This window comes from Aquibium pacificum (assembly GCF_040839445.1).
In the GTDB taxonomy this organism is placed as follows: domain Bacteria; phylum Pseudomonadota; class Alphaproteobacteria; order Rhizobiales; family Rhizobiaceae; genus Aquibium; species Aquibium pacificus.
In genome coordinates this window covers 568,173-793,364 of record NZ_JBDPGJ010000004.1, presented here as the reverse complement: position 1 = coordinate 793,364, position 225,192 = coordinate 568,173, and the positions used below count along the sequence as shown (strand labels likewise).

The 225,192-nt window shown below is 65.0% G+C and carries 212 protein-coding genes, 4 tRNA genes, 4 pseudogenes and 2 riboswitches (2 of these 222 running past the window's edge); of the genes and pseudogenes, 103 read left to right on the top strand and 117 right to left on the bottom strand.

Features of this window, described 5'->3' with window-relative positions; genetic code table 11:
* Nucleotides 1–529, top strand: partial view of a hypothetical protein gene (locus ABGN05_RS20375; protein WP_367955863.1) — the 3' portion only. Its footprint begins 392 nt before the window's first position; 529 of the gene's 921 nt are visible here — the last part of the coding sequence; the start codon falls outside the window, past its left edge; its stop codon occupies nt 527–529.
* A gap of 199 nt (nt 530–728) precedes the next feature.
* Here ABGN05_RS20375 and ABGN05_RS20370 read toward each other — a convergent pair whose 3' ends face one another.
* Together ABGN05_RS20370 and ABGN05_RS20365 are read right to left on the bottom strand one after the other, a co-directional pair.
* Nucleotides 729–1,523, bottom strand: a complete 795-nt coding sequence (locus ABGN05_RS20370) for a DUF3102 domain-containing protein (protein ID WP_367955862.1) — start codon at nt 1,521–1,523, stop codon at nt 729–731.
* A gap of 390 nt (nt 1,524–1,913) precedes the next feature.
* Complete coding sequence (locus ABGN05_RS20365; protein ID WP_367955861.1) at nt 1,914–3,170, bottom strand: aminopeptidase; 1,257 nt, start codon at nt 3,168–3,170, stop codon at nt 1,914–1,916.
* A 430-nt stretch (nt 3,171–3,600) separates the two neighbouring features.
* Here ABGN05_RS20365 and ABGN05_RS20360 point away from each other — a divergent pair, with 430 nt between their 5' ends.
* Nucleotides 3,601–4,584 carry a hypothetical protein gene (locus tag ABGN05_RS20360; RefSeq protein ID WP_367955860.1) on the top strand — a complete coding sequence of 328 codons (984 nt, stop codon included), beginning with the start codon at nt 3,601–3,603 and terminating at the stop codon, nt 4,582–4,584.
* A gap of 4 nt (nt 4,585–4,588) precedes the next feature.
* Nucleotides 4,589–6,691: a caspase family protein gene (locus ABGN05_RS20355; protein WP_367955859.1), complete on the top strand. Its 2,103-nt coding sequence runs from the start codon at nt 4,589–4,591 to the stop codon at nt 6,689–6,691.
* 346 nt (nt 6,692–7,037) lie between these two features.
* On the opposite strand, the gene ABGN05_RS20350 is transcribed toward ABGN05_RS20355, so the two are convergent.
* Nucleotides 7,038–8,192 carry a tyrosine-type recombinase/integrase gene (locus ABGN05_RS20350; RefSeq protein ID WP_367955858.1) on the bottom strand — a complete coding sequence of 385 codons (1,155 nt, stop codon included), beginning with the start codon at nt 8,190–8,192 and terminating at the stop codon, nt 7,038–7,040.
* Between the two features lie 218 nt (nt 8,193–8,410).
* Between ABGN05_RS20350 and ABGN05_RS20345 the strand changes: the two are divergent.
* Together ABGN05_RS20345 and ABGN05_RS20340 are read left to right on the top strand one after the other, a co-directional pair.
* Nucleotides 8,411–9,229 (top strand): annotated as a pseudogene (locus tag ABGN05_RS20345) (aminopeptidase); the annotation flags it as partial.
* Nucleotides 9,230–9,295: 66 nt separating this feature from the next.
* Nucleotides 9,296–9,535, top strand: coding sequence for a hypothetical protein (locus tag ABGN05_RS20340; RefSeq protein WP_367955857.1), 240 nt, complete (start codon nt 9,296–9,298; stop codon nt 9,533–9,535).
* 96 nt (nt 9,536–9,631) lie between these two features.
* Here the strand turns inward: ABGN05_RS20340 and ABGN05_RS20335 are convergent, their stop codons facing one another.
* The 12 genes from ABGN05_RS20335 to hutI all read right to left on the bottom strand — a co-directional run bounded on the left by ABGN05_RS20335 (nt 9,632) and on the right by hutI (nt 20,334).
* Nucleotides 9,632–10,048, bottom strand: a complete 417-nt coding sequence (locus ABGN05_RS20335) for a GFA family protein (protein WP_367955856.1) — start codon at nt 10,046–10,048, stop codon at nt 9,632–9,634.
* Nucleotides 10,049–10,320: 272 nt separating this feature from the next.
* The gene (locus ABGN05_RS20330) at nt 10,321–10,917 is read right to left on the bottom strand and encodes an NADPH-dependent F420 reductase (RefSeq protein ID WP_367955855.1); all 597 of its coding nucleotides are present in this window, start codon (nt 10,915–10,917) and stop codon (nt 10,321–10,323) included.
* A 48-nt stretch (nt 10,918–10,965) separates the two neighbouring features.
* Nucleotides 10,966–11,430, bottom strand: a complete 465-nt coding sequence (locus ABGN05_RS20325) for an SRPBCC family protein (protein WP_367955854.1) — start codon at nt 11,428–11,430, stop codon at nt 10,966–10,968.
* A 2-nt stretch (nt 11,431–11,432) separates the two neighbouring features.
* Nucleotides 11,433–11,747: an ArsR/SmtB family transcription factor gene (locus ABGN05_RS20320; protein WP_367955853.1), complete on the bottom strand. Its 315-nt coding sequence runs from the start codon at nt 11,745–11,747 to the stop codon at nt 11,433–11,435.
* 192 nt (nt 11,748–11,939) lie between these two features.
* Nucleotides 11,940–12,344 (bottom strand): hypothetical protein, encoded by a 405-nt coding sequence (locus ABGN05_RS20315; RefSeq protein WP_367955852.1) that lies wholly within the window; start codon nt 12,342–12,344, stop codon nt 11,940–11,942.
* A gap of 884 nt (nt 12,345–13,228) precedes the next feature.
* Nucleotides 13,229–13,579, bottom strand: coding sequence for an ArsC family reductase (locus ABGN05_RS20310; protein ID WP_367955851.1), 351 nt, complete (start codon nt 13,577–13,579; stop codon nt 13,229–13,231).
* A gap of 2 nt (nt 13,580–13,581) precedes the next feature.
* The gene (locus ABGN05_RS20305) at nt 13,582–14,463 is read right to left on the bottom strand and encodes an NAD(P)-dependent oxidoreductase (protein ID WP_367955850.1); all 882 of its coding nucleotides are present in this window, start codon (nt 14,461–14,463) and stop codon (nt 13,582–13,584) included.
* 5 nt (nt 14,464–14,468) lie between these two features.
* The gene (locus ABGN05_RS20300) at nt 14,469–14,849 is read right to left on the bottom strand and encodes a carboxymuconolactone decarboxylase family protein (protein ID WP_367955849.1); all 381 of its coding nucleotides are present in this window, start codon (nt 14,847–14,849) and stop codon (nt 14,469–14,471) included.
* Nucleotides 14,850–15,049: 200 nt separating this feature from the next.
* Complete coding sequence (gene hutU, locus ABGN05_RS20295) at nt 15,050–16,723, bottom strand: urocanate hydratase (RefSeq protein WP_367955848.1); 1,674 nt, start codon at nt 16,721–16,723, stop codon at nt 15,050–15,052.
* A complete protein-coding gene (gene hutG, locus ABGN05_RS20290) occupies nt 16,720–17,529 on the bottom strand; it encodes an N-formylglutamate deformylase (protein WP_367955847.1) in 810 nt (269 codons plus the stop codon). Before hutG ends, hutU begins: the two co-directional genes overlap by 4 nt.
* A 7-nt stretch (nt 17,530–17,536) precedes the next feature.
* Nucleotides 17,537–19,069 carry a histidine ammonia-lyase gene (hutH, locus tag ABGN05_RS20285; RefSeq protein ID WP_367955846.1) on the bottom strand — a complete coding sequence of 511 codons (1,533 nt, stop codon included), beginning with the start codon at nt 19,067–19,069 and terminating at the stop codon, nt 17,537–17,539.
* Entirely contained in the window at nt 19,066–20,334 is a 1,269-nt protein-coding gene (hutI, locus tag ABGN05_RS20280) for an imidazolonepropionase (protein ID WP_373695962.1), read from the bottom strand. The genes hutH and hutI overlap by 4 nt, the downstream gene beginning before the upstream one ends.
* Before the next feature lie 172 nt (nt 20,335–20,506).
* On the opposite strand from hutI, the gene ABGN05_RS20275 reads away from it, so the two are divergent.
* The 3 genes from ABGN05_RS20275 (at nt 20,507) to hemA (ending at nt 24,045) form a co-directional block, all read left to right on the top strand.
* The gene (locus ABGN05_RS20275) at nt 20,507–21,886 is read left to right on the top strand and encodes a formimidoylglutamate deiminase (RefSeq protein WP_367955844.1); all 1,380 of its coding nucleotides are present in this window, start codon (nt 20,507–20,509) and stop codon (nt 21,884–21,886) included.
* Nucleotides 21,887–21,891: 5 nt separating this feature from the next.
* Nucleotides 21,892–22,584: a histidine utilization transcriptional repressor HutC gene (hutC, locus tag ABGN05_RS20270; protein ID WP_367955843.1), complete on the top strand. Its 693-nt coding sequence runs from the start codon at nt 21,892–21,894 to the stop codon at nt 22,582–22,584.
* Between the two features lie 246 nt (nt 22,585–22,830).
* Nucleotides 22,831–24,045: a 5-aminolevulinate synthase gene (hemA, locus tag ABGN05_RS20265; RefSeq protein ID WP_367955842.1), complete on the top strand. Its 1,215-nt coding sequence runs from the start codon at nt 22,831–22,833 to the stop codon at nt 24,043–24,045.
* An 81-nt stretch (nt 24,046–24,126) separates the two neighbouring features.
* Here hemA and ABGN05_RS20260 read toward each other — a convergent pair whose 3' ends face one another.
* Nucleotides 24,127–25,353 (bottom strand): S1 family serine peptidase, encoded by a 1,227-nt coding sequence (locus ABGN05_RS20260; RefSeq protein WP_367955841.1) that lies wholly within the window; start codon nt 25,351–25,353, stop codon nt 24,127–24,129.
* 57 nt (nt 25,354–25,410) lie between these two features.
* Between ABGN05_RS20260 and ABGN05_RS20255 the strand changes: the two genes are divergently transcribed.
* Nucleotides 25,411–26,487 carry a trypsin-like serine peptidase gene (locus tag ABGN05_RS20255; RefSeq protein ID WP_367955840.1) on the top strand — a complete coding sequence of 359 codons (1,077 nt, stop codon included), beginning with the start codon at nt 25,411–25,413 and terminating at the stop codon, nt 26,485–26,487.
* Nucleotides 26,488–26,548: 61 nt separating this feature from the next.
* Here the strand turns inward: ABGN05_RS20255 and ABGN05_RS20250 are convergent, their stop codons facing one another.
* From ABGN05_RS20250 to ABGN05_RS20235, 4 genes are all read right to left on the bottom strand, one after another.
* Complete coding sequence (locus tag ABGN05_RS20250; RefSeq protein WP_367955839.1) at nt 26,549–27,205, bottom strand: DUF4760 domain-containing protein; 657 nt, start codon at nt 27,203–27,205, stop codon at nt 26,549–26,551.
* Nucleotides 27,202–27,645, bottom strand: coding sequence for a hypothetical protein (locus tag ABGN05_RS20245; RefSeq protein ID WP_367955838.1), 444 nt, complete (start codon nt 27,643–27,645; stop codon nt 27,202–27,204). The genes ABGN05_RS20250 and ABGN05_RS20245 overlap by 4 nt, the downstream gene beginning before the upstream one ends.
* Nucleotides 27,646–27,662: 17 nt before the next feature.
* Nucleotides 27,663–29,855: a caspase family protein gene (locus ABGN05_RS20240; protein WP_367955837.1), complete on the bottom strand. Its 2,193-nt coding sequence runs from the start codon at nt 29,853–29,855 to the stop codon at nt 27,663–27,665.
* 144 nt (nt 29,856–29,999) lie between these two features.
* Nucleotides 30,000–31,448, bottom strand: a complete 1,449-nt coding sequence (locus ABGN05_RS20235; RefSeq protein WP_367955836.1) for a methyl-accepting chemotaxis protein — start codon at nt 31,446–31,448, stop codon at nt 30,000–30,002.
* 240 nt (nt 31,449–31,688) lie between these two features.
* On the opposite strand from ABGN05_RS20235, the gene ABGN05_RS20230 reads away from it, so the two are divergent.
* Complete coding sequence (locus ABGN05_RS20230) at nt 31,689–32,093, top strand: Fur family transcriptional regulator (protein ID WP_367955835.1); 405 nt, start codon at nt 31,689–31,691, stop codon at nt 32,091–32,093.
* Between the two features lie 81 nt (nt 32,094–32,174).
* Nucleotides 32,175–32,978, top strand: a complete 804-nt coding sequence (locus tag ABGN05_RS20225; protein WP_367955834.1) for an endonuclease/exonuclease/phosphatase family protein — start codon at nt 32,175–32,177, stop codon at nt 32,976–32,978.
* A gap of 31 nt (nt 32,979–33,009) precedes the next feature.
* On the opposite strand, the gene polA is transcribed toward ABGN05_RS20225, so the two are convergent.
* Complete coding sequence (polA, locus tag ABGN05_RS20220; RefSeq protein WP_367955833.1) at nt 33,010–35,961, bottom strand: DNA polymerase I; 2,952 nt, start codon at nt 35,959–35,961, stop codon at nt 33,010–33,012.
* Nucleotides 35,962–36,289: 328 nt separating this feature from the next.
* Here polA and ABGN05_RS20215 point away from each other — a divergent pair, with 328 nt between their 5' ends.
* The gene (locus tag ABGN05_RS20215) at nt 36,290–37,180 is read left to right on the top strand and encodes a lipid kinase (protein WP_367955832.1); all 891 of its coding nucleotides are present in this window, start codon (nt 36,290–36,292) and stop codon (nt 37,178–37,180) included.
* Nucleotides 37,181–37,221: 41 nt separating this feature from the next.
* On the opposite strand, the gene ABGN05_RS20210 is transcribed toward ABGN05_RS20215, so the two are convergent.
* From ABGN05_RS20210 to ABGN05_RS20190, 5 genes are read right to left on the bottom strand one after another with little or no spacing between them, the layout of a single operon-like run.
* Nucleotides 37,222–37,587: a DUF1428 domain-containing protein gene (locus ABGN05_RS20210; protein WP_367955831.1), complete on the bottom strand. Its 366-nt coding sequence runs from the start codon at nt 37,585–37,587 to the stop codon at nt 37,222–37,224.
* Nucleotides 37,588–37,600: 13 nt separating this feature from the next.
* Nucleotides 37,601–38,074 (bottom strand): VOC family protein, encoded by a 474-nt coding sequence (locus tag ABGN05_RS20205; RefSeq protein WP_367955830.1) that lies wholly within the window; start codon nt 38,072–38,074, stop codon nt 37,601–37,603.
* Between the two features lie 12 nt (nt 38,075–38,086).
* A complete protein-coding gene (locus ABGN05_RS20200) occupies nt 38,087–38,506 on the bottom strand; it encodes a VOC family protein (RefSeq protein ID WP_367955829.1) in 420 nt (139 codons plus the stop codon).
* A 20-nt stretch (nt 38,507–38,526) separates the two neighbouring features.
* On the bottom strand, nt 38,527–39,006 hold the full coding sequence (locus ABGN05_RS20195; protein WP_367955828.1) for an SRPBCC family protein: 480 nt from the start codon (nt 39,004–39,006) through the stop codon (nt 38,527–38,529).
* A 1-nt stretch (nt 39,007) separates the two neighbouring features.
* On the bottom strand, nt 39,008–39,661 hold the full coding sequence (locus ABGN05_RS20190; RefSeq protein ID WP_367955827.1) for a TetR/AcrR family transcriptional regulator: 654 nt from the start codon (nt 39,659–39,661) through the stop codon (nt 39,008–39,010).
* A gap of 513 nt (nt 39,662–40,174) precedes the next feature.
* Between ABGN05_RS20190 and ABGN05_RS20185 the strand changes: the two genes are divergently transcribed.
* Both ABGN05_RS20185 and ABGN05_RS20180 read left to right on the top strand, forming a co-directional pair.
* Nucleotides 40,175–41,563, top strand: a complete 1,389-nt coding sequence (locus tag ABGN05_RS20185; protein WP_367955826.1) for a dipeptidase — start codon at nt 40,175–40,177, stop codon at nt 41,561–41,563.
* A gap of 13 nt (nt 41,564–41,576) precedes the next feature.
* Nucleotides 41,577–42,194, top strand: coding sequence for a ribonuclease D (locus ABGN05_RS20180; protein WP_367955825.1), 618 nt, complete (start codon nt 41,577–41,579; stop codon nt 42,192–42,194).
* A 57-nt stretch (nt 42,195–42,251) separates the two neighbouring features.
* On the opposite strand, the gene ABGN05_RS20175 is transcribed toward ABGN05_RS20180, so the two are convergent.
* From ABGN05_RS20175 to ABGN05_RS20145, 7 genes are read right to left on the bottom strand one after another with little or no spacing between them, the layout of a single operon-like run.
* Nucleotides 42,252–42,785: an NADPH-dependent FMN reductase gene (locus ABGN05_RS20175; protein ID WP_367955824.1), complete on the bottom strand. Its 534-nt coding sequence runs from the start codon at nt 42,783–42,785 to the stop codon at nt 42,252–42,254.
* Nucleotide 42,786: 1 nt separating this feature from the next.
* A complete protein-coding gene (locus ABGN05_RS20170) occupies nt 42,787–44,106 on the bottom strand; it encodes a TRAP transporter large permease (RefSeq protein WP_367955823.1) in 1,320 nt (439 codons plus the stop codon).
* Nucleotides 44,103–44,672 carry a TRAP transporter small permease subunit gene (locus tag ABGN05_RS20165; RefSeq protein ID WP_367955822.1) on the bottom strand — a complete coding sequence of 190 codons (570 nt, stop codon included), beginning with the start codon at nt 44,670–44,672 and terminating at the stop codon, nt 44,103–44,105. The genes ABGN05_RS20170 and ABGN05_RS20165 overlap by 4 nt, the downstream gene beginning before the upstream one ends.
* A 25-nt stretch (nt 44,673–44,697) precedes the next feature.
* Nucleotides 44,698–45,774, bottom strand: a complete 1,077-nt coding sequence (locus ABGN05_RS20160; protein ID WP_367955821.1) for a C4-dicarboxylate TRAP transporter substrate-binding protein — start codon at nt 45,772–45,774, stop codon at nt 44,698–44,700.
* 21 nt (nt 45,775–45,795) lie between these two features.
* On the bottom strand, nt 45,796–46,179 hold the full coding sequence (locus ABGN05_RS20155) for a YciI family protein (protein WP_367955820.1): 384 nt from the start codon (nt 46,177–46,179) through the stop codon (nt 45,796–45,798).
* A 21-nt stretch (nt 46,180–46,200) separates the two neighbouring features.
* Nucleotides 46,201–47,346 (bottom strand): CaiB/BaiF CoA transferase family protein, encoded by a 1,146-nt coding sequence (locus ABGN05_RS20150; RefSeq protein ID WP_367955819.1) that lies wholly within the window; start codon nt 47,344–47,346, stop codon nt 46,201–46,203.
* A gap of 10 nt (nt 47,347–47,356) precedes the next feature.
* Entirely contained in the window at nt 47,357–48,172 is an 816-nt protein-coding gene (locus ABGN05_RS20145) for a citryl-CoA lyase (protein WP_367955818.1), read from the bottom strand.
* Nucleotides 48,173–48,367: 195 nt separating this feature from the next.
* Between ABGN05_RS20145 and ABGN05_RS20140 the strand changes: the two genes are divergently transcribed.
* The 5 genes from ABGN05_RS20140 to ABGN05_RS20120 all read left to right on the top strand — a co-directional run bounded on the left by ABGN05_RS20140 (nt 48,368) and on the right by ABGN05_RS20120 (nt 53,402).
* Nucleotides 48,368–49,213 (top strand): IclR family transcriptional regulator domain-containing protein, encoded by an 846-nt coding sequence (locus ABGN05_RS20140; protein ID WP_367955817.1) that lies wholly within the window; start codon nt 48,368–48,370, stop codon nt 49,211–49,213.
* A 123-nt stretch (nt 49,214–49,336) separates the two neighbouring features.
* Nucleotides 49,337–50,209, top strand: a complete 873-nt coding sequence (locus ABGN05_RS20135) for a DODA-type extradiol aromatic ring-opening family dioxygenase (protein ID WP_367955816.1) — start codon at nt 49,337–49,339, stop codon at nt 50,207–50,209.
* On the top strand, nt 50,206–50,571 hold the full coding sequence (locus ABGN05_RS20130; protein WP_367955815.1) for a hypothetical protein: 366 nt from the start codon (nt 50,206–50,208) through the stop codon (nt 50,569–50,571). The genes ABGN05_RS20135 and ABGN05_RS20130 overlap by 4 nt, the downstream gene beginning before the upstream one ends.
* A gap of 140 nt (nt 50,572–50,711) precedes the next feature.
* The gene (locus ABGN05_RS20125; RefSeq protein WP_367955814.1) at nt 50,712–51,752 is read left to right on the top strand and encodes a uroporphyrinogen decarboxylase family protein; all 1,041 of its coding nucleotides are present in this window, start codon (nt 50,712–50,714) and stop codon (nt 51,750–51,752) included.
* Nucleotides 51,753–52,160: 408 nt separating this feature from the next.
* On the top strand, nt 52,161–53,402 hold the full coding sequence (locus ABGN05_RS20120; RefSeq protein WP_367955813.1) for a tyrosine-type recombinase/integrase: 1,242 nt from the start codon (nt 52,161–52,163) through the stop codon (nt 53,400–53,402).
* Here ABGN05_RS20120 and ABGN05_RS20115 read toward each other — a convergent pair.
* Both ABGN05_RS20115 and ABGN05_RS20110 read right to left on the bottom strand, forming a co-directional pair.
* Nucleotides 53,368–54,027, bottom strand: coding sequence for a hypothetical protein (locus ABGN05_RS20115; protein WP_367955812.1), 660 nt, complete (start codon nt 54,025–54,027; stop codon nt 53,368–53,370). The genes ABGN05_RS20120 and ABGN05_RS20115 overlap by 35 nt on opposite strands.
* Complete coding sequence (locus ABGN05_RS20110) at nt 54,024–54,320, bottom strand: helix-turn-helix transcriptional regulator (RefSeq protein ID WP_367955811.1); 297 nt, start codon at nt 54,318–54,320, stop codon at nt 54,024–54,026. Before ABGN05_RS20110 ends, ABGN05_RS20115 begins: the two co-directional genes overlap by 4 nt.
* 315 nt (nt 54,321–54,635) lie before the next feature.
* On the opposite strand from ABGN05_RS20110, the gene socA reads away from it, so the two are divergent.
* The 5 genes from socA to ABGN05_RS20085 all read left to right on the top strand — a co-directional run bounded on the left by socA (nt 54,636) and on the right by ABGN05_RS20085 (nt 58,143).
* On the top strand, nt 54,636–55,184 hold the full coding sequence (gene socA / locus ABGN05_RS20105) for a type VI toxin-antitoxin system SocA family antitoxin (RefSeq protein WP_367955810.1): 549 nt from the start codon (nt 54,636–54,638) through the stop codon (nt 55,182–55,184).
* The gene (gene socB, locus ABGN05_RS20100; RefSeq protein ID WP_367955809.1) at nt 55,162–55,872 is read left to right on the top strand and encodes a type VI toxin-antitoxin system SocB family DNA replication inhibitor toxin; all 711 of its coding nucleotides are present in this window, start codon (nt 55,162–55,164) and stop codon (nt 55,870–55,872) included. The genes socA and socB overlap by 23 nt, the downstream gene beginning before the upstream one ends.
* Nucleotides 55,873–56,013: 141 nt before the next feature.
* Entirely contained in the window at nt 56,014–56,661 is a 648-nt protein-coding gene (darT, locus tag ABGN05_RS20095) for a type II toxin-antitoxin system toxin DNA ADP-ribosyl transferase DarT (protein ID WP_367955808.1), read from the top strand.
* A 10-nt stretch (nt 56,662–56,671) separates the two neighbouring features.
* Nucleotides 56,672–57,766: a type II toxin-antitoxin system antitoxin DNA ADP-ribosyl glycohydrolase DarG gene (darG, locus tag ABGN05_RS20090; RefSeq protein WP_367955807.1), complete on the top strand. Its 1,095-nt coding sequence runs from the start codon at nt 56,672–56,674 to the stop codon at nt 57,764–57,766.
* 128 nt (nt 57,767–57,894) lie between these two features.
* The gene (locus ABGN05_RS20085) at nt 57,895–58,143 is read left to right on the top strand and encodes a hypothetical protein (RefSeq protein WP_367955806.1); all 249 of its coding nucleotides are present in this window, start codon (nt 57,895–57,897) and stop codon (nt 58,141–58,143) included.
* Nucleotides 58,144–58,529: 386 nt separating this feature from the next.
* On the opposite strand, the gene ABGN05_RS20080 is transcribed toward ABGN05_RS20085, so the two are convergent.
* The 10 genes from ABGN05_RS20080 to cobD form a co-directional block, all read right to left on the bottom strand.
* Nucleotides 58,530–58,739, bottom strand: coding sequence for a hypothetical protein (locus ABGN05_RS20080; protein WP_367955805.1), 210 nt, complete (start codon nt 58,737–58,739; stop codon nt 58,530–58,532).
* Nucleotides 58,736–58,939: a hypothetical protein gene (locus ABGN05_RS20075; RefSeq protein WP_367955804.1), complete on the bottom strand. Its 204-nt coding sequence runs from the start codon at nt 58,937–58,939 to the stop codon at nt 58,736–58,738. Before ABGN05_RS20075 ends, ABGN05_RS20080 begins: the two co-directional genes overlap by 4 nt.
* Nucleotides 58,932–59,129: a hypothetical protein gene (locus tag ABGN05_RS20070; protein ID WP_367955803.1), complete on the bottom strand. Its 198-nt coding sequence runs from the start codon at nt 59,127–59,129 to the stop codon at nt 58,932–58,934. The genes ABGN05_RS20075 and ABGN05_RS20070 overlap by 8 nt, the downstream gene beginning before the upstream one ends.
* 514 nt (nt 59,130–59,643) lie before the next feature.
* Nucleotides 59,644–60,024 carry a hypothetical protein gene (locus tag ABGN05_RS20065; protein WP_367955802.1) on the bottom strand — a complete coding sequence of 127 codons (381 nt, stop codon included), beginning with the start codon at nt 60,022–60,024 and terminating at the stop codon, nt 59,644–59,646.
* 612 nt (nt 60,025–60,636) lie between these two features.
* Nucleotides 60,637–61,314 (bottom strand): recombinase family protein, encoded by a 678-nt coding sequence (locus tag ABGN05_RS20060; RefSeq protein ID WP_367955801.1) that lies wholly within the window; start codon nt 61,312–61,314, stop codon nt 60,637–60,639.
* 1,762 nt (nt 61,315–63,076) lie between these two features.
* Nucleotides 63,077–66,652 (bottom strand): hypothetical protein, encoded by a 3,576-nt coding sequence (locus ABGN05_RS20055; RefSeq protein WP_367955800.1) that lies wholly within the window; start codon nt 66,650–66,652, stop codon nt 63,077–63,079.
* A 462-nt stretch (nt 66,653–67,114) separates the two neighbouring features.
* Entirely contained in the window at nt 67,115–67,939 is an 825-nt protein-coding gene (locus tag ABGN05_RS20050) for a hypothetical protein (protein WP_367955799.1), read from the bottom strand.
* Between the two features lie 192 nt (nt 67,940–68,131).
* A tRNA-Gly gene (locus ABGN05_RS20045) sits at nt 68,132–68,206 on the bottom strand.
* 812 nt (nt 68,207–69,018) lie between these two features.
* Nucleotides 69,019–69,525, bottom strand: coding sequence for a tyrosine phosphatase family protein (locus tag ABGN05_RS20040; RefSeq protein ID WP_367955798.1), 507 nt, complete (start codon nt 69,523–69,525; stop codon nt 69,019–69,021).
* Nucleotides 69,522–70,568, bottom strand: coding sequence for a threonine-phosphate decarboxylase CobD (cobD, locus tag ABGN05_RS20035; protein ID WP_367955797.1), 1,047 nt, complete (start codon nt 70,566–70,568; stop codon nt 69,522–69,524). The genes ABGN05_RS20040 and cobD overlap by 4 nt, the downstream gene beginning before the upstream one ends.
* Between cobD and cbiB the strand changes: the two genes are divergently transcribed.
* Nucleotides 70,567–71,535, top strand: coding sequence for an adenosylcobinamide-phosphate synthase CbiB (gene cbiB / locus ABGN05_RS20030; RefSeq protein WP_367955796.1), 969 nt, complete (start codon nt 70,567–70,569; stop codon nt 71,533–71,535). The two genes, cobD and cbiB, sit on opposite strands and share 2 nt — an antisense overlap.
* Here cbiB and ABGN05_RS20025 read toward each other — a convergent pair.
* From ABGN05_RS20025 to ABGN05_RS20005, 5 genes are read right to left on the bottom strand one after another with little or no spacing between them, the layout of a single operon-like run.
* Nucleotides 71,519–72,982, bottom strand: coding sequence for a cobyric acid synthase (locus tag ABGN05_RS20025; protein ID WP_367955795.1), 1,464 nt, complete (start codon nt 72,980–72,982; stop codon nt 71,519–71,521). The genes cbiB and ABGN05_RS20025 overlap by 17 nt on opposite strands.
* 5 nt (nt 72,983–72,987) lie before the next feature.
* On the bottom strand, nt 72,988–73,596 hold the full coding sequence (cobO, locus tag ABGN05_RS20020) for a cob(I)yrinic acid a,c-diamide adenosyltransferase (protein WP_367955794.1): 609 nt from the start codon (nt 73,594–73,596) through the stop codon (nt 72,988–72,990).
* 2 nt (nt 73,597–73,598) lie between these two features.
* A complete protein-coding gene (cobU, locus tag ABGN05_RS20015) occupies nt 73,599–74,114 on the bottom strand; it encodes a bifunctional adenosylcobinamide kinase/adenosylcobinamide-phosphate guanylyltransferase (RefSeq protein WP_367955793.1) in 516 nt (171 codons plus the stop codon).
* Nucleotides 74,107–74,847 carry a CbtA family protein gene (locus ABGN05_RS20010; protein ID WP_367955792.1) on the bottom strand — a complete coding sequence of 247 codons (741 nt, stop codon included), beginning with the start codon at nt 74,845–74,847 and terminating at the stop codon, nt 74,107–74,109. Before ABGN05_RS20010 ends, cobU begins: the two co-directional genes overlap by 8 nt.
* Before the next feature lie 12 nt (nt 74,848–74,859).
* On the bottom strand, nt 74,860–75,036 hold the full coding sequence (locus ABGN05_RS20005) for a CbtB domain-containing protein (protein ID WP_367955791.1): 177 nt from the start codon (nt 75,034–75,036) through the stop codon (nt 74,860–74,862).
* Nucleotides 75,037–75,070: 34 nt separating this feature from the next.
* A riboswitch (cobalamin riboswitch) is annotated at nt 75,071–75,265 on the bottom strand.
* A 62-nt stretch (nt 75,266–75,327) separates the two neighbouring features.
* A riboswitch (cobalamin riboswitch) is annotated at nt 75,328–75,531 on the top strand.
* A 39-nt stretch (nt 75,532–75,570) separates the two neighbouring features.
* Here ABGN05_RS20005 and ABGN05_RS20000 point away from each other — a divergent pair.
* From ABGN05_RS20000 to ABGN05_RS19970, 7 genes are read left to right on the top strand one after another with little or no spacing between them, the layout of a single operon-like run.
* The gene (locus ABGN05_RS20000; protein ID WP_367955790.1) at nt 75,571–76,014 is read left to right on the top strand and encodes a DUF1636 family protein; all 444 of its coding nucleotides are present in this window, start codon (nt 75,571–75,573) and stop codon (nt 76,012–76,014) included.
* Nucleotides 76,011–77,048 (top strand): cobalamin biosynthesis protein CobW, encoded by a 1,038-nt coding sequence (gene cobW / locus ABGN05_RS19995; RefSeq protein WP_367955789.1) that lies wholly within the window; start codon nt 76,011–76,013, stop codon nt 77,046–77,048. The genes ABGN05_RS20000 and cobW overlap by 4 nt, the downstream gene beginning before the upstream one ends.
* A 4-nt stretch (nt 77,049–77,052) precedes the next feature.
* Entirely contained in the window at nt 77,053–80,406 is a 3,354-nt protein-coding gene (gene cobN / locus ABGN05_RS19990) for a cobaltochelatase subunit CobN (RefSeq protein ID WP_367955788.1), read from the top strand.
* Entirely contained in the window at nt 80,403–81,626 is a 1,224-nt protein-coding gene (gene cobG, locus ABGN05_RS19985) for a precorrin-3B synthase (protein ID WP_367955787.1), read from the top strand. Before cobN ends, cobG begins: the two co-directional genes overlap by 4 nt.
* Nucleotides 81,623–82,255, top strand: coding sequence for a precorrin-8X methylmutase (locus ABGN05_RS19980; RefSeq protein WP_367955786.1), 633 nt, complete (start codon nt 81,623–81,625; stop codon nt 82,253–82,255). The genes cobG and ABGN05_RS19980 overlap by 4 nt, the downstream gene beginning before the upstream one ends.
* The gene (locus ABGN05_RS19975) at nt 82,252–82,977 is read left to right on the top strand and encodes a precorrin-2 C(20)-methyltransferase (protein ID WP_367955785.1); all 726 of its coding nucleotides are present in this window, start codon (nt 82,252–82,254) and stop codon (nt 82,975–82,977) included. Before ABGN05_RS19980 ends, ABGN05_RS19975 begins: the two co-directional genes overlap by 4 nt.
* Nucleotides 82,974–83,738 (top strand): precorrin-3B C(17)-methyltransferase, encoded by a 765-nt coding sequence (locus ABGN05_RS19970; RefSeq protein WP_367955784.1) that lies wholly within the window; start codon nt 82,974–82,976, stop codon nt 83,736–83,738. Before ABGN05_RS19975 ends, ABGN05_RS19970 begins: the two co-directional genes overlap by 4 nt.
* Here ABGN05_RS19970 and ABGN05_RS19965 read toward each other — a convergent pair.
* Nucleotides 83,702–84,472, bottom strand: a complete 771-nt coding sequence (locus tag ABGN05_RS19965; protein WP_367955783.1) for a cobalt-precorrin-6A reductase — start codon at nt 84,470–84,472, stop codon at nt 83,702–83,704. The two genes, ABGN05_RS19970 and ABGN05_RS19965, sit on opposite strands and share 37 nt — an antisense overlap.
* Before the next feature lie 19 nt (nt 84,473–84,491).
* Here ABGN05_RS19965 and cbiE point away from each other — a divergent pair, with 19 nt between their 5' ends.
* Genes cbiE through cobF form a run of 8 tightly spaced genes read left to right on the top strand, consistent with a single transcriptional unit; the run spans nt 84,492 to nt 91,549 of the window.
* Complete coding sequence (cbiE, locus tag ABGN05_RS19960; RefSeq protein ID WP_367955782.1) at nt 84,492–85,715, top strand: precorrin-6y C5,15-methyltransferase (decarboxylating) subunit CbiE; 1,224 nt, start codon at nt 84,492–84,494, stop codon at nt 85,713–85,715.
* Nucleotides 85,700–86,098, top strand: coding sequence for a cobalamin biosynthesis protein (locus tag ABGN05_RS19955; RefSeq protein WP_367955781.1), 399 nt, complete (start codon nt 85,700–85,702; stop codon nt 86,096–86,098). Before cbiE ends, ABGN05_RS19955 begins: the two co-directional genes overlap by 16 nt.
* Nucleotides 86,095–86,859 (top strand): precorrin-4 C(11)-methyltransferase, encoded by a 765-nt coding sequence (gene cobM, locus ABGN05_RS19950; protein WP_367955780.1) that lies wholly within the window; start codon nt 86,095–86,097, stop codon nt 86,857–86,859. Before ABGN05_RS19955 ends, cobM begins: the two co-directional genes overlap by 4 nt.
* Nucleotides 86,856–87,659 carry a uroporphyrinogen-III C-methyltransferase gene (cobA, locus tag ABGN05_RS19945; protein WP_072602455.1) on the top strand — a complete coding sequence of 268 codons (804 nt, stop codon included), beginning with the start codon at nt 86,856–86,858 and terminating at the stop codon, nt 87,657–87,659. The genes cobM and cobA overlap by 4 nt, the downstream gene beginning before the upstream one ends.
* On the top strand, nt 87,656–88,969 hold the full coding sequence (locus tag ABGN05_RS19940; RefSeq protein WP_367955779.1) for a cobyrinic acid a,c-diamide synthase CobB: 1,314 nt from the start codon (nt 87,656–87,658) through the stop codon (nt 88,967–88,969). The genes cobA and ABGN05_RS19940 overlap by 4 nt, the downstream gene beginning before the upstream one ends.
* 3 nt (nt 88,970–88,972) lie before the next feature.
* Complete coding sequence (locus ABGN05_RS19935; protein WP_367955778.1) at nt 88,973–89,749, top strand: adenosylcobinamide-GDP ribazoletransferase; 777 nt, start codon at nt 88,973–88,975, stop codon at nt 89,747–89,749.
* A gap of 10 nt (nt 89,750–89,759) precedes the next feature.
* On the top strand, nt 89,760–90,773 hold the full coding sequence (gene cobT / locus ABGN05_RS19930) for a nicotinate-nucleotide--dimethylbenzimidazole phosphoribosyltransferase (protein ID WP_367955777.1): 1,014 nt from the start codon (nt 89,760–89,762) through the stop codon (nt 90,771–90,773).
* Between the two features lie 5 nt (nt 90,774–90,778).
* Nucleotides 90,779–91,549 (top strand): precorrin-6A synthase (deacetylating), encoded by a 771-nt coding sequence (cobF, locus tag ABGN05_RS19925; RefSeq protein WP_367955776.1) that lies wholly within the window; start codon nt 90,779–90,781, stop codon nt 91,547–91,549.
* A 112-nt stretch (nt 91,550–91,661) separates the two neighbouring features.
* On the opposite strand, the gene ABGN05_RS19920 is transcribed toward cobF, so the two are convergent.
* Together ABGN05_RS19920 and ABGN05_RS19915 are read right to left on the bottom strand one after the other, a co-directional pair.
* Nucleotides 91,662–93,584, bottom strand: a complete 1,923-nt coding sequence (locus tag ABGN05_RS19920; RefSeq protein ID WP_367955775.1) for a methyl-accepting chemotaxis protein — start codon at nt 93,582–93,584, stop codon at nt 91,662–91,664.
* A 67-nt stretch (nt 93,585–93,651) separates the two neighbouring features.
* Nucleotides 93,652–94,224, bottom strand: a complete 573-nt coding sequence (locus ABGN05_RS19915) for a hypothetical protein (RefSeq protein WP_373695961.1) — start codon at nt 94,222–94,224, stop codon at nt 93,652–93,654.
* Nucleotides 94,225–94,399: 175 nt separating this feature from the next.
* Here ABGN05_RS19915 and ABGN05_RS19910 point away from each other — a divergent pair, with 175 nt between their 5' ends.
* From ABGN05_RS19910 to ABGN05_RS19895, 4 genes are all read left to right on the top strand, one after another.
* Nucleotides 94,400–95,431, top strand: a complete 1,032-nt coding sequence (locus ABGN05_RS19910; protein WP_367955773.1) for a histone deacetylase family protein — start codon at nt 94,400–94,402, stop codon at nt 95,429–95,431.
* Between the two features lie 93 nt (nt 95,432–95,524).
* Entirely contained in the window at nt 95,525–97,357 is a 1,833-nt protein-coding gene (locus ABGN05_RS19905) for a monovalent cation:proton antiporter-2 (CPA2) family protein (protein ID WP_367955772.1), read from the top strand.
* 440 nt (nt 97,358–97,797) lie between these two features.
* Nucleotides 97,798–97,874 (top strand) — tRNA-Arg (locus ABGN05_RS19900).
* A gap of 403 nt (nt 97,875–98,277) precedes the next feature.
* Nucleotides 98,278–98,362 (top strand) — tRNA-Leu (locus ABGN05_RS19895).
* 434 nt (nt 98,363–98,796) lie between these two features.
* Here ABGN05_RS19895 and ABGN05_RS19890 read toward each other — a convergent pair.
* The 7 genes and pseudogenes from ABGN05_RS19890 to mhpA all read right to left on the bottom strand — a co-directional run.
* Nucleotides 98,797–99,931: pseudogene (locus ABGN05_RS19890) on the bottom strand (IS701 family transposase); the annotation flags it as partial.
* Nucleotides 99,908–100,693: pseudogene (locus ABGN05_RS19885) on the bottom strand (IS256 family transposase); the annotation flags it as partial. The pseudogenes ABGN05_RS19885 and ABGN05_RS19890, both read right to left, overlap by 24 nt.
* 411 nt (nt 100,694–101,104) lie before the next feature.
* On the bottom strand, nt 101,105–102,085 hold the full coding sequence (locus ABGN05_RS19880) for a branched-chain amino acid ABC transporter permease (protein ID WP_367955771.1): 981 nt from the start codon (nt 102,083–102,085) through the stop codon (nt 101,105–101,107).
* Nucleotides 102,082–102,948, bottom strand: coding sequence for a branched-chain amino acid ABC transporter permease (locus tag ABGN05_RS19875; RefSeq protein WP_367955770.1), 867 nt, complete (start codon nt 102,946–102,948; stop codon nt 102,082–102,084). The genes ABGN05_RS19880 and ABGN05_RS19875 overlap by 4 nt, the downstream gene beginning before the upstream one ends.
* Before the next feature lie 6 nt (nt 102,949–102,954).
* Complete coding sequence (locus ABGN05_RS19870; protein ID WP_367955769.1) at nt 102,955–104,115, bottom strand: ABC transporter substrate-binding protein; 1,161 nt, start codon at nt 104,113–104,115, stop codon at nt 102,955–102,957.
* 106 nt (nt 104,116–104,221) lie between these two features.
* Complete coding sequence (locus ABGN05_RS19865) at nt 104,222–105,706, bottom strand: ATP-binding cassette domain-containing protein (RefSeq protein WP_367955768.1); 1,485 nt, start codon at nt 105,704–105,706, stop codon at nt 104,222–104,224.
* Between the two features lies 1 nt (nt 105,707).
* On the bottom strand, nt 105,708–107,336 hold the full coding sequence (gene mhpA / locus ABGN05_RS19860) for a bifunctional 3-(3-hydroxy-phenyl)propionate/3-hydroxycinnamic acid hydroxylase MhpA (protein WP_367955767.1): 1,629 nt from the start codon (nt 107,334–107,336) through the stop codon (nt 105,708–105,710).
* A gap of 147 nt (nt 107,337–107,483) precedes the next feature.
* Between mhpA and ABGN05_RS19855 the strand changes: the two genes are divergently transcribed.
* Nucleotides 107,484–108,194, top strand: coding sequence for a TetR/AcrR family transcriptional regulator (locus ABGN05_RS19855; RefSeq protein ID WP_367955766.1), 711 nt, complete (start codon nt 107,484–107,486; stop codon nt 108,192–108,194).
* Here the strand turns inward: ABGN05_RS19855 and ABGN05_RS19850 are convergent.
* Nucleotides 108,184–108,387 (bottom strand): hypothetical protein, encoded by a 204-nt coding sequence (locus ABGN05_RS19850; RefSeq protein WP_367955765.1) that lies wholly within the window; start codon nt 108,385–108,387, stop codon nt 108,184–108,186. The two genes, ABGN05_RS19855 and ABGN05_RS19850, sit on opposite strands and share 11 nt — an antisense overlap.
* Nucleotides 108,388–108,751: 364 nt before the next feature.
* Between ABGN05_RS19850 and ABGN05_RS19845 the strand changes: the two genes are divergently transcribed.
* Entirely contained in the window at nt 108,752–109,114 is a 363-nt protein-coding gene (locus ABGN05_RS19845; protein ID WP_367955764.1) for a transposase, read from the top strand.
* Nucleotides 109,115–109,384: 270 nt separating this feature from the next.
* On the opposite strand, the gene ABGN05_RS19840 is transcribed toward ABGN05_RS19845, so the two are convergent.
* The gene (locus tag ABGN05_RS19840; RefSeq protein WP_367955763.1) at nt 109,385–110,470 is read right to left on the bottom strand and encodes a hypothetical protein; all 1,086 of its coding nucleotides are present in this window, start codon (nt 110,468–110,470) and stop codon (nt 109,385–109,387) included.
* A 104-nt stretch (nt 110,471–110,574) separates the two neighbouring features.
* On the opposite strand from ABGN05_RS19840, the gene ABGN05_RS19835 reads away from it, so the two are divergent.
* Complete coding sequence (locus ABGN05_RS19835; protein WP_367955762.1) at nt 110,575–112,050, top strand: winged helix-turn-helix domain-containing protein; 1,476 nt, start codon at nt 110,575–110,577, stop codon at nt 112,048–112,050.
* Nucleotides 112,051–112,279: 229 nt separating this feature from the next.
* On the opposite strand, the gene ABGN05_RS19830 is transcribed toward ABGN05_RS19835, so the two are convergent.
* Entirely contained in the window at nt 112,280–112,966 is a 687-nt protein-coding gene (locus ABGN05_RS19830) for a GntR family transcriptional regulator (protein WP_367955761.1), read from the bottom strand.
* Between the two features lie 177 nt (nt 112,967–113,143).
* Here ABGN05_RS19830 and ABGN05_RS19825 point away from each other — a divergent pair, with 177 nt between their 5' ends.
* Complete coding sequence (locus tag ABGN05_RS19825) at nt 113,144–114,223, top strand: pyridoxal phosphate-dependent aminotransferase (protein ID WP_367955760.1); 1,080 nt, start codon at nt 113,144–113,146, stop codon at nt 114,221–114,223.
* Entirely contained in the window at nt 114,223–115,251 is a 1,029-nt protein-coding gene (locus tag ABGN05_RS19820) for a dipeptidase (RefSeq protein ID WP_367955759.1), read from the top strand. The genes ABGN05_RS19825 and ABGN05_RS19820 overlap by 1 nt, the downstream gene beginning before the upstream one ends.
* 532 nt (nt 115,252–115,783) lie before the next feature.
* On the opposite strand, the gene ABGN05_RS19815 is transcribed toward ABGN05_RS19820, so the two are convergent.
* Genes ABGN05_RS19815 through ABGN05_RS19765 form a run of 11 tightly spaced genes read right to left on the bottom strand, consistent with a single transcriptional unit; the run spans nt 115,784 to nt 126,386 of the window.
* Entirely contained in the window at nt 115,784–116,518 is a 735-nt protein-coding gene (locus ABGN05_RS19815; RefSeq protein WP_367955758.1) for an HAD-IA family hydrolase, read from the bottom strand.
* On the bottom strand, nt 116,508–117,206 hold the full coding sequence (gph, locus tag ABGN05_RS19810) for a phosphoglycolate phosphatase (RefSeq protein WP_367955757.1): 699 nt from the start codon (nt 117,204–117,206) through the stop codon (nt 116,508–116,510). The genes ABGN05_RS19815 and gph overlap by 11 nt, the downstream gene beginning before the upstream one ends.
* Entirely contained in the window at nt 117,203–117,889 is a 687-nt protein-coding gene (gene rpe, locus ABGN05_RS19805) for a ribulose-phosphate 3-epimerase (protein ID WP_367955756.1), read from the bottom strand. Before rpe ends, gph begins: the two co-directional genes overlap by 4 nt.
* A 34-nt stretch (nt 117,890–117,923) precedes the next feature.
* Nucleotides 117,924–118,871 carry a CbbX protein gene (gene cbbX, locus ABGN05_RS19800; protein WP_367955755.1) on the bottom strand — a complete coding sequence of 316 codons (948 nt, stop codon included), beginning with the start codon at nt 118,869–118,871 and terminating at the stop codon, nt 117,924–117,926.
* A 21-nt stretch (nt 118,872–118,892) separates the two neighbouring features.
* A complete protein-coding gene (locus tag ABGN05_RS19795) occupies nt 118,893–119,327 on the bottom strand; it encodes a ribulose bisphosphate carboxylase small subunit (RefSeq protein ID WP_367955754.1) in 435 nt (144 codons plus the stop codon).
* An 11-nt stretch (nt 119,328–119,338) separates the two neighbouring features.
* Nucleotides 119,339–120,820, bottom strand: a complete 1,482-nt coding sequence (locus ABGN05_RS19790) for a ribulose-bisphosphate carboxylase large subunit (RefSeq protein ID WP_367955753.1) — start codon at nt 120,818–120,820, stop codon at nt 119,339–119,341.
* 46 nt (nt 120,821–120,866) lie between these two features.
* A complete protein-coding gene (gene fba, locus ABGN05_RS19785) occupies nt 120,867–121,946 on the bottom strand; it encodes a class II fructose-bisphosphate aldolase (protein ID WP_367955752.1) in 1,080 nt (359 codons plus the stop codon).
* Between the two features lie 2 nt (nt 121,947–121,948).
* The gene (gene pgk / locus ABGN05_RS19780) at nt 121,949–122,449 is read right to left on the bottom strand and encodes a phosphoglycerate kinase (protein ID WP_367955751.1); all 501 of its coding nucleotides are present in this window, start codon (nt 122,447–122,449) and stop codon (nt 121,949–121,951) included.
* Nucleotides 122,446–124,455, bottom strand: coding sequence for a transketolase (gene tkt / locus ABGN05_RS19775; protein WP_367955901.1), 2,010 nt, complete (start codon nt 124,453–124,455; stop codon nt 122,446–122,448). Before tkt ends, pgk begins: the two co-directional genes overlap by 4 nt.
* A gap of 25 nt (nt 124,456–124,480) precedes the next feature.
* Complete coding sequence (locus tag ABGN05_RS19770) at nt 124,481–125,353, bottom strand: phosphoribulokinase (RefSeq protein WP_367955750.1); 873 nt, start codon at nt 125,351–125,353, stop codon at nt 124,481–124,483.
* Nucleotides 125,354–125,363: 10 nt separating this feature from the next.
* Complete coding sequence (locus ABGN05_RS19765; RefSeq protein ID WP_367955749.1) at nt 125,364–126,386, bottom strand: class 1 fructose-bisphosphatase; 1,023 nt, start codon at nt 126,384–126,386, stop codon at nt 125,364–125,366.
* A 112-nt stretch (nt 126,387–126,498) separates the two neighbouring features.
* Here ABGN05_RS19765 and ABGN05_RS19760 point away from each other — a divergent pair, with 112 nt between their 5' ends.
* Complete coding sequence (locus ABGN05_RS19760) at nt 126,499–127,458, top strand: LysR family transcriptional regulator (RefSeq protein ID WP_367955748.1); 960 nt, start codon at nt 126,499–126,501, stop codon at nt 127,456–127,458.
* Nucleotides 127,459–127,812: 354 nt separating this feature from the next.
* Here the strand turns inward: ABGN05_RS19760 and ABGN05_RS19755 are convergent.
* The 5 genes and pseudogenes from ABGN05_RS19755 to ABGN05_RS19735 form a co-directional block, all read right to left on the bottom strand.
* Nucleotides 127,813–128,450, bottom strand: a pseudogene (locus ABGN05_RS19755) (tyrosine-type recombinase/integrase).
* 214 nt (nt 128,451–128,664) lie between these two features.
* Complete coding sequence (locus ABGN05_RS19750) at nt 128,665–129,618, bottom strand: FAD:protein FMN transferase (protein WP_367955747.1); 954 nt, start codon at nt 129,616–129,618, stop codon at nt 128,665–128,667.
* Entirely contained in the window at nt 129,599–131,803 is a 2,205-nt protein-coding gene (locus ABGN05_RS19745) for a PepSY domain-containing protein (protein ID WP_367955746.1), read from the bottom strand. Before ABGN05_RS19745 ends, ABGN05_RS19750 begins: the two co-directional genes overlap by 20 nt.
* A gap of 7 nt (nt 131,804–131,810) precedes the next feature.
* Nucleotides 131,811–132,281 (bottom strand): DUF2271 domain-containing protein, encoded by a 471-nt coding sequence (locus ABGN05_RS19740; RefSeq protein WP_367955745.1) that lies wholly within the window; start codon nt 132,279–132,281, stop codon nt 131,811–131,813.
* 34 nt (nt 132,282–132,315) lie between these two features.
* Entirely contained in the window at nt 132,316–132,672 is a 357-nt protein-coding gene (locus ABGN05_RS19735) for a hypothetical protein (protein WP_367955744.1), read from the bottom strand.
* Nucleotides 132,673–132,774: 102 nt separating this feature from the next.
* Here ABGN05_RS19735 and ABGN05_RS19730 point away from each other — a divergent pair, with 102 nt between their 5' ends.
* Nucleotides 132,775–133,053, top strand: coding sequence for a hypothetical protein (locus ABGN05_RS19730; protein WP_367955743.1), 279 nt, complete (start codon nt 132,775–132,777; stop codon nt 133,051–133,053).
* A gap of 322 nt (nt 133,054–133,375) precedes the next feature.
* On the opposite strand, the gene ABGN05_RS19725 is transcribed toward ABGN05_RS19730, so the two are convergent.
* Nucleotides 133,376–133,681 (bottom strand): PepSY domain-containing protein, encoded by a 306-nt coding sequence (locus ABGN05_RS19725; RefSeq protein WP_367955742.1) that lies wholly within the window; start codon nt 133,679–133,681, stop codon nt 133,376–133,378.
* A 140-nt stretch (nt 133,682–133,821) separates the two neighbouring features.
* Between ABGN05_RS19725 and ABGN05_RS19720 the strand changes: the two genes are divergently transcribed.
* Both ABGN05_RS19720 and ABGN05_RS19715 read left to right on the top strand, forming a co-directional pair.
* On the top strand, nt 133,822–134,481 hold the full coding sequence (locus ABGN05_RS19720; RefSeq protein ID WP_367955741.1) for a response regulator transcription factor: 660 nt from the start codon (nt 133,822–133,824) through the stop codon (nt 134,479–134,481).
* Nucleotides 134,478–135,818 carry an ATP-binding protein gene (locus ABGN05_RS19715; RefSeq protein WP_367955740.1) on the top strand — a complete coding sequence of 447 codons (1,341 nt, stop codon included), beginning with the start codon at nt 134,478–134,480 and terminating at the stop codon, nt 135,816–135,818. Before ABGN05_RS19720 ends, ABGN05_RS19715 begins: the two co-directional genes overlap by 4 nt.
* A 24-nt stretch (nt 135,819–135,842) precedes the next feature.
* On the opposite strand, the gene ABGN05_RS19710 is transcribed toward ABGN05_RS19715, so the two are convergent.
* The 12 genes from ABGN05_RS19710 to ABGN05_RS19655 are packed head-to-tail and all read right to left on the bottom strand — an operon-like array spanning nt 135,843 to nt 150,343.
* Nucleotides 135,843–137,393, bottom strand: a complete 1,551-nt coding sequence (locus tag ABGN05_RS19710; RefSeq protein ID WP_367955739.1) for a zinc-binding dehydrogenase — start codon at nt 137,391–137,393, stop codon at nt 135,843–135,845.
* 4 nt (nt 137,394–137,397) lie between these two features.
* Complete coding sequence (locus tag ABGN05_RS19705) at nt 137,398–137,835, bottom strand: SRPBCC family protein (protein WP_367955738.1); 438 nt, start codon at nt 137,833–137,835, stop codon at nt 137,398–137,400.
* Nucleotides 137,836–137,874: 39 nt separating this feature from the next.
* Nucleotides 137,875–140,067, bottom strand: coding sequence for a flotillin domain-containing protein (locus ABGN05_RS19700; RefSeq protein WP_367955737.1), 2,193 nt, complete (start codon nt 140,065–140,067; stop codon nt 137,875–137,877).
* Nucleotides 140,068–140,093: 26 nt separating this feature from the next.
* Nucleotides 140,094–140,927 carry a phosphoenolpyruvate hydrolase family protein gene (locus tag ABGN05_RS19695; protein WP_367955736.1) on the bottom strand — a complete coding sequence of 278 codons (834 nt, stop codon included), beginning with the start codon at nt 140,925–140,927 and terminating at the stop codon, nt 140,094–140,096.
* The gene (locus ABGN05_RS19690; protein ID WP_367955735.1) at nt 140,928–143,156 is read right to left on the bottom strand and encodes an ABC transporter permease; all 2,229 of its coding nucleotides are present in this window, start codon (nt 143,154–143,156) and stop codon (nt 140,928–140,930) included.
* The gene (locus ABGN05_RS19685; RefSeq protein WP_367955734.1) at nt 143,149–143,934 is read right to left on the bottom strand and encodes an ABC transporter ATP-binding protein; all 786 of its coding nucleotides are present in this window, start codon (nt 143,932–143,934) and stop codon (nt 143,149–143,151) included. Before ABGN05_RS19685 ends, ABGN05_RS19690 begins: the two co-directional genes overlap by 8 nt.
* A gap of 19 nt (nt 143,935–143,953) precedes the next feature.
* The gene (locus ABGN05_RS19680) at nt 143,954–145,201 is read right to left on the bottom strand and encodes an ABC transporter substrate-binding protein (RefSeq protein ID WP_367955733.1); all 1,248 of its coding nucleotides are present in this window, start codon (nt 145,199–145,201) and stop codon (nt 143,954–143,956) included.
* 40 nt (nt 145,202–145,241) lie between these two features.
* Nucleotides 145,242–146,267 (bottom strand): branched-chain amino acid ABC transporter permease, encoded by a 1,026-nt coding sequence (locus tag ABGN05_RS19675; RefSeq protein WP_367955732.1) that lies wholly within the window; start codon nt 146,265–146,267, stop codon nt 145,242–145,244.
* Nucleotides 146,267–147,310 (bottom strand): branched-chain amino acid ABC transporter permease, encoded by a 1,044-nt coding sequence (locus ABGN05_RS19670; RefSeq protein WP_373695953.1) that lies wholly within the window; start codon nt 147,308–147,310, stop codon nt 146,267–146,269. Before ABGN05_RS19670 ends, ABGN05_RS19675 begins: the two co-directional genes overlap by 1 nt.
* A gap of 10 nt (nt 147,311–147,320) precedes the next feature.
* On the bottom strand, nt 147,321–148,640 hold the full coding sequence (locus tag ABGN05_RS19665; RefSeq protein WP_367955731.1) for a metal-dependent hydrolase family protein: 1,320 nt from the start codon (nt 148,638–148,640) through the stop codon (nt 147,321–147,323).
* Nucleotides 148,641–148,688: 48 nt separating this feature from the next.
* Nucleotides 148,689–149,468: an alpha/beta fold hydrolase gene (locus tag ABGN05_RS19660; protein WP_367955730.1), complete on the bottom strand. Its 780-nt coding sequence runs from the start codon at nt 149,466–149,468 to the stop codon at nt 148,689–148,691.
* Complete coding sequence (locus tag ABGN05_RS19655) at nt 149,465–150,343, bottom strand: fumarylacetoacetate hydrolase family protein (RefSeq protein ID WP_367955729.1); 879 nt, start codon at nt 150,341–150,343, stop codon at nt 149,465–149,467. Before ABGN05_RS19655 ends, ABGN05_RS19660 begins: the two co-directional genes overlap by 4 nt.
* A 235-nt stretch (nt 150,344–150,578) precedes the next feature.
* On the opposite strand from ABGN05_RS19655, the gene ABGN05_RS19650 reads away from it, so the two are divergent.
* Complete coding sequence (locus ABGN05_RS19650; protein WP_367955728.1) at nt 150,579–151,250, top strand: FadR/GntR family transcriptional regulator; 672 nt, start codon at nt 150,579–150,581, stop codon at nt 151,248–151,250.
* A gap of 302 nt (nt 151,251–151,552) precedes the next feature.
* Here the strand turns inward: ABGN05_RS19650 and ABGN05_RS19645 are convergent, their stop codons facing one another.
* Nucleotides 151,553–152,443 (bottom strand): GntR family transcriptional regulator, encoded by an 891-nt coding sequence (locus ABGN05_RS19645; protein WP_367955727.1) that lies wholly within the window; start codon nt 152,441–152,443, stop codon nt 151,553–151,555.
* Between the two features lie 108 nt (nt 152,444–152,551).
* Between ABGN05_RS19645 and ABGN05_RS19640 the strand changes: the two genes are divergently transcribed.
* From ABGN05_RS19640 to ABGN05_RS19625, 4 genes are all read left to right on the top strand, one after another.
* Complete coding sequence (locus ABGN05_RS19640; protein ID WP_367955726.1) at nt 152,552–153,601, top strand: ABC transporter permease; 1,050 nt, start codon at nt 152,552–152,554, stop codon at nt 153,599–153,601.
* A complete protein-coding gene (locus tag ABGN05_RS19635; RefSeq protein ID WP_367955725.1) occupies nt 153,598–154,356 on the top strand; it encodes an ATP-binding cassette domain-containing protein in 759 nt (252 codons plus the stop codon). The genes ABGN05_RS19640 and ABGN05_RS19635 overlap by 4 nt, the downstream gene beginning before the upstream one ends.
* 93 nt (nt 154,357–154,449) lie before the next feature.
* Entirely contained in the window at nt 154,450–155,349 is a 900-nt protein-coding gene (locus ABGN05_RS19630; protein ID WP_367955899.1) for a sugar ABC transporter substrate-binding protein, read from the top strand.
* Nucleotides 155,350–155,440: 91 nt separating this feature from the next.
* Nucleotides 155,441–156,448: a zinc-binding alcohol dehydrogenase family protein gene (locus tag ABGN05_RS19625; RefSeq protein ID WP_367955898.1), complete on the top strand. Its 1,008-nt coding sequence runs from the start codon at nt 155,441–155,443 to the stop codon at nt 156,446–156,448.
* 47 nt (nt 156,449–156,495) lie between these two features.
* Here ABGN05_RS19625 and ABGN05_RS19620 read toward each other — a convergent pair whose 3' ends face one another.
* From ABGN05_RS19620 to ABGN05_RS19610, 3 genes are read right to left on the bottom strand one after another with little or no spacing between them, the layout of a single operon-like run.
* Nucleotides 156,496–157,305 (bottom strand): FadR/GntR family transcriptional regulator, encoded by an 810-nt coding sequence (locus tag ABGN05_RS19620; protein ID WP_373695952.1) that lies wholly within the window; start codon nt 157,303–157,305, stop codon nt 156,496–156,498.
* Nucleotides 157,306–157,317: 12 nt separating this feature from the next.
* Nucleotides 157,318–158,304 (bottom strand): ABC transporter permease, encoded by a 987-nt coding sequence (locus ABGN05_RS19615; protein ID WP_367955896.1) that lies wholly within the window; start codon nt 158,302–158,304, stop codon nt 157,318–157,320.
* Between the two features lie 28 nt (nt 158,305–158,332).
* Entirely contained in the window at nt 158,333–159,073 is a 741-nt protein-coding gene (locus tag ABGN05_RS19610) for an ATP-binding cassette domain-containing protein (RefSeq protein WP_367955724.1), read from the bottom strand.
* A 140-nt stretch (nt 159,074–159,213) separates the two neighbouring features.
* Between ABGN05_RS19610 and ABGN05_RS19605 the strand changes: the two genes are divergently transcribed.
* The 5 genes from ABGN05_RS19605 to ABGN05_RS19585 all read left to right on the top strand — a co-directional run bounded on the left by ABGN05_RS19605 (nt 159,214) and on the right by ABGN05_RS19585 (nt 164,892).
* Entirely contained in the window at nt 159,214–160,188 is a 975-nt protein-coding gene (locus ABGN05_RS19605) for an NAD-dependent epimerase/dehydratase family protein (RefSeq protein WP_367955723.1), read from the top strand.
* Nucleotides 160,189–160,252: 64 nt separating this feature from the next.
* On the top strand, nt 160,253–161,242 hold the full coding sequence (locus ABGN05_RS19600) for a substrate-binding domain-containing protein (protein ID WP_367955722.1): 990 nt from the start codon (nt 160,253–160,255) through the stop codon (nt 161,240–161,242).
* 105 nt (nt 161,243–161,347) lie between these two features.
* Nucleotides 161,348–162,298: a sugar-binding protein gene (locus tag ABGN05_RS19595; protein ID WP_373695951.1), complete on the top strand. Its 951-nt coding sequence runs from the start codon at nt 161,348–161,350 to the stop codon at nt 162,296–162,298.
* 84 nt (nt 162,299–162,382) lie between these two features.
* A complete protein-coding gene (locus ABGN05_RS19590) occupies nt 162,383–163,918 on the top strand; it encodes a sugar ABC transporter ATP-binding protein (protein ID WP_367955721.1) in 1,536 nt (511 codons plus the stop codon).
* 8 nt (nt 163,919–163,926) lie between these two features.
* Nucleotides 163,927–164,892, top strand: a complete 966-nt coding sequence (locus tag ABGN05_RS19585) for an ABC transporter permease (RefSeq protein WP_367955894.1) — start codon at nt 163,927–163,929, stop codon at nt 164,890–164,892.
* A gap of 105 nt (nt 164,893–164,997) precedes the next feature.
* Here the strand turns inward: ABGN05_RS19585 and ABGN05_RS19580 are convergent, their stop codons facing one another.
* A complete protein-coding gene (locus tag ABGN05_RS19580; protein WP_367955720.1) occupies nt 164,998–165,795 on the bottom strand; it encodes an IclR family transcriptional regulator in 798 nt (265 codons plus the stop codon).
* A gap of 355 nt (nt 165,796–166,150) precedes the next feature.
* Here ABGN05_RS19580 and ABGN05_RS19575 point away from each other — a divergent pair, with 355 nt between their 5' ends.
* Nucleotides 166,151–166,975, top strand: a complete 825-nt coding sequence (locus ABGN05_RS19575) for an SDR family NAD(P)-dependent oxidoreductase (protein ID WP_367955719.1) — start codon at nt 166,151–166,153, stop codon at nt 166,973–166,975.
* Here ABGN05_RS19575 and ABGN05_RS19570 read toward each other — a convergent pair whose 3' ends face one another.
* The gene (locus ABGN05_RS19570; RefSeq protein ID WP_367955718.1) at nt 166,976–167,746 is read right to left on the bottom strand and encodes an SDR family NAD(P)-dependent oxidoreductase; all 771 of its coding nucleotides are present in this window, start codon (nt 167,744–167,746) and stop codon (nt 166,976–166,978) included.
* Nucleotides 167,747–167,910: 164 nt separating this feature from the next.
* Here ABGN05_RS19570 and ABGN05_RS19565 point away from each other — a divergent pair, with 164 nt between their 5' ends.
* From ABGN05_RS19565 to ABGN05_RS19505, 13 genes are all read left to right on the top strand, one after another.
* Nucleotides 167,911–168,915, top strand: coding sequence for a TRAP transporter substrate-binding protein (locus ABGN05_RS19565; protein WP_367955717.1), 1,005 nt, complete (start codon nt 167,911–167,913; stop codon nt 168,913–168,915).
* A 163-nt stretch (nt 168,916–169,078) separates the two neighbouring features.
* Nucleotides 169,079–169,564, top strand: a complete 486-nt coding sequence (locus ABGN05_RS19560) for a TRAP transporter small permease (RefSeq protein WP_367955716.1) — start codon at nt 169,079–169,081, stop codon at nt 169,562–169,564.
* Nucleotides 169,561–170,865 carry a TRAP transporter large permease gene (locus tag ABGN05_RS19555; RefSeq protein WP_367955715.1) on the top strand — a complete coding sequence of 435 codons (1,305 nt, stop codon included), beginning with the start codon at nt 169,561–169,563 and terminating at the stop codon, nt 170,863–170,865. Before ABGN05_RS19560 ends, ABGN05_RS19555 begins: the two co-directional genes overlap by 4 nt.
* A gap of 34 nt (nt 170,866–170,899) precedes the next feature.
* The gene (locus ABGN05_RS19550; protein ID WP_367955714.1) at nt 170,900–172,012 is read left to right on the top strand and encodes a nitrilase-related carbon-nitrogen hydrolase; all 1,113 of its coding nucleotides are present in this window, start codon (nt 170,900–170,902) and stop codon (nt 172,010–172,012) included.
* Nucleotides 172,013–172,035: 23 nt separating this feature from the next.
* Nucleotides 172,036–172,401 (top strand): Rieske (2Fe-2S) protein, encoded by a 366-nt coding sequence (locus ABGN05_RS19545; protein ID WP_367955713.1) that lies wholly within the window; start codon nt 172,036–172,038, stop codon nt 172,399–172,401.
* A complete protein-coding gene (locus tag ABGN05_RS19540; RefSeq protein WP_367955712.1) occupies nt 172,388–172,750 on the top strand; it encodes a hypothetical protein in 363 nt (120 codons plus the stop codon). Before ABGN05_RS19545 ends, ABGN05_RS19540 begins: the two co-directional genes overlap by 14 nt.
* Nucleotides 172,747–174,009, top strand: coding sequence for an amidohydrolase family protein (locus ABGN05_RS19535; protein WP_367955711.1), 1,263 nt, complete (start codon nt 172,747–172,749; stop codon nt 174,007–174,009). The genes ABGN05_RS19540 and ABGN05_RS19535 overlap by 4 nt, the downstream gene beginning before the upstream one ends.
* A 24-nt stretch (nt 174,010–174,033) precedes the next feature.
* On the top strand, nt 174,034–174,354 hold the full coding sequence (locus ABGN05_RS19530; protein ID WP_367955710.1) for an NIPSNAP family protein: 321 nt from the start codon (nt 174,034–174,036) through the stop codon (nt 174,352–174,354).
* A gap of 36 nt (nt 174,355–174,390) precedes the next feature.
* The gene (locus ABGN05_RS19525) at nt 174,391–175,263 is read left to right on the top strand and encodes an FAD binding domain-containing protein (RefSeq protein ID WP_367955709.1); all 873 of its coding nucleotides are present in this window, start codon (nt 174,391–174,393) and stop codon (nt 175,261–175,263) included.
* On the top strand, nt 175,260–175,760 hold the full coding sequence (locus tag ABGN05_RS19520; protein WP_367955708.1) for a (2Fe-2S)-binding protein: 501 nt from the start codon (nt 175,260–175,262) through the stop codon (nt 175,758–175,760). The genes ABGN05_RS19525 and ABGN05_RS19520 overlap by 4 nt, the downstream gene beginning before the upstream one ends.
* Complete coding sequence (locus tag ABGN05_RS19515; protein ID WP_367955707.1) at nt 175,757–178,153, top strand: xanthine dehydrogenase family protein molybdopterin-binding subunit; 2,397 nt, start codon at nt 175,757–175,759, stop codon at nt 178,151–178,153. Before ABGN05_RS19520 ends, ABGN05_RS19515 begins: the two co-directional genes overlap by 4 nt.
* On the top strand, nt 178,150–179,130 hold the full coding sequence (locus ABGN05_RS19510; protein ID WP_367955706.1) for an amidohydrolase family protein: 981 nt from the start codon (nt 178,150–178,152) through the stop codon (nt 179,128–179,130). Before ABGN05_RS19515 ends, ABGN05_RS19510 begins: the two co-directional genes overlap by 4 nt.
* 19 nt (nt 179,131–179,149) lie before the next feature.
* Nucleotides 179,150–179,596 (top strand): SRPBCC family protein, encoded by a 447-nt coding sequence (locus tag ABGN05_RS19505; RefSeq protein WP_367955705.1) that lies wholly within the window; start codon nt 179,150–179,152, stop codon nt 179,594–179,596.
* Nucleotides 179,597–179,766: 170 nt separating this feature from the next.
* On the opposite strand, the gene ABGN05_RS19500 is transcribed toward ABGN05_RS19505, so the two are convergent.
* From ABGN05_RS19500 to ABGN05_RS19490, 3 genes are all read right to left on the bottom strand, one after another.
* Nucleotides 179,767–180,981, bottom strand: a complete 1,215-nt coding sequence (locus ABGN05_RS19500; RefSeq protein WP_367955704.1) for an amidohydrolase — start codon at nt 180,979–180,981, stop codon at nt 179,767–179,769.
* A 72-nt stretch (nt 180,982–181,053) separates the two neighbouring features.
* Nucleotides 181,054–182,364, bottom strand: a complete 1,311-nt coding sequence (locus ABGN05_RS19495) for a type I glutamate--ammonia ligase (protein WP_367955703.1) — start codon at nt 182,362–182,364, stop codon at nt 181,054–181,056.
* Nucleotides 182,354–183,220: a MurR/RpiR family transcriptional regulator gene (locus tag ABGN05_RS19490; RefSeq protein ID WP_367955702.1), complete on the bottom strand. Its 867-nt coding sequence runs from the start codon at nt 183,218–183,220 to the stop codon at nt 182,354–182,356. Before ABGN05_RS19490 ends, ABGN05_RS19495 begins: the two co-directional genes overlap by 11 nt.
* Nucleotides 183,221–183,379: 159 nt before the next feature.
* On the opposite strand from ABGN05_RS19490, the gene ABGN05_RS19485 reads away from it, so the two are divergent.
* From ABGN05_RS19485 to ade, 10 genes are all read left to right on the top strand, one after another.
* Nucleotides 183,380–184,183, top strand: coding sequence for an N-formylglutamate amidohydrolase (locus ABGN05_RS19485; RefSeq protein ID WP_367955701.1), 804 nt, complete (start codon nt 183,380–183,382; stop codon nt 184,181–184,183).
* Nucleotides 184,173–184,835, top strand: a complete 663-nt coding sequence (locus tag ABGN05_RS19480; RefSeq protein ID WP_367955700.1) for a cysteine hydrolase family protein — start codon at nt 184,173–184,175, stop codon at nt 184,833–184,835. Before ABGN05_RS19485 ends, ABGN05_RS19480 begins: the two co-directional genes overlap by 11 nt.
* A 28-nt stretch (nt 184,836–184,863) precedes the next feature.
* Entirely contained in the window at nt 184,864–186,180 is a 1,317-nt protein-coding gene (locus ABGN05_RS19475) for a M20 family metallopeptidase (protein WP_367955699.1), read from the top strand.
* Nucleotides 186,181–186,203: 23 nt separating this feature from the next.
* The gene (locus tag ABGN05_RS19470; RefSeq protein ID WP_367955698.1) at nt 186,204–187,436 is read left to right on the top strand and encodes an ABC transporter substrate-binding protein; all 1,233 of its coding nucleotides are present in this window, start codon (nt 186,204–186,206) and stop codon (nt 187,434–187,436) included.
* A 61-nt stretch (nt 187,437–187,497) separates the two neighbouring features.
* Entirely contained in the window at nt 187,498–188,241 is a 744-nt protein-coding gene (locus ABGN05_RS19465) for an ABC transporter ATP-binding protein (RefSeq protein WP_367955697.1), read from the top strand.
* Nucleotides 188,238–188,972, top strand: a complete 735-nt coding sequence (locus tag ABGN05_RS19460) for an ABC transporter ATP-binding protein (RefSeq protein ID WP_367955696.1) — start codon at nt 188,238–188,240, stop codon at nt 188,970–188,972. The genes ABGN05_RS19465 and ABGN05_RS19460 overlap by 4 nt, the downstream gene beginning before the upstream one ends.
* Nucleotides 188,969–189,850 (top strand): branched-chain amino acid ABC transporter permease, encoded by an 882-nt coding sequence (locus ABGN05_RS19455; RefSeq protein ID WP_367955695.1) that lies wholly within the window; start codon nt 188,969–188,971, stop codon nt 189,848–189,850. Before ABGN05_RS19460 ends, ABGN05_RS19455 begins: the two co-directional genes overlap by 4 nt.
* Nucleotides 189,850–190,815: a branched-chain amino acid ABC transporter permease gene (locus ABGN05_RS19450; RefSeq protein ID WP_367955694.1), complete on the top strand. Its 966-nt coding sequence runs from the start codon at nt 189,850–189,852 to the stop codon at nt 190,813–190,815. Before ABGN05_RS19455 ends, ABGN05_RS19450 begins: the two co-directional genes overlap by 1 nt.
* Before the next feature lie 362 nt (nt 190,816–191,177).
* On the top strand, nt 191,178–191,522 hold the full coding sequence (locus tag ABGN05_RS19445) for a hypothetical protein (RefSeq protein WP_367955693.1): 345 nt from the start codon (nt 191,178–191,180) through the stop codon (nt 191,520–191,522).
* Nucleotides 191,523–191,598: 76 nt separating this feature from the next.
* Nucleotides 191,599–193,410: an adenine deaminase gene (gene ade, locus ABGN05_RS19440; protein WP_367955692.1), complete on the top strand. Its 1,812-nt coding sequence runs from the start codon at nt 191,599–191,601 to the stop codon at nt 193,408–193,410.
* A 6-nt stretch (nt 193,411–193,416) separates the two neighbouring features.
* Here ade and ABGN05_RS19435 read toward each other — a convergent pair whose 3' ends face one another.
* The 3 genes from ABGN05_RS19435 to ABGN05_RS19425 all read right to left on the bottom strand — a co-directional run bounded on the left by ABGN05_RS19435 (nt 193,417) and on the right by ABGN05_RS19425 (nt 197,766).
* The gene (locus ABGN05_RS19435; protein ID WP_367955691.1) at nt 193,417–194,562 is read right to left on the bottom strand and encodes an alpha/beta hydrolase; all 1,146 of its coding nucleotides are present in this window, start codon (nt 194,560–194,562) and stop codon (nt 193,417–193,419) included.
* 163 nt (nt 194,563–194,725) lie between these two features.
* Nucleotides 194,726–196,183: a TrkH family potassium uptake protein gene (locus ABGN05_RS19430; protein ID WP_367955690.1), complete on the bottom strand. Its 1,458-nt coding sequence runs from the start codon at nt 196,181–196,183 to the stop codon at nt 194,726–194,728.
* Nucleotides 196,184–196,308: 125 nt separating this feature from the next.
* Nucleotides 196,309–197,766 carry a TrkH family potassium uptake protein gene (locus ABGN05_RS19425; protein WP_367955689.1) on the bottom strand — a complete coding sequence of 486 codons (1,458 nt, stop codon included), beginning with the start codon at nt 197,764–197,766 and terminating at the stop codon, nt 196,309–196,311.
* A 130-nt stretch (nt 197,767–197,896) separates the two neighbouring features.
* Here ABGN05_RS19425 and ilvA point away from each other — a divergent pair, with 130 nt between their 5' ends.
* The 8 genes from ilvA (at nt 197,897) to ABGN05_RS19385 (ending at nt 206,279) form a co-directional block, all read left to right on the top strand.
* Nucleotides 197,897–199,171: a threonine ammonia-lyase IlvA gene (gene ilvA / locus ABGN05_RS19420; protein WP_367955688.1), complete on the top strand. Its 1,275-nt coding sequence runs from the start codon at nt 197,897–197,899 to the stop codon at nt 199,169–199,171.
* Nucleotides 199,168–199,713: a DUF1697 domain-containing protein gene (locus ABGN05_RS19415; protein ID WP_367955687.1), complete on the top strand. Its 546-nt coding sequence runs from the start codon at nt 199,168–199,170 to the stop codon at nt 199,711–199,713. The genes ilvA and ABGN05_RS19415 overlap by 4 nt, the downstream gene beginning before the upstream one ends.
* A gap of 330 nt (nt 199,714–200,043) precedes the next feature.
* A complete protein-coding gene (locus ABGN05_RS19410; RefSeq protein WP_367955686.1) occupies nt 200,044–201,441 on the top strand; it encodes a DEAD/DEAH box helicase in 1,398 nt (465 codons plus the stop codon).
* Between the two features lie 112 nt (nt 201,442–201,553).
* On the top strand, nt 201,554–202,738 hold the full coding sequence (locus ABGN05_RS19405; protein ID WP_367955685.1) for an MFS transporter: 1,185 nt from the start codon (nt 201,554–201,556) through the stop codon (nt 202,736–202,738).
* Nucleotides 202,739–202,836: 98 nt separating this feature from the next.
* Nucleotides 202,837–203,334 carry a xanthine phosphoribosyltransferase gene (gpt, locus tag ABGN05_RS19400; protein ID WP_367955684.1) on the top strand — a complete coding sequence of 166 codons (498 nt, stop codon included), beginning with the start codon at nt 202,837–202,839 and terminating at the stop codon, nt 203,332–203,334.
* A gap of 263 nt (nt 203,335–203,597) precedes the next feature.
* Nucleotides 203,598–204,074 carry an NUDIX hydrolase gene (locus tag ABGN05_RS19395; protein WP_367955683.1) on the top strand — a complete coding sequence of 159 codons (477 nt, stop codon included), beginning with the start codon at nt 203,598–203,600 and terminating at the stop codon, nt 204,072–204,074.
* A 121-nt stretch (nt 204,075–204,195) separates the two neighbouring features.
* Nucleotides 204,196–205,770 (top strand): inorganic phosphate transporter, encoded by a 1,575-nt coding sequence (locus ABGN05_RS19390; protein ID WP_367955682.1) that lies wholly within the window; start codon nt 204,196–204,198, stop codon nt 205,768–205,770.
* A gap of 11 nt (nt 205,771–205,781) precedes the next feature.
* Nucleotides 205,782–206,279 (top strand): GFA family protein, encoded by a 498-nt coding sequence (locus tag ABGN05_RS19385; RefSeq protein ID WP_367955681.1) that lies wholly within the window; start codon nt 205,782–205,784, stop codon nt 206,277–206,279.
* 2 nt (nt 206,280–206,281) lie between these two features.
* On the opposite strand, the gene sufA is transcribed toward ABGN05_RS19385, so the two are convergent.
* The 5 genes from sufA to ABGN05_RS19360 form a co-directional block, all read right to left on the bottom strand.
* Nucleotides 206,282–206,671, bottom strand: coding sequence for a Fe-S cluster assembly scaffold SufA (gene sufA, locus ABGN05_RS19380; RefSeq protein WP_367955680.1), 390 nt, complete (start codon nt 206,669–206,671; stop codon nt 206,282–206,284).
* Nucleotides 206,672–206,843: 172 nt separating this feature from the next.
* Nucleotides 206,844–208,310: a trigger factor gene (tig, locus tag ABGN05_RS19375; protein WP_367955893.1), complete on the bottom strand. Its 1,467-nt coding sequence runs from the start codon at nt 208,308–208,310 to the stop codon at nt 206,844–206,846.
* Nucleotides 208,311–208,394: 84 nt separating this feature from the next.
* Nucleotides 208,395–208,479: transfer RNA gene (locus ABGN05_RS19370), tRNA-Leu, on the bottom strand.
* Nucleotides 208,480–208,633: 154 nt separating this feature from the next.
* Complete coding sequence (locus ABGN05_RS19365; RefSeq protein ID WP_367955679.1) at nt 208,634–209,212, bottom strand: GDYXXLXY domain-containing protein; 579 nt, start codon at nt 209,210–209,212, stop codon at nt 208,634–208,636.
* Nucleotides 209,209–210,318, bottom strand: a complete 1,110-nt coding sequence (locus ABGN05_RS19360; RefSeq protein WP_367955678.1) for a DUF2157 domain-containing protein — start codon at nt 210,316–210,318, stop codon at nt 209,209–209,211. The genes ABGN05_RS19365 and ABGN05_RS19360 overlap by 4 nt, the downstream gene beginning before the upstream one ends.
* Before the next feature lie 252 nt (nt 210,319–210,570).
* On the opposite strand from ABGN05_RS19360, the gene ABGN05_RS19355 reads away from it, so the two are divergent.
* The 3 genes from ABGN05_RS19355 (at nt 210,571) to ABGN05_RS19345 (ending at nt 213,051) form a co-directional block, all read left to right on the top strand.
* Nucleotides 210,571–210,711, top strand: a complete 141-nt coding sequence (locus ABGN05_RS19355; protein WP_072602407.1) for a DUF1127 domain-containing protein — start codon at nt 210,571–210,573, stop codon at nt 210,709–210,711.
* Between the two features lie 469 nt (nt 210,712–211,180).
* Nucleotides 211,181–212,644 carry a cryptochrome/photolyase family protein gene (locus ABGN05_RS19350; protein WP_367955677.1) on the top strand — a complete coding sequence of 488 codons (1,464 nt, stop codon included), beginning with the start codon at nt 211,181–211,183 and terminating at the stop codon, nt 212,642–212,644.
* A complete protein-coding gene (locus ABGN05_RS19345) occupies nt 212,641–213,051 on the top strand; it encodes a DUF2177 family protein (protein ID WP_367955676.1) in 411 nt (136 codons plus the stop codon). The genes ABGN05_RS19350 and ABGN05_RS19345 overlap by 4 nt, the downstream gene beginning before the upstream one ends.
* Before the next feature lie 62 nt (nt 213,052–213,113).
* Here the strand turns inward: ABGN05_RS19345 and ABGN05_RS19340 are convergent, their stop codons facing one another.
* The 3 genes from ABGN05_RS19340 to ABGN05_RS19330 all read right to left on the bottom strand — a co-directional run bounded on the left by ABGN05_RS19340 (nt 213,114) and on the right by ABGN05_RS19330 (nt 215,224).
* A complete protein-coding gene (locus tag ABGN05_RS19340) occupies nt 213,114–213,926 on the bottom strand; it encodes a DUF1295 domain-containing protein (protein ID WP_367955675.1) in 813 nt (270 codons plus the stop codon).
* Nucleotides 213,927–213,992: 66 nt separating this feature from the next.
* The gene (locus ABGN05_RS19335; protein ID WP_367955674.1) at nt 213,993–214,649 is read right to left on the bottom strand and encodes a ChrR family anti-sigma-E factor; all 657 of its coding nucleotides are present in this window, start codon (nt 214,647–214,649) and stop codon (nt 213,993–213,995) included.
* Entirely contained in the window at nt 214,646–215,224 is a 579-nt protein-coding gene (locus ABGN05_RS19330) for a sigma-70 family RNA polymerase sigma factor (protein WP_367955673.1), read from the bottom strand. The genes ABGN05_RS19335 and ABGN05_RS19330 overlap by 4 nt, the downstream gene beginning before the upstream one ends.
* Before the next feature lie 235 nt (nt 215,225–215,459).
* On the opposite strand from ABGN05_RS19330, the gene ABGN05_RS19325 reads away from it, so the two are divergent.
* Genes ABGN05_RS19325 through ABGN05_RS19315 form a run of 3 tightly spaced genes read left to right on the top strand, consistent with a single transcriptional unit; the run spans nt 215,460 to nt 218,810 of the window.
* Nucleotides 215,460–216,779 carry an NAD(P)/FAD-dependent oxidoreductase gene (locus tag ABGN05_RS19325; protein WP_367955672.1) on the top strand — a complete coding sequence of 440 codons (1,320 nt, stop codon included), beginning with the start codon at nt 215,460–215,462 and terminating at the stop codon, nt 216,777–216,779.
* Nucleotides 216,776–217,606: a DUF1365 domain-containing protein gene (locus ABGN05_RS19320; protein WP_367955892.1), complete on the top strand. Its 831-nt coding sequence runs from the start codon at nt 216,776–216,778 to the stop codon at nt 217,604–217,606. Before ABGN05_RS19325 ends, ABGN05_RS19320 begins: the two co-directional genes overlap by 4 nt.
* Nucleotides 217,590–218,810, top strand: a complete 1,221-nt coding sequence (locus tag ABGN05_RS19315; protein ID WP_367955671.1) for a class I SAM-dependent methyltransferase — start codon at nt 217,590–217,592, stop codon at nt 218,808–218,810. The genes ABGN05_RS19320 and ABGN05_RS19315 overlap by 17 nt, the downstream gene beginning before the upstream one ends.
* A gap of 44 nt (nt 218,811–218,854) precedes the next feature.
* Here ABGN05_RS19315 and ABGN05_RS19310 read toward each other — a convergent pair whose 3' ends face one another.
* From ABGN05_RS19310 to ABGN05_RS19290, 5 genes are all read right to left on the bottom strand, one after another.
* Nucleotides 218,855–219,508, bottom strand: a complete 654-nt coding sequence (locus ABGN05_RS19310) for a CDP-alcohol phosphatidyltransferase family protein (RefSeq protein ID WP_367955670.1) — start codon at nt 219,506–219,508, stop codon at nt 218,855–218,857.
* Between the two features lie 4 nt (nt 219,509–219,512).
* Entirely contained in the window at nt 219,513–219,890 is a 378-nt protein-coding gene (locus ABGN05_RS19305) for a hypothetical protein (RefSeq protein ID WP_367955669.1), read from the bottom strand.
* A gap of 8 nt (nt 219,891–219,898) precedes the next feature.
* A complete protein-coding gene (locus ABGN05_RS19300; protein WP_367955668.1) occupies nt 219,899–220,849 on the bottom strand; it encodes a phosphatidate cytidylyltransferase in 951 nt (316 codons plus the stop codon).
* Nucleotides 220,846–221,556, bottom strand: coding sequence for a lysophospholipid acyltransferase family protein (locus tag ABGN05_RS19295; RefSeq protein ID WP_367955667.1), 711 nt, complete (start codon nt 221,554–221,556; stop codon nt 220,846–220,848). The genes ABGN05_RS19300 and ABGN05_RS19295 overlap by 4 nt, the downstream gene beginning before the upstream one ends.
* 162 nt (nt 221,557–221,718) lie before the next feature.
* Nucleotides 221,719–222,429, bottom strand: coding sequence for an aspartate/glutamate racemase family protein (locus ABGN05_RS19290; RefSeq protein ID WP_367955666.1), 711 nt, complete (start codon nt 222,427–222,429; stop codon nt 221,719–221,721).
* A 130-nt stretch (nt 222,430–222,559) separates the two neighbouring features.
* On the opposite strand from ABGN05_RS19290, the gene ABGN05_RS19285 reads away from it, so the two are divergent.
* Together ABGN05_RS19285 and ABGN05_RS19280 are read left to right on the top strand one after the other, a co-directional pair.
* Entirely contained in the window at nt 222,560–224,263 is a 1,704-nt protein-coding gene (locus ABGN05_RS19285; protein WP_367955665.1) for a thiamine pyrophosphate-binding protein, read from the top strand.
* Between the two features lie 91 nt (nt 224,264–224,354).
* Nucleotides 224,355–225,192 carry the 5' portion of an NAD(P)/FAD-dependent oxidoreductase gene (locus ABGN05_RS19280; RefSeq protein ID WP_367955664.1) on the top strand. 437 nt of this gene lie beyond the right edge of the window, so 838 of the gene's 1,275 nt are visible here — the first part of the coding sequence; the start codon lies at nt 224,355–224,357; its stop codon lies off the right edge, out of view.

The window sequence follows — 225,192 nt, the reverse complement described above, 5'->3', positions numbered from 1 at the left end:
CGTAAGCGGTTCGACAGGTTCGGTCCTGATCAATCGCGCGATCAAGAAGCCGAAGAATGGTCTTCACAATTTGCCACAGCAGAGTGCGGACGATTGGACGGTCGGCGAGGTCCGCGAGATCATGGGCGGGATACTGAAATCGTGGCGCCGGAATCAGTGGGAGCCAGGTCGACCCCTGTGGCTACGTCATGAGGTTGTCGAGCGCGGGTATGGGGAACAGGTGTTCGAAGGGGTCGAATACTCGCTGCCGGTCTTGTTTCGCAATGAGTATCGGGAGGCTGTGGAGTACGGGCCTGACCGGATGCGGGGGACGTACGAGAGCGTGGTCGAGATCGCGCGTGCCAATATCCCGTTGGATCAGCGGTATCAGGCGGTCGAACTTGTTGTGGAGGGTGCGGGGTTCAAAGGGCGCGGGTGGCTGAAAGGGTTTGGCTGGGACGTGGAGTCGATTGCTCGCATCTTGCGGGGGTGGCGCCCCGGCACTCGTGTATCGACCACGCCCACGACAGGACCGGATGATCAAGCTTAGCGGGGATCTTGAAGGGTTGCGGGTCGAAAGGGATTCGATCTTCGATCCTGTCGAACATGCCGCGTACCCCTCGTCCTTGCGTGTGACAGAGCGACATTGCGCGTCTGCCTTGCGGTGTGTCAAGCGAGGCGCACGCACGGTTTAGAGGACGGACAGAGCGGGATCGGCACGATATGGGCACCGACCCCTCAAGGCCGGGTCATTGGACGGCGGTTGCATCGGGTTCGGGTACCGTCTCTGATAACTCCCCTTTTGGTATTAGGTGACCGTAGCCCAAAGCCGTTAAACACTTGCGCCCTTCCTCCCGGTAGTGCGGTTCTAACTTCTCAAGAAGTGCGAGGAGCCTTTCCACTTGCTCCTTAATGAACTGTTGTGCAGCAGTTCGCTTTCGACTTATACTTTGTTCGACGACTGGTTCGACGTGTTCCTGAGTTTCACCGGCATCGGGCTGAGGTGGCGCGATTTGCTCGGACGGTTTGGGGGCGGTCTCGACCTTGCCTGATATCGTCGCTGAGTTCGTTTTGGCGGCGGCAGACATCCTCTTGCCTTTCGACTTGGCGGACTTCGACTTCGCAACCGGCCGCGACTTTTTGTGGGCTGCAATCAGACTGACGACGTTGTCATAGGATGGCGCTTTGCCGTCCTTCGTGAACTTCGCGACAATCGCTTCTAGAGCTTCCTCGGTGCAGCTGTCCGTGCCGATTTTTGCGAGGGCCGAGGCTCTGAAAAGCGTGAAATCCACGCCCTTCTTTTCAAGCCCATCCGCGGCGCGAGACATCTTCATGTAATCTTCAAGGGTGCGTTTTGGTCGCTTCAAGTAATCCTCGCACCACTGCTCGAACTGGCCATGTGGAACAACCTCCTTTTTGACCCTCCTAAGTTCCTTGCCGATCTCCACTTTGTTCACATTGAGACCCTGGAAAAGCTTCTCGATCTTGGCGATATCGGCTGTGTAGTCCGGAGCAGCCCCTTGCTTCGTGTCAGTCGTGTTCATCTCGTTTCCTTTCATGCGTGAAGTTAAACAAGCTCTAGACTGCATTGTTGCTACAGTTTTCAAGCAATGTTCGATGCACGAGAGAGTTAGTGCTTATTGAAGCGTGAGCAAATAGGATAACCCCGAATTAACTGAAGTTGGTCGAAGCAACCCGAATCTCTTCGTCAATACAGAGGCTTATGCGGCTAGGAAGGATGTCCTATTCCCGTTAGAGTTGCTCGCATACCCGATGCCACAAGGCGGGGTGGTAGCGACGCAATCGCGGATCGCTGGCAATCCAGTTTGGGAAGGTGCCGACGTGAGGGGCTAAGGCCGTGACGTGTTCCGCCCGGGCATCGAACTGGGAGGTTATTAGGTTCCTGCGGGCAACGCTTTCGCCCGGTCCCTTCGCTACGCCCACTCACCCTTGCGCATCACCGGCTCGCTCGACCCGTCGGCGGCGATCCCGTCGACGTCGATCTGGCCCGAGCCGATCATCCAGTCGATGTGGATGAAGCTCTTGTTGCCGCCGGCGGTCGCGATCTGGTCGGGCGTCATGGTGGCGCCGTCGCGGAAGCACTTCGAGTAGCACTGGCCGAGCGCGATGTGGCTCGCTGCGTTCTCGTCGAACAGGGTGTTGTAGAACAGGAGCCCGCTCTGCGAGATTGGCGAGGAATGCGGCACCAGCGCCACCTCGCCCAGTCGCCGTGCGCCCTCGTCCGTGTCGAGCACCTTTTCCAGCACGTCCTGTCCGCGCGCCGCCTTCGCCTCCACGATGCGCCCGGCCTCGAAGCGCACCTCGATGCCGTCGATCAGCGTGCCCTGGTAGGAGAGCGGCTTGGTACTGACCACGCGCCCGTCCACCCGGCGCGCATGCGGGGTGGTGAACACCTCTTCGGTCGGGATGTTGGGGTTGCAGGTGATGCCGTTCTTGGCCGTCGAGGCGCCGCCGTGCCACTCGTGGCCGTCGGCAAGCCCCACAGTCAGGTCCGTGCCCGGCCCGGTGAAGCGCAGCGCGGAAAAATTCTTGCCGTTCAGCCATACGGTGCGCGTGCGCAGTGCCGCATTGTGCGCGGCCCAGGCGGAAACCGGATCGTCGCCTTCGACGCGCGAGGCGGCGAAGATGGCCGCGGCGAGCTTGGCCACCGCCACGTCCTCTTCGTCGCCGGGGAAGACGACCTTCGCCCAGGAAGGGTTCGGGTAGGACACGATGTTCCAGTTGATATCAAACCCTGCGATCTTCTCCAGCGCCGGCTGGTAAGCCATCGAATTCGCCTTGTTGGCGCGCGACACCTTGGCCGGGTCCTGGCCCGAGAGCAGCATCGGGTTGTCGCCCGCGATCGCCAGCCGCGCGGCGTTGCCGGCAAAGGCCTTGCCCATGCCCTCGTAGAGCCAGCCGGCGGCGCGGTCGAAACTCTCCTCCGAGGCGTGGCGGAAGCGCGCGAGCGTCACCTCCTCGTCAGCGAGGAAGGGCGTCACCAGCCCGGCGCCGGCCTTGTAGGCATGCTCGGCGATCCGGCGCACCAGCGGAAGCGATGCCACAGGCGCGGTCATGACGAGGTCCTGTCCCGGCTGGAGTTGCAGGCCGACCTTGACGGCCACTTCGGCCAGCCGGTCGAGCTTGATCGGATCGATCGAGGCGGAGATTGCGCGCGGGTGGGATGTCATTCCTGTTCTCACAATTCCGTAACAATTCGCGCGGAACACATAGGGCCTCATTGCGAGAGTTTCCACCGGCATTTGGCGAGGTAGCTATGAATGGACCTCTGTCCGACGGTCCGAAGTTCGCGGATGGGCGGGAGTGAAACGGTGTGCTTCAAGCTGTAGCCGCTCAGCTCTGCACATACCTCGCTAAGATACTCTTGTAGCGACGCACTCTCGAGACCGGCAGATCTAGCTAGATTTCCTTGCACCAAGAGGCAAAATAGCACTCGCAACCAAATTCAGACGCAAGTCGCTCTTCCAAATACACCAGCCAGCGTGGATGTGATAATTCCTCCTAAGGTGGCATGTACGAGTTAGTCAAATCACTATCTATTGCGTACGATTGACTCAATCAAACATTCTGCTAAGTTCACCTTGTTCAGAGGAGGACAACATGTTTCCACGCTTCCTTTCGATGTTTTTTGGCATCGCCTGTTCTGTAATAATCTGCAGTACCGCCTGGGCACAGACACCACCGGCGGACTCATTTAATAGGTATATCTTAAGGGCTGTCAAACATCTACAGTCGACTTATCCTAGCAAAGGGTATGATATTAACAGAGCTTATTCGCACAAAATAGCCTACAACGGAGACTCTATTAATCCGACTAATCCGCCACGCACCATGTGTGTGGCCGCAGTCGCTGAAGCTATTATTTATGCCATCAAGTTTTATGTTGAAGAAACGGGCGACAAGAGCGTGTATGAGTTCCTGCCAGCCTCCACCTGGAACAGCATGCGGCCACGTGACCTGCGATCTCATATATGGGTCGACGGTCGTCTTGATGCCTACGGGACCGCAGATGCGCTAGTCACATTCGGAATTGGTAAGCGCGTGAGATTTTCTGAACTTACCCCCGGTTCCTTTCTTAACATCAATCGCAATAGGCCTGGAAAAAAGCCGACAGGGCATGCGGTCATCTTCCTTGCGTATCTCGACGCCAAAGGGAATGAACTGACGACATATAGCGATGCCGCAGTTGGTTTTAAGTATTGGTCCGCTCAAGGGAATGGGACTACCGGCGATTCTGGCTATGCTTATAGATATGCCTTTCTGAACAAATTACCGAATCAAACAGGTTATTGCCCGCAGTTGCCGGGTGGCAAGAAAGTCGACTGCTGGATTCTTAACTCGAAGAGTTCGAAGTATTTGAACATGGGCTATATGCTTCATCCGTCAAAGTGGAATCGCGCCGTTCGGGATGAGAACTTGGAGCTTATCAAGCGCGGGCTATACGAGCAAACTCGATCACGGAGCCCTCTTGGGATCCCCGAACTAGATCCAGAGATCAGCTATGCTGACTTCGACGCCTATCTCGAAGAGAATGATACTATGAAGTTGAATGAGATATTTCCTGACGATGCGAGCACGGAATAACTAAATGCGCTTTGAGACAGCTTATCTCGTCCGTCTTTTCGCAATCATATGTCTTCTATTTGCTCCAACCGCCGCAATCGCGCTTGAGCCCCATGAACAGACGCCAGCTGGTGCGGTTCAGGTTGAGTTGGTCGATGCTGACTCCAAGGGACGTGATTTTCAGTTTTACCATGGGAGTTACGCGCTCCTATTAGGACAATCTGAATATCGCTTCTTACGTAAGCTTCCCGAAGTTCGTCGTGAAATGGCGCAGCTGAGGACCACCTTGGAACAGCATGGGTTTAGCGTCCAGGTATACTACGACCTCACTGCCTCGGAGATTAGGCATGCGCTCCGATCCTTCTTTTCTGAATATGGCTTCAATCCACAGTCGCGTCTCTTAGTCTACTTCGCTGGGCACGGCATCACACGACGCGTGCACACCCGAACGTACAATGAACAGATGGTCCTAAGCCGCACTGGGTACTTACTACCGGTGGACGTTCCAAAACTAACCGATGAGAACCTCGATGAAGAAGTGATTAGGCACGGCGTTCGCTTGAGTGAATTTGTCGAGTGGGCTCAGGCAATTGAGGTAAAACATTCTCTGTTTGTATTTGACAGTTGCTTCTCTGGTTCTATTTTCAACTCACGGGGTGAAGAAATCGCGGACAGCAAGCCGCTGCCAAAAGATTATATCTTTAGTGATCACGTTAATTTGCCAGTACGCGAGTTTTTTGCCGCGGGCACCGAGGAACAAGAAGTTCCCGCGCAGAGTAAGTTCCTACAACTCTTCAGTCAGGCACTCCTTGGTGCGAGGCCAGCCGCTGATTCAAACCGGGACGGCTATTTGACGGGTAGGGAACTTGGTGCCTTTCTAGTGGGAATGGTCCCTCAGGAAAATCCGCGACAGACCCCGACTATTGGACGGTTATATGATAACTTACTCGATCGCGGGGAGATTTTGTTTAAGCTGCCCGCTGAAGCGATTAATGTTGCGAGTTCAGTAGCGAGATCCAGCTCCCAGTTAGCCTTGAGGCCTCTATTCGTCGGAGCGGTTGAAGATGGAGGTCGGGGTGGAGCACTTGCACAACAGTACGAACTTGAGATTTATGAGAACTTCGGCTCGCAAGGATGCGCTGATACTTGCCCGAAAGAATTTACGGAGAAAAAGCTTGTACTCAGCATACCAAAATCACTTCCATCGAATGCTGAGCTTGCCGATGTGAGACTTAGCTGCAGTGGAAGTTGCGGCGCCTCCGATTACCTTGTGACTGTACCTCCGAAGCTTTCTGCAACCAGGCGCGGGGCGGAAGCGGTCGTCCAAGCCGGGGGCAAAGCTTCGACTTGGCGCTTGTCCGCAAGGGTGCTTGTGCCGGTTGTTTCGGATGAGACCGCGACGGTTATCGACATCTCTGATAGTTCAGTGAAGTCTGTCGCGGTGGAAGCGCTACAAACGGTCGCCTTGGCTACGCCCCCGAGCATTACGAATTCACCGAAGGCGGAAAAGGAATCATCAACCCTTCCCGATCCAGATTTGCTTGCTGCCCTGCTTTTTGAAGCCGAGGGGGGGAATACAACGTTGCGGCGGCAGGCCCGACTGAAACTGGCGAAATTGGTATCTACGTACGGTGACCTAGCTACTGAACTCATTCGCGGTATACCTTCCGGGTCATATCGCTACAAGCTAGCGGTGGCTGAGGCCCTCGCGCGGTCAGAGACAGGTTGGACTGCGATGGACTCTATATCGCGGAATATTCTTCAGTCTGAGCATGACTTGGTGAAGGATAAGACGCTTCGATTAGCGATCGTAGATGCCCTCGCGAATCTCAATGCATTTGCTTACTATGAGATGTCTGAGATTGGTAATCCGACTCCGGCGGGGCAGCTCAGACCCGCTTCAACCAAAGAGGCACCGTTCGCGGCGGCATCAGAGCTCAAGAAGGGAGATAAACTGTACGCGATCAGTGCAGTGAATCTCCGCGTTGGACCAACCGCCGCATCCGGTACGCTTGGAACCGTCGGCAGTGGAGAGTGTTTGACAGTTTTGTCGGAGACACTACTCAATCCGCAGAATGAAAAGACTACTCTCGGTGGATGGCTCATGGTGCGTAGGGGCTGCATCTGACGGTCATATAGTATTGCCGATTGTTCGAGGTTCAAGTCTTTAGTGATTTAACTTTCGATCTCCAATCTCGAGTTCGGACGCGCATATGCGCCTGAACGGATGGCGGCAAGAAGCCTCGCTGGCGGCCAACTGGGCTGCGAATCGGGCTTTGGCCAAGGAGTATCAGCATTCCAGTATAGCCCTGCCGAGAGCGGGCCGGTCAATCTAGATTGCAATAGTGGACCACATATAGTTCCAGAAAGCGACGGCTTTTCAGGGGAGCATCTGTGGCTTTGGAGCGACAGAGATTGGTCGGCTGCTACCGGTGGACGATTGTATCATATGTATTCCTCTAGCGAATGGGCTTTCAACTCGCCGGACTGGCTTTGATGTATTCCGCCCAGGCGTCAATGATCGAGCGGCGTTCATCGAGCATGTCGGTGCGCAAGTAGGCTCGCGACACCTTCGAACCGACGAGATGCCCGAGACACATATCGACTACGTGCAATGCATTCCCCTGCTTCAACGCCCAATCGGCAAACGATGATCGGAACCCGTGAACGGTGAAATCCTTCGCCCCGGTGAAGTCCATCGTCTGCGCGAAGATGCGGTGCGATAGAGGCGACTTGCCGTCACGACCGGGGAACACGAGATCGTCCGGCCCCGAGTCGGGGTTGATCGCGCGCATGGCATCGAGGATGACACGTGCGGGGGCGGACAGCGGCGCTCTGAACGCTTTGCGCGCCTTGTAGCGTTCAGCCTCGATTTCAATGTGATCGTCTCGGACTTCGCGCCAACGCAACAGGCGCGTCTCGGCTTGCCGCAGGCCTATCAAGATCGTGAATTGCAGGGCGCGGGACGCGAACGTACGGCGTTCCAAGAGCCGCTTGTAGTACGCGGGCACGTCAGCGAAGGGCATCGCCGCGTGGTGTTCCGTTGGCGTTTGCTTCTGAGGTAACAGGAGGGCGATATGCCCTTTAAAGCGTGCGGGGTTCGGACCCTCGGCGCGATAGCCGCTCACCGTGGCATAATTCAAGATGCGTTCGATCGCACTGCGCACATAGGCCCCAGTCGGAGTGCCCCAAAGTGGCTTGAGTGTCGCGACCACGTGCGGCGTCTCGATCTTGTCGACAGTCATGGCATTCAGAGCGCCGAGGTGTTTTGCGATGAATGACCGATAGCGTTCGGTGACGTTCGGCGTCCAGTTCGGGGCGTTCGCGTCGACGAATTTCAGAGCCATCACTTCGAATGTCGGCGGGTTTGCGCGCTTGCGTTCGTCCAGAGGATCTAAGCCACGGGCAATCTGTTCACGTGCAACAGATGCGAACTCCCTAGCCAGTGCGAGCGAAACAGTCGGGTACGAACCAAGACCCATATTTCGACGGCGCTTTTCGCGCTGGTAGATGAACACCCATGAGCGGGCGTCGCCCTGCACCCGCAGGAATAAGCCTGATCCGTCCCCGTGCAGCCCAGTCTTTGCTGCCCTCACCTGCTTGTCGGTCAGCTTGTTCAACCGGCCCATCTACGTCTTCCCGTCATAGTTGTAAATGTATGAAAACATACAACACGAAACACCCACCCGCAAGGCGCTTTCATACATTTGGTGTATGTTGCTCGATGTTGGTCGATGTTGTTCGATGTTGAACGGACTTTGCCTGCGCGCCGGTAACCCCTTCTTAGTGAACGCCTTTCCTGTTGCCCGATGTTGCTCACTGTGGATTGCCGCTGCCATAGTTCGTGTTCGACATCAACTGGAACATCGTGTCCTATCCGAACCCTTCCTGGGCCAAGGTCGTCTTCCCTGGCGACGAAGAGGACGTGGCGGTGGCCAAGCTCGCCGAGGCGATCTTCGCCGCCTCGCGCGTCGACAACGACGATCCGGTTTCCGCCTGGGCCGCGCACAATGCGGCACTGCGCACGCGCACCGTATGGCTGAACGGCAAGAATTTTTCCGCGTTGCGCTTCACCGGGCCGGGCACGGACCTGACCGTGGGGCTGGCCGACGGGCACGAATGGCACGGCGGCGCCTCGACGGCCAAGAACGGCATCACCTGCAACCCCAACATCCCGACCGAAGAGGTGTTCACCACCCCGCATGCGCGCCGGGTGGAAGGGCGCGTGGTCAGTACCAAGCCGCTCTCCTACCAGGGCACGCTGATCGACGGCATCGAAGTGCGCTTCGAGGAAGGCCGGATCGTCGAGGCGAAGGCGGCGCGCGGACAGGACGTGCTGGAAAAGGTGCTCGACACGGACGAGGGCGCACGGCGACTGGGCGAGGTGGCGCTGGTGCCGCACTCCTCGCCGATCTCGCAGAGCGGGCTCCTGTTCTACAACACCCTGTTCGACGAGAACGCGGCGAGCCACATCGCGCTCGGCCAGTGCTACTCGAAATGCTTCCGCAACGGCGCGCTGATGGACGCCCACGCGATCGCCACCGCCGGCGGCAACAAGAGCTTCATCCACATCGACTGGATGATCGGCTCGGGCGAGATCGACGTGGACGGGATCGACGCCGACGGGGCGAGCGAACCGGTGATGCGCAAGGGGGAGTGGGCGTAGGCGCGCCCTTCCCCGCTTCCGGTCGCGGCGAAGCCGTGGTAACCGCCGGCCGGACAAGCAAGGAGCATGAGCGTGAGCGAACCGACTGTGGCCGAGGCGACGGACCGAATCTACGAATCGCTGCAGGCGGACAATGCCGAACTCGACGAGCACATCGCGACCCTCAAGGCCGCGATGGCGCGGGAAGGGCAGAAGGAGGCCGTGTTCGATCCGGCCAAGCTCGCGCAGGGCAACCGGTCGGGGCGCAAGCTGATGCAGGCCTATTTCCGGCAGCGCGGGGTGAAGGTGACGTTTTCGGGCGGGTGACAGTTCGAGCACGAGACGCGCGCGGGGGCCGGTCGCACGAGACCTCCCGCATACGCGGGCGATCGAAGCCGCAGATCGCGCCACCTCCGCCCGCACCTATCCGGCGGGCATCTTGTCGAATGAAGGCAGCGCGGGGTCCATCCTGTCCCAGGCATGGGCGCGCATGGCGTAGGTGATCGCCTGCGGGACGAAGCGGCCCGGCTCGTCGAGGCTCGCCGCATGGATCGCGACGAGGTCCGGCATCGCGGCGAACGTCAGGAAGACGGGCGCGCCGCAGGTCGGGCAGAAGGCGTGGACCTTGTCGTTGCCGCTGTCGCCGGCGACCCGCCAGTTCGCCGCCTCGCCCGTGATCGTCATCTCCGCGCGGTTCCGGAAGGTGAGATAGGAGCCGTGTCCGGTGCCGCTTCGTTTCTGGCAATCCGTGCACTGGCAATGGTTCTGGAAGAGGGGTTCGCCGCTCGTCTCGTAGCGAATCGCGCCGCAGGCGCATCCGCCGGTGTATTGTATGGACATCGTCGTTTTCCTTATGGATCGCTCAATTCGAATTGTGGGAAACCACCCCGGTGCCGGCCTCCCGAAGTCGTTTTCGGTGTGGGGCAGCAGAGGCCCCGAAGCTCGGGTCTAGAGTGGGTTGAACGAACGGTTCATCGCGATGATCTCGGGATGGACGTCGGCATAGGTGGGGTTGCCGGCGAACAGCCTGCCGTATTTCTCCCGCCACGCGCCGTCGCGGATCGTCTCCGCCCTGCCCTTGACCGCCGCCCTGATCCCCTGCAGCGTCCTGGCTACGTCATAATCGCAGCAATAGGCGGGCGTCGAAGGCTGCTGCCGCCACGATCCTCCAGTGAACCGCCATCGACCGGATCGAAATCCACCTCGTCCACCAGTGTCATGACGACATGTTTGGCGCGGGCATCGTCACCCGCCACGGGGATCGCCAGCCGGTCTGGCGATCCTTTGGGCTTTCCCAGTTTTGAGAGCGCGTGGAACATGATGCTGTTGAACGCCTTGATGATGGGCCGCCCGAGTTGCCGCGCCACCCAGACACTCTCGGGCATTCCGGCGTCGATCTCCGGAATGCGGGGATCGCGCACATCGGGGTAGTAGTTCGCCGTATCGATGATCACTACGCCTTCCGCCGCCCGATCGAAGAGATCGCCGGGCAACGTCGCCACCGCGGGAAAAGGCATGGACAGCAGCACGACCTCGGCACCTTCCACCGCGCCGCGGACATCGGCGGCGACGGCCCCGATTTCATCCGCGAACGTCCGGACCGCGTCGGGTCCGCGCGAATTTGCCACGCGCACGGCGTGGCCCGTCCCGCTCCACCCCGCGGCGAGCGTTCCGCCGATCTCGCCAACGCCGATGACGCCGATCTTCATGGTTTCGCCTCCACAGTTCCGGTTCGATAAACGGTCGCGCCGATGGGATCATGCCGCCTTCGGCTTGGCGAAGACGTCGAGCCCGCGACCGGTTTCCAGCAGCGATTTCAGACTGGAGAGAACCACCGGCCAGCCCTTGCTCACGCCGTTCGCCATTCCGCTTCCCGCGACCAGGTCGTCGTGGGTGACGGTCAGCCGGACCATGTCGTCATATTCGACGATGTCGAACGTGACCCGGCTGTAGCTTGAAGGATCGTCCGCCTGGGAGGCATTGGCCCAGCTCATGACGAGGCGCGAGGGAGGTGAGACCTCGATGACCTTGCCGACGAGTTCGACCGTCCGCTCGTCGTTGGCGCGGACATGCTCCCATTTCGAGCCGGGCTGCCAGTCGGAGACGTTCTCGTGGCCCCAGTAGCGCCGCGCGACGTCCGGCCGCGTGATGGCCTCGAACACTTTTTGCGGCGTGGAGAGGATGTAGGTCACATAGACAAAGCTGATCGTCTCACCGGTCATGGTCACTCTCCTTCGAGTTCCTTTTTCAGATCGTGCAACAGGGCGAGCCGCTGTCGTTCGAACTTGCGCACCCACCGCTCGTAGACCTCGTGCAGCGGTACGGGGTTGATGAAATGCAGCTTCTCCCGCCCGCGTCGGACCGTGCTCACCAGGTTGGCCGCTTCCAGTATGCCGATGTGCTGCGTGGCGGATTGCCGCGCCATGTCCAGGTTCTCGCAGAGCTCTCCGAGCGTCCGGCCGTTCCTCTCGGCCAGAAGATCCAGCAGCTTCCTGCGTGTCGGGTCGGCGAGCGCCTTGAATACCTTGTCCGGGTCCATCGCTTCGATCGGTTCGTTGGAGGATAATATGCAGGTATTTACCTGCATGTCAAGCGGCAGTCGGCATGCGCGTCGGAAGCGAGCCGCCGGTGCATGGTTCTCCTGGTTGGACAAGTTCAGGGTTGGGCAAACTTGCCACGAGGGCGCGATACCGTCGGCAGCGATGCTCCACCGTCGGCGACGCTACTTGCCTTAAGACGTGTCGTGCGGCTTCAGCATCCAGCCGCTTGGGCGGTGACCGCAGTCCGCTGCGGCGTGTGACCTGAGGCCGCGATGCTCGCATTGGCGGTCGAACAGGTTTCCGAGGGGCAAGAGTGTGCAGAGGGCGGCGGCCAGCGCATAGAAGCGCGCGGCGAGCCGCAGCGCGTCGTCGGGGTCGCTGCCGATCGGCGCGATCCCTTCGAGTTCCGAGAGCGGCATGCCCGCCGCCTCGAGGACGTAGCTTTCCGACACCGCCTCCGCATAGCGCAGGAGGACGAGCACGAACCAGCGCACCGGCCCTGAGCGCGTGGCGGCCTGCTCGGCCATGGCGGCGAAGGAGACGAGCAGCGCCATGACGCGCCGAAGCATCCTTTCGTCCACCATTTGCGCACGCACGTCCATCTCGTGTCCTTTGCTGACCGGCGGGTAGTGTGGCGCGGGTGGCGGGGCCGTGGATGGAATTCGAGGAAGCGGTTGATCTTGTTGGGGTCGGCGCCGGTTTCGTCCACGCCGTCCGGCCCCATCCGCTTCGTCATCCTCGGCCGACCGGAGCGCAGCGGAGGGAGAGCCGGGGATCCACGCCTGAGAAGCGGTGACGGGTGCGGTGGTGGAGGACCCGTCGCGGTTTCCTGCACTACCTCACGCTGCCGCGATTCTCAGGCATGGATCCCAGGGTCTGCGCGACGCCGCTGCGCGGCTGCTCCGCCCTGGGATGACGAAGGTGGGGGTGTCGTCGCTAACCGTCGGCGGCGGGGGGCATTCGCCAACCGTCTACCGCCCCTCCGCTTCGTCATCCTCGGCCGACCGGAGCGCAGCGGAGGGAGAGCCGAGGATCCAGGCCTGAGAGATGGTGACGGGTGGGGTGGTGGACGTGGACGAAGGGCGGTTTCCTGCGCCGCCTCACGCTGCCGCGATTCTCAGGCATGGATCCCAGGGTCTGCGCGACGCCGCTTCGCGGCTGCTCCGCCCTGGGATGACGAAGGTGGGGTGGCGGCGCTAACCGTCGGCGGCGGGGGGCATTTGCCAACCGTCGACCGCCCCTCCGCTTCGTCATCCTCGGCCGACCGGAGCGCGGCGGAGGGAGAGCCGGGGATCCAGGCCTGAGAGGCGGCGAAGGATGAGGTGGCGAAGAGGCGGTTTCCTGCACCGTCTCACTCTGCCGATATGCTCAGGCATGGATCCCAGGGTCTGCGCGACGCCGCTTCGCGGCTGCTTCGCCCTGGGATGACGAAAGGGTGGAGGTGCTGTCGCCAATCGTCGTCGGCGGGCGTAGCGAGCCCCTACCCTCCCACCACACTCTCATATGTCTCCGGCTTGAATCCCACCGTCAGGCACCCGTCCACGTCGAGCACCGGGCGCCTGATCATCGAGGGCTGGTCAAGCATAAGGCGCCTGGCCTTCTCCTCGTCGAGGTCGGCCTTGTCGCGGTCGGGCAGCTTGCGGAAGGTGGTGCCGGCGCGGTTGAGCAGGGGTTCCCACCCTAGTTCGTCGATCCAGCCCTGCAGGCGGGCTTCGTCGAGGCCGGCGGTCTTGTAGTCGTGGAAGGCGTAGGCGACGCCGTGGGCGTCGAGCCAGGCGCGGGCCTTCTTCATGGTGTCGCAGTTTTTGATGCCATAGATGGTGACGGACACGGTCAGCCCTCGCCGTTCCAGGCCTTGAACGCGGCGGAGTGGTCGACGGTGCCGCCGAGCCGCCCGAGGGCCGCCTGCCACCAGCGGTCGGTCTCGGCGACGATCGGTAGCGGCTTATCCAGCGCGGTGGCGAGGCCGGCGGCGATGCCGACGTCCTTGGCGAGCAGGCCGAGCGCGAAGCCGGTGGCGAAGTCTCCAGTCAACACGTGCTGGCCGAACACGTTTTCGGTGGAGAAGTTGCGGCCGGTCGAGACGTTCATGATCTCCACCGCGACCTTGGGGTCGAGGCCGAAGCGGCCGGCGAGGATCAGCGCCTCGGCGACGGCGGCGAAACCGGCCGCCGCGACGAAATTGTTGAGTGCCTTCATGGCGTGGCCGGAGCCGAGCGGGCCCGTGTCGAAGACGCGGTTTCCCATCGAGAGCAGCACCGGCTTGGCCCGCTGCGACAAGGCCGGATCGTCGCTGCCCAGCATGATGGTCAGCGTACCCGCGATGGCGCGCGGGACGGCGCCCGAGACCGGTGCGTCGACAAAGCCGATGCCAGGCCCGGCCAGGAGCGGACCGAGGTCGCGGCTGCCGATGGGATCGGACGAACTCATGTCGATCAGCAGCGCGCCGGGTTTCAGCTGCGACGCCAGCCCGCCGTCGGCTTCCAGCATGACCTCGCGGACGATCTTGCCGTTGGGCAGCATGGTGACGACGACATCGCTCGCCGCGCCCAGTTCCGCGAGCGAGGCCGCGGCATTGGCGCCGATCTCCGCCGCATGCGCGCGGGCGGCCTCTGCATTCGCGTCGTAGAGCGTCAGCGGAAACCTGGATTTGACGATATTGGCCGTCATCGGCCGCCCCATGTTGCCGATGCCGACGAAGCCGATCCTCTCCATCGCGCCTACTCCACGCCCAGGTCGCCGAGGACGGATTCGGCGGCGCGCAGGCCGCCGACCATCGCGGGGATGCCGCAATAGAGGAAGGAGTGGACGAGGATCTCGCGGATCTCCTCCTTGGTCACGCCGTTGGCGATCGCGCCTCGCACATGGACCTTGAGTTCCGGCTCCTTGCCGAGCGCGGCGAGCATGGCCAGCGTGATCATCGAGCGCTCGCGCGTGCCCAGCCCCGGCCGCTGCCACACCTCGCCGAAGCAGATGCGTGTGACGATGTCCTGCATCGGTTGCGTGAAATCGCTGGCCTTCTCGATCTGCTGTTCGGCGCCGGCCGCGCCGAACATTTTTCTGCGCAGTTCGATGCCGAGTTCGTCGGGGCTTTTCGTCATGTGGTCCTTCTCCATCCCTGCGCGATGCCGCTGCGGAATCGCGTCGATGGGGAAAGACCTAACACCATGACGATGCAGCCGAAAGCGTCAGCGGCGCGGGGCGGGCTAACCAGGGAGGGCGGGGACAGTTTACTTTTTACCCGGAGCGAGCGGCGCTCGCTCCGGGTAAAAAGTAAACTGTCCCCCTCTCCGCCGCTCCGTCAGTTGCCCAGAATGCCCGGCAGGCGCAGGCCTTTCTCGCGGGCGCAATCGAGCGCGTCGTCGTAGCCGGCGTCGGCGTGGCGCATGACGCCCGTGGCCGGGTCGTTCCACAGCACGCGCTCCAGCCGGTGGGCGGCTTCCGGGGTGCCGTCGGCGACGATGACCATTCCGGCGTGCTGCGAGAACCCCATGCCGACACCGCCGCCGTGGTGCAGCGAGACCCAGGTGGCGCCCGAGGCGCAGTTGAGCAGTGCGTTGAGCAGCGGCCAGTCGGAGACGGCGTCGGACCCGTCCTTCATCGCCTCGGTCTCGCGGTTCGGCGAGGCGACGGAGCCGGAATCGAGATGGTCGCGGCCGATGACGACCGGCGCCTTCAGTTCGCCGCTGGCGACCATCTCGTTGAAGGCGAGGCCGAGCCGGTGGCGGTCGCCGAGACCGACCCAGCAGATGCGCGCGGGCAGCCCCTGGAAGGCGATGCGCTCGCGCGCCATGTCGAGCCAGCGGTGGAGATGTTCGTTGTCGGGCAAGAGCTCCTTCACCTTGGCGTCGGTCCTGTAGATGTCTTCCGGATCGCCCGAGAGGGCGGCCCAGCGGAACGGCCCCACGCCGCGACAGAAAAGCGGTCTTATGTAAGCAGGCACGAACCCTGGAAAGGCGAAGGCATTCTCGAAACCCTCGTCCTTCGCCACCTGGCGGATGTTGTTGCCGTAGTCGAGCGTCGGCACGCCGGCATTCCAGAAAGCGACCATAGCCTCGACATGCTCGCGCATGGAATGGCGCGCCGCCTTCTCCACCGCCTTGGGATCGCTCTCGCGCCTGGCCTTCCATTCGCCGATGGTCCAGCCTTTCGGCAGGTAGCCGTTGAGCGGATCGTGCGCCGAGGTCTGGTCGGTCACCATGTCGGGGCGGATGCCACGGCGGTAGAGTTCCGGAACGATCTCGGCGGCGTTTCCCAGCAGGCCTACCGATTTTGCCTCGCCGGCCTTGGTCCAGCGTTCGATCATTTCGAGCGCCTGGTCGACTGAGGTGGCCTTCTCGTCCAGATAGCGGGTGCGCAAGCGGAAATCGATGCGGGTCTCGTCGCATTCGATGGCAAGGCACGAGGCGCCGGCCATGACGGCCGCCAGCGGCTGCGCGCCGCCCATGCCGCCGAGGCCAGCGGTCAATATCCACTTACCTTTGAGGTCACCGCCGTAGTGCTGCCGCCCGGCTTCCACGAAGGTCTCGTAGGTGCCCTGCACGATTCCCTGCGTGCCGATGTAGATCCACGAGCCGGCCGTCATCTGGCCGTACATCATGAGTCCCTTCTTATCGAGCTCGTTGAAGTGGTCCCAGTCGGCCCAGTGCGGAACGAGGTTGGAATTGGCGATCAGCACGCGGGGCGCGTCCGCATGGGTACGGAACACGCCGACCGGCTTGCCGGACTGGACGAGCAGCGTCTCGTCTTCGTTCAGCGTCTTGAGCGTCGCCAAGATGGAATCGAAGTCGTTCCAGGTGCGTGCGGCGCGGCCGATGCCGCCATAGACGACGAGCTCGTTCGGGTTTTCCGCCACGTCGGGGTCGAGATTGTTCATGAGCATCCTGAGCGGCGCCTCGGTCAGCCAGCTCTTCGCGTTCAGCTCCGTGCCGCGGGGCGCGCGAACCTCGCGGATGTTGTGGCGGGGATTGGTCATGGACGGGCTCCGGCGATCTGATAGGCGATGGCCTCGATGGAATTCAGGATTTCGGCGAGATGGGGCCGCAGCCGCTCCGCCCTCGCCGGGTCGTAGGCGAAGGTCTCGGTGCTGTCGGCGAGATGGGTCGACTGCGTCAGCTCCATCTGGATGGCGTGAACGCCCTCTTCCGGCCGGCCGTAGTGACGCGTGGTCCAGCCGCCGCGGAAGCGTCCGTTGAGGATCGCGGTATAGCCCTCGGCGCGGTCACAGATGTCGAAGGTCGCCTGCTCGATGCGCGGATCGCAGGTTCGGCCGTTGTCGGTGCCGACGTTGAAGTCCGGAAGCACGCCCTCGAACAGGTAGGGGATCACCGGGCGAATGGAGTGGCAGTCATAGAGAACGGCGATGCCGTGCTGTGCCTTCACCCGCGCGATCTCGGCGGCGAGTGCGGCGTGATAGGGCGCGTGGAACTCCCGCACCCGCCGCGCCGTCTCCGCGCCGTCGGGCCCCATGCCCTCGCGCCAGATCGGCTGATTGTCGAAGTCGATGCGGGGGATGAGGCCGGTGGTGGTCTGGCCGGGATAGAGGCTCTCGCCGGACGGGTCGCGGTTGGCATCGATGACGTAGCGGTGGAAGGTGGCGCGCACCGTCGTGGCCGCGGGGAGAAGGCCGTCATAGAGCGCGTGGATGTGCCAGTCCGTGTCGCGGAGTTTTTTGCCTTCGTCGTTGAGACGTTCCCGGATGTCAGGCGGGACGTGGGTGCCGGTGTGCGGCAGGCCGAGGATGACGGGCGAGGTGCCGCGGGTGGTTTCGACGGGGGTCATGGGTGTCTCATCCTTGCAGCCTTGGCAGCAGTCCCTCGCCCACGCTGGCATTCAGCCTACCATTGCGAACCAGTTCCGCCGCCGCCTCGAGGTCGGGCGCCATGTAGCGGTCGACCTCCAGCGTCGGCACGACGGCGCGGATGGCGGCGTGCGCCTTGAGCAATTGCGTTCCCGTCTTCAGGGGTGCGCGGAAATCGATGCCCTGCGCGGCCGTCACCGCCTCGATGCCGACGATGCCGAAGAGGTTATCGGTCATCTGAAGGAGCCGCCGCGCTCCGTGGCAGGCCATGGAGACGTGGTCCTCCTGGTCGGCGGACGTCGGCGTGGAATCGACCGAGGCCGGGAACGCCATCTGCTTGTTTTCGCTCATCAGCGCGGCCGAGGTCACCTCGGCGATCATCAGGCCCGAGTTCAGTCCGGCATTCTTCGCCAGGAAAGGCGGCAGGCCGTAGGAGAGCTTGGGGTCGACCAGCAGCGCCACGCGCCGCTGCGCGATCGCGCCGATCTCGCAAACCGCGATCGCGATCTGGTCGGCGGCGAAGGCGACGGGCTCGGCGTGAAAATTGCCGCCCGAGACCACGTCGCCGCTGGACAGGACGAGGGGGTTGTCGGTGACGGCGTTGGCTTCGATCTCAAGCGTGCGGGCCGCCATGCGCAGCAGGTCGAGGCAGGCGCCGTCGACCTGCGGCTGACAGCGGATGCAGTAGGGGTCCTGCACACGTTCGTCGCCATCGCGATGGCTCTCGCGGATCTCCGAGCCTGCCATCAGCGCGCGCAACGCAGCGGCCGTCTCGATCTGGCCGGCATGGCCGCGCAGCGTGTGGATCTCCTCCACGAAAGGAGCGGACGAGCCCATGGCCGCGTCGGTCGACAGCGCGCCGGTGATCAGGGCCGAATTGGCCGCGCGGTGAGCGCGGAAGAGCCCGGCCAGCGCAAGCGCGGTCGACACCTGGGTGCCGTTGATCAGTGCGAGCCCTTCCTTGGCGGTGAGCACGATCGGCTCCAGCCCTGCCTTCGCCAGTGCGTCCCGGGCCTGCATCCGTTCGCCGCCGAAGACTGCCTCGCCCTCGCCGATCATCGCGGCGGCCATGTGCGCCAGCGGCGCGAGATCGCCCGAGGCGCCGACCGAGCCTTTTTCGGGGATCACCGGCACTACGCCGCGCTCCAGCATCGCCTCGATCAGTTCGACGGTCGCCGGTTTCACGCCCGAAGCGCCGCGGCCGAGGGAGACGAGCTTGAGCGCCATGATCAGCCGCACGATGTCGGCAGTGAGCGGCTGCCCGACGCCGCAGCAATGCGACAGGATCAGGTTGCGCTGCAGCGTGGCGAGATCGTCCGGCGCGATGCGCACGCTCGCCAGTTTCCCGAAGCCGGTATTGATGCCGTAGACGGCTTCCCGGCCGCCCGCGATCTCGCCGATGCGCGCGGCGGCTGCCGCGATGCCGGGGCGAAAGGCATCGTCCAGCCGCGCAGGTTCGCCGGAGCGGTAAAGGCGTTCGAGGGTCGAGAGCGGGACGGAACCGGGGTGGAGGGTGATCATGACGTCGTCGTTTCATCGTCCGGGAAGGTCGCGCTGCCCCTCATCCGCCCTTCGGGCACCCGGGCGAGCCACGTGTCTCGCCCGTCCTTCGGACCCTCGTGAACAGGGAGAAGGAGGCGGCGGTGCAGCGGGTTGTCGCCGATGCGGTAGGCGAGTTCGGCCGGGTGATCGACGTCCCAGATGGCGAATTCGGCGCGCTTTCCCGGTTCGATCGTGCCGATCTCGTCGGCGAGGCCGAGCGCGCGGGCGGCGTTGCGGGTGACGCCGGCCAGCGCCTCCTCCGGCGTCAGGCGGAAGAAGGTGCAGCCCATGTTCATGGCCAGCAGCAGCGAGGTCATCGGCGAGGAGCCGGGATTGCAATCCGTCGCCAGCGCGATCGGCACGTTCGCGGCCCTGAGCTGCGCCACCGGCGGTGACCGCTTCTCGCGGAGGAAGTAGAAAGCGCCAGGCAAGAGCACCGCCACCGATCCGGCCTCTGCCAGCGCTGCGACACCGTCCTCACCAAGATATTCCAGATGGTCCGCCGATAGCGCGCCGAAGGAGGCGGCGAGCTTTGCGCCGCCGAGGTCGGACAACTGCTCGGCATGCAACTTCACCGGCAGGCCGAGCGCGCGCGCCTTGTCGAAGACGCGGCGCATCTCATAGGGCGTGAAGGCGATGGTCTCGCAGAAGCCGTCGACGGCGTCCACGAGGTCCTCGGCCTTCGCGGCCTCCATGCCGGGCAGCACCACCTCGTCGAGATAGGCGTCGGCGCGGCCGTTGTACTCCGGCGGCAGCGCGTGCGCGGCGAGGTAGCTCGTCCTGACCCGCACCTGGCGGAGTTCGCCGAGCCGGCGCGCGGCGTGCAGCATCTTCAGCTCGTCCTCGATGGTCAGCCCGTAGCCGGACTTGATCTCGATCGTGCCGACGCCTTCGCCGATCAGCCGGTCGAGGCGGGGGAGCGCGGCTTCGACGAGGTCGTCCTCCGACAATGCCCGCGTGGCGGCCACGGTCGACACGATGCCGCCACCGGCGCGCGCGATCTCCTCGTAGGTGGCGCCTTCGAGGCGCATCTCGAACTCGCGCGCGCGGTTTCCGCCGAAAACGATGTGGGTGTGGCAGTCGACCAGCGCCGGGGTCATCAGGCGACCACCGAATTTTTCCGCCTCGACGTCGCGCCAGCCGGCGGGGACCGCGCCATCACCGGAGACCCAGGCGATGATGCCATCCTCCACGCCGACGACGCCGCGCTCCACGAGCCCGTAGGCGGGCCAGCCGGGCTCCATCGTCGCGATGGTCAGGTCGGTGAGAATCCTGCGCACGGGGCCTTCCGCGAAATGGCTGTTTTCAAATCCACAAAGGAGGCTATTATGTATAGACATAATAAGTCAAGAGAACCCGGGAGAGACGATGAACGAGGGCGGTTCACTTCAGGAAAACCGGAGGCAGTTCCCGAGGATGAAGACCGGAGCGGGTGCGATCCACGCTGCCACCGCGCTGCTTCCCTCCGGCTGGGCGAAGGACGTGCGGGCGGAAATCGGCGCGGACGGCCGCATGAGCGGCGTCCAGAGGGGTGCCGCGGCGGCGCCCTCCGACGTGCGCGTTGCCGTGCTGCTGCCGGCCATCTCCAACCTGCACAGCCACACCTTCCAGCGCGCCATGGCCGGGCTGTCGGAGGCGCGCGGGCCATCGGGGCGCGACAGTTTCTGGACCTGGCGCGAGATCATGTACCGCTTCCTCGACGTGCTGACCCCGGACGAGATCGAGGCGATCGCCGCCTTCTCTTTCATGGAGATGCAGGAGGCCGGTTTCGGCGCGATCGCGGAGTTCCACTACCTGCACCACCAGCCCGGCGGCACGCCCTACGAAGATCTCGGCGAGCTTTCCATGCGCATCGCGGCTGCAGCCGCGGAGACGGGCATCGGGCTGACGCTGCTGCCGGTCCACTACGCCCAGGGCGGCGTCGACGGACGTCCGCTTGCCGGAGGGCAATTGCGTTTCGGCAATGATCTCGATCGCTTTCTCCAGCTACACGAACGGGCCGACGAAGCGCTCGCGCCGCTGCCCGGAGATACCACCCTCGGCACCGCGCCGCATTCGCTGCGCGCGGTGGGGGCGGACGATCTCAGGCACCTCGCGGCCCGGTCCGCCGGCCCCTTCCACATGCACATTGCGGAGCAGGAGAAGGAGATCGAGGAGACGCTGGCGGTGTTTGGTGCGCGGCCGATGGCGTGGCTCCTCGACAATTTCGGCGTGGACGAACGCTGGTGCCTCATCCACTGCACGCACATGACGCCGCAGGAGACCGAAAGACTCGCCGGCACGGGCGCAATCGCCGGGCTATGCCCGGTCACCGAAGGCAATCTCGGCGACGGCATTTTCGACGGAGCGCGGTTCCTCGAAAGCGGCGGCCGGTTTGGCATCGGCTCCGATTCCAACATCCGCATCTCGGTCGCGGGCGAACTGCGCCAGTTCGAATATTCGCAGCGCCTGCACGACCGCGCCCGGGTGGTGCTGGCCGGCGCAAACCAGTCGGCTGGCCGCAACCTGTACGAACGGGCGCTTTCCGGCGGAGCGCAGGCGCTTGGGCGGGACTGCGGGGCGATCGAGACCGGAAGGTGGGCCGACCTCGTCGCCCTCGATCTCGAATGCGACGGGCTCTTCGGGCTGTCCGGCGACCGGGTGCTCGACGGCTGGATCTTCGCCGGCTCGAACCGGTGCGTCACCGACGTGTGGTCGGCCGGACGGCACGCGGTGCGCGGGGGCCGCCACGTCGCGCGCGAGGCTGTCGCCGCGCGCTACGCGACCTGCATCCGCGGCGTGCTTTCGCGGATCTGAAGCCCATGCGGCGCAACTCCTTCCGCGACATCAGGACTGAACTGGAACGCCGCATCTCGCGGCGGGTCTGGGAACCCGGCGAGACGATGCCCGGCGAGGAGGCGCTGGCGGCGGAATTCGGCGCGGCGCGCGCGACCGTCAACCGCGCGCTGCAGGAACTCGCGCGATCGGGGCTGATCGAGCGCAAGCGCAAGTCCGGCACGCGCGTTGCGCTGCATCCCGTGCGCGAGGCGCGCTTTGCCATCCCCGTGGTGCGGGCCGAGATCGAAGCGTCAGGATCAGCTTACGAATATCGCCTGTTGCACCGCGACAAGGAGAACGCGCCCGGATGGCTGCGAGAGCGTCTCGGGCTCGACGCCGGCGCGCGCACGCTCCATGTCCGCTGCCTCCATCTCGCAGACGGCCGGCCCTACCAGTACGAGGATCGCTGGATCAATCTCGCCGCCGTACCCGCCGCCGGCTCGGAGGATTTCGGAACGGCGAGCCCCAACGAATGGCTGGTCGCCAACGCCCCGTTCTCGCGCGCGCAGTACTCCTTTGGCGCCGCGCGCGCCGATCCAGAGGAAGCGCAGGCGCTTCGTCTCGACCCTGGCGAGGCGGTCTTCGTGGCCGAACGCACGACCTGGATCGCGGACCGGGCCATCACCCATGTGCGGATGGTCCATCCGCCGAGCCACCGCGTGGTTACATGGATATAGGCGGACCGGCACGGTCCCGCAGCCTGGTGCGAGCAGATTGCGACTCTCGCCCGTTGGACCGTGTGACCAACTCAACAGAAGATTGAGCGAAATCAAGGTAACCGTCGAGGGGACTTGTTACCCGTTGATGGAACGTGCCTCGTGCCGAACCTGTCCTTCCCCGCAAGTGGTGCGATTTGACGCGCCGGACTGGGGAGACAAAAGCGGTGATCGAGGTTAGAAGAGTTCCAAGGAGAACAGAGACGCATGAACTTCGAAGCCTTCTTCGCCACGAAGCTCAACGACCTCCACAAGGAGGGCCGCTATCGGGTGTTCGCAGATCTCGAGCGTCGCGCGGGTTCGTTCCCGCGGGCAACGCGCCATGTTGGCGGCGAGACGCGCGAGGTCACCGTGTGGTGCTCGAACGATTATCTCGGCATGGGCCAGAACCCCAAGGTGATCGCGGCCATGCACGAGGCGCTGGACAAATGCGGCGCCGGTGCCGGCGGCACGCGCAACATCTCGGGCACCAACCATTACCACGTCATGCTGGAGCGCGAACTCGCCGATCTGCATGGCAAGCAGGCGGCGTTGCTCTTCACATCGGGCTACGTCTCCAACTGGGCCGCCCTCTCCACGCTCGGCTCCAACATTCCCGATTGCGTCATCCTGTCGGACGCCGGCAACCACGCCTCCATGATCGAGGGCATCCGCCACTCCAAGGCTGAGCGCCGCATCTGGAAGCACAACGATGTCGAGGACCTCGACCGGATCCTGTCGGAATACGGTCCGGAGCGGGCCAAGATCGTCGCCTTCGAGAGCGTCTACTCGATGGACGGAGATATCGCGCCGATCGCCGACATCCTGGACGTCTGCGAAAAGCACGGCGCCATGAGCTATCTCGACGAGGTGCATGCGGTCGGCCTCTATGGCCCGCGCGGCGGCGGCATCGCCGAGCGCGAAGGCCTGATGGACCGCGTCACGCTGATCGAGGGCACGCTTGGCAAGGCATTCGGCGTGGTCGGCGGCTACATCACCGGCTCGGCGGCCATGTGCGACTTCATCCGCTCTTTCGCCTCGGGCTTCATCTTCACGACCGCCCTGCCCCCGCACGTGGCGGCCGGCGCGCTGGCCTCGATCCAGCATCTCAAGCAGAGCCCCTTCGAGCGGGCCCGCCACCAGGATCGGGTGCGCAGGGTTCGGGCGCGGCTCGACGCAATCGGCATCCCCACCATGCCGAACCCCAGCCACATCGTGCCGGTGATGGTGGGCGACGCGGCCAAGTGCAAATGGCTGTCGGACCTTCTGCTCGACAATTACGGCATCTACGTCCAGCCGATCAATTATCCGACGGTTCCGCGCAAGACCGAGCGGCTGAGGATCACCCCCTCGCCGCTGCATACCGATGCCGACATCGACCATCTGGTCGGCGCCCTCTCCGATCTATGGTCGCAGTGCGCGCTGGCCCGACAGGTCGCCTGAGCTTCCGACGCGGCTGGAAACGAGAAAAAACCCGGATCGGCGACGCCGATCCGGGTTTTTCGTTGATCGCGAAGCGCAGTGCTACTTCACGCCGGTCTTGGACCCGATCCAGTCGCGATAGTTCGCGACGCGGGTATAGACGCCGTAAGCGTTCTCGTGGCCACAAGCGATGTTTGAATCGAGCGGCCCTTCGCCCCAGCTCACGATGCCGACTTGCACCTGTCCGCCATCGCCGTTCATGAACAGCGGACCGCCGCTGTCGCCGTTGCAGGCGTCGCGCGCGCCGCTGGCGACGCCGGCGCAGATCATGTTGCCGGTGAGCGGATCGGACATGTTCTGGACGATGAACGCCTTGGCGTTCTGGATTCCTTCCTCGCTCACGCGCATACGCTGACTGAAATTGCGCAGCAGCGATTCGAGATCACGGGCATAGATGTTCTTGATGCCAGAGTTGCAGGCGTCATTCGCCACCAGTTCGACGTCGGCCTGCATCAGGTTTTCCGGAAAGCCGCCATCGGCCATCTTGCCCCATCCGGTGACCATCGCGTTGCCCCTCGGCACGTCGGAAGGGGTCAGCTTGATCGGAGCCTGGCTGGCGGACCTGGAAAGCCGGATCAGACCGAGGTCATTGTCGAAGCCCGCCGGATCGTAGCTTTCATGCGGAATGATCTCCGCGGCCTGGATGCGCTCGCCGTCCGCGAGATGCGTGGCCCCCACCAGCACCGTGACGCCGCGCGGATCCACCACTTCTCCGTACTCGAAGAGGCAATGGGCTGCCGTCAGCACCCATTCGGGTGAAATCAGGCTGCCGCCGCAGAACTGGGCGTCGAGCTGCGTGGCGGGGTTGTCGTCGAGATAGTCGCTGATCAGCAGCGCGACCTGGAACGGCCAGGCACCTTCCTCGGCCGGGGTTCCGCCGATGACGCGGCTGTCCTCGCCGCTTTCGCGCGCCGCCTTCCTGGCAGCGGCGACGCGGCTCATGGGCGAGCTCTCCGGCTTTGCAGCTGCCGCAACGGAAGAATCCTGCGCGATGGCTACATTATTTATTGCGCAAGCACTTACCGCCAGTGCCGCAGCAAAGGCGACCCCATTGAGTTTGCGTGATCGAATCAAAGTTACCTCCTGAGACTTCGTTGCCATGACAGACCCCACCCTGGGCATCCGATGCCGAACATCTAAGACAGGGGTGCGGCCGAACGAAAGCGATTTGTCGGGACCTTTGAGGAATAAATGCGGCGCCCGATGCTTCGCGGGTTTCAGAAACTCTGTTCGCAGGCGCTTGCCATCGCTGCGCTTTTCGGGGATCACGATACGGACACTATTGCGAGTAGTGTTCGCTTCGAAGGGCTTGGGAGAACTGTTTTCATGAAATTTTTCAATATGACGATGCTGGCGCTGACAGTCTCGGCGACCGGCATTCCCGCAACGCTTGCCCATGCGCAAAGCGCATCGGGCAACCCCGGTTCGGGAGAGGCGTCGCGCGCCTCGATCGAGATGCCGGACCTCGCGAGCCGGTCGATCGTCGACCTCGCTCCAAAGCTGGACGACAGCGAAGCCTCGCGCGACCTTTCCTTCCCGGACGGCGCGGAGATGGAGCGTGCGTTCACCACGCGCTCGCGTTCCAGCGATGCGACGACGGCGCCGAGCGATGAACTCAAGAAGGCCATTGAAGGCGCCATGTCCGGCACCTCGGCGCCCGCCGCCGAGAAGCCTGGCACGACGGAAGACCCGGCCTTCGCAGAAGAGTCCCGCCAGGTGTTCGGCGAGGACGACCGCGTGCAGGTCACGCAGACCAAGGCCTATCCGTTCAACACCATCGGCCAGATCTGGTCGATGACCAAGGACGGCGAATGGAGCATCTGCTCGGGCACGCTGATCGGAAAGAGGACGGTGATCACCGCCGCCCACTGCCTCTACAATCACGACGCCGGCGGCTGGCTCGCCGATTACGAGTTCTATCCGGGCCTTAACGGACAGGGCAACGCGCCCTACGGCAAGTACGGCTTCACAGATGCCCACATCCTCGAAGGCTACATCTCGAACTACAAGGGCTTCTACGGCTCGGTCGTGCCGTGGGACCTAGGTATCCTGATCCTCGACGCGCCGGCCGGCGAGGCGGTCGGCTGGATGGGCTATTCGGCCTACGATCCGGTCTACGCGCTGCGCGCCAACATCGTCGGCTACCCCGGCGACAAGCCGGTAAGCACCATGTGGGCCACCAACTGCGATATCGACCCCGGCACGGCCTCGATCAACAACTTCACCTATCTGTGCGACACCTATCCGGGATCGAGCGGCTCGGCTGTCTACGAGTTCAACGGCGACACCAAGGAGCGGCACATCATCGGCATCAATATCGCCGAGACGAGCACGGAGAACGTCGCGCTGCGCCTGAACATCCCCTACTTCCAGTGGGTGAACGGCATAGCGAGCAAGAACTGAGGCGAATGGCCGATTGAATCTGCCGCCGTTCCGCCCGCAATGTCGGCGGAGCGGCGGGGGATCAGCCGGAAGCGGCGAGGTAGTCCTCGATCGGCCTGGCGAAGTTTGGAGAGCCGCGACGCCGCTCCTGCCGGACGAAGCCGGAGAAATAGTCCCAGAACGAGCGCGCGAAATCGCGGAAATAGGCATCTGCGACGGAGCGCGAGCAGAGACCTCCCTCCACACAGAAGGACAGCCGGTTCAGGAAATAGACGATCCGGTCGAACTCATCGCGGAAGTCGGCGAGCGGCATCGTGCCGCCGGTCTCCTGCATCGCCTCCACGCCGACGCGGTCATGAAAGATCGCGAGTTCCGTCGGCGAGGGATTTTCTCCGAGGTCGGAACGGTAGCGCTGGTTGAGGTCGCCCAGGCGGCGTTTCAGTGCCCGTTGCGCGGCCTGGTACTCCGGCCGTTCCCACAGTTCGACCAGTTCGAGGGTCCGCTCGATGCGCTTCTCCTCGCGCGCCTGCAGGTACTGGTAGCCAGAAAAGACGGTGGCGAGCACCAGCAGGACGCGCAGCGCGAATCCGCTCCAGGCATAGCCCAGCATGCGCCAGTCGCGGTGTGTGAAGGGATTGTCTTCTTCCTTGAGGTCGTGGTTGGCGACATCCGGCAAAGCCACGGCGGTCTTCGTCAGCCGAGACGGTCTCACGCCCTTCTGGCCGCCGGCGTCGCTCATTCGCAGGCGCTCAGGTCGATCGTGGTGACGGGATCGACGACCGCGCCCGGCCGCTCGAGGGTGCGCTTCAGGCAGTCGAGTTGCCCGCGCGAGACGAGGAAGCGCAGGTCGGGCTCCGGCGGGCTGGCGGCTGCTGAGGGCAGCGCTTCCACGATGCCGCGCGACTGCTCGCAATCCGTCAGGTCGACGGCGATCGCGCCGCCGTCGCCGCCCGTCGCCAGGACCTCGTAGTTGCCCAGCAGACACTCTGCGAGCGACGGGTTGATGACCACCTGCCGGGCGCACAGTCCGCAGGATCCCGACCATGACGGTGTGGAGGAGAAAGCCATTCCGGCCGCGAACAGCCCGACGGCAAGGCGCCGGGCGAGCGCCGGGCGCGGAGCCTGCGCGCCGACCGCGGATGAGTGATGGAAGAGCAGGATCGTGTCGGAGCCTCTCATGATGGCCACTCGTCCGGTCAGGATTTCGGCATGGTCTGCATGGGATAGAGCATCACGGCGCCGCGCTGGCGTTGCTCGCCGCCGCCGACGGCCTTGGCCGCGCGGGTGGCCGCTCCCATGCCCATGTTCTGGATCAGGTCCGCGACGCTTTCGGGCCCGCTTCCGCGATGGACCGAACGCAGGCCGTCCTGGGCGAGGAAGCCGAGGTCGAGCGTCGGCGTCAACGGCTTCGCCTCCGAGACGATCGCCACCATCAGTTCGCGGCCATAGCTGTCCTCGGTGAATTCGAGGAACTCGCGTTCCAGCGTGGCGGAAGGCTGCAGCCGTTCCTTGGCCATGAAGGTGATGGAATAGTCACTGCCGACATAGAGCACGTTGATGTCGACGGCGGTGCCGGTGTTGTTCCTGGCCCGCACGCTCACGCGGTCGCCCGGCACGCCCGTGGGCAGGTCGATGCTGGAGATCGGCACCATCTCGCCGCTCTCGGCCCGCTTCAACGTGAAGGAAACGTCGATCTCGTCCGCGCCATATTCCGACGCGCTGCCGATGCGGGCGAGGTTGGTGGCGCGATAGACGCGTGTCAGATAGTGCTCTATGGCCTCTCCGATCGCCTCCCCGTCGTCGCTCACCATGACGACCGATGGCGGGCGCCGGCCGTCGACGAGCGACAGTTCGCCCGATTCGGGCAGGAACCAGAGCGCCGGGTCGCCGCTGGCGTCGAAGGAGGGGCCGTCGAGGTCGGCCTCGGCGAGCACCGCCAGCCGCAGGTCGGCCGGCGTGCCCGGTGCGACAAGTTCAATGCTTAGCTGTGTCGTGTCGTCGGCGGCGATCTTTTCGAGGATCCCGTCGACCATGCCGATCTTGTCGGAATAGGCATCCGACATTTCGGGCTTCGCCACGGTGAGCGTAAAATTGAACTGCGCCTCCGTCAGCCGCGCATAGGCGCCCTCGGGGATGTCGCCAAGAGAGCGGACTTTCGCCCTCCCTTCGGGCGTGCCCGACACGGCGGCCGGTTCCTCCTCGCGCGCCACCGCGACGCGGCTGGAGAAATTGTCGGCGCTCTTCACTTCCAGGACGCCGATGGCGTCCTCGGTGGCGTCGCCCGGCTTTTCGACGATGGCGAGCCGCGAGCTGGGAACAAGACCGTTCAGCAATCCGCCCGAGACGGTGACGCCGTCCGGCTTCACCGCGATCGGCCATTGCGGAACGAACTCGTCGAGGCTGGTGCCGAACACCGGCGCATCGAGGTCGCCCTCGAAGAGCGGCGTGGTGCTTGTGCGATTAATGCTGGCGTAGTGCTGCAGCACGCCCTCGGCGAGTTGGCGGTAGGTGATGTTCGGATTCTCCGCCAGCCTGGAGAAGATCGTATGGGTGAAGAGCCCGTAGCGCACCGCGTTCTCTGCGCCGCGCGGCAGCGGCATTTCCGGCGTCGTCTCGTTGGTCTGCGCGGCGAAGAAGGCCACCAGGCCGCCCTCTCCGGCAGCTTCCGCGCCGGTCGAGCCGATCTCCTCCACGGGCGCCTCGCGCGCGCCAAGGTCGCGGGACGCCGACCCTTCAGTCAGGACTTCCGGCGGCATGCCGAGCGCCTCGGCATCCACCTTGCGTTCTCGCACGTCTTCGAGCGGCGCCGCGCGCGTCGCGGTGCCCGAGTGGCAGGCATCGAAGACGACCCATACGAAGGCACCCTTGCCGCGGATGCGGTCGAGCGCGTCGCCGATGGCGTCGTCGGTGAGCACGTTCGGCATGCCCTTGCTACGATCGACCCAGCGCCCGGTGTCCTTCGGCAGGAAGATCTCGTCGAGCCCGTCGGTCTCGGTGGACGGATCGGCCGCCGTCTGCTGGAAGCCGTGGCCGGAAAACTGGAGATAGAGGAAATCGCCGCTCTCGGCCTTTTCGGCGACCGCGGCCAGCGACGCCAAGATCGACGCCAGCGTCGGCTCCTTCGCATCCTCCACGTCGTCGGCGAGCACGGTGACGTTGCCGGCGTCGAACCTCACCGGCGAGCGCGTCGTCAGGTATTCGCGCACCATGACGGCATCGTTGCGGGGGCCGACGAGCCAGTTGTTCTTCGGCAGGTTCGGATACTCCGTCACGCCGACGACGATGGCATAATTCTCGCGTGCCTGCGCCGATATGCTTCCCATGCCGGCGCACAATGCGGCCAGCGCGACGGCTGCGAGCAGCCGCCTTCCCGAAAATCTGCGTTCCATCCCTGAAGCTCCCAAGCCCTGCACCTGCCCCAACGTCACAGTGTTCCCGCAGGATTGGGGCTGATTTTTGGACGCGAGGTCAAGCCACCAGTTCGACGGCGGCCACCGGGCGGAGCCGTGAGAGGGTCCGCCGCTGCGCGCGGCTCAGGTCTCGGGCTTGTAGCCCATGCGAAAGCCGCCCCAGTGGCGGCCCTTCACGTAGATCGGGGCGGAGATGTCCTTCATCAGCACGAAGCTGCCGCCGCCCATGTCGCGCCGGTAGGTCTGGAGCAGGAACGGGCGCGTGTTGCGGCCGGCACCGAGACCAGTGCGGTCGCTGAAGATGCGGTGGTTGCGGCAGTTGGCGGCGTTCCAGACCGGATCGGCGCCTTGCGGCTTGGAGTAGACCAGATTGTGCGTCGGCAGGTAGCCGTTGCGGTCCACCGCGGCACAGAACACGATGCGGTCGCTGAGCTTCAGGATCGGCTCCTGAATCTCCGGCAATACCCTGTCCGTGAAGGCGGTGAAGCGCGTCAGTACCTGCTGGGGATCGCTCTCGGGAACCGGCTGGTAGTTCTCGTCGAACAGGTCGGCGAGGCTGATCGCGCCATCGTCGACCGCCTGCTCGAACAGCGCCGAGACGTCGGTGGCGGTGTTTCGCGCCAGTTCGATGAAGAAGCTGTCCGGCGTCTCGATGCCGCTTTCGGCGATGAACAGGATGAAGTTTTCCGAGATGTCCAGGATGGCCTCCGAACTCTCGCCGGCCGAATCGAGCTTATCGTGACACGTCCTGGACATGGCGACGAACTTTCTGAGTTCGTCCCGCACGCGTTCGTTGCTGGCAACATTGCGCTGGACCGGATCGGCCATGCCGACGATGCCGTCGGTGAGTTTGCCCACGGTGGTCACCAGCGACTGGATCGTGCGCGTGGTCTCGGCCGCCTGGCCCGACGCTTCCATCGCCGCCTCGGCCGTTGAGGTATTCTGCTTGGCTTCCGCCGTCAGCTGTCCCAGCGTGCCTTCGAGCGACCGCAGGCTCACCTCGTTCTGCTTGGCGAACACCCCGATCTGGTCGGCAAGCGCCTTCACGGCAGCGCCGATGACGGCAAAACCCTTGCCCGCGTCGCCCAGGCGCGCCGCCTCGATGCTGGCATTCAGCGCCACGAGCTGCGTCTCGCGCGCAATCTCGTTGATCGAGGCGCTGGCCGAACTCACCGACTTGATGGTTTGCGAGACCTTGTCGAGCGTCTCCGTCAGGCTGAGGACGCCATTGCTCAGCGTCTGCAGCTTTTCGACCGAGGCCGCCAAGGTATGGGCCACCTTGTCGGCGCTCTCGCCCAGCACGCTGCGCGTTTCCTCGGCCGACTCGCGAACCTGCGCCATCGAGGACGCGAGCATGCGGTTTGTCTCGCTCGTCTCCCGTGCGGAGGCCACGACCGCACGGGCGCTCGCCTGCTGTTCGGCGCCGAGCTTCACGAGGTCTTCCACCAGCCCGACGATGCCGGCAATCTCGATACCCAGACGGCTGGCGCGCGGGCCGATATCGGAGATGTTCGTCTCCACCGGCGCCGGAACGGCCGTCTCTGGCTCCATTCGGAACTGCGCGATGTTCATCCTGTCCCCATATCTCCCGGGCCTGTCCGATCATTAAAAATACCGTCCGGCTCTTTCGGAACTGTTAACCCTGCAACCTGCGATGGCCGCGCGGGCCGGTCCGGCCGCATCCGGCCCATTGTTCAAATCCAATCCCGCCAACCTCTTGCGGCGCGAAAAAGGCTGGCGCACAAGGAACAGGACACCGATATGAAGCCTCGGCGGCCATCGCGGCCGCCCCGCGATCGATCAGGAATGGCAATGGAAGCCAGGGCCGAACTCACTCGAAACCAGCAACTCGTGCTCGAACGCCTGGAAAAATCCTCAGGCCCGCTCAGCGCGTATGCGCTGCTCGACGAATTGCGCGAGCAGGGATTTCGGGCGCCGCTCCAGGTCTATCGGGCGCTCGACCGACTGATGAAGGCCGGGCTTGTGCACAGGCTGGAAAGCCTCAATTCCTTCGTGGCCTGCACCGACAGCCACACCCATGCCGACGGCATGACCGCCTTCGCCATCTGCGAGAATTGCGGGAGCGTGGCCGAGTTCGCCGACCCGGTCGTGGGCGAGCGGCTGGAAAGCTGGATCGGCGAGAGCGGGTTCCGGCCCGCGAAGGCCGTCATCGAATTCCGCGGCCTGTGCCGGGACTGCGCCGCGGCGGCCGGCTGAGCTTTCCACGAGCGACCGGCGGTGATCGTCGGTCTTTTCACGACGTAGCGTCGCGGCGTCCCGCCGGGAATAGGGGCTGAAATGCGTATCATGTGCCTCAACGGCTGGGGCGGCAAACTGCACGACAGCCTCGTCGCCTACGTCGCGGAAGCCTCGCCGGACGTGCTGTGCCTCCAGGAGGTCGTGCACACGCCTGCCAGCGCAGAGGCGTGGCTGGAATACCGCGACGGCGACCACATCCTGCCGCAGCGGGCGAACTTCTTCCGCGACGTCGCCGCGGCGCTGCCGGATCATGCCGCCACCTTCTGCCCGGCCGCGCAAGGGGTGCTTTGGGACGGCGAGGAAGTGGTGCCTTCGCAATGGGGGCTGGCGACCTTCGTGCGCAACTCCTTTCCCGTGATCGGGCAGATCCAGGCGTTCGTGCACAAGGGCTTCTCCCCAGACGGGTATGGCGACCACCCCCGCTCGCGCAACGCCCACGCCGTGCGCGTCCATGACTACGCGAGGGATCGCGCAGTCGCGGTCGTCCACACGCATGGCTTGCGGGACGTCGCGGCGGGCAAGTCGGACACGCCCGAGCGCATCGAACAGGCCCGGAGGCTGGCGGAGATCGCCGTGCGGATCGCCGACGACGGCGACCGGCTGGTCGTGTGCGGGGACTTCAACGTCGAGCCGGAGAGCGAGACTTTCCAAATCCTGGCCGGGATCGGCCTGACCGATCTGGTGACCACGCGCGGCTTCACGAGCACCCGCACCGCGCACTATGGCAAGCCAGGCCGGTTCGCCGACTACATGCTGGTCGACGGCCTGACCGAGCCGGTCTCGTTCGAGGTGGTACGGGACCCTGTCGTCTCGGACCATTGCCCGCTCGTTCTGGAGATCTGACCTCCGCCTGGCGCGGTGGTTCTGGCGATCTTCAGTGCGCCTCGTCCCAGTTGTCCGCGGCGCGAGCGTCGACGTGGAGCGGGACGCGCATGGAGACGGCGGGCATGGCGGCGTGCTCCATGACCTGACGGATGACAGGGATCGCCTTTTCCACCCGGCTTTCCGGCGCCTCGAAGATCAGTTCGTCATGCACCTGGAGCAGCATCTCGACATCGTCGAGCCCGGCATCGGCGAGCGCATCCTCGATCCTGACCATGGCGCGGCGGATGATGTCGGCGGCCGAGCCCTGGATCGGCGCGTTGATCGCGGCGCGCTCGTTGAAGGCGCGCACCTGCGGGTTGGACGAGCGAATCTCGGGATAGTGCGCGCGGCGGCCGAAGATGGTCTCGACGAAGCCCTTGTCGCGCGCCGTCGCCTTGGTGGCGTCCATGTAATCGCGGATGCCGGGAAAGCGCTGGAAATACTTGCGGATGTAGGCACCCGCCTCCTCGCGCGGGATCGAGAGCTGGTTGGCCAGCCCGAAGGCCGAGATACCGTAAATGATGCCGAAATTGATCGCCTTGGCGCGTCGGCGCACCTCCGGCGGCATGCCCTCCACCGGCACCGAGAACATCTCGGACGCCGTCATGGCATGGATGTCGATGCCATCGGCGAAGGCCTGCCGCAGTTGGGGGATGTCGGCGACGTGTGCGAGCACGCGCAGCTCGATCTGGCTGTAGTCGGCCGATATCAGCTTGTGGCCGGGCTCGGCGACGAAGGCGGTGCGGATCTTGCGGCCTTCCACCGTGCGGATCGGGATGTTCTGCAGGTTGGGTTCCGACGAGGAGAGCCGGCCGGTCGACGTCGAAGCCATCGAATAGCAGGTGTGGACGCGCTTGGTATCCCGGTTGATGTAGCCGGGCAGCGCGTCTGTGTACGTGGATTTCAGCTTGGTCAGCTGGCGCCAGTCGACGATCTTGCGCGGCAGTTCGTGGCCCTCCGCGGCGAGGTCTTCGAGAATGCGCGCCGAGGTGGACCATTGCCCGGTCGCCGTCTTGGTGGCGCCGGCGAAGCCCATCCTGCCGAACAGGATGTCGCCCAGTTGCTTGGGCGAGCCGATGTTGAAGCGCTCGCCAGCGAGCCGGTAGATCTCGTCCTCGAGGGCTGCCGCCGACTGCGCGAAATCGCCCGAGAGGCGCGACAGGATCTGCCGATCGACGGCGATGCCGCGGCGCTCCATTCGTCCGATCACGTCGATCAGCGGCCGCTCCAGCCGCTCGTAGACCGCCGTCAGCCCGTCGGCGACGAGCCGGGGCTTCAGCACCTGCCAGAGCCGCAGCGCAACGTCGGCATCCTCGGCGGCGTAGGCGGTGGCCCGGTCGATGTCGACCATGTCGAACGTGACCTGCGACTTCCCCGAGCCCGCCACGTCCTTGTAGGGGATCGGGATGTGGCCAAGCCAGCGCTCCGAGAGCTTGTCCATGCCGTGGCCGCCGGTGTTGCCGCTGGATGAGCCGCCGTCGAGCACGTAGGAGATCAGCATGGTGTCGTCGAGCGGTGCCATCGGCAGGCCGAGGCGATAAAGCAGCACCCAGTCGTACTTGATGTTCTGGCCGATCTTGAGCACCGAGCGGTCGGCGAGCACGGGCTTCAGCGCCGCGAGCGCGTCGTGGAACGGGATCTGCCCCTCGATCAGTTCGCCGCCGCCGAGCAGGTCGCCCTTGCCGTTGCGATGGGAGAGCGGAACGTAGGCCGCCTTGCCCGGACGCGTGGCGATCGAGAAGCCGACGAGTTCCGCCTCCATCGGGAAAAGCGACGTGGTCTCGGTATCGATCGACAGGATGCCGGTCTCGCGCGCATCCGCCAGCCACGCCTCGAGGGTCGCCAGATCGCGGATCGTCACATAGGCGGTGCGGTCGATCCGGTTGGCCGCGGCCGCCTCGGCGCGCGCCGTCACCAGCGCGGCGGGCGTCATCGCCTGCGGGCCAGAGGCGGCCTCGCCCGCGGGGCCGGCCGGCGCCGGCTGCGCCGCATCCCCTTCGTCGAGGTCCGGCCCGTGCGCCTTGCCGTCGAACTCGACATCAACCGGTGCCGCCTCGATGGCGGCCGCGTCCGCTCCCGTCGCCTCGGCGACGCGCCGTGTCAGCGTGGAAAACTCCATCGCCTTCAGGAAGCCGATCAGCTTCGGTCCGTTGGGCGGCTGCAGCACGAGGTCGTCCAGGCCTTCGACGAGCGGTACGTCGTCCTTCAGCCGCACGAGTTCGCGCGAGATGCGCGCCTTCTCGGCATGCTCGATGATCGATTCGCGGCGCTTGTTCTGCTTGATCTCGGAGGCGCGCGCGAGCAGCGTATCGAGATCGCCGAACTGTTCCAGGAGCTGCGCGGCGGTTTTCGGCCCGATGCCGGGGACGCCCGGAACGTTGTCGATGGAATCGCCCGTCAGCGCCTGCAGGTCGATCATCTTCTCGGGCGGCACGCCCCATTTCTCGATGACCTCCGCGACCTTGATCTCGCGGTCCTTCATCGGGTCGTACATCGAGACCGTCGGCCCGACGAGCTGCATCAGATCCTTGTCGGAGGAGATGATGGTGGTGTCACCGCCAGCCTCGCAGGCGAGCCGGGCATAGGTGGCGATCAAGTCATCGGCCTCATAGCCTTCGATTTCCAGGCACGGCAGGTCGAAGGCGCGCGTCGCCTGGCGGATGAGGCCGAACTGAGGGATCAGGTCATCCGGCGGCGCCGATCGGTTGGCCTTGTATTCGGGGTACATCGTGTTGCGGAAGGTCTTCGCCGAATAGTCGAAGATGACCGCGAAATGCGTCGGCACCACGCCGACATCGGTGTTGCGCGCGTCCTGCACCAGCTTCCACAGCATGTTGCAGAAGCCGGCCACCGCGCCGACGGGAAGACCGTCGGACTTGCGCGTCAGAGGCGGAAGCGCGTGATAAGCGCGGAAGATGTATCCGGACCCGTCGACGAGGAAGAGGTGATCACCCTTTTTCATGGCTGAGAGGGATAGCCTGCCTCTTGCCCGAAATCCACGCGAATCCGCACGTGGGGACGGCCTCCTGCCATAGGATGCACGGCCTCGCGGATCACGCGTTCGTTACGAACTTGTAATCTTCGTGCCCTTGATTCGCCATTTTCAAAAACCATTTTCTGGTCATCGGAAGTTTTTTCCGAAGTTCGGTTCAAGGCCCGTCCCCCGCCTCACCGAACAGGCGGCAGCCTAATCCCCCCTCTCCGGGCTGCCGCAAGCTTATAGTACGGCCACCGTGGTATCCCCCTCCACCACGGTGGCCATTTTCTTTTCCGCACCTATCTGACGACGGATGCCAGAACCCCAAAATCCCCGTAAGAGGCGAGCGCTGCTCCTCTTCAATCCCAACGCCCGGCGCGGTCGCGACGGCGTCGGCAAGGTGGTCGAGCGGCTCGCCGCCGGCGGCATGTCCGTCACGGTCGAGCATTTTTCGGCCCTGCCCGAGATCGCGCGCGACATCGTGCGCCTGCGCGAGACCGCCGACCTGATCGTCCTGTGCGGCGGCGACGGCACCGTTGCGTCGGGGGCCATGGCGGTGGTGGAGAGCGGCCTGCCGCTCGGCATCATCCCGATGGGCACCGCCAACGACCTCGCCCGCACGCTGGAAATACCGATGGAGTTCGACGAGGCGGCGGACCTGATCGTGGCCGGCAAGACGCGGCGCATAGACGTCGGCTCGGTCAACGGCCACGCGTTCTTCAACGTGGCGAGCATCGGGCTCTCCTCCGATCTCGCGCGCAAGCTCGACGCGGGCCTGAAGCGCCGCTGGGGCCGTCTCGGCTATGCTGTCGCGGCCCTGCGCGTGCTGTCGCGCGCGCGCCCCTTCCACGCCACGATTACCGAAAAGGGCGTCACCACCGAGGTGAACACCTACCAGATCGCCGTCGGCAACGGCCGCCACTACGGCGGCGGCAACGTGGTGCAGGAAGAGGCCTCGATCGACGACGGCAATCTCGATCTCTACAGCCTCGAGGTTTCGAACGTGTGGAAGCTCGCGATGATGCTGCGCTCCTTCCGCTCGGGCCGCCACGGATTGTGGAACGAGGTGCGCACTGCCAAGAGCACGCAGTTCGACATCGCGACCAAACGCCCGCGGCCGGTCAACACCGATGGCGAGATCGTCACCTCCACGCCGGCACACTTCATGGTGCATCCCGGCGCGGTCGAGGTATACGTGCCCTGAGGCGTTCCCCCGCCTTGTAAGGACGAGGGACGCGTCTTTTCTCAAATGTCGACGACGGCCGCGAAGCCGCCGAAGATCATGCGCTTGCCGTCGAAGGGAACGGGATTCTTTTCAGGGTCCATCCGCTCGTCGGTCTTCATCATCTCCGACAGCCGCTTCATGCCTGCATCGCGGGTCGTCTTGTCGGGCCATTCGACGAAGGAGAAGGCAACGGTCTCGTCCTCCTTCGCCTGCACGGACCTGCGGAAATCCGTCACCTTGCCGTCCGGGACGTCGTCGCCCCAGCATTCGACGACGCGGATCGCGCCCAGTTCCTTGAATATCGGGTCGATAGCCGTCGCGTGGTCGATGAACTGCTGCTTTCCTGCGGTGGGCACCGCGATTACGAACCCGTCGAAATAGGACATCGTTATTCCTCCCTCAGCTTGCGGCCGCTTCCAGCGCCGCGATGTCGATCTTCCGCATCTGCATAAGCGCGGGCCAGACCTGCGCCGCCTTCGGGCCGGACAGAAGTTCGACCGAACGTTTCGGCACGATCTGCCAGGACAGGCCGAAGCGGTCCTTCAGCCAGCCGCATTGGCTCTCCTCGCCGCCATCGGCGATCAGGGCCTCCCACAGCCGATCTGTCTCGGCCTGGTCCTCGGTACTCACCGAGACCGAGACCGCCTCGTCGAGCTTGAAGTGGGTGCCGCCGTTGAGGCCCTGGTAGGGCGTGCCGGCCAGCGTGAACTCCACGATCAGCACCTTTCCGGGTTCGGCCATCCCGTTCCCCTCGGGATAGTGCCCGACATTGTCGATGCGGCTGTCAGGGATGAGCGAGCAGTAGAACTCGGCCGCCGGCAGCGCCTGGTCGTCGAACCAGAGGCAGGTGCGCACCTTGGGAATGGTCTGCATGACGGATCCTCCTCAGACTGCCTTCGAGCCGGTGTAGTTCAGCATCCACGGGGTGCCGAACCGATCGGTGAAGGTGGTGAACCGCTCGGCCCAGAAGGTTTCGCCGGGGGCCATCGAGATCGACTGCGCGTCGCTCGAAAGCGCGGAAAATATCCGGTCGAACTCCGCGATCGAGGCGGGCGCGATCGAGACGGAGAAACCCTGAGGCTTGGAATACCACTGCCCCGGCGCGTCGGACGCCATGATCATGGCGTTGCCGAGCTTCATTGCCATGTTCATGACGAGGTCGTCGCCGCCTGGCATTCGGTCCTCGGCGACCGGCGCGTCGCCGTTCTTGAAGACGCCGGTGATCTCCCCGCCGAGCGTCTCGGCATAGTGGGTCATCGCCTCCAGGCAGTTGCCGTTGAAGAAGAGGTAGATCGTCGGTTCCATGGTTCTTTCCTCCTTTGCGTTCAGATGCTCTTTGCCAGTTCTTCCAGCTGGTCGGCGGCTTTGCCCCAACCCTCGTGGAAGCCCATCTGCTCGTGTTCCCTGAGCGTTTCGTCGTTCCAGTGCATGGCGTGCGCGGTGTATTTCGTCTTGCCGTCGCCCGTATCTTCGAAATGGACGTGGCTCACCATGAAGGGCCTGTCGGAAGGGACCCAGCCAGGCTTGAAGGCATCCGTGAAGACGAGGCGCCGCCGCGGCTCGACCTCCAGGCACACGCCCAGATTCTCGAAGCGCTCGCCATCGGGGCCGTTCATCACTGAGTAGAATTCGCCTCCGGGCTTCAGCTCGATGCGGCTTTCCGAGACGAACCAGGGCTTCGGACAGAACCATTTGTTCAGCAGCTTCGGCTCTGTCCAGCAGCGCCAGACGTTTTCTACGGGCGCGTCGATGATCCGCTCCAGTGTCAGGACGTGTTTGGGTCCGGTGGCGGTCGGGTCGCTCATGTCATTCTCCTGTTCTCGATGTTCTTCTTCCGGCAGGCCGCGTTCGAAGGCCGGCTACGCCGAACAGCCCTTCGATGTAGCGGTAGAGGTGGTCGATGCTCTCGACCGCTCGGCGCGGTTCCCCGCTGGCCTTGGCCAGGATAAAAGCCCCCTGCAGCACGGCCTGGGTGTGGAGCGCGAGGCTCTCGGCCGTCCAGTCCGCGTCGATGCCTCGGTCGCGCATGGCGGCCTCGATGTCTGGCACCAGCGTCTCGGCATGGCCATGGATCGATTCCCAACAGGCCTTCTGGATCGCGGGGTTGGTGCCGTAGACCTCCTGCGCCATCGTCCCGACCAGGCAGGTGAAATCGGGCAGATCGCCCTGGATGATCTCGCGGCGGAAGGCGACATAGGCGAGCAGACGCTCCAACGGGTCGGCCGGGGTGTGATAGGGCGCAGATTCGAACAGCGCGCCGGTGGTTTCCGACCAGTGCAGGGCGGCAGCGACAGCAAGCTCCTCCTTGCTGGCGAAATGATGGAAAAAGGCCCCCTTTGAGAGGCCCGCCGCGCGGCAGATGTCGTCCACCGTCGTCGCCGAATACCCCTTCGACCGGATCACCGCGAAGGCAGCCTCGAGCAGCTTCGTCCTCGTCAGCGGGTTGGCGGGTCGGGGCATTCGTTTCTCTCCTTGATAATTAAATACCGACTGGTTGGTATTTATGTCAATCCCTTTTGTCTTTTCTCCATTCGGATTCCCGGAGGTGGCCGCCGCGGCATCAAAGATTTTTTCCTAGCGCCGCGGAACCAACGGGGTTCGCGCGAGTTGCTGCGTCTGGCGCCCCCAAAACGCCAGATGGAACCGGCGGCGCACTCCCCCTCCCCCACCCAGTGCCGCCGGTTCCCAATTTTCCCCAGAGTACCGACCCACGCCCCGGCAATCCCGTTGGCGAGCCTGACGAACCGACAGGCTTGTGGAGCCACGACATCGCGCGAGATTGGCCGTCTGCGGTGATGGCTGCGTCCCCTCGAACAGCCGCTGGCGGCGTGCCCGTTCGGGCCCACGGCGCGAGCTGGGCCGGCGCGAGCGCCGCGCCGGCCGGCAAATTCTCCTCCCCTTTCCATCCACCATGCAGTAGGGTCGCGCCGCCTCGACCAGAACCCATTTGCATCCCGCCGACGAGATGAATTGATGACAGCACTTTCCTCCGTACTTTCCACGCTCGATTCCGGGCTCGACGACAGCCTGTCGCGCCTGTTCGAACTCCTGCGCATCCGCTCGATCTCCACCGATCCGGCCTACGGGGCCGACTGCCGCAAGGCTGCGGAATGGCTGGTACGCGACCTTGAGACGATCGGCTTTTCGGCCAGCCTGCGCGACACGGCCGGACACCCGATGGTGGTCGCCCATCACGACGGACCCTCGGCGGATGCGCCGCACGTGCTGTTTTACGGTCACTACGACGTGCAGCCGGTCGATCCGGTGGAGCTGTGGGAAGACGATCCGTTCGATCCCGCTCAGAAGACCGCCCCGAACGGCCGGCGGATCATCACCGGGCGCGGCTCGGCGGACGACAAGGGCCAGCTGATGACCTTCGTCGAAGCCTGCCGCGCCTGGAAGACGGAGACCGGCAGCCTGCCCTGCAAGGTGACGATCCTGTTCGAGGGCGAGGAGGAGTCCGGCTCCCCGTCGCTGAAACCCTTCCTGGAGGCCAATGCCGGGGAACTGAAGGCAGACTTCGCGCTGGTCTGCGACACCGGCATGTGGGACGCCGACACCCCGGCAATCTCGACGGCGCTGCGCGGCCTCGTCGGCGAGGAGATCACGGTACACGCAGCGAACCGCGACCTGCATTCCGGCCTATACGGCGGCGCCGCCGCCAACCCAATCCACGTCCTGGCGAAAGTGCTCGCCGACCTGCACGACGAGAATGGCCGCGTCACCATCCCCGGCTTCTACGACGGCGTCGACGAGACGCCGCAGGAGGTGCTCGATGTCTGGGAAAGGCTCGGCCGCGGCGCGGAGAATTTTCTGGCCGACATCGGGCTGTCGATCCCGGCGGGCGAGAAAGGCCGGTCCGTGCTCGAACTCACCTGGGCGCGGCCGACCGCGGAGGTGAACGGCATCTTCGGCGGCTATACCGGAAAGGGTTTCAAGACCGTGATCGCGGCGGAAGCCTCGGCGAAGGTCTCGTTCCGTCTGGTGCACCGGCAGGATCCGCAGAAGATTCGCGCCGCCTTCCGCGAATTCGTCAACGCGCGTATCCCCGCCGACTGTTCGGTCGAGTTCCACGAGCATGGCGGTTCGCCGGCGATCCACCTGCCCTACGATTCGCCGTTGCTGGTGAAGGCCAAGCAGGCGCTGTCGGACGAATGGCCGAACGAAGCGGTGATGATCGCCATGGGCGGATCCATCCCGATCGTCGGCGACTTCCAGAAGATGCTCGGCATGGATTCGCTGCTCGTCGGCTTCGGCCTGCCGGACGACCGCGTCCATTCGCCGAACGAAAAGTACGAGTTGTCGTCCTTCCACAAGGGCCAGCGGTCCTGGGCGCGCATCCTTGGCGCGCTGGCGAACTGAGGAGGCGAGACCCTTGAGCATCCGCTTCCACCGGAACGACCTGCCCGACCTCTCCCGCTACGACGTCGAGGCGGTTGCCATCGATACCGAGACCCTGGGACTGAAGCCGCACCGAGACCGGCTCTGCGTGGTGCAGATGTCCCCCGGCGACGGCACCGCCGACGTGATCCAGATCGACCGCGGGCAGACGGCGGCGCCCAATCTCGTCTCGCTGCTGGGCAACCAGCGGATCACGAAGATCTTCCACTTCGGGCGCTTCGATCTCGCGGTGCTGTTCCACGCATTCGGGGTCATGCCCTCGCCGGTCTTCTGCACCAAGATCGCGTCGCGGCTGACCCGCACCTATACAGACCGGCACGGGCTGAAGGACGTCTGCCAGGAGTTCCTCGGCGTCACACTGTCCAAGCAGCAGCAGTCGTCCGACTGGGCGGCCGAGACGCTTTCACCGGAGCAGCTGGAATATGCCGCCTCCGACGTGCTTCACCTGCACAGGCTGCGCGAGGCACTGCTCTCCAGGCTTTCGCGCGACGGGCGCATGGCGGAGGCTGAAGCCTGTTTCGAGTTCCTGCCGACCCGGTCGAAGCTCGACCTGATGGGCTGGGACGAACAGGACATCTTCGCCCATAGCTGAGCGAAGGCCGCCCGGCGGCGGCTCGTCGGCTGCATCGCTCCCGAGGAGCCTGCCTGCCTATCGGCCGGCGCCGATAGAATCGACGAAGGCGGCGATGGCCTGACCGATGAAGGCCTCGGTCACCGCGTCGGAAAAGACGCCGTCCTTCACCTTCTGGTTCGCATGCGGGACGATCACTTCCTGCCACGGGAAAACCCGCGCCAGCATGCCGTTCAGCATGTATTTCAGATGCGCCTGCGCACGCACGCCGCCGAGCGCGCCGCCCGAGGTGGAGGCGACGAGGACCGGCTTGTCCTTGAAGACGGAGGCATAGGCTGGCCTCGATGCCCAGTCGATGGCGTTCTTGAGAACGCCAGGCACGCTGTAATTGTATTCCGGGGTGACGATGACGAGGCCGTCGGCGGCCTCGACCGCTGCCTTGAAGGCTTCCACTATCTCGGGCGCGCCGAGGTCGGCATTGTAGTGAGGCAGGCTGCCGATATCGAAGCGCGTCGCGGAAACGCCATCGGGTAGATGGCCGACGATGTGATCGAGCACCGCGCGGGACGAGGACGCCGATCTCAGGCTTCCCGAGAGACAGAGAAGGTTCATGCTAGAGCCTCGCAAGCCAGACCGCGATCTGCGGGAAGGCGACGAGGATCGCCAATCCCACGATCATCGCCGCAACGAAGGGCATCGCGCCCCGGAAGATTTCGCCGACCTTGAGGTCCGGATCGTCGATCGCCGACTTGATCGTATAGACCGAAAGCCCGAAGGGCGGGGTGAGCAGCCCGATCTCGACCGCCACCACGGTGATCACCCCGAACCAGATCAGGTCGAATCCCGCATGCTTGGCCACAGGCAGGGCAATCGGCAGCAGGATCAGCATGATCGAGATGGAATCGATCAGGCAGCCCATGATGATGATCAGGAAGAGGAAGATCAGCAGGAACCCGTAGGGCCCGATCGAGCTGGTGAGCAGCGTTTCCGCCAGCATGTTGGGCAGGCCCGACATAGCGAGCATGCGCGAAAAGAAAGTGGCCGCAAGGATCAGGAACAGGACCGAGACCGTGACCTGTCCCGTCTCGACGAGAAGGCTCCAGAACTTCGAGGGGTTCAGCGACTTGCGCATGAGCGCGATCGCCAGTGCACCAAGAGCGCCGACCGCGCCCGCCTCCGTGGGATTGAAGAAGCCACCATAGAGCCCCCCGAGGACGAGGGTGACGAGCCCGACGATCGGAAGCGATTTTGTGACGATCGAGAAACGCCCGGGCTCATCCTCCGCCTCGTCGAACTCAGCCGATGGCCGCTCGAAGACTGACGACTTCCACCACGTGGCCATGATGATCACGGTGGCCGAGAACAGGATTGACAGCATGATGCCGGGGCCGATGCCGGCCAAGAACATGCGCCCGACGGATTCCTCGGCCAGCACGGCATAGACGATCATCAGCAGTGAAGGCGGGATGAGCATTCCGAGCACCGAACTGCCCGCCACCACGCCGGTGGAGAAGCGGCGGCTATAGCCGTGGCGGGTCATCTCCGGTACCGCGACGCGCGAGAAGACCGAGGCAGAGGCGATCGATATGCCGGTGATCGAGGCGAAGACGGCATTGGCAAAGACGGTCGCCACGCCGAGCCCCGCCCTCACCCGGCGCAACATGCGCTCGAAGAGGTCGAATGTGTCCTTGCCCACGCCCGAGATGGTGACAAGCAGGCCCATCAGGACGAAGAGCGGAACGACGGCGAAGAGATATTCCTCGAGGCTGTCGTTGGCCACCGAGCCCATCATGCGCATGGCCACGGTTTCGTTGCGGATCAGCGTGACGCCCACGAAGGAGACGACGATCATGCCGATGCCGATCGGCATGCCGAGTCCGATCAGCACGATCAGGGCCGCCACGCCGGCCGCGCCCACCTCGATGCCGGTCATGGAATTTTGTCCGCCGGAACCGCGGCCCTGGCGAAGGACTGGGCGGCCTGGATGACGAACTGCAGGGCCGCGACCGCGACGCCGACGAGGATCAGGGCGCGGAACGGCCAGGTCTGGACCGTCGCAACGCCGGTCACCCCGATGTACTCTGAATGGTCATAATCCTTCCAGAGAATTCCCCAGGTCGACCATGCGATCCCGGCACAGACCGCGATGCCGAACAGGTCCCACAGCCCGGCAACGAAAGCGGCCGCACGCGGGCTTCGGTCTTCCATCAGTGCCAGGAAGAAATCGGTGCGGGCGAGCCGATTGTTGCGCACCGTCGTGCCCAGTTGGAGGAAGACGATCATCACCAGCGTGAGCGCGCCGAGTTCCGAGATCAGCGGAAGCGAGCCGCCGATCAGGTTGCGCGCCAGGACGTCGCAGAAGATCATCGCCATGAGGACGACGATCATCAGCGTTCCGAGCGCGGCCAGTCCGTCGACGGCACGCGACCACATCCGCATCGGCACGGACACTTGGCGCCGCTTCGTCGCGGCGCCGTCCTCGTGTGCGGCGGTGGCCATGGCCTTCCCGGCTTCCGCGTTGCTGTTACTGCTTGTCCCAGTCGCGGGCGGGCTTTTCTCCGCGCTTGCGCAGACCTTCCATATAGGCCGCCAGGAACTCGCGGCCCGGAAGCCCGCGCGCTTCGGCATCGGCCGCCCATTCGCCTGCGATATCAGGAAGGCCATCGACCCAGGCCTGCCTGTCTTCGGCTGACATTTCGGTCATGGTCACCGGCGGGTTCTGGCTTGCCCCGATCTCCATCATCTTCTTGAACGCGGCTTCGTGCCGCTCGAGCAGATCCTTGCCGTGCTCCTGCGTATAGAACTTGCCGGCCGCGACCATGGCGTTCTGCACTTCCTCGGGGAGGTCGTCCCAGGTGTCGCGGTTGATGGCGACCGCACCCGAATAGGCCACGCCGATGTTGACCCGCGTGACATAGGGCGCCACCTCGTAGAGCTTGGCGGGCAGAACGCCGAGCGCCAACGACAGCACGCCGTCCGACACGCCGGTCTGGATGTCGGTGTAGAAGGTGGTCAAGGCGCCATCGACGGCGTTGGCTCCGGTGCCGCGCAGCCAGTTGGCGAGCACGCCGGGGGCCGAGAGCTTCATGCCGTCCAGGTCCTTGAGGCCGGTGATCGGCTGCTTGGTGTAGACGTCGTAGCTGTCGGTTCCGGTCAAGCCGAGCACCTTGAGATTGTACTGCTCCCACTCGTTGCGGAACGCCTCGTTGGTCTCAAGCAGCTCGGACATGACCTCCAGCTGGACGGGCGGGTTGGCTGTGGCGAAGGGCGCGTAGCTCGACACCTGGCTCAGCGGAAGCTTGGCCGCTTCGAGGAACGAGAACACCCAGCCGATGTCGGTGACGCCTTCCTCGACCGAGGTCAGCGTCGCGTTGGCCTTGTAGAGCTGGCCGCCGAACGCCTCCTGCCACTCGATCTTGTAGTTGCCCTTTTCGGCCAACAGGCGGTCGGTCTCCGCCATAAAGTGCGACTTGATCATCCCGACCCACGGAATGACCAGCGGATGGCTGGACGCCACCGTCAGGCTTATCGTCTCCTGCGAGAGTGCCGCGGTCGGAAATGCGATCGCCCCCGCGAGCAGTATTCCAGTCAGCTTGTTCATGACGTTTTCCTCCCTTGAAACCTAGAGGATGGAGAAGGTCTGGCTCGAGCTGTCGAGCCGGATCGTCACCGTTCCCTCGTTGATCATCCACGGCCTCACCGTGAATCTGCGTGCGCCGCTCTTGTGCATCGGGTCGCGCTCGGCGATGGAAGCCGCCTCGGCGCGCGATCCGGCGCGCACCACGACCAGTCCGTCTCCGTCCCATGTCTGTTCGTCGTCGGACCACATCGGCCCTGCGGCATAGAGAATGCCTTCCTTCTCCAGCGAGACCTGGAAGGCCAGGTGTTCCTCCATCCCGGCCAAAATCGGCTCGATGCCGCCGGCGGGCGTGGTGAAGATGGCATAGAGCTGCTTCTGCAGCATGCGGCTGCTCGCCGCCATCACGTCCTTGACCGGCAAACCCATATCGTCCTCCCCGCGGCGGCCTCAGCCCGCTTTCCGTCTCGCCAGTTCCGCCCTGATCTCCGCCCCGTGCTCGTCCAGCGTGGGAGGAGGCAGAACGTCGAGTTCCGGCTGCCCGTCGAAACTGTAGGGCGCACGGACCGTCTTGAAGGCGCCCATGGTCGGGTGCTCGGCCTCGATCGCAATCTGCAGGTGTTTCGCCTGCGGGTCCTCCAGCGCCTCGTCGGATTCATAGGCCGGCGAATGCGGAACCTCGTTGGCCAGAAGGATGTCGCACCACTCGCTTCGTGTCTTCGTTGCGAAGATCGGCGTCATGATGTCGATCAGTTCCTGCTGGTGCCGGATGCGGTCAGGCCGCTCGGCGAAGCGGGGATCGGTCAAAAGGTCGGTCCTGCCGATCGAAGCCATCAGGCCTTCCCAGAATTTCGTCGGCGAGGAAAGGTGGATGGCGATCCACTTCCTGTCGGAGCAGGCGAAGGTGTAGGACTGCGAGACCATCGGCCGGCTCAGCGGCCCCATCACCTCTCCGACCGAGAAGAAGTGGGTGAAGCTGTCCAGATTGAAGTGGCACATCGCTTCCAGCATCGAGATGTCGAGGCGGCGGCCCTTACCCGTCTTCGACCGCTCCAGCAGGGCCGCGACGATCCCGAGCGCGGCGTAGTGGCCGGTGACGGCGTCGGCGATCGCCGGCCCGATGACGCGCGGATTGGCCGGCGGCGTGAGAAGGCGCAGATAGGCGCTGGCGGCCTGCGCGACGGTATCGAAAGCCGGCCTATCGCGCGCCGGGCCGGACTGGCCGAAACCGGTGATGGCGCAGTAGACCAGCCGCGGATTGATGCGCTGCAATTCCTCATGGCCGGCGCCCAGGCGCTCGGCGACGCCGGGACGAAAATTCTGGATGAAGACGTCCGAGCCCGCGATCAGGTCGTGGAAGACGGCGAGATCCTCCGCCTTGCCGGTGTCGAGCGCGATCGAGCGCTTGTTGCGATTGTAGGTCTGGTAGTGCGGCGAGTAGAGACCGCCCTTGAAGGCGCGGAAGGGATCGCCCGTCTCCGGCCGCTCGACCTTGACGACGTCCGCGCCGAGATCGGCGAGGTGCATGCCGGCGGCCGGCCCCGTGATGTAGGTGCCCATCTCGACGACGCGGACGTCCTTGAGGATCTTCGTCATCGCGGCGTCCTCACGCGCTCTTCCGCCCGGCGTCCTGCCCGGCGGCGGGCCCGTCGTAGCCGATCGCCAGATCCGCCTTGTGGGACATGATGAACCCGATCGAACGCTGCGATTCCTCGTAGAGATGCGCCACGAGCCCCGCCGCTCGGGCCAGAAGCGGGATGCCCTTCATCGCCTCGATCGGCCAGCCAGCATCGAGCATCAGGGCCGGAATGGCGCCCGAAACATTGATGGGCAGCGGCCGGTTCATGATCCCGGGCGCTTCCCCGGCGATGGCACGCAGGCAGGCGACGTGGTCGCCCGAGACGCCACGCTCGTCGGCGAAGGCGAGGAGCACGTTGGCGCGCGGATCGCCGGTGTTGTGCTGCGGATGCCCGAGCCCCGGCACTTTCGCACGCGACGCCTTCAGTCCCTCCAGGCTCTTGCGCGCGGCAGCCTTCAGGTCGGAGCCGGACTTGCGGCTGTCCTCCAGCACCTCGACGATGTAGCGGCCGGCGATTTCGGAACTTCCCGCCACCACGCTTCCCATGCCGAGCAGGCCCGCCGCCATGGCGCCCTGCCAGGCCTCGGGTGCGGCGGCGAGCGTCATACGCGACGCCTGGACGCTCGGAACCAGCCCGTGCTCGGCGATCGCGACCAGGCAGGCATTGGTGACGGCGCGCTGCGTTTCAGTCGGCCGTTCGCCGATGACCAGCAGCCAGAAATAGTCGGTGAAGTCAGTCTTGCCGATCAGGTCGGCACACAGATCATGCCCACGCACGGTGATGGAATGCGCGTCGGAGGTCGCGATGGCCGTGAAGGCGCCGTCCTGTTTTCCTATCCGCATCAGGCTCTCGATTGTTTTCGCATAGCGAAATATTTTTCTCTTGCCGGAAAGCTAGAGGCGATTTACCGTAGCGTCAAGGTGAAACGTGAGGCTAGGTCCCGATCGGGAGGAGTGCATGATGCGCTGTTCAGACATTGAGGGTCCCGTCGCAGTCTGCCCGACGCTTCCCTGGTCGATTGTTCGCTCGGCGCGCCGATGACGGGCCAAAGCGACATCGTCATGGCGACTGCCGAAGACCGCACCGCCGGCGCGGAACGCCCGGCGGAGTTCGTCGAGGCCCTCGCAAAGGGGATAGCCATCCTCGAAAGCTTCGATGCCGCTCATCCCGAGATGACGTTGAGCGAAGTGGCGAGGCGCGTCGGCCTCTCGCCCGCGGCGGCGCGGCGCTCCCTGATCACGCTACAGGCACTTGGCTACGTCGGCCAGAACAACCGCCGGTTCCACCTTCGCCCGAAGGTGATGACACTCGGATCGACTTTCTACTTCGCGTCGCGCATCGACGAGGTCTTGCAGCCCGACCTGCGCGACATCGTGCGGCAGTTCGGCGACGCGTCGTCCGTCGCGACGCTGGAAGGCGAGGACGTTATCTACATCGCGCACAATTCGGTGCAGCGCGCGCGGCGCGCCGCGGCGGTGATCGGCGCGCGCTACCCGGCCTATGCGACCTCTCTTGGGCGGGTGCTGCTCGCCGGACTGCCGAATGCCGCGTTCGAAGCCTATTTCGACCGGGTGCGCCCGCAGGAACTGACCTCCCGGACGATCACCGATCCGGCTGAACTCCACCGCGAGATCCTAGCCGTGCGCGATGCGGGCTACGCCACGACGGTCGATCAGCTCGACTACGGCATCACCGCGCTTGCCGTGCCGATCCGCGGGCCAGACGGGCGCACCGTCGCCGCACTCAACAGTTCGGGCTACACCGGGATGGTGACACCGGAGCTGCTCGTGGCCGAACGCCTTCCGATGCTGCGGACCATCGCTTCGCGCATCGGCCATATGATCCAGCGCTATCCGATCCTCTTGTCCGTCATGGGGGACTGATCGACATGGAAGCAGCGTCTGCCAGACGAGGCGCGGCCGTGCCGCAGGTCGGACGGCAGGCCAAGATGTGGCGACGTGAGACTCCGGAATTCGGAGCGAGGAAAGAAGACGAAGGATACCGTTTTGGCTGAACTTGTTGCAACTCTGGCTTCGACCCATCACCCCTTCTATCTCAAGGCGACCACCATGCCGCCCGAGCAGCAAATGCCGCAGGCGCCGGAATGGAAGCGCAAGGTCGAGTCCTATCGCGAGACGCTCGCCCGGACCCGGCCGGACATCCTGGTGATGGTCGGCTCCGACCATTTCCACCAGATCTTCCTCGACAACTGCCCGCAGTTCCTGATCGGCAAGGCCGACAGGTACGATGCGACCTTCTGGAACGAGGAGCGCGAGTTCGGCATTCCGAAATACGTTCTCGAAGGCGACATGGCGATGTCGCGCTTCATACATCAGAGCCTCCTCGACCAGGGATTCGACCTCGCTTTCTCAAACGAACTGAAGATCGACCATTCGATCATCTGTCCGATCATCACCGTGCGGCCGGACAACGACCTGCCGGTCGTGCCGATCTACACCAACATCTTCGCTCCGCCGCTTCCGTCGCCCAAACGGTTTTACGACCTTGGACGCGCGATCCGGAAGGCCATCGACGACTTCCCGTCCGACAAGCGCATCGCCGCGATCGGAACCGGGCACCTGTCGCTGGAACTCGGCGGGCCGCGGCAGTTCATGGAGACTGGGCCGGATCCCGTCTTCGACCGGCAGGCGATCGAATGGCTGCGCGCCGGCGACGTGGATGCCATACTGGCCAACGTCACCCACGAGAGCATGTCCAAGAGCGGCAACGCCACCCACGGCTTCCTCAACTTCATCCTGATGCTGGGCATCGCCGGACCGGAGAAGGCCGACTACGTCGACAATCTGGACCTGTTCCACACGATGGAAGCCTACATCACCTGGTATCCGAAGAAGCAGCCCCTGGAGCTCACGGCATGAGCAAATACTACGTCAACAAGTTCCTCTTCCAGGTCGATCGCAACCCGGAATTCCTCAAGCGCTATGCCGAGGATCCGAAGAATTTCGTCGCCACCTGGGAGCAGTCGATCGGACCCCGCCTGAACGACGTGGAAGCGTCCACCGTTCACGGCTTTACCGATGCGGAACGCAAGGCACTGGAGGAGCACGATTTCGTCGCGCTGTTCGAGATGGGAGCGCACTTCTTCCTCAATCTCACGCTGTTCATCGGCATCTACGACGAGCCGTACATGAAGGAGAACGGGCCGCTGGCGTTCCAGCGACATTTCGCCCAGCGCCTTCAGCACTGGAACGGTCGGGACTATCCGTCCGTGGAGACCTGAACCGCGCGGGAAGCTGAAGAGCGTGCTCTAGGCGAACCGAGACCACATTTTCGAGGCTGCGGGCGTAGCGAAGCATCTCTTCCGCGCGTAGACTCGGCCGGCGGCGCGGGGGGCGCCGCCGGATTCTTTGACTGGAGGACATGTACTTGCCCAACGCACTGCCGCTTTTGCCGACCTCTCTCGTCGGTTCATACGCCCAGCCCGAATGGCTGATCGATCGCGCGAAGCTTGCGGGTCGGTTCCCGCCCCGGGTCCGGGCGAAGGAACTCTGGCGAGTCGCGCCGGAACATCTGGAAGAGGCGCAGAACGACGCCACCCGCCTGGCCATCCGCGACCAGGAAATGGCCGGTCTCGACATCATCACCGACGGCGAAATGCGCCGCGAGAGCTATTCCAACCGCTTCGCCACCGCGCTCGAGGGTGTGGACATCGACAACCCTGGTTCGGCGCTCGACCGCTCGGGTCATCCAAACCCGGTTCCGCGGGTCGTCGGCAAGATCAGGCGCATGCACGCGGTCGAGGTCGAGGACGTGAAGTTCCTCAGGGCCAACACCGACCGCACGATCAAGATCACCGTGCCCGGCCCCTTCACAATGTCGCAGCAGGCGCAGAACGACTTCTATTCCGACCCGGCCGAGATGGCGATGGACTATGCCGCTGCCGTCAACGAAGAGATCCGCGACCTCTTCGCGGCTGGCGCCGACATCGTGCAGATCGACGAGCCCTACATGCAGGCCCGGCCGGAGCCGGCCAGGAAGTACGGTCTCGATGCCCTGAACCGGGCGCTCGAAGGCATCGAGGGCGAGACCGCCGTGCACATCTGCTTCGGCTACGCCGCGATCATCCATGCGCGTCCGGAAGGCTATTCCTTCCTGCCGGAGCTTTCGGGGTGCTCCTGCAAGGCGGTGTCGATCGAGACGGCGCAGTCGAACCTCGACACCTCGGTTCTGGAGACGCTTCCCGACAAGAAGATCATCCTCGGCGTGCTGGACCTGTCCACAAACGAGATCGAGACTCCGGAAAAGGTCGCCGAGCGCATCCGCCGTGCACTGCCGCACGTCGATGCCGCGCGCGTGGTGATCGCGCCAGACTGCGGTCTCAAATACCTGCCGCGCGAAGTCGCCTTCGGCAAGATGAAAGCCATGGCCGACGGCGCGGCGATCGTCCGGGGAGAACTGTAGCGCGTTTCACGGGCAGAAGTGGCGGGATTCGTCTCGCGAGCTCCGCGGCACCTCATATCAGGCGGTTTCGGCCATCGGCCGAGACCGTCGCGGCCTATCGCGCGCGGATCGATGCGCTATATCGGCCTGCGCGCGTAGCCGAGCGTCCAGACGGCAAAAAGGCCCGGATGAACCGAGCCCCAAGCCACTGAACTATAAAGAAATTTGGAGCGGGCGAAGGGATTCGAACCCTCGACCCCAACCTTGGCAAGGTCGTAACCATACTTCTCATATGTTCTCATGGCCGCACCCGGTCACAGCCCAAAGCCTTGTTTTGCAGAGGTTTGAGTGTTCTACTCTCCTCATGTATGAACATGCCAGCACCACATTAGATGTGGCCCCGGTGTGGCCCCAGAGGGAGAGGCGAGTATGGCAGTGTTGTCGGAACTGGAGCTTAAGAACGCCAAGCCGAGGGCGGAACGCTACGATCTGAAAGACGGCAAGGTAAGCGGGCTCTGGGTCCGCGTGACCACGAACGGCGTCAAATCCTACGTCCTGAAATACCGGTTTGAGGGGCGTTCCCTGCGGTTGACGATCGGCCACTATCCCGACATTTCGTTGGCGATCGCTCGCGGCAAGGCGGAAGTGGCGCGCGGCAAGATCGCGGCCGGGATCGACCCGCAGGCTGTGAAGAAGAAGGAGAGGCAAAAGCTCGCCGATCGGGTTGACGGGCTTGTGACCCAATACATCGAAGACGAATGCAAGGGGCCGAATTTCGAAAAGACTGGGCCGCTGAAAGCGTCGTGGAAGAACATCAAGACCGATCTCGCCCACGACAAGGCCAGTCTGGTTCAGTCGTGCGGCACCCGCTCAATACACCACGTTACCGACGCTGACATCGCCAGCATCTTGAAGAAGGTCACGGCCAAGCGTGGACCGCAGGCCGCGAACAATGCCCTGAAAAGGATGAAGGCGTTTTTCGATTGGTGTCGGAAGCCACCTCGCCGCCTGATAGCCGTGTCGCCGTGCGAGGGGATGGATAAGCCCACCGAAGACCCGTCGCGGGAACGTGTCGTCACCGACGCCGAACTAGCGGCCATTTGGCAGGGCTGCGATGCGATCGGCTACCCGTATGGCTACATCGTGAAGCTGCTCATGCTGACAGGCCAGCGGCGCACGGAGGTAGCCGCCATGCGCTGGAATGAACTCAATCTTGACGCCGGGAATTGGGAGATACCCGGCGACCGCACTAAAAATGACGAACCGACGATCATCCCGCTTTCGACGCTTGCGCTGGAAATACTGCGGAGCGTTCCGCGACTGAACGAAAAGTTCGTTTTCCCGGCACGCGGCAATGAGGAAAGTCACTTCTCAGGCTATTCGAGGAGCAAGTTGAGCTTGGACAGAAAGGCGCTTATCGACGGCAAGCCGCTGGAGAACTGGACCCAGCACGATCTTCGCCGGACGCTCGCGACCAATCTGGGAAGACGGCAGGTGTTGCCGCATGTGATTGAGCACATCCTGAACCACAAAGCGGCGTCTATGTCGGCGGTGTCGAAGATTTACAACCGCTTTCAGTACTTACCGGAGAAGCGGGAGGCTGCGCAGTTGTGGTGCGATCACGTCGCCGGGCTGGTTAAGCAGACTGCGAAAGCCGCGCTGGTAGCGTAGCAGCCGACGTTGGCGAAAGGTGAGGCGCGACGATCTCCAGCACCTCATCGAATTCGAGTTCATGCTTGTTCAAAAGCCGCACGGCCAAGGCTTCGATCGCGGTCCAGTTGTTAAGCACGAGTCCTGCGGTGCGGTAATAAAGGGTTCCCCAACGCGGTCGACGCGGCGTCAGGTGCCGCAGAGATGCGTAGGCACTCTCTGCAATATTGTAGTCGCTGGAATCCCAGCCTCGAAGATCGAATGCCGAAGCTGACATCACCCATGGATCACGATCGCCCAAGAACGCCGCCTCGGCGAACGGTCCGGCAAGACTGTCAATTATTTCCCACACCGCGCAAGTGCGAAGGTGGAGGCGGAAGCGGTCGTCGGGAAATTTGATCGGAGCGGTAAGCCCGTGAAGGTTAAAGAATGCCGGTCCTGCGACGAAGCCCAACAAATCAAGTGAGTTGCCGCCACGATCCGTGTGGAGACCGCCCGCGCCTGGACGAATGCCGACGCTAGTGAAGTGACCTTCGCCAAACAGCACCCGTCCGCCAACGATCTTGGCGACGGCATGCCCGGCCTCGTGGTGCGCCACAGCGGGCCACATTTCGTCTGTGATCGGCGGCAACGGATAATCGGTCATTGACGACGGCTCTCCATGATCTTCGCTTCCATCCACGCCGTGACTTCCGACAGTAGCCACGCGACACGGCCGGGACCGAGGCGAATCCGCGTCGGGAACTGTCCTGCCTTCTCCAGTCGGTCGATATGCTGCGGTGAGATGGAAACGAGATTCCTCAGTTCCTTCTTGCCGATGAAGCGCTGGCCGGAATGCACCGTCGCATGTCCAGCCGATGTAATGCGGCCGTTTCTGACCGCATCTGTTGCCCGGCGCTGCGGGATCGACTCCAAGCTGTTGAACAACGCGTTACTCATGGTTGCGCTCATACAGCATGGGGGGATGCAGAGTCAACACCACAATGTTGAATAATGTAATATTTTCAATCACTTATCGCATCATGCGAGGGGTTCAGCACTCAACCCTTTGGTCTTCAAAATCCTCTAATCTCGCATCCTGCTAAACGGTGAGCGGTGGAATCGTTTGGAACTAGGGAAATACCGAATCCAGCCGCGACCAAGTCAGTTGTGATCCTGTCCCGCGCCGAAATGTTGGCCATGGTCTTGCCAAATCAGCCGTCCGTCGGGCAAGTGGCATCCGACGCCAGGGTCGCCAATCAGTGAAGCTGTGATATGGGTGTTGCGCACGATCCCAGAGCAATCGCGAACCTCATGCTTGATGAAGCGGAAAGGCTGGGGATCAAGATCACACACCTTTCGCTGCAAAAGTTGCTCTATTTCGCGCACGGCATGTACCTTGTGCAGACAAAGTCGCCGCTGGTGTCGGGGTACTTTGAGGCGTGGGAACTTGGGCCTGTCCACCCTTCCGTATACCGGGCGTTCAAGGGGGCGGGCTCTGTTCCGATAACGTTCCGTGCGACGGCACAAGACCTGCTCACAGGTGAGCGTCGGGAAATTCAGAAGGCGGACGATCCAGCAGTTACCGGACTAATCCAACAGTTGCTCAACTCATACGGCCGCCTTTCACCGGGTCGCCTAGTGGACCTCTCTCACGCGAAGAAGTCCCCCTGGGCATATGTGGTGGACAAATCGCGAACGGATGTTGCTTTGGGTCTGCGCATAACCGATGCTAACGTAGTCGAACGATTCCGCCACCATAAGGTGTCCATCGGCGAGGAGCCGAGGTCAGGAGACCCAAGTGAAGATACGCCCTTTGCCTGAGATTGACCTTGCTCGCATCGCGCCTCAACCAGACGATATGAAGCGAAGGTGCCTTGAACAGATGAGGGATGGCCGCCCGCCGTTCTCCTACAAGCCTGTCCGGTCTTGCTTGGCTGATATCTTCAACGTTCAACCCGAGCTGTTTGGTCCGACCGCACACACAGAGTGGGCCGTCATCGATGAAATACTGAATCGACGTTGCCGCACCGAGGACGAACTTCTGAACAACCGTCGTGTAGCACGCGGACTCTTCGAGTTCGCACTGTCGAGCGGTGTTTCTGGACGTCGCCATGAGTTCTTTCCACTGCAACTGGGCGCAGGACAGAAGGTCACCTATTGGTTGCCGATGATCCTTGCCGTTGACGATCGGCCCCACGCCGTCTTCATTGAGCCACGTCGTTCTCGTGGACTCACGAAGGAAGGTCGGCGGTTTGCCTTTTCAATGATGCACGAGCGCATCAGAGCAGCAGACGAGGATTTCGCTGATGTTGGCCTCGCCATCCTCGGTTTTCATGACGGCGATACCGAAAAGCGACCGGTTCGGCTGTTCACGGATGAGGGGGTTGATCTCTACGTGCTGGACGAGTTGGAAGCGATGGTGGCCGCCACCTATCGCATCTGGGAAAATGTGTGTGTTGAACGCGAGCACGATACTCGCAAGGGCACTGGAACTGGTCCGCTGCTCTAGATGCCTACCGGTCGCGGGATGGAGCGGTTAAGGCAGCAGAGGAAGTGATGGCCTCTCACATGATACGCGGTACGTTCGCATGAAAATCGGTGATCGTGGGGCCAAGGGGCTTTCCACTCGCGGATACCTTGCGATGCTAAGATGAGCCCACCCCCATCCGCACCGAAAATATACCACATTGTGAACGTTGATCGGCTTTCGTCGATTATTCACCACGGTCGCCTGCTTTGCGACGCAGAAATCCTGAAGCTCCAACTTCCGGGCACCACCATCGGAATGGGTTCCATAAAAGCACGCAGATTGAAGCTGCCCGTGGCTTGTTATGCCAATGCAATGGTAGGCGATTTCGTGCCTTTCTATTTCTGCCCACGTTCAGTGATGTTGTATGTGATCTATTGTGCGAATAGCCCCGAACTTACATATAAGGGTGGGCAGACGCCAATTGTCCATCTGGAAGCCGACTTAAATAAAGTTGTACAATGGGCTGAAGCAAACAGGCATAGCTGTGCATTCAGTGATTCCAACGCCGGAGCCGTTTATGCTCAGTTCTGGAATGATTTCACTAAACTAGATCAGTTGAACTGGCAGCACATTGCTGCCCGGCAGTGGGCGCAGGCGGATATCAAGGAAGCGAAGCAATCCGAGTTTTTGATGTATCATCACTTCCCCTGGCATCTTGTCGAACGCATCGGCGTTCATTCTCTGGCGACTTTTAACGCTGCTGCGAATGCCGTCAGCCAAGCCACGCATAAGCCTGCGGTGGAGATACTACCAGCTTGGTACTATTGAGGAAGCCAAAATGATTGAATTTAGAACAGGCAACATCCTTGACGCGAACGCAGATGCACTTGTAAACACAGTGAACTGCGTAGGCATAATGGGTCGCGGGATCGCGCTGCAATTCAAGAACATGTTTCCAGACAACTTCAAAGCATATGCCGATGCTTGCAGCCGCAAGGAGGTCCAGCCCGGCAAGATGTTCGTATACGAAACTGGGGAGTTTTCGCCGCGCTACATTATCAATTTCCCGACAAAAAGACATTGGAAGGGCAAGAGCCGTATAGAAGATATTGAGACTGGCCTGTTCGATCTTGTCAGGGTCGTTGAGGAACGCAACATCCGATCCATCGCCATACCACCCCTTGGGTCAGGCCTTGGCGGGTTAAACTGGGGCGATGTACGCCCACGAATAGTCGCCGCCCTCGAACAACTCGCCGGGATTTCCTCAATAATTTATGAACCGTCCGGCGCGCCCGATACGGCTGCCTTAGCACGCAACAAGGCAATTCCCAAAATGACAGCCGGGCGGGCTGCTCTCGTTGTGCTTCTGCAGCGATACCTAAATGGCTTAATGGACCCGTTTGTCACCCTCTTGGAAGCTCACAAGCTTATGTTCTTCATGCAAGAGGCGGGAGAAAACCTGCGGCTGCGGTATACGAAAGCGAACTATGGACCTTATGCCGAAAACCTTCGTCACGTTTTACAGAGTGTTGAGGGCCATTTGGTTGCCGGTTACGCAGATGGGGGGGATGACCCTACGAAACAGCTAGCATTGGTACCGGGAGCTTATGAAGATGCCGACCGTTTCCTCTCGGGGCATGACGCCACTAGGAAGCGTTTTGATCGGGTGGCCAAGCTAGTGGACGGTTTCGAAACGCCCTACGGGCTTGAACTGCTATCAACAGTTTACTGGGTGGCGAAGCATGAAAAGGCCACCACCTTGGACGAGGTGAAGGCCAAGTTTTATGATTGGAATGACCGCAAAAAGCAATTCGCACCGGAGCAAATTGCGCGAGCTTTACAAGCTCTCATCGTGAGAGAGTGGGTTGATACAAATGTTGGAGAGTCCTTACCCGCCGCGTCAACCGACAGAGCGATCGCATCACTCGATTAAAGCGGACTAACGATTCCGATGATGCGTTGCATCTCGTACAACGGGCCAGAAACTAAGTTCTGCTGGTGTATACGACTCGGGCGCAGCCCCTTCACAATTCCCGCTGAGGCTGTCGCGGATGGTGACTGATGAAAGAAGGCGAGCCGCTCTCCCGAACGGCTCGCCAAGCGCGCTCTGTCTGCTGCCTGTTCGGCGAGCGCGATTTTAGAATGGTGGCGCTGATGCGGGGTTCATCAGCGCCCTCACGCCGCCCGACCCTGGACGCGCAGCGCGAGATTGGTGAAGCATTGACCGGCATGTTCGGCAAAATGGCCCGTAGTGCAGGCGTCATCATTCCGGCTTTGTGTAATACGACACGATATCCTCCGCTGCCTTGAGGCGGTCTGGCGAAATACGCCGCGACGCAACTGGCAGATGTGCTTCTGCCCGTGCCGCTCTAACCGTAGTAGCGGCATCCGCGTACTCAGAGCGACGTTCTGGAGAAAGCGCGTCCAAGCGAGCGTGGTCCGGGCGATCCTCTGGAGGTAGCGGGGGATGCTCGCGTTTGACGGCCACAAGTTCACCGGCAGCGTCGTCCCACTCGTATTTGGTCTTGGACGGAGCAACGATCTGTGTTTCGGGCGTACGGCCAGTACGCTTCGTAGGACCATCGCCAAGATTCGCCACTTCCAAGCGAACCTCGGGTGGGCAGTCTTTCAACGGCTTTCCATTGCCGTGCGTTGCGAGATAGGCTTTCTGTTTGTCGTTTAGCTCTGTCATTGCTTCATTCCTCTGCGATCTTCTCCCGGAACGCCTCAATGGCGGAACGGGCGTGAGTGCGGTCGATTTCGGATGCTTCGGGGTCGTCGAGCGTGCGCATGTGCGTGCGAACCTGTTCGCGCAACACTGCGGGCGCGCGGCCCAGTTTTGCGTAGTCCAGCACGATCCGTGGAGCAGCGCGTGCGACCGGCGCCTCTTGATCCCCAGCGCTCATGACAGGTCCTCCGCCGGTACGGTGAACAACTCATCTTCGAGCGCCGCGCGCCGCCGGTTAGTGGTGCGCCGAAGGTCAAGGGACTGGCGAACGATCGCCGACCGGCTGAGAGCATATCGCTCACACTCGCCGTCCAGGAATTCGAGCAAGGAGTCTGGCAACTGCACAACCACACGATTATGTGAGACGGGCTCATACATGGTGGTTCGCCTCCCGTTCCGCCCGCATCGCGTCGTGGAGGATCGTGCGGATCAGCGAAGAAACTGATAGCTGACTGGATTCTGCCCGTTCTCCGAGCCATTCGATCATGTCACCGGTCAAATATACATTGCATCCTCGGGCGGGCTGAGAAAGTTGGTGGGGTTTGCCACGAATATAACTCGCGCTCATGGGCGCTCTCCTATCCATTGATTTGTTGGGGGATCAGGATAGCCAGCCGCCCTGCGGTGGGTGCACGCTCCCAGCGCGCATTCCTGATGTCTGAATGAATTCTAATCTATCTCGATGTAGTGTGTCAAGATATACGTGATACTGGCTCAATATTATTCGAGTCGATTCATATTCCGAGCGCTATATCTAGTTCTGACATAGAAATTTTTTTTGATGCCACTTCTGGACTCAACAATCGTCTTATCGCATCATGCGAGATGCGTTCTTATGATCCCTTCACCCATTGTTCAGAGGGATGGATTGCAGTTCGATTGGCTGGGGTTGAGTGCAGAGTAGACGGTGTGAAGCCTGGCAGTTGCTTTTCACGGCATCGGCAGCTTGGAATAATGCGGGGCTTGGAACCGAATACTATGATTATGTTCCAAATCGCGCGTTCAAAAGGACCGGGATGTGGCGAGAAAGGGACGGTCCGTTATTGTCTCAATACATTAGAAAACTAACATAGAAATATTTATCAGAGCTCTACATCACCGAGAGCAAACATACTTCGAAGGACAAAGTTAACCCGCCGCAGATCGAATGCCCGACGCGCGATTCGTCGTTCCGCAGCCCAGACAGCATAGCTACGCAGGAACTCCGTGCTGTCTTGATTGAAAAACTCTTGAGAACTGGCCTTGATGTAAATGTCTTCGTATAGGGCAGTTGCATAGCCTACATTGCCCATATGATGGTGACATGACGCCGACAGCAGCGCGGCCACGATTGAATAGTTTCCGGCGATCTTGCGGCGTCTCAGAAGCTCTTCCGTTTGCATGTATCTCTTAGCGCGATAGAGAGCGAGCGGACGAACCAGCTTCACGAATCCGATGCCATCGCGAATCATTGACTTGATCATCTTTCCAAGCTGCAACTGACAGATTGTACTTCATCTACTTCTAGTTGTTGCACTACTCACATGCCAATGAATATCTTGGATGTGATCGAAACCTACGGGTCGCTCGTCCAACCAAATCTAGAACAGAATTCACAATCCTGATTCACGTCAGGATGTTGGCACAGGTCGGAGCGGATCATTCCGAGCGGCACCGAAATATTAACACACCCTGGCGATATCCGAGAGCTTTTTGGTTCGGCCGGGTGGCGATTTAGCCGGGCTGAGGCGGCTGGTCGGGTTGAAGGTTGAGTGCAGACCTTGTTCCCTTGCATGGAAACCGTCACTGAACCCGAAACACAAAGTTTAGTGCGCACTAACAGGCACTATAAGGCGATCCAGAGGCGTAGGGGTAACTACCCCATCGGGTCCCTTTTTGACTTAAATTTTAGACAACATTGCAAGAAAATTGCGGAAAGCTTTTCTAAAGCTTTCCGCTTGCTTCTCTGATCAACGCTGCGGCTTTAGCCTACAGCAGTCGTTGCGGGTCGCATGAGGTGACATGCTAGAGAGGCCAGAGGACGTAGAAAAAAATGAGAGCCATTATCAAATTGATCAGTGCGAAGAGCACTCCCATTAGCTTGCCCCGCGAGCGCAGTCAGGTGCGCGCCGGAGGATGTCCGACACTTGCACGGGGCTCCAGCGCCCGCCACGCGCCGTGGGGACAGCCATGGTGGTTAGCGCGTTGGCGATCTCCGCAAGCGTCTTCCCGCCGTCGCGCATCGGGCCGATAATAGTGATCAGCTTTGATGCGCGCGCATCGGCTGCTGCCTTAAGTCCAGCGTTGCGGGCATCGATGTTGTCCCGGCAGCCGCCAAGCTTAACGCCGCGCGCCTTCGCGGACTGGAGGGCGGCGCGGGTCCGCTGGGAAATGAAAATCCGCTCCTGTTCGGAAAGTGCCGAATAAACGTGAAGGGCGAACGGGTCGGCATGAGGCATACAGGCGACACGCAACTTGACTTTCTTATCTTCCATGAGCTTCGCGACAAAGCTCACCCGCCTCGAAAGGCGATCCAGCTTTGCAACCAGAAGCTCGCAATCCGGAGTCTTCCGGACCAGCGCCAGCGCCTTCGCAAGCTCCGGTCGATCATCGTCCGCGCCTGACTGCACTTCGGTGAAGGTAGCAATAACCTCCGGGTCTTTTGTGTAGCTTGAGAGAAACAATTCGAGATCGCGCTGTTGTGCCTCAAGCCCCAGACCAGATTCGCCTTGGGACTTTTTAGAGACACGAAGATAACAGACGTATTTAGTCACTGGCGTTACTCCTTACCCGCAATCGCGATAATACGAGGGATTTCAGGAATCGCAACGCTCGTTTCGCTCCTTAATTGCTGTATTTCCTATATATTTTTCGCTTGGTAAACGCCGTTGGAAAGCGGATTGGAATATGTTCGACAGAAGATTTTATCTGCACGAATACATGACAGTGGAGACGCGGTAGGTTCCTGCGCGTGTTCGGCCTTCCGAACGTGTCGGAGCCTCTTCAGCGGCGGCAGTGTGGCGGTTGGCGATCTCGTGCATTTGACTAAATTTTTAGCGATCCCTGGGTCGGGTTCCTTCAACCGCTTCCGAGCGTGCTTCCATTCGTACCACCTCGGGATACGTCCGGCACGGTCGCTGCAAGATCGCCTTGACGGCTTCAGCGGTATCACCGTCATAGCCATGGCGTGGTCGGCTCCGCAGACCACGGCCATGACGGCACCGGTGGCGCAATCCGGCGACCCAAAGAAGTATCGGCGACCAACGAAATGCAGGTCCGCAGATTCCGTCGCGAGAGCACAGGCTCCGGGATGTGTCGATTTTACTTCATATGTTAACTAACGTACATAGGAAACCATCGCGGGCGTGCGAACAAAACTCGTCGCGATCGTCACGGGCTGCGCTTCCGCACGCGAACCTGCAAAATTTAGACCTAGTTTTGAGCCTTGATTTGTCGTCGTCAGACGGACGGGAGATCGTAAAAAATGGCCGCTGCCGGTCGCGGTGACCTCGTTAGCGTGGTCGGCCGTTGTCGCTATGGAATCTCCGAAGAAGGTGCTATCGTGCGCAGGTCGTCGGAACAACCGACCTTCTGTTCTAGGGGGAGGCAATGCCATGACAGCGAAACTCCTGCAATGCAGCCACTGCGGTGCACTCAACGAATTCCAAGTCGAAGCGTCCATTGCCGTTTATGAAGAAGTAGCCTGCTCTTCGTGTCGCGGACTCCTGGGAAAGTGGGGAGAGCTGTTCTCCTCAGAATCGCAGGAGCCACCCGCCACCCCGAATGCCGAGCCCACGTGGGAAGAAGATGCGCCCCGGCGCCGGTCGGCCGGTTAGGCCGTCTGCACTCAACCCATTCAATTTCTGTGCGGTCGGTGCTGGCGATCTTTGACGGTCGAGTGGAGAAGGCGAGTCTGCACTCATCTCGTTTGCTAGACGGTCGTACTCGTTGCGTTCATCGGATCGTTCGGAAGTGCTGAGTAGGAGGTTGAGATCAGAAGGCACGTCCGCACGAGGCTTCTGGTCTCAACCGTTCGGTTCGGCAGTCCGGGATTCTGGACTCAACCGAAAGGGTTATCGGTTAGGTGAGGCTGACGCGGCACGTACCAGCGGTGTAATGGGTTCAGAAGACTACCAAGGAGATCGGAGGTTGAGTCCAGACGGATAGAGGTCTGGCGGTTGAGAGCAGATGCTGCGTATTGGTCGGCTTCGCCTTTGTGGTTGGTTCGTGTTGTCGCGGGAGGTCAGCGGGAGGACTGGCGGGAGGTCAAAATCCAGCATTTCCAAGGAGTCGGGAGGGCGGGAGGTTAACTGCTGAAACACCCCACTATGGTCGCAAATAAGATTCAGCATCGTAGTGCACGGCTCCTACACTAGTTTCTTTCTAACAGAGCAGAGAGAGGGGAAGTCTACCCTCCCGGACCTCCCGGACCTCCCGGACCCGCAGCGTTTCACCATTCTTGAATGGTGGAGTCCTCCCGGTGGACCCTCTGGAACCTCCCGCTGACCTCCCGGACCCTGTGTTTCCCTTCCCACCTTACTCGGCGGGCACGAACTTCCAACGGGCGCGCTTTGTCACCGGCTGCGGAGTGGCACGCATGAAGCGCATCAACTTGGGTTCTCCATCGATTTCGAGTCGATACGTTTTGAGCGTTGTGCCCCGGCTCAGCCACCGCTTGAGCACCCCTTCCTTGTCACGCTCAAACGGATCGATGTTGAGACAAGCGAATTGAGCTACGTCACCCCTGAAGGCAACCTCGTTCGCGATCTCGCCCGTGAAGCCTTTTTCAAGAAGCTTGCGTCGAGATGCCTCATCATAGAGGGCCTGCATGAAAAGGGTGTCGTCATCGCCATCTCCTGCGCCATCGGCCTGCGACTCACGGAACAGTCCTACGTTGGATAGGAACCCATCAATTCCGGCCGCGTCCAGAATGCCGCCCATTACGCGACAGTAGGCTTCAAAAGTCGCCAGAATGACGGTGCCGGAAGGTTGACCTTTGGCAAACCAGTTTTGCACGATGGTCAAGCAGGCCCAGACCAATTCACCTCGGTTCCGCTCCATATAGTCATGAAGTTTGGGCTGTCTAAACGCATCAGGGTCCCGGTCTCCGGGTTTGTCGGTCTTGGCATCCAGATATATAGGCACAAAGCGGCGGCGCTGTTCCCCGTCCAGTTCCAGGCCGTTGCCCGTTACGATGACGGTGCACCGCTTTTTCAGGTCAAGCATCTCCGAGCTTCCGAGTCGCCGACCTGAAAAGCTATCGCCAGCCGTAAGGAAGGCTGCCAGTGCGGGTGACGAGATGCGGCCTGTCACGTTGTCGAACATGACTATAGCGCGTCCTTCGATCAGGACGCCGGTCAGTCGCTTCTCGATCTCGTCTTCCTGCTTCGGTAAAGCCAACGGTGATGCGCGCCTTCCAGCGCTCACCATGCTGGTCGTGTCGGCGAGGTATCCAGAACCGGTGCCAGCCGTGGGCTTGCCGATGAGATAGGCAGGAGTGGCGCCGCTGTAGAGTCCTTGGACGAAATGCTGCAATACCGCAGCGACGGCGTTAGCCCGCGATCCGTCACCGCTGTCATCGATCGCGTTTCCATCGCTGTTCACGATCTCCCGTCCGAAGGCATCGGAGAACGGAAAGTCGAAGAGCATGTTTCCGAGGATCAGGTCACGGGCTCGGGCCAAGTCGTCATCGTCGGGAATCTCTGGCACCTCGGGGATATGAAGGTTGCCAAGATCGATGTAGCAAGTCGTTTCCGGATCGTAGCCTACCTCTGCACGAAGCGTTCCATTGCGTGAATGGATGGGAGTGTGGACGATCCGATCCAGAGGCAGCAGATAGGGAAACTCGGCAGCACCAAATAGGTGACTGCAAACGTCTTCTGGTAGTGATGCCCGACGTGAAGATTCTCTTCCATCCGAATCATCGATGCATACCACGGCGTTGTTCATGGCGTTCTTGAATTGCGGCCATGACATTTCTTCCGTCGTGTGCTTGCCATCCGCCTTCTTGATCAAGCGCTTTGCGACCCCGTCAGTTTCGAACAGGTGCGGACTAGTCTCATTCGCCAGCTTCAATCCGTGCTGCACCAATTGGCACTGCACGTCGAAATGCTCCGTCTTGTAAACCAGAGGCTTTTCAGACGTTCTGGTTGCGGCGCCCTTCGCCTCTTCACGCCGTCGCTCGCGATGTTCCACTTCAAGCGGCTTCATCACGGCGTCGAAAGCTGACACAGCAAGCTTCCCGGCTCCTGGTGCAGCCAAGATTCCGCGGACATAGGCCGTCAGTGACGGCCGCCCGATGGAAGCCAACTCCTCACCTATTATATCGAGCTTCTTGGGATCGGGGCTGGCACGATAACCGGCGACCAGAGCGTCGAAGTTTTCCTTCTCGGCCGCTTCCGCTGCCTCCTTGGTTTCAATCTGTCCCCGGATGAAGATGCGAGCGCTGGCGATCTGGGCAGTGAGGTACTCGTCGGACATGTACCGTACTATGTCGCTCCCCGCCCGACCGGGCCCTTTCACCGCCTTCTCGATTGTATCGCGAAGAAGCCGAACGATCGGACCAGCGTCAGCGTCAGGTCCCCCATTTGAAGGATGGAGGCAGGAGCAAATCGTGCGGTAAATCGGGCCATGGTATCCAAGCTGATCCGGGCCATCACCGATCAAAGAGCGGAAGAACTCTACGCCACTACCCCCGGGAACATATGCTTCGCCGGTTACATCGTAGCTGAGAGCTACACCCTTCTTTCTCGCGATTTTTGCCATTGGCCGATCTTCCGGCATGACAATCGGGAGTTCGAACAGGTCGCCTGCGAAAACATTGACGAAAAACTCACCACCTTCCGGATGCCGGGGGCCGTGAAAACCATGAGGCAGGTCCTTGCATTTGGGGTCGCAATCAAAGCCAAAGAAATCGGCGGCAGCTAGATATGTAGCTGAGAATACTGCCTTTGGGTTTTCGTACTTGGACGGATCAAACGGGGTCAGTAGCGGGATCACTAACCGATGTTTTTCTGGGCCAACTGATCCATCTTCCAAGAGCTTCTTATTTGAGTGACTTGAGTATTGAAGAGCGGTCTTCCCCTTCGCCCGGCGTCGAAACCTCTCCGCAGCTTCTGCTGCGGATTGCCCGGAATCAAAATCGAACACTAGCCAATATACAAGAACAACGTTTTCAGCGAGCCGCCGAAGGAGCTGTGTCCCTGGATCGATGCTGAACGTGCAACCTATGAAGGATTGTCCCTCTTTTGTGCCTACGCGATGGCGAGACAGCATATGATATGCGCCACGAAGCGTGTCGCGCCTGTTTTGGTTCTTCATTGTGAACAGACGGCGCGCGGTGGCGAAGCCGATTATGGTGTCAAGGATACCATCGGGGAAGACGCCGTAGACTTTTGCGCCTGGCCAAAAGCCATACTCGCTACCATCTACAAAAGCTTCTGCACTCAACTCCCCGTACACCTCGGCGTCATTCCAAGTCCCCGTCTGGACAAGCGTGTCGTCGAACAGGACGCTCTCGGCGGAGCGCTCTCCGTCGCCATCGTCGTCCGACCCGCCGAAGATCGCAGCTTTGATCGCGTCAACTGAGAGGACGTCGAAGTCCTCGCCACTCACCAGACGCGCAGCATCATCTTCATGCAAGGTGTAATTACCATAGGGTAGCGGCACGTCGGCGGAAATGCAGGCATCCTCGGTCATGTCTTTGCCGAGCCGTTCAAGAAGTTCAGCGAGACCTTCTTCACTATCCGCAAGGTGGATCAGATGGATGCCGCCATCCGGACCTCTCATCGCGTAGGAAGCCGTATCCACCGCTGGCGCGCCGTCGAGCACGGTCTTGTCCTTGAACGCTCTGCGGACCCCTGTGAGCGCCGCAAACACATGCCGCTCGCCAGCAAGTTCCATAGCCTCCCGGACGGCAGCTGCGACTTTAGCAATCGGCTTGACAACGACTCCGGCGCGCTGGCCTTCATCGTCATGGTGAAACAGCGTCACGTCGTCCGGCCAACCGAGCATTGGAATTAGCTGGCGCGCAATTTCAGCGGGCTTGATGGTGATGACGGTGCCGGATGGTGCAGTTGAGATCGCCGCGTCGGCGGCTGCGGACAGGGACATTGTAGTTCTCCAGATCGCGGACACGCGTCCGCATTGCCGGGACGCTACGCGTCACGGGTCGGTTACTCGGATGCCGACGATCTGGGATTTGCTGACTACCAATCGATCGCAGGCGCTGGGGTGCGTTTTAGATTGCGACCCCCGGCCGCGACTGAACGCTGTTGCTGCTCCATCGCCGGTTGGCGCTGCCAACCCGAAGGCTGACAGCACCGATCGATTGGAGACCAGCACGCCCTTAGTACTCTCCCCCGCGCACTATGTCAATAGTATCCGGCAATCGGCTCAAGATATGCTTTCCGTTCAAAAGCAATATCGCATGATGCGAGATAGACACGTTTCACTCTTATTTCCTTTATTCTCTGCAATCTCTCATTTTGCACTCAACCATTCCCGCCACATTTCCGCTAGCGTTAGGTCTAGTCGTCGCCGGTGCCCGTGCGCTAAACAGGTAAAGGTAACGTCCTAGCTATTGGAGGAGAAGTTTCCGACCCGGCTCCCGCCTCGGAAAATGTCGCCGTGCTGGTCGAAGAGTTCGACCACTTGTTCTTTCACTCGCCTCGCATGCTGCGAGGTATCGCTCGGCACGCACACCAGATTGACGACATCGGAACATCGACCAACGAAGAAACTTTCAAATGCAGCGAGCCCCCTTGCGTGCTTTCGCGGCGAGACGTAGCAAACTACTCCGTCGAGGAAAAACCGACAGGCGAACGTGGGCTGCCCCATTTGGAAGGGTGCCATCTTGGGCAGTTCCTCCGCTCCGCAGAATACGGAAAAGTAGGCCGGAAACTCGTCTGGGGGACCGGGGTCACCGGCCAGTAGCCTCGCTCTGATTTCCTCAAGCCGCTTCGGCCGTACTGTGATCAGGGAACACGCTGGCAACGTGCTTACAGCCGCTCGCCAGAGTAAGGAGAGGGCAAACAGGTGCATTGTCTTAGCGTTGACGTTGGCGATCTCGTAGATTTGGCGAGGAATGAGCTTGTCGGTAAGGACCCCTAGATTGAGTGGGTCGCGGCGACTACGGTAGGTGTAGCCGTGATCGATGAAGCACTTCGCGGCGGCGTCGTCATACTTGGCGATGATGGCCTCACCCGTGTGACCGAGGATGCCGGTGTCATACCAGCCGGTGAACGAACGCTTCGGACGGCCGGTCCCGTCCCATTCCTTGAGGGGCGCATCGCTCGCTCGGCGCATGAAGGCGTCGGGGATAATGTGTGATTTCGCGAATGGACCTACCTCACCAGTGAGCAGGCACCGACCGATCTTTTTTTCCCGTGGCTTGCCCATCTCAAATCAACCTCGCTTCCAAGGCTACTCGATGCGCATCGTCGCTAGAAGACGTGGCCCCACTGTGGCCCGGTATGCGGCCCGTAGATCAACAGTACGCAAACGTGGCCCCGATGTGGCCCCACAACGCACAAAGCAAAGCGGCCGCCCTTGGGCGACCTCTTTAACCGCATGATTCCGTTAGAAGAAATTTGGAGCGGGCGAAGGGATTCGAACCCTCGACCCCAACCTTGGCAAGGTTGTGCTCTACCCCTGAGCTACACCCGCTCGCGCGGCCTTCGTCGCCGCAAGCCGGGCCTGTATGGCCGAACTCATTGTGGAATGCAACAGGGAAAAATCGCGCTCGCGGGCTTTGCGGTTCTCTTCCCGGATCACCACGGATCGGTCACGCTTCCCCTGCACTGGCGCAAGATGCCAAGCAGGGGAAGAAGGTCGCGCCGGTCACTGGTTTCCCAGGACGAGGGCACCGGGGGGCGGAACCCGCGTGTCCTTGAAATCCCCCCGAAGCTCGTGCGGATCGGGCTCTGGCGGACGCGTGTCTCTGAAGTCTCCCCGCAGTTCGTGCGGATCGGGCGCCGGTGGACGGGTATCCCGGAAATCTCCGCGGAGCTCGTGCGGATCCGGCGCCGGCGGACGGGTGTCCCTGAAGTCTCCCCGCAGTTCGTGCGGATCGGGAGCCGGCGGGCGGGTGTCCCGGAAATCTCCGCGGAGTTCGTGCGGATCGGGCGGAGGCGGGGCAATGTTGCTTTGAGCATCGCTCGGCGTGATGGAGCCGGTCTTGTGTCTGTCCACGTCTCCGGCATTCGCGAAGCCGATGCTCGAAGCGAGAAGGCCCGCAACGGCTAACGGCATGAAACTGGTCTTCCTGGGCATGGGAATAGATCCTCTCTTCCGGAATCCCTTCCCCACCACAATTCGACGCTGCCAGTATGGTTCCACTCCGCGCGTTGCGTCGACGGTGCCGCTTCCCTCCGAACCATGAGCCGGAGCCAGACAAGCCGGCGACGATCAATCGACCCCGACGCGGATTCTCGTCCGGAAGAAGTCCCGCCGGTGCGCCCGACGACTAGCCCGGACGATCAGCGCAGATCGAGTACGAAGGGGACGCCTTCGAAGGCGTCCGCGCCGCGGCCGATGGCGCGGATCGCCGCGACCATGCGGCCCTGCCGTCCCAGCAGCCGGTCGGCATGGGCGACGATCAGGGGATTGGGCGTGGCCATCGGGGAGAGTCGCCGAAGATCGAGTGCAAGTTCCTTCTCCGGGCGCCCGGGTTGCAGCATGGCCGCGATCGCGTAGGCCGCCGCCGTCGAGCGGCTGATCCCGGCGTGGCAGTGCACGACGAGCGGCGCGGCGCGGTCCCAGTGGCGCGCGAAGGCGAGAAGGGCCTCGACATGCTCCGGCGCTGGGGCCGTGTAGCCATCGCGCGCTTCAGGGATGTCGTGCATCGTCAGGTGCAGGCACCGGTCGGCACCGAAGCCGTCGGGGCGCGAAAAGACCGCACCTTCCGAAAGCAGGGTCAGGAGATGGCTTGCCCCGGACAGCCGCAGGGTTTCCTTGAGGCGCGAAAGAGGCGTGACGTGGATCACGGACCAACACTCCGCCGGTCGCACCAGCTTCCGAGCGCGTTGTCGAGGCGGTCGAACTCCGGCGGGAATGCGGGCAGACCGAAACGCAGGGCCTGCTCGTCGCGCGCGAAGGCGCGCGCGATGATGCCGCGCCGGCCGAGCGCCTCGACGATTGCGCCGGCATGCGGCGTCCTGACGAAGCGGTAGAGGCTGGTGCCGCCCGAGACGTCAAGCCCGTGGCGGCCGAGAAGGGCGTCAAGCCGGGCAGCCTCGGCCGCCAGCCGGACTTGCATGGCGGCGCGCCAGCCTGAGTCCTCCAGGGCTGCGATGCCGGCCTCCAGCGCCGGGCCGGAGACGGCCCAGGGGCCGAGTTGCGCTGCGATGCGCGCAAGGACTGCCGCGGGACCGATCGCGAAGCCGAGGCGCAGGCCGGCGAGGCCGTAGAATTTTCCGAAAGAACGCAGGACGACGAATCCGCCGGCTTCGGCGTCCGGCGCCACGCTTTGGTCCTCGGGGCCGACGTCCATGAAAGCCTCGTCGACGACGAGCAAGCCCCCACGCGCCCTCATTCTTGCGGCGAGACCGAGCAAAGCCTCGCGCCGCATGACGCGGCCGTCCGGATTGTTGGGATTGACCAGCACCCCGAGGTCCGCGTCTCCGAGCGCCTCTAAATCCCCGGTCTCCACCACCGAGTGGCCGGCGATGGCCGCGGCGCGGCGGTGCTCGGCATAGGTCGGCGACAGGATGGCGGCACGGCCGGGCGGCACCAGCGCGGCGACCAAGGGCAGGAGTATCTGCGTTCCCGGCGCCGCGGCGACGTTTTCGGGCGAGGGCGCCCGATAGGTCGATGCGGCCGCTGCCAGAAGTTGGCGCAGCCGCGATTCCTCGGGAAGCCGCCGGAAGGCGCTGGCGGGAATTCCTTCCACCGGATAGGAGTGCGGGTTGATGCCGGTGGAGAGATCGAGCCAGGGCAGCGGCGCGTCGGGGAACAGCCGCGCCGCCCGCGACAGGCTGCCGCCGTGATCGGTGACCTCGTCCAGTGGAGCCCTGCCCGGCCTCGTCATGTCAGCCCTGCTCGCATTCCTGGCGCTCCTGATCGAACGCGCCGTCGGCTATCCCGATGCCCTCTACCGAGCGATCGGCCACCCCGTCACCTGGATCGGCCGGCTGATCGCATGGGCCGACTCCGCGCTCAACCGCTCCGACCGGAGCTTTGGCGCGCGAAGGGCAGCCGGTATCCTCGCGCTGGTCGTCTTCGTCCTGGCGGCGGGTGCGACGGGCCTGCTCGTGCAGGCGGCGTTCGGCGCGGGTGTGGGCATCATCGCCACGGCCCTCGTCGCGAGTTCGCTCATCGCACAGCGCAGCTTGGCCAGCCATGTTGAAGCCGTCGCCGACGCGCTGGAGTGGGACGGGCTGGAAGGCGGCCGCAAGGCTGTCTCCATGATCGTCGGGCGCGACCCGGAAAACCTCGACGAAGCGGGCGTGTCGCGCGCCGCCATCGAGAGCCTGTCGGAGAATTTTTCCGACGGCGTCGTCGCGCCGGCCTTCTGGCTCGCCGTGGCCGGCCTGCCGGGTGCCGCGGTCTACAAGGCGGTCAACACCGCCGACAGCATGATCGGCCACCGGACGCCGAGGCACGAGGCCTTCGGCTGGGCCTCGGCGCGTTTCGACGACCTGATCAACCTTCCGGCGTCGCGGCTCACCGCACTGCTGATCGTCGGCGCCGCATGGTCGCTCGAGGATGCCGATGCTGATGCAAGCTGGCGCGCGGTGCGGCGCGACGCCCGAAAACACCGATCGCCCAATGCCGGCTGGCCGGAGGCCGCCATGGCGGGTGCGCTTGGTCTGGCGCTCGCCGGCCCACGCAGCTACGGCGGCGTGCTGGTCGAGGACGCATTGATGGGCGAAGGCGGACGCCGCGAAGCGAGCGCGGCCGACATAAGGCGCGCGCTGCGGATCTATCGCCGCGCCGATGCGCTGCTGATCGCGCTGGTCGGCCTCGTGGCGGCGGCATTCATCGCGCATGGCTGAGCAGGGCATCGAGATCGAGGTGGCGCTCGAGATGCGCGGCGAGCGCGTCGAGCGTCTCCTCGACCCCCTCTTCGTAATCGAGCCCGGACGCCTGTCCGCCGAGCCGCGCGATCCAGGCGCTTCGCTGCGCATCGTCGGCGAAGAGGCCGTGGACATAGGTTCCCACCACCCGACCCGTAGCCGACGTGGCACCGTCTGGGCGGCCGTCGGCGAGGCGTGCGAAGGGACGCTCCGCATCCGGCCCGATCGTGCGGCCGACATGCATTTCATAGCCTGAGAAGGAGACGCCGTCGGCTGTCGTCCCGGTGACGGATTCGAGCGACTTCGCTTCGGTGAGTTCGGTCATCACGTCGAGCAGACCGAGCCCGCCCCTGCCGCCGGGCGCGCCTTCGATCCCCGAGGGATCCTCGATGCGGCGGCCGAGCATCTGGTATCCGCCGCAGAGGCCCACAACATGGCCGCCGCGCCTCACGTGCGCGTGGATATCGACGTCTAGGCCCGAACGCCGCAGCGCCTCGAGATCGGCGATCGTCGACTTGGACCCGACGAGCAGCACGAGTGCTGCGTCGCCGGGGATGACCTCGCCGAGGCGTACTCGGATCAGGTCGACGTCCGGCTCCGCGTCCAGCGGGTCGAGGTCATCGAAATTGGAGATGTGCGGCAGGATGGGCACCGCGATGCGAACTTTTCCGCCGGTCGCGCGCGGCGAGGACTTGGCGGTCAGCGCCAGTGCATCCTCGGCAGGCAGGCGGCGGGCAGCCTCGAAATGCGGCACGAGCCCGAAGGGCGTCCAGCCGGTCCGCCGCGCGATCTCGGCCATGCCGTCGGCAAACAGCGCGGGGTCGCCGCGGAAACGGTTGACGACGAAGCCGCGGATCAGCGCGGCATCGGCCGGATCGACGACGTGTTTCGTGCCGACGAGGCTGGCGATCACGCCGCCCCGGTCGATGTCGCCGATTAGCACGACGGGGACGCCTGCGGCGCGCGCAAAGCCCATGTTGGCGATGTCGTTGGCGCGAAGATTGATTTCCGACGCGCTGCCGGCGCCTTCGACCAGCACGAGGTCGGCCTCGGACCGGAGCAGGGCAAAACTCTCCAGCACGGCCGGCATCAGGCTCGCCTTCAGCGACTGGTAGGCCTTGGCATCGGCCGCGGCATGGATGCGCCCCTGCACGATCACCTGCGATCCGGTCTCGCTCTGTGGCTTCAGGAGCACCGGGTTCATGTGAACGCTGGGCGGAACGCGGGCGGCGCGCGCCTGCAGCGCCTGCGCCCGGCCGATCTCCCCGTTCTCGACGGTGACGGCGGCATTGTTGGACATGTTCTGCGGCTTGAAGGGGCGCACCGCGAGGCTGCGGTTGGCGAAGGCACGGCAGAGACCGGCGACGATCAGCGACTTGCCGACGTCGGACCCCGTCCCCTGGAACATCAGCGCCCTGGCGGCCATCGCGGCTAGAACTCGATGCCCTGCTGCGCCTTCACGCCGGCGGCGAAGTGATGTTTGACTTGCCCCATCTCGGTGACGAGGTCGGCGGCCTCGATCAGTTCCGGCTTGGCGTTGCGGCCGGTGACGACGACGTGGAGGTCGGGTCGCCGATTGCTTAACGCGGCGACGACGGACGCCAGGTCGAGATACTCGTAGCGCAGCGCGATGTTCAACTCGTCGAGGATGACGAGGCCGAAGGACGGGTCGGCCATCAGTTCCCGGGCGCGCTGCCAGGCGCGTTCGGCGGCGGCAATGTCGCGCGCCTTGTCCTGCGTCTCCCAGGTGAAGCCCTCGCCCATGGCGTGCCATGCGACCATATCGCCGAAGCGGGCGAGCGCGTCCTTCTCGCCCGTGTGCCAGGCGCCCTTGATGAACTGCACGACACCGACGCGCCGGCCATGGCCGAGCATGCGGAGCGCCAGCCCGAAGGCGGCGGTCGACTTGCCCTTCCCGGGACCGGTGTTGACGATCAGCAGGCCTTTCTCGATGGTCTTGTCGCGCAGCTTGGCGTCCTGGTGCGCCTTGCGCTTCTCCATCTTGGCCTTGTGGCGGCTGGCATCTTCGGTTTCGGCCATCTTCACTTCACCTTCATCGGCAGGCCGGCGACCATGAACAGGACGGCGTCCGCCTTCGACGCGACCATCTGGTTGAGACGCCCGGCCGCATCGCGAAAGTTACGCCCGAGCCGGTTGTCGGGCACTATGCCGAGGCCGACCTCGTTGGAGACGACGAACCATTGCCCGTGCGGTTTTGCCAGAACGGTCGCCAAGTTCTCGCAAGCCGCCTCGACGTCTTGTTCGGCCAGCATCACGTTGGTCAGCCACAGGGTCAGGCAATCGACCAGCAGTGCCTGACCGTCAGGGACCCTTCCGATCGCATCGGCGAGGTCCAGCGGCGCCTCCACCGTGTGCCAGCGACCGTCGCGCCGCTCCCGATGCAGGCCGATCCGCTCGCGCATCTCGTCGTCGAAGGCCTGCGCCGTGGCGATGTAGGCCCAGGGTGCGGGACAGGCCGAGACCAGCGTTTCGGCGTGCCTGCTCTTGCCCGATCGCGCGCCTCCGAGAACGAAGGTGAGCGAGCCTTGCTCAGGCAAGGCTGTGCCGGGGCGCCTCCAGGCCGGCGGCGAAGCGTTCGCGCAGCGTGCCAACCGCGACCCCCATCGCCAGCCAGAACACCAGGTTGGTCATCGTGACGGCGACGACGAAGCTGTGGTGCAGGCTTTCGGGCACGGGGCTCTCGAAGCTCGCCGGCTGCGGCGCCCCGATGACGTGCGGGGCGATGATGAGCGCGACGCCGACCAGTGCAAGCCACGGCGCAGTGCGGAAGGCGATGAGCGTCAGGCCGGCCGCGGTTGCGCAGACCGTGAAGATCCACCAAGCCTGCCGCGCGACGAGGTCGGCGGCCGGCATTGCCGGCAATTCGGGCGGAAGCCCGAGGCCGGGCGCCAGCGTGAAGACGGCGAAACCGGCGAAGCCCCAGACGAGGCCGGCGCGCCAGCTTCTGATGCCGCCGGCGATCTCGGATGCCGCGACGAGCAGCAGGGCGAAACCGATGCCGGTCACGACGTTGACCAGGCCGGTGTAGAAAGTGCGCTCGGCGCCGTCTGTGGGCGCCCAGGATTCGTCGCCATGGTCGTGGTTGCCGTCGTCGGGCGCGGCTTGTGTCGCCTCGGCGTGGTGGTGATCGGTGGGGGCCGCGGCACCCTCGAAGGTCTCGGCCTGGAGAATGAGCGGAACCGTAAAGACGGCCTGGAGACCGGTCATCACGATGCCGGCAAACAGCCCGGCGATCGCGGCCAGGAAGATCGCGCTACGAAAGACAGCCATGTCGAAAACCCCTCAGTGGCAGGGGAATGCCATGGAGTGCCTGTAGTCGTGGCCGGCATTGTGGACCACGTCCATCTGCGCGAAGCCGGCAAAACCAACGATGAAGACGCCGAGCAGGCCGGCGAATGCGAGAGGCAGGATGCCCGCGCGTGTGGCTGCCGCGCCGCGGATGACTGAAGTCTGTGCCATTTCGATCCCTTCCGCCCTCCACCCGAGGGCCTTGTTCCCATTCATGCCGGCGGCAGGTCTCCTGGCTCGCGGGTCACTGCCCTGCCCGCCTTCCCGAAGCTTTTGGCTTCAGTGGCATATCGGGCGAAGGCTTGCCGCTCACAGTTGCGGGGGCAGCCGAGGATCGGGAAATCCCTACCTCGTTCCCTTTCACATCCCCTCGCGGGGAACCGACGACATGACGACCTTAGTGGAAATGGCCGACCGGCGAAAGGGGGCCGCGCTCACTCGTTGACAGTTTCAGAGCGGAAGCCGTAAATGCGCCTCGACGGTCCTTCATCCGCAACGATGGAGGCTAAGAGGGAATGCGGTGCGCTCGCGACGGGCTACTCCGCAGCTGTCCCCGCAACTGTAGCCGGTTAGTGCGCGCCAACCGCCACTGGAGCGGAAGCTTCGGGAAGGCGGCGCGGACGGTGAGCCGGAAGCCAGGAGACCTGCCGTCGACGTATCGTACTCTCACGGCCCGGCGGGTGTCCCGGGTAAGGAGCTTTTGGATTGAGGGTCTATCCGGACGATCTGGAGCGACCGGCCGCCGAGCCGGAACACGAGGCATGCGCGCAAGCGTCGCCCGTGACGATCGTCGTTTGCAGTTCCTGCCGCCTGCGTTCCGAGCCCGAAGCCGATCCCCGGCCGGGTTCGTTGCTGGCAAAGGCGACGGCCAATGCAGCAGAAGACGCATCCGATCTGGTCGAGGTGCGGCAGGTCGCCTGCCTCGGCAACTGCAAGCGTGGCCTCAGCGCCGTGATGATGCGCGACGGCTGCTGGTCCTACGTCTTCGGCGACCTTAATGTGGCGAACGCGCCCGACCTGATCGCCGGCGCCGAACTCTTCGCACGCTCCACCGACGGCTTCATGCCGTTCCGCGCCCGCCCCGAGCCGCTGAAGCGCGGGCTGATCGCGCGCGTCCCCACCTTCGACAGCCTCAAGGAAATCCCATGACCGCCTCGTTCGATCGCGTGCCCTGCACGGTCGTCACCGGCTTCCTCGGCGCCGGCAAGACCACGCTGATCCGCAATCTTCTCCAGGGATCGCACGGCAAGCGGCTCGCCATCATCGTCAACGAGTTCGGCGACGTCGGCATAGACGGCGAGATCCTGCGCAATTGCGGCGTCGAGAACTGCGCCGACGAGGACATCGTGGAACTCGCCAACGGCTGCATCTGCTGCACGGTCGCCGACGACTTCGTGCCGGCGCTGGACAAGATCCTGGCGCGCGAGCCCAGGGTCGACCACATCCTCATCGAAACCTCGGGGCTTGCCCTGCCAAAGCCGCTGGTGCAGGCCTTCCAGTGGCCGGGCGTGAAGAACCGCGTTACCGTCGACGGGGTGATCGCCGTCGTGGACGGCCCGGCGCTCGCGGCGGGCGAGGTGACCGGCGACCGCGAGGCGCTGCTTCGCCAGCGCGAGGCCGACAGGACCATCGACCACGACGATCCGGTGGAGGAGGTGTTCGAGGACCAGGTCGCCTGCGCCGATCTGGTGGTGCTGTCCAAGAGCGACCTCCTCGACGATGCCGGACGCTCCCGAGCGACCGCCGCTATCGAGGCGCACCTGCCGCGCGCGGTGAAGATCGTGGCGAGCGCCAACGGCCGCATCGACGCCGGCGCGGTGCTCGGCCTCGGGCTCGCTGTCGAGGACGACATCGAGAACCGCAAGACGCATCACGACGACGAGCTCGACCACGAGCACGATGATTTCGACAGCTTCGTTGTCGAGCTTCCGGCGATCTCCGATCCGGCAGCGCTGGCGCAAAGGGTTTCGGCGGCGGCCGAGGCCGAAAACGTGCTCAGGCTGAAGGGTTTCGCGCATGTCGAGGGCAAGCCGATGCGGCTTCTGGTGCAGGCGGTCGGCCCGCGCGTGACGCATCACTACGACCGCGCCTGGCGGCCGGAGGAAGACCGCACCACCCGCCTCGTCGTGATCGGCCTCAAGGGGCTCGACCGCGCGGCGGTGGAAAAGCTCCTCGCGGCGTGATGCCATGCACATCCTGGCGACCGGCACCGCTTCCCTGGACAGCCTGATCGAGCCGATCGATCTGGCCCAGGCGCCTGCGGACATGGTTGCCCTGTCCTTCACCGACAGCGACATCTCCGGCATGGCCGCGGGCTGGAACGCCGCGCGCGACGCGCTGCCTTCGCTTCGGCTGGCGCATCTGCGCGACCTGCGGCATCCGATGTCGGTCGATCTGTGGATCGAGAAGACGGCCGCCCATGCGCGCGTGGTTCTGGTTCGGCTTCTGGGCGGCTACGAGTGGTGGTCCTACGGCTGTGACCAGCTTGCCGCGACCGCCCGGCGCAAAGGCATCGCGCTGGTGCTGCTGCCCGGCGAATGCAGCGAGCGCGACGAGCGGCTGGCGGGGCTCTCAACCGTGCCGGTGTCCGATTACGACGCTCTGCTGAAATGCTTCCGGGATGGCGGACCGGACAATCTCGCGATTGCGCTGCGTCGGCTGGCGGGACTTGCAGGTTCCGGGATCGCCGAGCCGGATAGCGCCCGTCCGGTCGCCAAGGCGGGATACTACGCGCCGGGCGCGGGCGCGGTCGAGCGCGGCCATTTCGAGCGTCTCGCAGAAGCGGGGCAACCCGTGGCGCCGCTGATCTTCTATCGCTCCATGCTGCTCGCCGGCGACACGGCGCCGATCGACGCGCTTGTCCGCGCGCTTTCGGCAAAAGGCATCCTGGCCCTGCCGATCTTCGTCGGCAGCCTGCGCGACCGAGAAGCACAGGACCTCACACGGGATACGGCGGAACGTTTCTCCGCGAGGCTCATGCTCACCGCCACCGCCTTCGCGCTCGGGGCGGAACCGGGCGAGACGACACTGTTCGACGAACTCGGCCTGCCGGTCTTCCAGGTCGCCATCGCCACGACGCGGCGCGAGGCCTGGCAGGTGGGACAGCGCGGGCTCGCGCCCGCCGACCTCGCGATGCATGTCGTCCTGCCCGAACTAGACGGACGCATCGCCGCCGGCGCCATCTCATTCAAGGACACGGCCGCACCCGACGAAGTGTTGGGTGTGCGGCTGCAGGTCAACCGGCCGGAACCGGATCGCGTCGAGCAGGTCGCAAGCCGCATCGCGGCATTCCTGACGCTCCAAGCGACGCTGCGCCCGGAGCGCCGGATCGTGATCGTCGTACCCGACTACCCCGCCGCGACGGGCCGGGCCGGCTACGCGGTCGGGCTCGACGTGCCGCAAAGCGTGCTGGAGATGCTGCGCGACATGCGCGCCGAGGGGTATTCGGTCGAGGGTATTCCCGATTCCCCGCGCGAGCTGATGCGGATGATCGACCGGCAGCGACCGGCCATTTCGATTGAGGACTACCGCCGGCTCTCCGCTGGCCTGTCGCCGGAAGCGTTTGAGACGGTCGACGCCGCCTGGGGCGCGCCTGAAGACGATGCGCCGGACGGCCACTTCGTGTTTCGCCATGCCCGTTTCGGCAACGTCACGGTCGCCTTCGCGCCGGATCGGGGACGCTCGGAAAACCGGCGCGTCGAATATCACGATCCCGCGCTGCCGCCGCGCCACGCGCTCGTCGCCTTCGGCCTGTGGATGCGCAAGACGCTCGGCTGCCACGCGCTCGTCCATGTCGGCGCGCACGGCACGCTGGAATGGCTGCCGGGCAAGACGGTGGCGCTCGGGCAAGACTGTTTCCCCGAAGTGGTCACCGGATCGCTGCCAGTCATCTATCCCTTCATCGTCAGCAATCCGGGCGAGGCCGCGCAGGCCAAGCGCCGCATCGCGGCGGTCACCATCGGGCACCTGACGCCGGTGCTCGCCGACGCCGGCCTGTCGGAAGACCAGCAGACGCTGGAACGGCTGGTCGACGAGTACGCCCAGGCCGACGGTCTCGACCGGCGCCGCCGCGACCGGCTCGCCGCGCTGATCGTCGAGACGGCGGCGAAGACAGGACTGGCGCGCGAGGCCGGCGTCGACGTCGAGGCGCCCGACGAGGCGCTGATGAAGATCGATGCCTGGCTCTGCGACCTGAAGGATTTCGCGGTGAAGGACGGGCTGCACGTCTTCGGACGTGCGTCGGAGGCGGACACCGATCCGGCGCGGATCGCCAGCGCCGGTGCCGAGCACCAGGCGCTGCTCGACGCGCTCGACGGGCGCCACCTGCGGCCCGGCCCTTCCGGTGCGCCCTCGCGCGGGCGCACCGACGTGCTTCCGACCGGGCGCAACCTTTTCGCCGCCGACCCGCGCACCATGCCCACGCCGATCGCGGCCGAACTCGGCCGCAAGGCCGCCGACGAGGTCATCCGCTCCTACCTGCAGGACCATGGCGACTACCCGCGCTCGCTGGTGATCGACCTGTGGGGCAGCGCCAGCCTCAGGACCGGGGGCGAGGAGATCGCGCAGGGTCTGGCGCTGATGGGCTGCCGGCCGCAATGGGACCATTCCACCGGCCGTGTCACCGGCATCGAGGTCCTGCCGCCCGCCGCCATGGGGCGCCCGCGCGTCGACGTCACCTGGCGTATTTCCGGGCTCTTCCGCGATATGTTCCCGGTGCAGATCGCGCTGATCGACGCGGCCGTCGCGGCAATTGCGCAACGCACGGAGGAGGACGACGACAACCCGCTGGCCCTTGAGGCGCGTCGGGCCGGGGAGCGGCCCGCGCGCATCTTCGGCTCCGCGCCCGGCACCTACGGGTCGGGCATCGAGGAGAAGCTCGCGAGCGGCGCGTGGGAAACCCGCGAGGAGCTCGGCCGCGCCTATCTCGACGCCTCCTCACATGCCTTCGGCGGCATCGAGGGCGAAGGCCGCGCCGCGCCCGGCCGGTTCGCCGACCGCGTCGCCGGCGCCGATCTGCTGGTCCATTCCAGCGACGATCCCGGCCGCGACATCCTCGAAGGCTCGGCCGACGTCGCCTTCGCCGGCGGCTTCGCGGCGGCGGTCGCCACCCTTGGCGGCAAGGCCGACGTGATCATGCTCGACACCACCAGCCCGCAACGCCCCCGCGCACGCTCGGTCGTGGCAGCCGTGACGCGCACGGTGCGGGCGCGCGCGCTCAACCGGCGCTTCATCGAGGGCCAGATGCGACACGGCCCGCGCGGCGCCTCCGAATTCGCCGAGACGGTCGACCGGCTGGTCGGCTTCGCCGAGACGACCAATGCCATCCCGCCGGTGCTGCTCGGCGACGTCCACGACGCCTATCTCGGCGATCCGCGGGTGCGCGCCTTCCTTCTTGCCGAAAACCCGGCCGCAGCGCGTGCCATCGCGCAGCGCTTTTCCGACGCCCGCCGCCGCGGCCTGTGGCATCCTCTGCGCAATTCCGTGGATCACGACCTGGCGGCGCTGATCGCCGAGGCGCGCGGACTGGAGGCAGCGGCATGAACGCCATCCTTCGCCGCGGCGCCTGTCCGTCGCTGTCTTCCCCGATGCAGACCGGCGACGGCCTGCTGGTGCGCATCAATCCAAAGTTCGGGAACCTGTCACCACGCCAGCTCGCCGGCATCGCCGCGGCGGCCCAACGCCACGGCAACGGGGTTCTGGAGATCACCTCGCGCGGAAGCCTGCAAGTTCGGGGACTTTCGCCTGTGAGCGCCGCGTCTTTCGGAGAAGCCATCGCGGCCCTCGGCGTCGACGCGCTCTCCGGATTGCAGATCGGAGTCGGGCCGCTCGCCGGCCTCGATGCGAACGAGACCGCCGACCCACGCCCGCTGGCTGAAGCCATCCTGAGCAAGGTTGCCGGGCGCGATCTTTCTGGCCGACTTGCGCCAAAGGTTTCGGTGGTGGTCGACGGCGGCGGCGCCCTCAACCTGTCCGGCGTGCTGGCCGACATCCGCGTCGAGGCTGACGGCGACGGCTGGGTGGTCATGGCGGGCGGCGGACGGACGGACGCGCGCATCATCGGGCGCGGCGATGCCGAGCAAGCCGCGGCCGCGGCGGTCTCGCTGCTCGAAGCCCTTGCCGCAGGTGGCCGCGAGACGCGCGGCCGCGATCTGTCGGCCGACGCGTTGTCACGCGCCGGGACTAATCTGGAACCTGCAGCGAACCCGGAGCGACCGGCGCCGTCCGCGCCGGTGGGCACCTTCGCTCTGAAGCACGGCACCGGCGCGCGCGGCTTCGCCCTCTCCTTCGGGCAGATGCGCGCCTCCGCGCTTTCGGAATTCGCCGAAGCAATCGATCCCTGCCACGAAATCCGCCTCGCGCCTGGCAAGGGCCTGCTCGTCATCGGATCTCCCGCGGACGACGGGGCGGGCCTGGTCGCTGCCGCCGAGCGGCTGGGTCTCGTCACACGCGCCGACGACCCGCGGTTGCGCATCATCACCTGCGCAGGGGCGCCGGACTGTGCCTCGGCCTTCCTGCCGACACGCGACATCGCCGCCCGGCTGGTCCAGAACCATCCAGAGGTGCTACCGGCCGAAGGCATGGTCCACGTCTCGGGCTGCGCCAAGCAATGCGCGAAGCCGGCCGGGCCGTCGCTTTCCCTCGTCGGCGCGGCCGAGGGCTGCGAGATCGTTGCGGAGGGCGTGGAGGTGGGAACCGAGATCCGCCGCGTCCTGTCCGCCTTTGCCGCTCCCCACATCCCCGAACGGAGACGATCCGCTTGACGACGACCGACTACATCCGCGACGGGACGGCGATCTACGAAAAATCCTTCGCCATCATCCGCGCCGAGGCCGACCTCTCCCGCTTCGACGAGGCGGAGGCGGATGTCGCCGTGCGCATGATCCACGCCTGCGGCATGGTGGAGGCGGCAAGGCACTTCGCCTTCTCCGAAGGGTTCGTCGCGGCCGCGCGGGCAGCACTCTCGGCAGGGGCGCCGATCCTGTGCGACGCAGAGATGGTGGCGCAGGGCGTCACGCGGGCCAGGCTTCCCGCCGGCAACGACGTGATCTGCACGCTTCGCGACCCGCGCACTCCGGAACTCGCCGCCAGGATCGGCAACACGCGCTCGGCCGCCGCGCTCGAACTGTGGCGAGACCGTCTCGCCGGATCGGTCGTCGCCATCGGCAACGCGCCCACAGCGCTCTTCTACCTGCTCGACATGCTGAAGGGCGGCGCGCCAAAACCGGCGGCGATCATCGGTATGCCCGTCGGCTTCGTGGGTGCCGCCGAATCCAAGGATGCGCTGGCGCAGGGCGACCACGGCGTGCCCTGGGCGATCGTGCGGGGTCGGCTCGGCGGGAGCGCCATGACCGCGGCGGCCGTCAACGCCTTGGCGAGGCCGGGCCTGTGACGGGGCGGCTGATCGGCGTCGGGACCGGCCCCGGCGATCCGGAACTCCTGACGCTGAAGGCGGCTCGCGCCCTGCGCGAGGCCGACGTCGTGGCGCATTTCGCCAAGCGCGGCAACAACGGCAATGCCCGCGCCATCGTCGCCGCGCACATCCGGCCCGAGGTGCTGGAACTGCCGCTGCTCTATCCCGTCACCACCGAGATCCACCGCTCGGATGCCACCTACATCGAATGCATCACGGCGTTCTACGAGGAGGCGGCCGCTTCCGTCGCCTCGCATCTCGACGCCGGTCACACTGTCGCGGTGCTGAGCGAAGGCGATCCGCTGTTCTACGGCTCCTACATGCACCTCCACGTGCGGCTGGCCCATCGCTATCCGACCGAGGTGATTCCCGGCGTCACGGCGATGTCGGGCGCCTGGTCGGCGGTCGGCGTGCCGATCACGCAGGGCGACGACATTCTGTCGGTGCTTCCCGGCACGCTGGACGAGGCGGAACTGGCGAGGCGCATCGCGGCGACTGAAGCCTGCGTGATCATGAAGGTCGGCCGCAATCTGCCGAGAATCCGCCGCGCGCTTGTGGCGGCGGGACGGCTGGAGTCCGCGATCTACGTGGAGCGGGCGACCATGGCCGCCATGGTGACCATGCGGCTGGCGGACAAGCCGGACGATGCCGCGCCCTATTTCTCGATCGTGCTCGTGCCCGGCTGGAGCAGCCGGGCATGAGCGGAAGGATCACCGTGGTCGGCATCGGGCCCGGTAGCCCCGACCAGACGACGCCGCAGGCGAGCGCGGCGATCGCGGCGGCGACTGACCTCTTCGGCTACGGCCCCTACCTTGACCGGTTGACGCTCGGATCGCACCAGACCCGCCACGCCTCCGACAACCGCGAGGAGCTTTCGCGCGCCGGGGCGGCATTGTCGGCGGCGGCACAGGGCCGGCAGGTGGCGGTGGTCTCCGGCGGCGACGCGGGCATCTTCGCTATGGCCGCGGCCGTCTGCGAGGCGATCGAGTACGGGCCGGCCGAATGGCGCGCGCTGGAACTCGAAGTGGTTCCGGGCGTCACCGCGATGCTGGCGGTCGCCGCCCGCATCGGCGCGCCGCTCGGCCATGATTTCTGCGCGATCTCGCTGTCGGACAACCTGAAGCCCTGGGATGTGATCGAAAACCGCCTGCGCGCCGCGGGCCGGGCGGGCTTCGTCATCGCGCTCTACAATCCCGTCAGCCGCGCCCGGCCCTGGCAGCTGGACAAGGGGTTCGACATCCTGCGCGAGGTGCTCCCGGGCGAGACCGTCGTCGTCTTCGGCCGTGCCGCCGGACGGCCGGACGAGCGCATGACAACGGTGCCCTTGGCCGACGCCGCGGCCGGAATGGCCGACATGGCGACCTGCGTCATCGTCGGCTCGCCGGAGACGCGCATCGTCGAACGTGACGGATTGCCGCCGATCGTCTATTCGCCGCGCTCTTCCGGAAGGCCGGCGAGATGACGGATCTTCGCCAGCGCTTTCTCGACGGTCAAAACGGACTCGGCCGCGCCGACGGGCGGGCGGCCGACCATGACGACCGGCACCGAGAGTTCGCGCGCGGCGGCGATCTTGCCGTAGGTCGCCTCCCCGCCGCTGTTTTTGGCGACGACGATCTCGATGCCATGCGTATGCAGAAGCTGACGCTCAGCAATTGCCGTGAATGGGCCGCGATCGAGGATGTAAGTCGCTCCCGGCAAGGCATTCCCGGCATCGACCGGATCGACGCTACGCACGACGTAGCGGTGCTGCGGGAGGGCACCGAACGGTACCAGTTCCTGCCGGCCGATGGCGAGGAAGACCGTTCGGGGCTCATCGCCGAGGAGCCGAGCCGCCTCGGCGACGGTCCTGGCATCGATCCAGTTGTCGCCCGGCTGCCGCTGCCATTCCGTACGCCGGAGAACGACCAACGGAATGCAGGCAGCTTCGGCCGCGGCGATGGCGTTGGCCGAGATGCGCGCGGCGAAGGGATGCGTGGCATCGGCCAGGACGTCCACCGCATGCGCCCGCAGCCACTCCGTCAGCCCGTCGGCGCCGCCGAAGCCGCCGATGCGGACCTCGCCGGCCTGCGCCAGCGGAGCGGCCGTGCGGCCGGCGAGCGACAGCGTCACATTCGCATCGCCGTGTGCGACGAGTTTTTCGGCAAGACGGCGCGCTTCGCCGGTGCCGCCGAGGATGAGGATATGCGGGGTCGCCATGCCGCCATCTAGGAAGGACATGCCGGCCGGCGCAACGGCAAAGTGGCTGGCGATCGTCGGCATCGGCGAGGACGGGCTCGACGGCATCGGCGCTGCGGCGCGGCAGGCGATCGGCGAGGCGGAGATCGTCTTCGGCGGCGCGCGGCACCTCGAACTGGCCGCACCGGCGATCCGCGGCGAGGCCTGCCGATGGCCGGTCCCTTTCGATACCGGCATGACTGACGTGATCGCCGCGCGAGGACGAAATGTCTGCGTGCTGGCGTCCGGCGATCCGTTCTGCCACGGCGTCGGCGCGACCTTGGCGCGGCACGTCGATCCGGCCGAGTTCCGCGCTTATCCGGCGCCGTCCGCCTTCAGCCTGGCGGCGGCGCGGCTCGGCTGGGCTTTGCAGGAGACTGAGACGATCTCGCTGCATGGCCGCCCGGTCGAGCTGATCCGGCCACTGCTGAATGATGGTGCACGCATCCTCGCGCTGACCTCGAACGGCAGGTCGCCAGCCGAGATCGCGCGGCTTCTGTGCGAAAGCGGTTTCGGCGGCTCGCGGTTCTACGTCCTCGAAGCGCTCGGTGGTCCGGCCGAAGCAGTTACCACGCTACGCGCCGACGCGCTCGGCGACAAGACCTTCGCGGACCTGAACGTCGTCGCGATCGAAGCCTCGTGCGGCGATGGCGACAGGACCATCCCGCTCGCATCGGCCCTGCCCGATGATCTGTTCGAACACGACGGCCAGATCACCAAGCGCGAAATCCGCGCCGTCACCCTTTCCTCGCTGGCGCCCCGGCGCGGCGAGCTTCTGTGGGACATCGGCGCCGGCTCTGGCTCGATCGCAATCTCCTGGATGCTCGCGCATCCGTCGATGCGCGCCGTGGCGATCGAGGCGGAAGCGGATCGCGCGGCGCGCATCCGCGGTAATGCGAGTTCGCTCGGAGTTCCGGGGCTGAGGATCGTCGAAGGGCAGGCAGCGGAGGCGCTCGCCGGTCTCCCCGACCCTGACGCGATCTTCGTTGGCGGCGGCGGCTCGCGCAACGGCGTAGTGGAGACCGCCATGGGACGGCTGCGTCCCGGCGGACGGCTGGTCGCGAATGCCGTGACGCTGGAAATGGAGGCCGTCCTGCTCGACCTTTACGCCCGCAATGGCGGCGAACTCTCGCGGATCGGCGTCACCCGCGCCGCGCCCGTCGGCGGCATGAGCGGCTGGCGGCCGGCCATGCCGGTGACGCAGTGGACATGGAGCAAGCCGTGATGGTCGCGGGCATCGGCTGCCGCAAGGGCGTCACCGTAGATGAGGTTCTCGCCGCGCTCGATGCCGCGCTGTCGGCGCATGGACTGGGGAGGACGCAGATCGACGCGCTGGCGTCGCTGCCGCAAAAGCGCGGCGAACCAGCGCTGGCCGATGTAGCAGGCCTGCTGCAACGGCCGCTGATCCTCGCGGACGAGGCGGCACTGGAAGCTACGGAGAAGAAGACGCTGACCCGATCGGAAGCATCCCTTGCCGCAACGGGTCACGGCTCGGCGGCAGAAGCGGCGGCACTGGCCGTCGCCGGTCCTGCCGCGCGCCTGCTTGGGCCACGGATTGCCATCGGGCCGGCGACCTGCGCGATCGCGCATGCGGAAGCGCGGCCATGACGGTGCATTTCATCGGCGCGGGGCCGGGCGCCGCCGACCTCATCACCGTCCGCGGCCGCGACCTGCTCGCGCGTTGCCCGGTCTGCCTCTATGCCGGCTCGATCGTGCCGACGGAACTGCTCGACCATTGCCCGGCCCATGCGCACAAGGTCGACACCGCGCCCATGTCGCTCGACGAGATCGAGGCCGAGTACGTCGCCGCCCACGCGGCGGGTCAGGACGTCGCGCGGCTGCATTCGGGCGACCTGTCGGTGTGGAGCGCAGTGGCGGAACAGATGCGCCGGCTGCGTGCGCTCGGCATCCCCTACACGCTGACGCCCGGCGTGCCGGCATTCGCCGCGGCCGCCTCGGCGCTCGGACGCGAACTGACCATCCCCGAAGTCAACCAGAGCCTCGTGCTCACGCGCGTTTCGGGCCGTGCCTCGGCGATGCCGGACGGCGAGACGCTCGCCGCCTTCGGCCGGACCGGCGCGACGCTGGCAATCCACCTCGCGATCCACGCGCTCGACCGGATCGTCGCCGAACTCACACCGCTCTACGGCGCGGACTGCCCCGTTGCGATCGTCGTGCGCGCCACCTGGCCGGACGAGCGCATCGTCGCCGGCACGCTCTCCGACATCGAGGCGCGCGTCGCCGAGGAGCCCATCGACCGGACCGCGATCGTCTTCGTCGGGCGGGGGTTGGAAGCGGAGGACTTCCGCGAAAGTGCGCTCTACGACGCCGCTTACCAGCGCCGTTTCCGCGGCAGGGACATGCCATGACGCTGCGCGATTCCATCGGCCGCCTCCCCTTCCAGGGCGCCACCTTCGAACCCGGCCATGTGTGGCTGGCCGGCGCCGGGCCGGGCGGGCTCGGCTGCCTGACGCTCGACGTCGTCCATGCGCTGTCGCAGGCCGACGCCGTCGTCTACGACGCGCTCGTCGACCCCACCGTGCTGCGCGCCGCACCGGAAGCCTCGCTGCATTTCGTCGGAAAGCGTGGCGGTGCGCCCTCCTTCGCGCAGGCGCACATCAACGCGTTGATCGTCGATCTGGCCCGGGCGGGCAATCGGGTGCTGCGGCTCAAGGGCGGCGATCCCAACATGTTCGGCCGCGGCGCCGAGGAGGCACTGGAGCTTGCGCGCGCCGGCATTCCGTTCCGCTTTCTTCCCGGCGTGACCTCCGCGCTTGGGGCCCTCGCCGACGCGCGCATTCCCGCCACCATGCGCGGCATCAACAAGGCGATCACCTTCGCCACCGGCCACGCCGCCGACGACGACGATTGTCTCGACTGGGCCGCTCTCGCGGCGACAGGCCAGCCGATCGTCATCTACATGGGCATGAGCAACCTCGAGACGATCGCGGACGCGCTCGTGGCGGGCGGACTGCCGGGAGGGACCCCGGCGGCGGTCATCATGTCGGCGACGACGCCCGACGAGAGGATCGTCGTCGCCACGCTCGACACCATCCACCGCAGCGCGCGGGAGGCGGGCGTAGGCTCGCCGGCGTTGATCGTGGTGGGCGACATCGTCTCCTTCCGCGACGAACTCCAGTCGCTCGCCCGGACGGACCAGACGGCATGAGCCCGCGCGGCTTCATCGTCGGGGCGGCGCGCTCCGGCTCCGGCAAGACCAGCGTCGCGGTAGGCCTCATGCGCGCCTTCGGCCGGCGCGGCCTCGTGGTGGCAGCGGCGAAATCGGGGCCCGACTACATCGACCCCGGTTTCCATGCCGCGGCCACCGGCAGGCCGGGCGTCAATCTCGACAGTTGGGCCATGCCGCCGCACCTCATCGAGCGGCTGATCGCGCAACAGGCCGACGGCGCGGACGTGATGATCGTCGAAAGCGCCATGGGGCTGTTCGACGGCGTGCGCACCGAGGAAGGCCGCACCGGCTCCGCCGCCGATCTGGCGCGCGGCTTCGGCCTGCCCGTGCTGCTGGTGCTCGACATCTCCGGGCAGTCGCAGACGGCTGCGGCGATCGCGCACGGTTTTTTCACCTTCGATCCGCAGGTGCGGGTCGCGGGCGTCGTGCTCAACCAGGTCGCCAGCGACCGGCACGAGGTGCAGTCGCGCGCGGCTATCGAGGAGCGCGGCATTCCCGTCTTCGGCGCGATCCGGCGCAATGCCGACATGGCCATGCCGGAGCGGCACCTCGGGCTGGTGCAGGCGCGCGAACACGCCGCACTCGAGGCCTTCATCGACAGGCTGGCCGACGTGATGGAAAAGTCGATCGATGTCGACAGGGTGTTGGAGGCGGCGGCGCCCGTCGATCCCGGCGCGGGTTCAGAAGAGGCGCTGATTCCGCCGCCCGGGCAGCGCATCGCGATTGCCGAGGACGCCGCCTTCAGCTTCGTTTATCCCCATGTTGTCCGCCACTGGCGCGAAGCGGGCGCCGAACTCGTTGCCTTCTCGCCGCTGGCCGACGAAGCGCCGGACCGATCCTGCGATGTCTGCTGGCTGCCGGGCGGCTATCCGGAGCTGCACGCCGGAAAGCTCGCGGCGGCGCTGGAGTTCCGCGACGGCCTCTCGCGCTTTGCCGAGACGAAGCCGGTCCATGGCGAGTGCGGCGGCTACATGGTCCTCGGCGAGGCGCTGGAAGATGCCGACGGCATCACCCACCGCATGGCCGGCCTGCTCGGCCACACCACCAGCTATGCCAAGCGCCGGATCAATCTCGGCTATCGCAAGGCACGGCTCGCCACCGACAGCGTCGTCGGTCGCGCCGGCGACGAGATTCGCGGCCACGAATTCCACTATTCGCGCGTCGTCGAGCCCGGCAACGACGCGCCGCTGGCCGACCTGTGGGACGCGCCCGGCAACAGCCTCGGCCCTTCGGGAAGCCGGCGCGGCAACGTCACCGGTGCATTCTTCCATGCAATCGCGCGTGGCTGAGGCATGAGCGGCGGGCGCTTCCTGGACAACCCTTTCGTGGCTGACATCCTGCTCTGCCTCGGCTTCTTCACGCGCCTGCCGCTGCCCGACCTGCCGCGGCACCGGTCCTTCACGCATGCGCTCTGGGCAGTTCCGGTCGCCGGCCTTGTCGTTGGGGTCGTCGCGGGGGTGGCAGGCGGCCTGGCGCTGTGGCTTTCGCTGCCTTCGGGTGCCGCCGCCGTCTTGGCGCTGGCGGCGGGCATTCTCGTCACCGGCGCGCTGCATGAGGACGGGGCGGCCGACGTCGCCGACGGGTTCGGCGGCGGCAGGACGCGCGGCGACAAGCTCACCATCATGCGCGACAGCCGCATCGGTAGCTATGGGACGCTGGCGCTCCTCCTCTCGGCACTGGCCAGGTGGAGTGCGATCGCGGCCATCGCTGCGGCCGAGGGCGGATGGGGCCTGCTCGTCGCATTGATTGCTGTACATGCCGGCTCACGCGCGGTGCTCCCTGCCTTCGCGTCGATCGTCCTACCGGCCAGGACCGACGGGCTCTCGGCCGGGCTCGGGATCATCGACAGGAACGTCGCACTGGGCGCGCTTGGCCTCGGTTTCCTCGCTCTCCTGCCGCTCGGCCTCGGCTTCGCCGTCCTTTCCGCGCTGTTGCTCGCGGCGGTCTTCTTCGGGCTGGCCATGCTCGCGCGCCACCAGATAGGCGGGCAGACCGGCGACGTATTGGGTGCGCTCCAGCAATCCTGCGAAATCGTGCTGCTGCTTGCCGCGGCGGCAATCCTCACCTGACGGAGCAATCATGGCCGGAACCGGCAGCATCGAGACCATCCGCGCACTCTGCTGCGATCTCCCCGCAGGCGACGCAGGCGCCGCGCAGGCCGCGCGCGCTCGTCAGGCGGTCCTCACCAAGCCGCCGGGAAGCCTCGGACGGCTGGAAGAACTGGCGGAGTTCATGGCCCATTGGCAGGGCCGCGACATCCCCACCATCGACAAGGCGGTCGCACTGATCTTTGCCGGCTCGCACGGCATCACGCAACGCGGCGTCTCCGCCTTTCCCGCGGCCGTCACGGCGCAGATGGTGGGCAATTTCGCGGCCGGCGGCGCGGCGGTGAACCAGCTGGCGCGACAGGCGGGCATCGACCTCACAGTGGTGCCGCTCGACATCGACACCCCGACGGGCGACTTCACGCAGGGACCGGCCATGGACGAGGCCGCGTTCGTGGCAGCCGTCGATGCGGGGCGCGCGGCGGTGCCGGACGGCGCCCAACTCGTATGCGTCGGCGAGATGGGCATCGGCAACACGACGGTGGCCGCCACGCTCTGCGCCGCACTGTTCGGCGGAACGGGTTCCGAATGGGTCGGCCGCGGCACCGGCGTGAACGACGCCGGCCTCGCCCGCAAGGCGGAGACCGTCGACGCCGCCCTCGGCTTCCATGGCGACCGGCTTTCGGACCCGCTGGAGGCGGCGCGGCTCGTCGGCGGGCGCGAGCTCGCCGCAATCTTCGGAGCGGTGCTCGAGGCGCGCCTGCGCGGAGTTCCGGTGCTGCTCGACGGGTTCGTCGCCACCGCCGCCGCCGCGCCGCTGGCGAAGCTCGCCGAAGGAGGGTTGTCGCACTGCCTCGCCGGCCATGTCTCAGCCGAGGCCCAGCACGGCAGGCTGCTCGGGCGGTTGGAACTGCGGCCGCTGCTCGATCTCGGCATGCGGCTCGGCGAAGGCTCCGGCGCCTGCCTGGCCGTCAACATCTTGCGCGGAGCGCTTGCCTGCCATTCCGGCATGGCGACCTTCGCCGAGGCGGGGGTCTCGGAAGGATAGTCGCCATGCTGAAGCTGCTCGTCATCGGCATCGGCGCCGGCAATCCGGAGCACATGACGGTGCAGGCGATCAAAGCGCTGAACCGCGCCGACATCGTGCTTCTGCCACGCAAGGGAAGCGCCAAGGAAGACCTGGCCGAACTGCGCCGCGAAATCTGCCGACGGTTCCTGGAGAACGGAAACACGCGCATCGTTGAGTTCGACCTGCCTCAGCGCGACGGCAGCGAAACCTACCTGAAGTCGGTCGACGACTGGCACGGGGCGATCGCCGCGACCTACCGGGACCTACTGGCGCGGGAAGTTCCCGGCGGCGGCACCGCCGCCTTCCTCGTCTGGGGCGATCCCTCGCTCTACGACTCGACCCTGCGCATCCTCGACCGACTGCGCACCACGCATTCCATGGAATTCGCGCTGGAGGTCATCCCTGGCATCACCAGCGTTCAGGCGCTCGCCGCCAGCCACGCCATGCCGCTCAATACCGTCGGGAACCCGGTGCTCGTCACCACCGGACGAAAACTGAAAGACGCGCCACCCGACGCCGCCGACACGATCGTGGTCATGCTCGACGGCGACATGTCATTCCGGCACGTCGCGCAGGATGCTTACGACATCTTCTGGGGCGCTTATCTCGGGCTCGAGCAGGAGATGATCGTGGCGGGCGATCTCGCCGAAAAGTCGGGGGAGATCGAGGCGAAGCGAACCGCCGCGCGCGACGAGAACGGCTGGATCATGGATGTTTACGTGCTGAGGCGGAAAGGCGGGAAGCCCAGCGGCTGACCGGAGGGCAATTGCGGAACTCGCCCTTGTTCCGGTGGTCGCGAGTGCGGACGTTCCACCGCGGTTCGAAGTCGGGCATATCCGGCATTTTCAGGGCCGGCCTATGGCAGGCTCAGAACTCCTCCCAGCCATCCTCGTCGGCGTGAAGATCGAGCGCCGCGGATCCGTGAGCGATTGGCCGGCCGCGCGGCGCCGGCCGGAGCCGCTCCTGGACACGCTGACGGCTTTGGCCCGACTGGCTTCGCGGATAGCTTTCCGCCGGCTGGACGCGCGGGCGGCTTTCGGCGGGTTGCCCGTGCGAACGTGCGTGGGCATCGCCTTCCGTCCTGAAGTGCGCGATCAGCCGCTTGAGCTCGACCCCATCCTGGGCCAGGCTGTGGCTGGTGGCGGTGAACTGCTCGGCCATCGCCGCCCCCTGCTGGGTTGCGGTGTCGATGCCGTTCATCGCCGTGTTGATCTCTCGCAGCGTGTTGGCCTGCTCCTCGGCGCCCTTGGCGATGTCGACGACGATGGTGGAGATGTTGCCCACCTTGGCCGCGATCCGCTCGATGAAATCGCCGGTCTCGCCCACCAGCCGCGCACCGTTTTTCACCTGCGCGGCCGAACTCTGGATCAGCTGCTTGATCTCGCGCGCGGCATCGGCGGAACGCTGCGCCAACCCGCGCACCTCCTGGGCGACGACGGCGAATCCGCGGCCCGCCTCGCCCGCGCGGGCGGCTTCCACGCCCGCGTTGAGCGCCAGAAGGTTGGTCTGGAATGCGATCTCGTCGATGACGCCGATGATCTTGGTGATCTCGCCGGACGACTTCTCGATACCGCTCATGGCCGCGATCGCCTGGCCGACGACCTCGTCGCTGCGTCCGGCATCGACTGTCACTTCGGTGACCGCGATGCGTGCCTGGCCGGCGCCGGCGGCCGTGGCCGAGACGGAACGGGTGATCTCGCCTACGGCCGCGACGGTCTGCTCGATGGTGGCGGCCTGCTGTTCCGTGCGGCGCGCCAGATCGTCGGCGGCGCGGCGGATTTCGCTCGTGCCGTTCTCAAGCTGCCCGCCGGTCTCCACGATCCGCTCCATGGCGTCCTGGAGCCGGTCCATGGCGAGATTGAAGTCGTCCTTCAGCTTCTGGTACTCCGCAGGGAAATCCACCTTCAGGCGGGTGGTGAGGTCTCCCTCGGCCAACCGCGACAGCGCGGCGCCGATGAGGCGCACGACCGCCGCCTGCAGCTTCGCGGCGGTTGCGCGTGATGCGTCGTTCTGGCTGCGCTGTTCCTCCATGGACAGGCGCTGATCCTCCAGTTCGCGGTCCGCGTCGAGCTTGGCCAGCGAAGCGGCGCGAAATCCCTCAAGCGCCCGGGCGATGACCCCGATCTCGTCGGAGCGGTCCTGGTAGTCGACCCCGGTCTCCAGATCGCCCGCCGAAAGCTTTTCGATGCGGCCGTTGATCGCCTTCAGCGGCCGGCCCACGACCACGCGGATGGTCAGGAAGAGGAGCAGGACGAGCAGAAGGGTCGAGAGGCCCTGCGCCAGGGTGGTGCTCGCGTTCAGCGAAGAACGGATGTTCTCGACGGCGGCCGTGTTCCAGGCCAGCGCGACATAGCCAAGTGGCTTGCCGTCCGCGGTCTGGCCTGACGGAGCGACCATGACGACACTGCCGTCGAGCATCGTGCTGCTCAGGGTTTCGGGCGAACCCGCGACAATCTCCCGGATGGCGGCATCGATGGGAGCCGTCTCCACGCCGTCGGCGGCGAAGGAGGTGATTTCCGCCTTGTCGGCATCGAACGCGACCGCGCGCGACAACGCGCGTTCTTCGTCGGCCTTGTAGGCGGCATAGGCGTCCGCGACGACCTCGGGTTTTTTCCATTTGATCCCGCCGGCGGCCGCGGCGGCGATCTGGCCCGTCTGCATGCGCCACCCGTCGGCGGCAAGGTCGTACAGGCTATGCTCGGCGGTCGTGTCGACGAAGTAAACCGAAGCCGCGAGGCCGGCGATGTTCACGACGACCGCGGCAAGGATCAGCTTCATCGTGATCGTCATGCGGCCGAAGACTCTCGTTACCCTGCGAGTGCCCATACTGGCGTTCGCCCCCATGATTGCGAATGGCTCAGAGCCCTTCGACGTTGATCCCCAGCGTGATCGCTCCGATGACCTTGTCGGTCGCCGGATCGGAGATCGCTATGCTGACCTGCGACTGCAGCGCCTGGGTGGATTCGTCCTTCTCCACGTCGTCCACGAAGATGGCTCCCGCGCCCGCGCCGTAGGATTTCTGCCATTTCGCCTCGTCGCCCTGCCAGTAGTCGGACGTCACCGCACTCTGGCCGACGTTGAGGCCCTTGTCGTCCATGACGAATGCTTCGGCGATCATGCCGGCCGATTCCTCCTGCCTGGCGGCGAGGAATTTCGACAGGGCATTGCCCAGCACCTCGTCGATCATCGGATGGCTGCCGGCTTCGGTCTCGGCGCGCCATTTCTGGTCGAGCGTGTCGATCTCGGCTTGGCCGAGGGAAGCGTTGGCGGCATTCTGGTCGTTGATCGCCTTGACGATCAGCGGGTCCGAAAGCCATGGCAGCACGTTCGCGTTGACGTAGTCCGTCACCGGACCGACGTGGTCCTGGGCGAGCGCTGTTCCCCCGAACACCGTTAGCCCAAGCGCCGCGGCGCCAGCGACGCAGGAAATGAAGTTCATGTTTCCCCCTCGGGCACGAAACCCTTGAATATCCCCTCCGGTACGTCGCAATGACGAATCACCGGCAAGATGGCAGCATGCGTCGCAAAACTTGCTCAAATCTTACTGAAGGGTCATCCAACCGTTTGAGTGCGGATTACCCAACGTAATGCACACGGAGGACCCGTTGAAATCCGTCTATTCACCAAAGCATGCCGGGCACGCCGGGAACCTGGAACTGCTGGCCGGCGAGCTGCTGCCAGCGTTCGAGATGCCGTCCCGTGCCGAGTTCATTCGCGCGCGCATCGAAGCCGTGGATCTCGGGCCGATTCTCGCGCCGGAGCCGTTCGATCTCTCCAGTGCCAGGAAGGTCCACGATGCCGGCTATCTCGACTTCCTGCCGACCGTCTGGGAGCGCTGGTCCGCCGAGGGCCGCGGCGGCACCGCCCTGCCCTTCGCGTGGCCCACGCGCGGTTTGCGCGGCGACGTGCCGCCGCAAGCGGTGGAAGCCCTGCACGGCTACTATTCCTTCGACGGAGGCGCCGGCTTCGTGGCCGGCACGTGGGAGGCGATCAAGTCTTCCCACGACACGGCCCTGACCGCCGCCTCGCTGGTGAATGCCGGTGAACGCGCCGTCTTCGCACTCTGCCGTCCGCCGGGACATCACGCCGGCTCCTCCTTCATGGGCGGCTACTGCTACGTCAACAACGCCGCCGTCGCGGCGCAATGGCTGCGCGATCAGGGGGCAGGAAGGGTCTCCATCCTCGACGTCGATTATCACCACGGCAACGGCACGCAGCAGATCTTCTACCACCGCGGCGACGTGCAGGTGCTCAACCTGCATGCCGATCCGATGGTGGAATATCCCTTCTTCCTCGGCCATGCCGACGAGCGCGGAGAAGGCGCGGGCGAAGGCTTCAACCACAACTACCCCATGCCATTCGGTACCGCCTGGGAGCGCTGGAGCGAAGCCCTGGAGGATGCCTGCGCGCACCTTACCGCCTTCTCCCCGGACGTCGTCGTCGTGTCGCTCGGCGTCGACACCTTCGAGAAGGACCCGATCTCGAAGTTCAGGCTGATCACCGGGGACTACCCGAAGATCGGCCGGCGGATCGCTGCGCTCGGGCTGCCGACGCTCGTCGTCATGGAAGGCGGCTATGCGGTGGAAGAGATCGGCATCAACGCGGTCGGCGTCCTGACCGGGTTCGAAGACGCCTGACGATCAGGGCACTGCGGGCTCCCGCCAGCAGCGCATCTTTCGCCGGCGGCGAAAATCGGGAACAATCTCTGGTGACGCAAAAAGGAGCGTGGCATGGCCGGTGAGGCGAGCGGCGGCGAACTGGTTCAGGTGGTCGCCCTTCTCGGGGCGGGCGTCGTGGCCGTGCCGATCTTCAAGCGGCTCGGGCTCGGCTCGATCCTCGGCTACCTCGCCGCCGGCCTGGCGATCGGCCCCTTCGGACTGCGCCTGTTCGACGACCCCGAGGCGATCCTGCACGTGGCCGAACTCGGGGTCGTCATGTTCCTCTTCATCATCGGGCTCGAAATGCGGCCATCTCGGCTCTGGAGCTTGCGCACCGAAATCTTCGGGCTGGGCCTGCTTCAGGCCGCACTCTGCGCCGTCCTCCTCACCGGCGTCGGCCTGGCCGGCGGCTTCGGCATCGCTCCCTCCTTCGTGGCGGGCGCGGGCTTCGTGCTCACCTCGACGGCGATCGTCATGCAGCTCCTCGAGGAGCGGGGCCAGATGGCGACCACGCGGGGCCAGAGAATCGTCTCCATCCTGCTCCTGGAAGATCTCGCCATCGTGCCGCTGCTTGCCCTCATCGCTTTCCTGGCACCCGGCGGAGGCGAGGCCTCCACGACCGAGCGGCTGACCGACGTGGCGATCGGCATCGGCGCTATCTTGGGTTTGATCGTCGCCGGACGTTACCTGCTCAACCCCTTGTTCCGCATTCTCGCCGACGCCCATGCGCGCGAGGTGATGACGGCGGCAGCCCTTCTGGTCGTGCTCGGCTCCGCACTCGCCATGCAGCTCGGCGGGCTCTCGATGGCGATGGGCGCCTTCCTGGCCGGCGTGCTCCTGTCCGAATCGACTTTCCGCCACCAGCTCGAAGCCGACGTCGAGCCCTTCCGCGGCATCCTTCTCGGGCTGTTCTTCCTGGCCGTCGGCATGTCGCTCGACCTCACGGTCGTGCTGGCGAACTGGGGGACGATCGCGCTCTACGTCGTGGCCTACATGGCGGTGAAGGCGGCCGGCATCTACGCCGTCGCGCGGCTCCTGCGCCACGGCCATTCGGAAGCGCTGGAGCGCGCCGTGCTGATGGCGCAGGGGGGCGAGTTCGCCTTCGTACTCTATGCCGCCGCCGCATCGGTTGGCATCATCGACGCCGAGGCCAACGCCGTACTGACGGCCATCGTCATCATCTCCATGGTGATCACGCCGATTGCCATCCTTGGCCTGCGCTACGTCCTGCCGCGCGACGAACAGACGCTCGAGGGGGTGGAAATTGCCGACGGGCTCGACGGCAGCGTGCTGGTCATCGGATTCGGCCGCTTCGGGCAGGTCGCCAGCCAGCCGCTGCTCCTGCAGGGCATGGACGTCTCCATCATCGACAACGACGTCGAGATGATCCAGGCTGCGGCCGATTTCGGCTTCAAGGTCTACTACGGCGACGGAACGCGACTCGATATCCTGCACACGGCGGGCGCGGGGCGCGCGCGCGCCGTACTGGTCTGCGTCGACAAGGCCGAGACTGCGCTCAGGATCGTGGAGCATCTCAAGACCGAGTTCCCCCTCACCCCGGTGCTGGCGCGCGCCTTCGACCGCGGTGCGGCGCTGGACCTCATCCATGCCGGGGTGGACTACCAGATCCGCGAGACCTTCGAATCGGCGCTCTCGTTCGGCCGCGAGACGCTGGTGACACTCGGAACCGAGGCGGACGAGGCCGCCGAACTGATCGACGAGGTGCGGCGACGCGACGGCGAGCGGTTCGAGATGCAACTGACCGGCGGCATCTACGCCGGAACTGGGCTGCTCAAGGGCAACGCGCCGACGCCGACGCCGCTGTCGCAGCCGAGGAAGCCGGGGCAGGTGATGAACCCGGTCTCCCCCGCGCCGGCTCCGGAGACCGGCGCCACGGAGCGCTAGCCCCGAAAGGGCAAGCCGCCGCACGACTGAAACCAATCAACGCCGGGAATCGGACCGGCCGGACCGACGGCCGAAATCTCCGGCGCAGCCCGTCTCGGCTGCCTGCGGTGTCTTCGGCAACGACCAGCCACACGCTCATCGGAATGACCGGCCGGCCGCCGGTCCCACGCTGCCATTCGACGAATGCGCCGGCGGATCGCAGGCCGCTCGATGAGAACGAGCCCGGTCGCCGCCTTCGCCGTCGTCCTTGGGCTTGCCCTCGCCCTCGCCGTCGCCCTCGGCCCTCATCGTCTCCGTCCCGTCGGCTTCTTCGATCCGGGCCCCTGTGCCTCGTCCCGCATTCGGCAGTTGATGCGCCGCGGCGCTTCGGTTATGAAGCACACGTTGCCGCGCCGGTCCGTCCGGCACGTCTCGCGCTGCGGTCCAATCGCCGTGGCGAGGCACCCGTAGCTCAGCTGGATAGAGTGCTGCCCTCCGAAGGCAGAGGTCACAGGTTCGAATCCTGTCGGGTGCGCCAATGAAATCAGTGCGTGCAAGCGAAATCCAAGAAGTCAGAAGCGATAACTCGCCACCCCGTCATTGCCGAATACTTCAGGGTGCACGGGAGGACTTGCGGCCTGACGACAACGCGGTGGCTCCAGGCAAACAAGCACGATGCGCGGAAGGTCCCGGGACGGGAGGGGCAAGGGGGATCGTCACGAGTGCGCCGGCGGAGCACGGGGGCACCGGACGATCGAAGGCGGAAGTCCGACAAGGGAAGTCGCGGAGAACCGGCGCTACGCCGGTCGGCCGTCGAGCCGAGCCCGCGCCTCCCGACATCGGGACGGCGCGTGACGTCTTGCTCCGGCCGGCGCGCCTCTCATTGCCCGAAAATCGCATTGACAGGGAAAGGCGTCCCGCATACACGAAGCCGCGCACCTGCCCAGGTGGCGGAATTGGTAGACGCGCACGGTTCAGGTCCGTGTGCCGCAAGGCGTGGAGGTTCGAGTCCTCTCCTGGGCACCATTCTTGAGCGGAAATATTAGTTTTCTCAAGCGGTTAGCTTGCTTCTTCTCTCTTTGGCCCCCTTTCCAGCCCCCTTTTTAGTTCTCATCGCGATCCGGTCGGTGTCGGCGCAGGCTGTTGGATCGGCCAGCCGGCAGGGAATGGCTGATCGCCCAGGCCTTTTGAGTACCTGAGAGTTCGCCACCGTTCGGCAAATGACTTCGGGCCCGAGGCGTTGAGGACGATGTGCTGCCAGGCGTCCTAGCATTGCAGTTGCGATTTTGATTTGATGTGTGCTCGTCGTGCAGCGGCCTGATGTGCTCGTCGCCAAGGTGACCATGCGATAAAATGAGCGGGATGAACGCGTTGTCGTGAGAGACGGGTGGCGATGCGGCGGTTTCTCGGATCGACCAACGGATTAATTGCCGGACTTGCGCCTTGAGGGCCGCATCGCTTTTTTGGGGCGGCATGGCGTTGGCACGATGGCGAATTACCGCCATCATGGCGAAAGCCAGCGAGACATGGCGATGCCAGCCGTGCCAGGAGCGGGTCTCGTTGTGGTCGAGACCGAGTTCGTTCTTGGCGGTCTCGAAGCTGTCTTCGATCGCCCAGCGATGCCCTTCCACCGTCACCAGCGTTTCGATGGCGGTGCCAATCGGACACCAGGTCGAGAAGACGGCGAGATGGCCATCGGCGATATCGCGGCGAATCAACAGCCCGCGTGTCCAGATGCCGGGGCATGTTGCATCAAAATCACTGGCATCGAGATCGGCCAATTCGAGATAGGCCCAATATGCAGCCGTGCGCCTTTGGTTCCATCGCCTGCCGACAGGCGTCGCCAGACATCCTCGGGCAAGGCGGCGGCGATGTCCTTCGCCGTTCCGGCGACGGCCGGCGGTTTGTCCCATGAGCGAAAGGGACGATTGGCGTTCACGCCCAGCACATAGCCCTTTGCGGCCCGCTTGAGCACCATTTCGATGTCGCCGACGCCGTAGACGCTGTCGGCGGCCACCCAGGGAAATGGCACATTCGACGCGATGGCCCGCTCAATCATGGCAAGCGCCAGTGCCGGCGTGGTCATAAAGCCGACGTTTTCCGGCACATGGGCCCTGGCCGTACGGTCCCGATCATCAGTCGAGGCTTTCGGTAGATAGAGCGCCCAATCGATGAATGCGTGGCCGTGTCGTGACACATAGGATGCGAATACGCCAATCTGGCAGTAGGTGATCTTACCCGCCGATCCCGTATATTGACGCGCCACGCCGCACGAGGTCTTGCCCTGCTTCAGGAAGCCGGCAATCACCAAAACCGCATCAGCATCCGCCAATGTCTCAAGCGCGCAACCCCGCACAATGTTGCACAGCGCATCCGCATCCCAGCGGCCGCCGCCCAGGATGGCCTGCTGACGCCACGGACCGGGATCCCGGCCGCCTCGGCTCGCATCCAGCCGGTCTTGCGCCGCATATCCCCGAGTAGACCGTCCAGAAAGAGATCCACTGAAACCGCCACCCGCTCCTGCGTGAAAAGGGACCGCATCCGCGCCTTCACCTCCCGTAGCGAAGTCGCCCAAAGCTCCAGCGTCGCCTCGATCGATGCAGCCTTGAGGCCCTCGTCGGCGCCCGAGACGACGAGCTTCACGCCACGAAGGCCACGGCGCGTCAGCTTGCGCAGGAACTCGGTCCAGCCCCTTCGGCAAGCTCAGGGCCGCGGCTTCCGAGGTGCCGATCTCCATGCCCAGAACCTCGCGCCGGCCGTCGGTGCTGACGCCGACCGCGATGATGACCGCGACCGAGACGATGCGCCCGCCGCGGCTGACCTTCAGATAGGTGGCATCGATCCAGAGATACGGCCAGTCGCCCTCGATCGGCCTTTCGAGGATGGCCTTCACTCGCCCATCATCCTGAGCCTGTCGAAGGACGATCTCCTCGCAGAGTCGAGACACGTGGCTCTTGGAGATGCCCGACATGCCGATGGCCTTGACGAGATCGTCGACCGAACGTGTCGAGATGCCTTGGACATAGGCCTCTTGGATCACCGCCGTCAGTGCCTTCTCGGCCATACGGCGCGGCTACAGGAAGCTGGGAAAGTAGGAACCCTTCCCGAGCTTCGGGATGCGCAGTTCGACGGTGCCGGCGCGCGTCTCCCTGTCCCGGTCGCGGTAGCCATTGCGGTGGGCTGTCCGAAGCGGGCTCTTCTCGCCCCAGGGGCGCCGGTGGCCGCGCCCACCTCCATCTCCACCAGATTCTCGGCGGCAAAGGCCCTTGGATTTGATCCGAGGGTCATTTCGCGCAGCAGATCGGCATCCGCGCTCTTCTCCACAAGCGCACGCAGGTTCATCATGTCGTCGGTCATAGGTGGTCTTTCCAGTGAGGAGTTGGCGTCGCAACCAGGCCCTACCGGAAAGCGCCGATGACCACCGCGCTACCCAGCTACACCACGCCGGTGGACGTCACCGTGGACTTTGGCGAATCGCCAGCGCGAATGCGAGCGGCCTGTGATGAGGACGCGTTGCTGACTGGCGGGTATGGGGCCGACTGCTGACTGTCCGGTTAGGGGCGAGAAACTGAGAAAGCCGACGTTCGGCCAACGATTCCTGGTCGTTCAGCTTTGTTTGCCTGCGGCCCTAAGAACCTGCCATATCGACAGACGTCCAAATGTGGGCTCAAACTGCGCCGAAAGGCCACATTCCATCTTCGGATCGGCGACCCGATGAGCTGCCGTTCTTCAGTCGCCCCTCCGGTCGAGGTTCGACAGGATCAGGAACTAGCCTTTCGGGTGCGGTGTCCGGGCGCGTATCATTCCTCCCCGCCTCGACAGACGGGACAAGCTCCCAAACGCCAGCCCGCCGACCGCGTTCAACCCGCCGGGAGCAAGCCGGATGATGAGGATGAGCAAGATGGCGGTGACGAGAAGGTTCCAGACCGGAAGCTCGTCGAGCGCCTGCTGCAGTGCGAAGACGACGGCAGCGCCCAGCACGGGACCAAAGACCGAGCCAAGGCCGCCGATCACGCTCATCATGATCATGGCGATCGACCAGCTGAACGAGAAGGCCGAATAGGGCTCCACCGTCAGCTTCTGAAGCGCCACCAGCCCGCCGAAAAGCCCGACGGCCCCGCCGCTGGCGGCCATGATCAGGCATTTGGCGAGCAGCGGGTTGACGCCCGACTCGGCCGCTGCCTGCTCGTCGTCGCGAACCGCCATGAGCGCCAGACCGAACCCCGAGCGGCTAATGGCGAGGCTGGCCGCGGTGACGGCGAGCGCCAGGCCGCCGCAGATCCAGAACAGCTTGAGATCGTCGATCGGCAGGTCGCCCGGCAGGATGATGCCGGCGGTGGCGCCGAGCGAGGGCGTGACGATGACCGCGGCCATGCAGACCAGCGCCAAGCCCATGGTGGCGACCGAAAAATAGGCGCCGCGCATGCGCAGGAAGAGCGCGGCGCTCAGGGCGGCGAGGATGCCCGACAGGACGCCGCCGACCGCGATCGCCAGTATGGCGGGTACACCGAAGAAGGTCGTGAGCACGGCCACGCTGTAGGAGCCGATGCCGACGAACATGGAGTGGCCGAGCGCGAACTGGCCGGCGAAACCGCCCACGAGATTCCAGGAAACGGCGAGGCCTGCGGCGACGAAGAAGCCGAAGCCGAGCACGAGGTCGTAGTCGGACAGCACGAACGGAGCGAAAGCGATCGCGGCCGCGCAGACCGCCAGCGCGAGCCATGACAGCACGGCGGACCGGGAACTCATGCGGCATTCCCCCTGAACAGGCCGTTCGGCCGCAGCACCAGCACGAGGACGAGAAGACCGAAGACGACGATGTCGCGGTACTCGGAGCCGACGATCACCACGCTCGCCTCCTCGACGAGACCGACCATGCAGCCGGCGAGGAGCGTACCCCAGACCGAGCCCATGCCGCCGATGACGACGACGGCAACGCCGCGCATCAGCCACAGCATCCCGCTCGAGGGTTCGATGCTGAAGCCGATGCCCACCACGATGGCGCCGAAGGAGGTGAGCACCGCACCGAGCCCGAAGCACAGGGCGAAGACGTGACGAACGTCGACGCCAAGCGACTGCGCGGCCATGGAATCCTCGGCGGCCGCGCGCAGCGACCAGCCGAAGGTGCTGCGCGTGAGCAGGAAATGCGTCGCGGCGGTGAGACCGAGCGCCAGTGTAATCGCCACGACCGAGACCCATCGCGTGGTGTGGCCCAAGATCTCGACACCCGTCAGTCCGAGCAGCGAGGTGATCGCGACGGCGTTCGAGCCGAAGGCGATCTGGAAGATCGCCTGCGCCGCGATCGAGATGCCGAAGGTGCCGACCAGGACCGCCTCGGCGCTGTGCGCCATGAGATCCTGCAAGAGGGCGCGCTGGATGACGTAGGCAGCGATGAAGACGACAGGCAGCGCGCCGACCATCGCCAGAAACGGATCGAGGCCCGCGAAGGCCATGAGCGTCATGATAAGGTAGACCGATCCGACCAGGAATTCGCCATGCGCCAGGTTGAGCAGGCGCATGACGCCGGCCACCAGGGAGAGCCCCAGCGCCACGACGGCGTAGAGCCCTCCTGTGCCGAGACCCTCGATGAGGACCGAAAGCAGCTTGTCCATGCCTTGCTACTGCAGACCCTTGGCGGGTGCCTGGAGATCGGCCGAAGCCGCACCGACCGGATAGACCTGCACCGCTTCACCGCCCTGCCACTGCTGCATGATCGGTGGCAGAGGAGCGCCGTGGTTGACCGTGAAGGCGACATGGCCGATCGCGTAGTCGCCGTCGGTCTTGGCGATCTCCGCATTGACTGCGTCCGCCTCGAGGGTCCCGGCGCGTTCGATGGCGTCGACGACAACGTTGACCACGGTGTGGGAAAGCACGGCGCCGGACAAGACCTTGCCCTTGTGCTTTTCGCCGAGTGCCGCAACCACGCCTCCGACGCCAGGCCCGCCGAGGCCGCGCACCCAGACGTCAGACGTCAGCGTCCCTTCGGCCACATCGCCGAGCGCGCCCGGCCACCAGTCGCCGGAGCCGCACTTTTCGCAGCTCGCCAGCTTCGGGCCGTAACCCAGCGCCTTCATCTGCTTCCACAGCGTGATGGCGTCCGGAGGCACCATCTGGCCGAGCGCGATCTCGGCGCCGGCCTGCTTGGCGGAATTGATGTACTCGGCGAAGTTGGTCGTTCCGACGGGCATGCGCGCCGTGTAGACGACCTCGTACCCGGCCCCGTCGGCCTGTTCGGTCCAGTTGCGCCCCCAGATCTCGCCGTCCTCGTCCGTATTGAGGAAGAGCGCGACCTTCTTGTTGGTCTCGGCCATGTCGGCGGTTGTCCAGGTCACCTTCGTCGCCTCTGGCTCGTGGGCATAGATGTCCCAGGCGTATTTGTAGCCGCCCTCGCGGGCGTCCTGCCAAGCGTCGATGGGCACGAGCGACATGACCAGCGGGACTTTCAGCTGATCCGCGGCGGCGGAGAGCGGGCCGTTGAAGACGGGCGTGACGGCGCCGAGCAGCACGGACGCGCCCTCGGCCTGCACGAGCTTGCGGACCTGACCCGCCACCTGGTTCGGGTCGCCGCGATTATCCAGCACGATCAGCTTGATGAGGCGCTTCGCGTCGCCGACCTGGACGCCGCCCTGATCGTTGATCTCCTTGACGGCATATTCGTAGCCGTCGCGGATCACCTCGCCGAACTGCGCCAGCGGGCCGGCCATGGGCAGGCTCGCGCCCATCACCACGTCCTCCGCGCGCACGGATGTCGCGCCCAGCACGAGCAGTGCGGCGGTCAACGCTGCCGTGTACCTTAAATTGTGAACCGATATGCATTTCATGGTCGATGCTCCTCCCTGTGAATGCGAACCGTCTCCTGACGGTATGCCGCGCGATCCTCTCCGGTCAGGCCGTCTCGCCGAAATAGGCCTGGCGCAGGACGTCCTGCTTCATCAGCCCCTCGGGCAATCCGCCATAGGAGACGTGTCCCCGCTCGAGCACGTAGACCCTGTCGGCCACCGAGAGGCAGCGATGGGTGTTCTGCTCGACGAGCACGATGCTGACCCCGAGCGACCGGATGTGATCGAGCGCCTGATAGATCGTCTCGATGACCAGCGGCGCTAGGCCGAGCGAGAGTTCGTCGAGCAGGAGGACCTTGGGCGCCGCCATCAGCGCCCGTCCTATCGCCAGCATCTGCTGCTGACCGCCCGACATCGCGCCCGCCGACTTGTGGGCCCGCTCCGCAAGGACGGGGAACATCCCGTAGATCTCTCCGCGGCGTCGCTTGACCTCTTCGCGGGATGCGCCCGACAGGGCTGCGCCGAGGTCGAGGTTCTCCTCGACCGAAAGGCCCGTGAACAACCGGCGGCCCTCATGGCAGATCGCCAGCCCCCGACGCGCGCGTCGATGCGGCGCCAGAGCAGTGACGTCTTCGCCGAGCAGGGAAACCGCACCCGATTTCGAAGGGACGAGACCGGCGATGACCCGGCAGAGCGTGGTCTTGCCCGCCCCGTTGGCGCCGATGATACCGACGACCTCGCCCTGCCGGAGCGTGATGCTGACATCCGAAAGCGCGGTGAGGCCGCCATATCCGGCCGTCACGCGGTCGACTTCCAGCACGACAGGCGCAGTTCTGACGGCGGGATCGGCCGCCTTCGGCTGCATGGCGGTGGCAGCACCGAAGTAGACTTCCACCACCTTAGGGTCGGCCGCGACCTCCCGGGGGCTGCCTTCGGCGATGACGCGGCCCCAGTCCAGCACGATGGCATGGTCGGCGTGCCGGCCGATCACGCCCTGCACGTGCTCGACGATGACAATGGAGATGCCCCGCTGCCGGATGCTGCCGATGAGATCGGCGATGGCGGAAACCTCGGGACCCATCAGCCCGCCCGCAACCTCGTCGAGCAGAATGACGCGGGGATCGAGAGCGAGCGCACGCGCGACCTCAAGCCGCTTGAGATCGAGTAACCCCAGTTCGCCGGCCGGCGCGGCGGCGCGCGCCAGAAGCCCGCATTCGTCGAGCGTCCGGGTGACCAGCGGCGCCCGATCCTCGCGCGCGGCGACCGCACTGTTGGCCGCGACATCGAGGTTCTGCCGGACCGTCAGCCGGCGGAACGGCCGCGGGATCTGGCGCGCACGGCCGATGCCCAGGCGCGCGACCTTGTAGCTCGGGAGATCGTCGATCCGGCGCCCATCCCAGGTGACAGTCCCCGAGGTCGGCCGCACGCCGCCCGACAGCAGCGACAGAAGCGTGGACTTGCCGGCGCCATTGGGTCCGATCACGCCCAGCGTCTGCCCCGGGGCGAGCACGAAGCTGACGTCGCCGAGCGCCTTGACGCCGCCGTAGTGCTTGGTCAGTCCCTTCGCCACCAGTGCGCCGGCGTGCGTCATCTCACTGCGCTCCCGTCGCGGAGGCCATGAGTTCGGAGAGCGGGCCGTCTGGGGAAACCGGCCCGAGGGGAATGTCCAGCGCATCGCGCAGTCGTCCGACGAGCGGAGCGAGAGTGGCCTCATCGACAGCCGTGCCGAAGACGTAGAAGTCCGGCCGGATCAGGACCGCGGTCGCACCGAGTTCGTCGAGCCAGCGGCTGTAGACGCCTTCGATGTCATCGAGTTCGTCGAGCCCCATGGCGACTGTTCCAATCGAGCGAAGGAAAGCCGCGTCGTCGCCGGAGAGCCGGTCGAGAACCCGGCTACTCCGCGCAAGCACAAGGAAGCCGTTGCCGTGGACGTCGTCGAAGAGTCGGACGCCGTCTTTCGTGCCGATGGCCCCCTGCACGCCCAGTTGCCCGGCGGCCGGATCTCCCTCGACGAGGAGACCCGGCCCGAGCGGCGGTCGCGGCTGGGGAGGCGACTGGTAGCCGGGGGTGTTGCGGGCGGCGATCATCTCGCGGTCGCGCTCGGCGGCCTGCGCTGCATCGGTGATGCAGATCACGTTGCCGAGTTCGATGGAGAACTCGATCATAGTCTTCACATGGCCGATGCGCTCCGGCCCGTAGCTGTCAAGCAGGCGGTCCGACGCGATGCCGCGCAGGATCAGGTCGAGCCGCCAGGCAAGCGCGTTGGCGTCGCGCATTCCGCTGCACATTCCCTGGCCTGCGAAGGGCGGCATCAGATGGGCGGCGTCGCCCGCGAGCACGGCGCGGCCCTTCCGCCACTGCGTCGCCCAAAGCGCCCGGAAGGTGTAGACGGCATGACGCTCGAGCTCCGCCGTGTCCGGGTTCATGCCCCAGGGCTCGAGCAGGCTCCAGGCCTTCTCCGGCCGGTTCATCGTGGCCGGCGTCTCACCCGGCAGCAGCATGAATTCCCAGCGCCGTCGCTTCGGACCGCCGGGAACGACAGTGGTCGGCCGCGCCGGATCGCACAATTGCCAGGTCTTCGGGATCCACTCCCGCTCGACCCTCGGCAGGACGTCGACCACGAGCCAGTCGAAGGCGAAGCCGAGATCCTCGACGCCGACGCCGAGACGCTCGCGCACGAGGGAATTGGCGCCGTCCGCGCCGACGAGGTAGCGCCCCGCAATCGTGTCGGTCTCGCCGGTCGCCGTCCAGACCCCGTCCTGCACGGTGCCTCTCGCCAGATCGACCCGCACCCGATCGCCGTCGTCCTCGAAAGCGGTCGCGCCCCACCCCCGCAGAACGGTGATTTTGTCGGACGCCCTGACATGGGCATCGAGAACCGCCTCCAGCTGCGGCTGCGAGAACATGTTCGATTCCGGCCAGCCGCTGGAGCCCCGGCCGCGCCAGTCCAGCATCAGCAGGAGTTCTCCGGCGGCGTTTCGCCATTCGTAGGTATCGATGCCCTCGGTGATATTGCTGACGTCGTCGATGACGCCGGCCGCCTGGAGGATCCGGGCCACCTCGTGGTCGAAATGCACCGCGCGCGGAAGCGGGTAGAGATTGGGCCAGCGCTCCACGACGACGACGCGGTGCCCCTTGCGGGCAAGCAACATCGAAAGCAGCTGGCCGGTCGGGCCATAGCCGATGATGACGACGTCGGATGTCGCGCCGGACGATGGCACTGGAATTCTCCTCCCTCGCGGCGAACCCGTCTCCCGTCGGGTCCGCATGATTGGAGGCTAGTTCATAATGAACAGTTTTGTCAATATGAACCCCGTGTCTATATTGACACCGAAACCCACCCCATCCGGCAAGACGACGGAAACAGCATGCGGCCCACTGCCCAATCTGACGAAACAACCATCGACGAGGCCGGTGGCGCCGACCACCGCACGCGCAACGGAATCCTCCGGCGGGAGCAGACGCGCCGCAAGCTGATGGCCGCCGCCGTCGCGGTGTTCTCACAGAAGAGCCCGGATGCCGCCTCGATCGACGACTTCATCGCGCAGGCCGGCGTGTCGCGCGGGACGTTTTACAACCACTTCCGCTCGACCCACGAACTGCTGCAGGCCGTCAACGCCGCCGTGTCGGACGGCGTGCTGGAGGTCATCGACAAGATGGTGCTGACCTTCGACGACCCGCTGGAACGGATCGCCGCGGGTTGTCTCGCCTACATGTCGCTCGCGATCGAGAACCGGGCCTGGGGGCGCTTCATCGTCCAGGTTGGGACCCAGGGCGAGGCGGGCGGCAAGCTGGTCGATGTCTATTTGCCGCGCGACATCGAGATGGCTGCAGCCAACGGGGACTTCCGGTTCTCCGCCATGCAGGTCGCGCATGACGCAATCCTGGGCGGCCTCGTCCGAAGCATCCAGTCCGTCATCCTAGGCAGGACGCAGCCCGACCACGTGCGCGAGACGCTGATGGTCGCCTTCGTCGGCCTCGGCGTGGATGCCGAGCGGGCGCGGCGCGTCTGCTGGATGGAGGTGCCGAAGCTGCCGATCTCGGGCGATTCCGACTTCTCGGCGCTGATCAGCGAGTGAGCGAGCGCTCGCGGCGTCCGATCCGCGCGAGCAGGCCCGCCAGCGCAAGCAGCACGACGCCGATCGCTGAAAGCGCCCATAGCCAACTCGAAAAGCCGCCGCTCAGGTCGGACAGAAGCCCGATCGTCGTCGGGCCGAGGAGGTCGCGATCTCGGCCGCGACGAAAAACATGCCGCCGAGCAAGAAGCATCACGATGGCCGTGGCCGACGTGCGCGCGATCCCGAGCAGGACGAGAGAGGCTACAAGCGCTTGCGCGCCGGGAGGAGCAGTAGCAGGCTGGGGACCGCCATGCTGGCGAAGATGAGTGTGATCAGCACCAGACGGCGGCCGGCCGCGGCATAGCGCGGCACCACTAGCGATCCGACGATGCCGACGATCTGGGTGAGCGACGCCCATCTCCCGGCCTCCGCCGCTGGAAGCCCCTTGGCGCCCAGAATCTCAGGCAGCCAGTTGTCGATCCCATGATTGACCAGGATGATGGAGTGCGCCCCTGCTGGTGGTCAAATTGATGGAAGGGCATTGACCGGTTGGCCAGGCTTTCGGAGGATAAAAGCCCATGGTTCGACATCGCACGCACAGCATCGAGTTCAAGCGGCAGGTTGCGCAGGAATATCTGTCAAGCGAGACGCTTCACGGTTTGGCGAAACGGCACGACGTCACCCGCAACCTGATCCGTGTCTGGGTACGTAAATATGAGGAAGGCGCCTTCGATGGCGATGCGCGGGCCGCCGACCTTATCCAGGAATACGAGGCCAGGATCGCACCACCCTCAGCGATCATGACGGCCCGATCTTCCCCCCGAGCATCAGGGAGAAAACGAGGCGGGCGAACCAAAGGGCTTCGCCGGTCAGGGACTCCGATGGTCCAAGGTGAACGAGGCCGTCCCGGCCCTGCCCGAAGGCGGCATAGATCGCGTTGAGCACGGCGTTGAGGCGCCCGGCCAATGTGGTCGAGACCCGCGCCCGCGATGACTGTGGGCGCCGACAGGTCCGCGACGAGCAACGTGCGGAGCCAACAATACCACGCCGAGGCGCAACGAAGCAGCCTGTCCGCGCCTACTTCCGCGCTTTCCAGCAAGGATCGCGCCGACGCGGACATTGGCCGCAAATCGAAATCTCCGTAGTCAACACTGTAGCCTGCGGGTTCCTGCATGAAAGGCTTTCGTACGCGTGCCGGCACCCGAAACCCTTCACCATCCCGGTCGTTCAGCTGTCACTGATGATAGCGCGAACGATGCCACTGCTAGCCGTCCACCTTCGGGCGGTATCGGGGCCGACATCTTATGTATGCCGGCGACGGCCGTTGATGACCCCGAGCGGACGTCGCGGCAAGGCACCACGATGTCAGGCTCGGCAACGGCAGCCCAAGATCGAGGAGCGTTAGGCGTCCTTTTGACCCCGTTACCCTCGGGCCGGCGCGCAACCGGCTCGAACTGGACCTCGTAGTCGGGCGTGGTCACCTGATCGGCGAGCACATTGATAACCTCGTTGATCGTCGCGTCCGATATGCTTTCGACAGTCTTGGTCACATTGATCTCGCCGCGGCGCAGCGATAAAGTGACGAGGATGGTAAGCGCCGGGTTCGTGCGCGGATTACCTTCCTCTGCGACCAGCCTCTTACGGCCCCTCTCGGTGGAACCATACGATGCCACGCCATAAGGGCTGACGACGTGGAACGTCGCATTCACATTCGGCTTGTTCGTGCCCTGTTCAAGAGCGATCTTGAGCGACACCTCTGCGTCGGCCGGGCTCGGAAGCGCGAAGCCGATCGATCCCAGGCGGTCCGACGGCAGCGCGGATGCCTCGGACGTTCCGGCGGGTAGTTCACCTGCTCCCCCTGGGCGATCGAAGTAGGCGGCCGGATGAAAGTGATAGACGCGCACATGACCGAAAACCTCGAGCAGCGCCATCAGGTAGTCCGCATCGAGTTCGACCTGTGAATCGTTACCCCACGCGAATTCGTTCGAACCGATCTCGATCCAGAGTCCGCGGGCCGGAATGTAGGCCCATTGTTCCTCGAACATCGTCCGGCCGGCGAGGTCCAGCATCTGGTCCACGCCGCTCTGCTCTTTAAGCCGTGTCAGCTTGCGTGTAAGGTTCGCGGGGTTGGTCGTAAGGCTCGCCTCCTCGACGATCGGTCGATCCGATGGCGGCAGTTCTGCTACCAGACACGGCGTTTCGGCGCGGACGGCATGCGGCGCGAGCGCATGTGCGGCCAGAACCAGGGTGAGATAGACGGTGACCCGGAAAACGGGCCTGAACGTATGCTTCGACATGGACTGGTTCTCCGATTGGAGACCAAAGGATGCACGGAGCCGTTCGCTCGATCCTTCAGACCGCCTTGATCTTTCCTTGAGATTTCATCGAACGAAGGCCGGTGTTGGCGACATTTGAAAACTTCACGCTCGATAGAAAACGCCGCGAACTCCGGCGCGACGGGGTGACCGTCGCCGTCGAGCCTCAGGTGTTCGACCTTCTGGTCTGTCTCGTCGCCCACCGTGACCGGGTCGTCGATCGCGACATGATGCTGGCCGAGGTCTGGGACGGACGGATCGTTTCGGAATCGACACTCACGACTCGCATCAATGCGGCCCGCCGCGCCCTCGGCGACAGCGGCCGCGAACAACGTCTCATTCGAACGGTTCGTGGCAGGGGCTTCCGTTTCGTCGGCGAAGTTGCGGGCGACGGCGCCGACCCACCGGGCGAATCTGCGGCACGGCACGGGCGCATCGGCGTTCTGCCTTTCGACTCCGACGACGCCACTTCCGAACTCGCGGCACCTTTACGCGAAGCGGTCACCGAGAGTTTTTCGCGGAACCCTAGCGGCTTGCGCACCACCGACCTCGGTCGGCTCGTCACACCTGGTTCGCCGCTGGCCGAGCAAGCCGAATTTGTCGTTGCCGGGCGTCTGTATCGGCAAGGCAAGACGGTCCACGTGTCAGCGCAATTGATCGAGACGGAGTCTAACAACATCCTCGCCGCGGTGCGCCACGATGTGCCCGCAGGTGAGCCCTCAGTCATCGTGAGCTTGCTGGACGAGGCCGTCTTCAACCGGCTGATCCAGGTGATGTATCTGCGAGGTCCGCGTTCCACCGGACCACTGGCAATGACGGGTTTTGACTATCTGGTCCTCGCACGGGCGCGCAATACCAACATGAAACCTGAGGACAATTGGGCCGCCGAAACGATCGCTCTCGATGGATTGGAGCGATTCAACGGTTTTGCCCCACTTCATGCGTTACTCTCCTACATTCGGCTGCTGCGCGCCTCGTCGCTCTGGAGGCCGGAGGTCGACGACGACATCCAGGCGGCGGTCGAAGCGGCGCGCAGGTCGATTGCGATCGACGCCAGCAACAGCTGGGCACTGCAGATGCTGGCCATCGCGCTGGCCTATCAGGGCGAGAAGGAGGAGGGTCTCCTGGCGAGCGAACGCGCCGCCGCCGCGTATCCGACATTTTCCGGCCCGATCACGAACCGTTCGATCCTCCTGTCCTATCTCGGACGAATCGAGGAAGCGTTCCGCGATCGCGCAACCAAGTTGAACCCGAACGCCTGGCGCAATGACGACTTGGACTGGGGCCGCCTGCTCTATATCGCCGGTCGGTATGACGAGGCGCTGCCGTACCTGCAGCGGTACTCGGTCATGGCACCGCTCACCAACCTGATCGAACTGATCCTCGCAGCGACCCACCACGCTCTGGGGGAAACCGATCGCGCGGCCGAACTCGTTGCCCGTCACCGCAAGGCCATGCCGTGGTCAAGCGTAGAACTCGTGCGGAAGGTGACGCCCTATCCTGAACCAAAACGCCAGCTGTTCTATGACGTGTTGCGTCGCTATGGGCTGCCTCAACGGTGAGTCGGTTGCTCGAGACTTCGACGCCGCCGAGGTTGCGATCTGTGGAGCTCTCTAGCGGTGACTATTGAGGCAGCAGTTTCCGAGCTAATCCTTTAAAGAATATGGCATGGGAGCGGCGTTGAAGAATCCAGCCACATTCTCAGTGCAGGCCGGAACCGACCTCTCGTAACCGACCCGTCAACTGCGACGCTTACCGTCATTTCATAGTAGCAGATAGGTGCGACCGAAATCAGGAACTGCCGCTCGCTGCGTCGAAATTGCCCTCGCCGACAGACTTCCGCAGGTGGTCTTCTAGTGTCCTCCCGGCGCCCACTATGTGCCTGGATGTCTCCAGTTGAGCGGCATCTACATCCCTCCGGTAGCACGCTTGCAGGATGGCTTCATGTTCGCCGTTCGAACGCGAGACATAGTCAAGCTCGACTAGGGTGAACCGCAGGTAGCGCTCAGCCACGTCGTGAAGCGACCCAACATGCGCCAGCAATCGCGGTCGGGCGCAAGGCGCATACAATGCCATGTGGAAGGCCTTGTTGAGGCTCCCGAAATCTTTCATGTCGCAAACGGCGATGCGCCGCTGAATCTCCGCGGCGCGATCGATCTGCGCGTTCGACAGGTTTGGCACCGAAAGGCGAATGGCCAGCACTTCGGCCGCCTCCCGCATTTCCACGTTCTCCCGCAACTCGTCCGCGTGGATGGGGGCGACGACCGCCCCACGGTTTGGCTGCAGAAGGATCAGCCCCTCGGCTGCGAGCGTACGCAATGCTTCGCGGATCGGCATGCGGCTGGACGAGAATGTCTTTGCCAACTCCTCCTGTCGCAACACGCTGCCGGGCTTGAAGTCCCCCGCGACAATGGCACTCCGGAGTGTGTCGATCAGATACTGCGTCTGATGGCCTTTTCGGGGGAGTGATCGCGACATTGAGGCGGTTCCTACACCTCGACAGCTTGACAGGCAAGCAGACGCATTGCATGCATGAATGGAAATTGGATCCAACATTATTGGATATTGAGCATGCCGGTATCACGCCTCTCCGCCATTCCGGGTATCGGTGTCGATCGGATGGGAAATGCCGCGGATGCCCTCTCTTCGCCGGAGATGCTGCGGCTGGAGAACCTCGACACGGATATCGCGCCGCCCGCGGCCGCGATTGATGCGACCATCACGGCTATCACCCGAGATGACGCGAACAGCTACCTGCCGTTCCTCGGCATCCACAGCCTGCGGGAAGCGGCCGCCGCGCGCGTATCGACAGCTACGGGTCGGGCATATGATCCAGACGTCGAATGCATCGTTTCCGCTGGCGGGCTTTCCGGCGTGTTAAACGTGTTTCTTGCTATCCTCGAACCGGGTGATGAAGTCATCATCACCGATCCGGCCTATGCCGGACTGATCAATCGCATAAGGCTGGCAGGCGGGGTTCCCACCTTCGTGCCCCTGCTTGTTTCGGATGGTGCCTGGCGACTGGATCTGGATGCTTTGCGGAGCGCCGTCACTGCCAAGACACGGGCAATCCTGACGATGAGTCCCTCCATGCCAAGCGGCATCGTCCACAACAGGGAAGAATGGACTGCCATCACAGAGGTCGCGGACCGTGCCGATGCGTGGATCGTGCACGATGCCGCGATGGAGCGGATTCTCTACACGGATGCGCCCGTTCTCCATCCCGCCTCCTTCGGACAGGCGGCAGAACGTGTCATCACCATCGGCTCCGTCTCCAAGGAGTACCGCATGATCGGCTGGAGGGTCGGATGGATCGTTGGTCCTCGGCGCATCATGAACGATGTCGGGCTGGTCAGCCTTACGAACGTCGTTTGCCAGGTCGGCATCGGCATGCCTGGCGCAGCCGCTGCTCTGACGACCAGGGACGACGGCGTCGCAGCGGCAACGGCGGAATGGAAGCGGCGTCGGGATCTCATCCTGCAGGAGATCGGAGATTTTCCAGCCGTCGCTCCAGACGGCGGCTGGTCCCTTTTGATCGACACGAAGGCGATCGGCATGGAGCCTGCTGAAGCCTCCCGCAGGCTCTTCGAGCGCGGTGCCATTGCAGCGACGCCGATGACCGGCTGGGGAACGGCAGAGCGCGCCGACCGATATCTGCGCTTCGTCTTTGCCAACGAACCTGTTCAACGCTTAACAGGAATTCGCGAGCGTATTCGAACCGCATGGGGGCTCTGATGGGAGAACCCGATGGCGGTGCGCTTTACTCGCAATTCCCATGGCTCAGGGACACTCTGATCTGCGACGGCTTGCTGCCCTGGTCGAAGCCCTTCCTGCCTCCAGGCGCCAGTTTGTCCGAACAACTTTCACGGCTTAGAACGTCAAGATTCAGCCACGTCTCTCTAACCTTGGCCGCCGGGCAAGACACTGCGCTCGAGGCGCTGCAGAACCTTGGCAGCATCGCCGCAGAACTGAGATCCTTCGGCACGGAGGTGACCGGCACATCTGCGCAGATCCGGGCGGCCCATGCCGCAGGTCGCTTCTCGGTATCGTTCCACTTCCAGACCAGCACTCCTTTCGCGTCCTCGCTTGATCTCGTCGACGCATTCTTCGCCGCCGGCGTCACGCGTGCCATCCTGGCCTACAACGACGCGAACGTCTTCGCGGACGGGTGTCACGAACCGCGGAACGCTGGTCTCTCGGTTCGCGGGAGAGCACTCGTTCGGCGGATGGACGCCGTTGGCATGCGGATCGACCTGACGCACTGCGGCCAGAAAACCGTTTCAGACGTGCTGGAGCTTGAGACGCGACTAACTCCGATGTTTTCGCATTCGAATGCGGCAGCGCTCTACCCGCACGAGCGTAACATCAGCGATCAACAGATCAGGCTTGCCGCTGAAGCCGGAGGCTATTTCGGGGTGAACGGAGTCGGCTTCTTCCTGGGAGCGGAGGACAACGACATCCCGCGCGAGATGGCGCGGCATGCGGCCCATATCGCCGGCTTGGCAGGAGCAGACAAGATCGGTCTAGGGACCGACTTCATGTTCCTTGAAGGAAGCGATTACGGTTTCTTCCACAATCAGCGAGACACCTGGCCTCGCGGTTATCCGGAACCTCCGTGGAGCTTCTTCCAGCCAGAGCAGTTGCCCGCGCTCGTAGCGGCGCTGGAGGTCGAGGGGTTCACGAAGGATCAGATCCGCGGTCTCCTGGGTGAGAACTACCTGCGCTTTCTTGCGGAGTCATCCACGGAGCTTTGGTCAGAATGAGATTCCCGGCTGCCACACAGGCTGGTCCCCGCAAGCCGCACGATTGTATCCTTCGCGGCACTAGGTCCTCCGTCCCACTTGGCGATCACCTGCGACCGGTGGAATCGGAATGTCCGCTCAAATGCTGTTGGAAGGGCTGCTTGGCCGTCCGGAATGGGGGCGCGTTGCCGTCTGCCGGCTTCGGGGCCGTGTGCTGACTGTCCGCTTTGCGATGTGGAGGCTCGGATAGCCGCCGCTATGCGGTGTCTGACATGAGTGGCTGGATCCCGCCGTGGGTCGGCTATGGCATCGCCTCAAGTCGGTACAAATGGCAATCCTTACCAAGGCGCTCCAAGGGCTGGATGCAGACGGATGACCTTCAGTACGGACACCATTCAGAGCGGTCGTCCCCACATCGTGGATGGGAAGCGTCGTGCACGGACCCAGGCAAAGCGTTCTGCGAGCAACGCGATGAGTTCAGGTTCTGGATTTTCCGATCCAATCTGGCCCAGTGTCCGCGTCCGCAGGAATTGCCTTGGAAGTGATGCCGGCGCTATTCTCCCTTCAGCAGGCCGAGAATGGCGTGCACGGGTGCGCCGTCTAGGAAAGCGTGTGGCATAGGAGGCGCCGGCAGCGAGTCCGGCGGACGCTGGACGATCTGCGTGGCGCCTGAGAAATCTTCGCCCGCGCTGTAGAGGCTGGGGGTCACGACCGTCGGCATTCCGGCCGCCAGCGCGGCCAGAAGGCCGTTGCGCGAATCCTCAATACACATGCACTCTGAGCCCTTCAATCCGAGTTCGGCCAGCACGAGATGGTCGACTTCAGGATCAGGCTTCTTGGCAAATACGTCCTCGCCCGTGCAGATCGATGAGAACTGGCTCGCGCTGCCGGCGCCCAACGTGACGTCCAGAAGCGAGACGACATTCGGCCGGCTCGTCGTGGTGCCGATGGCGAGACTAAGTCCGATCGCCCGGGCGTGGCCGATCAGCGCGGCGATGCCGGGCCGCAGCTCAATGCCGCCGTCGCGAAGCAATCGCTTGTAGATGTCCGTTTTGCAGCGGTGAATCGACGCGGCGTCGACGGTCATGCCCAGCGAGGAGGCATGAGCCGCGATCCGTTCGCGACCACCCGTCGTGGCCAGCAGCCGTGCGTAGGTCGGCCTATCCCAGATCCAGCCGAGCCCCCGCTCGGCAAAGGCCTCGTTGAACGCCCGACGATGCAGTTCCTCGGTCTCCGCCATCGTTCCGTCGACATCGAAGACGATCGCGCGGATCATCTCACGCAGCACGCTCAAGACCGGACAGGAGAGCCAGCAGGTCGCCCGGTTCCGCGATGACCACGTCGGCGCAAGAGGCGTCTACAGGTGTTGCAGAGTAGCCACCTTGCACCAAGATGCATGGCATGACGGCCGCTCTCGCAGCGCTGAGGTCGGCGGCACTGTCGCCCACGAGGACGGCCGAGACGGGCGAGCAGCCGACTTTCCGGCAGGCCTCGAGCAGCATGTCGGGGTCGGGCTTCCTGGCAAAGCCGCTGTCGCCACCGATGACCAAGTCGAGTTCCGCCAGCAGACCGAAATTCTCCAAGATCGTCCGGGAGAAGCCCTCCGACTTGTTGGTGACCACACCCGTCGCGAGACCCGCGCTCCTAGCCGCACGCACGGCTTCGGCCGCACCTTGGCGCAGTGTCGTGAGCTTGACCAGGTGGGCGCCGTAAACGGTCAGCATCTCGCGGTAGCGCTCGGCCAGTTCCGCCGCATCGAGGCCGATGCCGTTGGCCGCAAATGCGCGTTTCACCAGCGTCTCGATGCCGTCGCCAATCATGCCTCGCACGGCATCGAGGGGATGGTGCGAAAGGCCGTGCCGCGCCATGAGCAGATTGGCCGCCACGGCGATGTCCGGAGCGGAATCGACCAGAGTGCCGTCGAGATCGAACAGGACGAGGCGCAGCCCTTCCGGCAACGCGAACGCGCCGGTCATGCGACGGCCCTCGATCCGACGGAATCGCACGCAGCCCGGATCGCGGCAATGTTCTCACGATAGGCCGCCTCGAAACCACCCTTGAACACCGCCGAGCCGGCAACCAGCACGTTGGCCCCGGCGGCCGCCACCAACGGCGCGGTTTCGGGCGTCACGCCGCCGTCGATCTCGATGTCGATCGAACGGTTCCCGATCAGCGCGTTGACGCGCTTCACCTTCTCGACCACCGCCGGGATGAAGGCCTGGCCGCCGAAGCCCGGATTGACCGTCATCAGGAGCACGAGGTCGAGCCGGTCGAGCACATATTCGATGACGCTCTCCGGCGTCGAGGGATTGAGCGAGACGCCGGCCCTCTTGCCGAGATTGCGGATCGCCTGCAGCGAGCGGTCGAGATGCGGGCCGGCCTCCGCATGGACCGTGATGATATCGCAGCCGGCGTCGGCGAAGGCGGCCAGATACTGGTCCGTCGGCGCGATCATCAGGTGGCAGTCGAAGATCTTGTCGGTGCGGCCGCGGATCGACTTGATCACCTGCGGGCCGAAGGTGATGTTGGGCACGAAGTGGCCGTCCATCACGTCGAGATGGATCCAGTCGGCGCCGGCACGCACGATCGCCTCGACCTCGTCGCCGAGTCGGGAGAAGTCCGCCGACAGAACGGACGGCGCGATGATGGTTCGGCTCATTCTGCGCTCCTTGCGCGGTTCACGGCGCTTTCGATCATGAACCCGCTGCCATGCCGATCGGGTCGCCGTCGAGCTTGCCTTCGACGAACACGCGGCTCGCGCGGATGTCCTCCGCCTCGATCGTCAGCAGATCGCATTTGGTAAGGGGTTTGTCGCGGCGCGCAAAGAGGCGGTTCGCCTGGCGCAGCCTCGCGCGGTCGAGGGCATTGCGGATCGAGCGCGCGTTTGAGAAGTGCCGCAGCTTCATGCGCAGCGGGATGTATTCCTCCAGCGCGGCCTCGGCCCCTGCGCTCAGCTTGTAGCTCTGCTGGCCTAGCATCAGCCCCGCGATCTCTTTCAGCTCTCCGGCGCTGTAGTCGGGGAAGTCGAGATGGTGTGCAACGCGCGAGCGCATGCCGGGATTGCTCTCGAAGAACCGGTCCATCTTGTCCTTGTAGCCCGCCAGGATCACGACGAGGTCGTCGCGGTTGTTTTCCATCACCTGCAGCAGGATCTCGATCGATTCCTGGCCGTAGTCGCGTTCGTTCTCCGGCTTGTAGAGATAATAGGCCTCGTCGATGAACAGCACGCCGCCCATCGCCTTGCGAATGATCTCGCGGGTTTTGGGCGCCGTGTGGCCGATATACTGGCCGACGAGGTCGTCGCGGGTGACCGCGACCAGATGGCCCTCGCGCACATAGCCGAGCCTGTGCAGGATTTCGGCCATGCACATGGCCACGGTCGTCTTGCCGGTGCCGGGATTGCCGGTGAAGCTCATGTGCAGCGTCGGCGTCTCGGCCGACAGGCCGAAGCGCCGCCTGAGACGCTCGACCAGCAGCAGCGCCGCGATCTCGCGGATCCGCGTCTTGATCGGGACGAGCCCGACCAGTTCGCGATCGAGCTTGTCGACGACCTCCTGCACCTTCGACGCCTCGAATTCCTTCGCGAGGTCGACGGTGGCGTCGTCGGCAAGCAGGCTGGAGCCGTTGAGGACGCTGTCCATGGCGCTTCTCCGTGCGGTCGGTCAGGCCCGCTCGCCTTCGGGGCGGTCCGTGGCGTAGGGCAGGATCGAGTAGCCTTGGCTGCGCCCGTCGCGATCCTGACGGACAAGGCGGAAGCCCGGCTCGGTGGGCGGCCGGTTGACGATGAAGGACATGCGCGGCGCTTCCCAGCCCTTGGTGGAATCGAAGGCGGTGACCCGGACATACATGGTCGGACACGTCTTCCGGCACTCCCTGATCTCCATCATGATCCCTGCCGGATCCTTCAGGTCGAACAGCGGGTTGCCGTACATCTCCCAATAGGTGTTCCTGGGGTGCGGGTCGTCGGTGTATTCGACGCTGACGGCCCAGCCGTTCTTCAGCGCGTATTTGACCTGCGCGGCGATCTGGTCGTCGGTGAGGTCGGGCAGGAAAGAGAACTGACCCTGCGTGACCTTCTTTCCGGGGTTCGTCATCATGGGCGTGACTCCTAGTAGCTCGGCGTTGCGGTGGGAACGAAGTCCGCCGTGTCGGTCGACTCGTAGTTGAAGGAAATGTCCTTCCAGGTATCAAGGGCGGCCTTCAGCGGCGAACACCATTTGGCGGCCTCGTCGAGGATTTTTGGTCCTTCGCGCAGCGTGTCGCGGCCTTCGTTGCGGGCCATGATCATGGTTTCCAGCGCCACGCGGTTGGCGGTGGCGCCGGCCTGGATGCCGTCCGGATGGCCGATCGTTCCGCCGCCGAACTGCAGCACCACGTCCTCGCCCAGATAATGGAGCAGCTGGTGCATCTGCCCGGCATGGATACCCCCTGAGGCGACGGGCATCACTTTGTTGAGCGAGGCCCAGTCCTGGTCGAAGAACAGGCCGGTCTCCAGGTTCTGCGTCGTGCGCTCCTCGCGCAGCGTGTCGTAGAACCCCTTGATCATCAGCGGGTCGCCTTCCAGCTTGCCGACGACGGTGCCGGCATGGATGTGGTCGACGCCGGCCATGCGCATCCACTTGCAGATGACCCGAAAATTCATGCCGTGGTTTTTCTGGCGCGAATAGGTGGAGTTGCCGGCCCGGTGCAGGTGCAGGATCATGTCGTTGCGCCGCGCCCATTTGGCCATCGACTGGATCGCCGTATAGCCGATGACCAGGTCGATCATGACGATGACCGAGCCGAGCGATTTGGCGAACTCCGCGCGCTCATACATCTCTTCCATCGTGCCGGCCGTAACGTTGAGGTAGTGCCCCTTCACTTCTCCGGTGGCAGCCGACGCCTTGTTCACGGCCTCCATGCAGTAGAGGAAGCGGTCGCGCCAATGCATGAAGGGCTGCGAGTTGATGTTCTCGTCGTCCTTGACGAAGTCGAGCCCGCCCTTCAGCGCCTCGTAGACGACGCGGCCGTAGTTGCGGCCCGAAAGCCCGAGTTTGGGCTTGGTCGTGGCGCCGAGCAGAGGCCGGCCGAACTTGTCGAGGCGCTCCCGCTCCACGACGATGCCAGTTGCCGGACCCTGGAAGGTCTTGAGGTAGGCGACGGGGATGCGCATGTCTTCGAGACGCAGCGCCTTGACCGCCTTGAAGCCGAACACGTTGCCGATGATCGAGGCCGTGAGGTTGGCGATGGAGCCGGGCTCGAACAGATCAAGGTCGTAGGCAATGTAGGCGAAGTACTGCTGGTCGGTCTTGGTCCCGGGGCCGGTGTTCGGCACCGGCTCGGACCGGTAGGCCTTGGCGCGATAGAGTTCACAAGCGGTCAGACGGTCTGTCCAGACCACCGTCCAGGTCGCCGTCGAGCTTTCGCCGGCGACGGCAGCGGCCGCCTCCTCATGGTCGACGCCCGGTTGCGGCGTGATGCGAAACATGGCGATGAGATCGGTGGGCTTGGGCTGGTAGTCCGGCTCCCAGTAGCCCATCTTCTTGTAGGGAATGACGCCCGACTTGTAGCGTTCTTCGCCCTCGGCCATCGTCTGCGACTGAATGTTCATAGGACGTCTCCTTCTCTTGTCCGTGCGTTCCTGCTGGCTGAGTGCCTCAGGCCGCCATCGAGGCGGCGACCTGCGGCTCGAGTGCACCCTTGGCGTAGCGTCTGGCCATCTCGTCCATGGCGATCACCTTGATCCTCGACGCGTTTCCTGCGGTTCCGAACGCCTCGAACCGCGCCCGACACAGGTCGCGCATGGCATCCATTGCAGGCTTCAGAAACTTGCGCGGATCGAACTCGGCCCGGTTCGTCGTGGCGACCTTGCGAAACTGGCCGGCCATGGCCATGCGGCAGTCGGTGTCGATGTTAACCTTACGCACGCCGTGACGGATGCCCCGCACGATCTCCTCGACCGGCACGCCGAAGGTCTGGGGCATCTCGCCGCCATGGGCGTTGATCAGGTCCTGCAGCTCCTGAGGAACCGAGGACGATCCGTGCATCACCAGATGCGTGTTCGGCAGCTTTTCATGGATCGCTTCGATAACATGCATGGCGAGGATGTCGCCGTCGGGCTTGCGCGAGAACTTGTAGGCGCCGTGGCTTGTGCCGCAGGCGATCGCGAGCGCATCGACACGGGTCCGCATCACGAAGTCCACCGCCTGGTCGGGGTCGGTCAGAAGCTGGTCGTGCGTCAGCGCGCCCTCGGCTCCGTGGCCGTCTTCGGCCTCGCCATGCCCGCTTTCCAGCGAGCCCAGCACGCCGAGTTCTCCTTCGACCGAAGCGCCGACAGCATGGGCCATCTGCGAGACCGCGGCGGTGATGGCGACGTTGTAGTCGTAGCTCGCCGGCGTCTTGCCGTCGGCCTTCAGCGAGCCGTCCATCATCACGGAGGTGAAGCCGTGGCGGATCGCCGTCAGGCAGGTGGCCTCGTCGTTGCCGTGGTCCTGGTGGATGCAGAGCGGGATGTCCGGATAGATCTCGGACAGGGCGTCCATCATCTTCGACAGCATGATGTCGTTGGCGTAACTGCGCGCGCCGCGCGATGCCTGGATGATGACCGGCGCATCGCAGCCCTTGGCGGCCTCCATGATCGCAAGGCCCTGTTCCATGTTGTTGATGTTGAAGGCCGGCACGCCGTAGCTGCGCTCGGCGGCGTGGTCCAGAAGCTGGCGGAGCGTTATCTTGGCCATGATCAGGAGGCCTCTCTTTCGAATTGATGGATTGGGACAGGTGGTTCCGGCAGCAGCGCGCGGAGTTCGGTGATCCACAGCGCAGGCTGTGAGGACAGGGACCCGGTGACGACGAAATGATCGGCGAGCGCGCTGAGCCGGATGGCGAAGGTTCGCGTCGCGCGCCTGGCGTCATTGTGGAACCGGAGGTTCTCCAGCAACGCGACCTCGCCCGCGGGCAAGGCTGCCAGCCCGGCTTCAGCGCCGACACCGACGCATTCGACGATGAAGTGGACCGACCGCCCGAGGGCGCGCGAGAGCGGGGTTACGAAGGGGCGCAGGCTCAGCGTGGGATTGAATTCGCCCATCGGACGGCCGAGCCCGGCGATGATCGCAACCTTTGCTCCTTCGCGGGCGAGCCGATCGGCGGTTTCGATGAGATCGGGCGCGGCCCCCTTGGAAAAGTCGGCGCGCACGAGGACGGTCTTTCCCGCGAGGCTGCCTATGGCAGCGTCGGGCCTCATGGCGCCCTCTCCGCAAGGCGCAGCGCGTGATCGACGACGTGCGCCGTGTCGATACCAAAATGTGCGTAGAGATCCGGTGCCGGCGCGCTTGCGCCGAAACCGGTCATGCCGACGAAGGCGCCGTTCTCGCCGATCCAGCGATCCCAGCCCAGCCGAGCCGCCGCCTCGACCGCGATGCGCGGTGCCGTGCCCAGCACCGCTCGACGGTACTCTTCCGGCTGGTCCTCGAACAATTCCCAGCACGGCATCGAGACGACCGCCGCGGCAAGCCTATACCGACTGGCCAGGAGCTCCGCCGCCTGAACGGCGATCTCCACCTCGGACCCGGTAGCCAGCAGGGTGACCTGGCGCCTGCCGCCGGCGACTTCGCGCAGGACATAGGCGCCCCTCGCAGCAGGCAAGCTCCTGCTGTGGGAGGTGCGCAGCATCGCAAGCGCCTGCCGCGAGAGGACGAGTACGCTCGGACCATCGGCCGCGAGGGCCAGTTCCCAGCATTCGGCGGTCTCGGCGATGTCGGCCGGGCGGAACACCCTGAGGTTGGGCGTTGCACGCAACATGGCCAGGTGCTCGACCGGCTGGTGAGTCGGGCCGTCCTCGCCCAGTCCGATCGAATCGTGGGTCAATACGTAGATGACGCGCTGTTCCATCAGCGCGGAAAGCCGGATCGCACCCCGCGCATAGTCGGAAAAGACGAGAAAGGTGCCGCCATACGGGATGAAACCACCATGCAGCGCGATGCCGTTCATTGCCGCGCCCATGCCGTGCTCGCGAATGCCGTAGTGGATGTAGCGCCCCTTGAACGCGCCGGGGCCGATCGATCCAAGCCCGGGGGTGACAGTCAGGTTGGAATGGGTGAGGTCGGCCGATCCGCCCACCGTCAGCGGGGTCGTGGCGTTGATCACCCCCAACACCATCTCCGAGGACTTGCGTGTCGCGACCTTGGTGGCCTTGCCGACATGTTCCTTGCGAAAGGCCGCCAGCCGACGGGGCAGCGAAGGAGGAAGCTTGCCCGACAGCACAGCTTCGAAGGCCTTTCGACGCGACGATGAAGCGAGCCGCTCCTCCCACATGCGCCGAGCGACAGCGCCGCGTGCCGCCACACGTCCCCATCCTGCCGCGACGTCGGCTGGAATCTCGAAAGGCGGGCTCGTCCAGCCGAGAGCCGTCCGTGCCGCCTCGATCTCCTTGTCGCCAAGCGGGGCGCCGTGCGTCTTTTCCGAGCCCTGCATGTTTGGCGCGCCCTTGCCGATGGTCGTCCTGCAGGCGACCAGCGATGGCTTCGATGTCTTGCGCGCTGCCTCTATGGCCGCCGCCACCGCGGCGCGGTCGTGGCCATCGACCGACCGGACGTCCCAGCCCGCTGCCCGGAAGCGCGCCACCTGGTTCATCGAGGTGGAGAGAGATGTGGGACCGTCGATCGAAATCCGGTTGTCGTCCCAAAGGACGATCAGCCGGTGAAGGCCAAGATGGCCGGCAAGGTCGATCGCTTCGTGACTGATTCCCTCCTGCAGGCATCCGTCGCCTGCGATCACATAGGTGAAGTGGTCGACCAGACGCTTGCCGAAGCGCGCCGCCATCATCCGTTCGGCGATGGCCATGCCGACAGCGGTGGCGATGCCCTGGCCGAGAGGGCCGGTGGTGGTCTCGATCCCCAGGGCATGCCCGTATTCGGGGTGGCCGGCCGTGCGGCTGCCCAGCTGCCGGAACCGCTTCAGCTCGTCCATCGTCATGTCGGGAAAACCGACCAGATGGTGGATGGAATAGAGCAACATCGACCCGTGCCCGGCCGAAAGCACGAAGCGGTCGCGATCGGGCCAGGCCGGTTGTGACGGGTCTACGCGCAGAAAGCGATTGAAAAGCACCGTGGCAACGTCGGCCATGCCCATGGGCATGCCGGGATGGCCGGAATTGGCTTTTTGCACCGCGTCCATCGCGAGCGCTCGAATAGCATCGGCCATCCGCTGCTCCAGCCGGTCGTCGGCATCTTTCGTCTCGGCGATTGGCATGGCTTCGATGTTCACGGAATGCCTCTCAGATGAGCCGCTGGCGGCGTTCGATGAGTTGAAGGATCAGCGGGGTGAGGATGAGCTGCATGGCCAGGTCGAGCTTGTTGCCCGGCACCACGATCGAATTTGCGCGACTCATGAAGGAGTCGTGGATCATCGACAGCAGGTAGGCGAAGTCGATGCCGCGCGGATTGGCGAAGCGGATGACCAGCATCGATTCGTCCGGCGTCGGTATCCAGCGCGCTATGAACGGGTTCGACGTGTCGACGATCGGAACGCGCTGGAAGTTGATGTTGGTCAGAGCGAACTGGGGCACGATGTAGCGCACGTAGTCCGGCATGCGCCGCAGGATGACGTCCATGACGGCCTCGGTGGAGTAGCCTCGGGTCGACCGGTCCCGATGGATCTTCTGGATCCACTCCAGGTTGATCACCGGCACGACCCCGATCTTGAGGTCCCCGTGCCGGGCGAGGTTGATCTTGTCGGTTACGGCGCAGCCATGCAGACCCTCGTAGAAGAGAAGGTCGCTCGGAGCGAAGTCTAGCCAGGGCGTGAAGGTGCCGGGCGCACACCCGTAGAGGGCTGCCTCCTCGTCGTCGTGGACATAGGTCCGGGTCCGCCCGACACCCTTGCGTCCATAGTCGGCAAACACCTCGTCGAGTACTTCGAGTTCGTTGGCGTCGGTGTTGAAATGCGTGAAGTTCGGATTGCCCCGGCTCTCTTCTTCGGCAACCTTTTCCTTCATGGCCGCCCGGTCGTAGCGGTGGAACGCATCGCCCTCGATGAACGCGGCCTCGACCTTCTCGCGCCGGAAAATCTGCTCGAAGATGCGCTTGACGGATGTGGTGCCCGCTCCGGAAGAGCCGGTGATCGAAATGATGGGGTGCCTTGCGGACATGATCGGTTCCTCACGCCCGAAAGAGGCCGCGGTGGCCGAAAAGCGGCGACCGTCCGGCGATGACGCTGGGCTCGGCGTGGTAGCGCGCGATGCGCGCCACCTCCCTCGCGGCGCCGAACACCAGCGGCGTACGTTGGTGCAAGGACGTGGGGACCAGATCGAGGATCGCAGTGGTGCCGTCGGTCGCCGATCCGCCGGCCTGTTCGATGATCATGGCGATCGGGTTGGCTTCGTAGACAAGGCGCAGCCGGCCATTGGCATACCCGCGCCGGGAGTCGCCGGGATAAAGGAAGACGCCGCCGCGGATCAGGATCCGGTAGGCATCGGCCACCAGCGATGCAATCCAGCGCATGTTGAAGTCTTTCTCTCGCGGGCCGGTTGTCCCCTTCAGGCAATCGTCGACATAGAGACGGACGGAATCGTCCCAGTGCCGGTAGTTCGACGCATTGATCGCGAATTCATCCGTCTTCTCGGCGATGGAGGGCCGCACGCTCTCGACGAAGGTGCCCAGTCGCGGCGAGTGGACGAAGATGCGCGTGCCGCCCCCGAGTGTCAGCGCCAGTGCGAGTTGCGGTCCGTAGATGAAGAACCCCGCGCCCAGTTGCCTGCGGCCGAACTGCAGGAAGCTCCCTGCGGGCTCGCCGGCCAAGGCCGGCAGGATCGAGAAGATGGTTCCGATCGACACGTTGGTGTCGATGTTGGAGGACCCATCGAGCGGGTCGACGGCCAGTGCGATGGCGGATGTTCCGTTCAGATCGACCGCGCTGTCGATCTCTTCCGAACAATAGTGGCGAACGCCCGCCCGCCTCGCGGCGGCCAGGAACGCCTCGTCGGCGCTGACGTCGAGAAAACGCTGAAAGTCGCCGTCCGCATTGAGCGACCCCGCAGCCGAACTCATGACGGAGGCGGACGACTGAGCAATCAGGGCACGTGTCGCGGCTGCAGCGCCGGCGAGCGATCGGACGGTCTCTACGACCGGGCCGAGATCGGGCGACTGAGAATTCAGATAGGCATCGAGCGTAGATGCGGACACCGGTTCCTCCCCCGATTGGCAACGCACTCCCTGGCGCCAATCGATCACGCCCTTGCGCATTAGGGAAATTCAATGTTTTAAGCGATGAGATAAATTTTTCTTAGGTTGTGCTATGCGAAACGTGACGCTGAGACAGTTGCGGGCGATCGAGCGGATAGCCTCGGACCGGAAAATCGTCACCGCGGCCAAGTATTTGGGCCTGACTGCCTCGGCGGTGACACAGCAGGTGCAGGCGCTTGAAGAGGAGCTCGGCATGGCCCTCTTCGACCGCATGGCGGATGGCATGCGCCCAACTGCCGCAGGACTTGCTGCGATCGACGCGGCGCGCGCGATCGAGGAGCAGCTCTTCCTTCTGTCCGACCGCATCAGCGCCCTCAAGGGACTGACGAAAGGTCATTTGCGGCTCGGCGTGGTGTCGACGGCGAAATACTTCGCTCCCCGGATCATCGCGGCCTTCGGAAAGGTCTATCCGGGGCTTGAGATCGATCTCAAGGTCGGCAATCGCGCCGAGATCATTCAGGCGCTGGACTCGCATGGCGTCGACATTGCCCTGATGGGCCGGCCGCCCAAGAACGTTCCCGTCCGCGCGCAGGTTTTTGGCGACCATCCGCTGGTCATCGTCGCGCCGCCTGGCCACCCTCTTGCAGGCGCGCGCGAAATATCGTGCGAGCGCATCGCTGCAGAGAAATTCCTCGTTCGCGAGCCAGGCTCGGGAACGCGCATCTCCCTGGAGATCTTCTTCTCCTGCGTGGCCTCGAAGCTCGACAACATCGGCGTTGAAATGGGATCAAACGAAACCATCAAGCAGGCCGTCATGGCTGGCCTGGGGATTGCCTTCATCTCGGCTCACACGATCGAGGCCGAGGTTCAGTCCGGGCGGCTGGCAATCCTGGATGTGGAAGGGACACCGATCCGGCGTCAGTGGTTTTCTGTTGCGCGCGCCGATCGCAACGAAACGCCGGCCATGGCCGCCTTCTCGGCGTTCCTGGCGAAGAAAGGCGCGCAGTTCCTTCCCGTTGCCGCACCCCTCTATCGCAACAAGAGCGAGGATCGTCGAAGACCCCAAGTGTGACTTTGGATATGGCCTGCCCTCGAAGCTGAAGGCAGCCGTCCTGAGAGCCCGAACTTCCTCCAAGCCAAGCGATGCCACCGCGGAAAACTCCAGCTTCGAACGATCCAGTCTTCGGGCATCAGAGCTAGGCTCAGGTCAGTCCCTATCGAATGTCGGCTCTCAGGCGCAGTTCGTGTTCGCTCGAATGGCGGATATAGGGGCGCGTTGCCGTCGAAGTGCGGCGGCCACCTCAATGGCCGCTTTCCCAACTTCGGCACCCGGAAGCCGTCAGTTCGCAATCCACCCCACGGCGGTCGGGGCAACTCGGTATTCCGCGTGTCGAAAGCTGCCATCCACGCTGCGTTGGATGACCGCTCAACGGCAGATCTTGGTCCGCTCAGCCAGTAGGAGCGCGTCCTCCACATCGACGCCAAGATAGCGCACCGTGTTCTCGATCTTGGAGTGACCAAGCAATATCTGAATGGCGCGGATGTTTCCCGTCGCCCTGTAGATCATCGATGCCTTCGTGCGTCGGAGCGAGTGGGTGCCGTACTCCTCTGGACGCAGACCGATCGCAGTCACCCATTCGTCGACCAGGCGCGCATATTGCCTCGTGCTCATGTGTTTCGCGTGATCAATCCTGCTCGGGAAGGCGTAGTCCTCGACCGAGCCACAGCGTCTTTCGAGCCAGGCCAGAAGGCTGGTTCTGACATCGCTGGTGATTTCGAACTGAACAGGTCGCCCGGTCTTTTGCTGAACAACAATCGCGCGGGTCCTTATCTCCGGTCCGGCGACCACATCGCGAATCCTGATCTTGACCAGATCACAGCCGCGAAGCTTGCTGTCGAATGCTAGATCGAACAGCGCTCTATCCCGAACGCGTCTCTCGCGATCAAGGAAAAAGCGAATTGCCCAGATCTGCTTCTGGTAAACGGACGCTAGGTGCGGACCTTCCTTCCAGCATCCCAAGCTGCGCGCCCGCGACCCGCATCATCGAATTGAGAATGGCCCATGTGAGTTCTCCTCGGCCTTGATTGGACGAGTGAGAAACGTCGCAATCCGGTCGGTCAGCCGCGCGGCGAGATTTACCTCGCTTCCGAAGAGGCCATCGAAACAGCTTGGCAGAACGGATGTGAAGCGTGAGAATGCGACATCCATTGGGGCAAACAATGAACGAAGCCTGGATTCCGCGCCTTCTATACGGTCCGATCCATGTGCAGGTCGCTGCTAGGCCGCATGCTCGAATGTGTGCCCCACGCGCCGAGTTCGAACCGTATCGTTTTCGTCCCGAAGCAGGAACAGGGCGTCGATGCCCACTTCCCTGGCCAAGGCGCCCCCTTTCTCGGGACCGAGGACCATCAGCGCGGTCGCCCAGGCGTCGGCGACGGCACATGACGGGGCAATGACCGTCACGGACGCGGGCGGAGAGAGCAGTGGCGCTCCGCGGACTGGGTCCATCGTGTGCGACAGCCGCCGTCCCTGCACCTCGACGAAGTGCCGGTAATCGCCCGAGGTCGCCACAGCGCGGTCGGACAGCAAGAGGATTGAATGGGGTGCGCGGCGATCCGGATCGGGCGTTTCGATCGCGACCGTCCATGGCTCTCCGTCTGCCTTCGTTCCCATGGCACGCATATCGCCGTCGATCCCGACCAGCGCGTCGTGCACGCCGAGGCTGAAAAGAGCTTCGGCGAGCCGGTCGACGCCGAAGCCTTTCGCGACGCCATTCAGATCGAGCGTCACCGGCGCGCGCTTGGTTACGGTTCCCTGGCCGAACTCCAAAGCCTCATGGGCGGGTACGCGGCGAGCGGCCATCGCTGCACGGATCGAATCCTGCGCTGCCGTGTGTGGACCGAAGCCCCAGGCCGAGACAACGTCCCCGACGGCCATGTCGAACGCGCCGCCGGAAGCCTTGCCGATCGCTGCGCCGAGCCGTAGCACCTGCTCCAGCATTGACGGAATTTGCGCCGCCTCGCCGACCGGTGCCTGATTCAGCCGCGTCAGGTCGCTGCCGGGCTTCCATGTCGACATCTGTGCATCGACGTCGTCGACGGCCCCCTGGAGCGCACGGCGGGCATGGTCGACATCGAAGTTGGCGCCCGCGTAGAACACGGCTGACCAGCGCGTCCCCATGGTCGGACCGTTCAGCGCGTGGCGCGGCCGCTCAGTAAACGTCTTCGACATAGCGGCCCTCTTCCTGCAGCTTCGCCGCTGACATTCCAAGTGGTTCCAGGATCGCAGAGATCGTTTCGGCCACGCCGGCGGCCATGTCACGGCCGCCGCAGACCATTACCCGAGCGCCGGACCTGATCGCTGCGACGAAGGCTTTGGCTTCGGCCGTAATTGCGTCCTGGACATGGCGTGGACGGTCAGCGCGCGAGCACGCGGTCGTGAGGCTCCCCAGCCGCCCGTCTGCGATCCAAGCAGCGAGATCGTCGCCATAGAGCAAGTCGCTATCGCAGTGCCGCAGCCCGAAGAACAGGTGGATGGGCCGCCGCTGCGCGTTAGCGCGGATAAAGCCCGCGAGAGGACCGATGCCCGTACCCGCGCCAATCAGGATCAGCGGCGTGCGACCGCGCCTCGCATGGAATCGTGGATTGCGGCGCAGGAACGCGGCGACTGACTGGCCGGGCTCAAGTGTCGTCAGAGCGCTTGAGCAGAGCCCGCCGACATGCCTCCGGACCACGATCTCAATGAAACCGTCCTTACTGCCGGATGCCAGCGAATAGAACCGCGGCACCGACGAATGCGCCGGCACGATACCGATCAGGTCGCCGGCCTCAAACCTCGCGAAGCCCTGCCCGGAGAGACGCTGCCAGATGCCGATGCGCGGGATGGCGAAGCGAAGGATTGCCGTTGGAGCCTGAACCTCCTGTCCGTAGTCGCGGCGCGAGACCATCGTCAGCGACGTGGAGGGTGGCGCAACCGCGCGATGGTCAAGCTCGAGGGGAATGCCCAAGGCTTCGCCCAGCGCGCGTCCCCATCGCGCGAACTCCTGCGACGACTGTCGATCGACGGTGTCAAGCGGCAACAGCATCGGCCAGTCCCTCTCCCGCAGGGCCGTCTCCACCGCCCGTGCATAGGCGCAGAAGCGAGGAAAGCTGCGGTCGCCAAACCCCAGCACCGCGACCGGCGCCGCATGCCCGGCGGGGAGCGCGGCGAGTCTGTCGAGGAATCCGTTCGCAGATGATGGCGCGTCGCCGTCGCCATAGGTCGCCGTCAGCAGGACATACGTCCTTGCGGCATGGGTCCCTTCAGGCGCGAAGCCCGACATCGGAGCGACATGGACGCGCCTGCCTGCGGCGCTCAGCGCGCGATGAAGCGTGGCGGCGAAGCCCCAGGTGCTCCCACCTTCACTCCCGACGAGCACGACGATATCCGCAGCGGAAGGCGCCGCGTTTTCCTTGATCGACGGGCGGCTGCGGCGCGAAGTGAACCAGAGGATGACGCCTGTCGTTCCCATGGCCGGGACGGCGAGCGACAAGGCGCCCAGCAGCAGCCCGAGCAGCGATGCCCCCCGACCCGTATGGAGCATGTAGATGGTCTCTGTGGCGCGCTGCCACGCGTTGAGATCGATCCAGCCGAGCGTGGCGCCCGTTCCCTGGTCGATGACGCCCGTTCCTTCGTCGGTTTTCAGTGTGAAGACATCGGTGGCATCGTCAGGATATGGGAACGTCAGCTCGCGCAGATCGTCGATCGCCGTGGCACGCAGCAACGGCATCGAAGCGAGCGCAGCTCCCCTGGCTCCGCTCGCAACGGGCTGCTCCATGGCCGCGGGCTGATCCGGCAGAAAACCGAAGTTGGATGCCGTCATCCAGATCGCTGTCGACGACGAGAGCAGCAGGCCCCACACCGCGACGCGGGCGAGTTCGACATGGATCCGTCCGCAAAGCGGACCACGCAACGGCGAGAACCAGTGCCGCCAGCCGCCGGCGCGGCGGGCCACCAGTAGTATTCCCGAAACCGATAGCACAATCATAGCTGCCGCGCCGACGGCCGAGACGAGGCGTCCCGTGTCGTCCAGGAACAGAGAGCGATGCAGGTTCGTCAGCCAGCGCTCGACCTGATCCGGATCGGCGGATCCGACCGCTTGTCCCGTCGATGGATCGACAACGGCCGAACCCGGCGTACCCTTGTCGAACCAGTAGGCGGTGATGCGGCCTGAGGGCGCGCGCTTGATCTGCTCGACACCGGGGATGGCGGACTGAATCCTCGCCGCCACTTCCGCGACGCTCGCCGCTGGATTTCCCTGAGGCGAAGTCACGGCTTCCGCCGCCGGAAAGACCGAGAGCGCCGCGCCGCTGAGCGCCAGCAGCGCGAGCAATGCGAGGCCAGCAAGGCCCGGCCAGCGATGGAGTAGCCGGATCATGTCAGCCTCACATGCTGTAGCCGAGGCTGGCGACGTAACGGCGGCCTTGCACCTCCCGTCCCGCATTCGCCGACGTCAGCGGTACGGAGGCATCGTTGGGGCTGTCCCGCATGTCCTCGACGGCCGCATCGACATGCAGGGTGTAGCCGGCGTCGAAGAGCGCGTCGGCAAGGTCGAGCGTGATCTCCAAGGTGCGCCCCGCGCCGACGCTGGCGCCGGTGATCCCGTTGATCTCGGCCGTGTTGCCGCCCGTGGCGCGGTACCAGTCGGCGAGGTGCTCGTAGTATTTGGCCTTGCCGCCCGCCATCCATAGCGTTCCGGCATAGGCGCCCTTCGCGTCAGTGACGTAGATGGCGAGGTACGCGCCATCGCCGCCATAGATCTTCAGGGTCGTCGTCAGGGTCGCCGGACGCGCGAGCGCGACACCCGGGAGCGTGAGCGCCGTCGTCAGAGCGAGCGCGGCGAGGATCTTCTTCATGATGCTTCTCCGGAAGTTTCGAGGGGGAAACGCTTCAGTTCACCTTGACCTTTGGGGCCGCGCCGCTGCCGAACAGCCCGTTGGCGGGCGGTGCGACGCTGCCGGCCGGCGCCGGGTTCGCGGTGGCGCTCCCGCCGTAGCCGTCGTCATCGTCGTCGCCTTCGCCGTCATCGTCATCATCATCGCCATGGCGATCATCATCGTCGCCGCGGCGGCCGCTGCGTTCATGATCGTCGTCACCCCGGTCGTCATCGCTGGCAAGCCGCACGAGGCGATTCTCGTCCGCTCTGGCCGAGGACAGCGCCGCTCCGTGCATGGCGCTCCAGGCTGGTATGCCCGCTCCGACGGCGATGGCGGTCGTGGCGAGCAGGATTGCGAAGGTCTTCTTCATGGCAGGTCTCCTTTTGTGGTGCTTCTTTCTGCAACCCGCTCCTGATCGCTTCCTGACGGGGACGAACTTTCTGCTTCAGCTTGCCGTCAGGAAGGCCTCCGAATGCCGAAGACCCCGCCGGGAGTGGCGGGGCTTCGCGACGGCAGATCCTATGCGGATAGGTCGGGCGACATCGCGGGGTCCTGCGGCTCGCTTCCGGCCCGTGATCGTGGCGCGTGCGTGGTTCTCGCGGTGGCAGTAGGATGCCAGCACCACATCGCCCACGTGAAACGGGAGCAGCAGCAGATTGGCGAGTGTCTCGTGGATTTCCCTAAGGGCCCCACCGGTCTCGCGCTCGAAGCCATCTTCGTCCGCGACGTCGGAAACGACAGCTGCGGCTGAGCCGTGGCCGCGGCAGCACGTCCCGGCTCCTCCATGAGCCATCCGGTCAGCACGCCGACCTATGGTGTCAGAAGGATCGCGATGATCATCGCTGCGACAGCGGGATTCATGCGCCAAGTATCGGAAAAACGAATCGAGCCGCCTGCAACGCGGCGACGGCGTAGCCCGCGAATTCATGGACGGGCTGCAGTTCCTCCGCGCTCAGCAGGGCAGTGGCGCAGGCCGCGACCAAGGACCAGTGTAGGATGCGGACCAGAAGACCCCAAACGGGAGCCGGGTCTGACGGCTTGTTGCGTCAGATCCGTTCCCGGCGATTTCGATGTCAGTCCTCGTGGCGCTTCCTCTCCCGGTCGCCTTCGTTGCCGTGCCGTTCGATCTCCAGTATCTCCAGGGTGGCGGGGTTGACCGTGGCCTCCACCCGCCGCCCCTCGGCGTCCGTGCCGATGATCTCGTAGCAACCGTCGTCAATCTTGATCCGGCGAACCGTCCAGCCCAGTCCGGCGGCCATCGTCGCCACCGCCTCACGGGGCTTCCAGTCCACCATCGGAACGAAGCAGTCGTCGTCGGCCATTGCGACGCCCAGGGGCAATGCGATCAGCGATGCAAGAATTGTCAGGGCGAGGCGCATGGCGCATGACTCCGTTCACGTGAACTCGGCCAAGACAACGCCACTAGGCTGACGGCTTCCTGAAGCTGACCGCTTTCGTGCTTCAGGAAACCGTCAGGGTGGTCGGTCAAGATATGAGTGTCCGCGAAGAGAGGCCTGGAATGCGCATCCTGCTCGTCGAAGATGATGCCGTGCTCGGCGCTGCGGTCCGCGATCAACTCGCCAGCGACGGACACTCCGTCGATTGGGTCATGCGCCTCGACGCCGCGCGGGATGCCGTTGCCAGTGCTCGTCACGACCTGATTCTTCTCGACCTCATGCTTCCGGACGGACGGGGAATCGTCTTTCTAAAGACGCTCCGCGCCGCCGGAAACGTGACGCCCGTCATCATCCTGACCGCCCTCGACCAGGTCTCGGACAGGATCGAGGGTCTCAAGGCCGGGGCCGACGACTACCTCGTGAAGCCGTTCGACCTGGATGAGCTTTCCGCCAGGATTGGCTCGGTCGCGCGGCGTTACTCCGGCAACCCGAACCCGATCATCCGTCTCGGGCAGATCGAAATCGACATCGCCCGGCGCAGCGTGCTGCGAGAGGGCAAGGCGATTCCCCTGACGGCGCGCGAGTGGGCCCTGCTGGAATCCTTTCTCGCCCGGCCCGGCCAGCTGCTCTCGAAGGCGCAGCTGGAGGAGAAACTCTACGACTTCGACGTTGAAATCGAGAGCAACACGATCGAGGTCCATGTCAGCCGGTTGCGCAAGAAGCTCGGATCCGACCTGATCGAGACCGAACGTGGCCTCGGCTATCGGCTAGCCCGCAGATGAGGGTAGTGCGCAGCCTTCAGGCAAGACTTCTGCTGTCGCTCGGCTCACTCCTGCTCGTGATCTGGTTGGGTGCGGCCTGGGCGACGGCAGTGCTGCTGCGCCACGAGATCGAAGAGGTCTTCGATTCGTCGCTGCAGGAAACGGCGCAGCGTCTGCTTCCACTTGCAGTGCTGGACATCGTCGGGCGCGAGGAGGGTGACGCCGCCAGCCAGAGATTAGGTGTGATCCGGAACCATACCGAACTGTTCACCTACGTGGTCCGTAACGAGAAGGGCGAGATACTGCTTCGCTCCCACGCCGCCGACGTATCGGCATTCCCCGCCTACGACGGCCCGGGCTTCCGGCGCTCGGAGAGATACCGCCTGTACAGCGAAGAGGCGCTGCAGGGCACCGTCGTCATCACCGTGGCACAGCCCCTCGACCACCAGGCATCGATCATCCGCGATATGCGGATGGTGCTCGGGCTTCCTGTGCTCCTCGTCATCCCTGCGGCCTTCGGTGCGATCGCCGTCGCCGTTCGCCGCGGGACACGACCGCTTCGGTCGTTCCGGGAACAGCTCGAGACCCGCAGCGAAAAGGATCTCGGGGCCGTCCAGGCCGACGACCTGCCGAGCGAGGTAGCGCCGCTGGCTGCCACCATGAATGCCCTGCTCGCGCGGCTCCGGTCCGCCTTCGACGCCGAGCGGAGCCTCGCGGCGAATACTGCACACGAACTTCGGACGCCGCTCGCCGGCGCAATCGCCCAAGCCCAGCGAATACGGAAGGAGACCGCGGAACCGCAGACCTTGCAGCGCGCGACCGACATAGAGGCCACTCTCAAGCGCCTGACTGCGCGCGCCGAACGGTTGATGCAGCTGGCAAGGGCGGAAGGCGGGCGACTGACGCTCGACGCAGAGGTCGATCTGCGCGATGCCGTCTCTGTCGTCGTGGAGGACATGAGGCGCACCGAGCGGGCCCACGAGATATCTCTTCTCTTGCCGGACGCGCCCGTCGTATCGTCGATCGATCCTGACACGGTTGGCATACTGTGCCGCAACCTGATCGACAACGCCGCTCAGCACGGCGACAGGGAAAAGCCGGTCGATGTCGCTCTGTCGGCTGAAGGAGTCCTTTCCGTGGCGAACGCAGGACCGCTCGTATCTCCCGAACGGCTCCACACGCTGACCCGACGCTTCGAACGGGGCCGAGGTTCAGGACGCGGCAGCGGGATCGGACTGTCGATCGTGGCCACGATCGCGGATCGCATCGGCAGCCGCCTCGAACTCAGATCACCGCGCCCGGGAGCGAATGACGGGTTCGAAGCGCGAATCGCCCTCAACGAACGAGGGCCAGCCTAAACCGGACGGACCCATAACAATGGCTCACACGGTGAGGACGAGGGATCCGCTGCTGGCGCGGGATTCGAGATGCCGGTGCGCCTGTGCCGCCTCGGCGAGTGGGAAGCGGGTCGGCGGCGCGATCCGCAAGGCGCCCTGCCGCAACGCGGCGAAGAACCGCGCCGAATGCCGTGCAATGTCGTCCGGCGTGCTCGTATAGTGCGCGTAATTCGGCCGCGACAGCGTCATCGACTTGGACGACAGGCTTCCCAGGTCCCAGCTGCCCACCGGCCCCGACGCCTGGCCGAAGCTCACGAGATGCCCCGGCGTTGCCAGCGCACGCATGGAACCCTCGATCGTATCGCGCCCGACCGCGTCGTAGATCACGTCGGCGCCGCGCCCCCGCGTCAGGCGCATCACGGCGTCGACGAAGTCCTCCCGGCTGTAGACGATGACGTGATGCGCACCGAGTTCCTCCACCGTTCGCGCCTTTTCCTCCGTCGAGACCGTGCCCATGACGGTCGCCCCGAGGTGACGTGCCCACTGCACGAGCATCTGTCCCACGCCGCCCGCCGCCGCGTGGATGAGCACGACGTCTCCCGGGCCGACCGCGTGCACGTCGTGCAGCAGGAAGGAGGCCGAGACGCCCTTCAGGAAACCGGCCGCCGCGGTTTCCTCGTCGATCTCCGGCGGCAGGTGCACGACCAGGTCCGGCGACATCGTCCGCAGGCCGCAATAGGCGCCGACCGGAGGGCACGCATAGGCGACACGGTCGCCGATCGAGAAGCCGCGAACGTTCTCGCCGACCGCGTCGACGATGCCAGCCGCCTCCATCCCGGGTACGCCGGGCGGAGTAAGGAGATCGAAATAACCGGTGCGGCAGTAGACGTCGATGAAGTTGACCGCGACGGCGCGATGGCGGATGCGGATCTCGTCCCGCCCCGGACTTGCCACATCGATCTCCCGCGGCACGAGCACCTCGGGCCCGCCGTAGCGGTCCACGACGATGGCCTGCGTCCGCTGCGTCCCCGCCGCCTCCCCGGCGCGCCCGCCCGCACGCGGGCGGGTGATCTCGTGCGGCGCAGGCACGGAGGGTTGCGCCGCGCGAAGGGCCTGCGGCTGCATGTCCCGCGGCCGGCCGTCGGGAGAGGGAGCCCGACCTCTGGCCGTGATCTGTCGGATGGCCTCGAATCCCGCCTCGTATATCTGCTCGGAGACCAGCGCGGTCAGTTCGCGCCGCCGGTTCTCGGGCGGGTGGAACGTGGAGCGCCACTCCCAGAACGTCCGGTTGCCGTCCGTCACCGGCTTCAGCGCGACCTGCGCGACATAGCCCATCAGCGGCAGCGGGGCTTCCAGGATGCAGTAGGTGAAGCATCGTTCGCGGTCGGACAGGGACAGCAGCTGTTCGCGCAATTCGCTGCCGTCGGCGAGGCGGAAACGGCGGACGGCTCCCACCGCATCGACGGGGTCGCCGCCCTCGATGAAGCTGGACGAAACTGCAGGATGCCAGCGGTCATGCCCGTTGAAATCACGCAGGATCGCCCAGACGTCCTCTATCGGTGCATCGATGATGGTACTGCGGCGGATCTCGACCATGCGCTCAGCGCGAGAACCGTTGTTTCAACGCATTGAACGCTGCCTGGAACACGCCCTCCCCGATGCTTCGCCGGAGATCGGCCTCCCGTTCCTCTGCGCAGTCGAACTCCGCCTGCCAGGCAGCGAACGTCCGGTTTCCATCCGTGACCGGCGTCAGGGAGAGCGTCGCGACGTAGTTCTCCACGCCCATCGGGCTTTCAAGGATCGCATAGGTGCAGGACAGGTCGTAGTCCGAAAGCGCCAGCAGGCGTTCCCGGATGCGTCCACCATCCTTCAGGACGAAGTTGCGGATGCAGCCGACCTGGTCGCCGCGCATGTGCTGCTCGATGCGGCTTTCCGCCACGAAGGGCGTCCAGTTCGGCAGCGCGTTGAAGTCGCGAACCACGGCCCAGACTTCCGCGGGAGGCGCGGGGATGACCGAGGAGACGTACACCTTCGTCATGCGGTCCGCTCCTGTTCCGCGTCGCGATGCCGCCCGGGACTAGCGGTCGCGGTCGTCGTCATGATCGTCGCGGCCGTTCTTCGTCTTTCCCTTCTTGTCCCTGGTCAGGCTCGATATGTCCTTGGCGTCGCGCAGCACGTCCGTCATGCGGCCGAGCGAGCCGCCCTCGATGCCGATCTCCTTCATCAGGCTGTCGATCATGGGCGCCTGGACGCGGTAGCGCAGCGCCGAATCGATCACTTCGTCGGTCACGTTGCGGGTGCCGGTGCCATTGCCGCCGTTCATGCCGTCGACGTGGAGGATCTTGATGCCGTCGATCTTTTCCATCGGCCGCACGCTCTCGCGGATGATGCCCTCCATGTGCTCGAGGATCTTGCCGCGCAGCCGCCCCGACCGCGCCTCCTCGGAAAGCACATTGTCGGCCTCGTTGAGCTTGCGCTGTCCGGTGGCATCGACCTCGTAGCGTTCGGCCGCGGCGAGCGCGCGGATCTTCTCGGCCTCGGCGGAAGCGAGCGCCGCGATCTTCTGGGCTTCGGCCAGGCTCCTGGCCGCCTTCATCTCGGCATCGGCGGCGGAGGTGATACGGAGCGTCTCGCGCTCGGCCTCGCGGTTGGCCGCGATGAGGTCGGTGAGCTTGCGCCGTTCGGCAATCTCCCGCTCGCGCGCGGTCAGCGCCTGCTCCTCGGCCTGGATGGCCTTCGCACGGACCGATTCCGAGGCTGCGATGGCGGCGGAGCGCTCCTGCGTCTTCTTGGCCACGTCGATGGCCTTCTGGATCTCCGCGATCTCCACCGCCTGGTCGCGCGCGACCGCAAGCTGGCGCAGTTCCCGGTCCTTGACCAGCTTCGCCTCCTCGATCCCGCGCTCGGTCATGATGCGCGCGCGCTCGATCTCCTCGGCTGAAGCGATTTCGGCTTCCTCGAAGGCCTGCCGCTTGGCGATCTGAAGCGCTTCCAGGTGCCGCTCGCGTTCGATGCGCACCTCGTCGAGCGCCCGCTCCTGCGCAATCCGCGACGTTTCGATTCCCTGGTTGGCGACGATCTCGGCGCGGCGCCTTTCGGATTCGGCCGCCGTCACGTCGAGCGCCTTTTCGGCAAGCGCGATTTGGCGTTCGAGCTCGACGATCTCCAGCGACTTCCTGCGCTGGATCTCGAGTTCCTGCTGAGCCCTCTCGCGCTCGATCCGGGCCTTCTCCAGCGAGAGCTGGAGCGCGATCTGTTCGCGTTCGGTGAGTTCGCGCGTCTTCAGCTCCGCCTCGTCGAGCGCCCGCCGCCGCGCGATCTCGCGCCGCTGCGTTTCCTCCTCGTTGCGGATGCGCTCCTCGGTGATGGCGCGTTCCTGCGCCAGGCGCGACTTCTCCACCGCTTCGCGTGACGTCAGCTGGGCCTGCTCGGCCTCCTGGTCGCGGACGGCGCGTTCGCGCACCAGTTCGGAGCGCTGGGCGGCGCGGCGTATCTCCACCTCGCGTTCCTGCTCGAGCCGGGCATACTCGGTCTCGCGGTCGATCTCCAGCACGCGGCGCTGCGTCTCCAGGTTCTGGGTCCGGATGTCGACGAGGGTGCGCTGCTCGATCTCGTTTCGCATCCGCCGCCGCGTCTCGATGGACTCCGTGAGCTGCGTCAGGCCCTCGGCGTCGAAGGCGTTCGACGGATCGAAGAACTCCAGGCTCGTCTGGTCGAGGTCGACGATGGCCACGCTCTCGAGCTCGAGCCCGTTGGCGGCAAGCGATTCCGAAGCAAGCTGGCGCACCTGCGCGGCATAGTCGGCGCGCCGCTCGTGCATTTCCTCGAGCGTCATCTGGGCGGCGACCGTGCGAAGCGACGAGGCGAACTTGCCTTCGAGAAGCTCGCGCAATCCGTCCTCCTGCATGGCGCGACGCCCCAGCGTCTGTGCGGCCGCGGCGACGAACTCCTTGCTCGCCCCCACGCGCACGAAGAATTCGGCGACGAGGTCGACGCGCATGCGGTTGCGGGTGATCAGGCCCATGCCATCCTCCCGCCGCACCTCGATGCGCATGACGTTCATGTTGACGGGGGTGATCTCGTGCAGCACCGGCACCACGAAGGCGCCGCCGTTCACCACCACCTTCTCGCCGAGGAAGCCGGTGCGGACGAAGGCCGTCTCCTTGGTGGAGCGCCGGTAGAGCCAGCGCAGGATATAGACGGCGATCACCACGACGATCGCTAGGATGATCAGCCACAACAGGAAGGCGCCGAAGGTCTGCGCAGCCATGATAGTTCCTCCCAATGCCGTTCACGTCAGCCGAAAGTGACCGACTTGAACCTTTTCGTCTGTTCCGTCAGCGCACGTTCCGTCGGCAGGCGCTCCATCGAGGAGGCGCCGTAGAAGCCGTGGCAGTTGCCGGTGTTCCTGAGCACGTATTCCGCATCCTCCGGCTCGGCCACGGGACCGCCGTGGACGAGCACCAGAACGTCCGGATTCACTTTCAGCGCCGCCTCGGACCAATCGTTCACGAGGGCGGGCACGTCCGCAAGCTTCAGCGCCGTTTCCGCGCCGATAGAGCCACCTGTGGTGAGGCCCATGTGGCAGACCAGGATGTCGGCGCCCGCGCGCGCCATCTCGGCGGCCTCGTCGGCGTTGAAGACATAGGGTGTGGTGAGCAGGTCCTTCTCGTGGGCCAGGCGTATCAGATCGACTTCCAGCCCGTAGGACATCCCGGTCTCCTCCAGATTGGCCCGGAACGTTCCGTCGATCAGCCCGACCGTCGGAAAATTCTGGATGCCGGCAAACCCGATCGCCTTCACCTGCTCCAGAAGATGATCGAACACGCAGAAAGGGTCGGTCCCGTTGATGCCGGCGAGTACTGGCGTCTTCTTCGCCATGGGCAGGATTTCCCTCGCCATGTCCATGACGATCTCGTTGGCATTGCCGTAGGCGAGCAGGCCCGACAGCGATCCGCGCCCGGCCATGCGGTATCGGCCTGAATTGTAGATCACGATCAGGTCGATGCCGCCGGCCTCCTCGCACTTGGCGGACAGGCCGGTGCCTGCGCCGCCGCCGACGATCGGCACGCGCCGACGCTTCATGTCCTGGAAGCGCTCGATGAGCTTTGTTCGGTCGGGTCGGGCCACTCAGGCGCTCTTTTGCAGCTTGGGGTTGATGGACTGGAAGGACGCGACCACGGCGTCCACGAAGACGTCGTCGTTGATGTTGCCTCTCACGCGCTCGATGCGGCACTGCGACGTCTGCCGCACGGTCCGTTCCAGCGCCTCGAAGAGCGCGTTGTCGGCTTCGGGATCGTGGAACGGCTTCCCGGGTGCGTCGAGCATCGACACGCCGCCCTCGGGGAGGAGAAAGCGCACCGGACCCTTCATCGCGTTCAGCCGCTCGCCGATCCACTCGCCGATCGCCCTGTTCTCGTCGCGGGTCGTGCGCATCAGGGTCACGTTGGGATTGTGGATGACGAAGTTCCGGGCGCGGAACTTCTCCGGCACCGTTTCCCGGGGCCCGAAATTGACCATGTCGAGCGCCCCGACCGACCCGACATAGGGAAGGCCCGTGCGGATCGCGGCGCCGAAGCGGTCGGCGGTCGCCGGGAAGACACCGCCGACCAGCATGTCGGCCACCTCGGTCGTCGTGAGGTCGAGGAAGGCGGAGAGAAGACGGGAATCGCCGAGATTCTCCATCGCTCGTCCGCCGATACCGGTGGCGTGGAAGACGAGGCAGTCATAGGTGCCTTCGAGCCGCTTCGTCACCGCCTGGACCAGGGGGGTGGTGACGCCGAACATGGTGATGCCGATGGCCGGCCGCGCCGCGCGTCGCCTCGCCTCCCACTGCTCGGCACTCGGCAGGCGCGCCACCATGCCGGCCATGGCGTGCGCCGCGTTGGACAGCACCGCCTCGGTGATGGAATTCAGCCCCTGCACGTCGGCGACGGAGTGGAACATCATGATGTCGGCGCCGCCGACATATTTGGCGACGTCGCCGGCGGCGACCGTCGAGACCATGAGCTTCGGGATGCCGACCGGCAGCACGCGCATTCCGGCGGTGGCCAGCGTCGTGCCGCCCGAACCGCCGGCCGAGACGATGCCGCCGATGCCCGGTTCGCGCGCCACCCAGCGCGCGAAGGCTTCCGCCATCGCCGAGACCGACTGGCCGCGATCCCCCGAAAACACCGCCGACGTGCCCGCCGGATGCATCGCCGCGACCTGCATGGCCGGCACCTCGACGCTCGCCGGCTTTCCGGAGGTCGACAGGTCGACGGTACGGACCGGAATGCGCAGGGCCTTCATCCTGTCTGCAAGGAAGCGCAATTCCTTGCCCTTGGTGTCGAAGGTGCCGGCGACGATGACCGTCTTGCCCACGCGTTCCGCGAACGGCATCGAAAACACCGCGGACAGATCGTCCTCGGGCGCCGCGCGGTCCACCGCCGCCTGGCGCATGGAACTCACCGACACGTTCCAGCGGTTGGGCAGTTCGGTCACCGGACGATAGACGCCACCCGCATCCGGCCGCGCGGCCGAGGGGGACTGGGACGAGCCGCCGCTGCGTTCCACGCGGTAGACTTCCGCCAGGTCGCTGCGCGCCTGTGCGATGGCGACCGGCGTGGCCTCCTCTTCCTCGCCGTGCCGGCCGACCCCGAGCAGGCGCTGCTGCAGGTCGCGGTCGGCGGCGAGCGCGGCCGCGTCGATGACGCGGTTGACCCGGCCGTTCACCATGATGGCGACCTTGTCGGAGACGGAGGTCGCCACACCGATGTTCTGCTCGATGACGAGGATCGCCATCTCGCCTTCCTCGCCGAGCGTGAGCAGCATCCGCTCCACCTGCTCGACGATGACCGGAGCCAGCCCCTCGGTCGGCTCGTCCATGACCAGGAGCCTGGGATTGGACAGGAGCGCCCGCGAGATCGCCAGCATCTGCTGCTCGCCGCCCGAAAGCTGCGATCCGCCGTTGGTCTTGCGCTCGGCCAGCCGGGGGAAGGTCTGGTACACCCGCTCGACCGTCCAGGAGGCGTCGCGCTGACCGCCCGCGGCGAGCCGCAGGTGTTCGTCGACGGTCAGGCTCGGCCAGACCCGGCGGCCCTGCGGGACGTAGCCGACACCCAGGCGGTGGACTTCGTGCGGCTCGAGCGCCGAAATCTCGCGCCCGTCGAGCCGGATCGAGCCCGAGCGCGCGCGCTTCAGCCCGGTGATGGTGTTGCACAGCGTCGTCTTGCCCATGCCGTTGCGCCCGACGACGGACAGGACGCCGCGCTCGAGCGTCAGCGACACGCCCTGGAGGGCATGGCTTTCGCCGTAGTAGACTTGCAGGTCGTCGATGCGCAGCACGGCTCTGGACGTGCGGGGCGAACGGTCAGCCATGCCGCCCCCCCAGGTAGATTTCCTGCACCTGCGGATCGTTCTCGATCTCGTCCGGCGTGCCTTCCTTGAAGATCCGCCCGTTGTGCATCATCGACACGTGCTCGGACACGCGCAGCGCCACGTCGAGGTCGTGCTCGATGATGACGTATCCGATGTGCCGCGGCAGGCCGTTGAGGATCGCGACGAGGTCGCGGCGCTCGGCCGGCGACAGCCCGGCCGCCGGCTCGTCGAACAGGATGAGGCGCGGCGCGCCCGCAAGCGCCAGCGCGATCTCCAGCTGCCTCTGCTGGCCGTGGCTCAGCGTGGCCACCAGCACGTCGCGCTCGCGGTCCAGATGCACCGCGTGAAGGATGGATTCCGCCTGCTGCATGTTGACGTCCGATATGGACGGCCTGAGCAGCGAAAAGCGGCGCCGGGAGACCCCCTTGCAGGCGAGATAAACCGAGTTCAGGACGCTCAGCCCGTTGAAGAGCTGCGAGATCTGGTAGGTCCGCCGCAATCCGCGCCGTATGCGCTCGTGCGGAGGAAGATCGGTGATGTCTTCGCCGAAGAAGCGTATCCGGCCGGCCGTCGGCAGGAAATCGCCCGTGACGGCGTTGAACAGCGTCGTCTTGCCGGCGCCGTTGGAGCCGAGGACCGCGCGCCGCTCGCCGGCCGCGATCCTCATGTTGATGCCCGTGAGCGCCACCAGGGCTCCGAAATGCCGCGCGACGTCGTCGAGCTCGAGCGCATGCGCTCCCGTGCCCTGGAGACGAGATGCGAGGGATGTCTCGGCCATGGTGGCGCTGTTTCCCCGACTACTCGCAGCTCGGGTTTTCGCGGCTGACCGCACCGAGCGCCCGGAACTCGTCCTCGGGAATGCCCAGCGTCTGGTTGACCTGCGGAACCACCTTGATGAGCTTGTTGAGCAGCGTTCCGTCGGCAGTCTCCGTCACCTCCGTCAGGTAGATGTCGGCTATGGCGTTGCGGTTGGCGTCGAGCGAGACCTTGCCGGTGGGCGAATCGAACGAGACCTTCGACAATGCGTCGCGCAGCTTCGCCCCGCCGTCGGAGACGTCGCCGCCGACCTCCTCCAGGGCAAGCAGTGCCGCTTTCATGTTGACGTAGTAGGCATGGGCGAAGAGCGACGGCGACGGAAAGGCACCGGGCTGCTTCTTGTAGGCCTCGACGAAGGAATTCCAGGCCGGCGTATCATTCGTGTCAGCCACCGGGCCGGCCGAGGGCGTGCCGATCAACACGTCGCGCAGCTTGCCCTCGGAGGTCAGCACCGTCTGGTCGACCGTGATCGAGCCGCCGATCAGCGGCGCGGTGCCGCCCGACTGCTGGAACTGGGTCAGGAAGTTGACGGCATCCGCGCCGCCGAGCGCCACGTAGACGGCGTCGACCTCGTCGGGGATGGCCGCGATGACGGAGGAGTAGTCCTTGTTGCCGATCGGAACCCAGGACTTCGACGGCACCTTGCCGCCGGCCTTGCAGAACTCGGCCATGAAGCCGAAAACCTGCGTGTAGGGGAAGGAATAGTCCTCCGCCACGACGGCGACGGTCTTGTAGCCCTTCTCGTTGAAGGCGTAGGTGCCGAGGCCGGCCATCCACTGGGCGCCGTCGGTCGAGAAGCGGAAGAAGTTGTCCGCCGGATCGCGGAACGTGGTGTCCTGGGCCGCCGATGAGCCATTCAAGAAGGTCACGTCCGGCTGGCTCTTGGCGTAGTCCTTGACCGCAATGCCCTCGTCGCCGGAGAGCGGACCGACCAGTACCTTCACGCCGTCCTGCTCGACGAGCTTGCGCGCGGCGCGCACGGCGCTGTCGGGCGATGCATCTGACGAGCCCTTGACGATCTCGATCTTCTTGCCGGCGACCATCCCGCCCATTTCCTCGACGGCCGTCCGGGCGCCGCGCTCGCCGTCCTCGCCGAGCACGGTGAACGGTCCCTCGAACGTGGCGAGCAAGCCGATCCTGATCGTGTCGTCCTGGGCGAGCGCCCAGCCTGGAGCCGTGATGCCGGTGGCGACGGCCAGCGCCAGTAGTGTCCTGCGATGTATCTTCATTGTTCTTCCTCCCTTGAGTTGACACTTGCCCGCCCCGTCTTCAGCGATCGGGACGCAACTTCTCCTGTGCGAGATGCGGCTTCATTCTCTCCCAAAGCCCGAGGATTCCGTCCGGCGAAACGAAGACGATCACCAGAAACACGAGGCCGATCAGCGTGTTGAACCGCTCCGCCCCGACGATGTCGATGGCGAAGGTCTGCATGAGCACGACGACCGCCGCGCCGATGAACGGGCCGATCGGATGCCGCATGCCGCCGATCACGGCGATGATCAGCACGTTGATCGCTGCACCGACGCCGATCGTGCCCGGCGAGATGCGCCCGTTGAACCAGACGAGCAGGACGCCGGCCAGGCCGGCTATCACGCCGGCGAGAAACCAGGCGAAGACCTTGTGCGCTGTCACGTCGTAGCCGATGGCGCGCATGCGGCGCGGATTGTCGCGGATTGCCTGCAGGGTGAGGCCGAAGGTCGATTGGGCGCCGTAGAGGACGGCCACGTAGCACAGCACGGCGGTGCCCAGGCACAGGTAGTAGTAGGGCATGGCCGAGCGCCAGTCGACGCCCCAGAACTGCGGCGCGCGCACCCCCGCGAAGCCCGGAAAGCCGTTGAAGAGCGCATAGTTCTGCTGTGCGAAGTAGAAGCTCGCGGTGGCGATCGCGAGCGTGATCATGATCGTGTAGATGCCTTCCGTGCGCACGGCGATCCAGCCGATGAGCGCCGAGGCGACGGCGGCGATCAGGACGGCCCAGGGAACCACGATCCACCAGGGCCAGCCGAAGCCCAGCACGTTGGAGCTGTTGTCCCCGAAGATGGCCACGGCGTAGCCCGCGAAGCCGGCAACGGTGATCTGCGCCAGGCTGACCATGCCGCCATAGCCGGCGAGCACCGTCAGCGACAGCGCGAGCATGCCCCAGACGAGCGAATAGCCGCCGATCTGCGTCAGGAAGAAGTCGCTCGCCACGGCGGGGTAGAGCAGGACCGCGATCGCGAGCAGGATGTGGCCCGCGCCGAGCCGCTCCAGCCAGTTCGGCGCCTGCGCGCGGCCGGTGTCGGCGAGGAGCGCCATCACGCCCTCCCCATGATGCCCTGCGGCCGGATCGCCAGCGTCACGACCATGATGACGAAGGTGAGGACGACGCCGTAGGTGGGGAAGTAGACGAGGCCGATCTGCTCGGCGAGACCGATGAGCAGCGCCCCGATGGCCGCGCCGGGGATGGAGCCCATGCCGCCGACGATGACCACGACCAGTGACGCGAGCAGGTAGCGCACGTCCTCGCCCGGGGCGATGGAGAGCGCCGATCCGCCGACCACGCCGGCGAAGCCCGCGAGCCCCGCGCCGAGGCCGAAGACGATGGCGAAGACCATGTGCACGTTGGTTCCCGACGCCGACAGCATGGCGCGGTCGTCGACGCCGGCGCGGATCATCATGCCGACGCGCGTGCGGTTGAGCATCAGCCACAGCGCGATGCCGACCGCGATGGCGATGACGAGGACCACGATACGGTAGAGCGGATAGGTGAGGAAGACCAAGGCGCCGTTGGAGCGCACCGCCGTGACGATGGGCAGCGTCAGGGCGCCGCTCAGGAAATCGGGCGTCTGGAGCTGGTAGGTCTGCCCGCCCCAGACCGCGAGCATCAGGTCCGCCGCGACGATCGAAATGCCGATCGTCACCAGCGTCTGGCGCAGGTCGTCGCCCTCGAGGCGGCGGAACACGATGACCTGCATGAGAACGCCGACGAGGGCCAGCACCAGGAACCCGGCGGCGACGCCGATCAGCCAGTAGCCGGTCCATTGCGTGACGACGTAGCCGATGTACGCCCCGAGCAGGTAGAGCGAGCCGTGCGCCAGGTTGACGTTGCGCATCAGGCCGAACACCAGGGTGAAGCCGCTGGCGACCAGGAAATAGAGGCCTGCCAGCGTCACCCCGTTGAAGACGGCGCTGACGAAGGCCTTCTTGGAGATCAGCACGGCGTTGAGCCAGTCCGGCCAGACCGAGAAGACGAGCCACGCGAACACCGCGGCGGCCAGGAGCCCGAACAGCCCCCAGGCCTGCCGGCGGCTGAAGCCGCCGGTCTCGATGTCGCTCTTGGTCCTGTCGGTGAGGCTCACGACGGCTGCCTCAGGCGGTCAGCCTGCGACGCTGCTCGTTGAGCCGCGGCGCCTTGTGGAACTTGCCGTCCTTCATGATCGCCATCAGCCGGTTCTTGTCCTGCAGGATGCGCACGTCGGCGATCGGATCGCCGTCGACCAGCAGCAGGTCGGCCAGGTAGCCTTCCTTGATGAGACCGAGCTCGTCGCCCATGTTCATGATCTGGCCTCCATACTTGGTTGCCGCCTGGATCGCTTCCATCGGCGAGAAGCCGAGCATCTCCACGAAGGTCTGGATGTCCTTGGCGTTGGTGCCCTGCGGCGTCCAGGCGAAGCCGTAGTCGCCGCCGATACAGACGCGGATGCCCCGCCGGTGCATCTTCTTCATCGTGTCGATGCACATCTCCAGTTCGCGCTCGTAGAGCAGCGTCACCGGCGAACCGGGCTTGATGCCCCATTGCTCGGCGTGGCGCGCCGTATTGATGAGCCAGGCGATGCCCGGCGCCACGAAATGCCGGTCCTTCACCGCTTCGAGCATGTCGAGCGCCTCCTCGTCGGCGAACGACGCGTGGTATATGTTCTGGATGCCGTGACGGATGCACTGCTTGACCGAGCCGGACGAGCGGGCATGCGCCGAGAGCACCTTGTTGCGGCAGCGTGCCTCCTGCGCGGCCATGGCTACCTCCTCCTCCGACATCGGCGTCTCTTCCGCCCCCATGCCGGTGATCTCCTCGCCCGAGAGGTTGAGCTTGATGGAATCGACGCCGTACTTGATCAGCGTGCGAACCGTGCGCCGGATCTCCTCCGGTCCTGACACGACGATGCCGAGGTTCAGTCCCTCGTGCGGTATGTGCGACGGCGCTGAATCACCGAGGCCGCCGACGGTCGTGATCTCGGGACCCGCTGCCAGGTATCGCGGCCCGGGAAATCGGCCCTCGTTAATGAAGCGCTTGGCCACCACGTCGAGCCTGGGCTTGGCCGCGGCGGCGCCTCGGCCGGCTGTGAAGCCGGCGTCGAGCACGAGCTTGGCCATCTCCATGGTGACCAGCATGTGCTCCTCGAGTTCCATCATCTGGATGGGGTCGATGCCGGGGGCGTTGTTCCAGGACAGATGCAAGTGAGCGTCGATCATGCCGGGCATCAGCGTCGCGCCCATGCCGTCGATGACGGTCGTGCCGCCGCCGTAGGACGAGGCGGCGGGAGAACCGAAGCGCGACGAGCCGCGCGTTATCTGCTTGATGCGGTTGCCCTGCACCAGCACCTCGCCGGTGTAGGGATACTCGCCTGTCGCATCGAGGATGCGCACGTTGGTGAAGAGCGTGTTGCCGTTGCCGTTCCAGTCGTCCGCCATGTCATCCTCCCGAATTGTGGCAGTCGCGCGCGAAGAACCCGTTCCTCCTCAGGATCCCGCGCGGTGCAGGAAATCCACGAGCTTGCGGCCGATCTCCTGCGGAGCCTCTACAGTAGCCCAGTGGCCGCAGCGGTCCACTGGAGAAAACGATGCATGCCTGATGGCGTCGGCGAGCGAGCGCGCCACGCCCGGCGGATTGACCGCGTCGTCGTCGCCGGTGATCAGGAGCGCGGGGGCGGCGATCCGCTTGGGATCGACCGCCTGGGCCTTTGCCAGCGCTTCGCAGGTCATGGCGTAGGATTCGGGGTCCTGCCGGGTGATCGACTCGCGCACGAAGGCGACGGCGGCGGGCGAAGTCTCGCGGGTATGCGCCGACAGCGCTCCGGCCACGATCTGGTCGGCGATGTCCGACATGCCGCCGGAACGCGCCATACGCGCGCGGCCGGCCAGACCCTGCCGCGTCGCATCGCCCGGTTCTGCCAGCGCGCCCAGCAGCACCAGCGAACGCACGAGTTCCGGTTGACGGGCGGCGATCCACTGGCAGACGATCGTGCCCATCGAATGCCCGACCAGATGCGCGCGTTCGACGCCGAGCGCTGCCATAGCCTTCACGGCCGCCGCTGCGATCGCGTCGATCGTAAGCGGTTCGAGCGGGCGCGGCGACCGCCCCGAGCCTGGCATGTCGAGGCGGATGACGCGGAAGCTCGACAGGGCCGCCATCTGCGGCTGGAACATGTTCGAGGTGCCGCCGAGGCCATGGATCATGACGACCGGGGCGCCCTGCCCCTGGACCTCCGCCACGATCGGCCCGACCTGCGCCGTTGTCATGCCGTCCGCTCCGAGACACGGTTCTCCAGCGCGCCGATACCGTCGATTTCGACGCGCATGAAGTCCCCCGACCGGAGGTACTTCGGCGGATCGAAGCCGATGCCGACGCCGACCGGCGTGCCGGTCGCGATGATGTCTCCGGGCTTCAGCGTGATGCCTTGCGAAATCGTGGCGATGATGGTGGGTATGTCGAAGATCAGCATCGAGACCTTCGCATTCTGCCGCATCTCGCCGTTCACGAAGCAGCGGACGGATGCGCGTTCGAGGTCGAACTCGTCCCTGGTGACGGCCCAAGGCCCCATGGGGCAGAACGTGTCCTGCGACTTGCCGATGAGCCATTGGCTGTATCGGCCTTGCAGGTCGCGCGCGGTCACGTCGTTGACGATCGTGTAGCCCCAGACGTGGTCGAGGGCGTTTTCGCGGGCAATCCCCCGTCCGCCCTTGCCGATGATCACGGCGAGTTCCGCCTCGTAGTCGATAGCAACGGAAACCTGCGGGTCGATCACCACGTCGGCGCCGGTCGGCACGACCGATTCCGGCACCTTGGAAAAGATGATCGGATGCTTCGGGACCGCCCCGCCGGAAGCGCTGGAATCGAAGCCGCTCAAGGCGAATTCGTGGGCGTGTTCGAAGTAGTTCTTGCCCACGCAGAAGATGTTGCGCGCGGGCAGCGGGATCGGCGCCTCCAGCGTCACGGCATCGAGCGGAATTGGCGACAGGGTGCGCGGGGTGCCGGTGCCGTTGCGTTCGATGAGGGCGACGATGCCGCGGCTGGCCTGTTCGGCAGAGAGGCTGAACGGCGTGACGATGCGTGCATCCGGATCAACCACGCCGACGCGGCGCTCGCCCGCGATGGTAAACGTCGCGACCTTCATGCACCTCTTCCTCCCTGTACCAATATTGAACCATTCGGCTCTTATTGAGGACACGCTAGCGGGAATTGGTTCACCTGGCAAGCGTCGTTCTTGCTGGAGCAGGCGGAACGACAGGTTTGGCCCATCCCTGCCCTATACCTGCTTTTTGACCGTCACCGCTCGCGCGCCGTCTGGACGGCCCCCACGTGGGGCTGTTAGGAATGGCTCACAATAGGATCAAGGATTGGTCAGCCGCATGCCCAGGATGGTTGCCGACGACATCGCCGTTGCGCTGAGGGATCGGATCACGTCCGGAGAATGGTCGTCGCTCGGGCGCCTTCCCCCGGAACGGGACCTGGCCGCAGAATTCGGCGTGGCCCGTAACACCGTGCGCCGTGCGTTCGATTCGCTGCAGCGCGACGGCACCGTGATCCGCCAGGTGGGTCGAGGCACGTTCGTGGCGCGCGAAAATGCCAACACGATGGCTGCCACCATCGCCCGGATGGAAGGAACAAGCCCGGCAGACATGATGGAGATCCGCCAGCTTCTGGAACCGGCCGCGGCGGCGTTCGCGGCGACGAACGCCAGCGCCGGTGATCTCGACGCCGTGAGGGAAGCGCACGAAGCGGCTTGCGCGGCGGGCGAAATGCCCGATTTCGAGCAGTGGGACGCGGAGTTCCATCACCGTATCTTCTCCTGCAGCCGCAACGAGTTCCTCAAGGAGATCCACAATCTGATGCGCATCTTGCGCAATCAGGCGCCATGGTTCGACATGAAGAAGCGGTCCTTTTCCGAGACCCGGCGGCGCATCTATTGCGAGGAACACGGCGCTGTGCTCGCGGCCCTTCTCAGCCGCGACCCCGACGGTGCGCGCAAGGCGATGCTCGCCCACCTGCGCACGGTGGAAAGGAACATGCTCGGCCGGTGATGATGCGCCAATGCGGCTGTGCATGGACCGCGATGGTGATCGTTGCTTGGTACGTGGCGGGGCCGTCGTCCGCGCACCCTCATCTTCGACGCGATTGCCGCAGTGGTGACCGGCGGCATCGGCATCATGACCGGCAATGGCTCAGCTGACCGCGCACCGGGCGGATCTTCTTTCTCGCGTTCTCCACAACGGCATGAACATCCCGGACATGGCGATCAAGTCCGGTTCATCGGCCAAGGAGCCATCATCGTGGCAGTGCTGACGATCGCGGCTCGTGGAGTCAGAGACGGCTGCGGACCCGGCTATTGTCCCGAGGTCGATCGCAGAAGCGTCTCGCGCGCCGATGCAAGATGGGCGCGGCAGGCGAGTTCGACGATGGCGACGTTGCGGCTGACGAGCGCGTCGATGTAGGTGAGGTGCTCCTTGATCGCGACTTCGTTGCGCTGGCGCTCGTCCTGCTTGTTCCACTGGTAGTGGTAGTGGAAGATGACCGTGATGATGTCGTAGAAGCTGTCAATGAAGCGGTTCGGCGCGGCCGAACTGATGAAGCGGTGGAACCGGCTGTCGAGGTCGGAGAAGTCGTGGTAGCGGGTATCGATGAGGTCGAGCAGCTGCAGGTGTTCGAGCCGTAGCGCCTCGAGCTGGCGCCAGAAGGGGGAGGTTTCCGGAAGTGCGGCCAGGGCGCGCGCGGACCGGAGCTCGAACATCTCGCGGATCTCGAACAGTTCCAGCGAGAAGCTGCGCGTGAAGCCCTTGAAGACCCAGCCCGCGTTCGGACGTTTCTCGATCAGCCCGAAGCGCTGGAAGCGGTTTAGGAACTCGCGGATCCCGGTTGTCGCGACGCCGAACTTGCGCGCCAGTTCGAGTTCGTTGAGGGCCGTGCCGGGGCGCGCGTTGTCGCGCAGCATCCACTCCATGAACCGTTCCTCCACTTGCGCGGCCATGGGAACGGTCTCGGAGTGCGGATAGGGCTGGAGCCCGCCGTCGGCCGGATGAACGTTGCGAACGCGGCCGCTGCCGCTCACGATGCCGCCTTCCCTGAGCGCGGCGATCACCTTTCGCACCGTCGTGCGGCTCACGCCGAGCTGCGCGGCGAGCGCGCTCTCGGAGAGCAGCGCCGTTCCCTCGTCCTGCTCCCCGATCAGCGCAAGCGCGTCATTGAAGGCCTTCTTGAAGACGGTGTCTGTTTTCACGCACGGTTCTCCATACAACCTTCTTGGTATTTTAAACCATAAAAAACAAGTTGACGAGCACCATCGATCGGTTTTTTCTCTATAAGAAACTGATCTGGGGAGGGCTAGTTGGCGGATACGACGAGAGGACCGGTCATGGAGACCGGTTCCGGCGCCAGCGGCGCCCACGCGCACCGGCCGACCGCGCTTTCGCTCGGACTGCGGCTGCTCAACGTCGGACCGCTCCTCATCCTGCTCCTTCTCGTCCTGGTCGTCAGCGCCCTGACGCCCAACTTCCTCAAGCCCGGAAACCTCGGCAACATCCTCGCGCAGACGGCCGTCATCGCCATCGTGGCCATGGGCCAGCAACTGGTGATCCTTACGCGGGGCATCGACCTTTCCGTCGGCGCCAACCTCGCGCTCGCCACCGTCATGGGTGGGCTCGTCTCTCGCGTGGTGGACTCCGCGCCGCTCGTGATGTTGGCCATGCTGGCGGCCGGCGCCCTGGTCGGCGCGGTGAACGGGCTTGTCTACGTCTTCGGCCGCCTGCCCCATCCGTTCATCATCACCCTTGCGACGCTCAGCATCTGCCGCGGCCTGGCGCTGCAGTTCTCGATCAACAACACCACGATGCGCGGCATGCCGCCGGCCGTCACCTGGCTCGGCGAGAGCTCGGCGCTCGGCCTGCCCAATTCGTTCTTCGTCGTGGCGGCGGTCGCCGCGGTCCTGCTCGTCGTGACGAAGTTCATGGTCTGGGGCCGCTGGATCTACGCCGTCGGCGGCAACCCGAAGGCCGCCGTCGAGATGGGCATCCCCGTCAAGTGGGTGGTCGTCTCCACTTACTTGATCGCGGGCCTGTGCGCCGGCATCGGCGCCGTGGTCCTTTCGGGGCGCACGGCCGCCAGTTCCCCCCTCTACGGCAACCTGCTCGAACTGGACACGATCGCCGCCGTCATCATCGGCGGCGCCAGCTTCCTCGGCGGGCGGGGGCATCTGGGCCACGCGCTCGTCGGCGCGCTGATGATCGGCGTCATCCGCAACGCGCTCAACCTGCTCAACGTCGGCATCTTCTTCCAGATGATCGCGATTGGCCTGATCATCGTGGTGGCGGTCGAATCCGACGTGCTGCGCAACCATCTCGAGGCGCGCGCCCGGGTCAACCAGGCGAGAGGCCAATGAGCGCCGCCGCTCCGGTTTTGTCGGTCCGCGACGCGCACAAGCGCTTCGGCGCCGTGCATGCGCTGAAGGGCGTCGACATGGATGCCTGGGCCGGCGAGGTCCTCGCCCTGTTGGGCGACAACGGCGCGGGAAAGTCGACACTGGTGCGGTGCATCAGCGGGGTGCACGCGCTGGACGAAGGCGAGATCCGGCTCGACGGCAAAAGTGCCGCACTGACATCCCCCGCCGCGGCGCAGAAGGCCGGCATCGAGACCGTCTACCAGGACCTGGCACTGTTCGACAATCTGACGCCGGCGCAGAACTTCTACTGCGGCCGCGAACTGTCGTTTCCGTCGTGGCTGCCGCGCGGGCTGCGGCTCCTGAACACGCGTGCGATGGAACGCGAGGCCGCTTCCGTGATCGACCGGCTCAAGGTGAGGCTGCCCCGGCTCGACGCCCAGGTAGCGCTGATGTCCGGAGGGCAGAGGCAGGCCATCGCGGTGGCGCGGGCCACGGTCTTCGCCCGCAAGGTCGTGATCCTCGACGAGCCGACCGCCGCCCTCGGCCTGCGTGAATCGCGCAAGGTGCTCGACCTCGTGCGCCATCTTCGCGACGAGGGCAGCGCCGTGATCCTGATCACCCACAACATGGAACATGTCGTCGAACTCGCCGACCGCGCGGTCGTCCTGCGGCAGGGGCGCAAGGTCGGCGAGCTGAGGCCGGACAGATCGAACCAACAGGAACTCGTGTCGATGATCGTCGGCGCCGAGGCCTGAGCGATTCACCGTCCTCGGACGGACGGGGAAGTGGAAGGCCGCCCGAGGTGGGCGGTCCACGAAAGAGGGAGGAGCATTGTGAGGTTCCGAACAATCATTGCCGGTGCGGCGCTCGCTTTGGCGGTCGCGGCACCCACATGGGCGGCCGATCCGGTCAAGATCGGCTTCATCACGAAATTCCCGGTGCCGTTCTTCGCCACGATGGAGAATGCGGCGAAGGATTATGCCGCGGCTAACCCCGGCATCGAGCTGGTCTTCGGCCAGGGGGCATCGGCCACCGACATAGAGGGGCAGATCGCCCAGATCGAATCGATGGTCACCCAGGGCGTGCAGGGCATCGCCCTCACGCCGGTCGACCCGACGGTTGCGCAGGCCCTCGACAAGGCTGTCGCAGCCGGGGTCAAGGTCGTGCTGATGGACAACGACATCCCCGGCTGGAACGGACGCACCGCGCTCGCCACCACCGACAACTACGCCGCCGGGAAGATCGCCGGCGAGTACCTGAAGTCGGTGCTGAAGCCGGGGGACACGATGGGCATCCTCGAAGGCGTGCCGGGCGTGCCGTCGCTCGACGACCGCGTCAACGGAATGATCGAGGGGCTCGGCGGCCTCGACGTCAAGATCGTCGGCCGTGGCGCGACGGGCTGCACCGAAGAGCAGGGAATCAACCTCGCCGAAGACATCCTGACGGCCAATCCGGACCTGAAGTCGATCTACGCAGCCTGCGGCCCGCCCGCCGCCGGCGCCGCGCAGGCGATCAGGAACGCAAATCTGGCGGCCAAGCCGATCCTCGTCGGGTTCGACTTCTGCTGCGGCGAGGCCGAGGCGCTCGAAGCCGGCATCGAGGACGCGACCGTGGCCCAGTTCCCGGCCAAGATGGCGTCGCTCGGCGTCGAAGCGCTGGTCAAGGCGATCCGCGGCGAACCGGTGGAATCGCTGATCGATTCCGGTGCGGCCCTCGTCACCAAGTCGAACATGGCCGACTTCCAGTGATTGCCGGAGGGGGCCGGCTCGTCCGGCCCCCTCCACATGCGAGCCGGGCGCGGCGCCCCCGCGTCGAACGAAGGAAACCCGCGTGCATTCCATGGAAGCTCTCGTCTGCGTCGACCCCGGCCAGCTCCGGCTCGAGCGGCGTCCCGCACCGCTGCCCCGGCCAGGCGAGGTGCTGGTGCGCCCCCGCCGCGTCGGGATCTGCGGAACCGACTATCATATCTTCGAGGGCAAGCATCCCTACCTGCAATATCCGCGGGTCATGGGGCACGAGTTCGCGGTCGAGCTCGTCGAGGCGCCGTCCGGCGCCAACCTCTCTGCCGACCGGTTCTATACGGTCAATCCCTACGTCGCCTGCGGCCGCTGCATCGCCTGCCGGCGTGGCAAGCCCAACTGCTGCGTGGCCATCTCCGTGTTTGGCGTCCACGCGGACGGCGGCATGGCGGGGCTGCTTGCGGTGCCTGCCGAAAACCTGTTGCCGGTCGACGGGCTGACGCTCGACCAGGCAGCCATGGTCGAATTCCTCGCCATCGGCGCCCACGCCGTGAGACGAGGAGCGGCTTCGCCGGAGGACCGGGTCCTCGTCGTGGGAGCCGGGCCGATTGGCCTCGGCGTCGCGCTCTTCGCACGCCTGTCCGGCGCCGCCGTCGCGATCCTCGACCGCGAAGGAGAGCGGGCCGACTTCGCCGCCTCGTTCGTCGGCGGAACCCCGTTCATGGCCGATGCCGGCGGGCTTGCAGCGCTTCGGACATTCACCTCAGGCGAAGGGTTCGACGTCGTCTTCGACGCGACCGGCAACCCCCGGGCGATGGAGCAGGGCTTCGAACACGTCGCACATGGCGGACGCTACGTGCTGGTGGGCGTGGTGAAGGAGGCAATCGCCTTCATGGATCCCGACTTCCACCGCAAGGAATTGACGCTGCTCGGCAGCCGTAACGCGACCGGGCAGGATTTCGACCGTGTCGTGGCTGCAATCCGCGACGGCTCCGCCCCGGTCGATCGCCTCATCACGCATCGCACCGATCTCGCCCGCGCCGCCATGGACATCCCACGATGGGCCATCGAGAAGACCGGCCTGATCAAGGCGGTCATCGAGATCTGATGACCATGCAAGTCTCCGTGCAAGAACCGCCGACAGTCGATGCCCGCTCAGGCAGCGTCCTGCCCTTCGATGATGCTATCGGTATTCTCCAGCAGCCGTCGGACGGCCTTGCGGGCCGCGTCGGGTCGGCGCAGCCGGATGTTCTTCTCGATCTCGTCGTGGAGGTCCTGCGCGTGGCGCAGGTTGTTCACCTCCCGCGTGACGAAGGCGAACAGCTGCTCCAGCGCCGAATCGATCAGCACGCCGAGCGGCAGGAGCAACTCGTTTCCGGCTGCCCGCAATATGGCGACATGAAAGCGCGTGTCGGCGGCCGTGCGCTCCCCGAGCGTGGGGGCCGTGCCCATCTCGCGGCAGGCGGCGGTGATCTCCGCCATCTGCCCGGGTCCGTGGCGCAGCGCCGCCATCGCGGCCGCCTCCGGCTCGATGATGTAGCGGAACTCCTGGACCGTCTTCAGGAATTCGTACCGGTTCGGCGAGGCGGCATACCAGCCGAGCACGTCCCGATCGAGCAGGTTCCACCGCTCGCGCGGCATCACCCAGCTGCCGATCTTCGGCCGCGACGCGAGGAGATTCTTGGCCATCAGAATCTTGACGGCTTCGCGCACCGCCGAGCGGCCGACGCCGAACATTGCCGACCATTCCGCCTCGTTCGGCAGGAAGGTACCCGGCGGATAGTCGCCGCGCACGATCCTCGAGCCGATCTCGTTCGCCACGGTCGTATGTGCGAAGGTGCCGGAGTAGCGGGCCAACGCCTGCGTCTCGGGTGCCTTGCGTGTTCTGGGCGCATCGCGTTCCGTCGGGGGACCCTGCGTCGCGGAAGCGGGTTGCGCCTGCTTGCCGGTGTCTTTCTTGCGCACGTATCTCTGCCCTCACCCGTCGCTTTCGCGATAGGCCCGGATCCGGTCAAAGGCAACGGCAAGCACGATGAAGCTGCCGACGAAAGCGCCCTGCCAGAAGGTGCTGATGCCGAGCAGGATGAGGCTGTTGCGGATGACTTCGATAAGCGCCGCGCCGACCACCGAGCCGAACACCGTGCCCGCTCCCCCCAGGAGGTTCGCGCCGCCGATAACGGTTGCGGCGATGACGCTGAGTTCCATGGACTGGCCAAGATTGGTGGTGACGCCGCCGAGCCAGCCTGCCTCAAGGACGCCGGCGATGCCGGCCATCATGGCGGAGAACATGTAGACGCTGACCTTTACCCGCGTGACCGCGATACCCGTCAGCGTCGCGGCCTTCTCGTTCGCGCCGATGGCAAAGACGTGCGTGCCCCAGCGCGTCCATTTGAGGATGAAGCCGGTCGCCAGCGCCATGACTACGAGCGCGATGACGGGATTTGGAATGCCGTAGACGGAACCGCCGCCGAGGAAGAACAGCAACTTCTCGTCGGGGCCGAACTGGAACACCATCCGGTTGCTCGACAGCACCATGGCCGCGCTGCGCGCGATCGACAGCATTCCCAGCGTCACCACGAAGGGCGGGATGCGCAGATAGGCGATCAGCGCGCCGTTGATGAATCCCACCAGCAGCGCCGCCGCGATAGCCAGCGGGGCAGCGAACGCCAGCGAATAGCCCGCGTTCATGGTGATCGCGAGCACCATCGCCGAGAGGCAGAGCACCGATCCGACCGACAGGTCGATGCCGCCCGAGATGATCACAACCGTCATGCCGAGCGCGACGATCGCCACGAAGGCAAAGTTGCGGGTGACGTTGAAGAGGTTCTGTGAGGTGGCGAAGGTCTCGGTCGCAAGCGAGAGCGAGACGCATGCGATCACCGCCGCCAGGAAGACCCAGAACGCCTGCTGCGACAGCAGCTTGCCGAGCGTCGAATGGCTCTGGCCCGAAATCGCGGCGGCCATGCCGGCGGATGGATCGGCCCTGCCCGTGTCAAGCATGTTCGATGGCTCCGGTGATGAGGCCGGTGATCTCCTCGGGCGATGTGGAAGCGGTCGCCTTGTCGGCGACCTTGCTGCCGCGTCGCAGCACCACGATGCGGTCGGTCACGGCGAAGACGTCCGGCATGCGGTGGCTGATGAGGATGACGGCGATGCCCTGCCGTTTCAGTTCCCGGATCAGGTTGAGCACCTCGGCGACCTGGCGCACCGAAATGGCGGCCGTCGGCTCGTCCATGAGCACGATGTCGGCGTCGCTCAGGCGCGTGCGGGCGATCGCCACCGCCTGCCGCTGACCGCCCGACATGGACTTGACGGCATCGCGTGGACGCGTCTCCGATTTCAGCTCCGCGAAGAGTTCCCCCGCGCGGCGGTTCATCGCGGGATAGTCCAGGATTCGGAAAGGACCGATCGAGCGCGTGAGTTCGCGCCCGAGGAAGACGTTGACCGCCGCCGTGAGATTGTCGCAGAGCGCGAGGTCCTGGTAGACGATCTCGATGCCGTTGCGTCGCGCCTCCAGCGGACCGTGGAAGACGGTTTCCTTGTCCCTAATGAAGATCTTGCCCTGGCTCGGGCGGAAATTGCCGGCGATGATCTTCACGAGCGTCGACTTGCCGGCGCCGTTGTCTCCCATCAGGCCGAGGATCTCGCCCGGCTCGAGCGACAGCGACACGCCGCCCAGCGCGTGGATCGCGCCGAAATGTTTCGAGACTCCCTCCAGCCGCAACACGCTCATACGCACCGCTCCTCCCGTTCGAGGACGTACCGGAAAGCGGGCGGAGCCGTCAACATACAAATCTGTTTAATCCTATTTATCATACAAATGATTGACAGGCCCGCCTTCCTGTTCTTCACTGCATGCCGGGAGGGAAACGGATGCTGGTCCTGATCACCGGAGCGACAGGGAAAGTCGGGCGGGCGCTTATCGGGCGCCTCCAGGCCGAGCGGCCCGACGTTGGCATCCGCGCGCTCTGCCACAATCGCACATTGCCGCAGACGGATACGCTTTGGGTGGTCAGGGGCTCGATCGCCGACCGCGAAATCTGCCGCGAGGCGCTGCGCGACGTCACCCACGTCGTCCACCTTGCCACCTGCAAGGAGACGCCAGACGACGTTATGGACGTCACCGTGAAGGGCCTGTTCTGGCTGCTCGAGGAATTCCGCGCCAGCCCGTCCGCGCAGCGCTTCCTGCTGATCGGCGGCGATGCCGCGATCGGACATTTCTTCCATCGCCATCCCGCGCCGATCACCGAGGACGCCCCGCACATGGCCTATCCGGGCTGCTACGCGCTCTCCAAGGTGCTGGAGGAGGTGATGCTGGAGCAGTTCGGCATCCAGTACGGCATCGACTGGTGCTGCCTGCGCGCGCCGTGGATCATGGAGAAGGACGACTTCCGCCACAGCCTATCCTTCGGCGACGACCTGTTCGGCGGGCCCGACTGGAAGACGATGGTGGAGCCGGAGGTCGCTGGTCGCAGCCGCGAGACCGGGGCGGTGCCGCTGCTCCAGGAGGAGGACGGAACCCCGGTCCGGCGCAACTTCGTTCACGTCGACGATCTCGTCGCGGCGATCCTCGTCGCCCTCACCGCCCCGGCCGCCCGCCAGCGCCTCTACAACATCTGCATGGACGAGCCGGTCGACTACGCCGCGGTGGCCGATCACCTCGCCCGCACGCGCGGTCTGCCCTCCACGCCGGTGCGCGGGCCCTACGTCAGCAACTGGATGGACAACGCCCGGGCCAAGGCCGAACTCGCCTGGCGCCCCTCGTACGACCTTTCGAAACTCATCGATTCCGCCTGGGATTACGTGCGGCCGCCGGATGATCCCCGGCAGGTCTGGTACCCGGGCTGAGGATCGCGCCGCCGTGGCCGGTGCGATCAGCCGTAACCCGTAGCCACTCAAAGGGAGGACTGACATGAAACTGAACAGATTAATGCTGGCCGGCGCGGCCGTCCTGGCGTTCGCCGCATCGGCATTCGCCCAGGATAAGACGCTTGCGATCGTCGTGAAGGGCCTCGACAACCCGTTCTTCGAGCAGATCAATCTCGGCTGCCAGAAGTGGAACAAGGAAAACGCGGGCAGCGAATACAACTGCTTCTACACCGGCCCCGCATCGAGCGCCGACGAGGTGGGTGAGGTCCAGATCGTCGAGGACCTGCTCAACCGGCCTGACGTCAAGGCGATCGCGATCTCGCCGTCGAACGCGCCGCTGATGGCCAAGTTGCTCCGCGAGAAGGCGCCCTCCATCCCGGTGATGACCATCGACGCCGATCTCAGCGCCGACGACGCCGCCCTGCGCACGACCTACCTCGGCACCGACAACTACCAGATGGGCGTCAAGTTCGCCGAGCACCTGAAGAAGCTGAAGCCGGAAGGCGGCACCGTGTGCCTGCAGCTCGGCAACGTCGCCGCCGACAACATCAACCAGCGCGCCGCCGGCACCCGCGACACGCTGTCGGGCGAGAAGGGCATCGAACGCCTCGAAGGACAAGGCGGCTGGACCGAGATCGCCGGCTGCCCCGTCTTCACCAACGACCAGGCCGACCTCGCGAACCAGCAGATGGCCGACACCTTCACCGCCAATCCCGACCTGACCGCGTTCATGCTCATCGGCGGCTGGGCCCAGTTCGCGCCGCAGGCCTACGCCCAGGTCACCGACCAGGTCATGGACAAGCTGAAGTCCAAGCAGATGGTCATCGTCGCGGGCGACACGCTTCCCCCGCAGATGGAGGCCCTGAAGGCGGGGCGCAGCCATGTCCAGGTCGGACAGCGGCCCTTCGAGATGGGGTATCGGGCGCCGAGCGTCATGATCGACATGATCGACGGCAAGCCGGTCGAGCCGATCATCTACACCGGCCTCGACGAATGCATGCAGGACACCGCCGACAGCTGCATCGGCGGATGACCTGTCTGCCGCGGCCCGGGGCCCGGCCCGGGCCGCGTTCAGATCGCAGACCGCTCCGCTGACTGCGCGGGCGGGCCGAATTCCCTCTGTTCCATGGAGATCAACATGAAGTTTCGTGAATCCGCCGCCGTCCTGGCGATTGCCGCCGTCATGGCCGCGAGCGCCGCCACTGCCCAGGACAAGAAATCCCTCGCCTTCGTCGTGAACGGCGCGTCGGATTTCTGGAAGCTCGCCGAAGCCGGCGTGAAGAAGGCTCAGGGCGAACTGCCGAACTACGACTTGCAGTTCAAGTACCCCGAGCAGGCCGCCGCCGCGGTCCAGCAACGCCTGATGGAAGACCTGGCCGCGGCCGGCGTCTCCGCCATCATGGTCAGCGCCGTCGATCCGAAGTCCTCGACGGACGCGCTCAACCGCATCGGCGCCCAGGTGCCGCTGTTCACCACCGATTCCGATGCGCCCGACACCAACCGCATCGCCTATATCGGCTCGTCCAACACGGACGCCGGCAAGCAGGCGGGTGAAATCGCGCTGAAGGCCCTCCCCGACGGCGGCAAGTGCGTCGGCTTCGTCGGCCTGCCCGGCGCCGACAATGCCCGCGAGCGCATCGAGGGCATGAAGGAGACGATCGCCGGCTCGAAGGTCGAACTGATCGACGTTCGCGGCGACGACATAGACATGACGCGCGCCAAGCGCAACGTCGAGGACGCACTCGCGGCGAACCCCGACATCGACTGCATGGTCGGCTTCTACTCCTACAATCCGCCCCGCATCTACGAGGTGCTGAAGGAGTCCGGCAAGCTCGGAGAAATCGCCATCATCGCCTTCGACGAGGATCCGATCACGCTCGGCGGCGTGCGGGAAGGCACAATCGCGGGCACCGTCGTCCAGGATCCCTACGAGTGGGGCTATCAGGGCATGAAGCTGATGGCGAAGTATCTGGAGGGCGACAAGTCGGTCGTGCCGGAGAACGAACTGATCATCGTTCCCACCAAGATGATCGACAAGGACAATGTCGACGCCTTCGAGGCGGAGCTGAAGGCGCGCATCAACGGCTGACGCCTCTTAGCCGCAGGCCGGCCATCACCCTCCCGGCCGGCCTGTCCGGACACATGGATTCTCCCGCCGAGGTCTCCCATCCGCATGCCTGAGCCTTTTCTCCAGATGAAGGGCATCTCCCGGACCTATCCGGGCGTCACGGCCCTCGATGACGTGCACCTCTCCGTCGCTCCCGGCGAGATCATCGGGCTCGTCGGAGAGAACGGCGCCGGCAAGTCGACGCTGATGAAGATACTCGGCGGGGTCGTCGCGCCGAGCGGCGGCACCATTGCGCTCGACGGAGAGACGATGACCCACCTGACCGTCTCCCGGTCGATGGCGGCGGGCATCGCCTTCGTGCACCAGGAGCTCAATCTCTTCGAAAACCTCAGCGCCGGCGCCAACGTGGTCATCGGCCGCGAACCCTTGCGCGGCGGGTTCCTGCGCTTCGTCGACGAGGCCGGGACGCGGCGGATCGCGCAACCTCTCCTCGACCAACTCGGCGCCGGTTTCGATGCGGCGACGCCCGTTTCGAAACTCTCGCTGGCCCAGATGCAGCTCGTCGAGATCGCCAAGGCGCTTTCGATGCGCGCCAGGCTCGTCATTATGGACGAGCCGACGTCGAGCCTGACCGCGTCCGAGACCGAGCGCCTGCTGGCCGTCGTTGCGAGACTCAAGGCCGAAGGTGTGGCGGTGATCCTCGTCACCCATCGCCTTGCCGAGGTCGAGCAGGCGGCGGACCGCGTCGTCGTGCTGCGCGACGGGCGCTGCGTGGCGGAACTCACCCGCGCCGAAATCCGCGCCGACACGATGATCAGGCACATGATCGGCCGCGATCTCACGACCGTCTACCGGCCGCCCGCCGGCCCGCCCGGCGAGGCGGTGCTCGAGCTTCGCGGCGTGAGCACGTCCTACCGTCCCGGGCGCACCGTCGATCTGCGCGTCCGGCGTGGCGAGATCCTCGGGCTCGCGGGGCTGGTCGGGTCCGGGCGGACCGAACTCGCCCGCACGGTCTTCGGCCTCGAAGCGCCGGTCGCCGGAGAGGTGTGGATCGAAGGCGCGCGGCTGCCGCCGGGCCGGCCGAGGGCGGCGATCGCACGCCGCCTCTTCCTCGTTCCCGAGGACCGCAAGAGATCCGGTCTCGTGCTCGACTTCCCGATCCGGTCAAACGTCACCCTCGCGAACGTCGCGCGCTTTTCGCGCCGCGGCCTGATCGATTTGGCGCTGGAGGAGGCGGAAGCCGCCTCGCAGCGCGACCGTCTGGACATCCGCACGCCGTCGTTGTCGGTTACCGCCGGATCGCTGTCGGGCGGCAACCAGCAGAAGGTGGTTCTCGGCAAGTGGCTGTCGATGGCGCCGAAGGCGCTGATCTTCGACGAGCCGACCCGTGGCATCGACGTCGGGGCGAAGAACGAGATCTACCGGCTGATGCGCGAACTCGCGGACGCCGGCGCCGGCATTCTCATGATATCGTCCGACATGGAAGAGGTCATCGGGGTCAGCGACCGGGTTGCCGTCATGCACGAAGGTGGCATTTCGGGGCATCTGGAACGGGATGCGCTGAGCGAAGCGGCGATCATGTCGCTCGCGGTCGGCCGCCCCGCCGCGCACGTGCCACGCCTGGAACGACATACCTCATGATCAGCCTGATCAGCCGCAAGGATCTCGGGCTCCTGGTCCTCATCATCGTGGTCGGGACGGTCGTCGCGATCATCAATCCGAGGTTCGTGTCGCCGATCAATCTCGCCAACACCGCCAACCTCATCGGCCTGTTCGGCATCTTCGCCGTCGCCCAGGCCTTCGTGATCATCTCCGGCGGCATCGAGCTTTCCGTCGGCTCCATCATCGCGCTGCTGGGTGTCGTCTTCGTTGATCTCGTGGCGAACGGCACGGTCAGCCCGGCCGTCGCCTTCGCGGTGGTGCTGGGGCTCGGCTGCCTGATGGGCCTGGCCCATGGCCTCCTGATTTCGAGGATGGGTCTGCCGCCCTTCGTGGTTACCTTGTGCGGGCTACTGATCTACCGCGGCGCGGCACGCTACTATACCGAGGACGCGACCGCGGGCTTCCCGTTCGGGGCCAGCTTTCCCATGCTGGAATGGCTGACCGCCGGCCGCTTCTATGGCGTCCCGCACAGCCTGATCGCTTTCCTTGCGATCACCGTCGTGATGGGATTCATCCTGCACCGTTCCGTCTTCGGCCGGCACCTCTTCGCGGTCGGCAAGAACGAGGAGGCGGCGCGCTACAGCGGCATCGACACCAACCGCGTCATCATCACCGCCTACATCATCTGCTGCGGGCTGACCGCCGTGGCCGCGGTGTTCATCGCCATGTACACGCGTTCCATCTCGCCGTCCTCGCACGGAAACTTCTACGAGCTCTACGCGATCGCCGCGGCGGTGCTCGGCGGATGCTCCCTGCGCGGCGGCGAAGGCTCCATCCTCGGCGTCGTGCTCGGCGTGGTCCTGCTGCAGGTTCTGCAGAACCTCGTCAACCTGCTGGGTATCCCCAGTTCGCTCAACTTCGCCGTCATGGGGTCCGTCATCCTCATCGGCGTCATCGCCGACCAGCAGCTTTCCCGCCGCGCGAACACGAAGACGCCAGGCGGTCGCGCGTGAAAGACCCAGCAGCGGTCCCCCGTGCCGAGAACCGCAAGAGGACCCAGAGAATCCATAGCGCGAAAGAGTCGTCCTTGCACCGGCGTCGCAGCCGCTGTGAGGGCGCTATTGCTTGCGCAACCGTGACCGCCCCTCGGAACGGAAATACTCCGACAGCTTCTCGCTGACTGCGAGGGTCTGCGCGGCGATCTCCTGCTTCTGAGCCTCCGTGGGGACGTTCAGGGGATAGACGACGGACAATGTCGTCACCACGTGGCCGCCATCGTCGAGAACGGGCGCCGCGACGCCGCCGGCACCCGCATGGTTCTCGCCGTTGTTCCAGCCGATACGTGTCGCCTTCACCGTCTCGAGTTCCATGCGCAGCACGTCAGGATCGGTGATCGTGGCCGGGGTGTGGCGGACAAGGCCCGGCTCCTTGACGATGGATTCGAGCAGGGTCGGCGGGGAGAAGGCGAGAAACACCTTGCCGCTGGCCGTCGAATGTAGGTGCCGGTGCTCACCGACCCTCATGATGACCCGCAGGGCGCTCGGACTTTCAACCGTCGCCACGACCAGCCCGTTGGAACCGTCCAGCACCATCGCATGGGCCGACTGGCCGATGCGTGATACCAGAGTGGCGAGAAACGGCGTCGCCTTCCTGACGATTTCCTGGCGGCTCGCGTAGATCGATCCGAGGCGGAACGCCCCGACGCCTATGCGGATCTTGCGCGTCTCCGGATCCTGGTGAAGCAGCGAGCTCCGGCACAGCGTCGAAACCAGCCGGGAAACGATGCTCTTGTGAATTCCGAGCGCGCGGCTCAGTTCGCTGACGGATATCTCCGGGCGGTCGTGAGAGAACTCCTGGAGAATGCGAACCGCTTTCTCCACGGTCTTGAGCGACGATTTTTCGACCGGTAATGCCATGGCCAATCGTTGTCATAAACGCAACGATGCCGAAGATGCCTGCCCCTGTTGGCGAAGTCAAACAACTTCGCCGCCGCCCACGGGGTGAAGCGCGACCTCGCTTTCCACCGCGAGTGCTCAGTCGACGGTTGCCCGCCGAGTAGATTTTATGTTTACATTCAATGCGTCGCGCTGGTTCAGTCATGCGATCCCGAACACGACGATTGACAGCATTGCGTGGCGTACCGCTCAAAAGGCGGGCTCCGCCGGGTTTGGCGGAAAGTTTCGAATAGAGAGACGGACCACGTCTCTTTTTAGCCCATCTGGCACCGTGGTCCGGTTGCCGGTTCGGCAAATCCGGAGAAGGGAAGAGCGGATGCGACTCAAGGATCTCGACATGGAGGGCAAGGTGGCGATCGTCACTGGAGGCAGCCAGGGCATCGGTCGCGCGATCAGCGTCGCCCTGCGGACCAGTGGCGCGACGGTGGTGATCGCGGACCTCGACGAGGAGGCGGCGACTGCACTGGCTACCCAGTTCGCCGCAGAGGGATCGGAGGCGCTGGCTGTCCGCACGGACGTAACGCGCGCCGACCAGGTCAACGAGATGGTTCGCCGCACGCTCGCGCAGTTCGGCAGGATCGACGTGCTGGTCAACAATGCCGGTGGCGCGAGCGGTTCGAACTTCCGCATAGGCCGTCTTCTCAGCATTTCGGAGACGGACTGGGACATGACCATGACCGTCAATCTCAAGAGTACGTTTCTCTGCAGCCAGGCCGTTGGGCGCGTGATGTGGGAGAGGCAGTCGGGGAGCATCGTCAACATGGCGTCGATCACCGCTTCGATCCCGTGGGCTGGCATGCCAGCCTATTCGGCCGCCAAGGCAGCGATCGTCAGTCTCACGCGGTCGATGGCCCTGGAACTCGCCCCCTACATTCGCGTCAATGCCCTCGCGCCAGGCCTCGTCGAGACGCCGCGGACGTCCCGCAACCGGGGACCGGAACAACTGGACCAGCTGTTGAGCAACGTCCCCATGCAGCGCATGGGACAGCCCGAGGAAATCGCGGACATCGCGCTCTATCTCGCCTCCGACGTGTCGGGATGGATCACGGGAAACATCGTCGACTGCAATGGCGGACAGGTCTGGATGAGCCGCGACGGTCGCCCCGAATTTCGCGACGCCGCGCGTGCCGCGCCCGGCTGATCAGCTCATGGAGCCGCCGCCGTCGACAGGCAGCGCGACGCCGGTGATGTAGGAGGAACCGGGCGAGACGAGGAAAAGCGCGGCCCGCGCCATTTCTTCCGGATTGCCCATGCGCTTGATCGGACGAACCTGCCTGTTCATCTCCGCATAGGCCTTGCTCTCTATTTCGGGATTCCGTTCGAGGACGCCCTTCCAGAGCGGCGTCGTGTCGATCGGCCCGGGGCAGATCGCGTTGACGCGTATTCCGTCGGCAGCGAGGCCAACCGCGAGGGAGCGCGTCAGCATCAGCAGTCCGGCCTTGGATGCGGAATAGGCAGGCGACTGACCCGAAGGTCGAAGTCCCAGGCCCGATCCGGTGAACAGGATCGAGCCGCCACCGGTCTTCGCCATCTCGGCGGCAGCGAACTTTGCTCCGAAGAAGCCGGCCTTCATGTGAATCGCCATGATCTGATCGTAGGCATCCTCGGTGGTCAGCGACAGCCGGCCCGGACCGGCGACGCCCGCATTGTGGAAGAGTATGTCGAGCCGGCCGAACCGCGATACCGCCATTCCGACCGCCGCTTTCAACTCTTCCAGTCGCGTCAGGTCGGTCCTGGCGAAGATCGCACTGCCGCCGGTAGCCCTGATCTCTTCGGCGGTCGCTTCCCCATCCTTCTCGTTGATGTCGGCGATCACCACCTTTGCTCCTTCCGCGCAGAAGAGGCGAGCGGAAGCGCGGCCAATCCCGGTTGCGGCGCCGGTGATCACGGCGGTCAGACCATCCAGTTGCATGCAAGTGCTCCTCATCGATAGTTTCTGTTGTGATATAAGCAACATACTTCAAGCCCGATTTACCTGATATACGGGCTTCTGGTTTGACAATTGCCATTGTCCATGATCTAGATTAACAAAACAAAAAATAGTGTTGCGAATATAACAACATAGGGAGGTGCGTTATGAAGAGATTGCTTGTCCTGGTGGTATCCGTTTTTGCCTGCATTGGCGCGCTCACCGGCTTCGCCTCGGCTCAGGACGTCACGAAGCTGTCGTTCAGCATCTGGCAGCAGCCGGAACACTACATGGTCAAGGCCATACGCTCGTGGGCCGAAGACGTCGAAAAGAAGACCGACGGGAAGGTCAAGATCGAATTCTACTACGGCGGCACGCTGACCAGCGGGCCTCAGGCTTATGACGGCATCGTCAACGGCATTTCCGACATCGCCGCGGCCGCATCGGGCTGGAACCCGGGCCAGTTCCCGATGACGCGCATCGCCGACATCCCGCTTGGCTGGACGAGCAGCCGGCAGGCCAGCCTCGTGACGTGGGACTTCTACAAGAAGTATCAGCCGAAGGAGTGGGACGAAGTCCATCTGCTCTACCTTTTCACCGACGCGATCGGCTACCTGCACACCAAGCAGCCGGTCAGAACGCCTGAAGACCTGAAAGGCATGCAGATCCGCGGCACCGGCAGCGACGTTCCGCTGATCGAAGCCCTCGGTGGAACGCCGGTGGGAATGCCCTTCGGCGAAACCTACCTCGCGCTGCAGCGCGGCATCGTTCAGGGCATGGTGTCGAACCTCGCATCCGTACAGGCGGCGAAGATCGGTGAGGTCGTCGACTACACGACCGACCTCAACATCCGCCCGGCCAATTTCTGGGTCGCCATGAACAAACAGAAATGGGAAGGCCTTTCGCCGGACGTCCAGAAGGCGATCGACGAGGCCAGCGAAGCGGCGGTCGTCCGGCTCGGCGAAGCGCTCGACAATGCCCAGGCGGCCGGCCGGGCCTACGTGCTCGAACAGGACAACGAGATCATCGAGCCGACGCCCGAGGCCAAGGCCAAGTTCGAGGAACTGCTCAAGCCGATCCGCACCCAATGGGTGGACGAGATGAAGGCGAAGGGTCTGCCCGGCGCGGAAGTCCTGGAGTTCGTTACTGCCGCGATGAAGGAACGCCAGTAGGACACGTATCTCGAGGACCGGCCGGCGACGGCCGACCCTCGGGCTCTCCAGGGGACCGCGCGCAGGCGGTCCCCACATCGCCGGCCCGGAGCCGGCAATCGAAACCAACCGGGGTGAGGCGGTGCAGCAGCAAGCAGGACGACTTATGGCGGCGGCGAGGCTGGTGGCGAACGTCCTCGCGATCCTCGCGGCCCTATGCCTCGTCGGCATGATCGTGATGACCTCGCTGAACATCGTCCTGCGGCGGCCGCCCTTCGAGACGCCGGTCACCGGAGCGCACGAGCTGACTGCATTCATGGGGGCGCTGGTGATCGCCCTGGCCCTGCCGCTGAATCAGCTGCGCGACGGCAACATCCGCGTCGAGATGCTGACGGCCTGGCTGCCCAGCCGTGTGACCGACATCCTTCATCGCTTGGTGCTCTTGGTCTCCGGTGCGCTTTGCGCCGTGATCGCCGTGCAACTCGTCAAGCACGCGCACGTCCTGTCGAACCGTGGCGAGGTGTCGATGACCCTCGCGATCCCCTACTACCCGTTCATTCTCGTGGTCGGTTGCGGCTTCGCGATCCTTTCGGTCGTCCTGTGGATCCAGATGATCGCACCGCGGGAGAAGCAGTCCGAAGACCGGTCCGGGAAGGAAACCACGATATGAGTGGTCCCGCCCTCGGTCTCGTCGGGATCGTCATTCTCCTGGGGGTGATGCTGACCGGCATGCCGATCGCGTTCGTCTTCGCGCTGCTCGGGTTCCTCGGCATCGCCTACATGATAGGCTTCCAGCCTGCCCTCAACGTGCTGGCGCTGGACACCTGGGAAGTGTTCAGCTCCTACACCCTGACCGTCATTCCGCTCTTCGTCATGATGGGAATGATCGCGTTCCAGACCGGCCTCAGCGAACGGCTGTACCGGGCGGGCCACGTCCTCTTCGGCAAGGTGCGCGGCGGTCTCGCCATGGGGACGGTGATGGCGTGCGCGGCCTTCGCGGCATGCTGCGGTTCCAGCCCGGCGACGGCGGCGACGATCGGCGCGGTGTCGCTCCAGGAGATGCGGCGCTACAATTATTCGGACGCGCTGGCCACGGGCTGCGTGGCGGCGGCCGGCTCGCTGGGCATCCTCATTCCGCCCAGCGTCACCTTCGTCATCTACGGCATCATGACGGAGAACTCGATCGGCAAGCTGTTCATCGCCGGCCTGATCCCCGGTCTGATCCTCACCGCCCTCTTCGTCATCACCGTCGCGACCGTCACCTTCTTCAGGCCGGATCTCGTCGGTCCGCCCGCCGATTCTTCCACTTGGAGGGAGAAGCTGCGCGTGACGGTTTCCAACTCCGGCGAGGTCGTGGCGATCTTCGTGATCATCATGGGGGGCCTGTTCCTGGGGTTCTTCACGCCGACGGAGGCGGGCGCGGCCGGCGTGACCGCCATCATCCTGATCGGGCTGGCGCGACGGCAGTTGAAATGGGCGGGCTTCGTGGAGGCCATTCGCTCCACGCTCGGAAGCACGGCGATGATCATGCTGATCATCGCCGGAGCCACGATCTTCGGACGGTTCCTGTCGCTGACGCAGCTACCGAATGTCGCGGCGTCCTGGGTCATCGGGCTCGACATGGATCCCTCCATGGTAATGCTGATCATCCTCGTCATCTACCTGATCGGCGGGACCTTCATGGATTCCCTCGCCCTTCTGCTGCTCACGCTGCCGATCTTCTATCCGGTGAGCCTGCATCTGGGCTTTGATCCGCTCTGGTTCGGCGTCTTCGTGGTCATCGCGATGGAGATGGCGCTGATCACGCCTCCGGTCGGCATCAACGTCTTCGTCATCAAGGGGGTCGCGAAGGACGTGCCGCTTTCCACCATCTTCAAGGGGATCCTTCCCTTTCTCGCCGCCGAGATCGTGATGGTGTTCATCCTGCTGCTTTTCCCCCAGATCGCCACCTTCCTGCCAGGCTTCATGTGAGCGCCGAACGCAGTAAACGAATGGAGTCCGATAGATGTCCGATCTCTATACCGTCGTCATGATGCAGACCAACCGCGTCGGCATCGAGAAGCGCGAACAGATCCGGGAGGCCAACCTGAACCGGTGCCTGGAACTGTTCGGATACGGTGCCCGGAGACTGGCCTTCAGGGGATACGCGCCGCTCAAGCTCGTCGTGTTTCCGGAAGTATTCTTGCAAGGCTGGAACGACAACGCCGCGCCCTACGACACGATCTTCGCCAAGGTGGCCAGGGACATGGCCATCACCGTGCCCGGGCCGGAGATCGAGGCGCTCGCCGAGAGGGCGCGGGAGTTCAAGACCTACATCGCCGGCAACGTGCACGAGGTGATGCCCGACTTCAGCGAGGACATCGCGTTCAATTGCGGCTTCATCATCGATCCCCAGGGCGAGGTGATCTACAAGCGGCACAAATACTGCCCCTACCTGCCCTATCGCGGCCGCGACGACGTCAGCCCGCACGACGTCTGGGACCGCTACCTCGAATTCATGGACGGCAAGTTCGGCCGCAAGAAAGGCGATGTGCTGTCGTGCATGTTCCCGGTCGTCGAGACCGATATCGGCAAGCTTGGCTATCTCATCTGCAACGAGGCGTTCTATTCCGAACACTCGCGCGCCATGGCGCTGCAGGGCTGCGAGGTGCTGATCCGGTCGAGCGGAATGGCCGAGCCCGACGGATCGCCGCCGCAGGACCTTTGGGAAGTCACCAATCGCGCCCACGCCGCGTTTAACACGATGTGGGTGGTGGCCTGCGCGCCCGGACATCTGCACGTGCCCGGCAATCCGATGAACGCCTATCCGGGAAACTCGATGGTGGTCGACTTCCACGGCGCGATCACGCAGCGGATTCCCTATCCGGGTGAATCGGTCACCGCGGCGCAGATCAACATCGAGGCGCTGCGCCGGCGCCGCATGGATCCGCGCCAGAACTGGCTGACCCAGATCCGGTCCGAAGCCTTCCGGACCATGTACGACAAGCCGATCTATCCCATCAACATGTACAACGACACCCTGCCCGGCGACCAGGCCGACCGCTCGGACGCCCAGCCCATCCGGCGTTTCGTCGAGGACGGGATCTTCATCGCTCCCGCCGGCCCGCGGGCGGGCTGAACGAGCGTGTCCGGAGGCCGAAAGTGACCGAATACTACGTATGCGATGACGACGATCTGGCGGAGATGGGCCGGCTCGTCGTCGAGTGCGGCGACAAGCAGGTCGGCGTCTTCAGGGTGCAGGGAGAGATCCACGCCTGGTTCAACCGTTGCGCCCACATGCGCGGACCCGTCTGTCAGGGACGCATCTACCGCAGGGTCCTCGAGCCGGTCGCCGAAGACGGGACGGTCAGGATGATGCAGCAGTCGGAGACCGAGATAAACATCGTCTGCCCCTGGCACGGCTACGAATACGACCTGAAGACGGGACGGCATCCCGGCAATCCGCGGATCGCGCTCAGACGCGCGGAGCACGTCGTGCGCGAAGGAAAGATTTATGTCCGCGTTTGACGTCGACCGTGTCCGCGGCGCGCTGGCGCGGCGCAACGATCCCTATGCGTGGATCGACGAGATGGCGAGCGATCTGCTGGCGGATTCGAAGACGCTGGTCGGAGCGGGAGAACAGTCTCGCGTCTCCGACGAGGCGGTCGCCAAGATCATGACCGCCGTGGTCCGGCTCTACGCCGCTAAGACCGACGGCGAGGAGAGGACCTTTCGTCCCCTGCACGGACGTGGCGACGAAGAGATCACCGCGACCGAACTGCTGACGGCGGTGTCCGAATTGCTGCGCGCCATGAACCTGAGCCCCATGGAACTGTCGATCTGGTTCCGCCACAGGCCCGACATCGAGAAGGAATGACCATGAAGAGCGACGTGACGCCGAGGGCGATCCCGCTCCGCGAGCAGGAAATCAGCATTTTCACCGACACGCGCGACCTGCTCGAGCATTCGCGCCGCGACGCGATGAAGCGAGGTCTGCAGGACTGGTTCGTTTGCGACGTCGACGCCCATCACGTCGAGACCGTCTCCTGGAAGGAGGTCGTCCAGTACATCGAGGATCCGGTCGTCCGCGAAAACGCGATGAACTACCAGCAGCAGCGCATCGGCGCGCCGCCCTACGGGCTGAACGGCGATCTGGGCTTGCGCTACCAGAGCGTCGGCGGACGCATACCCCACCAGGACGACCAGCGCGAGAAGGTGGAGGACACCAGCGTCCACCGTGACGTGACGCTGACGCGGCGCGCCATGAACAGTCTCGGCGCGGACTACATGATCGTCTTCCCGACGCCGATGCTGTTTCTGGGCATGCATCCGCAGCCGGAAATGGAGATCTGGCTCGCCCGCGCCTACACGCGCTGGACGATGGACAAGATCATGGCCGCGGACGACCGCATCAAGACCCTGATCTATCTGCCCTTCAACACGCCCAGCGAATGCGTGCGCATGGTGGAGGAGTTCGGACACCTCAAGAGCGTGGTCGGCTTCACCGTCACCAGCACGCGCTACAAGCCGGTGCATCACAACGACTACATGCCGGTCTACGCGCGCATCGAGGAACTCGGAAAGCCGATCGCCTTCCACGCCGGCTACCACTGGCAGGACCAGTCGCTGGCCACCGTCAACCGCTTTCTCGGCATGCACGCGCTCGGCTTCGTCTGGTGCAACATGGTGCACATGACGAACTGGATCCTGAACGGCATCCCGGAGCGTTTCCCCAAGCTCAACAGCATATGGGTCGAGAGCGGCCTGGCCTGGGTGCCCTTCCTCATGCAGCGGCTCGACGACCAGTACCTGATGCGCCAGTCCGAGGCGCCGCAACTGAAGCGGATGCCCAGCGACTACATGCGCGAGAACTGCTTCTACACCACCCAGCCGATGGAGGTGACCCACAAGAAGGCGCTCGAGAATACGTTCGAGATGATCAATGCGAAGACGCAGCTCATGTATTCGTCCGACTGGCCGCATTTCGATTTCGACCTGCCGTCGATGATCACCGACCTTCCGTTCCTCGACGAACAGTCGAAGCGCAACATCCTCGGCCTCAACGCGGCGCGCCTGTTCAACCTGCCCACCGACCTGCGCAAGGACCTGGCAGGCGGCGGCGTGCCCCTTGGCTGACGGACAAATTCGAGGGAGCGAGAATTGATCTACGACCTGCGCGTCTACGAACATGCCGAAGGAAAGGCCGATGCGGTACGCGAGCGGTTCCTTGCCGAAGTGGCGCCCCGCTTTGCCGGTCATGGAATCGACCTCGTCGGCGTCTTCGTCGACACCGAAACGGGAATGCTGACCTATCTCACGCGCCATGCGGACGATGCGGCGCGCAAGCGGGCCTGGGCGTCGTTCTCCGCCGACGAGGGGTGGAAGGCCGCGAAGGCCGCGTCCGAGCCCGACGGCCCGCTCATCTCCAAACAGCGCATCACCGTGCTGGAGCCGATCGGACGAGGTCTGCTTCTTGGATGACACGAACCTCATGACGACGCCGAGACGGCACGGGACATGAAACCAGCTCCATTCGATTATTTCCGTCCTGCTTCAATCGGTGAAGCCTGCGCGTTTCTCGCCGCCAATCCGGAAGCACGCGTGCTCGCCGGGGGCCAGACACTCATTCCCATGCTTTCCATGCGCCTGGCCAGGCCTTCGGCGCTGGTCGACGTGACGCGCATGCGGGAACTGAAGGGCATCGATCTCGCCGGCTATACGCTGCGCATCGGGGCGGCGACGACGCAGGCCGAGGCGCTCGACTCCGCTCTGGTGGCTCGCGAAGCGCCGCTTCTGAGGCTTGCCCTTTCCAACGTCGGCCATCCCCCGACCCGGGTGCGCGGAACGATCGGCGGCTCGATCGCGCATGCGGATCCCTCCGCCGAGATCGCGCTCGCGGCCACGATACTCGGCGCCTCGATCGTCTATCGCGACGGCGACGAGGAGATCCGTTTCGAGCCCGTGGACTTCTTCATCGGGCCGACGATTACCACCGCGCCGCCGTCCGGCCTCCTGACCCATGTCGCGTTTCCGCGGCGGCCCAAGGGACGCGTCGGCGCAGGCTTCCGCGAGATCGCCGCGCGGCGCGGCGACTACGCCGTTGCGTCGGCAGGCGCCCAGGTCGTGCTGCGTGACGATGGCACATGCGCCTCGATCGCGCTCGGCGTCGGAGGCGTCGGCGATGTTCCGGTGAACGTCGACCTCTCCGAACTCGACGGAACGCCGTTCGCCTCCGACCATGTCGCGGGCGTGGTTGCGGCCGCGCTCGCCGACCTCGAATGCGTCGGGGATCTGCACGCGACCGCGAGCTATCGCCGCAGAGCGGCGATACGCCTGGCCATGCAGGCCATCGGCGACGCTCACCAGGCCGCGATGGAGGATGCGGCGTGAGAGTTCCCCTGACCGTGAACGGGACGACGAGCGAGATCGACGTGGAGCCCAGGATCACGCTGCTGGACGCCCTGCGCGACCTGCTCGGGCTCAAGGGAACCCATACCGGATGCGAGCATGGGGTCTGCGGAGCGTGCACCGTCCTCGCGGATGGCGCCGCGGTCCGCTCCTGCCTGATGCTCGCCGTCCAGTGCGACGGCATCGCGATCACGACGATCGAAGGCCTGGCGCCGGGACCAGGAGAACTCGACGTCGTCCAGGACGCCTTCTGCGAAACCCACGGCCTGCAATGCGGCTATTGCACGCCCGGCATGATCCTCGCCGCCTCCGGCCTGCTGGCGAAGAACGACGATCCCACCGACCATGAAATCCGCGATGCGCTGTCGGGAAACATCTGCCGCTGCACGGGCTACGGCCAGATCATCGAGGCCGTCGCGCTGGCAGCGCGGCGGCTTCGCCAGAACAACCTTCGCCCGGTACTGGACGACGCGGGATGACCATCGTTTCGCGCAGATTTATCTCCACCGACCGCCGGGTGCGCGAGGATCGCCGCTTCGTGGCGGGGAGCGGCCGCTTCGTCGCCGACATCGATCTTCCCGGCACGCTGCATGTCGCGCTGGTGGCGGCGCAGCATCCGGCCGCCCGGATCGTCGCCATCGACGGCGCGGAAGCCCTGGCGATGCCCGGCGTCATCGCGGTGCTCGATGGGCAGGAACTCTCCGCGGCGACCAACCCGATGATGAACGGGCTCGACACCCCGGAGGTGAAGCGATTCCCGCTCGCCGTGGGACAGAACAGGTATGCCGGCGAATGGATCGCCGCTGTCGTGGCGGAGAGCCGCAGGCTCGCCGAGGACGCCGCCGAAAAGGTGCGCGTGGAGGTGGAACCGCTCGGCTTCGTGATCGACGCCGAGGAGGCGGTTTCGCCGCACAGCCTCCCCGTCCACCCCAGGCACGGGTCGAACGTGCTCCTGGACCGCACATTTACCTGGGGCGCGGTGGAGGACGATTTCAGCCGTTCGGAAGAACGGCTGTCGTTCCGCGTCACCTGGGGTCGCAGTTCGACGGTCCCCATCGAGACCTTCGGCGTCATCGCCCGGTGGGATCCCTGGAGCGGTATCCTCGACGTCTGGGCGTCGATCCAGATGCCAAAGTATGCCGACCAGATCGCGCGCGCCCTGAAGCTACCCGGCAATGCGGTGCGCGTGCACTACGACGTGGATGTCGGCGGCAGCTACGGCGTCAAGCGGGGCATCAAGCAGACGGTTCTAGCCGGCTATCTCGCTCGCAAGCTCGGTCGCCCCGTCCGCCTGATCGAAGACCGGCTGGAGAACATGCGTGCCGGCGACGCACACGGGCCGGAGCGCATTTTCGATGTCGAGGCGGCATTCGACCGCGACGGACGGGTCAATTCGATGCGGATGCGGGCGCTCGACAATGCCGGCGCCTATGCCGGGCGGGCGCCTTTCCAGCTCGGCAAGCCGATCGGCGCGATCGTCGGCCCTTACCGGATCAAGTCCGTCGAGTATCGCGCGATGTCGGTCACGACCAACAAGACCGTCCAGGAAGCGGTGCGCGGATTCGGCCAGTCGCCGACCAACTACGCCATCGAATCGATGATGGACCGGGTCGCGGACCACCTGGGCATGGACCGGCTGGATCTGCGCAGACGCAACTTCATCCGCGCCGACCAGTTCCCCTACCTCATCCCGTCGGGCAGCACCTATGACAGCGGCGACTACCACGCCGTGGTCGAAAAGGTCGTCGCGGCGGCCGGCTACGAGGCGCTGCTGGCGGAACGGGACCGGCTGCGCGGCGAAGGGCTTTGCGCAGGCGTCGGCCTCGCCGCATGCCTCGAACCGTCCGGCGGAAACTCGTCGTTCGAACCGCTCCTCAATGAGAAGAACCGGACGTCGACATGGATGGAGAGCAGCCGCATCATCGTCGACGCGCTCGGCGACGTGACCGTCAACATCCACACGACCTCGTCCGGACAGGGGCACGAGACGCTGGCGGCGACGGTCGTGGGCGAGGTGCTGGAAATCGATCCCGATCGCATCCGGGTCGTGCGGCCGGATTCGCTTGCCAGCCTGCCCGGCAATTCGCCCGTGGGAAGCCGCATGGCGGTGATGCTCGGCGGCGCGGCGTCGAATGCGGCGAAGGACCTGAAACGGCAGATGCTCGCCATCGCCGCGAACCGGATGAAGGTGCCGGTCGGGGATCTCGTCTATGATGGGGGTGACGTGATCGGGCCAGGCGGATCGAGGCTCGGCTGGAGCGACATCGTCGAGATTGCCCATCGACGGTTCCATGAACTGCCTCCGGGAGCCAGCCCCGGCCTCACCGCCTCCTTCATCCAGCAAGTGCCGACAGGCGTCGCTCTGCCGAAGGACGGCAAGGTGCAGATGTATCCCTGCTACTCCTTCGAGTTCCATCTCGTCCTCCTGAGTTTCGATCCCGTCCTGGCGAAGCCGGAAATCCGCCGCTACGTGATCGGCCATGACTGTGGCACGGTCATCAATCCGCACATCGTGAAAGGCATGACGCTCGGCGGCATCGCCCACGGCATCGGCGCGGCGCTGCTCGAGGAGTTCGTCTACGATGCGGAAGGACAGCTCATGACGCAGAGCTTCCTCGACTATCTCATGCCCTCGACGCACGAGATTCCCCATGTCGAGATCGTGCACCACTGCACGCCTTCCCCCCTGACGGAATTCGGCCAGAAGGGCTCGGGCGAAAGCGGCTATCTCGGCGCGCCGGCCGCGATTTCCTCGGCCATGCAGGACGCGGTGGCGCCCTGGCGCGTCACACTCGACAGACTACCCATCCGGATGAGCCGCGTGAGCGACGCGATCGCCGCCGCGCAAGAGGAAGGCGCAACCAGCCAATGATCATCGACGCCCATGCCCATTTCGTTCCGCTATCCCTGCTCGAGGAGCTCCAGGACAGGAAAAGCGAATTCCCGGGAGTCGAAATCATCTCGAAGGACGGCGGCATCGCCTTCTCCTTCGGCGGCAAGCCGCCGACCAGGCCGGTGTCTCCGGGCCTGACGAACCTTGGCAAACGGCTGCAATGGATGGACGAGAACGGCATCGAACGGCAGGTCGTCGCCGGCTGGCTCGACATGTTCGGCAATGATCTGCCCGCCGCGGAAGGCGCCGCCTGGGCCCGCATCATCAACCGCCATCTCAAGGAGGCCGAAAGGCAAAGCGGCGGCCGGCTTGTCGGCCTTGCCGTCTTGCCGCTGCAGGATGGCACGCTGGCCGCGGAGGTCTTGCAAGAGGCGCACCGGCAGGGGTTCGGCGGGACGATGATCGGAACGCAGCCAAAGGGAAAAGGCGGAGTGCTCGACGATCCTTCGCTGGATCCGTTCTGGAAGACCGCGGACGCGCTCGGATCGGTCGTCGCCATCCATCCGGTCTTCGATGCCGGCGACGACAGGGTCAAGTTCAAGGGAATGGAAAACGCCGTCGGCCGCATAACCGACACGCTGATCGCAGTGAGCCGCATCATCTATTCCGGGCACGTCGCGCGATATCGGAACGCCAGGATCGTCGTCGGCATCGGCGGCGCGGCGCTGCCCTACGTGGTCGGACGACTGAAGCGCAACCATTCGCTTCACCCCGAGGACATGGCCGATCCGGCGGAGGCGCTGTCCATGCTGTGGTACGACACGCTGCTGCACGATCCGGCGGCGCTGCGGTTCCTGATCGACACCGTCGGCGCCGACCGGGTGATGCTCGGTTCCGACATGCCTTTTCCGATCGGCGATCCCGCGCCCCGTGCCATCCTGGAGGGTCTCGATCTGGGTCCCGCCGAGATCGGGTCGATCGAAGGCGGCCTCGCGCAACGCCTGCTGCGGCTGTGACGGATCGCGGAGCGGCACGATGAAAATGGAACTGACCGGCAGCGAGGAAATCGCCGCCTCGCGACAGACGCTCTGGGATGGGCTGACGGATCCCGGCGTGTTGGCGAAATGCATTCCCGGCTGCAAGGCTATGACCGAGACCGGTCCGGACGCCTATGATGTCGAGATGCAGCTGAAGGTGGCGGCGGTCGGCGGAAGCTTTCGCGGCAAAGTGATCCTTCGCGACAAGCAGGAGCCGGATACCTGCCGGATGACCCTGGCTGGCGGCGGCACGCTCGGCACCGGGAACGGATCGGCCGAGTTCACGATCACGGAAATCAAGCCAGACCTTTCCCGCCTGGACTATTCCTGCCACGGCGAGATCGGCGGTCTGGTGGCGGGGGTGGGCCAACGGGTCCTCGGTTCGGTCTCGAGGCACCTGGCTAAACAGTTCTTCGCGAATCTGCGAAAGCACTATCAATCCTAGGGGCATATGCGGTTCGCGCAACGGGCCCGCACCGCGGCGGTAATGTCGGACGTATGCCCCGTTCCCGCGATAGCGCGACGGGCACTGGCTCAAGTCACGTCAAGTCAAGTGTAGACACGCCGCGCGCCCGCGCCGGATCCGCGCCGATCCGATCACTCCGGCAAGTCCTTTCATGGCCGAGATCCGGCCTGCTCCAGATAACGTTCGGCCAGCGTCGCCCAGTAGCGCACGCCGGTCGGAATGATTTCGTCGTTGAAATCATAGCCGGGGTTGTGAAGCTGGCGCGGCGTGGCTTCGCCTTCCCGGGCGGCGCCTAGAAGCACGTAGCATCCAGGCACGCTGCCCAGCATGAACGCGAAGTCCTCGGCCCCCATGATCGGCTGCATGCCGGTTTCCACGGCATCGCCGCCGGCCACCTCCCTGGCGACGGCCGCGGCGAACTGCGTTTCGTTTTCGGTGTTGCGCAGGACAGGATAGCCGCGCTCGAAGATGAATTCGTGGCCGGCGTCGGCCGCTTCCGCCGCGTGGCGAACGATCTTTTCCAGTCCGGCCTCGAAGTCGTCCCGCACGCTGTCATTGAGCGTATAGATCGTGCCGCGAACGACCGCCTTTTCCGGCGTGACGTGGACGCTCTGGCGGTCGCTCGGGTTGCCGCTCTGGAACTGCGTGATCGATAGCACGACCGGCTCGGCCGGGTTCACGTAGCGCGCCTTGAACGCATGCATTTCCTGCACGATCCGCGCGGCGATCAGAAGCGGATCCGGCACATTGAACTGCGTCGCCGGATGCGACAGCCTGCTGAGGACGTGGAACTCGAACGTATCGATCGAGGCGAGCATCGGACCCGTGCGCATCCGGAAGGTTCCGGCCGGGAAATAGGGCATGTTGTGCATGCCGAAGATCGCAGAGACCGGAAACTTGTCGAACAGGCCGTCCCTGACCATCAAATTGCCCCCGCACCGTTCGTCGCCCGTCTCCTCGGCGGGCTGGAAGATGAAGCGAACGATGCCGTCGAAGTTGCCGTGACGCGACAGGTAGCTAGCCGCGCCGAGCAGCATGGCGGTGTGTCCGTCATGACCGCACGCGTGCATCTTGCCATCGACCTTCGACCGGTACTCCAGGTTCGTTTCTTCGTGAATGAACAGCGCGTCCATGTCGGCGCGCAGACCGACCGCGATCGGCCTCGTGCCGCGCTTCAGCGTGCCGACCACACCGGTCTCGCCAAGCCCGCGATGAACCTCGATGCCGAACTCCTCGAGTTTCGCGGCGACGAAATCGCTCGTTGCCTTCTCGTCGAACGCCGTCTCGGGATTGGCGTGGAGGTGGCGGCGCCACTCGGTGACTTCTGCCACGAGCTGGTCGTCTATTGCGGTAAGGTGGCCCATGAGACGTCTCCTGCGACTTGGGAATGGTGGCAACACGAAGTTACGGGGGCGCCTTCATCCGGCGCGTCGGGATCAATAGACCTGTTCATAGAGACTGCAGATCTCCGCCTGCGGCTTGCCTTCGAGAAACGCCATCTCGCCCTGCTTGTGCTTGACGTACACGTCGGCGAATCCCTCCGGGAACCAGCCCGTGACCGTCGGGTTTGACGAGAACCTTTCGAGTGCTTCCGGCAGCGACCGCGGCAGCCGCAGGTAACCGCGCGCTGCGAGCGCCCCCGTGTCCTGCAAGGACAGGTCTTCGGCTGTCGCATCCGGGGTCGGCAGCCCTTCCTCGATGCCCTGCACGCCCGCGTGGACGATCGCCGCGAGCTGGAGGTGAGGGCTCGCCGAGGCGTCGGCCGCGCGGTACTCGAAGTTGAACTGTGCGGCCTTGGCGACGTCGCTCAGGTCAGAGACCGGGCAGATGCGAACCGAGGCTTCGCGGTCGCGGTAGCCGAGATTGTTGAAGGCAGCGCTCCAGCGGTGCGGCGTCAGCCGCAGATACGACACAACGCTCGGCGCGGTGATCGCCACGATCGAATCGAGGTATTTGAGGACGCCCGCGACGAAGCTGCCCGCCGTCGCCGCGAGTTCGTGCTTTTCCTTCGGATCCCAGGTCGCAGGCGTGTCGCCGTCGAGGAAACTCAGGTGAATGTGGACGCCGTTGCCCACGCCGGCCGGGTCGCGGATCGGCGTGAAGGTGACCTTGTGGTCCGACCTGAGGGCGACAGCCTTGATCAGCTCGCGCAGGATGGCGGCATTGTCGGCGATCCGCACGCCGCGCGCCGGTCCCATGGTCACCTCGTACTGCCCCGCGCCGTACTCGCGCATGAACGTGTCGGGCTCGAGACCGGCGGCCCGCATCGCCGCGACCGTGGTCTCGGCAAATCCGCGTTCGGCACGGAAGCCCGCGGCGGTATAGGCGTCGCCCAGAACGGATGGGACATCGCGGAACTGGAACTCGTGCTCGAAGGCGCCGAACAGCGTGAGGCCGGTGACCGTACGCAGCCGCTCCAGCGCGGACGACAGGATGGAGCGCGTGCACATTTCCCATGCCCTGCCGTCGGTATGGCGGATGTCGCCCAGCGCGAAGTGCTCGACCGGGCCGCCATCTTCGAAGTCGACTCGCACGCGCGCGGCCTCGTCCGGGATCAGCACGAGGTCGCCGAGAGAGCCGAACGGGCTTTCCGCGATGACGTCGAAGCAGGTGATCTGCACATTGGTGGGGGTCCAGCCGATGCCACGCTTCCTGCGCTTGTCGAACTGAACGGCCGGGAAGGCCTTGCCGCGGACCTTGCCGGCAATGTCCGTGCAACAGGCGATCACCATCTCCTCATGCATCATTGCCGTCCCCGTTCTTGATTGTTGGCGGCGACAGCCGCAGCGTATCCCAGGTCTCTATACGGCCCTTCGTCGCCGGCCAGTCGGCCTCCGAGACCTTCACGATGAGAGCCTCGACGAATGCCACGGCGCAGATGGCGGTATCCCAAGCGGTGTCGTTCTCGATCGGCAGCGCGACCACGTGGTCGCTGTGGCGGGCGATCGGCGACATCCACTTATCTGTGATCAGAACGATCTTCGGATGGCGCTTCAGAGCGATCCGCTCCGCAAGCCGCGCAAGGTCCGGCTGATAGCGGCGGAAGTCGAACAGGACGACGACGTCCTGCTTGCGCATCGACAGGACTAGGTCGGGCCAGTCTTCCTGAATGGCGGGCAGGTGATGGATGCGCGGACGGATCTGCCGCAAATGCTGGGAGAGCAGGCGTGCGATGCTGTCGCTGATCCGGCCACCCAGCAGAAAGATGGTACGGTTGGTATCGGACAGAAGCTTCGCGATCTCGTCGAACTGCGCTTGCGAGACGCTCCCCGTCATTTCGTCGAGCAGCGCAATGGCTCGCCGCGCGTACTCGGCGATGAAGTTCCCGCTGCCGAGCTTTTCCGTCGCCTTCAGGTCGAGCGGCGAGCGGCTGCCTTCGCGCAGTTCCTCGATCAGCTGGCGCTGGAATTCCTGGTATCCGGCAAAACCGATCTTGCTGACGAAGCGGGTGATCGACGGCGCACTGACACCGCAGCGTTCGGCGACTTCCTTGATCGTCTGCAGGGCACCGAACGGATAGTCGGCCAGCACGGCGTGAGCGATCTTGCGCTCGCTGGCGGTGAGTTTCGCCGTCTCCCGCCGGATCGTCTCACGCACGGTCATTCTGCCGCCGCCCGGTTTTCCGTTGCTTCCTGGATAGCTCCGAGCGGCTACTATCCACCTTGAAAAAAATTAGTCAAACGGAGAATCTCGATTGACTATGATTGAAAAGTTTCCTTCATTTAGACGATCCGGTCAGGTCGACCCGTGAGCGTCCCGCAGATGTTGCAGTACTCGGATATGGTAGCCAAGGTGCTCTCGCCGTTTGATCCGCGGCCGGTCGAGCTGCTGAACGGCGACGGCGCTTCTCCCTTCGTCCTGTCATGCGAACATGCCGGCCGCGCCATTCCCGAAATCTTCGGCGATCTCGGCGTCGCTCCCGCCGACATGGAGCGCCACATTGCCTATGACATCGGCGCCGAGGGCGTTTCGCGGCACCTGTCGCGGATACTCGATGCGCCGCTGATCCTGCAGCGGTACAGCCGTCTCGTCGTCGATTGCAACCGCCCCTTCGAGGCGCCGGACTCTATGCCGGTCGTCAGCGACGGGACGGCCGTGCCAGCGAATGCGGGACTGAGCGAACGCGCGCGACGCCAGCGGTTCGCTGAAATCCAGCAACCGTTCCACGACACCATCGCGGCAGTGCTCGATCGCCGCGTGCAAGCCGGGCTCCCCAGCGTGCTGATCTCGGTGCATTCATTCACGCCGAGACTGCGCGGCGGACCGCAGCGGCCATGGGAACTCGGGGTGCTCTCGAACCGGGACGGCAGCTTTGCCGCGCGGTTTCTCGCGGTCTTCCAGGCAAGGCATCCCGCGATCGTCTCGGCGCACAACGAGCCGTACGTCGTCAACGATGCGTCGGACTATACGATCCCGGTGCACGGTGAGCGCCGCGGCCTGCCGCATCTGCTCCTCGAGATCCGCAACGACCTGATCGTGGACGAGGCCGGCCAGTCACGCTGGGCGGCGATGGTGGCGGAGGCGCTGGTCGCCGCAAACGCGAAAGGCAACATCGATGGCCGCTGACTTCCCGACCACACGCGAGATACCGCTCGATCCGAAGGAATCCGCACTGCTCTTCATCGACGTGCAGAACTTTTGCGCACGGCGCGACGGGGGCGAGTTCAAGGACGTCCCCGACAGCGACATTGCGGGGAAGTACAGCTACTACTTCGAACGCCTGAAATCGCTCGCAATTCCCAACATGCAGCGCCTGCAGAAAGCGTTTCGCGGCGCCGGCATCGAGGTGCTCTACACGACGATCGAAAGCCTGACCAAGGACGGGCGAGACCGCAGCCTCGATTACAAGATCACCGGCTTCCACGTTCCGAAGGGCTCCTGGGATGGCAAGGTGATCGACGAGATCGCCCCGGGCGATGACGAGATCGTGCTCCCGAAGACGTCGTCCAGCGTCTTCGTCTCCACGCATATCGACTACCTGCTGCGCAATCTCGGCGTGAAGCAGCTCGTGCTGTCCGGCCTGGTCACCGACCAGTGCGTGGAATCGGCGATCCGCGACGCCTGCGACCTCGGCTATCTGGTGACGCTCGTGCGCGATGCATGCGCGACCTACAACCAGGAGCGGCACGACAACACTCTGCGCGCCATCAAGGGTTACTGCCGGCAGATCAACACAGACGCGCTGATCGAGGAGATCTCCACACGACGTGCCGCCTGACGGTCCAGGAAAAGAGGGGAACAAGAAAATGGCCACATCGGAAGACGCAGTCAAAGCCGCCTGGAAAGTGCTCGACGCGGAGCGGGACTACGCAACCGACCTGACACAGAAGCTGGTCCGCATCCCTTCCGTGAATCCGAAATTCATCAAGGACCCCGAGCAGAACAGGGAACCGGCCGTTCAGGACGTCGTGGAAGGGGAGCTCAAGTCCATCGGCATGTCGATCGACCGGTGGGACGTCTTCGAGGACCGGCCGAACGTCATCGGGCAACTGGCCGGTTCGGAAGACCGCAGCCTTCTGCTCTGCGGCCATGTCGACGTCGTGCCGATCGGCGAACGCGCCACCTGGACCGTCGATCCCTTCGGCGGCGAAATCAAGAACGGCAGGCTTTACGGCCGCGGGGCGGTCGACATGAAGAGCGGCGTCGCGTCCGCCATCGGTGCGATCCGCGCCATCCGAAAGGCCGGCATCGAACTCAAGGGCCGCGTGGCGATGCACTCCGTGGTCGACGAGGAGACCGGCGGCTCCGGCGCCATCGACGCGGTGAAGCGCGGCTACCTCGCCGAGGCCGCGATCATCACCGAGCCGAGCTGGGGCGAGATCCAGGTGTGCGAGGGCGGGCTGGAATGGGTCCGCGTCACCGTGCGGGGGCGGCAGGGCCACGCGGGCTGGCGCTACAACGAGGTCTGGCCGCAATACCACACGCCCGAGCGGCTCCAGCCGGGCGTGAACGCGATCGACCTCGCGGTCCGTTTCATGGAAGCCCTCCGCCATTTCGAGAGCGCACGCTGCCGCAGCCGCTCGCACCCTCTGGTGCCGGCGGGCCTCAACACGATCAATGTCGGCGCGATGCGCGCCGGCGCTGGTCTCGGGCCGGATGGGCTGCCCATGATCATGACCAACCCGGCCATCATTCCGGATGTCGCGGTCCTCGATCTCGACTTCAAGTTCCTGCCCAACGAGAAGAAGGAAGACGTCCGCGCCGAGTTCGAGAATTTCGTCCATCATTTCTGCCAGTCCGACATGTGGCTCAAGGACCATCCCATCAAGGTCGAGTGGGAACTGGGCGGGTTGCACTTCCCGCCCATGGACACGCCGCCGGACCATCCTCTCGTGCAGTCGCTTTTCAGGCGCCGCACCGAGCTGGGCGGCAAGCCGAAAATCTCCGGTTTCATCGCCGTCGCCGACTGCGCCCACTACGCGGGGGCGGGCGTCAAGGCGATGATCTGCGGGGCAACGGGCGACGGCTTCCACGGCACCGACGAGTACGTGGACATCGCCTCTCTCGAGGAAACGACCAAGACGCTTGCCGCCGCCATCATCGATTGGTGCGGCGTTCGCTGAACTTTCGAAACAGGGGAACCACAATGAAAACGACGACGCTCAGAAATGCGCTTCTGGCAGCCGCGGTGTTCGCCGCGCTGCCTGCCCACGCCCAGGACAAGGTCGCCAAGATCGGCATCCTCGCGCCGCTCACGGGCGGCGCAGCGGCGGACGGCACCGAGATGGTCAACGGCGCCAAGCTCGCCGCCGAGGAAATCAACGCGGCCGGCGGCGTCGCCGGATACAAGCTGGAAATCGTCGTCGGCGATACCCAGGACCAGGCGGCCGACGCCGTGACAAGCGCGTTCGAGCGGCTTGCCGGCGATCGGGACGTCAACGCGATGATGACCGGCTACGCCAGCGGGTCCAACTTCGAGATCGAGCTGATGGCCGAGCAGGAGATGCCGTATCTCATCTCCGCGAACTCGGCGCAGACACGCGACATCATTGCGCCGAGCCCGGACGATTTTCCGACAGTGTGGTCGTTCACGCCGTCCTACGACGCCTATGAGACCGCCATGGTGCCGGTGATCGAGCAGCTTGAGAAAGCCGGCATCGAACTGCCCAACAAGAAGGCGGCGCTGATCTCCTCCGACAACCCGTATTCCAAGACGATCATGGAGGGGCTGAAGAAGAACTTCGAGGCGGCGGGCTGGACTGTGACGTCGGCCGATTTGCTGCCCTTTGGCGAGATCAACGACTGGCGCGCCTTCCTTGCCCGCGTTCGGCAGGACGCGCCGGCCGTCATCATCAACACCGACTACCTGCCGGGCAACGCGGCCAAGTTCGTAACGCAGTTCCTGGAGACTCCGACCAACAGCCTGGTGTTCATTCAGTACGCCCCGTCGGTGCCCGAGTTCCTCGAACTCACCAAGGAGCACTCCACCGGCATCATGTACAATCTGCTCGGCGGCGTGCTCGACACTCCGAAGAACCCGCGCGCGGCCGAGGTGGCCAAGAAGTTCGAGGACAAGTACGGCGTCAAGACGGGCTCCTATGGCGCCTCGCTCTACGAGCAGGTTTATGTCTATGCGGAAGCGCTGGCAAAGGTCGGCGACCCGACCAAGCGGCTCGAAATCGGCGCCGCGATCGGCGCAACCGAAAAGCAGATTGCATCGGGCAAGCTGAAGTTCGATCCGGCCACCCATCTCGCCATGCAGGGCGACGACGCCATTCCGATCCAGTTCTTCCAGATTTGGAATGGTGAGCGCGTGCTGTTCTATCCGGACGCCTATGCGACCGGCACGTTCCAGTCGCCGCCGTGGATCAAGCAATAGGCGCAGGGACAGGGACCGCGCGGGTACCTCCCGCGCGGTTCGTCCTGGACATCTGACAGCGATGAATGACGCTCCGCTTCTCGAGACACGCAACCTCACCCGCCGCTTCGGCGCGTTGAGGGCCGTCGACGACGTGTCGTTCAGCGTGGCCGCCGGGCAGGTCTACGGCATCGCCGGCCCCAACGGCAGCGGCAAGAGCACGCTGTTCAATGTGATCACAGGCATACCCTTCCGGCCGAGCAGCGGCGAGGTATTGCTGTCGGGTCAGCCCATACATCGCATGCGACCGCACGAGATCAGCCGCGCGGGTGTCTTGCGGACCTTCCAGAAAGATGCGGAGTTCGCCTCGCTCTCGGCCTTCGAAAATGTCTACACGAGCGCCGTCTACTGCGCGGGAACGAGCAGCGCGACGGCGGGCGATGCGGCCCGGCAGGCACTCGACGACGTCGCTCTGCCGCCCTCGCGTCGCGGCAAGGCCGCTTCCGAACTGTCCGTGTTCGAGCGCAAGCAGTTGATGATTGCCTCGGCCATCGCAAGCCAGCCAAAGGTGCTGCTGCTGGACGAACCCGCCGCCGGTCTCACCAAGCCCGAAATCGCCGGCCTGTCTGCACTGATCCGAACCGTTCGCGGGCGCGGTATCACGATCGTGCTCATCGAACACGTGCTCGCCCTGCTGCTCGATGTTTCGGAGCACCTGATGGTTCTGAATTACGGCCGCGTCATCGCTTCCGGCACTCCGGCGGAGGTGGTGCGCGACCCGAAAGTGGTGGAAGCGTATCTCGGAACGCGGGAGATCGCGCATTGACCGGGCCGGCGAACGCCCTCGATGTCGCCGGTCTGCATGCGGGATATGATTCCTATGACGTCCTGCATGGAATGAGCCTGCATGTCGGGCCGAACGAAAAAATCGGCCTGTTCGGTCCCAACGGTCACGGCAAGACGACGCTGCTCAACGCCATCTCGAAGGTCATCACTCCCAGCCGGGGCGCAGCCAGCTTCATGGGCGAGCCGCTGGCCGCAGTAAGCTCGCGCGGCATCGTCGAGCGCGGACTGATCCACGTGCCGCAGGCCAACCGTCTGTTCCCCGACATGGAGATCATGGAGACCCTCGAGCTCTCGGCCTTCACCAAGCGGGCGCGAGGCGACCGCGCGGCCAATCTCGATTACGTGCTCACCCTGTTTCCGCGCCTGGCGGAGCGCCGCAGGCAGCAATGCAAGACGCTTTCGGGCGGAGAACGGCAGATGCTGTCCATCGGCGTCGGCCTGATGTGCGCGCCGCGCATGCTCATGCTCGACGAACCGACGCTCGGCCTGTCCCCCAAGCTCAAGGAAGAGCTCGCCAATGCCATCGCCGGCATCGGCGAGAGCGGCATGCCGATGCTGATCGTCGAGCAGGACATCGCCTTCGTGCTGTCGCTGGTCGACCGGATGTACTTCGTCGATCATGGGGAAATCGCCCGCGAGATCGACCGCGGCAGCGACGTCGACCACCAGGAGATCATGGACATGTATTTCGGGGAGCGCGCCGCGCCATGACCGCGGATACGCTGAGCACCGTCTTCGTCAGCGGAATCGTCCTGGCGTCGGTCTATGCGCTCATTGCCAGCGGACTGTCGCTCGTCTGGACGACGCTCGGCATATTCAATTTCGCGCATGGCGCGCTGATGACCCTGGCAGCCTACATTGCCTGGACGGTCTCGGACGCCGCGGGCCTCGGCCTGTGGCTCGGCGTGGGGATAGCGGTTGCAATCGCCGTGGTGGTCGCTGTCGGCATCCTCATCGAGCGCCTGATCGTTCGACCGTTCTACGATCATCGCGACATTCTGCTGATTACGGTCATGACGACGCTTGCCGCGATGATCTTCATCGAGAAGGGATCGCAACTGTTGTGGGGAGCGCGTCTGAAGCAATTGCAGCCGATCGTCCCCGGTCAGGTCAATTTTCTCGGCACCAACATATCGGCGCAGGAGGCGCTGATCATCGCTCTGGCGCCTGTGCTTCTCGGCGCGCTTTTCCTCTTCCTGCGTAATTCGCGCATCGGTCGGGGCATCCGCGCCGTCGGGCAGAACCCGCACGCCGCCAAGCTGATCGGCATCGACGTGTCGCGGGTCTTCATCATAACCTTCGCCCTTTCGGCGGCACTTGCCGGGCTGACCGGCGTGCTGCTCGGGTCGGTGCGGATGGTGACTCCGGCCTTCGGCGCGGAGCCCCTGGTGAAGGCGCTCATCATCGTCATCTTCGGCGGCCTCGGCTCGCTCGGCGGTACCATCGCCGCGGCATACCTGCTGGGCCTCCTCGAAGCCTTCCTGATCTTCTTCATTGGCATCTACTGGGCGCCGTCGATGGTCTTCGTTCTCCTGATCGCCATCCTCGTAATCAGGCCGCAGGGTCTTCTGGGCAAGGTGGTCCGCTGATGCCGTTGCGACCGAACGCAAAAAACCTCGGCCTCGCCGCGCTGATCGTCGTGGGCCTGATCGTGCCGCTGGTGGTGGAGGACACATACACCCGGCACCTTTTCATCATCGCCTTCATCTACGCAGTGGTGGCGTCGAGCTGGGACCTCAGTCTCGGCTACGCCGGCATCTTCAATTTCGGCCACGTCGCCTTCTTCGGAATAGGCGTCTACGCAACAGGCCTGACCGCCAAGCTGCTTGGCATAGACCCCTGGCTCGCCATGCTGATCGGCGGGATCGCGGCCTCCGCGGCCGCCGCGCTCGTCGCACTGCCCGTCGTGAGGCTTCAGGGCGTCTACGTCGTGCTGGTCACCTTCGCCTTCGCCCAGCTGGTGCTGCAGGTCGTCATCAGCCAGTCGGTGGTGACGGGCGGCACGCAGGGCCTGATACGCGTGCCGACGATCGAACTTTTCGGCTACAATTTCCTGCGCGACTACAAGTTCGGCTACTATTACGTCGCCTTCGCGATGATGCTGATCGCCGTGTCCTGCCTGCGCTGGATCGCGCGTTCGGATTTCGGACTGTCTATCCTGGCGATGCGCGACAACGAGGACTATGCGGCTTCGCGCGGTATCCCGGTCGCGATGCAGCGGTTGAAGGTGCTCGTGCTGAGCGCGTTCTTCGCAGGGGTCGCCGGCGGGTTCTTCGTGATCTATCTGCGCGTCGCCTCACCGGAGGTGTTCAGCTTCTCGACCTCTTCGCTCATCCTGTCGATGGTGCTCGTCGGTGGCACGTCGACCATCTACGGACCGGCGCTGGCCGCGCTCGCATTGACCTTCGTTTCGGAAGGGCTGGCCAACTTCGAGGGCCTTGCGGAAGGCCGTTTCATTCTCGTGGCCGTGGCGATGATCGTCGTCCTGATCTTCTTCCCCAAGGGGCTGGCCTCGGCTCTACCCAAAGGTTGGACGAAACCCGCGACAGGATGAAGGATTCGCTCCGGTGTCGGCTTCGGTTTACGCCCCGCGCGTGACACGGCCCGCATCCTCCCGGCAGCACCGTTGCCGATACCCACCGCGCCTTGGAACCCGCGTCCGTGATCAGCGTTTCATCCCGCGAGGAGGCCGGGCCGCGACAACCGGGCTTGGCGGCGAGGAAGTACAGGGCTTATTTTCCCGGTTTCTGGCCCTGGGCAGCGAACAGCCAGGCGCACTTCTGTACCGCCCGGCCCGGCCATCCTCTGTCTCGCCCTGCTCCCGTCGAGCGGGGTCATGGAAACGTTTGTCGCGTGCCGGAACATTGAAGCGCCCGGTGCGTTCCCCTGCGAGACCTCCAGCCACGGGGCATGCCCATGACACTTCCCTTTTCACGCAGTCGCGAAGACGCCATCGACGATCTCGAGCGTCAGATGGCGGCACTCAAGCGCGAACTGAGTTCGCTGCGGCACAGCGCGGCCAAACACGGTTCGCGTGCCTATGACGAGGTAGCCAGCCGCGGCAGCCATGCCTATGACGACGTCGCGGAAATCTTGGCCGATCTGTTGGGGCAGCTTACCCGCCGCAGCCGTCCCGGACGGCGAGAGGTCCAGCGTCAGGCGCGCATCGCTGGTGCCGCCGTACGGGATCATCCCAAAACCACAGCTTTGGTCGGCCTCGCAGCCCTTGGTCTTGCCGCCGCACTCCTGATGCGGCGCTGACGGCCGCGCTTTCGGCAAATCGGGGCTGGCGCCGCGTCTCGCGGCTTGGCACATTCTCCGGCGAAGGAGAATCCGAATGCCGAAGACGCCACGCTTTTCCAGACCCAAGCCCTGGACGGAGGTCGCCGCCGTGCTGGTCGACGTCGCGACGGGGCGCAGGCCAGCCGATATGGTCGTGCGAAACGGGCGCTGGGTGAACGTCCACTCGGGCGAGGTGATCCCCGGCACCGACGTGGCGATCGCAAAGGGGCGTTTCGCCTATTGCGGCCCGAACGCCAGCCACGCCATCGGCGAGGGGACCAAGGTGGTCGACGCCGGCGGCCGCTACCTAGTGCCGGGCCTTTGCGACGCGCACATGCATGTCGAGAGCGGCATGGTGACGGTGACCGAGTTCTGCCGCGCCGTCATTCCGCACGGCACCACCTCCATGTTCATCGACCCGCACGAGATAGCCAACGTCCTTGGTCTCGAAGGCGTACGCCTCATGCACGACGAAGCGGTCGACATGCCGGTCAACGTGCATGTCCAAATGCCGTCCTGCGTGCCGTCGGCGCCCGGACTCGAGAACGCCGGCGCCACGCTCGGCCCGAAGGACGTGGCCGAGGCCATGACCTGGGAGAACATCATAGGCCTCGGCGAAGTGATGAATTTTCCGGGCGTCGCCGCCAACGACGCCACCATGACCGGCGAGATCGCGGCGACGGTGGCAGCCGGCAAGACGGTCGGCGGTCACTATGCCTCGCCCGATCTCGGCCTCGCCTTCCACGGCTACGTTGCCGGCGGTCCCGAGGACGATCACGAGGGCACGCGGGTGGAAGACGCGATCGCGCGCGTGCGGCAGGGCATGAAGGCGATGCTGCGGCTCGGCTCCGCCTGGTACGACGTGGCGACCCAGATCAAGGCGGTGACCGAGCAAGGCCTCGATCCGCGCAACTTCATCCTGTGCACCGACGACAGCCACTCCGGAACGCTGGTCGACGAGGGTCACATGAACCGCGTCGTGCGCCATGCCATCGCGCAGGGGCTGAAGCCCGTCACCGCCATCCAGATGGCGACGATCAACACCGCGCAGCATTTCCGGCTGGAGCGAGAGATCGGCTCGATCGCGCCGGGGCGGCTTGCGGATTTCCTGATCGTCTCCGACCTTGCAACTCTCACGATCGACGAGGTCTACGCGCGCGGCGTGCGTCTCGCGAAAGGCGGAAAGCTGGAGGTCGACATACCGGTGCGCACCTATCCAGCCAGCGCGAGGAACACCGTGAAGCTCGGGCGCAAGCTCGGTGCCGCCGATTTCGACATCGCCGCGCCCGCGGGCGCGAACGAGGTGCGGGCGCGCGTTATCGGGGTCATCGAGAACCAGGCGCCGACGCGCGCGCTGGAGGCCGACCTGCCCGTCGAGGACGGAATCGTCCAGATGGACCGCCGCAACGACGTCTGCCAGATCGCGCTGGTGGAACGCCACCGGGGCACGGGCGCCGTGGTGAACGGCTACGTCTCTGGTTTCGGTTACATGCGCGACTGCGCGCTGGCGTCCACTGTCGCCCATGATTCCCACCACATGATCGTCGTCGGCACGAACAAGGCAGACATGGCGGCCGCAGCCAATCGCCTCGGCGAAATCGGCGGCGGCGTGGTGCTGTTCTCGCAAGGCAAGGAACTGGCGCTGGTGGAGATGCCGATCGCCGGGCTGATGTCGGACGAACGCGCGGAAATCGTCGCCGCGAAGGCCGGCAAGCTGACCGCCGCGATGCGCGAGATGGGCTGCTCGCTGAACAACGCCTACATGCAGCACTCGCTGCTGGCACTGGTCGTCATCCCGGAGCTCAGGATCTCAGACATGGGCATCATCGACGTGACGAAGTTCGAGAAGGTCGACCTGTTCGTCTGACCGGGCTCACTGCCGGGTCACGGTCTCCAGCACCTCCACCGGCGTGGTGATGACGATGTCTGCCGCCGAGGCTGCTGTCTGGCCGATGCCGGTCGCCAGGCTGTTCAGCCGCTCGGCGAGATTGTCGCGCGTCTCCGTCAGCCGGTCGCCCTGGCGCAGCCGTTCGCCCAGCAGCCGCACCAAGAGCGGATTGTCGGCGAACTTGGTGTGGTTGGTCCTGTCGCCGGCCTCGAGCGCGGTGACGTCGGCCACGATCACGCCGTAGCTCGCGATCTCGGCATCGTTGGTGTACTCGCCGAGCCGCGGCCGGTTGCCGGCGATGATGCCCGAAATGTTGAGCGCGCGGTCGTTTCGCGACAGCATCAGGAAGAACGGCTTGTCGGGGATGCCGTAACGCTTCATCTGGCTCTTGAAGACGTCGACATCGACATCGGGCGACGCCAGCACCACGTCGCCCAGCTTGCCGTCGATGTCGCGGTCGCCGGTGATGGCGAGTTGGCGCAGGGCCTCGAGCGTCACCCAGTTGCCCATCGAATGGGCGATGATGTCGATGCGCGAGGCGCCCGCCTCCTCCACCAGCCGCAGCGTGCGCTCCAGCGCGTCGCGCGCTACCGTCGCCGAATCGCGGTCGTAGATGTAGTCGACCGTCCTACCCCCCGAAGCCCAGGTGAAGAGCACAGGCGCTCCGTCGTATCCGGCGTCATGCGCGAGCTGGGTCAGCCGGTAGACGGCATCGTCGAAGCGGGTGTTGTAGCCGTGGATGAAAACCAGCGCCCGCCCTCCCCGCGCCTTGATCGTGGCCGCCAGGTCGGCGACGAACGCATCCTCGCCGTCATAGGTCGCGACCTCGGAGGCCGTAAAGAAACGCGCGGGATCGCGCAGCCCCGACTTCGGCCGCTCGATCGCACCCGGCGCGTGGATCGCCGGAACGGTGACGTCCGTCCGGGCGAAGCTGAGCGACAGGGAGCGGGTGTTGTCGAACACCTCGCGCGGGTTTTCGGAGCGGGCACGGGTAGTCGCGACGAAGATTCGGTGTTCACCCGCGATCTCGTTCTGCGTCGACGAAACGAGTTCGGTACCGATCAGCACCTGCGCCTGAGTGTTCACGCAGCCCGCCACCGCCACGCACACAAGCAGGGCCGCCACGCGCATTGGTCCCGCGAATTCAAATCGTGCCGGAAGGCTGCCGTCGCGCCTCATCCATTCCCCGCCCATGCCTGTGATGGCCCCTTATGGCACCGGAGCGGGCGCGGATCATGGCGAGGCGGCCCATTACGCCTAGCTTTTTGTTGCAGCGCGACAGAAAGCGTGAGGATCAGCGGCGCCAGAACACCGGCGCGAAGATCACCAGGACGGTGAGGATCTCCAGCCGCCCGAGCAGCATGGCGAGCGCGAGGACCCACTTTGCCAGGTCGGGCAGCGGCGCGAAGTTGCCCGCCGGCCCGATGACGTGTCCGAGTCCCGGGCCGACATTCGTCAGCGCCGTCAGGGAACCGGTCATGGAGGTCATGAAATCGAGCCCGGTCGCGGCCAGGAGGACCGTCCCGATGCCCCACAGGACGAAGAAGGAGGCAATGAAGAGCACGGTAGCGCGCTGCATGTCGTCGTCGACGACACGATCGCCGTAGCGCACCGTCTGCACCGAACTCGGATAGACGAGGCGGCGCAGGCCGTTGGCCATCAGTTCGAACAGCACGATGAAGCGATAGGACTTGATGCCGCCCGCCGTCGAGCCCGAGCATCCGCCGAGAAAGGTGGCGAGGAACGCGCAGGCGACGGCGAACGCCCCCCACAGCGAATAGTCCTGGCTGGCATAGCCGGTCGTGGTGATCAGCGAAATGATGTTGAAGAAGGAATGGGTGAGCGCTTCGGTGAAAGGGACATCGGTCGTGAGGCGCAGATAGAGGGCAACCGCGAAGCCGAAGAAGCACACGTAGCCCGCGAAAACCCGGATCTGCGGATCGCGTGCCGCGTCGATGCGGCCGCGAACGGCGAGCAGCACGAGGATCGAGAAGGGCAGCCCGCCGATGAACATGAAGAGCGACGAAATCCACAGGAGCGGCAGTTTGTCGCCGTAGAAGCTCATCGAGGCGTCGTGCGTGGAGTAGCCGCCGGTCGAGAGCGTGGTCAGCGCATGGTTGATAGCGTCGAACCCGCTCATGCCGGCCGCAGCATAGGCGATCGCACAGGCCATCGTCAGCGCGGAATAGACGCCCAGAATGCTGGTCGCGAAGACCGACAACCGCTCGAACGGACGGTCCTCGATGTCGCTCGATTCGATCTTGAAATAGGAAACGCCGCCGATGTTGAGATAGGGCAGGATGAAGAGGCCCAGCACGATCACGCCCAATCCACCGACCCATTGCAGGATCGAGCGCCAGATCAGGAGGCCGGGGGGGAGCGCATCCAGACCGACGATCACCGTCGAACCGGTTGTCGTTATCCCCGAAACGGATTCGAAGACCGCGTCCGTGAAATCCATCGAAAGCGATGAGGCCAGGAACGGAATGGCGCCGGCGACTGCCATGGTGGCCCAGAGCAGGTTGACGATCAGGAAGGCGAAACGCGAGGTGGCAGGGGGAGGCCTGCCCTGCGTCGCCAGAGCCACCGCCAGCGACAGCCCGCCGGTGAAGAAAGCCGAGAGCGCGAAGACGCGCCAGTCGTTATTTCCGTAGTAGAAGTCGATGAAGGCCGGCACCAGCATCGCCAGCGCCAGGTAGATACCCAGGATCGCCGAAACGTGGATCGCGGCACGGAGCGCGTGGCTGTTCAAGGGAAGGTCATCTCCTCGACGCCGCGGCCTTTGGTCCGCACGGCGGCGCCTCCGGTTTCCGACGGCAGGCGAGCCGATTTACCGGAGCCGTCGCTGCGGTGCAACAGGAGACGGAGGGACGCTCCCTACCTGCGCCAGAAGACGGGCGTGAAGATCACGAGGACGGCGAGGATCTCGAGACGCCCGAACAGCATCGCCAGCGAAAGCACCCATTTGGCGAAATCCGGCACGTCGGCGAAGCTGCCCTTCGGTCCGATGAAGTCGCCAAGGCCCGGACCGACATTGGTCAGCGCCGTCAGCGAACCCGTCATGGCCGTGATCAGATCCAGTCCCGTCGAGGCCAGAAGCAGGATCGACAATCCCCACAGCACGAAGAACGAGGCGATGAAGAGCACCACCGCGCGCTGCATGTCCTCGTCCACTGGGCGGTCGCCGTAGCGCACCGGCTGGACAGAGTTCGGATAGACCAGCTTGCGTAACCCGTTGGCCATCAGTTCGAACAGGATGATGAACCGATAGGCCTTGATGCCGCCGGTGGTCGATCCGGAGCATCCGCCGGGAAACGTGGCGATGAAGGCGAGCGCAACCGCAAACGGCCCCCACGCCGCGTAGTCGTGCGTGGAAAACCCCGTCGTCGTTACCAGGGAAACGAAATTGAACGTCGCGTGCGTCAACGCCTCGAAGAAGGGGACGTCGCTCGTCAGTCGCAGGTAGATCGTCATCAGGATCGCGAACGACGCGGTATAGCCGGCGAAGGCCCGGATCTGCGGGTCCCGCAGGGCGTCCAGACGTCCCCTGACGGTCAGAAGGATCAGGATAGAGAACGGCAGGCCGCCGATAAACATGAAGACGATCGACACCCACAGGATCGCGAGGTTTCCCTGGAAATGGCCGAAGGAGTCGTCGTGGGTCGAGAAGCCTGCGGTCGAGATCGTGGTCAGCGCATGGTTGAGGGCGTCGAACCCGTCCATGCCGGCGGCCGCGTACGCGATCCCGCAGGCGAGCGTCAGCAGGCAGTAGATGACCATCAGGCTGATCGTGAAGGTCGAGAGCCGCTCGAACGGCCTGTCCTCGATGTCGGTCGATTCGATCTTGAAATAGGAGACGCCGCCGACGTTGAGGAACGGCAGGATGAAGAGGCCGAGCGCAATCACGCCGAGGCCGCCCATCCATTGCAGGATCGATCTCCACAGGAGTATTCCGGGCGCCATGGCGTCGAGCCCCACCAAGACGGTGCTTCCTGTCGTGGTCACCGCAGACACCGATTCGAAAACCGCGTCGGAGAGTTCCATGTTCATGGGCGACGCCAGGAACGGAATCGTGCCCGCGGCAGCGGTGGTAAACCACAGGAGGTTCACGAGCAGGAAGGCGAAGCGGGACGATACCACCGGAGGCCGGCCCTGCGTCGCCAGCGCGACGGCGAGCGAGAGGCCACCGGTGAAGAAGGCCGACAGCGCGAAGACGCGCCAGTCGCTGTTTCCGTAGTAGAGATCCGCGAAGGCCGGAATGAGCATCGCGAGCGACAGGTAGATGCCGAAGATCGCGGCTATGTGGATCGCGGCCCGGACGGCGAAGCTCTGCACGAAGAGGAAGCCCCCGGTCTTTTCACCCTGTTGGGCCGCCCATCCTTGACCGGCCGGCGCGAGAGTGGCGAGAGACGGTCGTTTATGCAATAGCCCGCGACGAGCAAAGGCAGCGGCAGTGGAGCGCGACATGTCCGACACAGACAAGGAAGGTGGGTTTTCCACACGCGTTGCCGAAGCCGCCACCGCGCTGCGCGACCTTTTCCCCGAGACGCCGCTGCAGCTCAACGCGCACCTTTCAAAGAAATACGGCGCGCGCGTCTTCCTCAAGCGCGAGGATCTGTCGCCCGTCCGCTCCTACAAGATCCGCGGCGCGTACACCTTCTTCCGCAAGGCGTTGTCGCAGCGGGAGCCGGCCGCGGGCTTCGTCTGCGCCTCCGCCGGCAACCATGCGCAAGGTTTCGCCTTCGCTTGCCGGCACCTCGGCAAGAAGGGCGTGATCTTCATGCCCGTCACGACGCCGCAGCAGAAGATCGACAAGACCGTCATGTTCGGCGGGAAATTCGTCGAGATCCGCCTCACCGGCGACTTCTTCGACGCCTGTCTGGAAGCCGCGCTGGAGCACGCGGAGCAGACGGGCGCACTGATGGTGCCGCCGTTCGACCATCGCGACATCATCGACGGCCAGGCAACGGTGGCGCACGAAATCGCCGCGCAGATGCCGCCGGGCGAAATACCGGACCTGACGATCCTGCCGGTGGGCGGCGGCGGACTTTCGGCGGGTGTGACGCGCTATCTGACCGAACGCGGCTGGAAGACGCGCTTCGTCTTCGCCGAACCGGCCGGCGCGCCCAGCCTGAAGCGCAGCCTTGAGGACGGAAAGCGGCTGAAGCTCGCCCGGGTGGACAATTTCGTCGACGGGGCGGCGGTCGCCGAGATCGGCCGCGAACCGTTCCGCCACCTGAAGCGGTTCGGCGCGGACGACGTGCTGCTGGTGCCGGAGAACCGCCTCTGCGCCACGATGATCGAGATGCTGAACGTCGAGGGCGTCGTGCTGGAACCCGCGGGGGCGCTGGCGATCGACGCGCTGAAAGATTTTCCGCGCAAGGACTTGAAGGGCAGGACGGTCGTGCTCGTCGTCTCGGGCGGCAATTTCGACTTCGAGCGCCTGCCCGACGTGAAGGAGCGTGCGCTCCGCTTCGAGGGGCTAAAGAAGTACTTCGTGTTCCGGTTCCCGCAGCGGCCGGGCGCGCTGCGCGACTTCCTCGACCTGCTCGGGCCCGACGACGACATCGTCCGGTTCGAGTACCTGAAGAAATCCGCCCGCAACTTCGGCTCCGTGCTGATCGGCCTCGAGACGAAGGACGCGAGAAACTTCGTCCGGCTCGAACGGCAGTTCCGCGAGGCAGGCTGGTCCTATCAGGATATCACGGAAAACGAGGTGCTGGCGGGGCTGATCATATGACATCCGTCTGGATCGTTCTGTTCCGCGGCGTCGGAGGCAAGACCCAGCTTCCGGTGAAGCGGTTGCGCGACGCTCTGACCGCCGGCGGTTTCGAGGGTGTCGCGACATACATCAACAGCGGCAACGCAGTGCTCCGGAGCACGCTTCAGCGCCCCGCAGTTTCCAGGAAGATCGCGGACATCTGTTCCCGCGAGTTTGGATTCGAGAAAGACGTTCACCTCCGGTCTCTGGCCGAATGGCGCGAACTCATCGCCAACAACCCGTTCCCGGAGGCGGTGTCGGTCCCGAAATTCCTGCACGCGGCCGTTCTCGCCGATCCTCCGGAAGAAGGACGGGTCGAAACGCTGCGCGGCTATGCGGCAGCCGGGGAACGCATCGAGATAGTCGGCACGGTGGCATATCTCCACACGCCCGCCGGCTTCGGCACCTCCAAGCTCGCCGAGAAGTTCGACAGGGGCATCGGGGTGGCCAATACCGCGCGCAACTGGAACACGGTCATCAAGCTGGAAGAACTGGCGCGGCAAGCTTCCCGCGGCAACTAGACGGCGGTCGGAGTAGCTCGGGCGTAGGGACATCGCGACATTGTCCTTGCTTTTGCAGATCGTTTCCCCCATATGCGCGGCAGGCGCTTGGGCCGGTTCGATCCGGCTCGTCAGAAATTGACCTCGGTTGCGTCTGGTTTTCCCCTTTCCCGAACTTTTCGGTCGAGCGGTGAAAAGATCCCCGCGGGCATGAGGTTCGCGGGAACGACAGCGCAGCCGGTCGTCGCCCAATCCAGGGCGCTCCGCCTCGTCGTACATCCCGACATATGCCCGGCAGGTTGCGCCCGCCGCGCCACAGTGCGGACTCCGGTCCGCCGAAAGAAGACGATTTTGAACATTCATGTAAACGCGGAGCAGGACAACGGCTTCGCCCGCCTCGGCATCACCGGCACGCTACTCAAGGCGACCGAAGTGGCCGGGTACACGTCACCCAAGCCTATCCAGGAACAGGCGATCCCGCATTATCTGGCTGGGCGCGACGTCCTGGGCATCGCCCAGACCGGCTCCGGCAAGACGGCGGCCTTCGCGCTGCCGATCCTGACCAAGATCATGGCACTGGGCGCGCGCCGCAGGCCCAAGAGCCCGCACGCGCTGATCCTCGCCCCGACCCGCGAACTCGCTGTGCAGATCGAGGAGACCATCCGGCTGCTCGCCAAGGGCGCTCACATCACGACCGCGCAGGTGCTCGGCGGCGTTTCGCGCAACAGCCAGGTCAAGCGCCTGCGCGACGGCGTCGACGTGCTCATCGCCACGCCCGGCCGGCTCATCGACCTGGTGCGCGAGGGCGACGTCAAGCTCGACCAGACGCGCTGGCTCGTGCTCGACGAGGCCGACCGCATGCTCGACATGGGCTTCATCAACGACGTCAAGCGCATTGCCCGCGCCACGCATCCCGACCGCCAGACGACGCTGTTCTCGGCCACCATGCCCGAGGAGATCGAGAAGCTGGCGATGGGCCTGATGAAGGACCCGGTGCGCGTTTCCGTCGCGCCGCAGGGCACGACGGCCGCGGAGATTTCCCAGAGCCTGATCAAGGCGCGGACGAAGCAGAAGCGCGACGTGATCGCCAAGCTGCTCGCCAACGAGGACTACAAGTCGGTCATCGTGTTCACTCGCACCAAGCACGGGGCGGACAAGGTGACTCGCCAGCTCCAGCAGGACGGGTTCTCGGCCGACGTCATCCACGGCAACAAGTCGCAGAATGCCCGTCAGCGGGCGCTGAACGGCTTCCGCGATGGCCAGGTGCGCATTCTGGTTGCGACCGATATCGCCGCCCGCGGCATCGACGTTCCCGGCATCAGCCTCATCGTGAACTACGAGCTGCCGGACGAACCGGAGAGCTACGTCCATCGCATCGGCCGCACGGGCCGCAACGGCATGGACGGCGCGGCGGTGACGCTGGCCGACCCTTCGGAAGCCGTGAAGCTGCGGGCCGTCGAGCGCGTCATCCGTGCCAAGATCCCGCTCGTGGCCGACCATACGGGCGAGCCCGACCCGGCACCGCGTCCGCGCGTCGCCGGCGAACCTGCGGAGCGTCAGGAACGCCCGAACGGCGGGAATGGCCGTCCGAATTCCGGCCGGCAGGGACGTCCTTCCGGCGGCAAGCCGCAACGCTTCGGCGCGAAGCCGGCTTCCGCGCACCACGACGCAGGCCGTCCCGACGAGCGCAAGCCGTTCCGCCGGCGCCGGCGCCCGGGTGGCGCGAAGTCGCCCGCGCGCGCAGCATAGATCTATTTCTGGTCCACAGGCGCCGACGGGTTGGGCGATTGCCTGATCCTTCGGCATGACTTAGGGCGGCGAACCCCGGTGGTTCGCCGCCCTTGTTCTTTGGACCCTGCCCATGGCCGGCATAGCGGCGCTCGCACTCGCCTACTTCCTGTCGCAGTTCTACCGCTCGTTCCTGGCAGTGCTGACACCGGCGCTGGAGGCCGATCTCGGCGCCACCAAGGCGCAACTTTCCTTCGCATCCGGCGCCTGGTTCATCGCCTTCGCCCTCATGCAGTTCGCCGTCGGGGTCTCGCTCGACCGTTTCGGACCACGCCGGACGGCGGGGATTCTGCTGGCGGCGGGAGGCGGAGGCGGCGCTCTCCTCTTTGCCGCAGCAACGTCGCCGGCCATGATCACCGCCGCCATGACGCTGATCGGCATCGGCTGCGCCCCGGTTCTGATGGCCTCCCTCTTCATCTTCGCCAAGACTTTCAAGCCAGCGCGCTTCGCCGTCCTCACGAGTTGGTTCGTCGCGCTTGGCTCGCTCGGCAACGTCTCGGGCGCCGCCCCCTTCGCGGCCGCGGTGGAAAGCTTCGGCTGGCGCGGCGTGATGGCGGGTCTCGGCATCGCGACGCTCCTTTCCGCGCTGGCCCTCGTCGCACTTGTGCGCGATCCGGAACGCGAGACGGCTGGCGGGCGTAATTCGGGTTTCGCCGGCTTCGGAGAACTGCTGCGGATGAAGGTGCTGTGGCTGATCATTCCCCTCACCGCGCTCAACTACGCGCCGGCCGCCGGCATTCGCGGCCTGTGGGCGGGGCCCTATCTCGCCGACGTCCACGGCGCCGATGCCCTCGCCATCGGCCAGGCGACGCTCTACATGGCGCTCGCCATGGTCGCCGGCAGTTTTCTCTACGGCCCGCTCGACACGGTGTTCCGCACCCGCAAATGGGTCGTGATCGTCGGCAACGCCGTCAGCCTCGGTACGATCTCCTATCTCGCCGTCATGCCGGCCACCAGCCTGTTCACAGTCACCGTCCTGTTCGTGGTGATCGGCATCAGCGGCATGAGCTACGGAATGCTGATGGCACATGCGCGTGCCTTCCTGCCGCCGCATCTCATCGGGCGCGGCGTCACGCTGATGAACTTCTTCTCCATCGGCGGGGTCGGCGCCATGCAGTTCGCGACCGGCGGCGTCGTGACGGCAGCGACCGATGCGGCAAACCCCGCCGCCGGCTACCAGGCGCTCTTCGTCTTCTATGCCGCCATGCTCGCCGCTACGCTGGCGGTCTACCTGTTCTCGCGCGATGCCAGGCCGTGATGCGGCGGCCATTGGCGGGAATGGCGGCATGCCCTTGCCTTTCCATCCCTTTTGCGCTTTAGGCTCGCAGCTTCCCTGACGCCCGCGCGAGACCGCCCATGTCGCTTCCCGAAAAGGCCTTCCCCGTTTCCTGGGACCAGTTCCACCGCGACGCGCGTGCGCTTGCCTGGCGGCTGGCGGGGAGCAAGGGCAAATGGAAGGCGATCGTGTGCATCACCCGCGGCGGCCTGGTGCCGGCCGCCATCATCTCGCGCGAACTCGGCATAAGGGTGATCGAGACTGTCTCGATCGCGTCCTACCACGACTATACCGAACAGGGCGAACTGAAGGTCCTGAAGGAGATTTCGCCCGTCCTGCTCGAGAACGGAGGCGAGGAGGTCCTGATCGTCGACGACCTCACCGACACCGGCAAGACCGCGTCGATCGTGCGCGCGATGATGCCGAAAGCGCATTTCGCCACCGTCTACGCCAAGCCGAAGGGCTGCCCGCTGGTCGACACCTTCGTCACCGAAGTTTCCCAGGACACATGGATCTATTTTCCCTGGGATATGGGCTTCACCTACCAGCAGCCGATCTCGGAAGGCCATCGCGGCTGAGAACGCGGCCCGGACGCGTGCGCGCTTGAAATTGGCTTCGCGCAGCGTATCTAACCTGCTTGACAAGGTCCTCCACGAGGGCGGACCGATCAATGTCATGTTCGATCGACAAGATCGATCCCGCCGGATCGCTGGTGCTTTCGTGCCGCTGCTTCGCTTGGCGAATAACTTAACATTTTTGCGCGATACTTGGCGGTGATCTGCTATCTTGCGGTTGGAAAAGGTAGCTGGCAAAGTTGATTCGCCGGAATCGAAAGGGAAAAATGCTCCTGAACCATCGCACTTGGCACTCATCCGTCGACCGGGTCCGCCGGTTCCTCGGCGGCGTGCCCGCGCGCGTTCAGGTGGCGGCCCTTCCGTGGCGCGAAGAAGACCGCGGCGTCGAGGTGATGCTGATCACCAGCCGCGACACGGGCCGCTGGGTCCTGCCGAAGGGATGGCCGGAAGGCGACGAGGCGCTGCACGAGGCGGCGATGCGCGAAGCGGCAGAGGAAGCCGGCCTGCGCGGATCGATCTCGGACAAGGAAAGCGGACGCTACTTCTACGGCAAGGGACTGAAGTCCGGGCTCGAGCAGCGCTGCGAGGTTTTCGTGTTTGCCATGAAGGTCGAGCGGGTCGAGCAGAAATGGCCGGAGAAGGGCCAGCGCATCCGCAAGTGGTTCACGCCGCAGATCGCCGCGAGCCGCGTGCGCGAGCCGGAACTAGCGGAACTGCTGTCGGAGTTTGCGCCCTCCGCCTAACGCCGACTGCCCGGGTTTTCCGTTTTCCACACCAAATCCGCGTTTGGCCACGAATGGACGCGGTGATGAACTTGTCGCGCGCCCCGCAGTTACCTAGGCCAGAGCCTGAGCGGAAGGGACCATGGCCGACATAAGCGAGCGCGCGCGCAAGACGACCCTCGACAAGGATCTCGACAAGCTCGTCCGGATCGAGGAGGCGACGAGCTTCCTCGCGCGCGGGCTGGTCGCTCCCGGTCTCGCGCTCTTCTTCATGGCCTTCGTCGCCGTCGCCGTGGCGATCTTCAGCGCCGGCGATCCCGGTGCGATCGCGATCGTGGCGGCCGCCGCGATCGGCGCCTACATGGCGCTCAACATCGGCGCCAACGATGTCGCCAACAACGTTGCCCCGGCGGTCGGCTCGCGGGCGCTCACCATGGGCGGCGCGCTCGTGCTGGCCGCCATCTTCGAGACGTCCGGCGCCCTTATTGCCGGCGGCGACGTCGTGCAGACGATCTCGAAAGGCATCATCGACCGTCAGGCCGTCGGAGAGCCGGCGATATTCATCGGCGCCATGACGGCGGCGCTGCTGGCCTCGGCGGTCTGGATCAACCTGGCGACGGCTATCGGCGCGCCGGTGTCGACCACGCATTCAGTGGTCGGCGGCGTCATGGGCGCGGGGATCGCGGCCGCGGGCCTGTGGTCCGTGGACTGGGGGGTGATGGCCGGCATCGCCGCGAGCTGGGTCATATCGCCGGTCATGGGCGGGGTCATCGCGGCTGGTTTCCTCGCCTTCATCAAGTCGCGCATCATCTACCAGGACGAGAAGATCGCCGCCGCCCGGCGCTGGGTGCCGATTCTGATCGCCATCATGGCCGGATCCTTCGCGTCATACCTCGCCACCAAAGGCCTCTCGAAGATCATTCATCTGAGCGGCGGCGGCATCGCGATCATCGGCCTGGGTACCTTCCTCGTCGCCTGGGGCGCTGCGCAGGTTTTCGTCAATCGCCAGTCCGAAGGCATGGAGAACCGCAACCAGTCACTGCGCAAGCTCTTCAACCTGCCGCTGGTGATCTCCGCCGCACTGCTCTCCTTCGCCCACGGCGCCAACGACGTGGCGAACGCGGTCGGTCCGCTCGCCGCCATCGTGCAGACCGCGGGGCGCAACGGCGTCGTGGCGGCCGTCCACATCCCCTTCTGGGTCATGCTCATTGGCGCCTTCGGCATATCGCTGGGCCTGTTGCTCTACGGGCCCAAGCTCGTGAGGATGGTCGGCGAGCAGATCACCAAGCTCAACCCGATGCGCGCCTTCTGCGTTGCGCTGTCGGCTGCGCTGACCGTCATCATCGCCTCCTGGTTCGGGCTGCCGGTCAGCTCCACGCACATCGCGGTCGGCGCGGTGTTCGGGGTGGGTTTCTTCCGCGAATGGTACACTGCGAACTCGCCGCGACGCCGAGCGTACCTGGATCGAAAGGTCAACCGGTTGCGGGCCGAGCGCGCGGCAAACCGGATCGCGGGCGAAACATCGGACACCGAAGCGTTCAACGAAGACGAGGACGAGACGGCGGGAGAGCCCGTGATCTCGCGCGAGGAGGTCACGCGGCGCAAGCTCGTGCGGCGCGCCCATTTTTCCACCATCGTCGCGGCATGGCTGGTCACCGTGCCGGCAACGGCCGCCATCGCCGGCGGCTTCTTCCTCCTGCTCCAACAGCTTAGATAGGAGAACCCCGCATGCCGATGCTTCTCACGGGATCATGCCGCTGCGCCGCCGTCCGCTTCGAAGTCGAAAGCCATACGCCGGTACCCTACCAGCTCTGCTACTGCTCGATCTGCCGCAAGCAGCAGGGAGGCGGCGGATTTGCCATCAACCTCGGCGCGGATGCCAGGACCCTCAAGATCACGGGAGAGGAGCACCTCGGCCTCTACAGGGCGGAAATCGAAGACGAGGAACGGCCGACCTGCGAGGTCTCGACCGGCGAGCGGCGCTTCTGCCGCGAATGCGGTTCGGCCCTGTGGCTCTACGATCCGACCTGGCCGGATCTCGTCCATCCCTTCGCATCGGCGATCGACAGCGAACTGCCCAGAGCGCCGGAGCGTGTGCACCTGATGCTCAAGTACAAGCCGTCATGGGTGGAACCGGATATCCGCCCCGGCGACCGGACCTTCGCACTCTACCCGGAGGAATCCATCGCCGACTGGCACAAGAAGCGGGGACTGTGGGTAGACTGACCTCAGGCGGCACCGGCCGAGGCGCGGGCCTCGGCAAGCGCCTTCAGGTCGGCCGGCTTCAGTTCGACGGATTCGCCGCAGCCGCAGGCGGACGACTGGTTGGGGTTGGTGAAGGTGAAGCCCGAACGCAGCCTCGTCGTCTCGAAACCCATCTGCGTGCCGAGGAGGAAGAGCGACGCCTCGGGCGCGACGTAAACATGCGCGCCCTCATGCTCGACGTGATCGTCGCGGGAATCCGGTTCGCTCACGAGATCGACCGTGTATTCCATTCCAGCGCAGCCGCCCTTCTTGACGCCGACGCGGATACCTTTGGCGCCGTCGCGGCTGGAGACGATCTCGCGTACGCGGCGCGCCGCATCCGACGTCATCGTCATCACCTGGAATCGGCCCATTTCTCTCTCCATACGAATAGGCAGGCCCAAATCGCACCTGCTTTTCCTCCCCCTAAAATGGGGGATAGGCGCCAAACGCGCAAGGGCGGCGAAACCATGAGGCCGCACCACCCTTGCCTGGATCGATGGACCAGCCGCACCGCAGATCGCGATGGCGGCTGTTCGTGCCGTGCTACTCGGCGCCGTCTTCGGTCGCGGCTTCGCTTTCGGCGGCCTTCGCCTTCTTCTTGGGAGCGGCCTTCTTCTTCGGCGCAGCTTCCTTCGCGGAAGCCGCCTCGGACCCTTCGGCCTTGGCCTGGTCTTCCTCGTCGTCTGCCAGGAGCTCTTCCTTCGAGACCTTCCTGTCGGCGACGTTGATCTGGGTCATGAGATGGTCGACGACCTTCTCCTCGAAGAGCGGCGCGCGGAATTCAGCCAGCGCGGCCGGGTTCTTGCGGTAGAAATCATAGACCTGCTGCTCCTGGCCGGGATAGCGGCGGACCGTCTCCATGAGCGCCCGCTGCATCTCGTCGTCCGAAACCTGCACGCCCGCCTTGTCGCCGATCTCGGCCAGCACCAGGCCGAGCCGCACCCGGCGCTCGGCAAGGCGCTGGTACTCGGCGCGCGCCTCTTCCTCGGTCGTGTCCTCGTCGGCGAAGGTCTTGCCGGCGGATTCCAGATCGCGGGTCACCTGGTTCCAGATGTTCGCGAACTCCGCATCGACCAGCTTCGAGGGAGCCTCGAACTTGTAGGTCTCGTCCAGGGCGTCGAGCAGCTGGCGCTTCACTTTCTGGCGCGTCAACGTGCCGAACTGGCTCTCAAGCTGCCCCTTGATGATCTCGCGCAGGCGCTCGACCGAGTCCAGCCCGAGCGACTTGGCGACCTCGTCGTTGAGTTCGATTGCCTCCGGCGCCGCAACTTCCGACACCTTGACGTCGAAGGTCGCGGCCTTGCCCGCAAGATGGGCGGCCTGGTATTGCTCTGGGAAGGTCACCTCGACCACCTTCTCGTCGCCGGCCTTCGCGCCGATCAGCTGCTCCTCGAAGCCGGGGATGAACTGGTTGGAACCGATGACGATGTTGGCGCCGGTGTCGGCGCCGCCCTCGAAGGGCTCGCCGTCGATCTTGCCGACATAGTCCATGGTGACGCGATCGCCGGTCTCGGCCTTGCCGTCCTTCGGTGTGTAGGTGCGCGCGGATTCGGCGATGCGCATCGCCTGCTCGTCGATCTCGGATTCGGGGACGTCGTAGACCTCGCGCGTCACGGAGATGCCGGACACATCTTGGATCTCGATGGGCGGGATGACCTCATATGCGATGGAGAATTCGAAATCAGCCTGGCCGGCGAGGATCTTCTCGGCTTCGGACTCGTCTTCGGTCATCTTGACCTCGGGCTGCATGGCGGCCTTCTCGCCACGCTCCTTGATGATGGAGCCGGTCGAGTTGGAGAGGATCTCATTGACCACCTCGGCCATGACGGACTTGCCATAGACCTTGCGCAGATGGTTGACCGGCACCTTGCCGGGACGGAAACCGTTGATGCGCACCTTGCCCTTGGCGTCCTGAAGACGTTCCAGCAGCCGCGCCTCCATGTCCTTGGCGGGGACCACCACCTGGATCTCGCGCTTCAGCCCAGTGTTCAGCGTCTCGGTAACCTGCATCATCAAACCTTTGTCTTCACGAATTCCAGGGCGGAACGGCATTTCCGTTTCGCCTGCCGGATTCCTTGGCCGGGAGTGGCTTTCTGGTGCGGGTGGAGGGACTTGAACCCCCACGGCTTGCGCCACAGGAACCTAAATCCTGCGTGTCTACCAGTTCCACCACACCCGCTCAGGAAGCAAACGCGCCTCCCAAAGCGGGGCGTCTATATCACCGCGCATCACGGCTTCAAAGGGGAAACACCCTAGAAATGCGGCTTTTTTCGCGCGCGGGCGCCGAATTCCATGCCGCTTCCCGGCAGGGTGAAGCCAATGATCGGACGGGTTCAGTAGAGCGGTTCTTCGTAGAGCTGTGTTTTGCCGTCGAAGAATGCCTTGATCTGGGCCGTCCCGTCCTCGCCCACCGCCGCCAGGATCATGAACGGGCGCTCGCGCATGTCGCGCTCGATCTCGCGCCCTTCCCCTTCGGGAAGGTAGAACCGCTCGATGCCGTAGGACAGTCGAACCTGGTCGATCGCGGCGAATGCCGTATCGACCGTTCCGGCGATCTCGACCTGGCTTTCCGGCATCGCGCTCGGCTCCGTATCGGTCAGCCGCGCTCCCACCGGATGCCACAATCCGTCGTCGCCCGGCGCGAGTCGGACCAGCACCGGTGTTCCCCCGGTGGCGTCGGCGTCGGCGAGCGGCGGGTCGAAGAGCGTTCTGGGGATGGACGATATCTCGTAGCCCAACCGCACGTAGTCGCCGCGCAGAAGGTCGCGCGGATCGACCGGTTCGACCTTCAGCATCACCTCCGCCCCGTCGCGCAGGATCGCGGCGCGCCCCTGGATGATCGAGTACAGGAAACCGATCTGCAGCGCGGAGACGACGAGCGCGCCGCCGATGAGTTGCGTCGAACGCTTCATGCCGCGCCTCCCTGCGCCGCCGGCGCCTTCATCCGCCGCTCGAACCGCGTGATGACGAAGGCTAGCACCGCGAGGAGCGCGCCCGTCGCGATCAGGAACCCGGCCGTTCCGAGCATGGTGCCGACCGTCACTACGTACACGATGCAAAGTTCGACGCCGAACACGGCATAGGCGAGCCAGCGCAGCATGCGGCTTTCGCGCCCGCCAAGGATGAGTGCTCCGATGCTGGCGCCGAAGGTGACGAGCGCGGCGAGCATGAAGCCCGGCTCGTCCATCACCGCGAACTGGACGAAGGACATGCCCGCCACGAAGCCCAGAAGCCCGTGGACCTGCGCACCGCCGCCGAGCCGCAGGAAACGCTCGATGCTCTCCGGCCGGAATGTCGCGGCGAGGAAGAGCCCGGTCGAAGCGAGCGCCAGCAGGACTGGAATCACCAGTTGTTCGGTGTGAAGATAGGACAGCGACGCATAGAGGACGAGCGACAGCACGATCAGGTGCCGGGCCGAGCGGGCGCCCGTCCACAAGGACACGGCCCACAGCACGGCCAGCACCAGCAGGTATTCGTGCGGCACGTCCGCGCCGCTCCAGAAATCCCACATCTCCACCCAGAGCCAGCTTGCCGCAATCACGACGGCAGCCACGGTCGACGCCGCCGAGCGCAGGATCACGGCGGCCACGGTCACCCCCGCGCACCAGACGAGCAGCGCCTGCGCCTCGTCTCCAGAAAGATGGTACATCTGCCCGATCAGCGCGATCGATCCGCCGAAGGCCGCGCCGCCGATGAGGAAGCCGGCCTCGCCGGCCGCTTCCCTGCGGACCAGCTTGAGAAACGCACCGCCGGCATGAGCGGCGAGGATGATCGCAAAAAGCAGCCCGACCCGCGCCACGCGCGGAAAGGCCAGCCAGTTCGCGGCCACGAAAATCAGGATCGCCGCGCCGAGGAGCAATGCGGCCAGCACGGCGAGGATGCCGCCGAAGCTGAAGCCGCCACCCGCGCGACTGTCGATGTCGTTGCGCAGGGCCTGCGCGGTCGGCGCGTCGATCAGGCCCTCCGCAAGCCACCGCGAGATGTCCTGCCTGACCTTTGAAACGTATGAAGCCATCATCCGCCATCCATCCGGGCGCTGTCCCTCGCGATGCGGGCAATTCTATGTCGCACCCGCGTATCGGGCCAATGGCGCCGGTGGGCGCCTTCCGATACCGGAACGCAGATACTCACTTGCCCGCTAACTTATGTTGCATTGCACAAAACGCATTGCTGCTATGCAACAACCGCGCTTCAAATGCCGAACGGGCGCGACTATCTTCCAATCAACAAGAGAACAGCCGAAACGAAAATACCCGAAAGAAGACGTGTCATGAACTTGGTCCGCAACTATCGCAACTGGCGCCGCTATCGCGACACCGTGAATGAGCTGAGCCGCCTTTCCAACCGCGAACTGAGCGATCTCGGGATTGCCCGCGGAGACATTTCCTTCGTCGCTCGCAAGTCGATCTGACGAAGCAAGGAATTTCGCCAGAGCCTACCTCCTCCCAGGTTCTGACGGATACGGCCGGCATCCACCTCCTCCCGGGTGCCGGCCGACAAATCAGCACCCGCCGAACCTCCTCCCTCGGCGGGTGCTGTCCTCCCTCACCGGAGGTTGACAGATTGCAGAATTCCGTCGGGATCTACCTCCTCCCAGTGAACGACGGATAGGCCGGCACCCACCTCCTCCCGGGTGTCCGCCACACAAACGACACCCGCCGGACCTCCTCCCCCGGCGGGTGTTGTTTTTTCCGGCACCGCCATCGGCAAGGCCGGCGGAGACCGCCCCTCCCCGCCAATACTTCCTCCCGAACCCGGATTGATCCTTCCGCGGCATCGCCGCGTAGAAGGGGTCGACCATCTCGAGGAGGTTCGCCCATGCGATCGAGAACAGCGCCGCACATCGCCGCGACGGCTTGGCAAGCGTGAGCGGAAAACCCGTGGTTTCTCCCGTCATCGTCCTTCTCCGGCGCGACCTTCGCATCCGCGACAACGGCGCGCTTGCCGCCGCCGCGGACACCGGCCGCCCCGTGCTCCCGATCTTCATCCTGGATGAGGAAAACGACGGCGTGCGACCGATCGGTGCGGCGAGCCGCTGGTGGCTGCACCATTCGCTGCATGGCCTGCAGAAGGCGCTGAAGAAGGTTGGCGCCGAACTGGTCCTGAAACGCGGCCGGACAGCCGATGTCGTAGCCGAGGCGATCGACGCAAGCGGCGCCGACACGGTCTTCTGGAACCGCCGCTACGATCCGGCGGAAGCGGCCGTCGACGCGGCTCTCAAGACCGGCGTGCGCGAGAGGGATATCGTGGCTCGAAGCTTCGACGGCGCGCTGACGCACGAGCCGTCGCTGCTCAAGACCGGCTCGGGCGGCTTCTACAAGGTCTATACCCCGTTCTGGAAGGCACTGGAAAGCGGCGTGGAGCCGCGCGATCCGATAGACCCGCCCTCCTCGATCCAGGGCTTGAAAGGCAGTCTGGACGGGCTGACGCTCGACGAACTCGGGCTTCTCCCCGCGAAGCCGGACTGGTCCGCGGGGCTTCGGGAATGCTGGACTCCCGGCGAGGACGGTGCCCATCGCCGACTGCACGATTTCATCGAGGAGTCATTGCCCGACTACGAACGCAGCCGCGACATCCCGGGGAAGGCCGGAACGTCGGGGCTTTCGCCGCATCTGACCTTCGGCGAGATCACACCGTTCCAGATCCTTGCCGCGCTGCACAAGTCGCACGGCGCCGGCGCGGCGAAGTTCCGCAAGGAACTCGCCTGGCGCGAATTCTCCTACCATCTCCTGTTCCACAACCCGCATCTGCGCGACCGGGCGTTCCGGCCCGAGTACGACGATTTCGAATGGCGTCGCGACGGGAAGGCCCTGAAGGCGTGGCAGCGTGGACTCACGGGCTATCCGATCGTGGATGCCGGCATGCGCGAGCTGTGGCGGACGGGCTGGATGCACAACCGCGTGCGCATGATAGCGGCCTCCTTCCTGATCAAGGACCTGCTGATCGACTGGCGCGACGGCGAGCGGTGGTTCTGGGATACCCTCGTCGACGCCGATCCGGCCAACAATCCCGCCAGCTGGCAGTGGGTCGCCGGGAGCGGCGCGGACGCCGCCCCCTATTTCCGCATCTTCAATCCGGTCCTTCAGGGCGAGCGGTTCGATCCGGACGGCGACTACGTCCGTCGCTGGGTGCCAGAACTCGCCAAATTGCCCGACCGCTTCCTTCACAAGCCATGGGAGGCGCCACCCGCACTCCTCGCTGAAAGCGGCGTGACGCTCGGCGAGACCTATCCCGCGCCTATCGTCGATCACCACGCCGCTCGCGACCGGGCCATGAAAGCCTACCGGGCCGTCCGGTCTGATGAAACGCCGCAATCCCAAGCCAGGAAGAGGAAGGCATCATGACGAGATACGCGGTCGCCTACGTGGCAACCTTCATCATTTTCCTCGGCATCGATGCCGTCTGGCTGACCACGATGTCGCAGCGCCTCTACCGTCGGTATCTCGGAGACGTGCTGGCCGAGAATTTCAGTCCCGTGCCGGCGGTCGTGTTCTACCTGCTTTACGTCGTCGGCATGCTCATCTTCGCGCTGTCGCCCGCCTTCGCCACCGGCAAATGGACCACGGCGGCGCTCTACGGCGCGCTATTCGGCTTCTTCGCCTATGCGACCTACGACCTGACCAGCCACGCGACCATCCGCGGCTGGCCGGCGATCATCACCGTGGTCGACATCTGCTGGGGAACGCTGGTCACGTCGGTTTCGGCCGCGCTCGCCTTCATCGTGGTCCAGTATTTCTATCCGCAGACCTGACCGCGCCGGCCCACTTCGCAGGACTGGGCGGGCCGGCGATCAATCGCGGATCGCCGGTCCGTTCAACCCGAAGCTGACTTCGCCGGGCCGGGCCAGAAGGCGTTCACCCGCGCCTGATAGCGGCGGAAGGCCTCGCCGCGCGAACGCAGCATGTGCGCTTCCAGCGGCGGAATGCCGGAAGCATGCACGAGGAGCCAGTACATCAGGACCGGACCGGCAAGTGCTGCCCACCCCCACGAATAGCCCCCCGTCAGGTCCAGGGCGATGGCGGGATAGGCGAGCCAGCCAAGCCATTCGAAGAAATAGTTCGGATGGCGCGACAGTCCCCACAGCCCAAGGTCGCAGGTCTTGCCCCTGTTGGCCGGGTCTGACCGGAAGGCGCTGAGCTGTCGGTCGGCCACCGCCTCGCCGAGCACCGCGGCGACAAGGATCGCCGCGCCCAGCAGGTCGCGCAGGCCCAGTCCCGGCGCAGGATTGTGGGCGGCGGCCATGATCGAGACGACGAGCGCGAAGCCGGCCGCCGCCTGGATTTGCAGGAACCAGAAGAGCCGGCTGCGGGCCGATTCACCCCACTCCTGCTTGAGTTGGGCGTAGCGCGGATCGTCCTTGTCGCTCGCGGCAGTCCTCGAGGCGATGTGGGAGGCCAGACGCAGCGACCACGCCAGCGGCATGCCGGCCACGAGAAGTTGGCGCGCGCTCGGCGCGTCTCCGTCGATGGAAAGAATCGCGGCCAGGGCGCCGCACAGCCCGACGGCCGCGGACCAGGTCGCGTCAATCCATCCGGATTTGCCGCTCCTCAAGGCAATCCACCAGGCGCCCGACATGATAGCGGAAAACGCGACGGCAAGCCCGATGATGGCGAGTGCAAGCGTCAATTGTGGGCCTCATTCGTCACCAGCCGGGAAGGCACCCGAACGCGGACCGGCCGCATCCCCTCCGGTTCAGCCACCGATCAGCGGCTGGATCATCCTGCCGAAGAACCCCCGCAGGCGCATGTTTCCCTCGAGCGCCGCTATACAGATGCACTCCGCCTCCGAATCGACGACGGGCTGGTGCTCCACCTCGGAATCGGCTTCGTCCAGGTCGCCAGGCACATAGCGCCCGCGCGCGTCGGCGAAGGAGCCCGTCAGGACCTGCGTGTACTCCCGCCCTGTGTGGGTGTGTTCCGGCAGCTTGCGCCCGGCACCGATCTTGAGCAGCATCACGTTCGCCCCCGGATCATCGGGCAGCGTCACGCGGCTCCAGCGAAGGCCGGGTCCGATCCACCACCAGCGTCCCACCTCGCAGCCGTCGAGAACGTCCGGCAGCCGAATGCCGACATCTGCACGGCGGGCCGCCGTACGAGCCGGCCCCGAAGACCTCCTTTCCGACGCCACCTCGATCCTCGCCAGCGCATGATCGAGAGCGTCGGCGCTCATCTCCACGGGCTCGACGTCGTCGAGCATCGCCCCGCCGATGGCCTCGAACTGGAGCACGCGCTCCTCGCAGACACTGCATCCGCCAATGTGGACGGCCACGACGAGGCGCGGTCCCGCATCGAGCGTGCCGCTCGCGTAGCGGAGCAAAGTTTCGTCGCTCGGATGATGATTGATCGTCATTTCAGGTCGTCCAGAATGTGGCGCAGGCGGCCGAGCGCCAGCCGCACGCGCGATTTGACGGTGCCGAGCGGTATCCCGAGTTCGCTGGCGATTTCGGATTGCGGCTTGTCCCCGAAGAAGGAGAGCCGCAGCACCTCGGCCTGCTCGTGGGATAAAAGTTCAAGCGCGGCCCGCACCTGTTCCTCCCGCTGCACCGCCATGAGAACGGCTTCTCCCGTCGCCGGCCCGTCGGGTTCGTCGGAAGGATCGAACAACTCCGCATTCGCCCGCGGCCGCTTCTCGCGCCTCAGCCGATCGATCCGCAGGTTTCGCGCTATGGTGAAGATCCAGGTTGAGACGCCGCCGCGCTCGGCGTTGAAATAGCCGGCCTTCCGCCAGACCAGCAGCATCGTCTCCTGGGCTAGTTCCTCGGCGGCGGACGCGGAAAGCCCCCCGCGCATCATGAATGCCTTCAACCGCGGTCCGTAGTGGCTGAACAGCTGCGCGAACGCGGCGCGGTCCCGCTCGACGGCGACCGCGGCGACGAGCCGCCTGGCATCGTCTGCCGAAAGGACTGTCCTTGCCTTTCCCGTCATGCCGGGCGTCCCCATCGCCGAGGGATGGAAGCCGGGCAGGACCCTATGAGCCACGAAGTGATGTGTGGATGCATTCATGCGCCCTGTTACGACCGGTCGCGTCGGGCGGATCACCGGGCGCTCCGGTGATCCGTGCCGCACGCGGCTGCGTAAGAACACAAGTTACGGAAGGAGGCGAGCCTCTTCCACAGAGAACTTGGAGTTCCACATGCCCGGTGCCGCCGGTACCCTTCCCATGAGACCGCTCGAAATCGCAGTCGTCGGCAGCGGAATATCGGGCCTGTCGGCGGCATGGCTCCTGTCCACGCGCCACAAGGTCACGCTCTTCGAGCAGCGTCCGCGGCTCGGCGGGCACAGTAACACCGTGGAAGCCGACGGGGTGGCCGTCGACACCGGGTTCATCGTCTACAACGAGGCCACCTATCCGAACCTAACCGCATTGTTCGACCATCTCGACGTGCCGACGGCGCCATCGGATATGTCGTTCTCCGTCTCGATCGACGGCGGCCGCCTGGAATATTCGGGCAGCGGCTTCGGCGGTCTGCTGGCACAGCCCCTTAACATCGCCAGGCCGCGCTTCTGGCGGATGCTTCGCGAACTGCTGCGGTTCTACCGACAGGCACCCTTCGACGTCGCGCGCATCGGCGAGATCAGCCTGGGCGAATATCTCGACACAAGGGGCTACGGCAGCGCCTTCCGAGAGGACCATCTCTACCCGATGGCCGCCGCGATCTGGTCCACGCCCGCCGCCGAGGTCTGCAACTATCCCGCCGCCGCCTTCATCCGCTTCTGCGAAAACCATGGACTCTTGAAATTCGCAGGTCGCCCGGTCTGGCGGACCGTCCGGGGCGGCAGCCGAGAATACGTGAGACGCCTGACCGAACGCTTCCAGGGGCGGATTCTCGCCGGTCACGACATACAGGCCGTCGTCAGGAACCCGGGTTCGGTGGAGATCGTCGATTCCCACGGCATCAGACGCCGCTTCGACCACGTCGTGATCGCCACGCATGCCGACCAGGCACTGGCGATGCTGGCCGACGCGGACGCGGCGGAGACGCAACTGCTCGGCAGTTTCGACTACAGCCGCAACGAGGCCATCCTCCATTCCGATGCCCGCCTCATGCCGCGCCGCAAGCGGGCATGGACGAGCTGGAACTATCTCGCCGACACTTGCGGTGGAACCAAGCGGCTGTCGGTCACGTACTGGATGAACAGGCTGCAGCCGCTCGCCAGCGAACACCCGCTTTTCGTTACCCTGAACCCTGCGATGGAACCCCGGCCGGAAACCGTGAAACACCGCGAGATCTACGAACACCCGGTCTTCGACGCCGTAGCCATGCGCGCGCAGAAGGAACTGTGGTCCCTCCAGGGAGAGCGCAACACATGGTTCTGCGGCGCCTATTTCGGCGCCGGCTTCCACGAGGACGGGCTTCAGGCGGGTCTCGCCGTGGCCGAGGCGCTGGGCGGTGTGCGTAGGCCCTGGCAGGTGGCCGACGAATCCGGCCGCATCGCGATCTTCCATGTTCCGCGCAGGCGGGAACTGGCGGCGGCCTGATGTCCGGGTTCCGATCCGCCATCTATGCGGGCAAGGTCATGCACCAGCGTCTGCGACCGCGCCGGCACCGCCTCGCCTACCGCATGTTCTCGCTGCTCCTCGACCTGGACGAAATCGACGCGCTCTCGCGTCGGCTCAGGCTGTTTTCGCGCAATCGCTTCAACCTGTTCGGCTTTTTCGACGGCGACCATGCCGACGGTTCCGGCCGGCCGCTGCGCGGCTATGTCGAGGAACAGCTTCGCGCCGCCGGCCTTGTCGTGGACGGCGGGGCCATCCGGCTGTTCTGCATGCCGCGCGTTCTGGGCTACGTCTTTAATCCGCTGAGCATCTACTTCTGCCATCTGGCGGACGGGCGCCTTCATGCGTTACTCTACGAAGTGAGTAACACCTTCGGAGAGCGTCACAGCTATCTGATACCGATCGAAGGTGACGGCAGCGGGGGGAGCATAGAGCAGCATTGCGAGAAAGAGTTCTACGTATCCCCGTTCATTTCCATGGCCATGCGATACGACTTCCGCGTCGATCCGCCGGGCGAGCGGACGTCGATCCACATCACCGCGAGCGACACCGACGGACCTCTGATCGTGGCAGCCTTCTCGGGACAGCGTCAGCCGCTGACCGACGCCACGCTGGCGCGGATGTTTTTCGCCTATCCGCTTCTCACGATGAAGGTGATCGCCGGCATTCACTGGGAGGCCCTGCGCCTATGGGCGAAGGGCGTGAAGCTCACGTCCCGCCCCGCTCCGCCCGAGACACCAGTCACCTACGTGGCAGCGAACACGCCACGCCTGCGCCGGGAAGCCGAGCCTGATGTCGCTGGATGTTGATCGCAGGTCCGGCCGGCTGCGCCCGTTCGGGGCCCTAGCCGCGCGTTTCCTGCGCAAGCTGCTTTCCTGCGCCACGGTCGGTCAGATTTCGGTGCGGACCCCGGAGGGGGTGGTGCTGGAACACCAGTCCGGCACGCCGGGGCCGGAGGCCGTCCTGCACCTGAACCGCTGGAGCGCGGTGCGGCGCCTGGTCCTGGGCGGCGATATCGCCTTCGCCGAAGCCTATTTCGACGGCGAGTGGTCGACCCCCGACCTCGCCGCCCTGCTCGAACTCGCCGTGGCCAACATGGAGCAGATCGACCGGACCATTTCCGGATCGTGGCCCGCCAGGACGGTGAACAGGCTGCGCCACCTCCTGCGCGCCAACAGCCTGTCGGGGAGCAGGCGCAACATTGCCTATCACTACGATCTCGGCAACGAATTCTACCGGCTCTGGCTCGATCCGAGCATGACCTATTCGTCCGCCCTCTACCGGGCACCCGGTGAGACGCTGGAGCAGGCGCAGGAGAACAAGCTTCGACGCATCGCCGAACTCCTGTCGCCGCAACCCGGGCAACGGGTGCTCGAAATCGGCTGCGGCTGGGGCACGCTGGCCACCCGGCTGGCCACCTCCGGCGCCGATGTGAAGGGCATCACGCTTTCGTCCGAGCAGCTGGCCTACGCGCGCCAGTCCGCCGAACGCGAGGGCCTGGCAGACCGCGTCCGGATCGAACTGGAAGACTATCGCGACAGCGCCGGCTCGTTCGACCGCATCGTCTCCATCGAGATGATCGAGGCGGTCGGCGAGCAGTACTGGCCGGCCTATTTCGGCAAGGTCCGGCAATTGCTGGCAGACGGCGGCAGGGCGGTGATCCAGGCGATCACGATCGACGAGAGCCGCTACGAGCAGTACCGGAACGGCGCGGATTTCATCCAGACCCACGTCTTCCCGGGCGGGATGCTGCCGTCGAAGACGCTCATCGACCAGCACGCGAAGGACGCCGGACTGAAGCTGGTGGAGGCCGAGCATTTCGGCCAGAGCTATGCACGCACCCTGGCCGAGTGGCGCTATCGCTTCCGGCAGAGCTGGACGGCCGTCGAACAGCTCGGCTTCGACCAGCGCTTCCGCCGGCTCTGGGAATACTACCTCGCCTATTGCGAGGCCGGCTTCAAGACCCGCAACATCGACGTCGGCCTCTACGTGCTGGAGCCCCGGACCGACTGACGCTGCCTGCTGGAAGGCAGTCCGCGACGGCGGCAGTCATCGGGTCAGCGCGCGTTTCCGTGCAAGCCGATGACGATGCGCGCGGCGCGGCGGGCAGCCGTGAAAGCCGCACCCAGGACGACGATCCAGAGGGCGGCGACCAGCACGAACCGTCCGGCCTCGCCGGAGAACATGCCCCCGGCCGCGGCGGCGAGCGCGGCCACGGTCATCACCGCCATGCGGTGCTGCTTGGACATCGGGCCGGAGAAATCGGCCGGCAGTCCGCACGCGCGGCCAAGTTCGCGCGTATAGGCCGTCAGGATCGCCATCCCGGCCGCCGCCCAGCCGAGCGTCGGTTCTGCCGCCCCAAGCCCGGCGCCCACCAGGATGAGGATGTCCGCCACCCTGTCGGGAAACTCGTTCCAGAAGGCGCCGTCCGGTTCCTTCTTGCCGGCCTCGATCGCGACGAGGCCGTCGAGGAGGTTGCACAGGAGCCGGACCTGGCAGAACAGCGCCGCAGCGACGAGGAGCAGCGCCTGCGGCCATCCCTGCACGCCCCCGGCGAGCCAGAAGCAGCCCCCGGCGAAGGCGGCGGCAATGACGCTGCCCATCGAGATGCGATTCGGCGTCAGCGAGGTAGCGGCGAGCCTGCGGGTCAGAGCCTTCGCCCAGCGGGTATCGCGGCTCGCCAGCGGGCGGCGGTCGGGGGCGTCCGTCATCGTCTCATGTCCTTTCGCGCCGCCACAGGGCGTGGCTATAGAGCGCCGCATATCCGGTGGAGATCGAAAGCGGCAGCGCGATGGTGCGCAGGATCTCCGGCGTGCCGGTGAGCCCGTGCAGCGTCACGAGCACGACGAGCGACGTGGCAAAGGCGATCGCCGGCGGCAGCACCAGGCGCCCTATGCCGTCGAAGCGCGCCGACAGCGCCTCGACCGTCCGCTTCAGGAAGTACGTGATGGTTCCCGAGACAACACCCTGCACCAGCCCGGCCAGAAGCGGCGCCGGCATGGCGTGCATGCGATTGGCGAACACGGCCCAGCCGCCCATCGCGGCGAAGGCGACGAGCACGTGCGCCGTGCTGCTGCCGGTCAAGGTCGACATCCGCGCCCTCACGTCAGCGACCATCCGTAGCGCACCAGGTGGAAGAAGATGGGCGCGGAGAAGATGACCGAGTCCAGCCGGTCGATGAACCCGCCATGACCGGCGATCAGGTGGCCCCAGTCCTTGACGCCGCGGTCGCGCTTGATCGCCGACATGACGAGCCCGCCGAAGAAGCCCATGAGGACGATCGCCAGCGACAGCAGTCCGGCCTCCATGGCGCTGAAGGGCGTCATCCAGGCAAGCCCGGTGCCGACGGCCACGGCGCTCATTCCGCCGCCCACGAAACCCTCCAACGTCTTGGAAGGCGACAGTTTCGGCGCGATCTTCGTGCGGCCGAGGAGCTTGCCCCAGACGTACTGCAGAACGTCGCTGCTCTGCACGACGATGACCAGGAACGCGATGAGCAGGACGTTGCGGCCTTCGAAGCGGGGGATGTCGAGGGTGAGCAGCGCCGGGACGTGCGACACGCAGAAGACGCAGATCATCAGCGCCCACTGCACCTCGGCGATGCGGACGAGGAAGCGGTCCGTGTCGCCGCGCAGACTGGACACGATCGGCATCAGCAGGAAGGCGTAGACGGGTATGAAGATCGAATAGAGCCCGTACCAACCCGTCCAGACCAGCCAGTATTGTGCCGGCAGGATGACGAAGAAGGCACCGGCCAGCGCCCAGTGATCGGCGCGTCGCGTGTTGGTCAGGGTCACGAACTCCCGAAGCGCCGCGAAGGAACAGGCTGCAAAGAGCAGCGTCACCCCTGTGCGCCCGCCAATCAGCGCGAGCCCCATGACGATCGCCATTACCCACCACGCGTTGATCCGGTCGCTGAGGTTCTCGATGACGGGGTTCGAACCGCCGGGAGACAGCCTGACGCGCAGGGCGTATGCGACGGCCGAGGCCGCCAACAGCACCGCCGCCAGTCCCATGAGCAGGTTGAGCAGGTCCGGGTGGGGCGCCGTCATGGCCTGTTTCCGTTCGGTGCGAGGGAGAGAAGCGCCATCTCGGCACGCCGGAGGAAGTCTTCCTTGGCCTCGGCCTCTCCGATGTGGAGCGCGGCGCCGAAGGTGACGGTGCACACGAGCGGGATGGGCACGATCTCGCCCTTGGGCAGGACGCGGTTCAGGTTGGCGATCCAGACCGGGACGAGTTCGACGGCCGGGCACGCCTTCGCGAGGTGATAGAGGCCGCTCTTGAAGGGCATCAGCGGCAGGTCGCCGGTGTTGCGCGTTCCTTCCGGAAACACGATCAGCGACGCGCCCTCTTGAACCGCCCGGGTCATCAGGTCGACGGGATCCTCGGTCCGGCGCTCCCGGTCGCGCTCGATCAGGACGGCGTTGAACACTTCCCGGCCGACGAAGCGCCGGAGCCGTCCCTTCATCCAGTAGTCGGCGCCAGCCACCGGCCGCGTGCGGTTGCGCAGGCGCGGCGGCAGCACCGCCGAGACCAGGATGAAATCCCCGTGGCTCGAATGGTTGGCGAAATAGATGCGCTGGATGTCGCGCGGCTCGACGCCCTGCCACTCGCCGCGCACGGCGGTGACGACCCTGGCGAAACCGAGGACGAGACCGGCGGCCCGGCGGGCAAGGAACCGCCGGAGCGATCCGGCCGAGCCGGAGGCGCGAGACCCGCGATCCCGATCCTGGCCGAGTGGATGTGCAGAGATGTCCATGTCCGACGCGATCCCGCAAGGTCGGGCTCCAGCCGCACTGGATCGTTCACCCCCGCCCGGTCGCATCAGTGCGCGCGCTCGGTATCGCGAAGATTGCCGCCGGCGCGGCATTTGTTTCTTTGGCGAAACAGATTTGGATACAGAGCGGCCTCGAGCCCGGCCTCAGTAGGTGCGCGGCACCAGCGCGGCCTGAAACCATCGGACGAAGGTTTCGATCGAGAAGACCGGCAGACCGGTGGCGGCGCGGATGTCGGCCGCGTAGGGCACCATGTTGGTGCATTCGAGCACCAGCGCCCCGAGAGCCGGGTTGGCGGCGACGAGCGCGCGGGCCGCCTCGACATTGTCCTCCCGTGCCGCGTCCACGTCGAGTTCCAGTTCGTTGCCGAGGATGGCGCGGGTGAACTCGCGGCCGCCTTCCGTCGTGCCTAACGGCGTGCCATCCGGAACTCCGGCCTTTTCCAGGTGCAGCGGCGTCAGCGTGGAGCCGGAGATGGTCAGGATGCCGGTGCGCCTGCCCTTGGGCAGCAGCCGGTTCACTTGCGCCACCTGCATCAGCGAGGAGGTCGCCACCGGCACGCCGACCGCGTCGGCCAGTTCCTGCTGGAAGAGCGACAGGAACCCGCAATTGGTCGTGATGCCGTCGACCCCGTCGTCCACCAGTTCGCGCGCCGCAGCGACGAAGACGTCGAGCAGCCCCTCGGCGCCGCCGCGCACCACCCGGTCCGGCGTCGCCGATCGCACGATCTTGTAATGCACCGGGAACGGCCAGGTGGTGGCGTTGCCCATGTCGCCGGGAATCCTCGGGAACCGGGCGTCGAGCATGAGGATGCCGACCGCCGCGCCGTAGATCGATTTTCCCCCGGTCACGCGCATTGCTCGTATTCCCGTCGCCATTCCCCGCCTGCGCGGAACCTCGTGGTTGCCGCACCAGCCGGCGGGTCTGTATATCTGCTCGCTCGTCCGGCCGAAAGCGGCCTCAGACGTCAGGACAAGGGCAGTTCGGATGAATTCACGCGAGAAGGCGAACACGCTCACCGGGGCCGAAGCCATGGTGAAGATGCTCGAAGCCTATGGCGTGAAACACGTTTTCGGCCTGTGCGGCGACACGACCCTGCCGCTCTACGACGCGCTCTTCCGGCTCGACCACGGTATTACCCACCTCTTGACCCGCGACGAGCGGCATGCCGGCTACATGGCCGACGCCTATGCCCGCGTCACGGGCCGGCCGGGCGTCTGCGAGGGTCCGTCGGGCGGCGGCGCGACCTATATCCTGCCGGGCGTGGTGGAGGCGAACGAGAGTTCGATCCCGATTCTCGCGATCAATTCCGACGTCTCGACCACCTCGCGCGGACGCTATCCGCTGACCGAACTCGACCAGGTGGCGATGTTCCGGCCGCTGACCAAGTGGAACGCATCGCTCGACGACGCCCAGCGCCTGCCGGCCATGCTCCGCCGCGCCTTCCGCGAGATGACCACGGGCCGCCCGGGCGCGGTGCACCTGGCGCTGCCCTTCGACACCCAGAAGAACCCCGTCACGCCGGACGAGATCTGGGCCGATGACCGCCACCGGAATTTTCCGGCGCTCCCGGTCGCGCCCGATCCCGCGGCGGTCGAGGCGGCGGCAGACGCGCTGCTCGAAGCCCGCAAGGCCGTCGCGGTGTGCGGCGGCGGGGTAGTGATCGCCGGTGCGACGGAAGCGCTGGCAAGGCTTGCCGACCTGCTCGACCTGCCCGTCGCGACCACCGTCTCCGGCCAGGGTTCCATTGCGGAGACCGATCCTCGCGCGGTCGGCGTGGTCGGATCGAACGGCGGCGTGCCGGCGACACGCGCCGTGGTCGACGAGGCCGACCTGGTGCTCTACGTCGGCTGCCGCGCCGGATCTGTGACGACGGAGCGCTGGCGCTCGCCCGGTCCTGATGCCCGCATCGTCCACATCGATTCCGACCCGGCGGTCATTGGCGCCAACTATCGCACCGACGTCGCGCTTGCCGGGGACGCCCGGCTGGCGCTGGAGGCGATCGCCGCGGCGGTGGCCCGGCGCGGCGGGGGGGCCGGCAACGACGGCGTTTTGCGCGCAAAGTCGGCCTGGGCGGCGAAGCTCGCCGCGTTCGAGCCGCTCGCCGCCTCCGATGCGACGCCGATCCGCCCCGAGCGCGTCATCGCCACGCTCCAGCGCCTGCTCGATGCCGAGGCGATCGTCTGTGCCGATCCCGGCACGCCCTGCCCCTATTTTTCGGCGCACTACCGCTGGCCGTCGGCCGGACGCCACTTCATCACCAACCGCGCCCATGGCGCGCTCGGCTTCGCGATGGGCGCGGCGATCGGCGCCCATGTCGGGCGGCCGTCGGTGAAGACGGTGTCGGTGATGGGTGACGGCTCCTTCGGCATGAGCGTCGGCGAACTCGAAACCGTTATCCGCTACCGGATGCCGATCACCTTCGTGACGCTCTCCAACAGCGTCTTCGGCTGGATCAAGGCCGGCCAGCGCTCCGGCTTCGGCGCGCGCTTTCACAACGTCGATTTCACGCGCACCGACCATGCGGCGGTCGCGGCCGCCTATGGGCTGAAGAGCTGGCGCGTCGAGGATCCGGCCAACCTCGGGCCGGTCCTTAAGAAGGCGCTCGCGGCCGGTGAGCCGACGCTGGTCGACATCGTCACGCAGCCGCTCGACGAGGCGGCAGCGCCGGTCTCGGAGTGGGTCGCCTGATAAGTCAAACACATTTTGCCGATAAATCGTTGACATTTTATTCCTGTGTGACAGGATCAGGCAACGTCAAAAGGCGCAGGCAGGGGAACTGATGGCCACACAGGGAGACGTCGGATCCGAGAGCGCCAAGCCGCCCGTGGCGGTGATCGGCGCCGGGATCGTCGGCGTCTCGACCGCCCTATGGCTGCAGCGCGACGGCCACGACGTCGTCCTGATCGACCGCGGGGAACCTGGCGAAGGGACGAGCTACGGAAACGGCGGCGTGCTCGCCTCCTGCTCCATCGTGCCGGTTACCGTCCCCGGGCTCATGCGCAAGGCGCCGCGCATGCTTTTCAATCCCGCCCAGCCGCTCTTCCTCAAATGGTCCTACCTGCCGCGGCTCCTGCCCTGGCTGCGGAAGTACCTCTCGCACTGCACGCCCGAACAGGTGAACCGCATTGCGGATGCGATGCTGCCGATCGTCGGCGACAGTCTCGCCGACCACCAGGCGCTGGCTGCGGGAACAGTCGCGGAGAAATGGCTGAAGCCGTCGGATTACGTCTTCGTCTACAATGACCGGGCGCACTATTCCGGCGATGCCTTCGGCTGGGGAATCCGCAAGGCGCGCGGCTTCGAATGGGACGAACTCGAGGGCGAGGCGCTGCGCGCCTATGACCCGGCGCTCGATGCGAAGCTGGGCTTCGCGGCGCGCTTCGGCAATCACGGCACGATCACCGATCCCGGCCGCTACGTGAAGGACCTTGCCGCCCATGTCGTTGCCAGCGGCGGACGGCCGGTCAAGGGCGAAGTCACGGATTTCGTGCGCGAGAATGGCCGCGTCACCGGCATACGCATGGGCGGCGAGACGGTCGCCTGCTCCGCCGCCGTTCTCGCCACCGGCGTCTGGTCGAAAACACTGTGCCGCAAGCTCGGCCTCGACGTCCCGCTTG

Coding starts and splice junctions, on each gene's coding strand:
- ABGN05_RS20370 (WP_367955862.1), bottom strand. CDS start 1,523: ATGAACACGACTGACACGAAGCAAGGGGCTGCTCCGGACTACACAGCC.
- ABGN05_RS20365 (WP_367955861.1), bottom strand. CDS start 3,170: ATGACATCCCACCCGCGCGCAATCTCCGCCTCGATCGATCCGATCAAG.
- ABGN05_RS20360 (WP_367955860.1), top strand. CDS start 3,601: ATGTTTCCACGCTTCCTTTCGATGTTTTTTGGCATCGCCTGTTCTGTA.
- ABGN05_RS20355 (WP_367955859.1), top strand. CDS start 4,589: ATGCGCTTTGAGACAGCTTATCTCGTCCGTCTTTTCGCAATCATATGT.
- ABGN05_RS20350 (WP_367955858.1), bottom strand. CDS start 8,192: ATGGGCCGGTTGAACAAGCTGACCGACAAGCAGGTGAGGGCAGCAAAG.
- ABGN05_RS20340 (WP_367955857.1), top strand. CDS start 9,296: ATGAGCGTGAGCGAACCGACTGTGGCCGAGGCGACGGACCGAATCTAC.
- ABGN05_RS20335 (WP_367955856.1), bottom strand. CDS start 10,048: ATGTCCATACAATACACCGGCGGATGCGCCTGCGGCGCGATTCGCTAC.
- ABGN05_RS20330 (WP_367955855.1), bottom strand. CDS start 10,917: ATGAAGATCGGCGTCATCGGCGTTGGCGAGATCGGCGGAACGCTCGCC.
- ABGN05_RS20325 (WP_367955854.1), bottom strand. CDS start 11,430: ATGACCGGTGAGACGATCAGCTTTGTCTATGTGACCTACATCCTCTCC.
- ABGN05_RS20320 (WP_367955853.1), bottom strand. CDS start 11,747: ATGGACCCGGACAAGGTATTCAAGGCGCTCGCCGACCCGACACGCAGG.
- ABGN05_RS20305 (WP_367955850.1), bottom strand. CDS start 14,463: ATGGAGAGGATCGGCTTCGTCGGCATCGGCAACATGGGGCGGCCGATG.
- ABGN05_RS20300 (WP_367955849.1), bottom strand. CDS start 14,849: ATGACGAAAAGCCCCGACGAACTCGGCATCGAACTGCGCAGAAAAATG.
- hutU (WP_367955848.1), bottom strand. CDS start 16,723: ATGACCAATCCCCGCCACAACATCCGCGAGGTTCGCGCGCCCCGCGGC.
- hutG (WP_367955847.1), bottom strand. CDS start 17,529: ATGACCCCCGTCGAAACCACCCGCGGCACCTCGCCCGTCATCCTCGGC.
- hutH (WP_367955846.1), bottom strand. CDS start 19,069: ATGATCACCCTCCACCCCGGTTCCGTCCCGCTCTCGACCCTCGAACGC.
- hutI (WP_373695962.1), bottom strand. CDS start 20,334: ATGGAGCCCGGCTGGCCCGCCTACGGGCTCGTGGAGCGCGGCGTCGTC.
- ABGN05_RS20275 (WP_367955844.1), top strand. CDS start 20,507: ATGAAGACCGGAGCGGGTGCGATCCACGCTGCCACCGCGCTGCTTCCC.
- hutC (WP_367955843.1), top strand. CDS start 21,892: ATGCGGCGCAACTCCTTCCGCGACATCAGGACTGAACTGGAACGCCGC.
- hemA (WP_367955842.1), top strand. CDS start 22,831: ATGAACTTCGAAGCCTTCTTCGCCACGAAGCTCAACGACCTCCACAAG.
- ABGN05_RS20255 (WP_367955840.1), top strand. CDS start 25,411: ATGAAATTTTTCAATATGACGATGCTGGCGCTGACAGTCTCGGCGACC.
- ABGN05_RS20250 (WP_367955839.1), bottom strand. CDS start 27,205: ATGAGCGACGCCGGCGGCCAGAAGGGCGTGAGACCGTCTCGGCTGACG.
- ABGN05_RS20245 (WP_367955838.1), bottom strand. CDS start 27,645: ATGAGAGGCTCCGACACGATCCTGCTCTTCCATCACTCATCCGCGGTC.
- ABGN05_RS20240 (WP_367955837.1), bottom strand. CDS start 29,855: ATGGAACGCAGATTTTCGGGAAGGCGGCTGCTCGCAGCCGTCGCGCTG.
- ABGN05_RS20235 (WP_367955836.1), bottom strand. CDS start 31,448: ATGAACATCGCGCAGTTCCGAATGGAGCCAGAGACGGCCGTTCCGGCG.
- ABGN05_RS20230 (WP_367955835.1), top strand. CDS start 31,689: ATGGAAGCCAGGGCCGAACTCACTCGAAACCAGCAACTCGTGCTCGAA.
- ABGN05_RS20225 (WP_367955834.1), top strand. CDS start 32,175: ATGCGTATCATGTGCCTCAACGGCTGGGGCGGCAAACTGCACGACAGC.
- polA (WP_367955833.1), bottom strand. CDS start 35,961: ATGAAAAAGGGTGATCACCTCTTCCTCGTCGACGGGTCCGGATACATC.
- ABGN05_RS20215 (WP_367955832.1), top strand. CDS start 36,290: ATGCCAGAACCCCAAAATCCCCGTAAGAGGCGAGCGCTGCTCCTCTTC.
- ABGN05_RS20210 (WP_367955831.1), bottom strand. CDS start 37,587: ATGTCCTATTTCGACGGGTTCGTAATCGCGGTGCCCACCGCAGGAAAG.
- ABGN05_RS20205 (WP_367955830.1), bottom strand. CDS start 38,074: ATGCAGACCATTCCCAAGGTGCGCACCTGCCTCTGGTTCGACGACCAG.
- ABGN05_RS20200 (WP_367955829.1), bottom strand. CDS start 38,506: ATGGAACCGACGATCTACCTCTTCTTCAACGGCAACTGCCTGGAGGCG.
- ABGN05_RS20195 (WP_367955828.1), bottom strand. CDS start 39,006: ATGAGCGACCCGACCGCCACCGGACCCAAACACGTCCTGACACTGGAG.
- ABGN05_RS20190 (WP_367955827.1), bottom strand. CDS start 39,661: ATGCCCCGACCCGCCAACCCGCTGACGAGGACGAAGCTGCTCGAGGCT.
- ABGN05_RS20185 (WP_367955826.1), top strand. CDS start 40,175: ATGACAGCACTTTCCTCCGTACTTTCCACGCTCGATTCCGGGCTCGAC.
- ABGN05_RS20175 (WP_367955824.1), bottom strand. CDS start 42,785: ATGAACCTTCTCTGTCTCTCGGGAAGCCTGAGATCGGCGTCCTCGTCC.
- ABGN05_RS20170 (WP_367955823.1), bottom strand. CDS start 44,106: ATGACCGGCATCGAGGTGGGCGCGGCCGGCGTGGCGGCCCTGATCGTG.
- ABGN05_RS20165 (WP_367955822.1), bottom strand. CDS start 44,672: ATGGCCACCGCCGCACACGAGGACGGCGCCGCGACGAAGCGGCGCCAA.
- ABGN05_RS20160 (WP_367955821.1), bottom strand. CDS start 45,774: ATGAACAAGCTGACTGGAATACTGCTCGCGGGGGCGATCGCATTTCCG.
- ABGN05_RS20155 (WP_367955820.1), bottom strand. CDS start 46,179: ATGGGTTTGCCGGTCAAGGACGTGATGGCGGCGAGCAGCCGCATGCTG.
- ABGN05_RS20150 (WP_367955819.1), bottom strand. CDS start 47,346: ATGACGAAGATCCTCAAGGACGTCCGCGTCGTCGAGATGGGCACCTAC.
- ABGN05_RS20145 (WP_367955818.1), bottom strand. CDS start 48,172: ATGCGGATAGGAAAACAGGACGGCGCCTTCACGGCCATCGCGACCTCC.
- ABGN05_RS20140 (WP_367955817.1), top strand. CDS start 48,368: ATGACGGGCCAAAGCGACATCGTCATGGCGACTGCCGAAGACCGCACC.
- ABGN05_RS20130 (WP_367955815.1), top strand. CDS start 50,206: ATGAGCAAATACTACGTCAACAAGTTCCTCTTCCAGGTCGATCGCAAC.
- ABGN05_RS20125 (WP_367955814.1), top strand. CDS start 50,712: ATGTACTTGCCCAACGCACTGCCGCTTTTGCCGACCTCTCTCGTCGGT.
- ABGN05_RS20120 (WP_367955813.1), top strand. CDS start 52,161: ATGGCAGTGTTGTCGGAACTGGAGCTTAAGAACGCCAAGCCGAGGGCG.
- ABGN05_RS20115 (WP_367955812.1), bottom strand. CDS start 54,027: ATGACCGATTATCCGTTGCCGCCGATCACAGACGAAATGTGGCCCGCT.
- ABGN05_RS20110 (WP_367955811.1), bottom strand. CDS start 54,320: ATGAGTAACGCGTTGTTCAACAGCTTGGAGTCGATCCCGCAGCGCCGG.
- socA (WP_367955810.1), top strand. CDS start 54,636: ATGGGTGTTGCGCACGATCCCAGAGCAATCGCGAACCTCATGCTTGAT.
- darT (WP_367955808.1), top strand. CDS start 56,014: ATGAGCCCACCCCCATCCGCACCGAAAATATACCACATTGTGAACGTT.
- darG (WP_367955807.1), top strand. CDS start 56,672: ATGATTGAATTTAGAACAGGCAACATCCTTGACGCGAACGCAGATGCA.
- ABGN05_RS20085 (WP_367955806.1), top strand. CDS start 57,895: ATGAAAGAAGGCGAGCCGCTCTCCCGAACGGCTCGCCAAGCGCGCTCT.
- ABGN05_RS20080 (WP_367955805.1), bottom strand. CDS start 58,739: ATGAGCGCTGGGGATCAAGAGGCGCCGGTCGCACGCGCTGCTCCACGG.
- ABGN05_RS20075 (WP_367955804.1), bottom strand. CDS start 58,939: ATGTATGAGCCCGTCTCACATAATCGTGTGGTTGTGCAGTTGCCAGAC.
- ABGN05_RS20070 (WP_367955803.1), bottom strand. CDS start 59,129: ATGAGCGCGAGTTATATTCGTGGCAAACCCCACCAACTTTCTCAGCCC.
- ABGN05_RS20065 (WP_367955802.1), bottom strand. CDS start 60,024: ATGATCAAGTCAATGATTCGCGATGGCATCGGATTCGTGAAGCTGGTT.
- ABGN05_RS20055 (WP_367955800.1), bottom strand. CDS start 66,652: ATGTCCCTGTCCGCAGCCGCCGACGCGGCGATCTCAACTGCACCATCC.
- ABGN05_RS20050 (WP_367955799.1), bottom strand. CDS start 67,939: ATGGGCAAGCCACGGGAAAAAAAGATCGGTCGGTGCCTGCTCACTGGT.
- cbiB (WP_367955796.1), top strand. CDS start 70,567: ATGTCAGCCCTGCTCGCATTCCTGGCGCTCCTGATCGAACGCGCCGTC.
- cobD (WP_367955797.1), bottom strand. CDS start 70,568: ATGACGAGGCCGGGCAGGGCTCCACTGGACGAGGTCACCGATCACGGC.
- ABGN05_RS20025 (WP_367955795.1), bottom strand. CDS start 72,982: ATGGCCGCCAGGGCGCTGATGTTCCAGGGGACGGGGTCCGACGTCGGC.
- cobO (WP_367955794.1), bottom strand. CDS start 73,596: ATGGCCGAAACCGAAGATGCCAGCCGCCACAAGGCCAAGATGGAGAAG.
- ABGN05_RS20010 (WP_367955792.1), bottom strand. CDS start 74,847: ATGGCTGTCTTTCGTAGCGCGATCTTCCTGGCCGCGATCGCCGGGCTG.
- ABGN05_RS20005 (WP_367955791.1), bottom strand. CDS start 75,036: ATGGCACAGACTTCAGTCATCCGCGGCGCGGCAGCCACACGCGCGGGC.
- cobW (WP_367955789.1), top strand. CDS start 76,011: ATGACCGCCTCGTTCGATCGCGTGCCCTGCACGGTCGTCACCGGCTTC.
- cobN (WP_367955788.1), top strand. CDS start 77,053: ATGCACATCCTGGCGACCGGCACCGCTTCCCTGGACAGCCTGATCGAG.
- cobG (WP_367955787.1), top strand. CDS start 80,403: ATGAACGCCATCCTTCGCCGCGGCGCCTGTCCGTCGCTGTCTTCCCCG.
- ABGN05_RS19970 (WP_367955784.1), top strand. CDS start 82,974: ATGAGCGGAAGGATCACCGTGGTCGGCATCGGGCCCGGTAGCCCCGAC.
- ABGN05_RS19965 (WP_367955783.1), bottom strand. CDS start 84,472: ATGGCGACCCCGCATATCCTCATCCTCGGCGGCACCGGCGAAGCGCGC.
- cbiE (WP_367955782.1), top strand. CDS start 84,492: ATGCCGGCCGGCGCAACGGCAAAGTGGCTGGCGATCGTCGGCATCGGC.
- ABGN05_RS19955 (WP_367955781.1), top strand. CDS start 85,700: ATGGAGCAAGCCGTGATGGTCGCGGGCATCGGCTGCCGCAAGGGCGTC.
- cobM (WP_367955780.1), top strand. CDS start 86,095: ATGACGGTGCATTTCATCGGCGCGGGGCCGGGCGCCGCCGACCTCATC.
- cobA (WP_072602455.1), top strand. CDS start 86,856: ATGACGCTGCGCGATTCCATCGGCCGCCTCCCCTTCCAGGGCGCCACC.
- ABGN05_RS19940 (WP_367955779.1), top strand. CDS start 87,656: ATGAGCCCGCGCGGCTTCATCGTCGGGGCGGCGCGCTCCGGCTCCGGC.
- ABGN05_RS19935 (WP_367955778.1), top strand. CDS start 88,973: ATGAGCGGCGGGCGCTTCCTGGACAACCCTTTCGTGGCTGACATCCTG.
- cobT (WP_367955777.1), top strand. CDS start 89,760: ATGGCCGGAACCGGCAGCATCGAGACCATCCGCGCACTCTGCTGCGAT.
- cobF (WP_367955776.1), top strand. CDS start 90,779: ATGCTGAAGCTGCTCGTCATCGGCATCGGCGCCGGCAATCCGGAGCAC.
- ABGN05_RS19920 (WP_367955775.1), bottom strand. CDS start 93,584: ATGACGATCACGATGAAGCTGATCCTTGCCGCGGTCGTCGTGAACATC.
- ABGN05_RS19905 (WP_367955772.1), top strand. CDS start 95,525: ATGGCCGGTGAGGCGAGCGGCGGCGAACTGGTTCAGGTGGTCGCCCTT.
- ABGN05_RS19880 (WP_367955771.1), bottom strand. CDS start 102,085: ATGAGTTCCCGGTCCGCCGTGCTGTCATGGCTCGCGCTGGCGGTCTGC.
- ABGN05_RS19875 (WP_367955770.1), bottom strand. CDS start 102,948: ATGGACAAGCTGCTTTCGGTCCTCATCGAGGGTCTCGGCACAGGAGGG.
- ABGN05_RS19865 (WP_367955768.1), bottom strand. CDS start 105,706: ATGACGCACGCCGGCGCACTGGTGGCGAAGGGACTGACCAAGCACTAC.
- ABGN05_RS19855 (WP_367955766.1), top strand. CDS start 107,484: ATGCGGCCCACTGCCCAATCTGACGAAACAACCATCGACGAGGCCGGT.
- ABGN05_RS19845 (WP_367955764.1), top strand. CDS start 108,752: ATGGTTCGACATCGCACGCACAGCATCGAGTTCAAGCGGCAGGTTGCG.
- ABGN05_RS19840 (WP_367955763.1), bottom strand. CDS start 110,470: ATGTCGAAGCATACGTTCAGGCCCGTTTTCCGGGTCACCGTCTATCTC.
- ABGN05_RS19830 (WP_367955761.1), bottom strand. CDS start 112,966: ATGTCGCGATCACTCCCCCGAAAAGGCCATCAGACGCAGTATCTGATC.
- ABGN05_RS19825 (WP_367955760.1), top strand. CDS start 113,144: ATGCTGCGGCTGGAGAACCTCGACACGGATATCGCGCCGCCCGCGGCC.
- ABGN05_RS19820 (WP_367955759.1), top strand. CDS start 114,223: ATGGGAGAACCCGATGGCGGTGCGCTTTACTCGCAATTCCCATGGCTC.
- gph (WP_367955757.1), bottom strand. CDS start 117,206: ATGACCGGCGCGTTCGCGTTGCCGGAAGGGCTGCGCCTCGTCCTGTTC.
- rpe (WP_367955756.1), bottom strand. CDS start 117,889: ATGAGCCGAACCATCATCGCGCCGTCCGTTCTGTCGGCGGACTTCTCC.
- cbbX (WP_367955755.1), bottom strand. CDS start 118,871: ATGGACAGCGTCCTCAACGGCTCCAGCCTGCTTGCCGACGACGCCACC.
- ABGN05_RS19795 (WP_367955754.1), bottom strand. CDS start 119,327: ATGATGACGAACCCCGGAAAGAAGGTCACGCAGGGTCAGTTCTCTTTC.
- ABGN05_RS19790 (WP_367955753.1), bottom strand. CDS start 120,820: ATGAACATTCAGTCGCAGACGATGGCCGAGGGCGAAGAACGCTACAAG.
- fba (WP_367955752.1), bottom strand. CDS start 121,946: ATGGCCAAGATAACGCTCCGCCAGCTTCTGGACCACGCCGCCGAGCGC.
- pgk (WP_367955751.1), bottom strand. CDS start 122,449: ATGAGGCCCGACGCTGCCATAGGCAGCCTCGCGGGAAAGACCGTCCTC.
- tkt (WP_367955901.1), bottom strand. CDS start 124,455: ATGCCAATCGCCGAGACGAAAGATGCCGACGACCGGCTGGAGCAGCGG.
- ABGN05_RS19770 (WP_367955750.1), bottom strand. CDS start 125,353: ATGTCCGCAAGGCACCCCATCATTTCGATCACCGGCTCTTCCGGAGCG.
- ABGN05_RS19760 (WP_367955748.1), top strand. CDS start 126,499: ATGCGAAACGTGACGCTGAGACAGTTGCGGGCGATCGAGCGGATAGCC.
- ABGN05_RS19750 (WP_367955747.1), bottom strand. CDS start 129,618: ATGTCGAAGACGTTTACTGAGCGGCCGCGCCACGCGCTGAACGGTCCG.
- ABGN05_RS19745 (WP_367955746.1), bottom strand. CDS start 131,803: ATGATCCGGCTACTCCATCGCTGGCCGGGCCTTGCTGGCCTCGCATTG.
- ABGN05_RS19740 (WP_367955745.1), bottom strand. CDS start 132,281: ATGAAGAAGATCCTCGCCGCGCTCGCTCTGACGACGGCGCTCACGCTC.
- ABGN05_RS19735 (WP_367955744.1), bottom strand. CDS start 132,672: ATGAAGAAGACCTTCGCAATCCTGCTCGCCACGACCGCCATCGCCGTC.
- ABGN05_RS19730 (WP_367955743.1), top strand. CDS start 132,775: ATGCCGAAGACCCCGCCGGGAGTGGCGGGGCTTCGCGACGGCAGATCC.
- ABGN05_RS19725 (WP_367955742.1), bottom strand. CDS start 133,681: ATGCGCCTCGCCCTGACAATTCTTGCATCGCTGATCGCATTGCCCCTG.
- ABGN05_RS19720 (WP_367955741.1), top strand. CDS start 133,822: ATGCGCATCCTGCTCGTCGAAGATGATGCCGTGCTCGGCGCTGCGGTC.
- ABGN05_RS19715 (WP_367955740.1), top strand. CDS start 134,478: ATGAGGGTAGTGCGCAGCCTTCAGGCAAGACTTCTGCTGTCGCTCGGC.
- ABGN05_RS19710 (WP_367955739.1), bottom strand. CDS start 137,393: ATGGTCGAGATCCGCCGCAGTACCATCATCGATGCACCGATAGAGGAC.
- ABGN05_RS19705 (WP_367955738.1), bottom strand. CDS start 137,835: ATGACGAAGGTGTACGTCTCCTCGGTCATCCCCGCGCCTCCCGCGGAA.
- ABGN05_RS19700 (WP_367955737.1), bottom strand. CDS start 140,067: ATGGCTGCGCAGACCTTCGGCGCCTTCCTGTTGTGGCTGATCATCCTA.
- ABGN05_RS19690 (WP_367955735.1), bottom strand. CDS start 143,156: ATGGCTGACCGTTCGCCCCGCACGTCCAGAGCCGTGCTGCGCATCGAC.
- ABGN05_RS19685 (WP_367955734.1), bottom strand. CDS start 143,934: ATGGCCGAGACATCCCTCGCATCTCGTCTCCAGGGCACGGGAGCGCAT.
- ABGN05_RS19680 (WP_367955733.1), bottom strand. CDS start 145,201: ATGAAGATACATCGCAGGACACTACTGGCGCTGGCCGTCGCCACCGGC.
- ABGN05_RS19675 (WP_367955732.1), bottom strand. CDS start 146,267: ATGGCGCTCCTCGCCGACACCGGCCGCGCGCAGGCGCCGAACTGGCTG.
- ABGN05_RS19665 (WP_367955731.1), bottom strand. CDS start 148,640: ATGGCGGACGACTGGAACGGCAACGGCAACACGCTCTTCACCAACGTG.
- ABGN05_RS19660 (WP_367955730.1), bottom strand. CDS start 149,468: ATGACAACGGCGCAGGTCGGGCCGATCGTGGCGGAGGTCCAGGGGCAG.
- ABGN05_RS19655 (WP_367955729.1), bottom strand. CDS start 150,343: ATGAAGGTCGCGACGTTTACCATCGCGGGCGAGCGCCGCGTCGGCGTG.
- ABGN05_RS19650 (WP_367955728.1), top strand. CDS start 150,579: ATGCCCAGGATGGTTGCCGACGACATCGCCGTTGCGCTGAGGGATCGG.
- ABGN05_RS19635 (WP_367955725.1), top strand. CDS start 153,598: ATGAGCGCCGCCGCTCCGGTTTTGTCGGTCCGCGACGCGCACAAGCGC.
- ABGN05_RS19625 (WP_367955898.1), top strand. CDS start 155,441: ATGGAAGCTCTCGTCTGCGTCGACCCCGGCCAGCTCCGGCTCGAGCGG.
- ABGN05_RS19615 (WP_367955896.1), bottom strand. CDS start 158,304: ATGGCCGCCGCGATTTCGGGCCAGAGCCATTCGACGCTCGGCAAGCTG.
- ABGN05_RS19610 (WP_367955724.1), bottom strand. CDS start 159,073: ATGAGCGTGTTGCGGCTGGAGGGAGTCTCGAAACATTTCGGCGCGATC.
- ABGN05_RS19605 (WP_367955723.1), top strand. CDS start 159,214: ATGCTGGTCCTGATCACCGGAGCGACAGGGAAAGTCGGGCGGGCGCTT.
- ABGN05_RS19600 (WP_367955722.1), top strand. CDS start 160,253: ATGAAACTGAACAGATTAATGCTGGCCGGCGCGGCCGTCCTGGCGTTC.
- ABGN05_RS19595 (WP_373695951.1), top strand. CDS start 161,348: ATGAAGTTTCGTGAATCCGCCGCCGTCCTGGCGATTGCCGCCGTCATG.
- ABGN05_RS19590 (WP_367955721.1), top strand. CDS start 162,383: ATGCCTGAGCCTTTTCTCCAGATGAAGGGCATCTCCCGGACCTATCCG.
- ABGN05_RS19580 (WP_367955720.1), bottom strand. CDS start 165,795: ATGGCATTACCGGTCGAAAAATCGTCGCTCAAGACCGTGGAGAAAGCG.
- ABGN05_RS19575 (WP_367955719.1), top strand. CDS start 166,151: ATGCGACTCAAGGATCTCGACATGGAGGGCAAGGTGGCGATCGTCACT.
- ABGN05_RS19570 (WP_367955718.1), bottom strand. CDS start 167,746: ATGCAACTGGATGGTCTGACCGCCGTGATCACCGGCGCCGCAACCGGG.
- ABGN05_RS19565 (WP_367955717.1), top strand. CDS start 167,911: ATGAAGAGATTGCTTGTCCTGGTGGTATCCGTTTTTGCCTGCATTGGC.
- ABGN05_RS19555 (WP_367955715.1), top strand. CDS start 169,561: ATGAGTGGTCCCGCCCTCGGTCTCGTCGGGATCGTCATTCTCCTGGGG.
- ABGN05_RS19550 (WP_367955714.1), top strand. CDS start 170,900: ATGTCCGATCTCTATACCGTCGTCATGATGCAGACCAACCGCGTCGGC.
- ABGN05_RS19540 (WP_367955712.1), top strand. CDS start 172,388: ATGTCCGCGTTTGACGTCGACCGTGTCCGCGGCGCGCTGGCGCGGCGC.
- ABGN05_RS19535 (WP_367955711.1), top strand. CDS start 172,747: ATGACCATGAAGAGCGACGTGACGCCGAGGGCGATCCCGCTCCGCGAG.
- ABGN05_RS19525 (WP_367955709.1), top strand. CDS start 174,391: ATGAAACCAGCTCCATTCGATTATTTCCGTCCTGCTTCAATCGGTGAA.
- ABGN05_RS19515 (WP_367955707.1), top strand. CDS start 175,757: ATGACCATCGTTTCGCGCAGATTTATCTCCACCGACCGCCGGGTGCGC.
- ABGN05_RS19510 (WP_367955706.1), top strand. CDS start 178,150: ATGATCATCGACGCCCATGCCCATTTCGTTCCGCTATCCCTGCTCGAG.
- ABGN05_RS19505 (WP_367955705.1), top strand. CDS start 179,150: ATGAAAATGGAACTGACCGGCAGCGAGGAAATCGCCGCCTCGCGACAG.
- ABGN05_RS19500 (WP_367955704.1), bottom strand. CDS start 180,981: ATGGGCCACCTTACCGCAATAGACGACCAGCTCGTGGCAGAAGTCACC.
- ABGN05_RS19495 (WP_367955703.1), bottom strand. CDS start 182,364: ATGATGCATGAGGAGATGGTGATCGCCTGTTGCACGGACATTGCCGGC.
- ABGN05_RS19490 (WP_367955702.1), bottom strand. CDS start 183,220: ATGACCGTGCGTGAGACGATCCGGCGGGAGACGGCGAAACTCACCGCC.
- ABGN05_RS19485 (WP_367955701.1), top strand. CDS start 183,380: ATGTTGCAGTACTCGGATATGGTAGCCAAGGTGCTCTCGCCGTTTGAT.
- ABGN05_RS19480 (WP_367955700.1), top strand. CDS start 184,173: ATGGCCGCTGACTTCCCGACCACACGCGAGATACCGCTCGATCCGAAG.
- ABGN05_RS19475 (WP_367955699.1), top strand. CDS start 184,864: ATGGCCACATCGGAAGACGCAGTCAAAGCCGCCTGGAAAGTGCTCGAC.
- ABGN05_RS19470 (WP_367955698.1), top strand. CDS start 186,204: ATGAAAACGACGACGCTCAGAAATGCGCTTCTGGCAGCCGCGGTGTTC.
- ABGN05_RS19465 (WP_367955697.1), top strand. CDS start 187,498: ATGAATGACGCTCCGCTTCTCGAGACACGCAACCTCACCCGCCGCTTC.
- ABGN05_RS19455 (WP_367955695.1), top strand. CDS start 188,969: ATGACCGCGGATACGCTGAGCACCGTCTTCGTCAGCGGAATCGTCCTG.
- ABGN05_RS19450 (WP_367955694.1), top strand. CDS start 189,850: ATGCCGTTGCGACCGAACGCAAAAAACCTCGGCCTCGCCGCGCTGATC.
- ABGN05_RS19445 (WP_367955693.1), top strand. CDS start 191,178: ATGACACTTCCCTTTTCACGCAGTCGCGAAGACGCCATCGACGATCTC.
- ade (WP_367955692.1), top strand. CDS start 191,599: ATGCCGAAGACGCCACGCTTTTCCAGACCCAAGCCCTGGACGGAGGTC.
- ABGN05_RS19435 (WP_367955691.1), bottom strand. CDS start 194,562: ATGCGCGTGGCGGCCCTGCTTGTGTGCGTGGCGGTGGCGGGCTGCGTG.
- ilvA (WP_367955688.1), top strand. CDS start 197,897: ATGTCCGACACAGACAAGGAAGGTGGGTTTTCCACACGCGTTGCCGAA.
- ABGN05_RS19415 (WP_367955687.1), top strand. CDS start 199,168: ATGACATCCGTCTGGATCGTTCTGTTCCGCGGCGTCGGAGGCAAGACC.
- ABGN05_RS19405 (WP_367955685.1), top strand. CDS start 201,554: ATGGCCGGCATAGCGGCGCTCGCACTCGCCTACTTCCTGTCGCAGTTC.
- gpt (WP_367955684.1), top strand. CDS start 202,837: ATGTCGCTTCCCGAAAAGGCCTTCCCCGTTTCCTGGGACCAGTTCCAC.
- ABGN05_RS19395 (WP_367955683.1), top strand. CDS start 203,598: ATGCTCCTGAACCATCGCACTTGGCACTCATCCGTCGACCGGGTCCGC.
- ABGN05_RS19390 (WP_367955682.1), top strand. CDS start 204,196: ATGGCCGACATAAGCGAGCGCGCGCGCAAGACGACCCTCGACAAGGAT.
- ABGN05_RS19385 (WP_367955681.1), top strand. CDS start 205,782: ATGCCGATGCTTCTCACGGGATCATGCCGCTGCGCCGCCGTCCGCTTC.
- sufA (WP_367955680.1), bottom strand. CDS start 206,671: ATGGGCCGATTCCAGGTGATGACGATGACGTCGGATGCGGCGCGCCGC.
- tig (WP_367955893.1), bottom strand. CDS start 208,310: ATGCAGGTTACCGAGACGCTGAACACTGGGCTGAAGCGCGAGATCCAG.
- ABGN05_RS19365 (WP_367955679.1), bottom strand. CDS start 209,212: ATGAAGCGTTCGACGCAACTCATCGGCGGCGCGCTCGTCGTCTCCGCG.
- ABGN05_RS19360 (WP_367955678.1), bottom strand. CDS start 210,318: ATGATGGCTTCATACGTTTCAAAGGTCAGGCAGGACATCTCGCGGTGG.
- ABGN05_RS19355 (WP_072602407.1), top strand. CDS start 210,571: ATGAACTTGGTCCGCAACTATCGCAACTGGCGCCGCTATCGCGACACC.
- ABGN05_RS19345 (WP_367955676.1), top strand. CDS start 212,641: ATGACGAGATACGCGGTCGCCTACGTGGCAACCTTCATCATTTTCCTC.
- ABGN05_RS19335 (WP_367955674.1), bottom strand. CDS start 214,649: ATGACGATCAATCATCATCCGAGCGACGAAACTTTGCTCCGCTACGCG.
- ABGN05_RS19330 (WP_367955673.1), bottom strand. CDS start 215,224: ATGACGGGAAAGGCAAGGACAGTCCTTTCGGCAGACGATGCCAGGCGG.
- ABGN05_RS19325 (WP_367955672.1), top strand. CDS start 215,460: ATGAGACCGCTCGAAATCGCAGTCGTCGGCAGCGGAATATCGGGCCTG.
- ABGN05_RS19315 (WP_367955671.1), top strand. CDS start 217,590: ATGTCGCTGGATGTTGATCGCAGGTCCGGCCGGCTGCGCCCGTTCGGG.
- ABGN05_RS19310 (WP_367955670.1), bottom strand. CDS start 219,508: ATGACGGACGCCCCCGACCGCCGCCCGCTGGCGAGCCGCGATACCCGC.
- ABGN05_RS19305 (WP_367955669.1), bottom strand. CDS start 219,890: ATGTCGACCTTGACCGGCAGCAGCACGGCGCACGTGCTCGTCGCCTTC.
- ABGN05_RS19300 (WP_367955668.1), bottom strand. CDS start 220,849: ATGACGGCGCCCCACCCGGACCTGCTCAACCTGCTCATGGGACTGGCG.
- ABGN05_RS19295 (WP_367955667.1), bottom strand. CDS start 221,556: ATGGACATCTCTGCACATCCACTCGGCCAGGATCGGGATCGCGGGTCT.
- ABGN05_RS19290 (WP_367955666.1), bottom strand. CDS start 222,429: ATGCGCGTGACCGGGGGAAAATCGATCTACGGCGCGGCGGTCGGCATC.
- ABGN05_RS19285 (WP_367955665.1), top strand. CDS start 222,560: ATGAATTCACGCGAGAAGGCGAACACGCTCACCGGGGCCGAAGCCATG.